The organism is Cupriavidus sp. U2 (assembly GCF_009663685.2).
Lineage (GTDB): Bacteria > Pseudomonadota > Gammaproteobacteria > Burkholderiales > Burkholderiaceae > Cupriavidus > Cupriavidus necator_C.
Genome location: NZ_RCOG02000006.1, coordinates 1 through 230,686 on the forward strand (window position 1 = coordinate 1; position 230,686 = coordinate 230,686).

A 230,686-nucleotide genomic window follows, 5' to 3' on the forward strand; every position below is an offset into this window, starting at 1 on the left:
TCGTGGTGCTGGCGAAGATGGACGGTTGCGGGGCGGAGGCAGCGCTGGAGGCGTTGACCAAGAAGTTTCGTCGTGTGCCGCTGGCGCTTCGCAAGAGCCTGACCTACGACCAGGGCAAAGAGATGGCGCATCACGCGGAGTTGACCAGGCGAGTCAGTATCGAAGTGTTCTTTGCCGACCCGCACAGTCCGTGGCAGAGGCCAAGCAACGAGAACATGAACGGACTGGTTCGAGAGTATCTACCGAAGGGCGACGATCTATCGGTCTTCTCGCAGGGGTACTTGAACAGAGTCGCGAAGGCGCTGAACTATCGGCCTCGGGCGGTTCTCGACTTCGCCACTCCCGCCGAAGCCATGGCCGAAGAGATCAACAAATTACGAACTGGTGTTGCATCTCAGACTTGAAACCGCCATGGAAAAACTTCCATTTCCATTTCCCGCTGAATCGGATTGCCCGATGCGTGCGCCATATCCAGAAATGGCTGACTGCGAAAAGGCAATCTGACGAGTCTGCTGAATAGACCGATATCCGCCTATGGAACTAACTCGAATTTGGCGCAGTGCAGTGGCATTGGGCCGAATTTCGTCGAATTGCTATTCACGTTTTGCGGCTTGTCCTTTGTGCAAGGTCCGCACGACTGCATTGTTTTCCGCGCAATGCCGAACTTTAGGAAATCTGCGATTACGCAGCGAAGCCGTCTTCCATACGATCCGAAGCGAGGAATCGCAAAAAGGCGTTCTGGCGAATTCGCCAGAAGGTCACGAACGCGACAGCCACCAGACGTGTGCGCCCGCGGTCCCGACTCCCAGTAACGAGACATCGCAGGGCTTGCCTGCCGGACATCGCAGTGGCGATGTCCACCGCAATGCCTGCGCTCTCATCCGTCACCGCGCCTTCGGGACGGATGCTGTGCAATCAATTTTTAGGACTAGTCCATGAACAAGAATCGGTATCGTCGCGTATTCAGCAAGCGTCTCGGCATGCTTGTGGCCGTTGCGGAGAACGTGAAGAGCCAGGGCAAGCGCCCCGGCGAGGGGGGTGGCGACGCGAATGGCGCCCAGTTCGGCGTGGTGTCCGCGATGACCTCCATCGCGCTGGCCATGCTGATTCTGGAGTCCGGGCCGGCCTTCGCGCAGGCCCTGCCGACCAACGGCAACGTGGTGGCCGGCCAGGCCACGATCTCTCAGCCGAACGGCAACACCATGCACATCGATCAGGGCAGCCAGCGCACCGTGATCGACTGGAACACCTTCAACATCGGCAAGGGCAACACCGTCCAGTTCAACCAGCCCAACGCGCAGGCGCAGGCGCTGAACCGTGTGACCGGTGGCGTGCCGTCCAACATCCAGGGCTCGCTGCTGGCCAATGGCCAGGTGCTGATCCAGAACGCCAACGGCGTGCTGTTCGGCCGGGGCGCGGTGGTAAATGTGGGCTCGCTGCTGGCCACCACCAAATCCATCGATGTCAACGCCTTCATGGCGGGCAATCCGCTGGCACTGAGCGCAACCGGCAAGAAGGCAGGGGTCATCAACGAGGGCGAAATCAACGCCGCCGGCTTTGTCACGCTGGTTGGCGACCAGGTTCGCAATAGTGGTTCGATCAATGCTGGCGCTGGCGGACAGGTCGTGCTGGCGGCTGGCGACAGCGCCACGTTCGCGCTGAACAACGGCCAGGGCATCTCGGTAACGCTGACCAATGCCACAGCCAACGCGCTGGTGGAAAACAGCGGCAATATCCGCGCCCAGGACGGCACGGTGCTGCTGACCGCGCGCGGCAAGGACACGCTGCTCAAGACAGTGGTGAACCTGAGCGGCGTGGTGCGCGCCGGCACGGTGGTGGCGGACGCCGGAAAGACTGGCGACGTGACGATGACCGGCGCCATCGATGCGTCCGGAACAGCGGCTGGCGGCAAGGGCGGTACGGTGGTGCTGTCCGGCGACCGCGTGGGCGTGTTCGGCAATGCATCGATCAACGTGAAGGGCGACGCAGCCGGCGGCAAGGTGGTGCTGGGCGGCGACAGCCTTGGCAAGCTGGCCGGCACGGACGCGGCCCGGCTGCTGCAGGATGGCGTGGCGTTCGCCAATTTCACGCAGGTGGATAGCGGCGCGCGCATCGACGCTGGCGCGCTCAACGGCGATGGCGGTTTCGTTGAAACGTCGGGCCACAAGCTCAACGTGCAAGGCACGGTGACCGCTGCGGCACCGAATGGCAAATCCGGCCACTGGCTGATCGATCCTACGGACATCACGATCGGCACGGGTGCCGATGCCGGCTATAACGGCAACCTCTCCGGCGGTTTCGACGCGGGCACCAACAATACGGCAACGGTCCGTAACACATCGATCAACAACGCGCTGAACAACGGTACGGACGTCACGATTACCACCGCCAGTTCGGGCACGGCCACGGGCAACATCACGCAGCAAGGTGGTGCGGATATCAGCAAGACTGGGGGGGCACAGCGAACCTGACCCTGGCTGCCAACGGCAGCATCACGCTGAACGGGAATATCACCTCGACGTCCAATCAGCTGAATCTGAATCTGACGGCTGCCATGGGTGGAAACAGCGGCCAGGTGGCCACGGCCACCAATGGGCGATACGACCTGAACGGCGGCAGGCTCGATGTTTCTGGCAACACGACGGGTACCGCGAATCAACGCGCAGTGTCTCTCGATGGCACCTGGGGGAATATTGGCGGAGGATCGATTCGCGTGTCTTCATCGGTGGTGGAGGTCTGGCTCAAACGGGCGGAATATTGAATATCACGGGTACCAGCATTGGTGGCTCAGGCGCAAATCTCAATAATCTCAATATCGCCGGAAACTCGGTGTTGAATGTGATCGGTACCAGCGTGGACTCGTATGGAACGGCTCTCAATAATGGGACTGTGTCTGGAAACGCCCGGCTGAACATGGCTGGCACGAGTACCAACGGGACGGGCCTTGGTTCCAACTATATCAGTGGGACGGACAATGCCACGCTGAATTTTTCTGGAACAAGTACGAACAATACAGGCGCCTACATTGGCACCCTTAACTTGACTGACGGCGCCGCATTAGGTCTTTCGGGGACCAGCGTCAATGGTCATGGCGTCGCATTAGCGGCAACCACCGCCACAGGTAATGCAGCGCTGAATATTGCCGGTACGAGTACCAATGGTTCGGGCGTAATTGGAAGCGGTTTCCGCGTAGCGGGAAATGCAGGGCTGAATATCGGCGGCACGAGCACTCGTGGTATGGGCACAAATGTACTCGATCTCAACGCCACGGGAAATGCATCGCTGAATATCAGCGGCACGAGCACAGACGGTCGCGGGGTTAATTTTCATGGCACGAACGCCTTTGAAGGCAACAGCAGGGTGAATGTCGCAGGAACATCGGCGAATGAGAGTGGCGTTTACCAGGCTGGGACCTTCAATACTTCCGGTAATACCGCATTGACCTTCTCGGGTAATTCCACCAACGGCGTCGGCATTAATCTTGAGGGCACCAACGCCTTCGAGGGCGATAGCAGAGTGAATGTCGCGGGAACGTCGACGAATGGCTCCGGCGTTTTCACTATTGGGACCTTGAATACTTCTGGTAATGCCGCATTGACCTTCTCCGGCAATTCCACTGGCGGATTCGGTCTGGATCTGCAGGGGAGCAAGAATGTAACCGGCAATGGCACACTGAATGCTACGGGAACATCGGCGAATGGTAGCGGTGTCTTTATCGCCGGGACGCTCAACATTTCCGATGGCGGCGGAGTGAACGTCGTGGGCGCCACTGAAAACGGCAGAGGCGTTGAACTGTTGCGTGCCAATCTGACAGGCAATGCGGGGCTGAATATCACAGGCACCACGACGACTGGTCTTGGCGTGTTTGTCGCGGGCCAACTGAACATCGCTGATGGTGCCCGAACGAACCTCACTGGTACTGCCGCGAACGGCAGAGGCGTAGACATTTCCGCAGAAAAAAATCTCACCGGTAATGGCACGCTCAATGCAACGGGAAGCTCGACCAATGGTTCGGGAATCTATGTATCGGGTTCCCTTAATGCGTCCGACGGGGCGGGAGTGAACCTGGTCGGTAATTCCACGAATGGCACGGCCGTCGATTTTTACGGCGCCAACTCCTTCGAGGGCGATAGCAGGGCGAATATCACAGGCACCACGACGACTGGTATTGGCGTGTTTGTCTCTGGCCAACTGAACATCGCTGATGGTGCCCGAACGAACCTCACTGGTACCGCCGCGAATGGCAGAGGCGTAGACATTTCCGGAGCAAAAAATCTCACCGGTAATGGCACACTCAATGCAACGGGAAGCTCGACCAATGGTTCGGGAATCTATGTATCGGGTTCCCTTAATGCGTCCGACGGGGCGGGAGTGAACCTGGTTGGTAACTCCACGAATGGCACGGCCGTCGATTTTCACGGCGCCAACGCCTTCGAGGGCGATAGCAGGGTGAATGTTGCGGGAACGTCGACGAATGGCGCCGGCGTTGTGACAACTGGAATTATGAATACTTCCGGTAATGCCGCATTGACCTTCTCGGGCAATTCCACTAACTCCTTCGGCTTGAATCTGCAGGGGAGCAAGAATGTAACTGGCAATGGCACACTCAATGCAACGGGAAGCTCGACTGCTGGTCCGGGGATCTTTGTAGCCGGCTCCCTTAATGCGTCTGGCGGCGCAGGCGTGAACCTGGTCGGTAATTCCACGAGTCACAGAGGCGTAGACATTGCTGGAACCAAGGATTTCACCGGTAACGCGAGATTGAATGCCACAGGATCCACGGTAGACGGCGTTGGGGTGTTCGTCTCGGGCACCTTGAATATTTCAGGGCAGGCCGGGGCAAATCTGGGAGGGGTAGCCACTGGCAACGGTTCGGGCGCGTGGTTCCGTGATGCGGTCAACGTATCAGGAAATGGCTCGCTCGGCGTCGCCGGGACAGCGAACAATGGCACTGGCGTTAACCTGCGTGATGTAGGCAACGGAACACTCAACACAACGGGCAATGGCTCAACCAACATTACGGGAACGTCGACCAACGGTACGGGTGTACAAGTCAGTGCCAATGTGAGTACGGACGGCAATGGCGCAACGAATATTTTCGGTAACTCCACGAACGGCACGGGTGTCGTTATCGGACGGGTGAACGATACGGCGGGTACCACGGGATCGGTCGCCACTAGTGGCAACGGGTCAACGAACATCTCGGGAAGTTCGCAAAACGGCGCTGGCGTTGACAATAGCAACGGCACAATCAACACCGGCGGTAACGGCTCCACCAATATTTCGGGCCAATCCACCGAAGGTACGGGTGTCGACAACACCGGGAACGGCTCAATCAATACGGGCGGCAATGGTTCGACGAACGTCCGCGGCAATACCACCAACGGTACTGGCGTAGACAATAGCAATGGCTCCATCAATACAACGGACAACGGCACCACGAACGTTACGGGGACTTCCGTTAACGGCGTTGGCGTCAAGAACGGCGGTGGAGAAGTCGACACAAACGGCAACGGGTCTACCAATATCTCCGGTAACTCGACCAATGGCGCGGGGGTTGGCAACGGCAATGGCTCGATCAACACGGGCGGTAATGGCTCGACCAATATTTCCGGCAACAGCACGGGTGGCCCTGGCGTAGATAACGGCAACGGCACCATCAACACGACCGGAAACGGCTCGACCAACGTGTCGGGCAACTCCACAAACGGCTCGGGCGTCGACAACGGCGGCGGCATCAACACCGACGGCAACGGCTCGACCAACGTCACGGGTGGTTCCACCAACGGCACGGGTGTCAATAACGGCAACGGCACCATCGACACCCAGGGTAATGGCTCGACCAATATCTCGGGCAACTCGACCAATGGTGCGGGCGTCGGTAACGGCAACGGCTCGATCAACACCGGCGGCAATGGCTCCACCAATGTCACCGGCAACTCGACCAATGGCTCCGGCGTCGACAACGGCGGCGGCATCAACACCGACGGCAACGGTTCGACCAATGTCACCGGTGGCTCGACCAACGGCACGGGCGTCAATAACGGTAATGGCACCATCGACACCCAGGGCAATGGCTCGACCAATATCTCGGGCAACTCGACCAATGGTGCGGGCGTCGGTAACGGCAACGGCTCAATCAACACCGGCGGCAATGGCTCGACCAATGTCACCGGTAATTCGACCAATGGTTCAGGCGTAGACAACGGCGGCGGCATCAATACTGACGGCAACGGCTCGACCAATGTCACGGGCGGCTCGACCAATGGCACGGGCGTTGGTAATGGCAACGGCACCATCAATACTGGCGGCAATGGCTCGACCAATATCTCGGGCAATACCACCAACGGTACCGGCGTCGATAACGGAAACGGGTCGATTCACACCGATGGCAATGGCTCGACCAACATATCCGGTAACACTACGGACGGTACTGGCGTAGATAACGGTAATGGGACGATCGATACGACCGACAACGGCACGACTAACGTGTCGGGCAACTCCACGAACGGTACCGGCGTCCATAACGGCAACGGCTCGATCAACACGGGCGGCAATGGCTCGACCAATGTCACCGGCAACTCGACCAATGGTTCGGGCGTCAACAACGGCAACGGCACCATCAATACCGGGGGAAATGGTTCGACCAACGTCACAGGCGATTCCGGTAACGGCACAGGTGTCGATAACGGCAATGGCACGATCGACACCCAGGGCAATGGTTCGACCAATATCTCGGGTAATTCGACCGGCGGCCCGGGCGTCGATAACGGCAATGGCTCCATCAACACCGGTGGCAACGGCTCGACCAATATCGCGGGTAATTCGACCGGCGGTACGGGGGTCAGTAACGGCAACGGCTCCATCAACACGGGCGGAAACGGTTCGACCAACGTTACCGGTAACTCGACCAATGGCTCGGGTGTCGACAATGGCGGCGGTATCAATACCGACGGTAACGGCTCGACCAACGTCACAGGCAACTCCACCAATGGCACCGGCGTCGATAACGGCAATGGCTCCATCAATACGGCCGGCAATGGCTCGACCAATGTCTCGGGTAACTCCACCAACGGCACCGGCGTCAACAACGGAAATGGGTCGATCAATACCGACGGCAATGGATCGGCCAATATCTCCGGTAATACGACGGACGGAACCGGCGTCGACAACGGGAATGGCACGATCAACACCGGTGGCAACGGCTCGACGAATATCTCGGGTAACACCACCAATGGCACCGGCGTTGATAACGGCAACGGGACGATTGACACTCAAGGCAATGGTTCCACCAATGTCTCGGGGAATTCGACCAACGGCACGGGTGTCAACAACGGCAACGGCTCGATCAACACGGGCGGCAACGGCTCAACCAACGTTTCCGGCAATACGACGGACGGAACTGGCGTAGATAACGGTAACGGGACCATCAATACCGGGGGTAACGGCTCGACGAATATTTCGGGCAATACCACCAATGGCACCGGTGTCGATAACGGCAACGGCACGATCGACACCCAGGGTAATGGCTCGACGAACGTGTCGGGCAATTCGACCAACGGCACGGGCGTCAACAACGGCAACGGCACCATCAATACCGGGGGAAATGGTTCGACCAACGTCACAGGCGATTCCGGTAACGGCACAGGTGTCGATAACGGCAATGGCACCATCAACACCGGTGGCAACGGCTCGACAAATATCTCGGGTAATTCGACCGGCGGCCCGGGCGTAGACAATGGCAACGGGACCATCAATACCGGTGGCAATGGGTCGACCAATGTCTCGGGCAACTCGACCAACGGTACTGGCGTTGATAACGGCAACGGGACCATCAATACCGGCGGCAACGGCTCGACCAACGTCTCGGGTAACTCGACGAACGGCACGGGCGTTGATAACGGAAACGGGACCATCAATACCGGGGGTAACGGCTCGACGAATATTTCGGGCAATACCACGAATGGTACGGGCGTCGATAACGGCAACGGTACGATCGACACCCAGGGTAATGGCTCGACCAACGTCTCGGGTAACTCGACCAATGGCACCGGCGTCAACAACGGCAACGGCACCATCAATACCGGGGGAAATGGCTCGACCAACGTCACAGGCGATTCCGGTAACGGCACAGGTGTCGATAACGGCAATGGCACCATCAACACCGGTGGCAACGGCTCGACCAATATCTCGGGTAACTCGACCGGCGGTCCAGGCGTAGACAATGGCAACGGTACGATCAATACCGGTGGCAATGGGTCGACCAATGTTTCGGGTAACTCTACCGACGGCACTGGCGTTGATAACGGCAATGGTTCGATCAACACGGACGGTAACGGCTCGACCAACGTCTCGGGTAACTCGACCAATGGCACCGGCGTCAACAACGGCAACGGCTCGATCAACACGGGCGGTAACGGCTCGACCAACGTCTCGGGCAATACGACGGACGGTACTGGCGTCGATAACGGCAACGGCACCATCAATACTGGTGGCAATGGCTCGGCCAATATCTCGGGCAATACCACCAATGGCACCGGTGTCGATAACGGCAATGGCTCGATCAACACTGATGGCAACGGGTCGACCAATGTGTCGGGTAACTCGACGAATGGCACTGGCGTCAATAACGGCAACGGTACGATCAACACGGGCGGCAACGGCTCGGCCAACATCTCGGGCAATACCACCGACGGCACCGGTGTCGATAACGGCAACGGCACGATCGACACCCAGGGTAACGGTTCGACCAACGTCTCGGGCAATTCGACCAACGGCACCGGCGTCAATAACGGTAACGGCTCAATCAACACGGGAGGCAACGGCTCGACGAATATCTCGGGTGGTTCCGGCAACAGCACCGGGGTGGATAACGGAAACGGCACCATCAACACCGGCGGAAATGGCTCGACAAACATCTCCGGCAATACGACGGACGGCACCGGTGTCGATAACGGCAACGGCACCATCAACACCGGCGGTAACGGTTCGACGAACATCTCGGGCAATACCACCAATGGCACCGGCGTTGACAACGGCAACGGCACGATCGACACCCAGGGCAACGGCTCGACCAACGTCTCGGGTAACTCGACCAATGGCACTGGCGTCAACAACGGCAACGGCTCAATCAACACGGGCGGCAACGGCTCGACCAACGTCTCGGGCAATACGACTGACGGTACTGGGGTCGATAACGGCAACGGCACCATCAACACCGGTGGCAACGGCTCGACGAACATATCGGGCAACACCACCAACGGTACCGGCGTAGATAACGGTAATGGCTCGATCACTACCGACGGCAATGGCTCGACCAACGTCTCGGGTAACTCGACCAATGGTACCGGCGTCAACAACGGTAACGGGACCATCAATACCGGCGGTAACGGTTCGACGAATATCTCGGGCAATACGACGGACGGCACCGGCGTAGATAACGGTAATGGCTCGATCACTACCGACGGCAACGGCTCGACCAACGTCTCGGGTAACTCGACAAACGGTACCGGGGTGAACAACGGCAACGGCACCATCAACACCGGTGGCAATGGCTCGACGAATATTTCGGGCAATACCACCAACGGCACCGGCGTCGATAACGGTAACGGGACCATCAATACCGGGGGTAACGGCTCGACGAATATTTCGGGCAATACCACGAATGGCACGGGCGTCGATAACGGCAACGGCACGATCGACACCCAGGGCAATGGCTCGACCAACGTCTCGGGTAACTCGACAAACGGAACCGGCATCAACAATGGGAACGGTTCCATCAACACCGGAGGCAACGGCTCGACCAATATCTCGGGCAACACTGGCAACGGTACGGGCGTCGATAACGGCAATGGCTCGATTACCACCGACGGTAACGGATCGACCAACATCTCCGGCAATTCGACCAACGGCACCGGCATCAATAACGGGAACGGAACCATCAATACCGGCGGCAACGGCTCGACCAATATCACGGGTACCACAGGCAACGGCACCGGCGTCGATAACGGCAACGGCACGATCAACACCACCGGTAATGGGTCGACCAATGTCACCGGAAATTCGTCCAACGGTTCTGGCATCGACAACACCAATGGCACGATCAATACCGGGCCAAACGGATCGGTGACCAATATCTCCGGTAACGGTTCCAGCAATGGCAGCTCCAATGGTTCGAACGGCTCCAATGGTTCGAACGGATCGAATGGGTCCAACGGGTCGAATGGCTCGAACGGCAGTTCGGTTGGCGACTCGGGCGGTGGTGGCGGCGGCGGAGCTGGTGCGGCCGTGGCCGGCGCTGCCGGAGCTATCGGCCTGGGTGCGGGGGTCGCGTACTTCTGGAGCGATCTGTTCGGCGCCAACTGGCACCTGGCATCGCCGCAAGCGATGACGGTGGAGCTTGGTGAAGAGGCTTGGGCCGGCGCCACGCTGGAGGCGGTTGACGTGGATGCCAGTACCAACGTCGCGAAGGTGAAGATTGCGACCAGCTCCGGGCCGCTGGAGCGCAGCCTGGACTTCCGCGATGGGGCCGACGGCGTCAAGCACTACGTGTCCGAAGACCCGCAAACGAAGATGAAGGCGGATCTGTCGGTCAACGCGCAGACGCGTGAGTTCTTCTATACGGAAAGCGGTGTCAAGGACGGCAAGCCGTACGTGGTGAAGTCTCACGGCTGGTTGAAGGCGTCGACCGAGTCAGCCGCGTCGCCGGCCACGCCTGCGGCTGCTGGGATCGGCGGCTAATCGGAACTCAGCCGGTGCCACATGGCGCCGGCTGGGTCCGTCTTCGCCGATGCTTCAGTTCGCGCCAGACGCTCGAATTCGAGCGTTGGCGCCTTTCACACTTACGCTATTTGTTCGTCTGGTTTCTTCCATTTTCTGATTCTGTTTTGTCGGAAATTGGAAGAGACCATTTTCATTTCGGTTTTCGAAACTAGCTGCCAAACTCGCGCCAGAAGCATCGTGTGATGGCAGTACACGGAATCGCGCGCTCACCGCTGTTTGGACGTGCGATGCGGATGCCGATTCCATTCGTGAAATTCAAAGATTTTGCTATTCGGCGTAGGCGTATGCCGCTCTACCATTTTTACAGAAACAGCGACGCACTGATCAGCAGTTCGATTCGCAGTTGTAGCAAGCGCAGAACATTCACCGAGTCCATCCACTTCCATGTCGCGGTACTTCCAGAACATAAAGCGAAAATTCCAGCGTGCCGCCTGTGCATTGCCATGGGTGATGTTGATGGTCGCCGTCCATGCCGAACCGGCGGTGACAGATACCGCTGCAGTGTCGCCCCAAAAGGTCGTGGAATTCAGCGTGTTTCCCGCAGGTAGCCCCGCCGCAGCCGTAGTCCAGCGCGTGCTGCAGAGCGCGGCATCGCGGCTGGGCGCCGCGCCGGCAACGTTGGCCGAAGTGGATCAGTGGTCCGACAGTCTCACCAACGCACTGCGCCAAGGCGGGTTCCCGGTTGGGCAGGTATTGCTGACCGATCAGAACTGGCGCGCAGCCCAGCAAGGCCAGCCCTTGGTGTTCACGGCCTTCCCGGGCCGCATCCATGATGTCCAGATCGAAAACCAGTCGCGCGTCAAGGACGAACGACTGCATCGTCTGATCACGAAAGCACTGTGTGGGGGCGAATCGCTGGACAGCGTGTGTCTGTTGCAGACCAGCCGTCTGGAGCGCGCCACGCAGTTGCTGCAGGACGTGCCCGGCGTGGCGATTGCCGCCGCGCCGCAGTTTTCCCCAGGCGGCGGCCCCGGCGATATCAATGTGCGTTTCAGCATCGCGCAGCGGGGCGATCCGATCACCGGCGATGTCTTTATCGACAACAAGGGTATCGAGTCAACAGGCCTGTACCGTCTCGGCGTCACTGCAGCGGGTAACAATTTCTTTGGTTTGGGCGAGGCCTACGCACTGACCCTGACCGGCACCGAAAAGAAGATGTGGACCGGTTCGCTGACGGGCAGCGTTCCAATTCTTGACGATGGCTTGCGTGTCACGGGCGGCTTTACCCGCCAGCAATACACGATCAATGCCGTGACGCAGGTCGTAGGCGTAGCCAACACTTTGCAGGCGGGGCTGCAATATCCCATTACGCGTGGCCTCGATGCCAATATCTGGGCCGGCGCGTCATATCTCCATAGCCGTACGAATACCGATTACAAGGACCTCTATGTGGCGCACAGCACGCTGAATGCGCTGCGGCTTTCGCTCCAGGCGAACAATGGCGACCGCGCGCAGCAATTGCGCAGCGACATCTGGAGCGGCGAGCTGGCGCTGACGGTCGGCCATCAGAGCAACGACGTGCCTTACTTAAATAGCGTCACGCAGGTGGCCGGCGTCTACGGAAAATTCACGACGACCGGCTTCGGAAAATACGGGTTGAATCGCAGTGGCGATTTGTTTCTGACCGGCCAGATCAATGGTCAACTGGCCAGCAAGAACCTGGACCCAAGCGAAAAGCTCGGCGTGGGTGGCCCCAATGCAGTCCGTGCCTATCGTGCCGATGAAGGGTCGTTCGACGATGGCGTGGTGCTGAACGCCGGTCTCTACCAACGTATTCCGGTGGCGGCCGGCCACCAGGTGCAGTTGGGCATTTTCTCTGATTTCGCCATCGGCCGCGTCAACCACAACCCTTGGGGCGGCTGGGAATCGACCTATATCGGCATGTCCGACGTCAGCAATCGTCGGATTCTCTCGGGATATGGCCTGGGAATCGACTGGTTGACGCCGATAGGCGCCACGGTTTCCGCATCCGTTTCCAAGGCATACGGATTCTCTTCGACATCTTGGGTAGACCCTGGCAAGAAACCCGTGCAGTACTGGTTATCGGTGACATGGAGCAAATAAATCCGTGACGCGGCTGGCGTGTGTCCGCAAAACCGGAACGATTGTCCCTCTACAGGAAAATGATCATGACAAAACCTTCGATCTTCAGCATTAACAAGTTCGAATATCTGTGCTATCGCCGCGAACACGAGAAAGCGGGGCGCGAACTGGTGGCCTTGCTGAGTCGCATCGACAACCATTACGGCATCCTGATGGATATCGACGAATGGGCGCAGTCGGGCGAAGCGCGCGACATCATGGACGACCATCTGCTGACGCGTCTGACGTCGGCCATCAGCAGCCTGGCCACCGACCCGGAATTCCGGATTACCGATCACGGCGGCGCGCTGCTGCTGCAATACCAGCGATGGCTGGCGGCGATGTTTGCGGCCAGCCCCTTCCGCAATGCGGATCATGTGTTGCGTACGCTGGGTCTGGATGAGGAGGCGCGCTATTCGCTGCAGTTGCGGACGTCGGATCTGCGCAAGTTTCAGTTGTTCTATCTGCCGGAGTCCGAAGTCCGGCTCGATTGGGATGCCCTTTGGGAGCACAACAAGGTGGTGACGGCCGGGCTGGCAATGGCCATGATGTCGTCGCGCTTCCTGGCCACGCCTTCGGCCCATGCCAAGCGCGAGCTGCTGCTGCGCTGGCTGCCGGAACGTCTGGACCAGATCGACAGCGTCGACATGTTGCCGATGGGTGTGATGCACGATGTCTACATGCATTGCAGCTATGCCGACATCGCGAGCAAGCACGACATCAAGAAGCCCATCAACACCTTGATCCGGCGCAAATTGGCAACACTTGGCATGTTCGATGTTGAACGCCCCGCCGCCGTGGCCGCCAACGGCAAGCCTGTGTTGCTGGTGGTGTTGGAGTGGTTCTCGAAGAACCACTCGATCTATCGCACCCACTCGCAGACCATGGTGGCCATGCGCGACCGCTTCCACCTGGTGGGGATGGGCTACGGCGACCGCGTGGACGATGCGGGCCGGGAGGTCTTCCACGAGTTCATCACGATCGAGGGCAACAGCGTCTGGGACCATGCGCGGCACATTCGCGACACGAGCGAGAAATACCAGGCGCAGGTGATGTACATGCCCAGCGTCGGCATGTTCCCCATCACCATGGTGCTGGGCTGCCTGCGCGTGGCGCCGCTGCAGATGATGGCGCTGGGCCACCCGGCCACGACCCACGGCCATGCGATGGACTACGTGGTGGTGGAAGAAGACTACGTGGGCGACGAATCGTGCTTCAGCGAAAAATTGCTGAAACTGCCATCCGATGGCATGCCGTATCGGCCGCCCGCCGCCATGCTCGAGCTTGAGTTGCCGACGAAGACGCCGTCGACGTCCGACGTGGTCAAGATCGCCGTCGCAGGCACCACGATCAAGCTCAATCCCGGCTTCCTTGAAACCTGCGCGACGATCGCGCGCCAGTCCAAGGTGCCTGTGCAGTTCCACTTCCTGGTGGGCCAGGCCAGCGGGTTGGTCTTCCCGCAGGTGCGCAACCTGGTGCGGCGCATCGTCGGTGAAGATGCTGTGGTGTACAAGCACCAGAACTATCACAGCTACATGAAGGTGATTGCAGATTGCGACATGTTCTTGAACCCGTTCCCGTTCGGCAACACCAATGGCATTGTCGATACAGTCTGGGCCGGCCTGGTCGGGGTGTGCAAGACGGGGCGGGAAGTCCACGAACATATCGACGAGGGGATGTTCCATCGGCTTGGCTTTCCGGAGTGGACCATCGCCAAAACGAAGGAAGCGTATGTCGATGCCGCGCTGCGCATGATCGAAGACAAGGAGGAGCGGGATGCACTGACCGCGCAGCTGGCGGGCCCGCAGGCGATCGAGAAGCTGATCTTCAAGGGCCGGCCGGAGATCCTTGGCGAACGGATCGAGGAAATCTGGAGCCAGAAGCTGCCTGCCGGCGAGGCGCAAGCATCATGAACCCGTCGATCAAGGCGGTCCTGCGCCGCGCGCATGACCCGTGTTTCGTTCAGCACTACTTTGCCGGTGTTGGCCTCGATATCGGCGTTCGCGAATCGGACCTCGCCGCAAGCAGCAGCCTGTTCCCCCGGGTGGTGCGCGTGGTGCCGTGGCACGGCGATGTCGCTGCAGTGCCGGGCGTGGAAGAGCGCGCGTTCGATTTCGTCCATGCTGGCCAATGCCTGCAAAACGTGGCCAATCCGACCAAAGCCGTGGCGCGCTGGCTGGACCTGGTGAAGCCGGGTGGCTATCTGGTGCTGACCGTCCCCGACGAGGATCTGGAGGAACAGGGCAAGTGGCCCAGCCAGATCGATCCCTCGCGTCGCGCAAGCTTTACGGTCTGCAAGCCGGCCAGTGCACTGCCGGCGTCGGTCAATATGCTGGATGTGGTGCGGTCGGTCGCCGCGGTGGCAGCCTGCGAACGCATCGCCGTGGTCCGCGATCACCATGTTGAAAACAGTGGCACGGAGGGTGCGGCCGGCGGGCCGCTGGCCGAACGGGCGATTGAAGTCGTGCTGCGCAAGCGGCAGGTTCCCACACCCGATGAATTCTTCCTGGTTGCCGGACGCGCCCAGAACGCACAAGCCTGCCTGCGGGAATGCCTGGGCGCGGTGCGGACCTATCCCTATCGTTTCGACGTCACGCAACGGGCGGCGATGCTGCTGCAGCGATGGCAGCTCGACGACGAGGTGGAGGCACTATGGGAGCAGGCCGTCGAACGGCTGCCGGACGAATGGAATCCGAAGCTGTACCAGTTCCTGTTCATGATTTCGCGCGGAAAGATCCACGAGGGATTCGCGCTGCGCGCCGAGCGCGTCCGGGGCTGGCCGTGGCAACGCCGCACCACGGCCGAGCCGCCGAAGCACATCGAGGAATGGACAGGTCAGCCGCTGCTCGGCAAGTCCATCGTGATCTGGAGCGAGTTCGGGCTTGGCGACGAGATCTTCTTCCTGCGTTTTGCGCGGATGCTGCGCGATCAGTCCGGTGCGGCAACGGTGACGGTGGTGTGCCAGAAGCCGCTGGTGGCGCTGTTCGAGGCATCGGGCGAGGCGGACGCCGTGGTGGCTGTCGATCAGACGGCCACGTTGCCGGCGCATGACTACTGGGTCTACCCGCACGACATCCCGGCCTTCTTGCCGGTGGAGCTCGACGTTCTGCCCGATTCGGTGCCTTACCTGCGGATACCGCCCGGATCGCCGAAGTTCGACCTCCCGGGTGGGGGCGGCGCGCTCAAGGTCGGCATCGCGTTCAAGGGGGCGCCCAATCACGAGAACGACAGGTTCCGGTCGTTGCCGTCGCTTTCGGTGCTCGATCCGCTGTTCGCCCATCGCGACATCGAGTTCTACAGCCTGCAGAAAGGCCAGGGCGCCGACGAGGCCGCGGCCTGGGCGGCGCGCCTGCCCAACTTCCACGATGTCGGCGCCACGTTGCAAAGCATGATGGACACGGCGCGGGCCATCGACGCGCTGGACGTCGTGCTGACAGTGGACACTTCGGTTGCCCACGTTGCCGGCGCGATGGGCAAGCCGGTGTGGCTGCTGCTGCCCGCCTATGCGGACTGGCGCTGGCACCTGGTGCGCGAGGATAGCCCGTGGTATCCCACGATGCGGCTGTTCCGGAATCAGGGTGCGGGTGGCTGGAGCGAGGTGGTGACACGCGTCAACGGCCATCTGCTTGGGCTGGCTGCCGCGCACGAGGAACAGTCCGGCGAACGATCAGGCGAACCATCGGGCGAACCATCGGGCGCGCTGTCTGGTCAGGAGTGAATCATGAAACATCCAGTTGATCGACTGTTCGGCGGCATCTTCCTGGCCGTGATCGTGACGGTGGTGGTGATGGTGCTGCTGGCAACGCTGCCGCTGGAAGATCTGGGCATCGGCCGGATCGCGCACGTGCTGGTCGGCGTGGCGATCGCCGCGTGCATCGTCCTTCCGCGCCCGCTGCTCAAGCGCACGGTGTGGCACGGCCAGGACCCGTTTGTGCTGGACGATGAACTCGACAACATGCTGATCGGCCGCGGCATTGGTGTGGTATGCGGTGCGGCGGCAGGGGTGTTCGTACTGGCGCAGTGGACGTGATCCTGCCAGCGCCGGGGACGTCGTTGAATCGCCAATTCGCCGCATCAACGATGCGATAGCCAGCTAAAAATCGAAAAGGCGCCGGATACACTCCGGCGCCTTTTTTCATTCGGGCAATCGACCGTCGATCAGTGCTTGCCGGTCGGCTCGGGCATGGCCGACGAATGGTGGTGGGCAATCAACCATTTGCCGTCCTTCCACTCGTAGACATAGGTGTATCGGGCATGGACCGTCTTGCCGTCGGCGAAGCGGAACGTGTAGTTGCCCACGTCCTGCGCCACGTTGCAGCCGATCCGGATGAAGCGGTCGTCGATCGAGCCCTGCGGCTTGCCCTTCAGGAACTTGACGAAGTAGTCCTTGATGCCGGCCGGCGTGTTACGGGCCTGGTTCGACACCGTCGGCAGCAACACCCCATCGGGTGCGTAGTTGGCCACCACCTTGTCCGGGTCACCGGTGCGCAGCGAATCGTTCCAGCGATCGAACAGGCCGGCGATCTGCTGCTCGGTCGCGGGCGCGCACGCCGGGGCGGCAGTTTGCGCGGTGGCGGGCATCGAAGCAAACAGAACGCCTGCGGCGACGGTGATAAGAGAAGCGGCACCCACGTATTTCATCGAAGTTTCCTGTGATCAGAGTCGTCATCGCACCCTGCGGGTACGGCGCCGGTGAATCGGCACAGGTTGATTCTCGGGCGCCAACGTTAACCGCAGCCGGCGTGTTCGATGAAGCGATGCTGACGAAAAGATGAATGGAAGATGAACAGAGTGTCGCAGTGGTGTTGCAGTGTGCTTCACGCCTTGCTCAGGGCGTGTCGTCGATCCGGTAGCCCAGCCCGCGCACGGTCTTCAGCAACGGCAACGCGTGGCCATCGTCGATCTTGCCGCGCAGGCGGCGCACGTAGACATCGACGATATTGGTCAGCGGGTCTTCGTTGGCGCCCCAGACGTTCGACAAGATGCGCTCGCGGCTGAAGACCCGCCCCGGGGCGCTCATCAGCAGTTCCAGGAAGGCCAGTTCCTTGGCTGTCAGCGCGATGGCATTGCCACCGCGCGAGACCTGCATGCGTTCGCGGTCGAGGACCAGGTCGGCCACCTGCAACTGCTGCGCCTTGGGCTGCTGTTCCCGGCCGCGCCGCAGGAGTGCCTCGATGCGTGCCAGCAGTTCCTCGAACGCGAACGGCTTGGTCAGGTAGTCGTCGGCGCCAAGACGCAGGCCTGCCACGCGGTCGCCCACGTCGCTGAGCGAGGTCAGTATCAGGATCGGCACGTGATTGCGCTCTGCGCGCAACGTCTGGCACAGCTCCAGGCCATTGATGCCGGGCAGCATCAGATCGAGCAGCAACAGTGCGGCATCGCCCCGGCGCGCCATGTCCAGGCCTTCGGGGCCGGTGCGGGCCAGCTGGACGAGGTAGCCCTCGGCGCGGAGGCCGCGCACCAGGAAATCGGCCACGCGGGCGTCGTCTTCAATGACCAGGATGTTCATGGCTTGCGATGGCGTTGGCGGTGACGGCGGGTTGGTGGCCGCCGGGGATGTCGATGCATGCACGCGTGCCGTGCGGGTCGACCTGGCCCAGCGTGAGGCTGCCGTGATGGGCCTGGACGATGGCCTGCGCGATCGACAGCCCGATGCCGGTGCCGTCGGCGCGATGTGCCCGCGCGCGCCGGCCCCGCACGAAACGCTCGAAGACCAATGCCAGTTCGTCCGCATCGATGCCGATGCCATGGTCCTCCACTTCGATACGCACGCCGGTTGGCACCACGTGACAGCGCAGATACACGGTGCTGCCACGCGGCGAATAGCGAATCGCGTTATCCAGCAGGATCACGATGGCCTGGCGCAGCCGGTCGGCATCGGCCATGACCGTGATGCCGCCGGCCGCTTCGGGCCATTGCAGCGCGATGCGCACGTCATGCTCGGCGCCCAGCGCATCGGCAAAGTCGGCGGCGTCCTGCAGCAGCGGCAACAGGGCCACGCGTTGCGGCTGCATCACCAGTTGGTCAGCCTCGGCACGGGCAATCAGTAGCAGATCATTGATATGCCCGGTCAGTTGCTCGGCCGCGCCGACGATCTGCTGCAGGGCATGGCGATATTCCTGCGCCGGCTTCTCGCCCCCACGCAGCGCGATCTCGGCCTCGCCGCGGATGGCCGTGGTGGGCGTGCGCAGTTCATGCCCCAGGTCGGCAAACAGTTGCCGGCGGCGCTGGTCGATGCGCTGGAGGGTTTCATGCGCGGAACTCAGTTCGGCCGTACGGGCCTGCACGGCGTCTTCCAGGCGGCGTCGTGCGGCATCGGCATCGCTACGATGCTGTTGCAGTTCGGCAGCCATGGCGTTGAAGCCCTCGGCCACATGTTCGAATTCGTCACCCGAACGAATCGGCAGCCGGTAGTCGAGTGCGCCGGCCCGCAGCGCGCCCACGCCTTCGAGCAGCTGGTCCAGCGGACGCTTGAGCCGGCGCCCCAGTTGCCAGGCCAGCACGATGGCAGCCAGCAGCGTGACGGCCGCCATGCCGAAGGCCTGCGCGCGCACGCGGTCCAGGCCACGTTCGGTGGCAGCGCGCGCCAGCGGCACGGCGGCGCGCTGACGATCAATCGCGCCATATAGCAATTCTCTTAAATCGCGGCCCCGCGCCTTGTCGAAGACGTCGTTCAGCTCCCGCCATACCCCGGCGAAGTCGGCGTCGCGCGGCAACGGCTGCAGGGCGACCAGCCGCTTTTCCACGGCGACGATGTTGTCGCCGAGCAGGTCGGTCATGCTGGCCAGCGCGTTGACTTCCGGCGGGATCGGTACGCCGTCGAGCGCGGAGATCTCGTTCCACAGCACGATGTCGCGCTGCGCGAGTTCCTGCAGCCGGGCGGCGCCGCGCTTCATGGTGTCCAGCAGCCGGTCACGCACCTCGGGCGCGGCATCGGCATTCATCAGCCGCTGCGATGCCCACACGCGCAGCCGCTGCTTGTTGGCGGACAGGTCCAGCAGTTCGGACAGGATGTCGCTGGCCAGCCGGCTGTGCTGCGCGTAGTCATTGACGCGATTGGCGCCCCAGTAGACAAAGCCGGCCTGGATGCAGACCAGCGCCACGAGCAGGGCAAAGGCGATAGAAAGGCGAAAGCGGAACATGGCAGATTCTTGAGTTGCGCGCGGCGTTGCGCCGCGCGGCCGGGGTTTCGCATAGACCGTGCTACGCCGCCGGCCGTTCCGCTTCGCCGTGTGAGATCGGCGTCAGACTTCTCTGGTCAGCGCCTTGAAGTCGATCCACTGGTCGAACTGCTCGTTGGTGACGTGGCCCGAATCGATGGCCGCTTCACGTAGCGACAGGTTCTTCTTGACCGCGAGCTTGGCGATCTCGGCAGCCTTGTCGTAGCCGATATGCGGGTTCAGCGCCGTCACCGACATCAGCGACCGTTCCAGCAGTTCCTGGATGCGGGCACGGTCGGGTTCCACGCCTTCCACCATGTGCTCGGCGAAGCTGGCGGCCGCATCGGCCAGCAATGTCACAGATTGCAACAAGCTGTAGATGATGACCGGCTTGTAGGCGTTCAGCTCCAGCGTGCCCAGGCTGTTGGCCAGCGTCACGGTGGTGTGGTTGCCGATCACGCGGCAACAGACCATCGCCAGCGCCTCGGCCTGGGTCGGATTGACCTTGCCGGGCATGATCGACGAACCGGGCTCGTTGGCGGGCAACTGCAACTCGGCAAATCCCGCGCGCGGACCCGAGCCCAGCAGCATGAAGTCGCGGGCAATCTTCAGGAACGACGAAGCGGTGGTATTGAGCGCGCCCGACAGGTCTGCCAGCGCATCGTGCGCGGCTTGCAGCGCATAGCGGTTCGGCGCCGGTTCGAACGGCAGGCCGGTGTAGCCGGCGAGCGCCCGCGCGAACGCGGCGGCGAAGCCCTGCGGCGAATTCAGGCCCGTTCCGACGGCCGTGCCGCCCTGCGGCACCGGCATCGCGCGCAGCATGGCCTGCTGCAGGCGCGACTGGGCATCGGCCACCTGCGTCATGTAGCCGGAAAATTCCTGGCCCAGCGTCAGCGGCACCGCATCCTGCAGATGGGTGCGGCCGACCTTGACGATATCGGAGAAGGCTTCCACCTTCTTTGCGAAGGTTTGTTGCAGTTTCTCCAGCGACGGCAACAGCGTCTGCTGGATGGCACGCGTGGCGGCGATATGCATCGCCGTCGGAAAACTGTCGTTCGACGACTGGCTGGCGTTGACGTGGTCGTTCGGATGCACCGGCTTCTTGCTGCCGACCTCGCCGCCCAGCATCTGGATGGCGCGATTCGAGATGACCTCGTTGAGGTTCATGTTGGTCTGCGTGCCGGAACCGGTCTGCCAGACCACCAGCGGGAACTCGTTGGGCCATTTGCCGGCGATCACTTCCTCGGCGGCCTTTTCGATGGCGTCGGCCACGTCGGGCTTCAGTACGCCCAGTTCGCGGTTGGCGCGCGCGGCGCACAGTTTCAGCACCGCGAAGGCCTCGATCAGCGCGGGCGGCATCTTTTCACTGCCGATGCGGAAATTCTGACGCGACCTTTCGGTCTGCGCACCCCAGAGATGATCGGCGGGGACGGCAACGTCTCCCAGGCTGTCTTTCTCGATGCGGGTGGCGGTGGACTTGTCGGACATGGACTGACTCCTTCAGGAAAGAGGTCACAACTCAAGCTGAGCAGACCAACAGGATAGCCGTCCGGTGGCATATGCGCCGCATGGCCCTGCCGCCGGCGTGTGCTTGTGCGCGCGGCCGGCGGCGGTTGCCTGGCGAAATGCCCGCGTCGACCCGGCGTAACGATCCATGGGGCCGTCAACGCGGGCGACGGGGTCACGCGGTCATTTTCAGGCACATTTCCATACAGGCGGCACACGCCTTGGCACATTCCTGGCAGTGCCAATGGTCATGGCGCTCGCATTCCTCGGCGCACCACTTGCACACTTCGGCGCAGTCTTCGCACACCAGTGGCGCGAATTCGCTGTTGCGCAGCATGTATGACGCAGCCAGGTTGGCAATGCCTGCGCAATCCATGTCCAGGGCGATGCAGCGGGTCATTTTCTTCGTGTCGGGCTCTTCCAGGCACGCGGCGGCGCATTTCAGGCAGGCCGCCGCGGCCGCATTGCACGCGGCGATGCAGTCGGCGTAACGGTTGAAGTTTTCCTTCACGTTGGGTCGAATCATCGGTGTCCTCCTAAGGGGGGTAAGGGGTAGGCAACCGTTATCCACAATAGCAGGCGTACCGCGACCATGCCGGCACGCCGGGCCGGCACGCCCCGTTGATGGCCCTGCCGCCGGACTGTTCTACAATGGCCGCCACTGCATTGTTTCTGTGGCGTTCATGGTCGGCCATGCAAATGGCGGATGACCGACGAAGCGCGCAGAAGGCAGTGATTGACACAATCCGCCAGTGGAAAGGACAGCATCATGGGTGACGCAAAACGGCGGGGTACGCCCGAGGAACGGGCACAACAGGCACGGGCACGCATCGACGCCTTGCGGCCGGCACAGCTGGTCTGCGGATCTTGCAAGACCGCATTCACGAATTTCGATGCCATTCCCGCGCCGGGCCTGCACGGTATCGACGCCGTGTTCGGCGGCCAGTGCCCGAACTGCGGCAACGACGTGGTGGTGTTCAAGGGAGAATCGAAGGCGGTGGCCGAAGCCATGCTGGCCTACGAGCGGATGATGGGCGAAAACGCCAAGCTCGGTTACCAGTCGGCGGACGGCCGCCACGTGCCGTTCGACGCCGACGCACCGCTGGCATCGGACGCTTCCGACGAGTCGACCAAACATTGACGACGCACCGACCCGGCGACAGGGGCGGCTTTCAGCGCCGAAAGTCGTCAGTGGCCCGCACCGGCCGCCGCCAGCCGGGTCACGCTTGCATTGCCAGCAGCGCCTCGGGGCCGATTTCATAGCGGCCCCGGCCGGCTGCCTTGGCGCGATACAGCAGCACATCGGCCATGCGCATCAGTGCATCCTCGCTGAGCGGCTCGCCCCGGTACAAGGCCACGCCGATGCTGACATCGACGTCGGTCACCACCCCATCGAAATAGAACTGCCGGCCCACCGATTCCAGGATGGCCTCGGCCACGCGCCGCGCCGCCAGCGGGGATTCGATGTCCGCCAGGATCACCGCGAATTCGTCGCCGCCCAGCCGGGCCACAGGGTCCTGGTGGCGCACGCAGCGGCGCAGCCGCAGTGCGAAGGATTGCAACAGCAGGTCGCCAGTGGCATGGCCGTGGATGTCGTTGACGGCCTTGAAGCGGTCCATGTCCAGGTAGAGCAGCGCCATCAGGCGATCCTCATTTCGGGAAAGGGCCATGGCATCGCGCAGATGCGCCTCGAACGCACTGCGATTCTGCAGTTGGGTCAGGTGATCGGTACGCGACAGATGCGATAGCCGCTGGGTCTCCAGCTTGCGCTGCGTGATGTCCAGCACGTGGATATGCACGCCCACCACCTGCTTGCCGTCCTCGCTCCATTCGGGCCGATAGGTGGTTTCCATCCAGTGGTGGCGCGGAAACTCGTACTCGCCCTCGAAACTGACCACGCTGCCCGCCAGCGCCTGCTGCAGGTACGGGCGGGCGCGCAGATAGCGTTCCTCGCCCAGCAGTTCGCGTACGGTCATGCCGCGGATCTGCTCGACAGACAGGCCGAACGCCCGTTCATAGGCCGCGTTGTTGAAGACGTAATGCTCGTCGTTGTCGATGAACGCCAGCAGCGCGGGCAGGGTATCGGTCACGGCGCGCAACCGGCGTTCGCTGCGCGCCAGTTGCTGCCCGCGCTGCCGCACGTCCTGCATCAGGCGGATAAAGGCACGTGTGACGTCGCCAATTTCGTCGCGCTGGGGCCGCTTCGGCAGGCGCTCGAAGGCGTCCACGTCGCTGGCGCTGTCGCGCACCACCTGGTGCAGCCGCGACAACGGCGTCAGCAGCCGGCGCACCGCCAGCCAGATCAGCAGGGCCACCACGGCCAGCACGATGCCAGACATCATCAGAAAGCGCCGCTGCAACTGCCGCAGCGGTGCGTAGGCCTCGTGCGCGGGCAGCACGGCCACCAGCTCCCAGCCGGTGGTGGCCATCAGCCGCCGGGCGATCACGGGCCGCGTGGGCGTCAGGAATTCCAGTGGTGCGGCAGTGTCGTCGACACCGCAGGTATTGCCGGCGGCGCTGGCGGGCTGGTGGGCCTGCGCAGGGTCGGGATGTTGGATGTACACCGGCGCCGCGCCGGCCGACACCAGGCAGTAGAAACCGGTGATCCCCAGCCGGCTGTGGCCGATTTCGACCAGAAAATTCGGATGCCCGAGGTTAAGCCAGCCGGCCACCAGGCCCAGGAACGTACCCGATGGCGACAGGATTGGCACCGCCAGCAGCGCGCCCATCGAGCCGTCGATACGTGCCCGCAACGGGGCGGCCACGACCACGTTGCGGGTACGGGCGGCTTCGCGGAAGTAGGTGCGGTCGCTGATGTCGGCCGGGGCGGCCCCGCTCATGCTGAGCAGGGTGCCGCTGGCGTCGGCCACCAGGACGGAATCGAATGCCTCGGGCACCGGCACCGTGCGCGTCACCACATCCTTGACCCGGTTGCGCAGCGCGTCGGGCGACATGCCGTGCGCGGCCGCCAACGGCGCGCTCAGCTGCGGCGCCAGGTGGGTCAGCATCACGATGCGGTCTTCCATGGCCGTGTCCAGCTGGTCGGCCGACAGCTTGACGATCGAGTCCTGCTGGTTCTGCAGCACATCCTCGAGGTCGCGGTGTGCGTAGAAGAGCGAACCGAGCACGATGCCGCTGCCCAGCACGGCTGCAAGTACCGTGGTGATCAGCGCAATGCGCGCCTTGAGCGATGGCAAAAATCGGGGCATGGGTCCAAATACGACGCCGGCACGGCAATGCGGGATGTCAGAGGTCAGGGCGCCTCAGGGGCCACGGCGTCCGAAAGGCCTTTCGTCGCGCCTGGACATCCAGTGCAAGGGTACGACAAGGCAGCCGAACGGTATCACGGCACACCCGTTTGGTTCAGCCCGGGCAATCCGGGGTTTGACAATCGCGTGACAGGGGCCCAGCCCCACCTTTACGCCGCCCGCACGCATGTGTGTGTGACGCCACTGTGCGGGCGCTTGGGGGCAGGTTATAGTGCGGCGATCCATGTTACGTAATGTATGCCCAGGCTTGGCATGATCCTGTCCCGCCCCCTTCATTCATGAAATTGCGCCTGCTGTCTCCTGTCGTGCTCTCGCTGCTGGTTACCGCAGGGGGGGCGCTGCTGACGGCGGGAGCCTGGCGCCTGGCCACGGGCCTGGAGCGCCGGGTGGCCGAACAGGATGTGGGCGCCATGCTGGGCCGCACCGCCGATGCGCTGACCGACCGCTTGCAGGAAAACGAACGCCTGCTGCGCGGGGCCGCCGCCCTGATGGCCGCCAATGGCCACACCACGCGGGCGCAGTGGCGCAACTACCTCTATTCGGCGCAACTTGACGAACTGCCGACGGGCACCCAGTCGATCGGTTACGCCCCGCTCGTGCCCCAGGCACAGCTGGCCGGCGTCGTGGCTGGGGCCCATGCCGATGGCGTGAGCGACTTCGAGGTCTATCCGCCGGGCGAGCGTGCGCAGTACGCCCCGATTCTCTTCAACGAGCCGCCCAGCGGCCGCAACGCCAGGGCGCTGGGCTTTGACCTGCTCACCGACCCGGCGCGCCGCGCGGCGCTGGAAGCCGCGCGCGACAGCGGCCAGCCCAGGCTGACCGAAGGCCTGGCCCTGATCCGCGAGGTGGAAGCGCAGGCGCCGCAGCGCGGTGCGTTGCTCTATGCGCCGGTGTTCCCGGCCGGGGTACCGTCAGCCACCTCCACCGAACGGCGCGATGCGCTGTCCGGCGTGGTGTACGTCTCGCTGCGGCTTGGCGACCTGATGCGCGGCGTGAGCAGCGGCGTGTCGGGCGATCTGGTGCTGACGCTGTTCGAAGGACCTTCGGCCGCCGCCGGCGCCTTGCTGTCAGGCGGTGTGCCCGAGGCCGAACGCCGCGACGACCACCGCAAGCCGATGATCGAGGCCGACCGGCAGATCGAATTCGGCGGCCGCACCTGGACGCTGCGCGCCGCCACGCGGCCCGGCTTCGAGGCCGCGCACGCCGGCCGCTATGGCATGCGCGTGCTCGCGCTGGGCGCGCTGGCCACCTGGCTGATGGCATGGCTGGCGTTCCGGCTGGCACGGGAACGGCGCGATGCCCGCCGGCAGGCGTCGCTGGCCGGACAGGCGGGCAGCGCGGTGGCCGCCGGCCTGCGCGAAAGTCTGGCCCGTGCCGAACAGAGCGCGGCCACCGCCAGCCTGCGCTACGCGCGGCTGATGGATCACGCGCCGTTCTGCGTCATCACGTTCGATGCCTACGGCATGATCACGGGCATCAACCGGGCCGGGCAGCGCATGCTCTGGTACGCCGAGACCGAACTCGTTGGCCGCATGCCCTATGCCAGCCTGCACGATGCCGACGAGGTGGCCGCGCACGCGCGCGAACTGTCGGGCGAGATCGGCGAAACGGTCGAGCCGGGGTTGCCGGCGCTGGTGGCCAAGGCCCGGCTGGGCGTGACAGATGGCCGCGACTGGACGTACCTGCGCAAGGGCGGATCGCGGTTGCCCGTGCATCTGACGGTGACGGCGCTGGCCGACGGCAGCACCGAAGGCGGCTTTCTGGTGATCGCCCACGACCTGACCGAACGCCGGCGGGTGGACGAATACATCCGGCATCTGGCCCAGCACGATGCGCTGACCGGCCTGCCCAATCGCACCGAACTGAACGCACGTACTGAAACGGTGCTGGCCGACGCGCGCCGCCACGGTCATCGCGTGGCGCTGCTGCTTCTGGACCTGGACCACTTCAAGCACATCAACGAAACGCTGGGGCATCCGGTGGGCGACGACGTGCTGCGCACCATCGCCGACCGCATCCGCGGCGCGGTGCGGCCGCGCGACGTGGTGGCCCGCATGGGTGGGGACGAGTTCGCCGTGGTGCTGGGCGGCCTGCGTCACGACAGCGAAGCGGAACTGGCGGCGGCCAAGATCCTGGCGCGGGTGTCGGAAGACCTGCAGATCGCGGGCCAGTCGCTGCGTGTGACGCCGTCGCTGGGCATGGCCGTCTATCCCGACGACGGCGACACGCTGACCAACCTGATGAAGTCGGCCGATTCGGCGATGTACGCCGCCAAGCAGGATGGCCGCGCGCAACTACGTCGATTTGCCACGGAGATGGCGCAGGCGTCGCTGGCCCGCTTCACGATCGAGGCGCTGCTGCGCCGTGCGCTGGCCGAGCAGGAGTTCCGGCTGCGCTACCAGCCGATCGTCGATGTCGCCACGCTTGCCGTGGTGGGCGTGGAAGCCCTGATCGCCTGGGAAACGCCCGAGCGCGGACCGATGCGGCCCGCCGAGTTCATCCCCGTTGCCGAGCAGTGCGGCCTGATCGGCGCGCTGGGCGCGTGGACGCTGGCCACGGCCTGCCGCGAGATCCAGTCGCTGCGGCAAGAGCTGGGGCTCGACATCGACGTGGCCGTCAACATCTCGCCGCTGCAACTGCGGCAGGCGAATTTTCCGGAAACCGTGGCGCAGTGCCTGCAAGCCGCCGACCTGCCGGCGGCCAGCCTGACGATCGAAGTCACCGAAGGCATCCTGGTGGACGGTGGCGAAAAGACGATCGAGACGTTCCGCCGTGTGCGGCAGCTTGGCGTCGGTGTGTCGATCGACGACTTCGGCACCGGCTATTCAGGCCTGGGCTACCTGACGCGCCTGCCAATCAGCAAGCTGAAGATCGACAAGTCCTTTGTCGATGACCTGGCCATGCCGGGACACGACCGCGCCGTGGCGGCCGCAATCATCGCGCTAGGCCATCAGCTGCACCTGCAGGTGGTGGCGGAGGGTGTCGAGTCGAAGGCGCAGTTCGAATTCCTGCGCGGCGAAGGTTGCGATGCGGTGCAGGGCTTCCTGTTCTGCCAGCCCGTGGGGCTCGATGCGCTGCGCCAGATCTTGCTGGGCGGAAAAGGGTTTGCCGACGCGGCGTGAGCGGCGCGTCATACAAAAACGCACGCAGAAACGGGTACGCCCCGGCCAAAAAGAAACCCGGCTCGCGCATGGCGCGCAACGCCGGGTTGTCGGTGAGAGCGGGGGCGCTCAGGTATTCGTGGTGACCACGGCCGGTTCTCCGACCCCTGTGGGATTGTGCAGGCGCCGGTACAGGTCGTCGATGCGCGACCGGCTGCTCGCGAGCTCTTCGCGGCCCTGCTCGGTCAGCAGGTAGACGCGCCCGATGCCATCGCGCAGGACGCTTTCGAGATAGCCTTCCATCTGCAGCGCACGCAGCAGAGGTCGTACCGTGCCGATGTCCACCTGGAATCCGTATTCCATGAGCATTTCTGCAAGCATGGCCACGGTGGCGGGCACCTCCATGGCGAATTGCATGACGTAGACGCGGGCTAGCAAGCCGAGGAACTGTCGTTTCATGTGGCAGGCAACGCAAAAGCCGGGGTGGCGGTTGACGCGGGAATGCAACGTGAACGAAGCGCCCCATCCCCTTGCACGCTCCGTAGTCGTTACGATACGTGATTCTCGACGCCAGAAAAAAAAGAAGCCGCCAGGGTTGCCTGGCGGCTTGTCGGGAATGCGTCGGAGGGGTCAATTAACTCTGGCGCAGGGCAGATTTTAATGGAACTGAATACGCGATGTCACGCCCTGTGGTAGTGACCCCTACCACCGGGGGGTGATTCCGTAAGGCTTTCGAAAGCGATATTGCGGCGAAGGCGCAACAAACGCCGCTGTTGCCCCATTTTTGGGCGTGATTTCGCCAGTTTTTCGTCCCTTCGGCCGTACGCGCGCTCGGGGCGCATGTCCGCTTCCAGCCAGCCACGCGCGTGGATTTGCGCTGAAATGCGCATCATGGATTTGCGCCTGAATCGCATGGAAGCATTGTAAAGTGCAGCATTTGTCGCGTTACTGCAACGGTTTGCTGTCTTTGAACCCAATCATTGCCTGAATCGAACTGATGAAGCCTGCCGATCTGTTTCGCCTCCTGCTGCTCTCCGCCATCTGGGGCGCCAGCTTCCTGTTCATCCGCATTGCCGCGCCGGTCCTGGGGCCGCTGCCGACGGCGTTCTTCCGGGTGCTGATTGGCGCCATCACGCTGGCGGCCTGTCTGCCCATGCTGGGCCTGAAATGGAACATGCAAGGCAAGTGGCCAGCGGTGGTCATGCTGGGCGTCATCAATTCGGGCATTCCGTTCGTGATGTATTCGGTGGCCGCGTTGTGGCTGCCGGCTGGCTATTCGGCCATTTTCAACGCCATGACACCGCTGATGGGGGTGGTGATCGGCTCGCTGTTCTTTGCCGAGAAACTGACGCGCGCCAAGGCGGCGGGAGTGCTGCTGGGCCTGGCCGGCGTGGCGGTGCTGACGCGCACGGGCCCGGTGGTCTTCTCGCACGACGTGTTGCTGGGCGCGCTGGCGTGCCTGGTGGCGACGTCGTGCTATGGGCTGGCCGGATTTCTGACGCGTCGTTGGATCACTGCGCGGGGCGGGCTGGACAGCCGGCTTGTGGCGGGCGGCAGCCTGGTCGGTGCCACGCTGTTCCTGTTGCCCTTCAGCGCGGCGGCGTTGATCCGCGATAACACGCTGCCTGCGGCCGGCATGGGTGTGTGGGCCGGCATGCTTGGACTGGGCATGTTCTGCACCGCCATCGCCTACGTGCTGTATTTCAGGCTGATCGCCGATCTCGGCCCGGTGCGGTCGCTGACCGTCACGTTCCTGATTCCGCCGTTCGGCATCGTGTGGGGCTGGATGTTCCTGGGCGAGACGCTGTCGTGGGCGCACGCGGCCGGCATGCTGCTGATCGGCGGGGCGGTCTGGCTGGTGTTGCGGCCCGCCACGCCTGCGCCAGCGCCGGCCGTGGCGCGGTCATGATGCAACGCGTACCGAGAGCCGGCGCTCAGCGGCGGTAGTAGCCGCGATCATCGCCGCGATAGTGGTCGGGGCCCCGGCCATGGTCGTGCCAGGCGTGATATTCGCGGCGGTCGTACCAGCGGCGGCCGTCCCAGTACCGGTCGTTATGCCAGCCGATCACCAGGGCGGGTGCCGGTGCAACGACGACGGGCGGTGCCGGGCGATAGACCACCGGCGGCGGGGGCGGCGGCGCCACATAGACCGGCTGGGGCTGCACATAGGCCGGGGCTGGCGCCACGACGACCGGCGCCGGCGCAACGGGCACGCCGAAATTCACATCGACATCGACGCGCGCCATGGCGGCAGTGGAAGTGGCCAGCGCGGCGGCGCCGGCAACGAGGAGGGAGAGATACAGGGGGCGCTTGTTCATCGTGATCACCAGTGGGTAAGGTGCTATGGCTCCACTCTACCCATCTGGCGTATTACCGATTGCACGCCTTTGTAACGGCACTTCGTGTTTGTGTAAGAAACGTCCGCGTTACTTCCGGAGGATGCCGGTGGCCGTCTCGACATCTGACTGCAGGCCGGGCACAGGCCATAGAGCACGAGCATGTGCTCGCGCAGCACAAAGTCGTTCTGCGCGGCTACCTGCTGTTGGCGCGCCTCGATGCCTTCGTCGCTGAATTCCTCCACCACGCCGCAGGCGATACAGATCAGGTGGTCGTGATGGCCGCCCTCGTTGAGTTCGAACACGGCATGGTCGGACTCGAAACTGTGGCGCAGCAAGATATTGGCCTGCACCAGCTGGTTGAGCACGCGGTAGACGGTGGACAGCCCCGCATCGACATCGAGGTCGAGCAGGATCCGATAGACGTCTTCCGCGCTCAGGTGGCGGCGGTCGCTATTGCGGAACGCTTCCAGCACGTGCATGCGCGGGGACGTGGCTTTCAGGCCCGCGCGCTTGAGAGGTACGGCTTCGGAGTTCACTGTGGAAGTAGTCATGCGGCGGCTCGCGCCCCACTGGGACGCACGGTTAATACTCCAGGCGGTGGATCCACGGCGGAAAGCTGGGGCCGGCGCCCTTGGCCGGCCAACCTTCCGCCAGATCGTGGCGGAAGCAGGCGGGAAGCGTCGGATCGAACACGTTGCATCGCTCCGGACGGCGCGCTGTGCCTGCGTGGCGCGCGGAATAAAAAGGTGGCCTGGCTTGCTGCAGGATGACGTGATCGGGAAAACGGGGTCTGGATGTTTTCCCGATCTTCCTGGAGCTGGCTACTACCAAACGCTCCGTGTGTCGGAGCGGTCCCCACAAAAGACGGTATCGGGCGCCGTATCGATCCATCGCTACCACGCCCAGCAATCTGTTCCTGTCCGCCCCGGCGGGGCCGTGCGTCAGACAGTGGTTGGATAGTAAATGGGAATCGATCTCATTTCAAGGAATATTTTTGTCCATGAAGGTGAGTAGGGTTTGCGGTGCCTGGGTCGGGCTGAATCACCCGCCGGGCGGCTGTACGGCCCTGAACGGCTGCCCGGGAATCTGCGGGATCTCCTGCGGGCTCGGCTGGGGCTCGGCCTGCGGTGGTGGCTGGGGCTGGACGTCTTGTTGCGGCGGCTGCGAGGGCTGCCGCGCTGATGCGTTGGCAGATTGCGGCGGCGACGACTGGATCGGGGCAGGCATCGGCGTCGCCAACGGGGCAGCGGCGCCAGACGGGGGCGACGCGGGGACATTCCCCGGGCGGCCCGCCGAGGCGGTGTCCTGCAGTGGCAGCGCGATTTCCTGCCGCACCCCATTGCGCTCGATGACGATATTGCGCCCATGGATCTCGGTCAGGCGGATCTCCGAGGACAGCGACGCTCCGGCGCGGACTGCCTTGGGCGAGCCGCCATCGAGCGAGATGATGGCGGCAGATCGGCCAGGGCCATCGAGATCGGCCACCACGCCGATCAACTGGATGTCGCGCACGCCCGGCTGCGCGCTGCCGCCAAACAGCGTGGCGATGGCGCCGGTCTCCACGGCGTCGGTGCGGGCGATGCGCGCGGACTTGGGTACGGGAATGGTTCGCATCGCGCTGAACGTCAGCACCCAATGGGTGACCAGCGCGCAAAGTGCAACAAATAGCACCACCGAGGCGGCGCGTGGCAGCCATTGGGAGGCGGGATCACCGCTGAATCGACCCCGGATCGAAGAGGGCACGCGCGTACGCCAGAGGCGGTTTCCATGAAGTTGACGCAGCGTAGCAGTCGCCCGCGGCGTCCAACGTGCCAGTGCGCACATACAAGGCCTGCGGACACCGGGGTACCACAGACCTATCTGGCATCGGGTAATTCGACATGAAGACACGATCTCCATCCGCCGCCGTCCAGCATCGGGTCGATGCACTGGACTGGCCGGCCGTCAGCCACGACCTGGACGCCTACGGCTGTGCCGTGATTCGGGAACTGATATCTCCGGCAAGATGCGACGAACTGGCCGCGCTGTATTGGGACGAAGCGCTGTTCCGCTCGCGTATCGACATGCGCCGGCATGGCTTCGGCAGCGGCGAGTACAAGTATTTCTCCTATCCGCTGCCGGACGTCGTGGGGGCCTTGCGCGCCGCGCTGTATCCACATCTGGCTACCATCGCGAACCGGTGGAACGCGGCCATGGGCATCGACGTCGATTATCCCGCCGAGCACGGCGATTACCTGGCCCGATGCCACCGTGCCGGCCCGCTGCGCCCCACGCCGCTGCTGCTGCGCTACGAGGCCGGCGATTACAACTGTCTGCATCAGGACCTGTATGGCGACAACGTGTTTCCGTTGCAAGTGGCCATTTTGCTATCGGAGCCGGGCAAGGATTTCACTGGCGGCGAATTCGTGATGACCGAGCAGCGCCCGCGCATGCAGTCCCGCGCCGAGGTGGTGGCGCTGGGCAAGGGCGATGCCGTGGTGTTTGCCGTGCATCAGCGGCCGGTGCAAGGCACGCGGGGGACGTACCGGGTCACGTTGCGTCACGGTGTCAGCCGGCTGCGCAGCGGTCATCGGCAGACACTGGGAATCATTTTCCACGACGCCAACTGATATCAGCGCGGCGGGTCAGAGCAGGTCGATGGCGGCCAGCACCGATGACGCGAGGGCGAAGATCAGCCCTGCCAGCCCCATCCGCTCGTAGACGATGCCGAACTTCTCGCGGCGCTTGGCGCCTGGGAACGACGCGCTGAGGCCGCTTTCCTCGATCAGCGACAACGCGACGGGCACGTGGCGGAACGCCTTGGCCTTGAACCGCTTGTAGTACTGCAGGACGAAATCGAGGTCGCTGTAGATGCGCCACTTTTCATCGTAGCGCAGGTCGCAGACGCGGAACGCCATGGCCTGGTGGCAGGCGTGGATCACGCCCGCCTTCAGCCGGTGCAGCGGCGCCGCCGGCTCCAGGCCACGCGGGCTGATGTTGTCGCCGTAGATCAGCCAGGCGCCCCGGTGCTCGTGGGCGGCCTTCACGATGATGGACAGCGCGTCGGGCCTGGCAAAGCAGTCGCCGGAGTTCATGAACAGCACCCACTCGCCGGTGGCGCGCGCGAGGCCCTTGTTCATGGCGGCGTAGACGCCGTTGTCCGGTTCGCTGACGAATACGTCGATCTCGGCGGCGCGCGACTGCGCCAGTTCCACCGAGCCGTCGGTGGAGCCGCCGTCGATGACGAGGTACTGGACCTGGAACGTGTCGGCGTGCTGCATGGCCACACTGTCCATCGTCCGGCCCAGCCCGGCGCGGTTGTTGTAGTTGACGGTGACGACCGAAATCTGGGTCATGGAGTGGCTCCCCGCCTCCGGCGGAGGCGATTGCGCGGGTTGGCGTACGTTCAGACGCTGGCGCCCCTTCCGCGCGGCTGCAACGCGGAAAATCCGGTAGCGTGGCGTGTAGATTTTCACGGAAACGCCTACGCCAACGTGGGGTAGCGCACACAGCGTGCGCGACGTGCGGGAACCTGCGCGTGCGGGGCCTGCGGGGTGATCGCTTCGCGCCAGGGCAGCGCCGTGTCAGCCCGTCACCGTGACGCGCGGATCGCCTTCGGCCATGGCGCCGATCACCGCGGCGTGCCCGAATCCTTCCTTGCGGAAGACGCCCAGCACCGCATCGACGGCATCGGGTGCGCAAGACACCAGCAGGCCGCCACTGGTCTGCGGGTCGGTCAGCAGCGCCTGCTGGACGTGCGACACGCCCGATTCGAGCGTGACGTCGTGGCCGTAGCTGGCCCAGTTGCGCCGCGAAGCCCCCGTGACCGCGCCGCCTTCGGCCAGCGCCGCCACGCCGGGCAGCAGGGGCACGCGGGCCATGTCGATCGTGGCGCCCAGCCCGCTGCCCCGGCAGACTTCCAGCAGATGGCCCAGCAGGCCAAAGCCGGTCACGTCGGTGATCGCGTGCACCCCGTCGAGTTCGCCCAGCGCCTTGCCGGGCGTGTTGAGCTGCGTGGTGCTGGCGATCATCTGCCGATAGCCGTAGTCGTCCAGCGATTCCTTCTTGATCGCGGCCGAATAGACACCCACGCCCAGCGGCTTGCCCAGCACCAGCACGTCACCGGCCCGCGCGTCGCGATTGCGGCGGACGCGGTCGGGATGCACCAGGCCCATGACTACCAGCCCATAGATCGGCTCGACAGAGTCGATCGAATGGCCGCCGGCAATCGGAATGCCGGCGGCCGCGCAGATCGATTGGCCGCCTTCCAGAATCTTGCCGATGGTCTCGGGCGACAGCTTGTCGACGGGCATGCCCACCAGCGCCAGGGCCATGATCGGCGTGCCGCCCATCGCATAGACATCGGAAATCGCATTGGTGGCCGCAATGCGCCCGAAATCGTAGGGGTCGTCCACCACGGGCATGAAGAAATCGGTGGTGGCCACCAGCGCCTGCGTATCGTTGAGCCGGTACACCGCCGCGTCGTCGCTGGTCTCGATGCCCACCAGCAGCCCCGGCGGCGCCGGAAAGTGCCGCGTGTTGCGCAGGATGTCGCCGAGCACGCCCGGCGCGATCTTGCAGCCGCAGCCGCCGCCGTGCGCCAGCGATGTCAGACGGACTTCACCGGCCTTGTGTTCGATCGATGCGGTCATCAGGCCACCCTCCGCGATGCGATGCGATAGCCGAATGCCGCCGGGTCCAGGCTGTCCAGCGTACCGGCCACGGTCTTCGCCTGCGGATACATCAGAAAGGGCACCGGCGCCAGGCCGCTGCCGGGCAGACGCACGTCATGGCCGTGGTTGTAGGCTACCCAGTTGCCTTCCCAGGCGCCGAACAGCAGCGCGCGGGCGGCCAGGACCTTGCTGTCCGTCATCGGCAGGCCGCCCGGCACCTCTTCGAGCGCCACCTTGCGGACATCGCCCGGATCGGCCGGAATCCAGCCATAGCCCGCGGCATAAAACTCGGCCCGGCAATGCTGGGCCCTGGAGATGTCGCCAGCCTTGCCGAGCGCGCGGAAGCCGCGCGGGGAATCGTCCACGCGGATGCCGTACGCATCGCGCGCCGGAATGCCAAGCGCGCGCGTCAGCGCCACGAACAGGCCGTTGATGTCCGCGCACTTGCCATTCATGATGCCGCCGGTCTTGAGCATCGTCACCACGTCGCCGGTGCCGCAGCCGCGTACGCTGGCGTCGCGGCAGGTATGGTCCACCACCCACTGGTAGATGGCCTGCGCGCGGCTCATGTCGTCGGTCAGGCCGGCGGTGATGGCCAGCGCGGTGTCGCGCACGATGCCGTCGGTGGGCATCAGTTGCGTGGGCCGGCGATACTCGGCCAGGGTGGCAGCGGACTCCGCCGCCTGCGCCGACCGCGCCGGATTGCGCGACGGTGCCGCGCCAGGATCGACATCGCGGCCGCGCAGCGCCACGATGCTGGTGAGCCGGGCCGACAGCGGTGCGCCGTGCGTGGCGGTGGGCCAGTCGATGACCAGCATGTCCACGCCGTAGCGCCCGGTGCGCGCCGCCCGGGCCTGCGCGCCGGGCGCAATCCATTCGTTCGATACGGTGTGCTGATAGTCGCCAAGGTGCGGGGCGGCGACGGGCAGCCACACCGTGGCCGGCGCCGCGGCGGCCGGCAGGTGCACTTCGGTGGTCAGTTCGTAGACGCGCCAGCCGGCGGAGGCCGGATACGGGTCGGCGGGAGAGGAGGGGGCGGAGGAGGCGCAGAAAGCCGGGCCGACGCCCGCGCCAATGGAAACCGGTACTGCGGCACCCAGCCGCAGGAATGCGCGTCTGTCCATGATGATTCCTCTGGATGAGAAGTTCGAGACTCGAAACATGCCCAACCGCTGCTTATGCATGGTAGGTCATGCGCGTGGCAACAGGGAAATCGGCGGGAAACCGAAGAGGAATGGCGGAAAGCAGCAGGAGTCGAACCTACCTGGGAACGGCTGGCGTCCCCAACCGGGTTTGAAGCCCGGCCGCATCACCGGATACGGATGCCTTCCCTTGCGGATCTATGACGGCGCTGGCCGGGCAGGCGTGGCCAGCGGGCGCCATTCACTATCGGGGCGCAGCATGCGCGCATTGCCCACGCGGCGAGTGTATCCCGCGCGATCGAAGAACTCCAGAACCTGGATCGTGCGCTTGCGGCCCAGTCCCACGGCATCGCGAAACGCGATCACCTCCACGCGACCCTGCGCCGCAGCCATCGTGCCGAACAGCCGGGCCATGGTTTCGATGGCGGCTTCGGCATAGAACAGGTCGCGCACCACCTGATGCACCGTGCCCTGGCGCGCCAGTTTGCGCAGCACCTCGCAGACCTGTTCCTCGGGCGCGCCCAGCGCCACCGCATGCTCGCGCACCCAGGGCGGGTCGAAGCCCCCCGCCGCCACGCGCGGCAGCAACTGCGCGGCCAGCGCCTGTTCGGCATCGGTGAAGGTGATGGCATGGCCTGGCAGGCGCAGCCATCCGCCATGCCGTTCGACGGCCCGCTGCTGCAGCAGCGTGTCGAGCAGGGCGGACCACAGCGCGTCGGGAATCGGCGCGCCCGCAAATGCCACCCGGCGCAGCGAACCGGCGCCCAGGCCGGGCTCGTCGGGCATGCGCGCATGGAAGGCCGTCAGCGTGTCCAGCACGCCGCTGCGCAGCGTATCGAGATAGCGCGACAGGATCAGCGTCTCGCCGATGCGCAGCACAGCGGGCGGCATCGTCATGGCGCTGGCCGGCAGGCCTGTCAGGCGTACCAGCCGGGCCTCGGCCACGCCGTGCGGCGCATGGTCCAGCAACGGCAGGATGCCGGCGCCGCCGAGCATCTGCTCCACTGCCAGCAGCCAGGCAAGACGCCCGGGCGCACGCCGATGGCGCTCGGGTGCCACGTTGTCGAGCACCACGCCGCCGCCCACGGTCTGCGTGGCCTGCGGATTGCGCAGGATGAAGTGGTCGCCGGCCACCGTGCAGACCGGCGCGGCGAATACAAGCTGGGCCAGCGCCGTGCCGCCTGGCTCCAGGGCTTCGCAGTCGAGCAGCACGGCATTGGCCATGCGATGCGCGGCGCCAAGATGGACGTGCAGCGGCGACCAGTGACCGATCCGCGAACCGGCGCCCGGATGCAGCGTGAGCCGGACGTCGATACGCGTCACCGGCGCCATCAGGGCAGGATCGACGATCCAGTCGCCGCGATGGATGTCTGCCTTGTCGATGCCGGCCAGGTTCAGCGCGCAACGCTGGCCCGCCAGGCCGGCCTCCGCCGGCCGGTTCTGGGCGTGGATGCTGCGCACGCGCGCGGGCAGGCCCGACGGCGCCACCTGCATCACGTCGCCCACCGCCACCCGGCCGCCGAACACGGTGCCGGTGACGACCGTGCCATGACCGCCCAGCGTGAACACGCGATCCACCGCCAGGCGGAACAGCCCGCCGGCGCCGTGGGCCGGCGTATGCTGCGCGGTGTCCTGCAGCCATGTGCGCAGGGCCGCGACGCCGGGATCGGCATCGTCGGTGGCATTGAGCGGGAACACGTCGGCGCCGGCATAGGGGGTGCCGGCCAGCAGCGCCTCGATCTCGCCGCGCACGCTGGCCAGCTGCGTGGCATCGGCCCGGTCGGCCTTGGTCAGTGCCACCACGGCGCGCGGCACGCCCAGTCGCTCGACGATAGCCAGGTGCTCGCGCGTCTGCGGCATGACGCCATCATCGGCGGCCACCACCAGCAGGGCCAGGTCGATGCCGCTGGCCCCGGCGGCCATCGTATGAATCAGGCGTTCGTGGCCGGGCACGTCGATATAGCCGAGCACGTCGCCATCCGGCAGCGGCGTGTAGGCATAGCCAAGCTCGATCGAGATGCCGCGCGCCTTCTCTTCCTTGAGCCGATCGGTATCGACGCCGGTCAGCGCGCGCACCAGCGTGGTCTTGCCGTGGTCGATATGTCCGGCCGTGCCGACGATCATGAGCGCAGCGCCTCCGCCAGCAGGGGCCACTGCGCCGTGAACGCGGCTTCATCCCCAGCTTCCAGGCAGCGCAGGTCCAGCCATAGCGCGTCTTCGCTGACGCGGCCGATCACGGGGCGCGGCAGCGCGCGCAGCGCGGCCTCCAGCTGCTGCAGACGCCGGCCGGTACGCTTGCCGGCGTCGCGCGGGCCGATGACAAGCCCGAAGCTGGGCAGTTGCCCGCCGGGCATCGCTCCGCTGCCGATCTGGCTGACCATGGGAACGGCCGCGACCTGCCAGCCATCGCCCAGCGACGCCTCGACCACGGGCCGCAGGCGCTCGGCCATGGCTGCCATCTCGCCGGCCGGCCGCGCCAGCAGGCGCAGCGTGGGCAGCGACTGCACCAGCGTGTCCGGATCGCGATACAGCCGCAGCACCGGCTCCAGCGCGGCGAGCGTGAGCTTGCCCACGCGCAGCGCGCGCTTGAGCGGGTTCTTCTTGATCTTCGCGATCAGGTCGGCTCGTCCGACGATCAGGCCGGCCTGGGGGCCGCCCAGCAGCTTGTCGCCGCTGAACGTGACCAGGTCCGCGCCTGCGGCGATGGTCTCGCGCACCGTGGTCTCGCGCGGCAGGCCCCACTGGGACAGGTCGGTCAGCGTGCCGCTGCCCAGATCCACCACCACGGGCAGGCCCAGCGGCTGGGCAATGCGCGCCACGTCGGCCACCTCCACGCTGCGCGTGAAGCCGGTGATCTCGTAGTTGCTGCAATGCACCTTCATCAGCAGCGCCGTACGCGTGCCAATGGCGTTGGCGTAGTCGTGCGGATGCGTGCGGTTGGTCGTGCCGATCTCCACCAGCTTGACGCCGGCGCGCTGCATGACATCGGGAATGCGGAAGGCGCCGCCGATTTCCACCAGTTCGCCGCGCGATACCACCACCTCGCGCCGCTGCGCCAGCGTATTGAGCATCAGCAGCACGGCCGCCGCGTTGTTGTTGACCACCGTGGCGGCCTGCGCGCCTGTCAGTTCGCACAGCAGGCCGGCGACCAGATCGTCGCGGTCGCCACGGCCGCCGGTGTCCAGGTCGAATTCGAGATTGGCCGGCGTGGTCATGGCGCGGACGACCGCCTGCACGGCGCCGTCGGGCAGCAGTGCCCGGCCCAGGTTGGTATGCAGCACGGTGCCCGTCAGGTTGAACACGGCGCGCATGCGCGGCGCGGCGTCGCGTGCGAGTTGCGCGGCCAGCGCCGCGCACAGCGCGTCGTCGCCGATGGCCTGGCGCGCGAGGTGCCCGGCCACGGCCTGGGCGCGCAGCGTGTCGAGCAGGCGGCGCAGGGCGCTGGTGGCCGGTGCCCGGCCGTAGCGGTCCAGCAACGGCTGCAGGCCGGGCAGCCGCAGCACGCGGTCGACCGATGGGATGTCTGCGGGGCGGGCGGGCATCGACACGGTGTCGTTCATCCGCGCACCTCCGGCATCTCCACGCCGCCGTCACCGTCTTCGTCATCGGCCAGCCATAGCAGCGGGTTGCCGTTGGCGCGGCCGAAGCCGGCTTCGCCCATCATCACGTCGAGCGCCAGAGAGGCCAGGTCGTCGGCCAGCGGCTCGACCATCGGGTCCTTCTCCATGTAGGCGATCTTGCGGTAGTGATGGCATTGCCCGCAGGTCTCGGCCTTGAGCGCGTCGCCCTGGCCTTCGACGGCGTAGTAGCTGATGCCCTCGGTGGTTTCGCAATGGCTGCACTTGACGCGCACCATATGCCATTCGGTGGCGCACAGGCCGCAGTGCAGATAGCGCAGCCCCTGGTAGCGTCCGCCGATGCGCACGATGCTGGCCACCGGCGGCGTGCCGCAGACCGGGCAGACCGTGTGGACGTCCAGCATCGGCAGGTCCTGCTCGCGCAGCTGGCTGGCCAGCACGGTGCGGTCCAGTTGCAGGGCCGCCATCAGCAGCGGCGCGGTGGCGGTGTCGATGGGGCTGTCGGCCGCATGGCGCAGCCCCAGCAGTCCCTGCACGGCGTTGGCCAGCGCATCGGCCGGCATCGCACGCAGGGTAGCCAGCGGGACCGCGAGTTCAGGGCAGGTGGTGGCCAGCCGGTCGAACAGCGCGGCGGCCGCATGGGGCGCGCCGGCGTCCTGCGCGGGCAGCAGCGGCATGCAGTGCTCGCCGGCACGGTCGATGGCTGCAGGGGTGAGGGCCGCGAAACCGGGAGACTCGGCGAGCGACTGCGCCACCACATGCTGCGCGTCGGCCACGGCGGCCATCAGCAGCAGGTAGGGGCCGATCGGGTTGCCGGGCGCCAGCTGGCGCAGCCGCTGCGCCCGCGCGGCAAACACCTCCGCGCGATCGGGCAGCCGCACACGCGCGATGGCGATGTGGTCGATCGATTCGATTTCCGCCGGCTCCAGAATGCGCTGCACCATCCGTCGTCATCCTCTGGCAGTCCGGCGTGTCTGGCGTATCGGCTTCCCGCCACCGGCCCGCTATTTGTCGCCTGGCCGGAAGGTTTCCCGGAACCAGGTGCGATGATGTTTCCACGCCCAGCCGGGCGTGACCGTTCCGCGCGTCATGGCCTGCACGGAACCCTTGACCCATACGGCTGCATAGATGTGGACAATGATGCCGCAAATCAGCGCGAAGGCGCAAACGGCATGCACGACCGACGCCACCCGCAGGGCCCAGATCGGGAAGAACGCCGAGAAGTAGGTGCGCCAGATGACGATGCCGCTCAGCAGCAACAGCGCCAGGCAGCCCACCATCAGGAAGAACAGCAGCTTCTGGCCGGCGTTGTAGCGGCCCACGTCCGGCAGGTTTTCCTCGTGGTTGGTCAGGACGTCGCGCCCGTGGCGCAGCCATTCGCGGTCGCTCCATGTCAGCAGGTTGTGGTGCCAGAACTTCAGGGCCAGGATCAGGAAGGCCAGGAACATCACCACGCCCAGGAACGGGTGCAGGATGCGCGTCCAGGTGCCACCGCCGAACAGCGCGCTCATCCAGAACATCGACGGATGGAACAAGGCCAGCCCGGACAGCGCCAGCAGCACGAACGTGAGCGCGACGATCCAGTGGTTGGTGCGTTCGCCGGCGGTGTAGCGGCGGATGGTTGCCTCGCGGCGCTTATCGATTCTCATCGCGGACCTCCTCGGGGGGCACCACTTCATCGGGCGTGCCGCGCGGCCGGGGGTTGTCGCGGCCCCAGCGCACGATCTCGTCCTCGGCCGCCGCTTCGTCCTCGGGGCCGGTCTCGTTCGGGCCCACGCGGATGTAATGGAAAAAGCCGGCCAGCGCCGCGATGGCCATGCCCGCCACGGCCAGCGGCTTGGCCAGGCCCTTCCACAGGCTTACCAGCGGGCTGATATGCGGATCGTCGGGCAGGCCGTGGTACAGGCTCGGCTGGTCGGCGTGGTGCAGCACGTACATCACGTGGGTGCCCGACACGCCGGCCGGGTTGTACAGGCCGGCCTTCTCGAAGCCGCGCGACTTCAGGTCGACGATGCGTTCCTCGGCATGCTGGATCATGTCGGTCTTGGTGCCGAACACGATGGCGCCGGTTGGGCAGGTCTTCACGCAGGCGGGCTCCTGGCCCACGGCCACGCGGTCGGAGCACAGCGTGCACTTGTAGGCCTTGTGGTCCTGCTTGGAGATGCGCGGGATGTTGAACGGGCAGCCCGTGATGCAATAGCCGCAGCCGATGCAGTTTTCCTCGTGGAAGTCGACGATGCCGTTCGCGTACTGCACGATGGCGCCCGGCGCCGGGCAGGCCTTAAGGCAGCCGGGGTCCTCGCAGTGCATGCAGCCGTCCTTGCGGATCAGCCATTCGAGGTTGCCGTTCGGGTTCTCGTACTCGGTAAACCGCATCAGCGTCCACGTATGCTCGTCCAGGTCGGCCGGATTGTCATAGACGCCCACGTTGGTGCCCACATCGCCGCGCAGGTCGTTCCACTCCATGCACGCGGCCTGGCAGGCCTTGCAGCCGATGCACTTGGTGGTGTCGATCAGCTTGGCCACGCTGCCCGTCACGGGCTCGCGCACGCTGGGCGACGGCGTGGTGGTGGCCGACCGGCGCACGATATCCAGGGACTGTAGTGCCATGTCGGTCTCCTATGCCCGTTCGACCTTGACCATGAACGACTTGAACTCGGGCGTCTGGGTGTTGCCGTCGCCGACGAACGGCGTCAGCGTGTTGGCCAGGAAACCCGGCTTGGTCAGCCCGGTAAAGCCCCAGTGCAGCGGTATGCCGACCATGTGCACGGTCTTGCCGTCGATCCTGAACGGCTTGATGCGCTTGGTCACCAGCGCCACGGCGCGGATGTAGCCGCGCGTCGACGTCACCTTGACGCGGTCGCCGGCCTTGACGCCCACCTGTTTGGCCAGTTCCTCGCCAATTTCCACGAACTGTTCCGGCTGCAGGATGGCATTGATGCGCGCGTGCTTGGTCCAGTAGTGGAAGTGCTCGGTCAGGCGGTACGTGGTGGCGATGACCGGATAGGCATCGGGCTTGCCGAACTGCGCCCAGTCGTCCTTGAACACGCGCGCCGCCGGGTTGCTGATGACCTTGGAGTCCTTGCCGTTGAGCGGGTTGTAGCCCAGCGGGTTCTCGAACGGCTCGTAGTGCTCGGGGAACGGCCCCTCCACCATGGTCTGCCGCGCAAAGAACCGCGCCACGCCTTCGGCCTGCATGATGAACGGGCCCATGCCGTTGGCCGGGTCTTCGTCGAGCTTGAAGTCGGGCGTGTCGAAGCCGGTCCAGCTCTTGCCGTTCCACGCGATCAGCTTGCGCGCCGGATTGAACGGCTTGCCGCTCACGTCGCACGACGCCCGGTTGTACAGCACGCGGCGGTTGGCCGGCCAGGCCCACGACCAGTTCAGGTTCTGGCCGATGCCGGTGGGGTCGCTGTTGTCGCGCTTGGCCATCTGGTTGCCGGCCTGCGTCCACGACCCGCAGTAGATCCAGCAGCCGCTCATGGTGCTGCCGTCGGCCTGCAGCTCGCCAAAGCTGTTGAGCTGCTCGCCGGCCTTGCGCACCACCTTGGTCGGGTCCTTCGGGTCCACCAGGTCGGTCAGGGCCCTGCCCGAATACTCCTTGGCCAGTTCCTCGGGCGAAGGCGAGTGCGGCACGGCATAGGGCCACCAGAGGTTGACGATCGGATCGGGATACTTGCCGCCTTCCTTCTGGTACATGGCGCGGATGCGCAGCCACAGCGCCGCCATGATCTCGATGTCGCTGCGCGCCTCGCCCGGCGGATCGGCGCCCTGCCAGTGCCATTGCAGCCAGCGCGACGAATTGACCAGCGCGCCGTTTTCCTCGGCAAAGCAGGTGGTGGGCAGGCGGAACACCTGGGTCTGGATCGACTTCGAATCGACGTTGTTCGATTCGCCGTAATTTCGCCAGAATTCGCTGGTCTCGGTGGCCAGCGGGTCCATCACCACCATGAACTTGAGCTGGCTCAGGCCCTTGAGCAGCTTGGCCTTGTTGGGCGCCGCCGCCAGCGGGTTGAAGCCCTGCAGGATGTAGCCGTTGATGCGCCCGGCGTTCATCATCTCGAACACCTGCAGCATGTCGTACGGCTTGTCGAGCTTGGGCAGGTAGTCGAACGCCCAGTTGTTGTCCCTGGTGGCCGCCGGCCCCCACCAGGCCTTCATCAGGCTCACGTGGAACTTGCCGTAGTTCTGCCAGTAGCTGAGCTGGTTGGGCCGCAGCGGCTTGAACGCGCGGGCCTCGATGTACTTGTCGTAGTCCGTCTCGGAGTCTGACGGCAGCGTCAGGTACCCGGGCAGCAGGTTGGTCATCAGCCCCAGGTCGGTCAGGCCCTGGATGTTCGAGTGCCCGCGCAGCGCGTTCATGCCGCCGCCGGCAATGCCGATATTGCCCAGCAGCAGCTGCACCATGGCGCCCGTGCGGATCATCTGCGAGCCGATCGAGTGCTGCGTCCAGCCCAGCGCGTACATGATCGTCATGGCGCGGTCGGGCGTGGCCGTCGAAGCCATCATCTCGCAGACCTTCAGGAACCTGTCCTGCGGCGTGCCGCAGACGCGTTCCACCATCTCGGGCGTATAGCGCGCGTAGTGGGCCTTCAGCAACTGGTAGACACAACGCGGGTGGGCCAGCGTGGGGTCGGTCTTCACGAACCCGTCGTCGCCCATTTCCCAGTCCCAGGTTTCCTTGAGGTAGTGGCGCTTCTCGGCGTCGTAGCCCGAGAAGATGCCGTCCTTGAACTGGTAATCCTCGCGGACGATGAACGTCATGTCCGTGTAGTTCTTCACGTACTCGTGCTGGATCTTGTCGTTTTCCAGCAGCCAGCGGATCACGCCGCCCAGGAACACGATGTCGGTGCCGGTGCGGATCTGCACGTAGTAGTCCGCCACCGATGCCGACCGCGTGAAGCGGGGGTCCACCACGATCAGCCGCGCCTTGTTGTGCGCCTTGGCCTCGGTGACCCACTTGAATCCGCACGGGTGTGCCTCGGCGGCATTGCCGCCCATGATCAGGATGACGTCCGCGTTCTTGATGTCGACCCAATGGTTCGTCATCGCGCCACGGCCAAACGTCGGGGCAAGACCTGCCACCGTCGGGCCGTGTCAGACACGTGCCTGGTTGTCGAATCCCAGCATGCCAAGACTGCGGATAGTCTTGTGCGTGATGTAGCCCACCTCGTTGCTGCTGGCGGACGCCGCCAGCATCGCGGTACTGAGCCAGCGGTTGACCGTGGCGCCCTGCTCGTTCTTCTCGATGAAGTTGGCGTCGCGGTCCTGCTTCATCAGCTTGGCGATGCGGTCCAGCGCGTCGTCCCACGTCATGCGCTGCCACTTGTCAGAGCCCGGCGCGCGGTACTCGGGGTATTGCAGGCGGTTTGGACTATGGATGAAGTCGATCAGGCCGGCCCCCTTGGGGCACAGCGTGCCGCGGTTCACCGGGTGATCGGGGTCGCCCTCGATATGGATGATGCTGGCCTTTGCGTTCTTGGCATTGTCGCCAAGGCTGTACATCAGCAGCCCACACGCCACCGAGCAATAGGGACATGTATTGCGGGTCTCGGTGGTGCGTGCCAGCTTGTAGGCCCGCACCTCCGCCAGCGCCACGTCGGGCGCGAACCCGATCAGCGCCAGGCTTGACCCCGCCAGCGACGCTCCCGTGAACTTCAGGAACTGTCGGCGGTTCATCGTAACCATGGGTACACCTCCTGGGACCGGACCGCCGTCCGGTCATGGACGTTCTGCGAGGACAAGGACGAGTATAGGCAATAGTGGCGTTTTCGCTATGTGCGGTGCGGGATTGTGACGGGACAGGCTATCTTGCGCGTCACATATGGCTTTGCGCGTGGGCGCTGCGGGAGCCATGGCCCACGGCCGTTCGAAATCGGCTCATGCCGCGCGCACTGCATGAAGAATGTAACAGCTATGTATGCCAAATATTACAAATTCGTCACCTGTCAATGCCCCTGATGTGGGTTATGCGGCGCAAGTCGAGTCGGACACACTCCACGCCGCCTGGTAATGCGGTTGCATAAAGCCTGCGTGTGATGTATTAGGCGCGCCCACGTTCAGGGCAGCCCAGGCCGGAAAAACCCGGCACGTGGCGCGTCAAATCAACCAAAGAAAGAGACAACAGGGATGAAATCGAGACTTCTTTTGACGGGTCTGGCCGCTGTCGTGCTGACGGCGTGCGGGGGTGGAGGGGATGGCGGCAACGGCGGCACGGCGACGCCTGCGGCCACCACGACCAAAATCAGTGGTACGGCAGCGACCGGTGCCGCCATGGCCAACGTGACGGTAACCGCCAAGTGCGCATCCGGCGGCGGCAGCGCGGTGACCGCTGCGGACGGCACGTTCACGATCAGCATCGACAATGCCAGCCGCCCCTGCGTGCTGAGCGCGACGGCGGCGGACGGCACGGTCCTTCATTCGGTCGTGGAAGCCGGTTCGGGAACCAGCGTCACGGCAAATGTCTCGCCGTTCACGGAATTGCTGACTGCTGCGCTCGCTCAGGGCAGTACCGACAAGTTTTTCAGCCAATTCGATGCCGCCGCCCAGGCGCGCCTGACGGCGTCCAGCCTCTCGACGGCGACCGATACGGTGCGCCTGACGCTGACTGGCGTGGTTGACCTGGCTGGCGTGGACCCGCTCAAGGGGGCCTTGGTTGCCGCCAACAACGGCAAGCCTGGCAACGCCATGGACCAGTTGCTCGACCAATTGCGTGATCGGCTTGCCACGTCCCGGGCAACGGTGGCGGACCTGGCGACCGCCATCGGCAGCAATGCGGGCTCCGAGGCCATCGGCACGATCCTGAAGACGGCTTCGGCAACATGCGCCGGGCTGCGGACCGGCGACTACGTGTTGCTGGCCCCAGGGGGTACGGTCGGTGCATTGTCGATCGATGCGAAGGCGCTGACGCTGACGCCCAAAGCCATGACAAACGTGCCGGCAAACGTCGTGGCCCCGCTGGCGACGGTTGCTTCGCTGGCAATGTCGCCGGCTTCCGGCGAAGCATGCCGCTTCGATGTCGATAACAACGCCTTCAGCATGCTGGTCTCGTCGGCGGGCATTGCCCTGGCGATGCCGAGCGCAGGGACGGTCTCCGCGCCCAATGGTGCGCCGGCCGTGATCGTCCCAGTTCAGCAGTTGTCCCTGGCAGAACTTGCAGGCAACTGGAACGCCTTCGCAATGGTTGGTGCGGGTGGCGCCAGCTTTACGACAGCGCGTGCGACCTTCACGCTGGATGCCAATGGCAAGATGACGGCCGGTTCGAAGTGCAACGACGACAATGCGTGCGTGGCCTGGACCGGCAATGAACTCTCTACCATTACGAAACAGCCGGGCGGCTACTTCCTGATTACCGATGTGACGGGCCCCAGCGTAGGCGTGGCATTCAAGGGGACTGACGGCCAGGTGACGGCGGTAATCAGCCAGCAGACCGGGCTGATGATCGCCACGAAGCAGGTTTCACGCGACCTGCCGGTAGTGGGTGCGACCAATGCCTACTGGGACTATGTCACCTTCGGCGACATGTCGAGCCAGTTCACGAAGGCATCGACCCGCATCACCTCGGTCGACACCGTGAATGGCACGTACACCCGTACCCGTATCGAAGACAATCGTCTGGACATGTGGCGGCAGAACTATCCGCTGACCGGCTTGCGCTATCGCGCTCGCAGCGTGGGCGCCGACGAGGCGGTCCAGCTGACGCTGGGCAACACCGGCATCGGTGTGAACCTTGGTCTGCACGTGACGAAACCGTATTTCGACATCTCCGTGAACCGGCCGAAGTGATGGCCTGACAACGGCCTGACGGCCCGATGCCTGAAACGAAAAAGCCCGCTTTCACAGCGGGTTTTTTCTTTCTCCAGCCGCGGTCGGACACCCCCCATCAAAAATCCACCTTCTGCCCCGGTTCCGGCACGATCACCGCCGTGGTGGCCGATGGACCGAGCGCCGTCTTCAGTTCGGCGGGCGTGCCGCGCAGCATCGGGCTGGTGCCGTAGTGCATGGGGATCGCGTACCTGGGCCGGATGAAGTCGCGCAGCGCGATGGCGGCGTCCTGCGGGCCCATCGTGAAGTGGCCGCCGATCGGGATCAGCACCAGGTCGGGCTTGTAGCGGTCGGCCACCATCATCATGTCGCCGTAGAGCCCGGTATCGCCCATGTGCCAGATCTTGAAGCCGTTTTCCATCTCGATGATGTAGCCCACGGGCTCGCCGCCGTAATGGGTTTCGTCCTTGCCGGTGGCGGGATTCTTCCAGACCAGTTCCGATGAATGCTCGGCGTGCACCGCCGTGATTTTCGGACCATTGTCGCCCAGCGGTGCGATGGTGCCGCTCTTGCCGAAGCGCATGGCCTGGGTGGCCGGCAATTGTCCCAGCGTCACCAGCTGCTGGCTCAGGCCGCCGGCATTCCACAGCGGTGCGTTGGTGAGCTTAGCCAGCGCGACGGCATCGCCCAGGTGGTCGCCATGCGCGTGCGTGACCAGGATCAGGTCGACCTTGCCCAGCGCGGACAACTGCTTGTATTCGGCGGGCGTCTTCGGATTGCCGGTCAGCCATGGGTCGACGACGATGACCTTGCCGCCCGGCGTGGTGATGCGCATGGCCGACTGGCCCAGCCACAGGACTTCGGTCTTGCCCGCGGCCACTGGCGCCGTGGCAGCGGCGGCCGGCTGTGCCGGCACGGGTGGAGGCGAAACACTGGTGGCGCAGGCGCCGAGCAGCCCGATGGCGCCAGCCAGCAGCAAGCGTGGCGCACAGGATGGCAGGCGCGAAAGCCCCGGAAGGCGGCGTGTGATCATGGTCGTCCCTGGTTGAAGTTGTCTCGACATTGCCAAAACCGCACCGCTTCAGGGGGAGATTCGGGCAGGCACTGAGGCGTTGCGAGGTGGAGTATTTGCATGCGCCGATGCCCTGTCAACCGGCGTTTCCCACCAGGGCCGGGCCGGACGCCGCAGGAAGTTGTAACGCCAAATTCAAGAAACGGCTATCCGTGCGCGCCGGCAGGCCGTCCGCCGGGTAGCGATGTCTCCCTGCGCTTACATCTGCTCACGACGGCGTAACCCACTGTAATCATCGGGCGTCCATCATGCAGTCCGTAGAGCGGGCCAAGGTTGGCCCGACTGAAGGAGTGAAAGATGCGCAAGTCGATTCGTTACACCGGTATCGCTGTCCTGAGTGCCGCCATGCTGGTCGCCGGGACCGCCTCGGCCCACGACCGCTATCACCGTGGCGGTGGCGGATCTTCGGCAGGTGCCGCCATTGCGGTGGCGGCCGTGGCGGGCCTGGCCCTGGGCGCGCTGGTGGCCAGCAGCCAGCCGGCCTACGCCGCGCCGGCGCCAGTCTACGCGCCGCCGCAGCCGGTGGCCTATGCCGCGCCGGCCGTGCCGCCGGGCTACTGCTATAGCAACTACCAGGGCGGCTACGTGCCGTGCGGCCGTCCGGCGCCGGTGCAGTACGCCCCGCCGCAGCAGTACTACGGCTATTGAGGCAGGCAGTACAGGCAGTACAGGGGCGAGAGCCGGATCGACGCCGGCCCTCGCCGGCCACGGCGGCGCCGGAGCGCCCCCCGTATTGAGCGATATCCGGCGCGCTTCAACGACGCGCTCGTTCCGATGGCGCGGGCGCATGCTCGACGTCGATGCCCCAGTCGCCGTGTTCGTACCAGTCCGCGCCCAGCAGTTCCATCGGATGCTGCGTCCGGCTCGACCCGTTGCCGCAGCCCATGGCATCGACTGCGCAGTACTTGTCGCAGCCCCAGCAGATGCGCTCGGGATGTTTCGGATGAATCGGAAATTTCTTGGCCATGGCGAATACGCGGACGTGCAGGGTAATGGCGCACGCCGACGCCATTGATCGTAGTTCGTTCATCACGAGAATTTGGCGATATTGCTATTCGCGTTGCGTTGCATCAAACGCTGATCCACGACGTGGAATCAGCGCACGACCGCCTCTCTGAAGTAAGCAACCCATGCACAGCCGCCGTCCCGGGCAATGCTTACAACCGTGAGTAGCCGCTGCCATCCGGCGGTGCCTTGCCTGACTGCAGGATCACGAAATGTCTGTCGTCCTGCGCCCCCGGGCACTGGAACGGCGTTTGCGTGACAGGCGGGGGAGTCCCCTTGGGCTTCCGCCCGGGCTGGGGGGGTGACTAACGGTTCGATGGAGGAAACCATGCGGAAGACGACAACGACGGCAGCAGCACTGGCCCTGGTGATGATGATGCTCGGCGGCTGTACGGCAGCTGGCAGTGGTACGGGCTCCGGCTCGGTGGCAGGCTCCGGCGCCGTGACCCCGACGGATTCGGGCAGCTCGCGCAGCGGCCATTACGGAGGCGGCGGCTATGGCTCGGCCCCTGGCGGCAGCACGAGTGGCAGCACCAGCGGCAGCGGCGCCACTTCGGGCAGCTCTTCGCGCTGAGCCCGAACCGCTTGACGCACAGGCAGTACACGGCGGGCCCGCGTGGCCCGCTTTTGCATGGAACCGGCCTGGGCCGCTGGCCTAGCGGCGGCGCATTACCAGATATAGCCCGGCCGCCGCGATGGCCATGCCGGGCCAGGCCATCGGCGCCAGCGATTCGCCAAGCAGGACGAACGCGATGACCGCCGTGGCCGGCGGGACCAGGAAGAACAGCGCCGACACGCGCGACGCCTCGCCATGCCGGATCATTGCCAGCAGCAGCGAGATCGCCACCAGCGAGTTGCCGACGACCAGGTACGCCAGCGACCCGAACAGGCCTGGCGTCCATTGCACGTGCATCGGTTCCAGCCACCAGGCCAGCGGGGCGGTGACCAGCAGCGCCACCGTGTACTGCACCGTGTTGGCCAGTACCGGATGCACCGGCGCGCCAAAGCGTTTTTCCCATAGCGTGCCGCTGGTCATTGCCAGCAGCGCCAGCAGCGCGAAGGCGAGGCCCAGCGGCGACGTCATCTGCACCGGCGATCTGGCCGTGATGACCATCACGGCACCGGCCACCCCGAGCGCCAGACCCGCCCACCGCACGCGGTCCACGCGCTCGCCGGCGATGGCTGGCGCCAGCAGCCCGATCAGGATCGGCTGTTGCGACGTGACCAGCGCCACCGCGCCCGCCGACATGCCGAGCTTGAGGCTTAGATAGGTGCACGCAAAATAGCCGGCCTGGATCAGCAGGCCGATCATCGCCAGATGCAGCCAGGGCGCCAGGCCGCGCGGCATCGGCGGGCGCAGCCACAGGCAGGGGCCGATCAGCAGCGCCACCACGCAGGCGTAGCGTAGCGCCAGGAATGTCAGCGGATCGGCATACTGCAGGCCCAGCTTCAGAAAGACGAAGCCGCAGGACCACAGCAGCAGGAACAGGGCGGGGGCCAGGCGGAGCCAGAGCGGGGTGGCCGGCGCCTGCAACGTGCGTTCTGGCATGGACGAGGGGCCCGGACGGCGGCCATGGCGGGGATCAGGCGCAACGATAACATCGGACGCCTGCTGCATTGCCGCACTGCCGGGGGAGGCGCCGCGCCACGGCTGCGTATGCGCCATGTCGCCGCAATGTGCATGGTCGATACAGACGGCAGCGGGGGCGTCGTGGGGTGCCCATCATCGGCGAAGGTCGTGTGCTAGATTAGGCGCCGGCTCCCGGCATGGGGAGTAACCGGTGTGGCGGGATTCCCATGGACTCACTGATCACGGCGGCGGCGCGCGCGCTGGCGGCCGGCGACCCGCTTGGCGCGCTGAACCGCATCGCCCTGCGCGATGACGCCGCCGCGCTGGCCCTGCGCGGCATTGCCATGTCGCAGCTGGGCGATTTCACGCGTGCCCGCGCGCTGTTGCGCGGCGCGGCGCGTGCCTTTGGTCCCCGGGAACATATCGCGCGTGCCCGCTGCACCGTGGCCGAAGCCGAGATCGCGCTGGCCTCGCGCGACCTTGGCTGGCCCGCCAGGGCGCTGGACACGGCCTGGCGAGTGCTCGACACCCATGGCGACACGCTCAACGCCGCACACGCGCGCTACCTGATCGCGCGGCATCACCTGCTTACCGGCCAGCTCGACGATGCCGAGCAGACCATCGCCACGATCGATCCCGCACCGTTGCCGCCCGCACTGCGCGCCGCGCACGAACTGGTGGCGGCCGGCATCGCCATGCGTCGCGTGTCGTTCTCGCCTGCGCGCGATGCCTTGCAGCGTGCCGGCATCGCGGCGCGGCAGGCCGGCATTCCCGCGCTGACGGCGGAAGTCGATGGCGCCCTGGACACCCTGCGCGCGCCGGTGGCACGTCTGCTGGCGCGGGGCAAGGAGCAGCCCCTGCGGCTCGATGCGGTGGAAGCCTGGTTTGCGTCCGGTGCCCTGATCGTCGATGCCTGCCGCATGGCTGTGCGGCAGCGCGGCGCCGTCGTGCCGCTGGCGCGGCGGCCGGTGCTGTTTGCGCTGGCCCGCGCGCTGGCGCAGGCGTGGCCCGGCGACGTGCCGCGCGACGCGCTGATCGCCACGGCCTTCCGCATGCGACACCCCGACGACACGCACCGCGCACGCCTGCGCGTGGAAATCGGACGGCTGCGCAAGGCGCTGGGCGACCTGGCGCGCATTCACGCCACGCCGCAAGGGTTTGCGCTGCTACCGCCTGCCGGGGTCGAGATCGTGGTGATGACGCATCCCGTCGAGCAAGCCCACGCGGCGGTGCTGGCGTGCCTGGCCGACGGCGAATCGTGGTCGAGTTCGGCACTGGCGCTGGCACTGGGCACCAGCCAGCGCACGGTGCAGCGCGCGCTCGACGCGCTGGCCGGGGCGGGCAAGGTCCAGCCGGTGGGCGGCGGCCGCGCGCGCCGCTGGATGACGCCGCCGATGGCTGGATTCGCGACGGCCTTGTTACTCCCGCCGCCGCTGCCCGGCGCGTAGCATGGTTTCCAGATCCACCACGCAGGCGCGCAGCCATGCGCCGCTTGCAAACGTCCAAAGGAAATCATCATGAAGCGTATTGCCGCAGAGATTGTCCAGGAGTACGGCCCCTTCCCGGGTGTCGATCATGTCCACGGCCTGACGTACGACGGCAAGCAGGTCTGGTTCGCCGTGGGCGACCGGCTGCTGGCGCTCGACACCGCCAGCGGCAAGGCCGGGCGCGCGATCAGCGTGCCGGCGCATGCCGGCACCGCGTTCGATGGCCGGTATCTATTCCAGATCGCCGAGCGCCGCATCCAGAAGATCGATCCGCAGACCGGGGCGGTGGTGGCAACGATCCCGGCGCCGGGAAACGGCAATGACTCGGGGCTGGCCTGGGCCGAAGGATCGCTCTGGGTGGGCCAGTATCGCGACCGCAAGATCCACGAGATCGATCCCGGCACCGGCGCGATCCGCCGCACCATCGAATCGAGCCGCTTTGTTACCGGCGTGACGTGGGTCGATGGCCAGCTCTGGCACGGCACGTGGGAGAACGACCAGAGCGAACTGCGCCATGTCGATCCGCAATCGGGGAAGGTGCTCGAAGCGGTGGAGATGCCGGCCGGCATGGCCGTGTCGGGCCTGGAGTCGGACGGCGCAGACCGCTTCTATTGCGGTGGCGGCGACAGCGGCAAGGTGCGCGCGGTGAAGCGCCCGAGGTAAGCACCTATCCCCCCAACGCCTCTCCCGCCATGCGGGAAAGGCGAGCCAGTCGGGATCGGTGCCGGGGGCGTCAGACCTGAATGAAGTCGTGCGGCGACGGCGCGGCGCTTTTGGGCGTCTCGCCGATCATTTCCAGCACCGTGGATTCGATCATGTAGGACATCGCCGTCAGGGCCAGGTCGTTGGGTTCCTCGCCGAACGGCTCCTCGATCTCCGCGCTCAAGGCTTCGAGCGCGAAGAAGGTATAGGCGATGAAGCAGACGATGACCGGCGTCATCAGGCGGATCGAGTCAAGCAGCCCGAACGGCAGCAGCACGCAATAGAGATAGATGCAGCGGTGGATGATGACCGAGTACGTGAACGGAATCGGCGTGCCGGCCAGCCGTTCGCAGCCGCCCAGCGCGGTGCTGAGCTGGTTCAGCGACATCTCCATCGGCTGGGCCAGCGCCGGCGCCAGCTGGCCCGCCCGGAGCCGCTCGCCAACCCATTCGCCGGCCATCAGCAGCACGATCGCCGGCTTGAACCTGGCCGCCTGCAGCCGGGCGGCATCGGCCTCGTCGAGGAACGGGGCCACGTCTGGCCAGGCGTCGGTGCCGCGCAACTGGTGGCGCAAGGCGTGCACGAAGGCGCAGAGCCGGTACGCCAGCCGCCGCGCGTCGTGCTGGTCGGCCACCAGCGTCAGCGCCTGGCGGGTCAGCGAGCGCGATTCGTTGAGCACGCTGCCCCATAGCGTGCGGCCTTCCCAGAAGCGCGCGTAGCTGGTGCTGTTGCGAAAGCCCAGGAAGATGGCCAGCGTCAGACCGATCAGCGAGAACGGCACGAAATTCAGCGACACCTTCCATTCGCCGATCCGCCCGTGAAAGAACGTGATGACCGCGGCGAACAGCGTGATCGTGACGAGCTGCGGGGCAATCCTGGGCAGGACCGACCCCCGCAGCACGAACAGCATCCTGAACCAGTGAAGCGGCGGGCGGGTAATCATCGGCGTGCGGACATCGGGGCAAAGGTGCCATGTTCGCACGCCGGCGCGCCGGCCGACAGAGGGGTGTGGTGCTCAGCGATCGCTGCGGATCGGCCCGAATTCCACGGGTACCCAGGTATAGCCGACCTGATCGCGCCGCACATGCCCCAGCCCCGGGAACGGCAGGTGCGCGCCCCCCACCCACAGCTTGCCCTTTGCCGCATCGGCCAGCACGCGCTGGCGCGTCAGCACGGCCTGGTGGCTATCCACGTCGAACTCGATGGCGATGTTCGGGCGGCGGAACTGCGTGGCGTGGCTGTGGACGATATCGCCCCACAGCAGCAGGTTTTCCTTGCCCGCCGCGAACAGGTAGCCGGTATGGCCCGGCGTGTGGCCGCGCGTGGGCACGGCCCGCACGCCCGGAACCGGTTCTTCGCCGGCGGTGGCGTTGAAGGTGCGGAAATGGCTGGCGGCCTGGTACGGCGCCACGGCATCGCGCGCCATGCCGAACAGCGGCCTGGCGCCTTCGGGGGCGCTGGCGGCCGCCGATTCGCTGAGCCAGTAGTCGGCATCGGCCTTGTCGGCGTAGACCGTGGCGTTCGGGAACACGGGCTTGCCGTCGGCGGTCAGGCCGCAGGCGTGGTCGCCATGCAGGTGGGTCAGCAGCACCGTATCCACCTGTTCCGGGGTGTAGCCGGACGCACGCAGGTTCTGCACGATGCCGCCCAGCGTCGGGCCGAAGCAGGCGGCCGCGCCGGTGTCCACCAGCACCAGGTGCGTGCCCGTGTTGACCAGATAGGCATTGACCGCCGTCTGCATGCCGGGTGTCGATGCCACGAACATGCGCGCCAGCAGACTCTGTACCTCGCGCGCGCTGGTGTACTTCAGCACCTTGGGGTCCAGATCGATATAGCCGTCGTAGAGCGCGGTGACTTCAAGCTGTCCCACCATCATGCGGTAGTAGCCCGGCACCTGCGTCTTCTGCTGGGCGGGCGGGGCGGCATGGGCGTCGCTGGCCGCCAGCGGCAGCGCGGTGGCCATCACGGCGGCCACGGCGGTGGCGGTAGCGGCAGCCGACAGGCGGGACAGCAGCGAAGACAGCGGGGAAGGGGACATGCGGGCGCGGGGCAGGCGGCGCGATTCCATCGTAGTTCTCCGAGTGAACGAGGTTTGGCATCTGCAAGGTGTTGCAGATGTACGCAAATCGTCACACTACGCGGATTGCCGGGCAGCGGCAAGTTGGGCCTTGCAGTAGTGGGGGTAAGCCTTGTGGCTGATAACCGGCGCGGTGGCGGCGTGGGATTGCAACGTGAGTTTGCAAGCGCCGGTGCCCGGCTTTTGTAAAAAACACACGGGCGGCGGGCTGCCGGACCCCAGCCGGATCAGGACTGGGCGGAATGGCACCGTTTTTGCCTGCAGCGATAAGAGCCGCCCCCGCCTGCAGCGGGCGCGCGACCATTCGAACGATGACGAAGGAGTCCCCTCATGTCTGACAAGCAACCGTTCCTGACGGACATCAAGACCATTCGCGAGCGTGCCCGCCAACACATCGACGACGGCGCGGTGACCGCTGGGTACGATGCGGAACGCGACACCGTGATCAAGCTGCTGAACGAGGCGCTGGCCACGGAGATCGTGTGCACGCTGCGTTATCGCCGCCATTACTTCATGGCCAAGGGGCCGAACTCGAAGAGCGTGGCGGAAGAATTCCTGGCGCACTCCAACGAAGAGCAGGGCCATGCCGACCAGATCGCCGAGCGGATCGTCCAGCTGGGCGGGGAGCCCGACCTGTCGCCCGACGGGCTGGCGTCGCGTAGCCACGCCGAATATGTGGAAGGCACGTCACTCACCGACATGATCAAGGAAAACCTGGTGGCCGAACGGATCGCGATCGACACCTATCGCGAGATCGTGCAGTACATCGGCCAGAAAGACCCCACGTCGCGCCGGCTGATGGAGAGCATCCTGGCCGTCGAGGAAGAGCACGCGGACGAGATGCTCGACCTGCTGTCGTCGCATCCCGAAGACGACAGCAAACACTAGGCACTGGCCGGCGGCGCCTGGCGGGCGCCGATGCCAATAGAAAAAAGAAAAAGGGGGCGTGTCAGCACGCCCCCTCTTGCCTTGCTGCGTGGCCGCCAGCCGGCCGGCAGCGTTCAGTTCACCGGCTGCGGCGCCGGGAATTGGTACCGGCCGCTGAGCACGTCATGGCGCGGGCGGTACATCCGCACCGTGTAGTTCCATCCGTCCACGACAGGCAGGCAGTTGGCCGTACTGGCCTCGCAGCCGCCGAACTGGATCGTGATGCCGCCGTCCGCATCCCGCTTTGCCGTGAGGTTGTTCAGCGTATAGGCGCCGGCCGGGTTCTTCTCGAAGTAGCCCTTGGCGTTGTAGACGCTGACCGACCAGAAGCCATCCACCGGCACGTCCTTCACATGCAGCCGGTAGACGGTCTTGCCGTCGTTCTTCGGCGGCGTCACGTTCAGATAGGTGGCGTCCTTGTCGGGATTGCCGCCCCAGCCCGCGGCCGTGCCGAGCAGGTGCCGGACCGGATCGACTTCCCCCTTCTTGCCGAAAGCGCCCTTGAAGTCGGGCAGGGTGGACTGCAGCACCAGGATGGCGTCGCGCACCTTCTTCTGGCTGGCGGCGTCCCAGTCCGGCAACTGCAGGGTGCCCGGCGCCTTCTGGCTGACCTGGATGGCGTCCTGCAGCGCGTGGACCTGCTTGATGTCGTCGGGGCTGGCGGGGTCCACCAGGGTGCGGATGCCCACCACCACGTAGCGCGTGCCCACGTTCTCGCGCGTCAGCACATGCTTGCCAGCGCCGTAGTACACGGCCGGCACGTAGTGGTCTTCGTTGATGACCTGCATCGACATGAACCGCTTGCCCGGATTGGGCATGGTAATGGTCACCGGGCCCGCGTCGAGGTCAAACACGCCGGACGAGTAGAGCGTGTCGCGGTTCAGGCGGATCACGGTCTGGTGGTCGATCGACGCGGGTTCGCGCCGGTGCAGCAGCTTGCCCACGCCGCCCTGCTTTGCCAGGCCGGCCAGGTACATGTCCGATTCGGCGCGCACGAAGTTGTCGGCGGTAACCGGCACCGGGGTGCCTTCGGCGGCGGGTTTGTCCTGCGCATGGGCCATGCCGGCACCGGCGAGGGCGGCCACCGCGATGGCGTTGACCACTTTGACGATCTGCGTCTTTTCCACGGGCTCACCTTAGTCAAGGAAGCGTGGCCGGGAGGCCACATCGCGGGCCAGTATGCCGCAAGGCAACCAGCGTGGAAGCACCTTGCGAAATGAGTCAGATCGCTCGTCGAAACCGTTTAACTGACGCGGAGGCGGTCTGGCGCGCCGGCGCTCAGACCTTTCCGGCCGCGGCGCTGCGCAGGGTGTCGAGCAGCGCGGCGATGACGCGGTCGTCGGCGGGCGCCACGCGCGACACGAACGAGATCTGCCGCGAAGGCGGCGCGTCGCCCAGCGTCATGACGCGCACCGGAAATGCCTCAAGCAGATAGGGGTCGGGCTGAGGCAGCACGGACACGCCCAGCCCGCGCGACGCCATGGCCACGATGGCCGGAATCGACAGCAACTCGATGCGCGAGCGCGCGTCGGGCGCCGTGCGGCGCACGAAGTCCGCGGCCACCGACCCGGCAATGGTCGACGTATCGAAGCGGATCCACTCGTAGGCCTTGAGCAGCGCCTTCGCGGTGCGACCCGCCGAATCGCGCGGTGCCACCAGCACGCACGGCTCGCGGAACAGCGGCGCCCAGCGCACCCGGGCCGAGGCACCCGATTCCGGCTGGGCCACCACGGCGGCGTCGATGGCGCCCGAGCGCAGCGCGTCCACGAGCCCGGTGGAGCGCCCGCGTTCCAGCCGCACGTCGAGGTTGGGATAACGCTCGCGCACCAGCGCCGTGAACGGCGGCAGCAGCGTCACCTGCATCGGTTCGATGATGCCCAGCGTGACCTTGCCCTCCACCACGGGCGCGGAGCGGCGGCGCAGCGACTCCATCGCATGCATCGCGCCGTCCAGCGTGGCACTGACCTCCAGCGCAAACGGCGTGGGCCGCACCTGCAAGGCAGAGCGGTCGAACAGCGGCTGGCCGAAGTAGGTCTCCAGCTGTTTCATCTGCAGGCTGACCGCGCTGGGCGACAGGCTCATCTCGGCCGCCGCGCCGGCGAAGCTGCCGCAGCGCAGGACGGCCGCCAGCGTCTGGAAGCACTCGACCTTCATGAGTTTTTCTCACCGATAGGTTTAAAAACGTCACTTTATCTCAAGCGAGGGCATGGCTACGATGCTTGCCAGACGGCGCCGATCGACAGGTGCCGCACCGCACAATATCTGGAGACAACGCCGTGATGCCGCATCGTCCGCGCCTGCGCACCCTTGCCGCCGCTTTTTCCACCGCATCCACCGTCGCCCTGGCCATGGCCGGTGCCACGCTTGCCCCGGCCGCCGCGCAGGCGGCCGAGCCGGTGGTGCCGAAGACGATCCGCATGGTGGTGCCGTTCCCGCCCAGCGGCAGCAACGACGTGTTCGCGCGCCTGGTCAGCGAGAAGCTGTCGAAAAAGCTCGGCGTCACGGCCATCGTCGACAACAAGCCGGGCGCGGGCGGCGCCATCGGGGCCGAATTCGTGGCGCGCTCCGCGCCAGACGGCGCAACGCTGCTGGTGACGTCGTCCACGCTGACCGCCAATGCGGCCGTGCAGCCGAAGACCAGCTACGACGTGAACAGAAGCTTCGCGCCCGTGGCGATGCTGGCCAGCGGCCCGATGGTGCTGGCCGTGTCCGACAAGTCCCCGTACAAGACCGTGGCCGACCTGATTGCCGCCGCGAAGAAGGAAAAGGGCGCGATCAACTACGGGTCGGCCGGTATCGGATCGATCAACCAGATGTCCAGCGAACTGCTGGCCGGCGACGCCGGTATCGAATTCACCCACGTGCCGTACAAGGGCATCTCGAATGCGCTGACCGACCTGATCGCCGGGCAAGTGCAGTTCGTGATTGCCAGCTTCCCGTCGGTGGCCACGCAGGTGAAGGGCGGCAAGGTGCGCGCGCTGGGCGTGACGTCGCCGTCGCGCTCGCGCTTTGCGCCGCAGTGGCCGTCGGTGGCCGAGACCGTGCCGAACTATGCCGCCGAACTCTGGTGGGGCGTGTTTGCGCCGGCCGGCACGCCGCAGCCGCTGGTGGACAAGCTCAACGCAGAGATCCGCGACATCATCGCCACGCCCGAAATGCGCGAAATCTTCTCGCGCGAGGGCGCCGAGCCATCCGCGATGACCGCGCCCCAGTTCGCCGAGCATATCCGCCGCGACAGCGCGCGCTGGAAGCAGGTGGCCAAGGCCCGCAACATCACCGCCGAATAATTCACAGAGTCTTCCCATGTTCAGGCAGCAAGCCCTGGCGCCCGACGCCACCGGACCGCTCGACGGCATCCGCATCCTCGATCTCTCCCGCCTGGTGGCGGGCAACACGCTGACGATGGCGCTGGCCGACCTGGGCGCCGATGTGCTGAAGGTGGAACCGGCCAGCGGCGACACGCTGCGCGACTGGAAGGTCAAGGACGTGTCCACCGCATGGAAGGCCTACTGCCGCAACAAGCGCAGCCTGTGCCTGAACTTCCGGGCCGAGGGCGCCATCGGCGTGATTCTGGATCTCGTGTCCCACGCCGACGTGTTCGTCGAGAGCTTCAAGCCCGGCACGCTCGAAACCATGGGCCTGGGCCCCGACGTGCTGATGGCGCGCAACCCCAGGCTGGTGATCGTGCGCGTATCGGGCTGGGGCCAGGACGGCCCGTATTCGCATCGTCCCGGCTTCGGCACGCTGGTCGAAGGCATGTCGGGGTTTGCGTCGATGAACGGCTTTGCCGATCGCGAGCCGGTGCTGCCGCCGATCTACCTGGGCGACATGACCGCCGGCCTGTATGGCGCCATCGGCGTGCTCAGCGCCGTGCGCAACGTGGAAGTGCGCGGCGGCGTGGGCCAGGTGATCGACCTGCCGCTGCTCGATCCGATCTTCGCCATCCTGGGCGCGCAGGCGGCCAACTACCGGCTGACCGGCAAGGTCAAGCCGCGCACCGGCAGCCGGTCCACCAACAGCGCGCCGCGCAATGCCTACCAGACCGCCGATGGCAAATGGGTGTGCCTGTCGGCGTCCACGCAGGCCATGACCGAACGGCTGTTCCGCGCCATCGGCCGGCCGGCGCTGATCACCGATCCGCGTTTCGCCACCAATGCCGAACGCGTGAAGCACGCCGCGCTGCTGGACGGCATCATCGGCGAATTCCTGGGCACGATGACCCAGTCCGATTGCGTGGCGTTCTTCGACAAGGCCGGCGTGACGATCGGGCCGATCTACGACATCTCCGACATCGAGCACGACCCGCACTTCCATGCGCGCGACATCGTGGTGGAGATTCCCGACGCCGAGATGGGCCAGATTCCGGTTCACAACATCTCGCCGCGCCTGGGCGGCACGCCGGGCGCCTTCCGGCGCGCGGCACCGGCGCTGGGCGAGCATTCGGTCGAAGCCCTGCGCGCGGCCGGGCTGGACGATGCCCGCATCGCCGCGCTGCAGGCGGCCGGCGTGGTGATCGATGCCGGCGACGCCGGCAAGGACCAATGATGGCGGCGAACCCGCGCTGGAAGCAGCGTCCGCAAGGATCCAACTGGGGCGACTTCGGTCCCGACGACCAGCTTGGCCGGCTCAACCTGATCGGCCCTGCGCAGGTGCTGGCCGCCGTGCGTGAAGTGCGCCAGGGGCTGACGTTCTCGCTGAGCCTGCCGCTCGACGTGCCCCGTGCCGGCGTGCTGAATCCGCGCCGGCGCCCGCCCGTGCTGCATCCCTCCGAAAAGGACGGCCAGCGCGTGTTCAATCGCCCGATGGCGGGCGATGTGCCGGGCGCCACCGACGTGATCAGCGACGACCACGTCACGCTGTCACCGCAATATTCCACGCAGTGGGACGCGCTGGGCCATGTGAACTGCCTGTTCGATGCCGATGGCGACGGCCAGGCCGAAACGGTTGGCTACAACGGTTACTCGGTGGGCAGCGGCAGCGCGGCCGATGGCACGTTTATCGGCGCGCAGGCACTGTCGATTGCCCCAATGGCGGCGCGCGGCATCCAGGGACGCGGCACGCTGGTGGACCTGCACCGGCATTTCGGCCCGGCGCGGCGCGCGGTGGGCTATGACGACCTGATGCGCGTGATCGAGGCCGATGGCGCGGACGTGCAGCGCGGCGACATCCTCTGCGTGCATACCGGGCTGGCCGACATGGCGCTGCAACTGTCCGCGGCCGACGATCATGCGGGGCTGCGCCATGCGTGCGCCGTGCTGGACGGCACCGACGCACGGCTGCTGCGCTGGATCGACGAAGCCGGCATCGCCGCCATCGCCGCCGACAACCACGCGGTGGAAGAGCGCCGCCACGCACTGCCGCCCGGCACCACCGGGCCGCTGCTGCCCCTGCACGAACTCTGCCTGGTCAAGCTGGGCATCCCGCTGGGCGAGATGTGGCACCTGACGCCGCTGGCCGCATGGCTGCACCGGGCGGGGCGGGCCTCGTTCCTGCTGACCGCCCCGCCGATGCACCTGCCACGCGCGGTGGGCTCGCCGGCCAACCCGATTGCCACGGTCTGACGACCGCACGACTTCCAGACAACAGGAGACCCATCCATGCATCCGACCTGCCGCAAACTGCTGGTCGCAGTGGCCGCCTGCGCGCCGCTACTGGCCGCCGCAGCCTATCCCGACCGCCCGATCCGCATGATCGTGCCGTACTCCGCCGGTGGCGGCGCCGACAACACGGCGCGCGTGATCGCGCAGCGCATGAGCGCGTCGATGGGTCAGCAGGTGGTGATCGACAACCGCCCCGGCGCGGCCGGCGTGATCGGCGAGGAAGCGGTGGCCAAGGCCACGCCCGACGGCTACACGGTGCTATACGACGCATCGGCGTTCGCGGTGAATCCGGGCCTGCGCAAGATGTCGTTCGATCCGCTCAAGGACCTGGTGCCGATCTCGCTGGTGGCCACGGCGGCCAACATCCTCGTGGTGCCACCCAACGCGCCATACAGGACGGTCAAGGAATTCATCGCCTATGCCAAAGCCAACCCCGGCAAGCTGACGTTCGCGTCGGCCGGCTCGGGCAGCGGGTCGCACCTGGCGGGCGAACTGCTCAACGCCAAGGCCGGCATCGACCTGCTGCACGTGCCGTACAAGGGTGGTGCGCCGGCGCTGACCGACGTGATGGGCAACCAGGTGTCGGCGTACTTCGGCAACGTGGCATCCACGCTCAACTATGCCAAAGGCGGCAAGCTGAAGGCGCTGGCGGTGACGTCGCTCAAGCGCAACCCGGGGCTGCCCGATGTGCCGACGCTGGCCGAAAGCGGCCTGCCCGATTTCGAGGTGCTGGAGTGGAACGGCGTGTGGGTGCCCAGGGGCACGCCGCCCGAGGTGGTGGCGCGGCTGGCGAAGGAAGTGCAGGGCGCCGTGGCCGACCCGCAGGTGCAGGACAAGTTGCGCCAGATGGGGCTGGAGCCGGTGGGCAACTCGCCGCAGCAGTTCGGCAGGTTCGTGCAGGGCGAGGCCATGCGCTGGGGGGCGCTGGTCAAGCAGCGCAGCATCCGGGCGGAATGAAGATGAAGGCGATCATGCGCAGCAAACTGTTTGTACCGGGATCGCGCCCGGAGCTGTTCGACAAGGCGCTGGCCAGCGCGGCCGACGCGCTGTCGTTCGACCTGGAAGACGCCGTGGCCGAGCCGCGCAAGGCCGAGGCCCGCGCCACGCTGCAGGACCTGCTGGCGTCGGGCCGCACGGCCGCATCGGGCAAGACGCTGATCGTGCGCGTGAACGCGCCGGACACCGCCCACTTCGCGCCCGATATCGTCGCCGTGGTACGCAACGGGCTGCATCTGGTCAACGTGCCCAAGGTGGAAGACGTCGAGCAGGTGCACCTGGCCGCCAAGGCCGTGGCACAGGCCGAGGCCGCCAACGGCGCGAGCACGCCGGTGAAGCTGCTGCTCAATATCGAATCGCCGCGCGGGCTGCGCCGCGCGCATGAACTGGCCGCCGCCGATCCGCGCGTGGCGGGCCTGCAACTGGGCTATGCCGACCTGTTCGAGCCGGCCGGCATTCATCGGCGCGAAACACTGGCCGTGGCGCAGACCATGTATCAGATGCGCATGGCCGCCGCCGAAGCCGGCGTGTTTGCCTATGACGCGGCCTTCGCTGACGTCAAGGATGCCGAGGGCTACCGGGCCGAGGCCGAACTGGCGCGCCGGCTCGGGTATCTGGGCAAAAGCTGCATCCATCCGAGCCAGATCGCGCTGGCCAACGACGTATTCCAGCCGACCGCCGCCGAAATCGCCGCCGCGCAACGGATCGTGGCTGCCGCCGACGAGGCCGACGCGAGCGGCGTGGGCGCCTATCTGGTCGACGGCAAGATGGTGGACCGGCCGTTCGTGGAGCGCGCCCGCGCCGTGCTGGCCCAGGCGCGGACCATGGGCTGGGCCGGCTGAAGCGCGCTTACCGCGCCGGGGTGCCCGGCTGGCAGTTCTTGATGTAGCCCGTCACGCGCCCCTGGCTCAGCATCGGCCGGAAGTCTCCGGCGCTGCGGATTTCCACGTCGGTGCCCTGGCGGGCGGCGCGCAGGTTGATGAGGTACGAGTAGCCGGCGTCGGCCCGGTGGCCGTATCCCACGCGCACGTCGACCTTGCCCGGTTCGGGATAGGCCAGCACGTTCGCGTCGTCGCCGAGCTTCTGCTTCAGGCAGACGACGATGTCGCCTACGCTGGCGTCGGAATGGAACGGCTTGCCGTCCTGTGATTCAAGGTATTCCACAGAGCTGCCGCTGGCGCAGGCCGCCAGCAGGGGGCTGACGATTACCGCGATCAGCAGTGGCCGGATTCCGATCATTGAAGGTTTCATAGGAAGTGGTCTGGAAAATCTGCCCCGCGATGCTGCCATGCGCGGCGCCCCGGGTCAAAACGCCACGGCTTGGCCCATCCTTCCGCCAATCCAAAATATTACCCGGATGTAATTGACTGCGGATATATTACCCGGGTAATATCAACTCCCATCTCAACGGCGTCGGGAGACCCCATGGAAGACAACGAATCTTGTACCGCCTTTGCTGGCGAGCGGCGGCTGGCGTCCGGCAAGCCCGTGGAAGTGGCGCTGGCCGTGGCGGCCGCCCTGCGTGCCGATCCGCATCAATCGATTCTGGCGTTTGGCGATATCACGGGCCGGCAGTTGGATTTCGACCTGCGCGGCAGCGATGCCGACATTGCCGCGCGGCTGGCGCCGCCGGCTGTCGATGACGGCCCGGCCAGGAAGGGCGCCGGGCGGCCGAAGCTGGGGGTCGTGGCGCGCGAGGTCACGCTGCTGCCACGCCATTGGGAATGGCTGGGCGAGCAGCCGGGCGGGGCGTCGGTGACGCTGCGCAAGCTGGTGGACGCCGCGCGCAAGGGCCAGGGGGCCGACGCGGGTTTGGTCGCCGGCCGTGCCAAGGCCGCGGCGGACCGGTTCATGTCGACGATGCTCGGCAACCAGCCCGGCTATGAGGAGGCATCCCGCGCGCTGTACGGCGGCGACCGGGACCGCTTCGTGGCGCTGTCCCAGGCGTGGCCCGCCGACCTGCGCGACCACGCCCGCAAGCTGGCCGCGCCGGCCTTCGGCGACGATCAGCCGAACGTGAACGCGTAGGCCTGGGCGCCCGGGTCGAGGAAGCGGATCTCGAACGTGTGTTCGCCCACTTCGCCGGCCTGGCGCACCAGCTGGTAAAGCCGCGTGGCGGTGATCGCCCCGTTGCCGTTGGCGTCGATATCGGCGCCATGGCTGTCGCCCGGTGCCTTGCCGTCGATGGTCACCACGAAGCGCACGGCGCGTCCGTTGGCGGCCGGCCCCAGCACCAGGTGCAGGTCGCGGGCCTGGAAGCGGTAGCGGATGCTGCCGTCGGCGCGTTCCACGGTGGCGAATTCCGGTCCGACCGTCCATTGGCCGGCCAGCCCCCACTGGTTCAGGCGCAGCTTGCCGTCCACGGCGTAATCGCGCGGTGCATCCGCACGGATGCCGCCCGGCGAGGCGAAGTTCGACGCCTGGTTGTAGCCCACATAGGTCTCGCCGGAGCGGACGTTGCGCAGGTCGGGCGCGGCCTGCGCGCCCGTGGCATCGGGCACTACCACATCGCGCGACGCAGACGGCTGGCCGGCCTCGGCCAGCAGGGTCTGGATCACGCGCTCGGATTGGGCGTAGTCGCCTTCGCCGAACTGGTGATGGCGGATATTGCCGCGCGCATCGACAAAGTACGCCGCCGGCCAGTAGTTGTTGTGGAAGGCGCGCCAGATGGCGTAGTCGCTGTCCACGGCCACCGGAAAGCCGATCCGGAAGTCGCCGATGGCGCGGCGCACGTTGTCCGCCTTCTTCTCGAAGGCGAACTCGGGCGTATGCACGCCGATGACCTGCAGGCCCGGATACTTGTCAGCCCAGGCGCGCAGGTAGGGCAGCGTGCGGATGCAGTTGATGCACGAGTACGTCCAGAAATAGACCAGCGTGACCTTGCCTTGCGACTGCTGGCGCGTGATTGGCGCACCGTTCGCCGTGTTGAACCACTGGACCGCGCCATCGAGCGGCGGCAACTGGCCTTCGACCGGCAAGCGGCCGCCGAAGCCGTAGCCGGTGTCGTTGGCGGCCAGCAGCATGCCCGCGCTGGCACCGGCGGTGCCTGCGGCAGCAGTCGTGGACGAATCTTCATGGCTCGCCTGCGGGGCCGGCGCCGACGCACTGTGCAGCCGGTCGATCAATGCCTGTTCCAGCCGGGCCGGGCTGCCGATGGACAGCCGCGCCAGGAAGCCGGTATCGGCGCCGATGGCGATGGCGGCCACGCCGCCCAGCACGCCCACGCCCAGGCCGCGACGCAGCCATTCGCCGGCCCCCATCGACCGCTTCATCGCCGCGAACAGGCGGCCGCCCAGCCCAAGCGCGGCGGCCAGCGACGTGGCCGCACCGGCCGCGTATGCCACCAGCAGCAGCGAGCTTTGCACGCTGGCGCCCTGCAGCGCGGCCGTGGTCAGCACGATGCCCAGGATGGGGCCGGCACAGGGTGCCCACAGCATGCCCGTGGCCACCCCGAGCAGCAGCGATGCCCACGGCGACGCGGCGCCGGCCGTGCCATCGCCGGCCAGCCGGTTGCCCAGCGCCACCACGGGCCGGGTCAGCGCATCGGCCAGGCGGGGCACCAGCAGCGACACCCCGAACATCGCCAGCAGGACCAGCGCGGCATGGCGGCCGTATTCATTGGCGCGCACCGCCCACGCGCCGCCCACTGACGCCAGCGTGGCCACCGCCGCAAAGGTCAGCGCCATGCCGGCCAGCATCGGCAGCCGCCCGCGCAGGAACGGCTGGCCGCTGCCGCTCAGCACGAACGGCAGCACGGGCAGGATGCAAGGGCTCAGGATGGTCAGGGCACCACCCAGGTAGGCAAGGATCAGCAGCGTCATGGTCGGGTTCCTTTCGGCAAGGATGAGAGGCCAGCAATCTGGCATGCCCCAATGAGACGCCCGTGATCTACCGTAAATGTGTCGCCAACCGGCAAAGTTGTATGGCTTTGTGGGCCGGCTGCCGCCAGATACATTGCGATACACGCGACGGCGCCCGCGCCCATACAATGCCGCCAACAGACTGATTGTTCACAATTTTCCGAAAAATAGACTGCCCAGGGGTGAAGCTGATGGAATCGCATGTCGACCATGTCCTGATCGTCGATGACGACCGGGAGATCCGTGAGTTGGTATCCACTTACCTGACCAAGAATGGCCTGCGGGTGACCATGGCGCCGGACGGCCGCCATATGCGCCAGTTCCTGGACGGCAACACGGTCGACCTGATCGTGCTGGACGTGATGCTGCCCGGTGACGATGGCCTGGTGCTGTGCCGCGAACTGCGCGCGGGCAAGCACAAGACCACGCCGATCCTGATGCTGACCGCCCGCGATGACGAGACCGACCGCATCATCGGCCTGGAAATGGGCGCCGACGACTACCTGACCAAGCCATTCGCCGCGCGCGAACTGCTGGCGCGCATCAAGGCCGTGCTGCGCCGCACCCGGATGCTGCCGCCCAACCTGCAGATCACCGAGGCCGGGCAGATGCTGGCCTTCGGCGACTGGCAGCTGGATACCACCGCGCGCCACCTGATCGACAACGAAGGCACCATCGTCGCGCTGAGCGGGGCGGAGTACCGGCTGCTGCGCGTCTTCGTGGACCACCCGCAGCGCGTGCTGAACCGCGACCAGCTGCTGAACCTGACGCAGGGCCGCGAAGCCGACATGTTCGAGCGGTCGGTGGACCTGCTGGTCAGCCGCCTGCGCCAGCGCCTGAAGGACGACGCGCGCGAGCCGGCCTATATCAAGACGGTGCGCAGCGAGGGCTATGTGTTCTCGATGCCCGTGGAGATTACGGAGGCACGTCAGTGAGCACTCACCGCTGGCGCTGGCCCCATACCATGGGGTCGCGCCTGTTCCTGATCCTGCTGGCGGGCATGATCGTCGCACACCTGATGTCGTTTGCCGTGCTGTTTTCGGAGCGGTACATGTCGGCGCGGGAGGTCATGCTGGGCACGCTGGAGACCGACGTGGCCACGTCGGTGGCGATCCTGGACCGGATACCCGCCGCCGAGCGCCCGCAGTGGCTGCCGCGCGTGAACCGCGGCAACTACCAGTACATCCTGGGGCCTGGATCGCCGGGGGTGCCGGAGATGACCCAGCGCGGGCGCGACATCGCCGAGCGGATCATGGAAGCCACCGGCACGCACTACCCGGTCACGGTGGAGTCGATTCCGGGGGACGGCAAGCAGCTGCAGGCGCATCTGACGCTGAGTGACGGCAGCCCGCTGACCATCGACGTGCATCCGCGCATGACGCCCATCGCGCAGTGGCTGCCCTATGTGCTGGTGCTGCAGTTGCTGCTGCTGATCCTGTGCTGCTGGTTCGCCGTGCGCCTGTCGATCCGCCCGCTGGTGGCGCTGGCCGACGCCGCCGACGCGCTCAACCCGAATACCCGGTCGCAGCCGCTGGACGAGCACGGGCCCACGGAACTGGCGCAGGCGGCGCGGGCCTTCAATGCCATGCGCGACCGCATTGCGCAATTTGTCGAGGAGCGCGTGCAGATCCTGGCCGCCATCTCGCATGACCTGCAGACCCCCATCACGCGGATGAAGCTGCGCGCGGAGCTGGCCGAGGATTCCGAGGAAAAGCGCAAGCTGGTCAACGACCTGGCGGAAATCCAGACGCTGGTGCGCGAAGGGCTGGCGTACGCGCGCAGTTCGGGCGGCGACGGCGAGGAGGCGTCGAAGATCGACCTGGGGTCGTTTGTCGAAAGCCTGGTCTACGACTACCAGGACACTGGCAAGGACGTGTCGATCGGCGAGAACGCCGGCGGCGCCATCGTGACGCGCCGCAATGCGCTGCGGCGCGTGCTGACCAACCTGATCGACAACGCCATCAAATATGGCGGCGGGGCGGCCGAAGTGGGCGTCCACCGTGAACGTGACGCCGTGATCATATCGATCATGGACCGGGGCCCCGGCATCCCCGAAGACAAGCTCGAAGCCGTCTTGCAGCCGTTTGTCCGTCTGGAGGGCTCGCGCAACCGCGAAACCGGCGGCACCGGCCTGGGCCTGGCCATCGCCCACCAGCTCGCGGCGGCGATCGGCGGCTCGCTGACGCTGCGCAACCGCGAGGGCGGCGGCCTGGCTGCCGAGATCAGGCTGGGCTGAGGCTGTCTTGCGATAGTCTCCAGCGATTCGGTTTGCTCCCCTCTCCCGTCGGCGGAGAACGGTCCAGGGAGAGGGCGAGCGATTCAAATCGCACCCGGCAGGCCAGCCCCTTCCCTCCAACCCTCTCTCGTTCTCCCTCTCGGGTAAGACGCGTGCCGCAAGGCGCACCTCCGCGGTTCTCCCCCCTCCCGTAGTTCTCGCCTCCCGGCAGGCTTCCTTCCTTTTTGTACGGCTCTGTATCAGGCCGCCGCGACGATACGTGCCCTGACACAACGGCCGCCAATTCGCTACGGGCGCGATACGTGGGCCGCCTTAAATACGGTCCATGGCAGGGCGACGCACAAACGACAAAGCGCAAACGCTGCCACGGCATCCACCGAATCGACCGCATACCACTGAAAAGGAAACCATCATGTCCAAGAACCTCACCAAGCGCCTTGTTCTCGCCGTTGCCCTGGTTGCCGCCGCTGCTGGCGCACAGGCTTCCGTTGTCGGGGCCCGCGATGTGTACACCGACGGCGCCCGCGCCGTACAGGGTGCACGCGACGTGTTCAGCGAAGGCGCCCGCGCGGCCACCGACGCCCGCGACCCGTACACCGAAGGTGCCCGCTCGGTGCAGGAATCGCGCAGCCCGTACACCGACGGCGCCCGCACGGTAGCCAGCCTGTCGTTCCGCTCGGCCGATCCGTTCAGCGACGGCGCGCGTTCGGTACAGGACCAGCGCAGCCCGTACTACGACGGTGCCCACTCGGTGCAGGAACCGCGCAGCCCCTACTACGACGGCGCCCATACGGTAGCCGGCCTGGATCGCACCGGCGTGTCGGCCCCGCCCGCCCGCTCGGCCGATCCGTACCTGGACGGCGCCCGCTCGGTGCAAGACCAGCGTAGCCCGTTCTATGACGGCGCCCGCACGCTTGACCCGTACTACGAAGGCGCCCGCACGGTGGCCGGCATGGACCGCACCGGCGTGTCGGCCGATCCGGCGCGCCGCGTCGATCCGTACCTGGATGGCGCCTACGCCTGAGCCCGGTTCCCACGCGCCGTCGCCATCGAATCCGCTTTACCACAACCAACCACTGAACTAGACAAGGAATCCACCATGACCCGCATCGAAAACGTCCTGTACACCGGCAAGGTCCACATCACGTCCGGCGGCCGCAACGGCTCTGCCCGCAGCGACGACGGCAAACTCGACATCGACCTGTCGTCGCCGGGTAGCAAGGGCAACGGCACCAACCCCGAGCAGCTGCTGGCCGCCGGCTGGTCTGCCTGCTTCATCGGTGCCATCGGCCTGGCCGCCGGCAAGCAGAAGATCAAGCTGCCGGAAGACCTGTCGGTCGATGCCGAAGTGGACCTTGGCACGGCCGGTGCGGAGTACCTGCTGCAGGCCCGGCTACGCGTGCATATCCCCGGCATCGAGCGCGAGGTGGCGCAGGCGCTGGTGGACACCGCCCACCGCACCTGCCCGTACTCGAAGGCCTTGCACGGCAACATCCATATCGAAACCGAACTGGTCTGACCAGTGCCCCATCGCGCCATCGCCCCGACGTCCGCCCTGCGGACGCGGGGCGAGCATCTTCCGGACAGAGGCCCCTGAATCATGCGTAACGTAATCCGCGCCATGCTCGCCGCCATCGGCATCGCGGCGATCTATACCTTCGGCACCGGCGCCATCGCCGAAAGTCCAAAGGTGGGCGACCAGGGCGCCGCCCCCGAATTCGTCGGCATCAACAACTGGCTGAATTCCGAGCCGCTCACGATGCAGCAATTGCGCGGCAAGGTGGTGCTGGTCGACTTCTGGACGTACGCCTGCGGCAACTGCGTGAACACGCTGCCGTATGTGAAACAGTGGTACGACAAGTACAAGGACCAGGGCCTGGTGGTGGTGGGTGTGCACACGCCGGAATTCCCGTTTGAAAAATCGACCGGGAACGTACAGGCGGCGCTCAAGCGATACGACATCCGCTACCCGGTGGCGCAGGACAACATGTACGGCACATGGTCGGCCTATCGCAACCAGTACTGGCCCGCGCTCTACCTGATCGACACCAATGGCCGCATCATGTACCAGCACTACGGCGAAGGCCGCTACAAGGAGACCGAGGCGGCCATCCAGAAACTGCTGGCGGAACGCAAGGCGGCACAGCCTGGGTGAGTGCGCTGTTGCCGTGAAGGAATCAGCGTCCGAGCCTGTCTCGGAACCGGAAAGGGCCTTGCTTCGCAGGGCCCTTTTCATTTGCGCGTAAATCGCAATCCGACGAATTTTGCGTGCGGTTGCGTCGGATTAGATCACTGCGAAATCGGTAGCTTTGTCGGCAGGAAGTCGGTGTAGCGTGCGTCGCACAGCAAACAGTGCGTGACGAACGTGAGCCGGCCATGATCCTCAGCCCACCCTTCCTGCCAACCCTCGACGCCGACTTCATCAAGAACGCCGGCCCCGACCCGCTGATGGATGCGGTCGACAAGTATGAATCGGGCCACAGCGGCATCTATCCGATCGCGTTCGATGGCCGCTGGCATTGCGGCACGCATTTGAATCCCCGCAAATATGTACCCGTGCATGCCATCGCGGACGGCGAGGTGGTGGCCTATTCCGTTCGCCAGAAGGCCATCTCGTGTCATCGCAAAAACCACGAGGGCACGGAGCATCTGGATTCGAATACCGGATTCGTATTGCTCAGGCATACCACCGAAACCGGTGAAGGCCGGGTCATGACGTTCTACTCGCTGTACATGCATTTGCTGGACCTGGATAACACGCGAAACCGGGTCAAGCCGATGCTGAAAATGCCACCGGAAGTCGGATCGGCCACGGTATTGCCCAAGTGGCTGTCATACCCGACCGACGGTGTGCAGGTTCCCGCCAACCTGAAGGTCAATCGGAAGGACATTCTGGGATATCCAGGCATGTGCCAGGGCCAGCCGCATATCCATTTCGAGATATTCATGACCGAGCCCGATTTTGCGGCCTGGTTTGAACCTTCGATGCATCCGATACAGCTCGGGATACAGAGCCCGACGACACCGGTCTCGAAAGACTACTGGGGGCACAGCTATTTCGTGATTCCCGGCGGGCAGACGTTCATCAGCCGGCCACCGGTTCAGAAGGCGCATGCCCATTTTTTCCGGAACTGCAGGCGGGTGCGCTCTGCGTAAACTCGCGGCTGTATGTCGAGGCGTATTTTCACAAAGGGCAACGCTACACGCGCTCCTGGCTGGAAAAGGACGGGAAGATGACCTGTCTGACCGGCCCCAAGCCGGTGGCAGATCCCTACCAGGATTACGAATACGAACTGTATAGCCGCGCCACCACTCTTTATCCCGACTGTCCCAGCGATGGCTACGAACTGCTGCGGTTCGGACGCATCCTGAGCGACGAGCCGAAGCTGCCAAACGATGCCAGGAAAACATGGGTATCGGTGACGTTCGAGGCAGGCAAGCAGGGATATATCGACATCAACCAAAGTGCCATCCAGAAATTGTCGGACGCGGATTTCCCGCGCTTCATGGGCTGGCAGAAGATTGCCGAAGGCAATACGCCGTTCACCGACGACGTGCTGTGCGACCTGGACAGGCTAAAACAGATCGTCCGCTATGTGGATGAAAGGGACGACCCGGTCGCACGACTGCGACCGGGCTTCGAGCGCGAAGACAGGCTGGCGATTTACATCCGTGAGAACCCCGAAGTGCTTGTCGAACTGCGCGGCTTTGTCTGTCACGCCCCGAGCGAATGGGATGCCAGCTTAAACGATGTCCGCTACAGGCGGCTCAATGACCCGGATGGATTTTACGGCCGACGCAAGCAGACGGATCCCGATGGCTACGACCGATTCATCCGATTTCTGACGCAATTGCAGTTTCTGGACAAGACGCCGCTTGGGGCGGGCAAGAAGTTCTGGTTCTTCCATCCGTTGGCATTTATCCGGCATTTCAGGCGGTGTGGGTGGCTGGCGGATAGTGAAATGAAGAACACGGCTCCTGCTACAGCATTGCGTCGAGCCGGGTCTCGGTGGGTGTCAGAGCGTGTGCGTCTGGTCTCGGAAGTGATCGGTCTTTTTGGTGCGGAGCTCAACAAGGCGATGCGAAAGTTTGGTATTCAGACGCCTTTGCGACAGGCGGCATTTCTAGGCAATGCCATGCAAGAGACGCAGTGGTTCTTGCATCTTGAAGAAGATGGGGGGGAGGGCCAACGCTATTCCCCATGGTTCGGTCGCGGCTTTCTACAACTTACGTGGCCTGATAATTACATCAAGTACTGGAGGTTTCTCGGGAGGGACATTGACCAGGCAGTGGTGAACCGGCTGCGCGCGGCCGCCGATAAAGCGCATCGTGAGCGAAATAACGCGGCATTGATGGCAGCGGAAAAACATTTACCGCCGGAGATCGGGGAATGGAGGCGCTGGGTAGCACGTGATCCCGTTGATGCAGCAGACAGCGCAGGTGCATATTGGGCGTGGTCGAAAGCAGCCGTGCCAGCCGATCAATTTCCACGGTTTCAGCGCGAAACCCGACGGGTCGGGAATTTACAGATGCCCTACTACAGCAGTGATTCTTTCGGCAGAGTAGCTGCGACCGTCAACGTGGGACATGCATCCAGCAGATTTTCGCTTATCAACGGTATTGAGGCCCGCTTTCAGGCTTATGCCGCCGCCCTCTTCACGCTGGCCGACGGTATCCGCATCTCAAGCCTGGACGGTCATCCGGACGGGGGTGGCGACTTATGAGAGGACAAAATCCGATGATCAAGTTCAATATGATCTTCATCCTCATTTCCATGCTATGTGAGTTGCTTTTCGGAAACATCGCTATGGCGGAAATTTCGCGTGAAAGCTCTGCGAAGAATAATGATTCAAACGTGCGTGTCATTGGTCCATGTCGATTCCGCATGGCAGATTTGTTCGGTGGGAGACTTGCGACCCGCAAAGATAAGGTAGGGGCATATTTCCTTCCATGGGTGGGTCCGCAGAGGTTTAGATCAGAAGGTTTTTCGTTGTTTTGCGTAAAGGCGACCGACGTAAAAATCGCTATTTTACTGGACGGAAAACTGATCGACGGTCGTTGGTGGAGGTGCAGTTCATACCCCTGTACGGAAATGGAGCCCTATGAAAAGGAGGCGAATGCGGAGACGGTGCCTCTGAAAGGTCGCAACTGGCAGGGTATCGCCAATACAGCGGACGACACGACAGGAGACGAGCGGTGGCGAGCGCGCTGGTTCCGCTTTTGTTTGATCCATGAAAAAAATGCCTTGTGTGGGCGCGTTCCGGTCAAACGGTTGTCAAATCCAAAAGGCAGAGACGATCTGCCGCGAATCAAGGCGATTTTGGAATCCGTGGAGTTTGTAGATCCTGTCGATTTGCCGACGCCAGGTATCGATGACGCGCCGGCGTTGCCCGCCAGGTAGGCCTGGACGGTCATCCGGACGGGTGGCGACTTATGAGACGACAAAATCCGATGATCAAGTTGAATATGAAGTTCATCCTCATTTCCGTGCTATGTGAGTTGCTTTTCGGAAACATCGCTATGGCGGAAATCTCGCATGAAAGCTCTGCGAATAACAGTTATGCAAACGTGCGTGTCGTTGGTCCATGTCGATTCCGCATGGAAGATTTGTTCGGGGGGAGACTTGCGACCTACAAAGATAAAGAAGGGATTTATTTTCTTCCATGGGTGGGTCCGCAGAGGTTTAAATCGGGAAGTTTTTCGTTGTCTTGCGTAAAGGCGACCGACGAAAAAATCGCTATTTATCTGGACGGAAAACTGATCGACGGTCGTTGGTGGAGGTGCAGTTCATACCCCTGTACGGAAATGGAGCCCTATGAAAAGAAGGCGAATGCGAAGACGGTGCCTCTGAAAGGTCGCAACTGGCTGGGAATCGCATATACAGCGGACGACACGACAGGAGACGAGCGGAAGCGAGCGCGCAGGTTCCGCTTTTGTTTGGTCCATGAGAAAAATGCCTTGTGTGGGCGCATTCCGGTCCAATGGTTGTCAAATCCAAAAGGCAGAGACGATCTTCCGCGAATCAAGGCGATTTTGGAATCCGTGGAATTTGTAGATCCTGTCGATTTGCCGACGACAAGTACCGATGGCCCGCCGGCGGTGGTAACGGAAGGCAGATAATGCCCGCGGAGCCATTCGCAAATACCAGGTCTCGGCAAAGTCGCTATTCGCCTCCATCCATCAACACAATCGTCAACAGCACCGACGCATCCGTCACGGCCTTTACGTCGTGCCGGACGTTGCCGGCCAGGTAGATCAGGTCGCCTGGTTTCAGGCGTTGCGAGCCGTGGTCCAGCGCGATTTCGATTTCTCCCTCGATGCACTGGATAGTCAGCGGGCCGGCCACGGCGTGTGGGGGCAACTGTTTACCTGCCAGCATCACCAGGCGGGCCACTTCCATGTGCGGGGCCTTGAATAGCGCGGTGGTGGGGGTGTTCTTGAGGTTGGCGCCCAGCGGTAGCACGCTGGCGGTCTGGCCGGAAGACAGGTGGGGAATCGACATGGCTTCGCTCGCTGACTGGGGGTTGGATAGTGCTACAGCCGCGCCTTCCTGCGCACGGCAGTTTCAGTCTATGGCCAAATCGCCTGCCAGGCACAGGGCGGCAGCGCGCGAATGTGGCGCAGGCAGCGTATGTCGCCCCGGGGTGGCTTGACGGTGGGCGAGGCACGTCGGCGAAGGGCGGTCTGACGGGCCGCGTCGCGCCGGCGTTGAGCCGTCGGACGCGCCCCGCCAGTGATACCCCGCTACTGCTGCTCAGGCCAGCGCGCCGTCGGTGTAGACGTCAATCGTGCGCGAGGGCTCGGCGGATACGCCGCTGCGATCCATGCCGGCCAGCGCGCCGTCGGTGTAGACGTCGATCGTACGTGAGGGCTCGGCCGATACGCCCCGGATGTCCATCCCTGACAGGGAACGGTCGTTGTCGATTTCGCGCGTGGTTGGGGCCACGACACGTGCGCCTTCGCTGAACGTGTCAAATCGGCCGGTTCGCGCGCCGTCGGTGAAGACATCGCGCGCATCCATTCGGAAGCTGTAGCCGTACCTGTCGCCAGCATGGGTGCTGTCGTGCGGGCCCGAGGCCTGGGCGCCGCCTGCCGCCAGGCCGAGCGCCAGGGCAGTGGTGGAGAGAAGGGAAATGGTGAATCTGCGTGACATGACAAAACTCCAAAGGCAGGTGAAACACAACGGAACGCCGCGTGGCGTTCTTCTGCTATTACGCAGTTCCCGTACCAGTGGATGCGAGGGGCCGAATGTGGCGGGGCTGCCGCGCCTGGGCTGAAAATCGCCATCGAACGTTGGCCGCGCGCCAACACCGCGCCAGGCTGCTGGCGGCCGGCAGCAAACAGTTCGTTGCGGGGTGAGGTCGTGCGGTGTCTGGGCGGCGGTTATGAATCAGGGCGCGTTTGCCGCGCGGTCCGCGGTGACCGGCGGGTTGGCCGCGAACCGGGCGCAATGCGTCGAGAAGAACGTCCGCACGTTGCGTACGTTGCTGGCGCCCCGGAACAGGCGCCGCGCGAAGGCGTCGTAGGCGGCCATGTCGCGCAATGCCACCATTACCACGAAATCCGGCCCCGGCGAGACGCGGTAGCACTGTGTCACCGCCGGTTCCGCGCAGACCTGGTTTTCGAACGCCGCGTAGTCTTCGGCCGTCTGCCGATCGAGCGTCACTTCGATGATGGCCGTCAGTGCCTGGCCGACCTTTTCGGCGTCCAGCACGGCGATCTCGCGGGCGATCACGCCGGTCTCGCGCAAGCGACGTACGCGCCGCATGGTGGTGGGCGCGGATGCGTAGACGCGCGCCGCCAGTTCGACATTGGTCAGCGAGGCATCGGCTTGCATGACCTGCAGGATCCGCAGATCGAGGTCATCGAGGGGGGTGGACGTCATGGCCGTAGAGAGTGAAATAAAATTTCAGACATATCGTACGCCAACCAAAAACATCACATATGGAATATTTTCGAAAGAAAATTTCATGACGGGCGGCCTACCATCCGGTCCATCGCATCAAATCGATGTGGGATACCGAAACCGGAGGGTCTATGTGCGGAATTGTGGGCGCGGTGGCGCAGCGCGATATCGTTGGAGAACTGGTCGATGGCCTGAAGCGGCTGGAATATCGCGGCTACGACTCATGCGGCGTGGCCGCGTTGCGGGGCGGGCGGCTGGTGCGGTCGCGCAGCGTGGACCGTGTGGCGGCGCTGCAGCGTGACGTGGCCGATCAGGGCATCGACGGCTATACCGGGATTGCTCACACGCGCTGGGCCACGCATGGCAAGCCGGTCACGGCCAACGCCCACCCGCACTTCTCGCCGAACGATCGCGCACCGCGTATCGCGCTGTCCCACAACGGCATCATCGAAAACCACGAGGCCCTGCGCGGCGAACTGGAAGCCCACGGCTACGAATTCGCCAGCCAGACCGACAGCGAGGTGATCGCGCACCTGGTGGACCATCTCTACAACGGCGACCTGTTCGACGCGGTGCGCGAGGCCGTCCGGCGGCTACGCGGCAGCTATGCGATTGCCGTGCTGTGCCGCGACGAGCCTCACCGGCTGGTGGGCGCCCGGCACGGCATGCCGCTGGTGGTGGGTATTGGCGAAGGCGAGAACTATCTGGCGTCCGATGCCATCGCAGTGGCCGCGGTCACGAACCGAATCGTCTATCTGGAGGACGGCGACGTGGCTGACGTGCAGATGCATCGCCACTGGATCGTCGATGTTGCCGGCCAGCGTGTGGAGCGTGCCGTGCATACGGTAGCCGCGCACAGCGCGGCGGCCGATCTGGGGCTGTACCAGCACTACATGCAGAAGGAGATTTTCGAGCAGCCGCGCGCCGTGGTCGACACGCTGCAGGACATCACATCGATCATGCCCGAGCTGTTTGGCGACGGCGCGTATCGGCAGCTCGAAACGGTGGATGCCGTGCTGCTGCTGGCGTGTGGCGGCAGCTATCACGCGGCACTGACCGCCAGCTACTGGATCGAACGGCTGGCCAACCTGCCGGTGCGGGTGGAAATCGCCAGCGAGTATCGCTATCGCGACGGATTCAGCAATCCGAACATGCTGGTAGTGGCGGTGTCGCAAAGCGGTGAGACCGCCGATGTGCTCGGCGCCGTGCAGGCGGCGCGCGAGCGCGGCATGCATCGCACGCTGGCCATCTGCAACGTGGCCACCAGCGCCCTGGTGCGTGCCTGCGCGATGCAGTTCATCACGCGGGCAGGTGTGGAAATCGGCGTGGCTTCCACGAAGGCATTCACCGCGCAACTGGTGGCGCTGTTCCTGCTGGCGCTGACGCTGGCGCAGATGCGTGGCCGCCTGTCCGACGCCGAAGAGCAAGAACACCTGCGCGCGCTGCGGCACCTGCCCGACGCACTGAGTCGCGTGCTGGCGCTGGAGCCGCATTTCATCGGCTGGGCCGATCAGCTGACCCGCAAGGAGAACATCCTGTTCCTGGGACGTGGCATGCACTATCCGATAGCCCTGGAAGGCGCGCTGAAGATGAAGGAGATCTCCTACATCCACGCGGAGGGCTACGCGGCGGGCGAACTCAAGCACGGGCCGCTGGCCCTGATCAGCGACCAGATGCCCGTGGTGGCCGTGGCGCCCAATGACAGCCTGCTCGAAAAGCTGAAGTCGAACATGCACGAGGTACACGCACGCAACGGCAAGCTCTATGTGTTCGCCGATATCGACTGCGCACTGCAGCCGGGCGAGGGCCTCGAAATCATCCGGCTCACCGAGCATTACGGGCTGCTATCGCCCATCGTCCACACCATTCCGATGCAGTTGCTGGCGTATCACACCGCGCTGGCGCGTGGCACCGATATCGACAAGCCACGCAACCTGGCCAAGTCGGTCACGGTGGAGTGAACGCCGCGGGAGAAAAAAAGAAGCGCCCCTCCGGGAGAGCGGGCGCCATGGATCAAGGGAGGCCCGACAGGTCTGGACCGCCGGGCGCATAAGTAATCTAGGTCAGAAATGGAGGTGTCAGTCGGTACGGAAAGCACCCGTTCCGGACGCGGCGCCGCGTTGTAAACGCCGGTTTTGTGAACATCGACGTTGGCTGACGCAGTTGTCAGACCCCGGCCGACTACCGCGCCAGCCATTTTGGGTGAATAAGTAAGACATGTGACAGACACCCATGGAGACCGAAATGAGCGGCAAGGACGTACACGTGGTGCCGGCCCCGGATGGCTGGGCCGTGGAAGAGGCCAAAAGTCCGGCGGGCCGGAAGCTGTTTGCCACGCAGGAGGATGCCATCGCAGTGGCTACCGAGATGGCCCGGCAGAACCAGGTCGAACTGTTTATTCACGGCCGGGACGGCCAGATCCGGGCGCGCAATTCGTTCGGGCACGATCCCAGGTCGATCCGGGGCTGAACGCTGCGGGCGGGGCGGGGTCCTTCATGGAGGCGGCATTCGAGGCCGCATTCGGCGTGGGCCGGGAGCTCGCGTGGTATCAGATGTCCGCGCGTGCGGCGCTGGTCTTCCTGGCGACATGGCTGTTGCTGCGCGCAGCAGGCCGACGGACCTTCGCCCAGAAAACCGCGTTCGACCTCTGCATCATGCTGCTGCTGGGCGCGATCCTGTCGCGCGCGGTGGCGGGCGCCAGCCCGATCCTGGGCACGCTGGCGGCGGCGGCCGTGCTGGTCTTCATGCATCGCCTGGTCTGCATGCTGTCCGCGACATGGCCGGCGATTGACCGTGTCGTCAGCGGCCGGCCGATCGTGCTGGTGAAGGACGGCCGAGAGGATCGCCAGGCCCGCAGGCGTGCCATGCTCAGTGACGAAGATCTCGACGCCAACGCCAGGGCGAAGTTGCACACCCCGGGCTGGGACGACCAGCGGCACGGGCGCGGTGATAAGCAATGGGATGTCGTGCTCGAACGGGACGGGCAGATATCGTTTGTCGAACACCCCGGCCCGCCGCGCCACGACGCGCCACGGCCCACGCACCCCCGAACGGAGGACGCCCATGCACCCGGCTGAGGCCGCAGCACACTTCCTGCAGCGCCATGACTTGCGCCTGGCCACGGCGGAGTCCTGCACGGCGGGGCTCATTGCATCGCATATTGCCGACGTGCCCGGTTGCGGCGGCACGCTGAAGTGCGCCATCGTTGCCTATTCGCCCGACGCCAAGGAGCAGATCCTTGGCGTCAACGCCGAATTGATCGCGCGGCACGGCCTGACCAGCGAGGCGGTATCGCTGGCCATGGCGCAAGGCGTGATGCGGATCAGCCAGGCCGATGTGGCCGTCGCCAACACGGGCGTGGCCGACGATGGGGCGCCCGATGGCACGCCGCCCGGCACGCAGTGCTTTGCGTGGCTGGTCCGCTTGCCGGGCACCCCGATATGCGAATACACCGAAACGCGCCAGTTCCGCGGGGATCGTACCCAGATCCGGCAGGCCGCGGCGCTGTGGGCGCTACAACGGATTGCGCACTACCATGCGCTAGCCACTGCCGCGCGCCGTGACGGCGCTGGCACGGCCCATGCGTGAGGTGGTTGCGCAACAGCGGCGATCCCATCCATTGCCAGCGACGCGCTGGACGAGGACACTACGCGCTTGTCCGCTTTGCCTTCGTTTCGCACAGGCCGCCCGTGGAGCGCCCCGCGTGGCGGCGTGACGGCTTGCTTTTATAGTGGGATCATTGCCACAGCGTGGTCCGGATGTCATGAAACAACATGCAGTGGTGGGAACGGCCGACATGCCATTCATCAAGCCGAAAATCAGAGCTACGGTCATTTGCGTCCGCGAAGGGCACGTTCTGCTTGTCTCGAAGGACGGCGTACGCTGGGCCCTGCCCGGCGGGCGACCCGACGACCAGGAATCGCTGGTGGAAGCCGCATGGCGCGAACTGCGCGAGGAAACTGCGATCGAGGCCAAGTCGCTGACCACGGCCTTTCAGTTCATTGGCGCCACCACGGTGCACCACGTGTTCGCGGCAGCCGTGGGCAAGTCTGCCACGCCCAAGCCTCGCAACGAGATCAAGTACCTGAAGTGGGCACCGCGCGACGTGCTGGAAAAACTGACGACCAGCCCCACCACGCGGGCCATCGTGTCGCAGTATTTCCTCGCCAGGGCCAGCTGACGTCTGCGCCGGGGCGCGAAGATATTGCACCGTGTTTGCAGATCCGCCGTCTGGATCTGCAAACACCGGCAAGGCTCCCTACTTCACTTCCGACGCCATTTTCTGCGCCATCTCCAGATGGTGCTCCAGCGTGGGCAGCGTCTGACGCGCGAACGATTTGACGCCATCGTCCTTGGCATCGTCTGCCGCCTTGCGGAACAGCGCCACGGCATCCTGGTGCGCATCCACGCCAACCTGCTGCGCATAGGCCCGGTCGAACTCGGCGCCCTTCAGCTGCCCCAGCGTGGCCAGCACCTGCTGGTCCTTCTGCAGCGGCGTGGCTGGCAACTGCACCCCCAGCCTTTGCGCCTGCTGCTTCAGCTTTGCCTCGGCGGCGCGATGGTCCTGGATCATCTGCGTGGCAAACGACTTGACGGCGGGACTGCCGGCGCGGCTTTGCGCCAGGTTGCTGGCGTCGATTTCCAGCGTGCCGGCCATGGCGGCCTTGCGCAGGAACATGACATCGCCGTCGCCGGCCATGGCGGTGCCCGGCTGGTCCGACAGCGGTGCGGCGTGCGTGCCCGGGGGTGCCACGGACATGACTGCCGCTGCGGCCGCAAGCATCAGGAAACCGGTAAGTCCGGTAAGTCGCCCGGTGGATATTGACATGGCAATCCTCGCTTGGTGGTGGATCGGTGCAAAGGAAGAAAGGCAAGCGCCATGCCGGATGCGCAAGGACCGGCAGGCCGGGCGGCCATTGGCATGATGCTTGCGGCATTCCGGCCGCGATTGCCATCAGGAGACCGTGATGCCCAGCAAGCCACATACCGGCACGCCAGCCGAAAAGCGCGGCGGCGCCAATCCCGGCGTGCGCACCGACCGGCGCGCCGACCAGTTGAAGAGCCGCAGCGCAGATCCGGGCCAGAGCAGCTATGGCGGATTCCGCAACGAAGATCCCGGCGCGCAACATCAGGCCACGTCGTCATCGCCGGATGAACGCGCGAAAAAGGGCCGTGGGGCCTGACGTGTCACCGATCAGCCATGGAAGTCAGCCAGCGGGAGAAGTCATGAACCGAGACAGCAGGGACGGCGGACATCGCGACGATCGATTCCTCGACGACTGGCGCGGGCCGCCGCGCGATTACGGTGGCGATCCGCGACGCATGGAACGCATGCGCTATACAGGCCAGGCCGGCTGGGGCATCGGGCACGGTTATCCCGACGAAGTGCGCGACCGCGACGATGGCAGTGGCGTCTACCGCCATGGCGGCACGCCCGGCGAACGGCGCTGGCGCGACGGTTACGGCACGGCCCGCGGCAGCGGTGTCGATGACCAGGCGTTGCCCGGCGCCTACGGCCATGGTCCCGGCGGCTCCGCGCGCCCGCAAGGACGGCAGCAGCCAGCCGGGCCCAAGGGCTATACCCGCCCGGACGAACGGATTCGCGAAGACCTGTGCGAACGCCTGGCCCATGCGGGCCGGCTCGATGTGCGCGAAGTCGAGGTGGCGGTGTCGGAAGGATGGGTCACGCTCTCCGGCACGGTGCCGGCGCGCCCGCAGAAGTACCGCATCGAGGACATCGCCGCATCGGTGTACGGCGTCAAGGATGTCGAGAACCGGATCAGGGTGCTGCCCGGCAGCGGCGATACGCGCTGGACGGAACAGTCTAGCCAGCCGGGGCTCACCGGCCAGCTTGGCCGCGCGGGCCAGACCGCGAGCCAGAACGTGGGTGAGGACGCGGGCCAGGACGCCAACCCGAACCCGGCCTAGAGCACGGACTGGAGCACCGCCTACAGCACGGCAAGATCTGCCCGCTACAACCCGAAATACTGGCCGTTTCCCACGATGCGGGGCCGTTCGCTGTCGGGAAAGCGGCTTGCCGCGAGCAACCGCCGCAGGGCGTCGCGGCCCTGGTCGAGCGCACCCACGTAGTACGCGCTGACCACCAGTTCATCAAGCGCGCGCCAGGCGTAGACCGATTCGTCGACGAACAGCGCATCGGTCGGCATCGGCAGGTTGGCGGCCTGTTGCGCGAACAGGTGCGCCAGCGCGAATTCACTGCGCATCCGGTGAAAGCGCGCCAGTTCGCACAGCGGTTCCGCCCGGGTCGGGCGTTGCTGGTAGGCGTCCAGATAGGCCGCCTGTACGTCGGCGGGCGCGTCGCCGCGCCGCTCGCGCAGGACGGCGACCTGAAAGCGCGCGAACCAGACCTCCTCGTCCCAGCCACCCATCGCGGCGCGTTCGTCGTAGAGGCGCACGGCATCGTCAAGCTTGCCGGCGTCGCGATAGCTCTGCGCCAGATAGAAGCGGTAGCGCGTGTTGGCGGGCTCGTCGCGCACGGCCTGTTCCAGCACGGCGATATCGCGCAGGTAGGTCTGCGGGTCGCGCGCGCGTGCACCATCGCGCGCCACGACGATGGTGGCCTGAGGCAGGGCCTCCCAGCGGTGCGGCGCGTCCTGCGTCAGAAATTCGTGCAGCACGCCTTCCCAGCGCCAGGGCTGGTGGGCGCGCACCAGCGCGTTGCGCAGATAGTGCCAGCCGTCGAGTTCACAGCGGAACTGATAGCCATCCGCCTGCAGGTCGGGCCAGCGGAAGTCCGGCGCCATGCGCAGTGTTTCGTCGGCGTCGATGCACAGCAGATAGTCGCCCTCGCCGCTGTCGTTGCCCAAAGCCGTACGGGCCAACGCCATGGCCTCGTTGCGGTTGTGGGCGAAGTTGCGCCACGGGCGTTCGTGCAACGCGCCGGGCATGTCGGCCATGAAGCGGCGGATCACGTCCTGCGTGCCGTCGCTGGACCCGGTATCGACGATGACCCAATGGTCGATCCATGGCTTCACGCTGGCCAGGCAGCGTTCGATAACCGGGGCTTCGTCCTTGACGATCATGTTCAGGCAAATGCGTGTCACCGCGATCCTCGCTGGCTCAAAAATCCGGGGCGAAGAATACCCGCTTTTGGCCGCGCGGTGCTGGCCGGTCGTGCGGCACTGTCTGCCCCACCAAGGTGGGGGATGATTTTGAAGTTTCCCCCTTCCTGTTCATCGCTAAGATGCAGCCGCGCCAAGCGCGGCGGCCCTCGCATACCGGCCCGGCGGCGCATCAATAAAACCATCAATTCAAAAAGGAACGGGAAAATGAAACAACAACAATGGGCTGCCGCCCTATCGGTGGCCACGTCGGTACTTCTTGCAAGCTGCGGTGGCGGAGACGGCTCCGGAAGTGCGGCCAGCGCCCCGGCAGCCCTGCCGGCCGCGACGATTTCGGGCACTGCGGCCACCGGCGCGCCGATCACGAATGCCGCACTGACGGTCAAATGCGTGAGCGGCCAGACCACCGTGACGACCGCATCGGACGGTAGCTGGAGCACTTCCACGGCGAACCTGGCGCTGCCGTGCGTGGTGCGCGTGACCACGGCCACCGGCGAAGTGTTGCACTCGTACATCGAATCGGCCGGCACAACCAACGTTACGCCGATTACCGAACTGGTTGTGGCGGCCGCCTATGGCAATGCCGACACCGAAGCGTTCTTCACCAATTTCTCGACGGTATCGGCCGCCGCGGCCAGCGAAAAGCTGGCGCTGGCCATTACCCAGGTCAAGCAGCGCCTGTCCACGCTGGGCGTCAACGCGGATTCGCTGAACCTGCTCAACCAGAAATTCAATCCGCGCAACGGCGACAACTACGATGATCGCCTGGAAGAGATCGCGGCCAAGCTCAAGCTGACCAATTCGACGCTGGCCGCATTGTCGAACGATGTGGCACAGGGCAAGGTGGGTCCGGTGGGACCGACTGGCGCGACCGGTGCCACCGGCGCGACCGGCGTGGCCGGGGCTACCGGGGCAACGGGCGCGACAGGTGCCATGGGTCCCACGGGTGTCACGGGTGCTACTGGCCCCGCAGGCGCGACCGGTGCGACGGGCCCCACGGGCGCGACGGGGCCTGCGGGCGCAACGGGGGCCACGGGTGCCACCGGTCCTGCAGGGGCAACCGGCGCGACGGGTGCCACTGGCGCCACCGGCGCCACGGGTCCCGCTGGCACGGTCCCGGGCCTTGGCGGCACCGACGGAGGCTACAGCGGCGGTGCCGGCAATGGGGTCGACTGCATGATGGGGAGCATCTGGCTGACCGCCGTGCCTTTTGGCGCGGGCATGCGCGCCAACGGCGCCCTGCTGCCGATCAGCCAGTATTCCGCGCTGTTTTCGTTGTTTGGCACCCGTTTTGGTGGTGACGGCCAGAACAACTTCGCGTTGCCGAACCTTACCGCCGTGGAGCCCACGGGTCTTTACTACGTGGTGTGCACCGACGGCATATACCCGTCCCGCCCGTAAGACAGCGCAGTGAAGCCGGACGCCGCAGCACGCGGGCGCGCGTCCGGCTTCGTCGGTTTCAGCGTCGGCTAGGCCACCCTTGCATCCGCCGCCGCGCGCCGCCGTCCGGCCGGCCGCGCCAGCCCCAGATGCTCGCGCAGCGTGGTGCCCGTGTATTGCTCGCGGAACAGCCCGCGCCGGCGCAGTTCGGGCAGCACCAGTTCGATGAAATCGTCGAGCCCGCCGGGCAGCCACGGTGGCATCACGTTGAAGCCATCGGCGGCTTCGCCTTCGAACCACGCCTGCAGCTGGTCGACGATCTGTGACGGCGTACCGTGGATCGACCAGTGCCCGCGCGCGGTGGCAACGCGCCGGCACAGCTGGCGGATCGTCAGCCCTTCCGCGCGGGCGACACCGGTCACCAGCTGGAAGCGGCTCTCGGCGCCATTGGGCTCCTGCAGGTTGTCGGGCAGCGGGCCGTCGAGCGGATAGCCGCTCAGGTCGATGCCGCCCAGGTGCTGCGACAGCAGTGCCAGCCCCACCGACGGCAGGATCAGGTCCTGCAACGCCTCGAATTTTTCCTCGGCTTCGGCGGCCGTGCGCCCCACCACCGGGAAGACGCCCGGCAGAATCTTGAGCTGGTCCGGCGAGCGGCCAAACCGCGCCAGCTGGCCCTTGAGCCCGCGGTAGAACGCCTGTGCGCCTTCCAGCGACTGCTGCGCAGTGAATATCACCTCGGCGGTACGCGCTGCCAGTGCCTGCCCGGCCTCCGACGATCCGGCCTGCACGATCACGGGATGCCCCTGCGGTGGCCGCGATACGTTGAGCGGCCCACGCACCTGGAAATGCTTGCCCCGGTGATCGAGCCGGTGCAGTTTCTCCGCCACGAAATGCACGCCGCGGGTCTTGTCATGAACCAGGGCGTCGTCTTCCCAGGTATCCCACAGGCCGGTCACCACATCGACGAATTCCTCGGCGCGCGCATAGCGGTCCGCATGCTCGGGATGCTTGTCGAGGTTGAAGTTGCGCGCCTCGGCATCGGACCACGACGTCACCACGTTCCAGCCCGCGCGGCCGCCGCTCAGGTGGTCGAGCGAGGCGAACTTGCGCGCCACGTGATAGGGCTCGTTGTACGTGGTGGAAACCGTCGCCACCAGCCCGATCCGCTGTGTGACGGCCGCCAGCGCCGACAGCAGCGTCAGCGGCTCGAACGTGGCCGCGCGTGCCGTGTGCGGCAGCGTGGCATCGTCCATGCCGCGAATCGCCACGCCATCGGCCAGGAACAGTGCGTCGAAGCCGGCCGATTCCGCGCGCCGGGCCAGCGCCGCGTAGTGCGCCAGACTGCGGCCGGCGTCGGCATGGGCCTCGGGATGGCGCCAGCCCGCCACATGGTGGCCGGTGGCCATGACGAAGGCGCCGAGATGGAGCTGCCGTGGGGATTGCGTCTGGCTCATGGTCAGGCTGCCTTGCGTTGTTCGGCCACGGGCGCGGGCTTGACCGCACGGCTGGGCTGGCCATCGACACTGACCGGCACGTCGCCGGCGATGGTGACGCGGCGCACGATGCGGTGCGCGTCGCCATAGTCGTTGATGGCGTAGTGCTGGGTGGCCCGGTTGTCCCAGATCGCCACGTCCTCAGCCTGCCAGCGCCAGCGCACCGTGTTTTCCAGCCGATGCACATGGCTCTGCAGCAGCGACACCAGGTGCGCGGAATCGGCCGACGAATAGCCGAGCAGCTTCTTGACGAAATGGCCCAGTACCAGCGTGCGTTCCCCGGTCTCGGGGTGGACGCGCACCACCGGGTGCTCGGTTTCATAGAGCGTGGACGTGAACAGTTCGCGATGACGGCGTGCGCCGGCATCGTCGGGCAGCGGGCGTGACGCCGCATAGTCGTAGTCGTTGGTATGCAGCGCCCAGAGCTGGTCTGCCAGCGCGCGCAGCGGCGCAGGCAGGTCGTGGTAGGCGGCCGCCGTGTTGGCCCAGACCGTATCCCCACCGGCGGCAGGCACTTTCACGGCGCGCAGCACGGATACCTGCGGATAGGCCAGGTCGAAGGTGACGTCCGTATGCCAGGAATTGGCGCGGCCGCCGTGTTGCGAGTCAAGTTCGAGCAGGACCGTGCCGTCGCGCGACGGTACCGTGGGGTGCGGCACCGGTGTGCCGAACAGCTTGCCGAAGGCCTGCTGCGAGGCGTCGTCGAGATGTGCCTGCTGGCGGAAGAACAGCACCTTGTGGCGCAGCAGCGCGGCGCGAATGGCGGCGAACGTGGCGGGCGGCAGGTCGCCATCGAGACGAATGCCGCGCACTTCGGCGCCAATGCGTCCCGCTACGGGGTGGATATCGAGTTCGACCTGTGGCTGGGTTTGCGTCATGGGAGGCTCCGGGTACAAGTAGGGCAGTGGATCAGCAACGTTCAATGGGACAGCGCAGCCTGGGCGCCGGGCGTGGCATGCAGCGCGCCAAATTCGCGCATCACCTGTTCGCGGGCCTGCGCGAACGCCGGCGACGCCCGGTCGCGCGGATGCGGAAGGCCGATCGGCAGCACGCTGCGAATGCGGCCGGGCCGGGGTTCCATGATGACGACGCGGTCGCCCAGGAACACGGCCTCTTCCACATCGTGCGTGACCAGGATCATCGTGATGCCTTCGGCCTGCCAGATGCGCTGCAGCTCGTGCTGCAGGTGGGCGCGCGTGATGGCGTCCAGCGCGCCGAACGGCTCGTCCAGCAACAGCACTTCGGGCCGCGTCACCAGCGCGCGGGCAATGGCCACGCGCTGCGACATGCCGCCTGACAACTGGTACGGATACGCGTTCTCGAAGCCTTGCAGCCCGACCAGTTCGATATGCGACTGCACCGTGCGGAACCTGTCGCCTTCGCTGAGCTTGCTGTTGATCAGCGACAGCCCGATGTTTTGCGACACGGTCAGCCACGGGAACAGGCGATGCTCCTGGAACACGATGCCGCGCTGCAGGCTGGTGCCGGCCACGCGCTGCCCGTCCAGGCGGATGTCGCCACGGTAATCGTCTTCGAGTCCTACCACCAGCCGCAGCAGCGTGGACTTGCCGCAGCCGCTGGCGCCGACGATGCTGACAAACTCGCCGGGGGCGATCGATAGCGATACATCGTCGAGAACGGGCAGTGTCTTGCCCTTGACGTCGTAGTGCTTGTGCAGATGGGTGATGTCGAGTGTGCCGGCGTGTGGCATGAGGTTCTCCGGGATGTCAGTTCAAGCGGCTGCGACCGAACGGCCGCGCCAGCGCAGCAGACGGGCTTCGATGCGTGCGGCGATCCAGTTCAGCGTGAAGCCGACCAGGCCCACGACGATCACGCCAAAGAGGACGAGGTCCATCCAGAAGTTCTCGCGGCCGTCGATCATGGTGTTGCCGATGCCCTTGCCCGCCACCAGCAGGTACTCGGCGCCGAGCGTGGCCAGCCACGCGTAGATCAGGCCCAGATGGATGCCGGCGAAGATCGACGGGGAGGCGGCGGGCAGCACCACGCGCCGGAATGTCTGCCAGCGCGAGAAGCGCAGCACGCGGGCCACTTCGAGCAGATCGGCCGGCACCGCGCGGATGCCTTCGAACGTGTTGAGCACCACCGGGAAGAACGCCGCCAGCGACAGGAAGACCACCTTGGCCGCATCGCCCAGACCGAACCAGACAGAAATCAGCGGAATCCACGCGAACAGCGAGATCTGCTTGACGGTGTGGAACGTCGGCCCGACAAGCTTCTCGAACAGCCGGGACAGGCCCAGCGCCGTGCCGAACGCGAGGCCCGCCATGGTGCCGATGGCGAAGCCGGCAAGGTCACGCCACAGGCTGGCCTGCAGCGCGACGAACAGCTTGCCGGTGGTCACCTGATCGATGGCGGTGGCCCAGACCTTCGACACGGGGACAAGCAGCGGCGACGTCGACCAGCCGAAGCGCACCGCGGCCCACCAGAGCAGGACCATCGTCAATGGCAATACCCAGCCGCGCAGCGCACGGGGGATGCGGAGCCTCCTGCGGATGGCAGATCCGGTCATGGGCGGCTCCTCAGAAGCCTGGCTTGCGCCAGCGCAGCACGGCCTGCTCGGCCAGCGCCAATGCCTTGTCGAGCGTGAAGCCGACCGCGCCGACAACGATCACCGCGGCGATGACCATGTCGAGCTGGAACAGCTGGCGCCCGTACACGATCATGTAGCCGAGCCCTTCCGACGAGGCCAGCAGTTCGACCACCACGAGCGCCAGCCACGCATGGGTCAGGCCGTATCGCACGCCGTTCCAGATCGGCGCCGCGGCGGCCGGGAAGACCACGCGCGCGAGCGTCTGCCAGCGCGTGAGCTTCAGCACGCGTGCCACTTCCAGATAGCGGGTGGGGACGTTGTGAATGCCCTTGTACGTGTTGATCGCGATGGGCACCAGCGCGGCCTTGGCGATCAGGATGATCTTCAGCGCCTCGTCGATGCCCACCAGCAGCATCAGCAGCGGCAACCAGCCCAGCACCGGCACCTGGCTGAAGGCCTTGAACGTGGGATAGACGTAGTCGCGAAAGCGCGGCGACAGGCCCATCGCCGCACCCAGCGCCAGACCACCGGCGAGCCCGACCGCAAAGCCACCGGCCACGCGCAGCGCGCTGACCTGCAGGTTCGACCAGAGCTCGCCGCTGCGATACAGGTCTTCCAGCGTGGCCAGCACGGCATCCGGCGCGGGCAGCACCTGCGGTGGAATCCATTCGAAGCGTGCGGCCAGATACCAGAGCCCGAGTAGCGCCAGCGGCACGGGCCAGGCCAGCAGCGTGGCGCTCAGCCAGTCGCGCCGCCATGCTGGTGTGGCAGATGGGGCCGACGCGGATTGCACCGCGGAAGGCACGTTGATTGCAATCGGTTGGGCGGCCATGGTCACGCTCCCAGGATCTTGCCGTCAGGTTGATAGATGGGCCAGTAGCTCTGCAGGTGCAGGTCGTTGAGCGCGGTCTTCAGGTATCGCTGGTCGATCCACTGGTCGACGTCGAACCGCGCACGGCTCAGGCGGAAGCGATAGGCCTGCTCGCTGGCATCCTTGTAGCGGGAGACCAGGAACGGGTCGAAGTTCGGGTTCAGGCGCACGCGCAGCGGTTCACCGTCGAAATCCTCCTTCCAGTGGTCATATGGCGTGCCGGCGCGGGCCCAGGTGCGCAGCACCTCCTCGCGGTGGCTTTCGTCGGACGCCCAGCGGGCCGCCTCGACGGCGGTCTTCACGAACTGCTGCGTGGCCTCGGGATAGCGGTTGCTGAAATCCTCGGTCACCAGCACATGGCTCTGGCGCGTGTAGATCGGCGACTGGTTCTTGCTGCTGTACAGAATGCGCACGGCCCCCTTGTCGCGCAGGCGCAGGATGTCCATGGCGCCAATCGCCGCGTCGATGTCGCGCGTGGACAGCGCAGCCAGATAGCCGGCCGTGTCCAGGTTCAGCAGCCGCAGATCCTTGTCCGTCAGGCCGTTGGCTTCCAGTAGCCGCAGTGCCGGCAGATGCATGTTGGTGCCCTTGAACAGCGACACACGCTTGCCGCGCAAGTCGGCCACGGTCTTCAGCGGCGAATCGGGCGGCACGCCGATATAGATGTTGGCGCGCACGCCCGTAGCCAGCACCAGCCGGGTCTTGAGCCCCGCCGCGCGGGCCACGATGGCGGGCAGGTCGCCCTGCAGCGCGAAGTCGAGCTGGCGGTTGGTCAGCGCCTCGTTGACCGCCGGGCCGGCGCCCTTGAAGAAGAACCACTCCACGCGGGTGCCGGCTGGCTTGAAGGCTTCCTCGAACCAGCCCCTGGCATGCGCGATCGCCAGCGAACTGCCGGCAAACGTTGGCGGCGTGCCGGTGGCCGGCTGCGCCACGCCGATACGGATCACATCGGGGCGGGCGCTGGCCGCTGCACCGAACGTGGAGAACAGCGCGGCGGCGCCAAGGCCGTGGCGGGCGATGCCGCGCAAGGCGGCGCGGCGCGCGGGATTGTGGGGCAGGGACATCGGGGCGCATGGTTGTGATCGGACGGACCAAGATAAGCGCCCTTGCCGCCGGGGCCGAAGGAATGAATTCGTTGCGCCATATCCGATGTGACGGCATATGGGCATGCGGATATCTTCGTTACCGCTGCGGGGGGCAGGCGCCTATGCTGGTAGATCGCACCGACGCACTTTGACCCCCGACGTCCAGGAGGTTTCACCATGAACCTGCGGCCCGATCCGACCTTCCACGCATCGCCACGGCTCGCGATGCAAGCCCCGGCGGAAGCCTACGCGTACACGCTGCTGCTGAGCCCCGATGGGTCGCAGCCCGATGCGCTGGCCGTCGTCGACGTCAATCCCGATTCGCCGCGCTACGGCACCGTCGTCCACACGGTGCCGATGACGGGGCGTGGCGACGAACTGCACCATTTCGGCTGGAACGCCTGTTCGTCCGCACTCTCGCCGCTGACCGGGCATGCGTTCCTGGAGCGGCGCTTCCTGATCATTCCCGGCATGCGAAGCTCGCGCATCTATGTTGTAGATACGAAGCCGGACCCGACGCAAGCGAAGCTCCACAAGGTCATCGAGCCAGAGGAGGTCTTCCGCAAGACCGGCTATTCGCGGCCCCACACCGTGCATTGCGGGCCGGAAGGCGTGTATGTGAGCACGCTGGGCGGCGCCGGCCCCGATGGCACCGACGGCGCACCGGGCATCTTCATCATGGATTGCCAGACGTTCGAAGTGCTGGGCCGCTGGGAGATCGACCGCGGCACGCAGGACAAGCACTACGACTTCTGGTGGAACCTGCCGCGCGACTACATGGTGTCGAGCGAATGGGCGCTGCCGCCGCAGTTCGAGCGCGGCCTGGTGCCCGAGGACCTGCTGGCCAACCGCTACGGGCACCGGCTTCATTTCTGGGACCTGCGCGGGCGGCGCAACGTGCAGACGATTGACCTGGGCGCGCAGCACCAGATGGCGCTGGAGGTGCGGCCCGCGCACGATCCGGTGCGCGAGTACGGGTTTGTCGGCGTGGTGGTCGATACCACGAACCTGGAGGGATCGATCTGGACATGGTGGCGCGAAGGCGGCGCGTTCCACATCGAGAAGACGGCCACGATTGCGCCCGAGCCCACGTCGCCGGACGATCTGCCCCCGTTGCTGAAGGGCTTTGGCGCGGTGCCGCCGCTGGTGACGGACATCGATCTGTCGCTCGACGACCGCTTTCTGTATGTGTCGTGCTGGGGCACGGGCGAAATGCGGCAGTACGACGTCAGCGATCCGCGCAAACCCCGGCTGGCCGGATCGGTACACCTGGGCGGCATCGTCCGGCGCACGCCGCACCCCGACGGCTCGCCGTTCGCGGGCGGCCCGCAGATGGTGGAGATCAGCCGTGACGGCCGCCGCGTCTATTGGACCAATTCGCTGTATTCTACCTGGGACGACCAGTTCTATCCGGACGGCGTGCCCGGTACGCAGGTGATGGCGCATGCCGGCGCCGATGGAGGGCTGACGCTCGACGAACGTTTCCGGGTCACGTTTCCCGATGGTTATCGGGCCCACCAGATCCGGCTGGAAGGCGGCGACTGCTCGACCGATTCGTTCTGCTATCCGTCGGTGGACGCTTGACTGCCATCTGGGAGCAGGCGGGGCTGTGGGCTGCCGTGCTGGCCAGCGGCCTGTACCACGGGCTCAATCCGGCGATGGGATGGCCGCTTGCGGTGTCCGGTGCGCTGATCACGCGCAGCGCACGCACGCTGCCGATGTCGCTGGGCTACCTGGGTGCCGGGCACGCGCTGGCCATCCTGGCGCTGACGTTGCCGTTCGGGCTGCTGGTGTCGCTGGCGGCGTGGGAGACGCAGATCCGCCTGGCCGCCAGCGTGCTGGTGGTGGCCTATGGCATTGCGCTACTGGTCTGGCGCCGTCACCCGCGCGCGCTGGCGCGCATTCCACCGTCGCGGCTGGCGTTCTGGTCGTTCGCCGTCGCCCTCGCCCATGGGGCAGGGCTGATGCTGGTGCCGATCTACCTCGGGCTCTGCGTCGCACGCGGTGATGGCGCACACGCGGCGGCCGGCGCGCTGGCTTTTGGCAATGCCGGCACTGCCGTGCTGGTGACGGCCCTGCACACCATGGCGATGCTGGCCACCGGCGGCGGGCTGGCATGGCTCACATTCCGCTACCTCGGCCCGCAGTTCGTCGCGCGCAGCTGGTTCAATCTCGACGCGGTGTGGGCGCTCAGCCTGGTGCTGGTGGGCGGTGCATCGCTGGCACTGCTGGCGGTGGATTGATTTGTCGCCCGAGTGCGTTGTCGTTTGATCTCACTCCATCACGGATATCGGCTGTTCCGTGATGCAATAGCCGCGCGGCTGGGGTGAAGTTCGACAGGTCGCGAGAGCCCCTGTATCGATGATGAGCAGGACAACAAGAAGCGACAGTGCAAGGTCCGGTGCCTATACGAATATTCTCAAAAACATGAATTCGCTGATTTCCGCAGTGGGGGCTTTTGCACCGCAGGCGCAGGATGCAGGTCTGACCGTCAGTCAACTTACTGTCGCCGGCATCCTGGCCGCGGCGATCGTGGGCATCGTGCTGGGCGTCATGACCTACATGGCCGGTCACAACCGCGATATCGTGCATGCGGAGTTCAAACCGTTGGTGGCAAGGCTGGATGGCGTCGAGAAGCATCTTGAGCAGATTGATATCCGTCTGGACATCATGGATACCCGTTTCGACAAGATCGATATCCGTCTGGACAAGATGGACGACCGCCTCGACAAGATGGATGACCGTTTCGACAAGATCGATATCCGTCTGGACAAGATGGACGACCGCCTCGACAAGATGGATGACCGTTTCGACAAGATCGATATCCGCCTCGACAAGATGGACGACCGCTTCGACAAGATCGATATCCGCCTCGACAAGATGGACGACCGCTTCGACAAGATGGACGACCGCTTCGACAAGATGGACAACCGCTTCGACAAGATGGACGAGCGGATGGACAGGATGGAAGTCAAACTCGACAAGGTGGCGGACGACGTTGGCGTGCTGGTGCAGGTAGTGACGCGGCTGGTGGAGAACCGGTAACGCCAGCGGAAGGTGTTGTCGTCCGGCGCACCGGTGTCATTGGCCAGCTAGGGCTGACACCCAGGCATGGTCAGTCGTCGCTCTTGTAGCGGCCGTCGAGTTCGTCGTACAGCGGCTTCCTGACCAGCCGCTGCCGCTCGCCGAATGGCGCGACGATGGCCGGGTCTTCGTTCATCTGGCCGTTGGTCTGCAGCATGTCCAGCGCCTGCTGCATCCCCCGTACGGCACCTTGCAGCGCGGCGTTGGCGTACAGCACCAGGCCGTAGCCCAGACGCTCCAGCGCGTCGCGGCCCTGCACTGGCGTCTTGCCGCCGATCACGATGTTGATCAGCAGCGGCGTATTGAACAGCCCGGGCAGCCGTTCAATGTCCTTGAGATCCTCGATGGCTTCCAGGAACAGGATGTCGGCGCCGGCTTCGGCAAAGCGGTGGCCGCGATCGATGGCGTCGTCGATGCCATGCACGGCGGCGGCGTCCGTGCGCGCCACGATCAGGAAGTTGGGGTCGTCGCGCGCATCGGTGGCAGCGCGGATCTTGCCGACCATCTCGCCCGTGCTCACGACCTGCTTGCCGGCGAAGTGGCCGCACTTCTTCGGCATGACCTGATCTTCGAGCTGGATGGCATCGGCGCCGGCGCGCTCCAGCGTCCGCACGGCGTGGTGAACGTTCAGCGCGTTGCCGAAGCCGGTATCGGCATCCACCAGCAGGGGCAGGTCGACGGCATCGCGCACGCGGGCGGTGTGCTCGGCCATGTCGCTCAGGCCGATGAAGCCCAGGTCGGGCAGGCCGAACGACATGTTGGTGACGCCGGCGCCGGTCAGGTACAGGGCCTGGAAGCCAAGGTCTTCGATCACGCGCGCGCTCATGGCATTGAATGCGCCGGGCATCAGCAGCGCCTTGCGCGTTGCCACCTGCTGCCGGAAGGCCTGTCTGCGGGAAGATGCTTTGGAGGTCATGGGTGGGGCTCCAGTCTGGCCGGGATGCCGATGGGCATCCCGGACGCGCGGGAAAGGCGGCGCGCAATGCAGGCTGAAGATTACACCCTGGCGATCAACGCTTCAGGTATTCCTTGAGCGGGTCAAGCCATTCGATGGTGCGCGGGGCCTTGAGCAGCGTGGGCAGCGCGGCTTCGTACGCCTGCCGGTACGGCTTGGGAAGATGCCGGGTGCGGAAGTCCTCCGCCGAGCAGGCCCAGGTTTCATAGACCACCAGCGTGTCCGGGTCGTCGCTGGACCGATGCAGGAACGTGTTGATGAAATCGGGCTCGCCGGCCATGGTCTCCAGCACCTGATGCAACTGGGCCTGCAGGGCTTCGCGATGCTCCGGCTTGCCCGGCAGGCGGACGATGAACGAGGTGATGTGGGGCATGTGGGTTCTCCGGGCAGGCGAATCAGGCGGCGGCCTTCAGTTCGACGACCCGCCCGGTGTCCAGCGCCGCCAACGCGGCGCGCCCGGCCTTCAGTTCGCGCGCGACTTGCGCCACGCGTGCGCCCAGGTGCTCGGCAGTCCGCAGGTCGGCAGGCGGCGGGCCCATTTCGGCGCTCACGTCGGCATCGGACTGCGCGGCGGCACCGATGAAGAAGCCGTGGCGATTCAGGGTGTCCTCGGTCGTGGTCGAGCTGTTGTGCCCGGTCGCCAGGCCCAGGTTGACCCAGTGCATCTGGTGCTGGGCGGCAAAAATCGCCATCTGCTGCAGCGTGACGAGCTTGTCGCCCGAGCGTGACGCGGCGTTGGTGAAGCCGGCGGCCACCTTGTTGGCCCAGCGGAAGCCCTTGGCGAACACATTGCGCGACGTGGCATCCATGAACATCTTGAACTGTCCGGACGCGCTGCCCATGTAGGTCGGCGCGCCAAAGATGATGGCGTCCACCTGCTCAAGCTTGTCCCAGTACTGGTCGATCTCGTCGACGCTGATCAGCAGGGCGGTGGTGTCTGCCGTGCCCGCCGCGCCGCGTGCCACGGCTTCTGCCTGCTTGGCGGTGTGGCCGTAGCCGCTGTGGTAGACGATTGCAACCTGGGTGGGGGTGGTCATTTCTGGCTCCGGGTGAGAGGAAGGTGAAGCCAGTATGGTCGGGGCGACCTGTTCCCGGTAGGCACAGGTACGGAAAAGGATTTTCAACCAAAAGTTGAAGTGGCGAAGCGTCCACCAAAGCGCCCGGCCGTCATCCATGGTCGGCCGACGGCGCTGTGGCTGCCCTCAGTGTCAGAGGGGCGCCGGCACTGGCGCCTTTGCCGGCGCCGCAGGCTGGGCCGGCGCTGACGGCGCCTTGTCCGAGTTGCTGTTGTAGGCAAAGTAGCGCGCCTTGGCGCCCTTGCCCCAGTACGCCACCGTGAACTGCTTGCCGTCGCGGGCGTACAGCAGTTCCAGGCTGCCATTGGACGCCGCCCATTCCGCGTAGCCGTTCTGGGCGTTAGGTTCGGTCTTGCGCTTCGATTCGTAGCGGGCGTCGAGCTTGTGGGTGACGTCGTCGAGCGCGGTGCGGTCGAAGGTCAGCGTCACCAGCGTCACCAGATCCTGGCCGTCGCAGTTCACCACCGCACGGGTCAGGCCCGGCAGGTTGAAGCGTTCCAGGCGCTTCAGCTCGAAGGCGTCGCCGCCGGCCCATGCCGCCGCGCCGGTCCTTTCGCGATTCGGGCCCGGCGTCAGCCGTGCGCACGAGGTCTTGCCAAGCTCCAGGCCAAGGGGGGCGGCCACGCCGCCAGCAGTAGGCTGGGCCTGGGCGACGGATGCCAGCCCGACGGCGGCCAGCAGGATCAGGGTCTTCATGGGAATGCTTCCAAACGATGTCGCAAGATTTTACGGCTTTCCGGCGGGCGGACTTGAGGCGTCGGGCTCGCCGCCGCCGATCAGTTGGCGCGCCAGCAGACCTGCGTGCGGTGTCAGCGCGCCAAAATCGCGCGCGCACAGGAACAGCCTGCGCGTGGCCCACGGTTCCGACAGCGGCAGGATGGCCAGGCCGTGCGGCATCGACCTGGCCAGCGCGCTGGACACGATCGAGATGCCGATCCCGGCATCGACCAGCATCGCCACATGTTCCACGTTGCGCAGTTGCACGCGATAGTGCAACTGGTGCCCCAGCCGCGACGCGCGCTCGGCCAGGTGCGTTTCCAGTGCCGTGTCCGCCATGCCCACGATCGGCTCGCCGACGATGTCGGCGAATGCCACGTCTGGCTGCCCGGCGAGCCGGTGCTGGCGGCCGGCCACCACTACCAGTTGGTCCTCGGCGATGCGGTGTGTCTGCAGATTCGCGAAATCGGCAAAATCGGCCACGATACCCAGTTCGGCGCGTCCCTCCACCAACGCCTGGACGATCTCGGGGCTCGGGCGTTCGCCCAGGTCGAGCGACAGGTCAGGATGCGCGGCCAGGAAGCGGCGCAGGTGCGGCGGCAGGAACGACGCCAGCGCGGCAGTGTTCGACAGCAGGCGGATGCGGCCCTTGAGGCCCGTGGCATAGCTGCGCAGTTCGCCACGCATCTGCTCGACCTGGCCCAGGATGGACCGCGCGTGCCGCACCAGCGCCTCGCCGGCAGCCGTTGGGCTCACGCCGCGCCGGTTGCGCTCCAGCAATGGCGCCCCCAGCGTGGCCTCCATGCCGGCAATCCGTTCGCTGACGGACGCCAGGGCCAGATGCATCGACCGGGCGCCCTGAGTCAGGCTGCCGCATTCCACCACACTCAGGAACAGCCGCAAATCGGTCAGATCGAAGCGCATCCCGTCCTCCTCTAGCTTTCGGTTTTGCCGAAGTCTAGCACCGGAAAAGCCAGATTGCGGGTGCCCGGCCCGATGGCTAGGATTCGCTCCATGGACCCAATTCTTCTGGTTTTTGGCGCGGGATTTGTTGCCGGTGCGATGATCGCCCTGGCGGGTGGCGGCTCGTTTGTGAGCCTGCCTGCCATGATTGCCGCCGGTGTGCCACCGGTTCAGTCGAACACATCGAGCACGGTCGCGCTGTTTCCGGGGGGCCTGGCCAGCGCCTGGGCCTATCGCGACGGGCTGGGCCCGGTGGGCGCGGTATCGCTGCGCACGCTGCTGGTGGCCACGCTGTGCGGCGGGTTTGTCGGCGCGATGCTGCTGCTGCGTACGTCGTCGGCCGCGTTCACGTTCGTGCTGCCTTGGCTGCTGCTGATCGCCTGCGTCGCGCTGGCGTTCGGGCGGCAACTGGGCGAGGCGCTGCGCGCCCGCTGGCGCATCCATGCGCGCGCAGTGCTGGCGGTGCAGTTCGGGCTGGGGGTCTACGGCGGCTATTTCGGTGGGGCGGTCGGCATCATGATGATTGCCATGTGGGGCCTGCTGGACAGCCGCGACCTCAAGAACCTGAACGCGCCGCGCACGCTGATGGTCAGCGCGGCCAATGCCGTGGCCGTGATCGCGTTTATCGTGGCAAACGCGGTGCGCTGGCCGGAAACGGTTGCCATGCTGATTGGCGCGGTGCTGGGTGGATATGGCGGCGCACTGCTTGGCCGCATGACGCCGCCGCGCGTGGTGCGGGCCGGCACGCTGCTGGCCACGTCGTGCATCACGCTGGCGTTCTTCGTGAAGACCTACGCGCCGGCGCTGATGCATCGATAGCCGGCTGCGGCCCTGTGGCCGCAGCGCCCGTCAGTCCACCTGCTCGATCAGCGCCGCGTCCATCATCGCGATGGTCAGGCCGGCCAGCAGCGCGAGGGCCGAGGCGATGAACCAGCGGACGGTCCTGCGGTACTCGGGAATGCTGTCGTCTTCCACGCGCAGCGCGCGGAACAACGCAAGGATCTGCAGCGCCACCGCCAGAATCAGGCATGCCGCCGCCGCGAGTGAGCCCCGGCTCCAGTAGCCCGGGCTTTCGAACCCCCAGAAGCGCCAGAACGCCAGCGAAAACCCCAGCAGCACCGTGATCGCCGTGATGATGCCCTGCCGGAAGCCCGACGGCACGGTGGGCGGCAGCGGCGCGGGTGGCGGCAACGGCGGCCGCGACGGTGATGCCGGCGGCGCAGTACCATCCTGCCGTGGATCGGGGCCGATGTCGGATAGCATCCGCTGCGCCTAGCGGCCGGGCACCGGCATTTCCACCATGGCCAGCGTGGCGATATTGCCGCCGATCACCCGGCTGCGATGGCCCTTGCCGCGCGTGTCGTCCAGTAGCAGCGTACCGCCGGGCACCAGTGCGCGGCGTTCGCCGTCGGAGGTCTCGAACTCCATTTCGCCGTCGAGCAGGAAGATCCACATGCGCACCGGCGCCGGGTGCAGGTCGCCCACCCAGCCGGTGGGCACCACCAGGAAGCCCTGCCGCACCGCCTCGTCCATGCGCGACACCCAGAACCGCGGGGCGGGCGGGGCAAAGCTGCGCTCGGCCATGTCGAACGACAGCGCGCCGAAGTGTGATTCGCCGGCGTCGTCGGCATAGATGCGTCCGAACGCCAGCGTCGAATGGCTGACCGGGTGTTCCGTGGATGCGGCCATGGTTGCCCCCTGTCGTGCGCGCGATGATGTACCCAGTCTAGTCGCGCCGCCGGGGGCCGCAACATCAGTCTCCGGCCTGCGCGTCGATCTGCCAGCACGCGGCCGTGTAGCGCACCGTGTCGCCCTGCACGAACGGCGCGAAGGCGGCACGCACGGTCTGGAGGACCCGGGCGCGGGTGGCTTCGTCGGCCGTCAACAACCGCTGGCCCACCGAACCGAGCCAGCCAATGTAGTGGGTCAGGTCCGGCTCGGGCAGTTCGCACGGCACGTCGATGGGGCGAATGTCGATGCCGGACCATCCGGCTTGCGCCAGGATCGCGGCCACACGTTGCCGGTCGGCAAAGGCGAACTGCCCCGGGGCGTCGGGCTGGCGCACGGGCAGGTCGGGCAGCAGCGGGGCGGCCGCCCGCTCGCCCGTGGTCATGAACGCATTCTCGGCCGGGCTGCGCCAGGCGATGGCGCGCATCGTGGCGCCCGGCCGCGCGGCCCGGCGCAGGTTGGCGAAGGCCGCCACGGGGTCGTCGAAGAACATCACCCCGAAGCGCGACGCGAAGTGGTCGATGCTGGCCGGTGCGAACCGGTGGGTTTGCACATCGGCCTGGACAAAGCGTGCCGCCACGCCAAGGCGCGCGGCGCGTTCGCGCGCCATGTCCAGCATCGGGGCCGAAATGTCGACACCGACACATTCGCCCCGGTCGCCCAGGCGCTGCGCGATGGCCAGCGAGGTGGCGCCGGTGCCGCAGCCGATATCGAGCACGCGGCGATGTCCGTCACCGGCCGGCAGGGCATCCAGCAGGATCGGCTCGAATGGCTGGAACATATGGTCCAGCAGGGTCTGGTTCACGACCCAGGCACGGCCGCCCGTGCCGTTCCAGAGGGTGCTCTGGTCGCTGTTGGTCTGCGGATTGGCAATCATCGTGCGTTCTCGCGGGTTCTCCAGGAAGGGAAGCTACACTGTGCCAGTTCAAGTCCACTTGAGGTCAAGGGTGAATCCGCTCGACATCGCAGACGTGGCGCGGCAATCGGGCGTACCGGCGTCCACGCTGCGCTACTACGAGGAAAAAGGCCTGATCGCGTCCTCCGGGCGGCGTGGCTTGCGCCGCCAGTATGCCCCCGATGTGCTGGACCGGCTGGCGCTGGTGGCGCTGGGGCGGGCGGCTGGATTTTCGCTGGACGAGATTGCCGCCATGCTGGCCCGCGACGGCCAGGTACACATCGACCGCCGCAAGCTGGCCGCCAAGGCCGACGACCTCGATCGCACGATTCGCCAGCTCGTGGCGATGCGCGACGGCCTGCGCCACGCAGCCGCCTGTCCGGCGTCGGCCCATATGGATTGCCCGACGTTCCGGCGCATCCTGCGCGCGGCCGCCAAGGGTGTCATCGGCGAGCGGAGCCGGCCCGCAGTGCCGCGCAAGCCGCCCCGCACGGCGCGCCCGCCGGACACGGCTTCCGGCCGGTGAAGCGCACCCGCCGTGCGCCGGGTACGGCCGGCAAGCGGTTATCATCGGCGCCTGCGTTTTCCGGAGACCGGACATGTCGAATATGTCGAATGCACAGCAGTACCTGCGCGAAGCCATCCGCCTGGCGCAAGCCAACATGCAGGCGGGCGGGCGCCCGTTCGGGGCGGTAATCGTCCGCGACGGCGAAGTCCTGACGACCGCCGTCAACGAGATCCACAAGACCAACGATCCCACGTCGCACGCCGAACTGAACGCGATTCGCGCCGCCAGCCACAAGCTGGGTACGCCCAGCCTGGCCGGCTGTGCCGTATATGCCAGCGGCCACCCTTGCCCGATGTGCATGGCCGCCATGCGCCTGGCAGGCGTAACCGAAGTGGCGTACGCCTATTCGAACGACGATGGGGAGCCGTTCGGCCTGTCGACGGCGGCCATCTACGCGGATCTGGCCAAACCGTTCGCCGAACAGTCGATGAAGATCCAGTACCTGCCCGTGCGGCTGGAAGGCGAGGCGGATCTGTATGCGGAGTGGAAGCGGCGGCAGGGTTAAACGCCTTGCCGCTGCCCCAAGGCCTGCTCCCGCGCGGCGGGAGGGGCGTCGCGACGGGTGCCGCGGCGATCAGTCCAGCGTGATCTTGCCCGCCTTCACGATCTGCGCGTAGCGCGTGGTGTCGCGCTCGATCAGCTTGCGGAACTCTTCCGGCGTACCGCCCACCGGGATAAAGCCCAGTTCGGTAAGCTTCCTCGCCACGTCGGCGCTGCGCGTGGCGGCGGCGATTTCCCTGGCCATGCGGTCGATCACCGGCTGCGGCGTGCCGGCCGGGGCCAGCAGGCCTGTCCACGAACTCATCACGAAGCCGGGGAAGCCCGATTCCTCCATCGTCGGAATGTTCGGCTCGCCGGGCCAGCGCCTGGCCGATGCCACGGCCAGCACGTTGATCTTGCCTGACTTGACGTGAGGCATCGGCACCAGTAGCGGGTCGAAGGCCACCGACACCTCGCCGGACACCAGTGCCGGCAGGATTGGCGCGCTGCCGTTGTACGGCACGTGCGTCATCTTGACCTTCGATTCCATCGCCAGCCGTTCGCCGGTCAGGTGCGCCGAGCTGCCGACGCCGCTGGAGCCGAACGTCAGCGTGTCGGGGTGCTTCCTGCCGTAGTCCACCAGTTCGGCCACGGTCTTGACCGGCACCTTCTTGCTGGCGAACAGGAACAGCGGCAGCTCGGCCATTTCCGCCACCGGAGTCAGGTCCGACGGCTTGTAGCTGAGCTTCGAATACAGCGACATGTTCGCGCTGTATGCGGCCAGCACCGACACGAAGGTGTAGCCATCGGGTGCCGAACGCGCGGCCACCCCCACGCCCAGCGTACTGTTGGCGCCGGGCTTGTTCTCGATGATGATGGGCTGGCCCAGGCTCTGCGAGACGCGCTCGAAGACCACGCGCGACACGGTGTCGGTGGAACCGCCCGGCGTGTAGGGCACGATGACCTTGATCGGCTTGGTCGGCCAGGCATCGGCGGCCAGCGCGCCGTGGGCGGTGAAAATGGTGGCGATGGCAACAGCCGTCCCGCACGCCACGCGTGCGGCTTGATGCTTGATACGCACTACATCTCCTTCACTGATGTTCTTCCGCGCCCGGTGGCATCGCCCCGGGGCTCTACGGCCGGGCAGGGCCCGGCTTCGCGGATTATCGGTGAGGAAATCTGCAGCCGAAGTCAGGGTCAGCCCCGGTTTTGCGAGGCACTGTGCGATATCCGCACCGATGCCGTGGCACGCGTGCTGCAGGGCAGGCTGGCCGGCGCCCTTGCGCGTACTGCGCCGCGTCAGGCGGCTTCGGCCGCCGCCGAGATCGACGTCAGCAGCGCGCCCCGCTCGCGTGCCACGAAGACCGCCTCGGTCTTGTTGCTGGCCGCGAGCCGGCGGTAGATCTGCAGCGTGTGGCTCTTCACGGTAGGCACGGAGATATGCAGGCGGCGGCTGATCAGCTTGATCGACATGCCCTTGGACAGCAGCACCAGTACGTCGTACTGACGCTGCGTCAGGCTCAGCAGCTGCGCCTCGGTGACGAACTCGGGCAGGCGCGTATCGGACAGGCGCGCCTGGACGGACATGGGCAGCACGATGGCCGCGTCGCGGGCCGCCGCCGGCGGGGTCACGCCATCGCCAGGCAGTGCATGCGCGTAGGGCGTGCCGGTGCAGCATCCCCGGCGCATGGCGCCGATCATCTTGCGCAGCGTTCCCTCGATGGCTTCCAGCGAGGCGTTTTCCGGCAACCATGACAGCAGCGGCGGGATGTCGCGCGGGGGCATCCATTGCACCGTGCCGCCGGCGCTCAGGTACAGCACGGCGCGCACATCGGTAGCGGTCCGCAGCAAATCGAGCATGGCTGCGTCGTACCCCTGCAGCAAATCGCCCACGATCAGCAGTTCAATGCCGTCCAGCGTGAGGCCTCGCACGGGGCCGGGCGACATCAGACACGAATCGTCGATGTCCTGAATGCGGTATAGCACCTGCTGGATACCAAAGCCGATCAGTGGCCGGGACTCTACAACTGCTGCCTTCATGGTGTCGCTCCCCTTTCTTCTGGATTTGGAAGCGTCTGAGGCGCAAGTTCCGTTCCAGCCACGCGAACGCACCGGAGTTGGCGTGCCGCTGTGTACTTCCGGCACGGCGCCGTTACGCGTTACGTAACGTTGGGCAGTGCAGTGGCGGCGCTTTTTACCTTTTTGCCGATCGATCCTTAACGGACTGTTAATTCTGCAATGACGTGGCGGCAATGACTGGAATGACTGCGTGCCCTCCGATGGTGGGGTACGGTTGAGCGGCTACCGGTATGACAGGACCAGGCCCTGGATCAGCTGCGTCCAGCCTTCGAGCATTACGAACAGCAGCAGCTTGAACGGCACGGAAATGGTGGTGGGGGCAATCATCGACATGCCCAGTGCCAGCAGGATCGCCGCGACGATCAGGTCCACCACCACGAACACCAGGTAGACCACGAAACCGATCTGGAACGCGCGGGTCAGCTCCGACAGCGTGAAGCTTGGAATCAGCACCATCATGTCGTCGGACTTCAGGTCGTCGGCGCGCCCTTCGGGCCAGATGCGTTTGGCGGACTGCACGAAGAACGTACGGTTGCGTTCCTCGGTGTGCTTGACCAGGAAGGACTTGAGCGGCCCGCTGACCGCGTCGTAGACCGCCACCACGTCCTGCACGTTGAATGCCGCGTTCGATTCGGCGCGGCGCTTCATCGCATCGAACGCATCGGAGCCGATCGGCGCCATGATATAGGCGGTCAGGATGATAGCGATGCCGTTGAGCACCATGTTTGGCGGCACCTGCTGCAGTCCCAGCGCGGCGCGCAGCAGCCCGAACACGATCACCAGCTTGGTGTAGCTGGTGACCATCAGCGCAACGAACGGCGCGATGCCGAACGTCAGGATGATGGTAAGGATCAGTACCGGATTGTAGAGACCGGTGCTCATGCATCGCCTGCCGCGAACGTGGTGACGCGCACGCCCAGCCGGTTGCCCACGGCAATCAGCGTCCCGGTGCCAATGCGGACGCCGTTGGCGACGATGCGGACTTCGCTCTGCCTGAGCGGCTGTGGCAGTTCGAATACGAAGCCGGTGCGTACGGTGCGCAGTTCCGCCAGCGGCAGCGCCACGCCACCCACTTCGAAGCGCAGTTCCACTTCGAGCCCGTCCAGTTGCGCCAGCGACGCTGGTGCGGCATCCGGATGCGGCATGCCCAGCGTGTCGGTTGCTTCCATGTGTGCTCCGTTTTGTACGTTGAGATCCTGCAATGCGGTCACGCGGCGGCCTTCGGCCAGCGCCGTCCAGTGCGCGCCGCGACGCCCGGTGCCGCAGCGCACCAGGAATCCGCCCGCCTGCGACTGCCAGTGCTCGATGCTGATGATGTCGCCGGGCACGATGCCGCGCATGTCGCCGATGGCGACCGTGGTGGTGCCGATGCGCACGGCAATCGGTATCGGCAGCGTGTCGAACCCCCGGCCGGCATCGGGCCGCAGCATCGGCAGCCCGCGCGTCAGCCGGGACAGGCATTCGGGCTGGTCCAACTGCAGGACGGCGCTCAGCCGCGTCGTTGCGCCGTCGCCGTCGTCATCGCCCACGGCGGTCAGCATCAGCCCGAAGGCAGCAAGGTTGGACGGCCACCCGGATGCGCCCGGCTGCCATGTCAATGGATCGGCCTGCACGGCGGCCAGCGCATGCGCCAGCGGCGCGCAGGCGTCGGCCAGCAGGGCATAGCGCAGCAGTTCGGGCAGCGCTGCCGCCGTGCCCGGCTGGCCCAGCAGCATCTGTTCGGCGGCGGCATCGAGGCACAGCCGGCCGTGCGCAGACCCCAGCGTGAAGTGGTAGGCATGCGGGCCCGGCGCGACGACATCGCTATCGATGGCTGCGGCGGCATTGCCGGCATCGGCGCAGACAAAGTGCAGGTGCCAGTCACGCCCGGCCAGGCGCACGGGCAGGGGCGCCACGCAGGCGAGCTGGTTGGAGAGCCGCGCCATGTCGGGCTCCACATGGGGAAAGCCGGCGACCGCGTCAAGATCGGTGATCGGCGGCCTGCCAGCGGCATCGGCGGCATGAACGGTCAATGGCATGGAACGAAATCGGGCGATCGTCGCGGCGATCAAACTGCCGCCAACGATACGCAGGCGGGTGCTGCCGCGTCCACTACGAGCCCTTGTAGGGGCGCCGATGCCTTGCCGGGGCCGCGCTACGAATCCTCGGTACTGGTCGCCCGGGGAGGCGCCTCATACACTGCGCCCACTGGCAAAACTCCCGGCAATCAACGATCCGGCGTCGAGCAATCGTCCCGCAAACGTTCAGCAAGGCCATGGCAAAACTACCCGCAAACCTGCCCGTATTCACGCGTGGGCTGGGGCCGGCGACACCGGGCCTCCAGCAGATGGCGGCCGCCGCGTCGCGCCAGTCCGACCTGGCGCTGACGCTCCTGCTGTTCGCGGTGATTGCACTGTTCGTGCTGCCGCTGCCCACGTTCCTGCTGGACATGCTGCTGACGATCAATCTGGGCATGAGCCTGACGCTGCTGATCGTGGCCACGTACATTCCGTCTGCGCTGTCGCTGTCCACGTTCCCGTCGCTGCTGCTGTTCACGACGCTGTTTCGCCTGTCGCTCAATATCGCGTCGACCAAGCTGATCCTGCTGCACGCCAACGCGGGACACATCATCGACACCTTCGGCAAGCTGATTGTCGGCAACAAGGTGGTGGTGGGCGGCGTGGTGTTCCTGATCATCGCCATCGTGCAGTTCATCGTGATTGCGAAGGGTTCCGAGCGCGTGGCGGAGGTGGGCGCCCGGTTTGCCCTGGATGCCATGCCGGGCAAGCAGATGAGCATCGACGCCGACGTGCGGGCCGGCACCATTACCGCCGGCCAGGCGCAGGAGCGGCGGCGTGCGCTGGAACAGGAATGCCAGCTGCACGGCGCGATGGACGGCGCGATGAAGTTCGTCAAGGGCGATGCGATCGCCGGGGTGGTCATCGCGCTGGTCAACATTCTGGCCGGCATCTGCATCGGCACGCTGATGAAGGACATGAGCATCGGCGATGCCCTGCAGCGTTACGCCATCCTGACCATCGGCGACGGCATGGTGTCGCAGATCCCGTCGCTGCTGGTGTCGATCGCGGCAGGGGTGGTCATTACGCGGGTGTCTTCCGCCGAAGACCGTACAGGCTCGCTGAACCTCGGCAACGTGATCGGCAGCCAGCTGCTGGGCCAGCCGAAGGCACTGGTGGTGTCGGGCGCGGCGATTGCCGTATTCCTGGTGGTGCCGGGGTTCCCCAAATGGACCTTCGCCATCATGGCGCTGGTCGTGGCCGGTGGCGGCTACCTGCTGATGCGACGCGCACAACGCAGCGCCGGCACGGTGACATGGATCGAAGTGGAGAGCGGAGCCGCGGACCGCATGGATGGTGCGGTGGCGCCGCCGCTCGCGCTCGACCTGGACGAATCGTTGCGCGACCGCGTGGACCTGCGTCTCTTCGAACAGCGCATGACGATTGCAAAGGGCGAGGTCGAGGCCGATCTCGGGATGGTCTTTTCGCGTCTGCGCATCGTCTGGACGGGCCTTGGACAGGCAGATGCCTATGCGATCCGCGTGCAGGACGTGGTGGCTTCGGCTGGCGCCTTGCGTCCCGGCAGGCGCCTGCTGGAGCCCGGTGCGCGCGCCCGCATCGACCAGGGCGAGGCCGAGGTCGGGGCCCCGTTCGGCCCCTTTGCCGAAGTGGTTTGGGTCGCCGCGCCCACCGGCGACACACCCCTGCCAGACGGCATCCGCACACTGTCCTGCGAGGAAGTGCTGGCGGTGCATATCGGCGCGGTCATCAAGCAGCACGCGGCCCAGTTGCTGGGTATCCAGGACGTGCAGGCCATGATCCACGTGGTGCAGGCCGAGGCACCGGACCTCGTGATGGAGCTGGCCCGCGTGGTGCCGCTACAGCGTGTGACCGACGTGCTGCGCCGCCTGCTGCAGGAAGGGGTGCCGATCCGCAACCTGCGCACGATCTTCGAAAGCCTGGTGACCTGGGCGCCCAAGGAAACCGACGCCATTGCGCTGACGGAACTGGTTCGCGTCGATCTGGGGCGGCTGATCACGAGCCGCCATGTCGGTGCCGCGCGATCGATCGACGCCGTGCTGTTCGAACCGGCACTGGAAGGGCGGGTGCAGGGCGCAATTGAACGTGCGGCGCGCGGCAACCTGCTGCTGCTGAGCCACGACGTGACGCGCGACATCCGCGAGCAGTTGCGCGTGCTGCTGGAAAAGGCCGGGCAGACGCGGCTGGTGGTGGTGGTCAGCACCGATGTGCGCCGCTACGTGAAGCGGCTGATCGAACCGGTGGCCCCGCGTCTGGCCGTGCTGTCCTATCAGGAAATCGACGAGGACGTCACGCTGGTGCCGGTGGGCTGGATCCAGAACCCGGCGGCGGAATAGCGCGATGACTGCCGACACCATCCTCGATATCACGCGGCAGGCCCTGCTGGTGGTGCTGTGGGTCACGTTGCCGATCGTGCTGATCGGCACGGTGGTGGCACTGGTGGTGGCGGTGCTCCAGGCGGTGACGCAGATCCAGGATCAGAGCATCGGCACCTCCACGCGGCTGATCGCCGTGCTGGTGTCGCTGGTGCTGCTGGGTGGCTGGCTGGGCGGCGAGGTGATGCGCTTTGCGCAGCGCGCGCTGCAGACGATGCTGACGCTGCTGTGAGGGTGTCCCGAACAACGACAAGATGAACGAGCCGACATGACGCCGTACTTTCAGGACTACCAACCGACGCGAATGCGCTGGCTGCGGACGTGGCCGGTGGCTTGCCTCCTGTGCCTGCTGTGCCTGCTGGCGATGACCGCCGCGCAGGCGGCGGACCTGCGCTGGTCCAGCAAGCCGTTCAATGCGTCGGTCAGCGACAAGCGGCTGCCCGACTTCCTGCGCGAGCTGGCGGCGTCGCAGGGCACCACGGCCGTCATCGATCCGAAGGTGGATGGCACCATCAACGGCAAGTTCACCGAATCCGCCCAGCATGTGCTGCGCAGCGTGTGCGCCATGTTTGGCCTGACCTATTACTTCGATGGCTCGCTGCTCTATATCGACGTGGCCAGCGAGGCGCGCAGCGAGGTCCTGCCGATCGCGCGCGGCGCCGGCATGCGCCTGCGCGATTCGCTGGAGCGCATGCAGGTGCCGGATTCCCGCTATCCGATCACCATCAACGATGCCGAGGGCACGCTGATGGTGTCGGGGCCCAAGCGTTACGTCGAGACGGTACGCGCCGCCGTGCGAGCGGTAGACGATCGCTCCATTGCCGACGAGCGTGCCGAAGTCCAGCTGTTCCCGCTCAAGTATTCGTGGGCCAATGACTTCCGCATCAACCGCTCCGGCAAGGAGATCACCGTGCCGGGCGTGGTCAGTGTGCTGCGCAGCCTGTATGGCCGCAATCGCTTGCCGCCGCTGGGGGCGCCCAATGCCGGTTCCAGCCGGGGCGCCACGCGCATGGCCAAGCTGCGCACGGGCGATGGCGGCGGCATGGGCATGCCCAGTGCCGACCCGGGGCAGGTGCTCGACAGCATGGGCGGCAACGGGGTGATCAACACCGACGCGCAGGCCAACCCATGGGGTAGCAACCAGTTGCCGCAATTCCAGGCCGACACGCGGCTCAACGCCGTGCTGGTGCGGGATACGCCGGATCGCATGGCGCAGTACCGACGCCTGATCGAATCGCTCGACATCAAGCCGCGCCTGGTGGAAATCGAGGTGACGATCATGGACATCAGCCAGGAGGACCTGGACAGCCTTGGCGTGGACTGGCGCCTGCATACGCGCCATGTCGACCTGCAGATCGGGGGCGGCAACAACAATCCGCCGCTGACGTTCGGCAATCTCACGTCCGAAGCCGGAACCACGGCCGCGGCCGCGTCCAGCGGCCTGCAGTTCACGGGTGCCATCGGCAATGACATTACCCGCTTCCTGCTGACGCGCGTGAAGGCACTGGCCGATCGCGGACAGGCCAACTTCGTGGCGCGCCCCAAGGTGCTGACACTGGACAACACCGAGGCGGCGCTGGAGAACCTGCAGGAGTTCTACGTGCGCGTGGACGGCTTCCAGGACGCGGGCCTGTTCAACGTGACGGCCGGCACTGCCGTGCGGGTCACGCCGCTGGTGGTGGACGAAAAGCAAAGCCGCGCCGTGATGCTCAGCATCGATATTGCCGACGGCAATCTGTCCGGCGAGACGGTGGACCGCATTCCCGTGGTGCGCAGGCGTTCCATCACCACGCAAGCCATGGTGGAGGAGGGCAAGAGCCTGCTGATCGCCGGCTATACGACCGAGGAGCGCATCAATGCCACGTCGGGCGTGCCGCTGCTGCAAGACGTGCCGATCATCGGCAACCTGTTCAAGTACCAGGAAAAGCGCCAGAACAACATGGAACGCTTTTACCTGCTGACGCCACGGCTGGTGGTACCGGGGATGAGCGGATGAGCGACCTCGCGCATGAACGGACATCGAGCTGGTCGCTGCGCTTTCTGGGCGGCGATGTCTACGGCCGGCAAGTCACGCTGCGGCGCGGCGAAAACGTGATCGGCGCGTCGGGCGACGTCGATATCAGCGTGCCTGGCAGCGATGTGCTGCCGCGTCATCTTGTGCTGAACGTTGGCGAGGTGGCGGTCTCGGCCGAGCGCGTGGGCGATGGCGCCGTGGCCCTGAACGGCCGGCCCACCACGCAGCGGGTGTTTGCGCTGGCGGGCGGTGACATCCTGAGCATTGGCTCCCTGGACGTCGAACTGTTGCGCGCGCAGCCTGCCGCCACCGAGGCAACCGACACGTTATTCGCATGGGCGGAGTCGGGGCGCCGTGCCGAGCGCCACGCCGATGGCGAGGGAGAAGCCGCGCGGCGCCATGGCCGGGCGATGGTGGCGGCTGTCGGGCTGGCCGCCACGGTGCTGCTGGTGGGCGCAGGCTGGGCGGCAGCCACGCTGACACAGCGCGGCACGCCGCTGCGCAACGCCGAGATCGAGCCGGCGGCTGTACGCAAGACCGTGGCGAACTATCCCGAACTGGAGGTGGTGACCCAGCCCAATGGCACGGTGGCCGTGCGCGGCTTCGTCAATTCGCGGGTGGACCGCCAGCGCGTGGCGCAGGCGCTGGCACCCTATGGCCGCGGCGTGCAGCAGCAGCTGCGCTCGGCCGACGACCTGATCGAGCACATCCAGCGTTACCTGGACGAACCGGGCGTCGGTATCGCCTACCAGGGCCAGGGCCGCGTACTGCTGTCGGGCACCGCCGATCCGCAGGGCGGCCGGGACAAGGTGCGCAGGCTGACAGAGGACCTGCACCCCGGCGTGCTCGTGACGGATCGCATTGACTATCGGGAGACGGCTGACAACCGCCGCCGGCCCCTGCGCAACGGCAACCTCGACAACTGGCAGGGTGTGTTTCCGGCGCGTGTGGTCAGCATTACCGAGGACGCCGAAGGCAACCGTTCGGTTCAGCTGGCCAACGGCAGCCGGTACTTCGAGGGCGCCGTGCTCAAGAACGGCGCCGAAATCGAAAGGATCGAAGCGGACGGCGTGGTGCTGAAGGACACCCCCGTGCCGGCCCAGGCGCGCCGCTAGCGCGGCCGGGCACCAGGAATTTGCATCGATCGATGCAGATATCGCCAATCTACCAAGGAGCTGACATGGCAAATGAAGTCGACCTCAACGCCAAGATGAACGAGATCCAGCAGAAGGCGCAGGAGTTCTCGGTGAACATCCTCAATCTGCAGGACACGCTGACGCGCCAGAACGCGGTGGTCAGCAGCGAGATGGCCCACAACACGCAGAAGGCGAACCTGATCCAGGGCGCCATGCAGGACGTGAAGCAGACATCCCGTACCAACTGAGCACGGGCGGGCGGGGCGCCGCCCCGCCTTCCGTGGCCGAACCAGGGAGCACCATGATGGATCCCAACACGATTGCCGCCGTGGCGCCGGTGGCCGGCGCTGGCGCCGCTGGCACCGGCTCGCAAGCCGCCGTCCAGGCGCCCGACAGTGCCGCGCTGGCCGCGCACCAGGCGCCACCCGCGCGGCATGCCGCAACGGCCGATGCCGCCGATGCCCAGTCCTTCGCCAGCATGGTCCGCGGCGCACAGGCCGCCGATGGCTCGCGCCAGGCCAGTGCCGTGCAGGCCGCCAGCGATCCGTCGTCGACGACGCTGGGCAACGCCATTCGCCAGGGCTACGTATTGGCTGGCGAGGAATCGGCGCGCCAGGCCGCGCGGCTGGAATCGCTGCGCCAGGACATGTTTGCCGCCATCCACACCGGCAACACCAGTGACGTCGTGTACCAGGCCATGCTGCTGCAGACGCAGTCGCTGGAGCTGTTCTCGTCGATCAACGTCACGTCAAGCATTGGCAGCGCCGGCACCAACCTGTTCAACAGCCTGCTCAAGAACCAGCAATGATCGCCACCGCCAACCGTTGCCTGCGTGTCCTGCCTGTCCTGCTGCTGCTGGCGCTGTCGGGCTGCAAGGTGGATCTCTATGCGTCGCTCAACGAGCCCGAGGCCAATCAGATACTGGCTGCGCTGACGGCGGACGGCATCGACGCGGAAAAAGTGCGCGCGTCGGACGGCGATTCGGCCGGCAGCGGCAATGGCGGCTGGAGCGTGCGCGTGGAGGAATCGCAACTGCCTCAGGCGCTGGAAATCCTGCGCAGCGAAGGCCTGCCCGGCGAACGGTTCGCATCGCTGGGCCAGGTGTTCCAGAAGCAGGGGCTGGTGGCCACGCCGACCGAAGAGCGCATGCGCTACATCTACGCGCTGTCACAGGAGCTGTCGGAGACGCTGCGCAATATAGATGGTGTGGTCGCGGCGCGCGTGCATGTGGTGGTGCCGGCCACCGATCCGCTCTCAGACAAGATCCGGCCGTCGTCGGCGGCGGTATTCATCAAGCATCGGCCCGACGTGGATCTGCGCCTGCTGGTGCCGACCGTCAAGGACATGGTGGCGCACAGCATTGAAGGCGTGACGCATGACAGCGTGTCGCTGTCGCTGGTGGAAGCGCGTCCGTACACGCCGGTGCCCGTGGCGGCCCATCCCGGCGCAGCCGCGTTTCCGGTGGCGCGCTTTGCCGCCATCGCAATGATGGCGGTGCTGGCGCTGGCGCTGATGGGCGCGGGCGTGCTGGCCTGGCGACGCGGCAACCTGCGCTGGCCGCGTCGGCCTGCCCCGCGGAGTGCGTCATGACCGTGCCGGCGGGCGTCCTGCCCGCGGCGCTGTCGCCGGCTGCGCCGGTATTGCCCGACGCGGCGCTGGCGCACGCCATCGCCGACCTGCTGCAACGCCCGCTCATGCATTTGCATCCCAGCTGGCTGCCGGCAGACTGGCCGTTGCGCCTGCGCCGCGCCGACTGCTTCGGCGATGCCGCCGCCGGCCTGCTTGCGACGCCGCTGAACCTGGCCGGCGACGCAGCGGCGCAGGAGCGCCTGCTGGCCCTGCTGACCGGCGCCGACCCCCTGCCACGCGTGGTGCTGATCGAACGCAGCGCGCTGCGCCTGCTGGCGATCTGGATGGGACTGGCGGTCCACAAGGCCGGCTTTGCCATCGAACGCCGCATGGTGCCGGCGCAACTCGCCGAGAGCATCGAGCCGCTGGCCAGCCGGCTGGTGGGTGCCACGCCACGCGCGATGCGCCGCGCCGCGCGACGCATCGATCCCCAGGCAGTGGCCTTTCTGCTGAAGCGCGTGCCCGATCTGGCCGACGTGCCGATGAATCTCGCGCCGATGCGCGCGCGGCCCGCGTGCGCCGCGCGACTGATGGCGGAGCGTGGCTATCGGTTGCTGGGCGGCCTGCTGGATGCCTATGGCGCGCCGCTGCGGCGCGTGTGGATGCAGAAGTCGCCGCGCCGGCTGGCCATGTTGCCGCCGGCCCCGCTTTCGCGCAGCCAGGTGGCGCAGTTGCGCGAGCTGATGCTGCTTAACCTGATTCCCGAACGGTTTTCCACATGGCACTGGCTTTTCTGATCACGAGCGAGAACCTGCAGTTGCTGTCGGAACGCAAGGTACTCAAGGAAGCCGAGTACGCGGCGCTGATGGACGCCTCGGAGGTCATCGAGGCCGCCCGCCGCGAGGCGCTGCACATTGGCACCGAGGCGCAGCGCGAAGCCGAACTGCGCCGCCAGAACGGCTACCGCGATGGCTGGGCGCGTGCGCAGGCCGACCACGCCGCCGCGCAGGTCAGCGCCGCCGCCGAGGCCGAGCGCCAGCTGGCTGGCATGCGGCGCACCATGGCGGACATCGTCATGAAGGCCGTGCAGCAGATTGCCGGCGAGCTCGATCCGGATCTGATTCTCGAAGTGGCGCTGCAGCGTATCGAGGCCCTGGTGCGCGCCGAGCCGTTCATCACCATCCAGATTCCGCTGGGCCGCGAGCAGGCCGTGCGGTCGCTGCTGGATCAGCTGGCCGAGACGCTGGACTGGCCGCGCCGCGCCAACGTGGTGGTGGAGCCGGCCCTCGACCCCGATGCGTGCCGCATCCTGACGCCATCGGGTTCGATCGACGTGGGGCTGCAGGCGCAGCTTGAAGCGTTTGCCCGGCGCCTGCGCGCGGGCTGAGGGAGCCCTGCCATGGCCACCGAACTGCAACCCGCCGATATCGAATCTGCGCTGGCCCATGCGGCGGCCGACCTGGGCCGTGCATTCGAGCACTTCACCCCGGTGTCGATGCGCGGCCGCGTCAGCAAGGCGGTGGGCATGCTGATCCATGCCACCGGTGTGCAGGCGCATATCGGCGAGATCTGCCAACTGGTCACCCCGGGCGAGGCGCCGCTGCTGGCCGAGGTGGTTGGCTTCATGCAACAGACGGCGGTGTTGACGCCGCTGGGTCGCACCACCGGCATTTCCACGCTGACCGAAGTGCTGCCCGCCAAGCACGGGCCGCAGTGCCCGGCAGGCGCGGCGCTGCTGGGGCGCGTGCTCGATGCGCTGGGCGAGCCCATCGACGGCAAGGGCGAACTGGTGGGCGTCACGCGCGTGCCGGTCGACAACGAGCCGCCCGACCCGCTGACGCGCCGGCTGATCCGCGAGCCACTGGCCACCGGCGTGCGCGCCATCGATGGCCTGCTCACACTGGGCGAAGGGCAGCGCGTGGGCATCTTCGCGCCGCCCGGCGTGGGCAAGAGCACGCTGCTGGGCATGCTGGCACGCGGCGCCAGCGCCGATGTGAACGTGGTGGCGCTGGTGGGCGAACGCGGGCGCGAGGTGCGCGAGTTCATCGAATACAACCTCGGCCCGGAGGGCATGGCGCGTACCGTGCTGGTGGTGTCGACGTCCGACCGCTCGCCAATGGAACGTGTGCGCTGCGCCTACACGGCCACGGCGATTGCCGAACACTTTCGCGACCAGGGCCGGCGCGTGCTGCTGCTGGTGGATTCGCTGACGCGCCTGGCGCGCGCGCAACGCGAGATCGGGCTGGCCGGTGGCGAGCCGCCGACGCGTCGCAGCTATCCGCCCTCGGTGTTCTCGATGCTGCCGCAACTGCTGGAACGCGCGGGCACCAGCGCGCAGGGATCGATCACAGCGGCCTACACCGTGCTGACCGAAGGCGAGGACGACGGCGACCCCATTGCCGAGGAAGTGCGCTCGATCCTGGACGGCCATATCGTGCTGTCGCGCAAGCTGGCCAGCGCGGGCCAGTATCCGCCCATCGACGTGCTGAAGTCGGTCAGCCGGGTCATGCCGCAGGTCACAGGCGGCGCGCACCGGCACGATGCCGCGCGGCTGCGTCAGCTGTTGGCGAAGTTCCACGACATGGAGCTGTTGCTGCAGATCGGCGAATACCGCCCGGGCGCCGACGCCGAAGCCGATGCGGCCGTGGCAGCGATTGGCGCCATCCGTGCGTACGTGTCGCAGCCAGCCGAACGGCTGGACACCTTCGCGGCCGCGCTGGACAAGCTCGCGGCCGCTGTGCAGCCGCCGAAAATCATGGGAGCCCAGGCATGAACGATCACCGGCTGGACGACCTGGAAGCGGTGCGCGAGCGCCGGCACGACGATGCCATGCGCGCCATGCAGCAGCAGCGCGCCCATGTGATGCAGGGCCTGCAGGCCGCCGAGGCGGCGCAGCGCGTGGTCAATGGCGCGCTGGCGGACCGTGCCGCATTCCTGACGCGGCTGCGCGAAGGCGCGGCGCAGGGCGGCGTATCGGTCGCCGGCCTGCTCGATGCCCAGGGGTGGCAGGCGGCGTTCGATACGCGCATCGCACGCGCCAACGCGCAGCTGGGCGAGGCGCTGGACGAAGTGGAGCGGCGTCGCGCGGCGTTCGACGAAAGCCGCCGGGAACTGCTGCGCGCGCATGCGCGGCTGCACGGCGTGCGCGAGCTGGTGTCGCGCCTGCGTGACGAGGCCCGTCACGCAGGGGACCGGCACGAGGAAGACGCGGTCGAGGAAGCGGCCGTGCGGGGCTGGCATCGCCAGTCGGAGGGCTAGGCATGCAGGGCGCGATGATCGATCCGGCGTGGCTGTTCCATTGGGGACGCGAGGTCATCATGCCCATCGTCATGGTGATGCCGCGGCTGCTGACGGCGTTCACGGTGCTGCCGTTCCTGTCGCAGCAGGCCATTCCTGGCGTGGCGCGCAACGGCGTGGTACTGGCCATCGCGCTGTTCGTGTCGCCGGGCGCGCGTATCGACCTGGACCACATGGCGGGCGGGCTCTGGCTGGCGCTGATCTTCAAGGAAGCGTTCATCGGCCTGCTGCTGGGCATGGCGTTCGGGCTGTTCTTCGTGGCGCTCCAGATGGTGGGCGAACTGATCGACTTCCAGACCGGCTCGGGCAACGCGACGTTCTTCGACCCGGTGACGCAACAGGAGGACGGGCCGATGGAGAACCTGCTGTCGCACCTGGGGATTGCGCTGTTCGCCGCGTTTGGCGGCTTCTTTGCGATGACGGGCGTGATCGTCGAGTCGTTCGCGTTCTGGCCGGTGATGTCGTTCGGGCCGGAGATGTCGCTGGCGTCGCTGGGCTTTGCCACCGCCTATGCCGGCACGATGTTCTCGTGGGTGGTCAAGCTTGCCGCGCCGATCCTGCTGTTGCTGGTGATCGTGGAACTCGGCTTCGCGCTGATTGCGCGGTTCGTGCCGCAGTTCGACGTGTTCCAGTTCGCCCAGCCGGTGAAGATCACCGTCGCCCTGCTGATGCTGGCCCTGATGCTGGCCGTGATGGTCGACACGCTGCAGGGCTTTCTGCGGCCTGACAACCTGCTGATCGAACTGCTGCGGCGCGGCGCGGCAGGGGTCTCGCCATGAGCGACAGCAGCGAAAAGAACCTGGAAGCCACCCACCGCAAGCTGGAGGATGCCCGCAAGCGCGGCGAGGTGCCGCGCAGCAGCGACGTCACGTCGGCGGTGGTGTTCCTGGGCGTGCTGGCGGTGCTGTGGGTGCTGGGCCGTTATTTCGTGCGCCTGTTCCAGGCACTGTGGCACAACGCCATGGGTGCGGTGCCGCAGCATCTGCAGGACCAGCAGATGCTGGTGCTGGGCGAGGCCAGCGCGCGGCTGCTGTTGATGGGCGCGCTGCCCGTGGCGGTGGTGGCGCTGCTTTGCGGCATCGTGGGCGCGTTCGTGCAGGTGGGGCCGCTGGTGGCTTTCGAGCAGATCAAGCCGAACCTGAGCCGGCTCAATCCGGCCGAAGGTTTGAAACGGATGTTCGCCGTTCGCAACCTGCTGAACCTGGCCAAGATTCTGCTGAAGATCGCCTTGCTGGCCGGACTGGTCTACGTGCTGGCGCGCGGCGCGATCGAGGACGGTGTGCGCACCGGGCATGCCCGGCCTGCCGAGATCCTGGTGCTGATTGCCTGGATCCTGCTGCGCATGTGCTGTTGGGCAGCGCTGATCTTCCTGGTCATGGCGGTCATCGACTATGTGCACGAGCGCCACGAGTTCATGAAGCAGCAGCGCATGAGCGTGGAGGAGTACCGCCGCGAGCACCGCGAGACGCAAGGCGATCCGATCGTGGCCGGCCGGCGGCGGGCCGCGTTCTTCGAGGCGGCGTTCTTCGGGGTGGGTGAGCGCGTGCGCGTATCGACGGCGGTGGTCTATTCCACGCAGTACGCGGTGGCGCTGCGCTACGACGGGCCCGGCACATTGCCGCGCGTGCTGGCCAAGGGTGGCGCGCAGGTGGCGGCGCGCATCCGCCAGGCCGCCGCTGACTACCTGATTCCGTCGGCGTTCGATTCGGACCTGGCGATGCAGCTCTATCTGAAGGTGCCGCTGGACCGCCCGATCGACCGCGACCTGTTCGAGCGGGTGGCTGAACTGATGCGCTGGGCGACGGGCGAGACGTGAGCCACGGGGGCTTGTCAGGCGAACGCTCAGGCCTCCGCCAGCACTTCGCGCGGCCCGCCGATGCGCACGCCCGCGGGGCGCAGCAGCGTTGCCGCCGCCGCCAGCTGCACGCGGTTGCGAACGCCAAAGTGGCTGCGCAGGCGGCGCATGTGATAGTCGACGTTGAAGACCGACATCGCCATCTGGCGCGCGATCTGTTTGTCGGACAGGCCCTGCGCCAGGCAGGCCAGGATTTCGCGCTGCACATCGGACAGGCCCTCGCGCGGCTTTTCGGCCGTGGCCGGAATCTCCGCGTGGCAGGTCAGGAATTCATGCAGCCCAAGCCCCAGCGTCAGCGCCTGGCCCAGCACGGTGTCGCCAATCCAGCGCCGGCTCTCGATGCCCGACATGAAGCTGATGATGACGATATCGCTGGTGCTGGGCATCGGCAGGTTCAGGAATACCCCGCTGCGGATGCCGGCATCGCGCAGGTCGTCCAGAAAGCGCCGCAGTCGCAGCGGCGTGGCCTTGCCGTCGATGCCCTGTTCGAGGTCGTCGGCATCCCACACCATCGGCAGGCCAAACATGCCGGGCTGGGGGTTGCGCGGATCGATCTCGAAGTACCGCTCGCGGAAATAGCGGTCGCGCCAGCCGGGCGCCGTGTACGTGTCGAAGAACGTGCGCGGCTGGATCTGGCCCCCGACGTTGGCGGCGGTGCCATAGCCGAGATAGTCGAAGCCGATGGCGTGAATGGCGGCCTGCATCACGCCGCAGCGCCCCTCGTGCGTGCCTTCGGCAGCCAGCGCCGAAACCAGGCCGGGCGTGCCGCCCTGGCGGGGCCTGCCGCGCGTGGGAACGATATGCCGTTCGCCATAGAACCGCACACCGTGATGCGTGACCGCCATCGATGGTGGCGTGTGTGCCGGCCGCGTGTTGCGCAGCGTGTTTGCGATATCCATGCCTGACGCCCCCGCGTCCTGGCCGGGCATGACTGCCTCTACTCTGGTCATAAGGCCTCCGTGCGTATGCCTGCTGCGCGGTATGCCAGCCTTGTGAGCCTGCTGCCGCGCCTCCCGTTCGAGCTGCCGTCAGCGCGCCAGGATTCGCGCCACGGCGGCATGGTCGAATCGCTGCACCGGAACACTGGTGCAGGCATCGCCACGCCTTGTCGAGGGGCGCCATCATGACGTCGAGCCGGCTGGCTCACATACTGCTGCTGACCCGGAATCCCGTCTGGATTGCCGATTGACCCGGCCAACCGTGGCCGTGCTGTCGTTTCTTGTGTTGACGCTTTTTTTCCACCGCGACGCCGGCCGGTGTGCTGGCCGGCGTATTGCCCGACCGCAGGCGGGCTGGGCCTCTCGCGCGCCCCCGTAAGAGGGATAGGGCCGGGTGCCGCGCGGACGCTGCCGTGTCATTGTGTTTCTGGGCGGCAAGGTACCGGGCGACTGCGCGTCAGAAGCGTACGCCAGTCTGTGTCGTCGCCGCAAGCGCCGTGGCGCCGTTGCCACTTTCGGTTACTGGCCGGTTACACATGGCCATGTTGCATCGCTTCGTGATATGTCGCCGGGGACACCTACGCGTCCAGCGGCTTGCCGCGTGTTTCCGGCAGCGTCAGCGCGGCCAGGATCAGCACGCCGTAGGCCGCCGCCGCGAAGATGCCGATCGCGTGGCCCAGCGACATCTGCTGGCTCACCTGGCCGATCAGGAACGGGAAGAACGCACCGATCGCCCGGCCCACGTTGTAGCAGAAGCCCTGGCCTGATCCGCGCACGCTGGTGGGGAACAGCTCGGTCAGCAACGCCCCCATGCCCGAGAAAATGCCCGAGGCAAAGAAGCCCAGCGGAAAGCCCAGCAGCAGCATCAGCGTGTTGCTGACGGGAATATGCGTGTACGCCAGCGCGATCGTCATCGACCCGATCGCGAACAGGATGAAGTTGCGCTTGCGGCCGATGCGGTCGGTCAGGTAGGCACTGATCACGTAGCCGATATAGGAGCCCACGATCACCATGGCCAGATACCCGCCCGTGCCCAGCACCGTCAGGTTGCGCTCTGTCTTCAGGAACGTCGGCAGCCAGGTGGTGATGGCGTAGTAGCCGCCCTGCGCGCCGGTGGTCAGCAGCGCGGCGCGCACCGTGATGGACAGCAGGCCCGGCGAGAAGATGGCGGCGAACGACTTGCGGTCGGCGGCGCCCTGGCCGGCCTTGGCCTTGTGCTCGACGTAGACCTCCGGCTCCTTGACCATCCGGCGCAGCAGGATCACGAACACCGCTGGCAGCAGCCCGATCAGGAACAGCGCACGCCAGGCGGTTTCGGGCGGCAGCAGCGAGAACACCAGCGCGTACAGCAGCGCCGACAGGCCCCAGCCGATGGCCCAGCCGGCCTGCACCATGCCCACGGCCTTGCCACGGTCCTTTGCGCGGATGGCTTCGCCAATCAGCACGGCGCCGGCTGTCCATTCGCCGCCAAAGCCGAAGCCCATCAGCGCACGCGCGATCAGTAACTGTTCGTAGTTCTGCGCCAGGCCGCACAGGAACGTGAAGAACGCGAACCAGAGGATGGTCAGCTGCAGGGTGCGCACGCGGCCGATGCGGTCCGACAGGATGCCGGCCACCCAGCCACCGGCCGCCGATGTCAACAGCGTGGCAGTACCGATGAAGCCCGCGTCTGCGCGCGAGATGCCCCAGGTGGCGATCAGCGTCGGGATCACGAAGCTCAGGAACTGCGTGTCCATGGCGTCGAGCGCGTACCCGACCTTGCAGCTCCAGAACGTGCGCCGCTCGTTGGGGGTGATGTCGCGATACCAGGAGAAGAAGCCGCGCTGCGGCTCGGCCTGCGCGTCGGGGTGTGCGCCGGCCAGGTGCGACGATGGCTTGTCCGGGCCCGGGATGCTGCCAATCTGCGTGTCCATGCAATCCTCTTCGTGGTGAGCGCGCTGGCTGGCCGTGGAACCCAGGCTGGCAGCGTCGTTGGTGCCTGCATTCTTGAAACCGGGACCGCTGCACGTCCAACTACTTTTTCGGGCAAGGTCCGATAAAAAAAATTGAATCCTGTGCTGCAAGCCAGTACGAAAGCGGGATGCCGGGTGATGCACCGGCGCGGGGCTTTCGGGTAATCCCTGAGCGTCGGGCCCGGACCGTACCCACGACAAGGCGGTAAGCATACGGCGCGCCAGCCGGCACATTCGCTACGGAAATCCGTAGCAGCCGGGGCACTACGAGTGCTCGGTAATGGCCTTGCGCGCAGGTAGCCGCTACGCTTGTGCCCGTCCCCATTCATGCCGCCAGCTTCCCCATCATGCGTCCATTGAAAGCGGTGTCCGCCGCCTTGCTTCTTGCCCTTGCGTGTGCCGCCGCGCATGCGCAGATGACGCCGGTGGAGCGGTCTATCCTGGTGCAGGCATCACCCGATCGGGTGTGGCTGCTCGGCGGCGACTATTGCGCCATCGCCCGATGGGATGCCGCACTGCGACGGTGCGATGTCGTGCTGGGCAACGGCGCGCCGGGAACGGTGCGGCGCATGGTCTATCGTGCGGGGGGGCTGCCGGCGGTGGACGTGCTGACCGATCGCGGCCCATGGTCGTACAGCTACCGCAAGCTGTCGGGCCACACGCGCGGCCGCTGGCAGGTGGCGGCCGGGCCGGATGCAGGCACCACAGTCGTCACGTGGCAGGTATGGCTGGACCCCTTCGCGCTGCCCAACGGCGCGGGATCGGAATACCCGCTGGCGCTTGGTGACGAGATGCTGGGCGCGATGGAGCGGCTGCGGCAGCGCGCCGAGGCCGACGAGCGCGAGGCTGCGGCCGAGGCACGGGAAGCGGCGCTACGCACCACGCCGGCGTTTTCGATGGAGGGGAGTTGACAGCGGCGCGCGCGGGCCGCAAGGTCTGGTCTGCTTCGGCATCGTGCCGGTCCTTTCATCGCCATGAACCTGCGCTTTCTTGAAACCTTCGTCTGGGTGGCGCGGCTGCGCAGCTTCCGGCTGACAGCCGAAAAGCTGTTCAGCACGCAGGCCTCGATTTCCAGCCGCATTGCGGTGCTGGAAGAAGACCTCGGTGTCAGGCTGTTCCTGCGCGATTCGCGCGGCGTCACGCTCACGCCCGAGGGGCAGCGCGTGCTCGACTACGCCGAGAAGATGGTGCACACGATGCACCAGATGCGGCAGTCGCTGGACCGGTCGCGCATTATCGGCGGGCGGGTGCGCATCGGGGCGATGGATTCCGTCATCCATACCTGGCTGTCCACCGTGGTCAAGCGCGCCATGGCGACGTATCCCGAGCTGGAGATCGAACTGACCGCCGACGCGGCGATGAATCTCTGCGACCAGCTGCAGAAGGGGTATCTCGACGTGATCTTCCAGACCGACCTGATGCGGCTGGAAACGGTGCGCAATATCGAGCTGGCGCGCTACCCGATCCGCTGGATCGTGGCCACCGGCAGCGCCTTCAACCGCCCCTACGCGTCGCTGGAGGAACTGGGCGCCGAGCGCGTGATCACCTTCGTCAAGAATTCGCGGCCGCACCAGGACATCCTGAGCCTGTTCCATCTGAACGGCGTGGCGTCGCCGCGCATCAACTGCGTGAATTCCGTGGCCGCGATGACGCGACTGATCGGCGACGGCTTCGGCATCGGTGCCGTGCCGCCGGCCCTGGTGCGCAAGGAACTGGCCGAAGGCACGCTGTCGGTGGTGGAGATCGACAACCACCCGCCGCCGCTGGAGATCGTGGCGTCATGGCGCATCGGCGCCGGGCTGGAAGTGCACGAATCGGTGGTGGAGCTGGCCACCCAGGTGGTGGCGGACTTCTGCGCCGACGTGGGTGAGGAGATGGCCACACCGGCCCACGGACCTTCGTAGTCATCGGAATTGTCTATCGCGCGAGGCGCGAAAGATTTGTTGGACGGCCTGCGTGCGCGGCCACCAGAATCGGTTGCACAACCAGATTCCGTGAGACACACGCCGCACCATGAACCACCCGCTCCAGCACGCCGCATCGATCCTGCCCGACGACCCCGCCGCCCTGCGCCGCCTGATCCGCGAGGGCCGCTATCGTGGCCATACCAGCGGCCTGGCGCGCGGCCATGTGCAGGCCAACATCGTGATCCTGACGCGCGACTGGGCCTACGACTTCCTGCAGTTCTGCGCGCTCAACCGCAAGGCCTGCCCGCTGATCGACGTGACCGATCCCGGTGACCCCGTCTTCCGCAACCTGGGCGCCGATGTCGATATCCGCACCGATGTGCCGATGTATCGCGTCTACCGACACGGCACCGAGTACCACGAGACCACCTCCATTGCCGAACTGTGGCGCGACGACTTCGTGGCGTTTGCCATCGGCTGCTCGTTCTCGTTCGAGCACGCGCTGCTGGCGGCCAATGTGCCGCTCAAGCACATCAACCTGGGCCGTAACGTGGCGATGTTCCGCACGGACATCGAGACGCGGCCGGCCGGGCGCCTGTCGGGCAAGCTCGTGGTGTCGATGCGGCCGCTGTCGGCCGCCGATGCGATCCTGGCCACGGAGATCACGGCGCGCTATCCCGACGTGCATGGGGCACCGGTGCATATCGGCGATCCGTCGCTGATCGGCATCGACGATATCGAGGCGCCCGACTATGGCGATGCCGTGCCGCTCGATGCGCACGAGATTCCGGTGTTCTGGGCCTGCGGCGTCACGCCGCAGGCGGTGATCCGCGAAGCCCGGCCCGAGATCTGCATCACGCACGCGCCGGGCTGCATGCTGGTCACCGACCTGGACAACAACCGGCTCTGACCGGGCGCGCAGCAGGCCGTCCCTACGAGTTTCCTTAGTGTCGCCACGCCCACCGGCGCGCGACAATCCGCCAGTCGGTCGGTAGCGGCCGGCCTGCCGGCAGCGACGCCGGCGTCCACGTGGAGACAAGCGACATGCTGGATTTCATGGATGCGATCCGCGCCGCCGCTGCTGCCGCAGCCCGCGCGGCGGCGGAGGCGGCCGAACGTGCCCGTCAGGCGGCCGAGGAGGCGCAGCGCCGCGCGCAGGAGCAGGCCCGCCAGGCCGCGCAGGCCCAGGCCCAGGCGCAGGCCAACAAGCCCAAGCCGCCCCCGCCGGAACCGCCCAAGGCGCAGCAGGCCACGCCAGCGAAGACCGAACCCAGGGCGGATACGCCAACGGTCCAGAACGCGGTCTACACCGGCAATACCACGCTGGCGCTGCAGCAGACCAACGCCACGACCGAGGCCAAGCCGCAGCAAGACGCGCCCCCGCCCGATCCCGAGAAAGCCCAGCGGGAAAAGGACGAGAAGGACGCGAAGGCCCTGACCGACAGCTGGCAGAAGGATGCGCAGGACGCGCTCGACAAGGCGGCGAAGAAGGCCGGCGGCCGAGAGCTGACCGATGCCGAATGGAAGCCGCTCAGCCAGCAGTACGGCAACGTCATGGGTGGTGTCCAGAACGAACTGCGCGTGGCCGCCAACCATGCGGCGAAGACCGGCGGCGACGTGACGAAGGCCGTCAACGACAAGGCTTCGGAGATCAAGGGCCGCTACAAGGACGATCCGATCGTGCAGGGCAACCTGGACGAGACGAAAAAGGACTACCTGGCGAAGGAAACCACGCAGGACGCGCGCAATACCGAAGGCGCCCGCTTCAAGGTCATCGTCGCGCAGGAGAAGGCCGACAAGACCGCCGCGAAGCTTGCCCAGGAACAGGCGGACTACGTGAAGATCCCGGGCGGCATCCGCCGGGCCGAGCCCGGGCTCGATGACGACCTGCAGGCGGCACGTACCGCCGACAACCAGGCGCAGGCCGAGCTGGAACGCGCCGGCCAGGACTTTGGCAACGCGCTGCAGAAGGAAATCGACACGCTGGCGGTCAAGCAGTACAAGAGCGACGCCGATGCGTCGCTCGACGACGCCCGCAACGACACGACGCTGCATAACCGGTATCTGCGCGAGGAGAGCCTCGGCAGCGCGCGTCAGGCGGCGGCCGACGCGCAAACGCAGCTGAACGACCTGCAGGCCGGCAAGAGCGTGAAGGTGCCGGAGCGGTACCGGACCGAGGCCGCCGGCCAGGTCAAGCATCGGTACGACAACGACCCGCAGCTGGGCGCGCTGGTGGATCGCCTGAACCTGAAGGGCCGGTTGCAGGGCGAGCTCGACCACCTGGTGCCACGCACCGACTTCGAGAAGAAGCTGGCCGCCACAGATCCCACCACGCTGGCGATGGCGCGGACGCTGGACCTGACGCTCGATCCCGAGGCGAAGAACGATCCAAACTCGGCGCTGGCGCGCGACATGCCGAATTCGGAACGGATGCTGATGAAGGAGCAGCCGGGCAGCTACGTGCTGTACAAATACCTGCAGCAGGACCCGTCCGCGCAGGTGAAGGACGGCACGCAGGTCCACGACATGTCCGCGCTGCTGTCAACGCCGGTGCAGCAGTTGAGCACGAAGGCGGGGGGCGACGCGAAGGCGCCGGACACACAGGTGGCCAGGCAGAGCCTGCAGCGCCTGTTCACATTCGCCGATGTGGCGACGCAGGTGCGCGTCGACAAGATGGGCACGATGATCGACCAGCAGCTTGGCCGCGGCGACGTGGCGGGTGCGCTGGCGACGCGCAAGGCCGGCGTGGATGCCGCGCTGACCGACGACGAACGCAGCCAGTACGTGGGCGTACGCGCGGACCGTTTCAATAGCGACCTGTTCAAGTCGCAGATCGACGCGTCGATGCGCAAGGATCTGAAGAACAAGACCTACGACGACGACAACAAGTTCATCCAGGGCCAGCAGACCATGTACGCCGACAAGGTCGGCAAGTACATGCAGGATGTGGCGCCGAACCTGATACCCGAGGACGCCCGGACGCTGGCGTCTACGGTGAAGGCAGAGTATGGCAACGACTGGACCGGCCGCAACGACGCCGCCGGCGCAGGCTACAACGACTGGGATGCGTTCTACAGCGGGCTGTCGGCCGTGGTGGACAAGGCCGATCAGCCGTACTACCAGGCCAACCCCAAGGCTGCCCCCGGCAGCGGTCCTGCCGCGCAGGACACGGCGCGCTGGCTGGCCGACCGGGACAACGACGTGCACGTCATGGTGATGCAGAACCAGGCGGGCGTGAAGCAGGGTGCCGTGTACGGTGGCGCCCGCGACGCAGGCAGTCACGGCCATATCGGCCTGTCGGTGGCATTGGCGAAGGCGCTCCGGAACAGCGACGATGCCCCGCTGATGGCGGCGAGCGATCTGGAACGTGCGTACAAGAAGGGCTTCAGCGAAGCGGCGCCCGACGACAAGGAGGTGGCCGAGCAGAACAAGCTGTTCGAGCTGGACAAGGACGAGATCCTGAACCAGGCCTTCGACGGCCTGGCCATGAAGAAGCAGGACCTGACCGCCGACGTCGGCGACGATGCCGCGCTGGACAAGGCGATTCGCACGGCGCTGCCGAATGCGGACCCTGCGGGCATCGACGCCATCAAGCAGGAGATCCGCGACAACGCGGGCGGCAAGAGCCAGGTGTCGGTGGTACCGATCTACGTCACGCAGCCGGGCGGTGCGCCCTACCAGTCGGCCGTGTTCGAGTTCAAGGGCCGCGAAGGCAACACGATGTGGGTGGACGACGCGGGCGCGGTCTACGGCAAGGACGGCAAGGACCCCAAACGCGACTTCCAGGAGAACAACCAGCTGTCCGACAAGGGCACGGTCTACATCGCCGACCGCAATCTCGACCGGAACAAGGACGGGCACGTCGCGTACGAGACCATGGACGCCCATATCACCACCGGCTGGGACCGGGCCATGGGCTGGGTCAATCTGGGTGCGGCCGCCTTGGGGGCGGCCGCCGGCGTGGTGCTGGCCGTGGGCTCGGGGGGCACACTGACGCCGCTGGTGGCGGTGGCCTGGGGCGGCATGATCACGAGCATGGGCTACGGCATCGGCACGTCGGCGTACGAACTGCACAACATGGCGGACCACGGCCGGTCGGTGAATCCGTTCAGCAGCCAGGAAGCCATGTCGCAATGGCTGAACGTGGCCGGGTCGGTGGCCGGCATGGGCGGCATGGGCCTGACCAGGTTCGCCACCATGGCGGCACGCGGTGGTGCACGGCTGGCCGCCAGCGGCAACACCGCGGCGGGCGAACTGATGATGCAGCAGGCTGCGCGGGCGGGCATGACCAGCAAGGTGATGAACGGTGTCGGGTTCGGTATCGGCGGCTACCAGTCCGGCCAGCAGGCCGTGGCGTTCGCGCGCTACGGCAAGGACATGAGTACCACCGAGATCGTGCAGAACGCGGCATCGCTGCTGATGGGCGCGACGCAGATGATGCCGATGGCGATCCAGAAGCGCATCGGCGAATCGGTACGCGATACCTACCAGCGCACGCGCGGCCCCGGCGCCGATCCGCTGGCCCAGGCGGCCAATCGCGCCGGCGAAGGCCCGGACGCGGCACGGACGATGGCTGCCGGTGCGGACGCCGCCGCGCCGGGCCTATCGCGCCAGCGGGTCGATGGTCCGGAACGCGCCATACGTCCGGGCGATGCGGCGCCCACGGGCCGGCGCGGTGGCGCACACGATGGCAACGGGCAGGCCGGCACGGCGCGGTCCCGCGCGGGTGGCGAACCCGATGGCGCGGCGCAGCCACGCACGCCGGCAACTGCCGCGGGGCGCAGGGCAGGCGATACACCACCCGCCGCGCCGCGCGCCACGACACGCACGCCGTCAACGGTGCGCGACGGCGCGGATGCGTCCGCCAGTCGTCCGTCGGCGGTCAAGCTGTCCACGTTCTTCAGCATGCGGGTGCGCGGCGCGATGGTCGAGAACCGGGTCATCGCCAACATGATGGATCGCGCGCTGGCCCGTGCGCAGGAGCGTTTTCTTGCGGGAGCCGCCGAAAGCCGCCGTTCGTCGCGCCAGTCGGCGGACGATCGCGCGGAATCGGCGGCCGCCCACCGGCGCCGTATCCATGCCGCGCCGGTGCATGCACGGCGCGGACGCGTGGACGCCGATGGTACGCCATTGCAGCGACGTACCATCGGTCACGACGCGCCGGTCAAGCAGGCCGAAGGCGCGGAAGCCGCCGGCGCGCGGCCCATGGCGCTGCGCCAGAATGCCCTGTCGCCGATCGACCAGGTGCTCTGGATCCCGGGCAGCATGGAAGTGATCGGCACGCCGTACGGCGCCGAAATGGCCGCGCACGCGCTGGCGGACCGCGATACCGTGATGATCGTGACGGGCGCGCTGACCGACCATGGCGGCGCCGAGACCAACGGCATTGTGGGCGCCGCCACGTTGGGCGCCTACCTGGCGTCGCTGGGCAAGGAAGTGGTCTACGTCACCGATCCGGCCCACGCCAGGGTATTGCGCCGCATGCTGCGGCAGGACCTGCAGCAGGAGAACTTCCGCGTCGAAACGTTTGGTGCACGCCATGCCGGGGATGCTGCCCGGCGGTCGGCGCAGTTGCTGGGGCAGCACCAGCCCGACGCCGTGATCTCGATCGAGGTTGGTGGGCGCAATGCCCACGGCGAATACCATTTGCAGAATGGGCAGCGTGTGCGCAACAACGTGCGGCTGGACCAGTTGCTGGTGGATGCCAACCACCGCGACGGCGTGCTGACCGTGGCGGTGGGCGATCACGGCAACGAGGCCGGCATGCGTGCCATCCGCGACCGGGTGACGCCGCAGATGCCCGAGCGCGAGGCGATGTTCGAGATGTGGTCGGACGTCGGGGCCGACCGCGTGGTGACCGGCATGAACTCGAACCTGGCCGCGCAGGCCATTGGCTTTGCGCTGCAACGCTACATGCGCGGCGCCGGCCATATGCCCGAGGCTGCGAAGGTGGGCGACATGCTCGAAACCCTGGCGAACGCGGGCGCGCGCGACGGCGTCACCCACGAAGTGGGCGCGAACACCGTGCATGGCATGAGCAAGACCGCCCAGAAGGGCGCGTACGAACTGCTGGCCGCTGCGGCCGAGCAGTTGCCCGAGGGTCTGGAACTGTCCGCCCTGTTCGAGGGCATTCAGCGGCGCAACCTGCCCGAGGGCGTCAGGGTGGGCGACGTCGGCATCCAGGTAGCCGACGATGTCATCGTCGTCACGGCGTTCGATTCGAGCAACGGCGGCCTGCTGGCCGCGCAGAACATCGCACGCCATATCCACGCGATGACGGGCCGGGCGGTCCAGGTCATCGCGTTCACGGACCACGCGGCCGGTACCTACGGCAACCGCTCGCGGCCGGACCTCATCGCCAAGGTGCATGACGGCATGGTGGCGGTGCAAAAGGCCGACGGCACGGTGGACCTGATCGCGTGCAACACGGCGTGCACGGCGTTCCCCGAGGCGCTGGACGGCACGGTGGACGCCGCGCGTGTGGTCGATCTGATCCAGCAGACGGCGCCGTGGATCCTGAGCGAGGGCGGTGCGCATCCGGTGATCGTGGCCACGCCGCGCACGGTGGAGCTTCATGCGTACGCCAAGGCCGTGTCGGCACTGAGCGGCGGCAGCCGGACCGTCGGCGAGATCGCGGCGCCGAACTGGGCGCGTGGGGTCAACGAGTTGCGGCACCTGGCCGAGGGCGCGCCGCTGGCCGAACTGAAACGCTGGATCGCCAGCGACCTTACGGCCGAGAGCATCCCGCCCGAGACCACGTCGCTGTGGTTCTGCTGCACGCACTACCCGGCGCTGGCCGATCTGGTCCAGGCGCGGCTGGTGGAAATCGGCCGGCCCAACGTGAAGCTGGTGGACCCAATGCAGTACCAGGCCCGCAAGGGGGTGGAAGTGCTGGTGGAGAAGGGGTTGCTGCGGCCCGAAGATGTACTGGCGAACCCCGTCGATATCGCACAGGTGCCCGACAGCCAGACCTTGCCGACCATGGTGTTCACATCGGGGCGGCCGGCGCGTGTGTCGCCGCTGGCGCATGCGATGGGCAACCGCACCGACATCCGCGTATTCCATACGCCATTCGGCGACGCCGCCGACGTGTCGCCGGCCATGGCCCTGCTGCACGGCGGGCGCTACCTGAGCGCGGTGGACCGCGTGAGCTTCAACTATATCGGCCGTGGCCTGCGGGATTTCTACATGCCCGGCGGTGCCGGGCGTGCGGCGAACGTGCTGGAGTCCGGCAAGAACGTGATGCTGCTGACCGGGTTTTCCGTGGCGCCGGGCAAGCCCGAAACGGATGGCCCGCCGGGCACCGCCGAACTGGGACGCGCGCTGCGGCTGCGGGGCAAGCAGGTGACGTACGTGGTGGATTCGGCCAATAAGCCCATCCTCGAAGCCGTGCTGCGCGAGATGGGCGAGCCGGTGGACAACATCGAGGTGTTCGATGCGCCGATGGGCGAGGCCACCGTTGCCGCCAACGCGCTGCTGGACCGTGTGCGCCCCGACCGCGTGATGGCCATCGAATTGCCGTCGCGCGCGCAGGACGGCTCGAAGAACAACATGCGTGGCATCGAGATCGACGGGTTCAATCCGGCCATCGACGAGATTCTGCTGCAGGCCAATGGCCGCGACGGCATGTTGACGTTGGGGATTGGCGATGGCGGCAACGAGGCCGGCATGGGCGGGCTGCGCGGCCTGATTCCGAAGGGCAAGGGCGAGGCAGATGGCACGGGCCGGGGCAAGGACATTGCCGCCGTGGTCACGGCGGATCATGTTGTCACGGCCAGCGTGTCGAACTGGGGCGCCTACGGGATCTCCGCGCTGCTGCTGCGCCACGCCGGCATGATCGACCGCTTCCAGACGCCTGCCGAACTGCGCCGCGTGTTGAAGGCGGCCGCCGAGGCCGGCGCGGTGGACGGCGTCTCGCGCGAATACCAGCCTACCGTGGATGGCATGTCCACCGATGTACATGCTGCCGTCCTGGAGTTCTACCGTTACGCGGCGATGGGCGAGGGACCGTCGGGCCCGGGGGCGGCGCCGAAGTCCTGGCCGACCGGCCCCGATTCCGCACGCAGCCTGATTGGCGCCGCCGCGCAGGCCGTGGTGCATGGCGACGCGATGCCACAGGCGCGCACCCAGCGTGGCGCCGCCGGCGTGGCGCTCGCGCACACGCCAGCGGTGCGTGATGGCAGCTGGTCGCTGCTGGAGGCGACGCGGCATCCTGCCGCCGTGGCGGCAACGATCGATGCGGTCCATGCCAGCGGTGGCCGGCTCGATGGCGTGCGCTACGTGGTGACGCATGGCGGCGACGATACGCCGGTGACGTCGCACGATACGCTGGCGCAGGCCATGGCGTCGGCCGACGCCGCCGTGCAGGGCGGGCACGACGTGACGGTGCAGGTGCTGACGCAGGGCTACCGGGGCCGCATCGGCGATGGCAACCGCTTGGGCCACGTGCCGCTGACGCTGCAGGGGCGGCGCGTGACCGCCGCGCCGTTTGTGTTGAATCGCGCGTATGGCGGCGACATCCGCGTGGCACTGCCCGAGGGCTTCCGGCCCGGTGTGGCCCTGACGCGCCGGGAAAACGGCCGGCGTATCGACCACCTGGATCAGCTCGCGCAGTTTCCCCGCGGTCCGGCGCACCTGGACCTTGCGCAGGAAGGCGGGCAACTCACGTTCGACGGCGAGGCGGTGGGGGTGACAGTGCCGCAGGTGCCGGGCTATTTCACGGTGCGCGCCACGGGGGTGGCCGATGGCATCGTCATGCACGGCGTCAAGCACGGCGCCGCCGCGCTGATCGCCCGTATCCAGGCCCACCCCGACTATGTGGAGGGCATGCCCGTGCTGCTCTACGACTGCTTCGGACAGGACGGCGTGGTGTCGCTGGCCCAGCAGGTGGCCGACGGACTGAACGTCCCCGTCTATGGCGGCGATGGCCGGCTGGAAATCGACGCGATGCTGCCTGACGGCGCCGATATCGCGCACGGTGCCGGCCTGAGGGTGAACAGCGATGCAGACGCGATGGCGCGCTCGGGTGCGGATATCCACGTGACCAATGGTGGCCGCTTCTTCGGTTCGCTACCCGGGCTACCCTTGGCGGGCGTGACCCACGGCGGCAGGCCGGCTGCCGGGCATGCCGTGCCGGCTGCACGGACCAGCGCCACGCCGCGCCGCGCCGATCTGACGCTGGGTGACCGGCCACACAGTGTGAACGCGCCGCGCGACCAGACGGTGGTCGTGGCATCGGTGCATCCGGACGGCGGCTTGCGCGGCCAGGACGGCGCGCCGGTCACGGCGCACGAACTGGCTTTGGCGCTGGCGGATTTCTGGGAGCCGGGCCAGCCGGTGGTGCTGGCGCTCGATGGCGCGCAGTCGCCGCAAGGCCGCGCGGCGGCCCAGCGGGTGGCCGACGTCATGCAGACCGAGGTCGTGGTGCCCGAATTCCCGTTGCAACGCGGCACGTTGCCGGACGGCCGCACCCCGTCGGTGGACCTGGCGCAGCCCGGCAACTGGCGGCGGCTGCAGCCCGCGCGCGACCCCTATGCATCGGCCCGCTTCGACATCGAAGCCGACGGCGGCGTCTACCTGCGGCTGCCGAACGGGGCCCGCGAGAAGGTGGAACTGGCCGACTACCTCGGGCCGCGCCTGGGCAGCGGGGGCGCCAAGACGGTGTTTGCGCTGGGCGCGGACAAGGCCATCGGCATCGCCAACGATGCCGAGATCAGCGGGATCATGGTGCGCAGCGAACGAGAGGCGCTGGACGCGGCCACGGCGGGCGGCGTGCCCACGATCCGCACGTTCGGCCCGGCGGACATGTCGCTATGGGGCATCCCGGCGATCGGGTATGAGCGATATGCCGTCAGCAGCAAGGATCTGTTCGGCGCCCACGCCCGGGCGGACGACCCAAGGCTGGCGCTGCTCAACGGCAGGTCGGTGCGGGATCTGGACGCGCTGCAAGCCGTGCTGCGCGATACGGGCGCCTATCTTGGCGATGGCGAGTTCGCCGTGTTTGCCGACGGATCGGTCAAGGTCGCCGACCTGACGCATGTGGAGTGGCACAGCACCGAGTACCAGGGCGAGGCGTTCGCGCATACGCTGCAGCGGATGCGCGAGATCGCCGCGCGCAACGCCGGGGCCGCCCCGGACGCCGGCATGCAGCGCCGAACCATCGCGCACGATGCGCCGGCCGCGCCGACGCCGGCCGGCAGCAACGGCCCCCGGCCGTGGAAGATGGCCACGACGATGACGGTGGCGGCGGCCAGCAGCGCGGCGATGGCCGGTGCCACGTACGCCGTCACGTCGGGCACGGGCGTCAACCCGGTGCTGACTGGCGCGGCCTGCTTTATCTATCGGGGCAGCGTGGCGGCGGCCCGCACCATGCACACCGTGCGGCTGCAGGCGCGGCTGAAGGACCCGTCGCCCGCCGACGTGGCGTGGCTGACGACGCGGCTGAGCGGCAGGCGCGCCGATGCCTGGGGCATTCGGGCGGAGGATCAGCAGAACGCCCGGGATGCGCTGGCGAAACTCGATCACCACCTGCATGGCGAAGGCAGGGACGCGCCCGACGCGGGCCAGCAGGTCGCCGACGCGACGCAGGTGCTGAAGGGTGTGATCGGCGCCATCCTGCATCCTGACACCGTGCCGGGCCGGATCAACGATGCGCTGCAGATCGGCACACTGGCCGTCAACAACGGCAACAGCGTGCTCTGGTTTGCCCATAACGGGCTGGCCTTCGGCGATCCGCTGCTGTACAGCACGCTGGCATTTGCGGCCGCCAACCCGGTGCTGAGTACGTTCAACGTGGCCAACCGGCTGGGGCATCACGTGGGTGGCAAGCCGTCGGCGGTGGTGGGCGCGCAGATGCGCAAGTTCGTGATGAACAGCTACGCGCTCGGATCGGTGCCGCTGGCACTGGGCGATGTGATGCACCAGGGCGGCGTGGTGGGCGCGTTCGAGGCTGCCAGCCTGCTGGTGTTCGGCGCCGGCGCCCATCTGAACTCGCGCAATGACAAGAACGCGCTGCGCCTGGCGCGCAACGAAGCGCCGGTTGATTACGCGGGCGCGGATAGCAAGTGGAAGTTCTACGGCAAGGCCATGCCGTACGGGCTGGTGCTGCTGGGCGGGGGCGTGATCGCGAACTTCGTCACGAAGATCGTGATGGAACTGACCAAAGACGAGAAGGATGGCACGGGCAGGCCCACGCCGACGTCCACGCCCGATCCGACATCGGGACCGACGCCCGCGCCATCGCCGTCGCCGACGACGGCGCCCGGGTCCCCGTCGGCCACGCAGCCGCCGGAGACCGGGCCGAGGCCGACCGGGCCCGGACATCCGCCCACCTCCCGGCCGAAGCCGCGCCCACGGGACGAGACGGTCACGGTCAAGCCCTACTCGGCCGCCACCGTGAACGACGCCACGTTATGGGGCATTGCGCGCACGCATCTGGAGACGCTGCTGTCCGACGAACAGAAGCACGCAGCAGACGCCGTTCCGATGACGCCCGACGAGCAGGTCGGCAACTTCGCGCTGCGGGAACTGGTGAACCTGAACCCGCAGTACCGGCTGTCGGAAGACCCCGACCATCTCGAGCCGGGGTGGGTACTGGACGTGACGCGGTAGTGCGATGCGGCGCGGGGATCTGGCGCCAGGGATGGGGTGCCCGCGCTCAGGGAATGCGGCGTGGGCGCCCGACGCGCGCTGGTGCGTCAGTCGTCGTCACGCCAGCGCCGTTCGCGCCGCCATTCGTGTTCGCGCCAGCGTTGCTCGCGGCGCCACTCGCGTTCGCGCCAACGCTGTTCGCGCCAGCCGTCGTAGTAGCCGGGCGCCACCACCACAGGGCGGGGCGCGACCACCACGGGGCGCGGTGCCACGTAGACGGGGGCGGGCTCGTAGTACACCGGCGCTGGCGGCGGCGCGGCCACGTAGGCCGGCACGCCGATACCGATGTCGAAATTGACATGCGCCTCGGCGGCGGCAGAGGCCGTGAGGGCGGAAAGACCGATCAGACTGGCGATGAGGAACCTGGACATGGAGAGCACCTTTGCTCGGTTGCTGCGTGGATGCCGATACTAACGGCGCGCGGCGCGGTCCGTTGACCCTGTTCCAGGTGTCTTTGTAAGCTGTTGTATCGATTGTCTGCCCGCCCGGTGGCCGTGCTTACTGGCTGGTCGCGTCCGCGTCGCCTTCGCCGGCGCGGCGCTCGTTCGCGGTCTTGCCCGGCGACGGGTGTTCCGGCCGCAGGGCATGACCCGAAGTCTCGTCGTCCACGAGCCCATTGCCATCGCCCGAGACCTTCACTTCGATCGTCTCGACGAAATGGTCGGGTTCATCCTGCTCGATCTGGTCGTTACGTATTGATGCATCTTCGCGGGCTGCCATGGTGCGCTCCTTTTTTCGCGTCTTAATGGGAAAATAAGAGAGGGATACGGAGAACGGTGCAAGGTCCGGGCCACGCCTGCATCGCCCGGGCTGCGCGCCGGGCCGGCAACTCGGGAGCGCAGCGCATGCGCGGCTTGCAAAATCTACAAGCGCGCGGGCATCGGGGGCGGTCGGTGCGGCCTTTCCTACCGGGGTGCCCGCGCGCGGGGCACGAATATCGATAGGCAAAAACATTCGTTCGGCGCCGCGTGCCGTGTTCTTAGCATGACCCCTTTCCAAAAAAATCCGGTTCAGGAGAGAGGCGTATGACAAGAACGACAGCAGCGTCCCGTAGTCAGCGAAGCACCCCCGCCCGCCACGTGCTGGCGGGCCTGTGCGCCACGGCCGTGGCGTTGATGAGCGGCTGCGGCAGCGACGATGCGCCGACAACTTTATCCGGCAATCCCACCCCGACAACGGTGGCGACAAAGAAGCCCAACATCATCTTGATCATGGCCGACGACCTCGGCTATTCGGACCTCGGGGCGTTCGGCAGCGAAATCCGTACGCCCAATCTGGATGCGCTGGTAAAGCAGGGCCGCATCCTGGCCAACCATCACACGGCGGCGGTGTGCGCGGTGACGCGCTCGATGATCATCTCTGGCACCGATCACCACCTGGTGGGCCAGGGCACCATGGCCACCACCGACGTGAACTACGTCGACGAGAACAACGCGCCGAAGCCCGGCTACGAGGGCTATCTGAACGACCGCGCGCTGTCGATCGCCCAACTGCTCAAGGATGGCGGCTACCACACGTACATGGCCGGCAAGTGGCACCTGGGCAGCGGGCTGCCCAATGCCAGCAACCAGGGGGCGAATGTCGGCACGACATCGCCGGGCCAGACGCCGGTGTCGTGGGGCTTCGAGAAGAGCTACGCCCTGCTGGGCGGCGGTGGCGATCACTTCGGCCGCAACGGCAGCACCGCGTATGTGGAAGACGACCACTACGTGACGCCGAACACGACAAACTTCTTCTCGTCGGACTTCTACACATCGACGATCCTCAAGTACATCGATTCGAGCACCGGCAAGAATGCTGACGGCAAGCCGTTCTTCGCCTACCTGACCTACCAGGCGCCACACTCGCCGCTGCAGGCGCCGGCGGCGTACATCGATCGCTACAAGGGCGTCTACGATGCTGGCTACGAGCCCATCCGGGCGGCGCGGCTGGCGCGACAGAAGGCGCTGGGGCTGATTCCCGCCGATTTCACGCCGAATGCCGGGCGCGACGAGACGCTGACGGTGACGCCGAAGTCCGCGAACTGGGGCACGGCGTCGGCCAACTACATCACGTCGACCCACAGCGCGGCGCAGGGCGGCGTCGATACCCGCGTGGCGAATGCCAACAAGAAGTGGGACAGCCTGACTGCCGACGAAAAGCGCGCACAGGCCCGCTACATGGAAATCTTCGCGGCGATGGTCGAGAACCTGGACGATAACGTCGGCCGTCTGGTGCAGCACCTGAAGGACATTGGCGAGTACGACAACACGCTGATCGTGTTCCAGAGCGACAACGGCCCGGAAGCCAGCTATTACGAGTTCAGCGGCAACTACGACCAAAGCTACGACGCGAAGAACGCGGACCCGGCCGTCTATCCGACGCTGGGCACCACGGCGTACAAGGGCTCCAGCAATCTGGACTACGGCCAACGCTGGGCCGAGGTCAGCGCCACGCCGTTCCGGCTCTGGAAAGCGTTCCCGGCGGAAGGCGGCCACTCGGTGCCGACCATCGTCAAGCTGCCCGGTGCGGCGCCCGCCCAGCAGGCCGTGCAACTGAACGCCTTCACGCATGTGGTGGACCTGGCGCCCACGTTCCTGGACATTGCCGGCGTGGTCGCACCCAGCACGCCGGCGGCGCCGCTCTATGACAGCAAGGGCGTCAACCGCAATGCAGGCAAGGTGGTCTACGACGGCCGCAATGTGTATCCGATCACCGGACTGTCGCTGTTGCCGACGCTGCAGGGCAAGGCCACCGGCCCGGCACGCACGACCTTTGCGGAAGAGCTCTACGGCCGCACCTACGTCTACGCCGACAACTGGAAGGCCACGTGGATCGAGCCGCCGTTCGGGCCCGCCCATGGCGAATGGCAGTTGTTCGACATCCGGTCGGACCGTGGCGAGACCAACGACCTCGCTGTGCAGCGTCCGGACGTGGTGGCAGACCTCAAGGCGAAGTGGAACGACTATGCCAAGGCCGTCGGCGCGGTGCTGCCGAAGGTTCCCGGCATGATCTACTGAGGCGGCCGTGGCACTGCCTGGAATCCGCAAACTGGGGAAGATCGCCGGCGCCGCCTTTGGGGCGGGGCTGGCGGCAACGCTGGCGGTACGCGCCGTGCCGCTGCACGGCGCGGCGGCGCTCGGCACGCCGCGCCAGTGCGCTGCCTATACAGGCTTGCCCGATGACTGGCGCAAGCAGGGCAAGGCAGGCATGGCACACGTGCGCGGCGGCGAATTCGTGCCGGGCACCACGCTCGGCTATCCCGATGAACGGCCTGCCGGCAAGACGCGCGTGGGCAGCTTCTGGATCGACCGTACCGAAGTTACCAATGCGCAGTTCGCCGCCTTCGTGCAGGCCACCGGGTATCGCACCGACGCCGAGCGCGCCGGCGAGGCCGTGGTGTTCCACAAGCCGACCGGCGATGAACTGCAGCAACGGCCCTATGCCTGGTGGTCGATGGTGCGCGGCGCCGACTGGCGGCATCCGTCCGGCCCGGCATCGACCATCGACGGCAAGGACAATCAGCCGGTCACGCTGGTGACGCAGGCCGATGCGCGCGCTTACGCGCAGTGGCTTGGCCGCGACCTGCCGACCGAGGACGAATGGGAGTACGCGGCCAAGGCCGGCCAGAGTGGCGCGGCGCTGGAAACCGCGCCAGCCAATGCGGATGGGACGCCCACGGCCAACTACTGGCAAGGCGTGTTCCCGGTGCTGAACAGCGCCCGCGACGGCTTCGACGGCCTGGCGCCGGTGGGCTGCTTCACGGCGAATGCCTTCGGCCTGTACGACATGATCGCCAACGCGTGGGAATGGACCGCCGACCCGTACACCGGGCCGCGCCAGTCGCACGCCAACGGCGATACCGCGTTCGTGGCGGCGCTGTCGGGCCGGTCCGGCCACCCGCGGGACACGCGCATGGCGGTCATCAAGGGCGGCTCGTTCCTGTGCGCGCCGGACTTCTGCGTGCGCTACCGGGCTTCGGCGCGCGAACCGGCCGAGCGCGACCTGCCGACGTCGCATATCGGTTTCCGGACGGTGCTTCGCGATGGTTAAGGCGCTGTGGCTGGGATTGGGCTGTGCCTGGGCGCTGCACCTGCCGGTGTGGGCCGCGACACACGCTGACGTGGCCGTGAACGCGCGGCCTGTCGTGCGCATCGGGGTGGCCAGCCAGGCCGACCGCGAGCTTGTGGCGGCGGCAGCGAACGCGGGTGGCGCGGTGCCATTGCAGGCGGTGTCCTTCGCGGACGCCGCCGCCGTGCGCCGTGCGCTGCGCGCGCGCCGCATCGACGCCTCGATTGCGGAGGATGCCCAGGCACTGGCGGGCGATGCATCGGTCTGCACGGTGGCCCATACGGTGACCTATCCGATGGGGTTGTACGCGGAGAAGATCGCGGCGCTGCGGGAGGTGCCCGTGGGCGCCGTCATTGCCATCCCGGCAGACCGGGCCGGGCAGGGGCGCGCGCTGCTGCTGCTGCAGAACCACGGGCTGATCCGCATCGATAGCGAGGCCGGTCTGCGGCCCCAGCCTGGCGACATCACCGACAATCCGCGCAAGCTGCGCTTCGAACGTCTGTCGTCGCAACGGCTGGCTGCCGCCTTGCGCCGCAACGCGCTGGTGGCGCTGCCTTACGCGGTGGCCGACGCTGCCGGACTGGCGCCGGCGCGCGACGCGCTCGGCATCGAGGATGCCCGTGTGCCGTGGGCAAATGCGCTGGCGGTACGGGCGGCGGACTGCCGGGCGGACTGGGTGGCGCCGACGGTTGGCGCGCTGCATTCCCCGGCGGTGAAGTCTTTCATCCTGACGCGCTTCAACGATTCGGTGCGTCGGCCATGGTAGACAGCGAGCGCCGCGGTGATCCGGTCGCGATCGGCTTTCATTGCACGGCGTGCGGCAAGTGCTGCAATTCGCCGCCGCTGATGAGCATGGACGAGTTGTTCCGCCACGCCGACCGCTTTGTCGGCGCCCTGTCGTTGCGGCGCGTGCGGCCGCCACTGGCCGGCACGCGGCACATGGTGGACGGGCACCTCGTGGAAGTCACTGCCGACGACGTGGCGGCGTTTGCCGCGCTGGCGCGCCGGCAGGGCCATCCGCTGCCGAATGGCGACGTGCTGATGATCGCCACGCAGGCCATCGACTATCCGTCGCGCGGACGCTGTCCTGCACTGGCCGACGACGGCCGCTGTACGATCCACGCGTCCCGCCCGTCCACCTGCGCGATGGTGCCGCTCGACGCCTGGGTGCCCGACCGGCTGCAGGCCGTGTCGCTGGCGGCCAAGCGACGCGGCGGCGAACACGATATCGGCGCTGACTGTGTATCCGTCGTGTCGTCGGGATCGTGGCCGGCGGATGTCATCCCGCTCGTGCGGGCGAGTGAGGTTGCCGAGCCCGGCTACGCCGCGGCGCTGGCCCGGCGTCGCGACGACGAGGCACGGGACAAGGCCGTCTGGGGCGATGCCGTATGCCGCCTGCTGATGCCTGAACTGCTGGGCCCGGCGCGTGGCATCGCATCGATTCCGTTTGCCGGCTACCGAACGCTGCCGCTTGTGCCCGTGCTGGCCGTGCTTGCCGATGGCGGCTCCGAGGCGCGAGCCCGCTGCCTCGATTACATCGCGGCTCAGCGCCGGCTGATCGCCGCCTCGATCGATGCTGCGCTGGCCCGGCGCCGCGCCGATGACAAACCGATGACAGCCCAGCTGCGTCAGTGCGATGCGGCCTTGTCCGCCCTGGGCCAACGCCTGATGTCATGCCTTGTTTGTGATGTGTAAGGCTCAATTATCGGGTTCAACCCCGCTTTGTATCGTCTTTGTATCGTTTCTGTATCAAAAAGGCTAAAGATCCACTTTCGGGCGACGTAAATGTGGATGTCAGGACATTCAGGTGACGCAGCACCTGGGTGACAAAGAAACGAACAAGAAGAAGGGCACACAACCATGGCATCGATTTCCTCCCTCGGGGTTGGGGCCAACCTCGAGCTGTCCACATTGCTGGACAAGCTGTCCACCGCCGAGCGCGCGCCGCTGACGGCGCTGGACAACCAGCACACGGCCTACCAGACCCGCCTGACCGCCTATGGCACGGTCAAGAGCATGCTCACCAGCTTCCAGGCCACGGCCAAGGCGCTGATGAACCGGGACACCTTCGGCGCGGTCAAGTCGGCGGTGGGCAATGCCGACATCATGACGGTGACGACCGCCGCCAACGCCGTACCCAGCGACCTCAGCGTCAATGTGACGCGGCTGGCGCAGGCCCAGTCGCTGGCCGGCACCGGGTACGCCAAGCAGGACGTGCAGATCGGTTCGGGCACGCTGACGTTCGAGTTCGGCACCACCACCGGCTGGGACGAAGCCAGCGGCACCTACGTGAACCCCGGGTTCACTCCCAATGCGGCCACCGCTGCCGTACCCAACCCCCGCACGGTCACGATCGACCCGGGCAAGGGGTCGCTGCAGGACATCCGCGATGCCATCAACAAGGCCGGCATCGGCGTCAAGGCCAGCATCATCAACGATGGCAGCGCCACGCCGTACCGGCTGATCCTGACGTCGGACAAGACCGGCGAGACGATGAGCATGCGCATCACGGGCTCGTCGCCCGAACTGCAGGGGGTGGCGGGCTACGACCCGACCACGCCGGGATCGAACGCGATGAAGGAAACGCTGCGCGCCACCAACGCGGCGCTGACGGTCAATGGCATCGCCATCACCAGCACCAGCAACACCGTGGTGGACGCCGCGCAGGGCGTGACCATGACGCTCAAGAAGACCGGCACGACGTCGCTGTCGCTGACGCAGGACACCGACAGCATCAAGAATTCCATCCAGGCGATGGTCACCGCCTACAACAACATCCAGTCCTCGATCAAGTCGCTGACCGCGTTCGACACCAAGGCGATGACGAAGGGCGCGCTGAACGGCGACACGTCGATCCGCGGCATCCAGACGACCATCCGCGCCGTGCTGAACACGCCCGAGGCAGGCATGCCGGACAAGGCCCCGACCATGCTGGCCGCCATCGGCGTGTCGATGCAGAAGGACGGCACGATGGCGATCGACAGCAAGAAGCTGGATGCCGCGCTGAAGGACAACCTGCCCACCGTGACGCAGCTGTTCGCGGGCGACGGCACCACGGGCGGCTTCGCCCGCCGGCTGTCCGATGCGGTAGACAAGATGACCGGCGAAAGCGGCCCGATCGGCGCGGTCACCACCGGCATCGAACGCAGCATGAAGGACCTCGAAAAGCGTTACGAGGACCTGAGCGTGCGCATCGACGCAAAGATCGAACGCTACCGCAAGCAGTTCACCGCGCTGGACCTGGCGGTGGCCCAGATGAACAACACCAAGAACTACCTGACACAGCAGTTCCAGGCGTTGACGAACGCGAAGAAGTAAAACGCTTCAGGCGTGCACCTGGGGTGGGAAAGGGCGATGGCTTCGGCTGTCGCCCTTTTTGTTTTGCCTGTGCGGAGCGATGAAGGTGTGTTGTGTAAATCATCCCCGCCCGCCAGACACCCAACAAAACGGCCCGCATCGCTGCGGGCCGGCAAGTCTGGCTAAAACGCTATAACGCTATACAGCTTTCTCGCGTTTCTCTTTGGACTTCCTTCTTCCTACAACGCTCCCGCCAACCGGAACTGTCCTACCGCGCGGTGCAGGGCATCGGCCTGGTCTTCCAGCGATGCGGCGGCCGCTGTGGCTTCTTCTACCAGTGCGGCGTTCTGCTGTGCCATCTGGTCCATCTGGGATACGGCCTGGTTGACCTGCTCGATGCCCCCGGTTTGTTCCTCGGTAGCCGCGCGCATTTCGCCCATCAGGTCGGTCACGCGCTTCACGGCGCTGACGATTTCCTCCATGGCCTTGCCAGCGCCTTCCACCAGCGTGGCGCCGTCTTCCACGCGCTGCGCGGAATTGTCGATCAGGCCCTTGATTTCCTTGGCGGCCGTGGCGGAGCGTTGCGCCAGGCTGCGCACCTCGCCGGCCACCACCGCAAAGCCGCGCCCCTGCTCGCCGGCGCGGGCCGCTTCCACGGCCGCGTTCAGTGCCAGGATGTTGGTCTGGAAAGCGATGCCCTCGATCACGGCGATGATGTCCACCACCTTGCCCGACGCGGCCTTGATCTCGCCCATCGTTTCCACCACCTTGTGCACGATCTCCCCGCCCCGCACGGCGATGTCCGACGCGCCTTCGGCCAGGTGCGCGGCCTGGCGCGCGTTATCGGCGCTCTGGCGCACGGTGCTGGTCAGTTCTTCCATGCTCGCGGCGGTTTGTTCCAGCGAGGCGGCCTGTTCCTCGCTGCGGCGCGACAGGTCGACGTTGCCCGCCGCAATCTGGCGCGCGGCGCCGGCGATGGAATCTGCCGACCCACGGATCTGGCCGATGGCGCCGGTCAGGCGCGCCTGCATCTGCTGCATGTTGTACAGCACGCTGTCGCGGTCGTGCGGGGCAGTTTCCACGTGGGTGCCCAGGTCGCCGTCGGCGATGCGCGCGGCTATCCGCGACGTCAGGGCAGGCTCGCCGCCCAGTTGCCGCTGCAGGCTGATCGAGATGCGCACCATCACCACGCTCATCAATGCGCCCACGGCAATCAGCCAGCCCAGCGCCTTCCAGAGCGCAGTACGGAATTCGGCGTGGATGTCGTCCAGGTACAGGCCGGCAATGAAGTTCCAGTCCCACGGCCTGAAGTTCAGCGTGTAGCTGAGCTTGGGCTGCGGGGCGTCGGCGCCGGGCTTGGGCCACAGGTATTCGATGAATCCCTTGCCGGTGGTCTTGCCGATCTGCGCGATGTCGCGGAACAGGTAGACGCCGTTGGCGTCCTTCGTGTCGGCCATGTTCTTGCCGTTGAGTTCGGCCTTGATGGCATGCATCAGCACCACGGTGTCGGAGCGCATGATGGTGAAGTAGCCGTCGGCGCCAAAGCGCATGGCGCGCACGCGGTCGATGGCCTGCTTCTGGGCGTCCTCGGTGCTGAGCTTGCCGGCGCGGGCCATGGCCTCGTATTCGGCAACCACTGAATTGGCGGTGTCCGTCACCTGTTCCAGCGCGACCTTGCGATCCTGCAGCCGCTGCTCGCGCATCTGCCAGACGTTCCACAACGTGATGGCCAGCAGGCAGACCCAGCTCAGCACCAGCGGCAGCATGAGCTTCTTTCTCAGACTCAGTTCTTGCAACATCCCATCTCCTCCATTTCGCTTCGTTGATCGTCGGGGCGCTTTTCGAGACGTCCTCTCTATGAGCGGCGCTAACGGCAAGCCAAAGCGGAAACTTGACTGAGGATTGATACCAGTAAGGGAATAGTGGACAGGGCGCCGCTTTCTGATGTCTGGGCGGCGGATGACTGCCCGGGCGGTGTCTGGCTATGGCAATATCTCCAGATTCGTCGAATCTGACGCAGGTACTACGGATTGGCACAACGCAGCGAGAGCAAGCGGCGCGCACAGAGAGCGGCATGGAGCGATTGACCGAAGACGCTATCCTCGCCCTGGCGGATCGCGCGCAGGACACCGTGTTCCTGGTGGACCGGGGCGGTATCGTCCGCTACGTCAGTGCCCGGTGCGCGGACACGCTGGGCTTCGCCCTGTGCCTGCGCGGGCTGGACGCGCCCTTCGAATAACAACGGAACCTTGATGACGACTGGACACGTTTTCATTGCCACCAGCCTCGACGGCTATATCGCACGGCCCGACGGCGACATCGGCTGGCTGCTGGAGCGGGACGATCCCGCCGAAGACCATGGCTACGCCGACTTCATCGCCGACAAGGACATGATCGTGATGGGTCGGGGCAGCTACGAGAAAGTGCTGACGATGGGCGACTGGTTTTACGACCGGCCCGTGCTCGTCCTGTCCCGGCAACTGGCGCGCCAGCCGGTCCCTGCCCATCTGCAGGGCAAGGTCCGGTTTTCGGATACCACGCCCGCCCAGGCGTTTGCCGAACTGGCGGCGCAGGGCGTGCGCCGCGTCTATGTCGATGGCGGCCAGCTGATCCAGTCGTGCCTGCGCGACGGACTGATCGCCGACATGGTGGTCACCACGGTGCCGGTGCTGATCGGGGCGGGCCGCCCGCTGTTCGGCGCCCTGCCGCGCGACATTGGGCTGGCGCTCGAATCGAGCCGGCACTTCCCCTCGGGGCTGGTGCAGTCAACCTGGCGCGTGCTGCGCTAAGGCCGGCGGGCGTCAGGCGTCAGGCGAATTTATCGATCAGTTGCCGCAGGCGATCGCAGGCATTGGGCACCTGATGCTCGATCGCGGTGGCCACGCCGAGCAGCAGCCCGGCGCGCTGTGTGTCCGGTGAGCAATAGAACCCCGACAGCGGTGCCGGGGCCATGCCGTAGGCATAGGCCTCGCGGGCGATGCGACGGTCGTCGGCGCCATCGGGCAACTGCACGACCACGGCCAGGCCGGCCGGATAGGCGCGAAATTGCCGCGCCGCCAGCGCGTCGAGCAGGGTCTGGCTCCGTGCCGCATAGATGCGCTTCATGCGCCGCAGGTGCCGCAGGTAGTGCCCGTCGCGCATGAAGGCGGCGGTGGCCATCTGTACGGCGGGGCCCGGCGCGGAACCCAGGCAGGCCACGGCTTCCTCGAACTGCCCCACCAGACCGGGCGGCACCACGGCAAAGCCAAGCCGCAGGGTCGGGCTGATGGTCTTGCTGAATGAGCCGATATGGATCACGCGGCCCGCCCGATCGAGCGATGCCAGGGCCGGCGCGGCGCGACGCCTGAGCTGGAGTTCGCCCAGGTAGTCGTCCTCGATGATCCACGCATCGGCGCGGCTGGCCCAGCCGAGCAGTTGCATCCGGCGCGCCAGTGACAGGGTAGGACCCAGCGGCGCCTGCTGGCCCGGCGTGACCATCGCCAGCGCGGCCTCGGGCGCGTGGCGTTCGCCATGGCCGACGTCCATGCCGTCCGCGTCCACGGGCACCGGCACCGGCGTGAACTGGGCGATGGCCAGCGCGTTGCGGCTGAGCATGAATCCGGGGTTTTCCACCCACGCCTGCCGCCCCGGCGCCTGGATCACGCGCAAGGCCACGCCAAGCGCGCCGGTGAAGCCGGCCGCGATAAAGATCTGCGACGGGTGACAGGCGATGCCGCGCGCCAGCGCCAGATGCGCGGCAATCTCGCGTCGCAGCGCCTGTTCGCCGCGCGGATCGGGATAGGACGCAGGCGCCTCGATCTCGTCACGCGCCGCACGGGCCCTCAAGCGCGCAAACAGCGTGGCCGGAAAGCAATCCGATGCCGGCACGCCCATCTGGAATACCGCCGGGCCCGGCAGGAAATGCTGGTACAGCGCCGCTTGCAGCTCGGTCTGGACCGGCCGTCCGGGATCGGCCACGTTGCGCGTTTTCGGCGCCAGATCGGCGACGCGCGTGCCCCCGGCGCGCGACGACACCAGCCACTGCGCATCGACCAGGCGTTCGTAGGCGGCCTTCACCGTGCCGCGCGCGACGCCTAGCTGTGCCGCAAGATCCACCCAGGACGGCAGCCGGGCGCCCGGCAGCAGCACCTGGCTTTCGATGGCGCTGACGATGCCGAGCCGGATCTGCTCGGCCAGTGACGTCGGCGACTGGCGGTCGAGCTTCAGGTCAAGCTGTAGGGGGAGCGGGGGCGTCATCGCGTCTGGTACAGCGGGATTTGCGGTTTTTGGTTCTTTCGATTGCACTACCGGGCGTCCATGATTCTATCCATCAACCAGGAGAGGAACATGCAATCCGGCAAGCTATTTGTATCGATCCTTGCTGCGACGGGACTGGCGTTCACCGGCGCGGCCATCGCCCACGGCACGACGGACCACGGCGCGGCTGAAAGCGTCAAGCCGAACTTCTCGCACGCGATTCCCAATATCCCGGGCAAGTCAGTGGTGGCCGTGGAAGTCGACTATGCCCCGGGCGGGGCGTCGAAGCCGCACGTGCATGCCAAATCGGCATTCATCTACGCTTATGTGGTGTCTGGCAGCATCGCCAGCAAGGTGAACGACGGGCCCGAGCGTGTCTACAAGGCCGGGGAATCGTTCTACGAGGCGCCCGGCGCGCGCCACCCGGTCAGCCGCAACGCGAGCAAGACCCAGCCGGCCAAGCTGCTGGCCGTGTTTGTCGTCGACACCGACGACAAGAACCTGACCACCTACGAACAGTGATCCCGCACCAAAGGACAAGGAGCCCTGAAATGAGACTGGACTACACCAAGGCAGCGCCGAACGGCGTGAAGGCCTTCGGCGGCGTGTATGGCTACATCATGCAGTCGGGGCTGGAAGACGTGCTCGTCGACCTGGTCTACCTGCGCGTCAGCCAGATCAACAACTGCGCCTACTGCCTGGACATGCACACGCGCGACCTGATCAAGAAGGGCGTGTCGCCGCAGAAGCTGGCGCTGTTGCCGGCCTGGCACGAAGCGGGCGCGCTGTTCAGCGACCGCGAGAAGGCGGCCCTGCGCTGGGCCGAATCGGTGACGCGCGTGGCGGATACCCATGTGCCCGATGCCGATTTCGATGTGGCCGCAGCGGCCTTCAGCGAAAAGGAACTGGCCGACCTGACCATGGCCATCGGCCTGATGAACGCGTTCAACCGCCTGGCCATCAGCTTCCGGCGCGGGCCGGAGCCGGCACCGGCCTGAGCGTTGAAGCCCTGCTGCCCCGAAGCAGGCTGCCCGCGGGCGCTTGGCACGGCGCGCCCCCGGGCATTCGTCAGACAGTCGGCGGGCGCCTACCGCATCGGCAGGCTGCCGATGGCATTGCCGCCGCCCTGGCCGGTGCCGATGCGCGGATCGCGGCGTGCCGGCATGATGCCGTCGTCGGCCATGCGCTGCTGCAGGTCCTGGTCAGGAAGCTGGCAATAGTCCTTGCCCAGTTCCCGCGTCACGGCATCGCTTACCGACTGCGGCAAGGCCTTGCGCAGCAGCCCCAGAAAGCGGGGCGGCGCGATCACCACCAGTTCGTCGAATCGCTGCTTGCTGCGGGCGTCTTCCAGCATCTTCGCCACCCGGCGCGCAAACAACTGCGCTTCCTGGTGAATCTCGTCCTCGCCCGCCGATGACACCACCGTGGCCATGCGGCCTGCGTGTGCGCCGGGGTGGCCGGCATCGCCCTGAACGGACGCCTGCGCCCGCCGGCCGTAGGCGTCGCGCCTCAGATCGGCATTGTCCGCGTGGGCGCCGGCATCGGTGATCTTCTCGACCTCTTCCAGCCGCGCATTGTCGCCGCGCGCGGCGACTATCCTCGCGACACCCTCGTCCGCAACAAGGATCCAGACTGTTTTCATGAGATGTCTCCGATTGCGGCCTGGGAATCAGGCCCGTGGAGTAAAGGCCTGCAAACGCCACGCCACCCGGGTGGCCCGCCAGCGTCCGCGCGTGCGCGCCCGATAAGTGGGCAAGCGCGTCACGGATTGCAGGTTCGACCGGCAGCGACGCAAGATTTGCCGACGGGCCCGGCCCGGCGCCAGATGGGATCGTCAGGGACGCCAGCGTAATCAACCGTAACCAAAACACCCTCACCGCGCAGCCGCCCATGGTTGCCGCGCCAAATGAGAACAATTATCATCCTTCCGGCTCGCGGCGACATTGTGATGTCATCGCCAGTTTCCGCAGCGGATGACGCGCCGTCCGGCGCACCCCGCGCATCGTCTCCAGCATCCGAATGACCGACACCGCGCCAGTTTCCGGCCAGCAGCGCCGCGCGTTCTGGCTCAAGCATCTTCACCAGTGGCACTGGATCAGTTCCGCGATCTGCCTGATCGGGATGCTGATGTTCGCCATTACCGGATTCACGCTCAACCATGCCGGCCAGATCGAGGCCCGGCCCAAGGTTGTCACGCGTACCGAGACGGCGCCGCGCGATGTGGTCAGTGCGCTGCGCAGTGCCATGCCGGCCGGCGCCGACAGAAAGAACCAGAAGGGGCCCGTGCCGCCAGCGCTGGCGGACTGGCTGGCCCGCTCGCTCGATGTCGATGCGGCCGGGCGCGACGCGGAATGGTCGGCCGACGAAATCTACGTGGGCCTGCCGCGTCCCGGCGGCGATGCCTGGGTCAGCGTGGCGCTCGATTCCGGCGAAGTGCAGTTCGAATCCACCTCGCGCGGTGCCGTCTCGTACCTGAACGATCTGCACAAGGGCCGCAACACGGGCCGGGCGTGGAGCCTGTTCATCGATGTCTTCGCCATCGCCTGTCTGGTGTTCAGCGTGACTGGCCTGTTCCTGCTGAAGCTGCACGCGTCGGGCCGCGTGGCCACGTGGCCGCTGGTGGGGGCGGGGCTGGTGATACCGCTGCTGCTGGCCATCCTGTACATCCACTGATCCGCTTCACTTCCCATTCCATCGAGAAAGGTAGTTTTGACAATGCGCCGACTCCTGACCGTCACCATGACCGGCCTTGCCGCCGCGCCGCTGGCGCCCGCCATGGCCGCCGACCTGAACGTCAAGGTGGAGATTCCCCGCCTGAACGTGGCGGAATACCACCGTCCGTACGTGGCGATGTGGATCGAGCGCGCCGACCAGAGCCCAGTGCAGACGCTGGCGGTCTGGTACGACGCCAAAAACAAGGAAGGCGAGGGCACGAAGTGGCTCAAGGACATGCGCCAGTGGTGGCGCAAGGCCGGCCGCGACATGCAGATGCCCGCAGACGGCGTGTCCGGCGCCACGCGCGCACCGGGCGAGCATGCGCTGACCTTCAAGGATGGCAAGGCGCCGCTGGGCAAGCTGCCGGCCGGCGACTACCAGCTGGTGGTCGAAGCCGCGCGCGAAGTGGGCGGCCGCGAACTGGTGCGCGTGCCGTTCTCGTGGCCGGCCAAGGCCGCACAGACCGCCAGCGCCAAAGGCGAACACGAACTCGGCGGCGTGACCGTCGAAGTCAAACCTTGATGCGAACCGAACGGAGTCCGACCATGACCAAGCCTGCCCGCATTGCTGCCCGCCCTCCTGCCCGCGCTTCTGCCGGCTTTTCCAGCCGTCTTTCCACCCGCCTCGCCGTCCTGGCGCTGGCCGCGCTGGCCCCGCTGGCCGCTCACGCGCACCGCCAGTGGCTGCTGCCGTCGGCCACCGTGCTGTCAGAGAAGGACGCCTGGGTGACCGTGGACGCCGCGGTGTCCAACGACCTGTTCTACTTCGAACACGTGCCGATGCGGCTGGACAACCTGGCCGTGACCGCGCCCGATGGCAAGACCGCCGTATCGGCGGAAAACGCATCGACCGGCAAGTACCGCAGCACGTTCGACCTGCACCTGACCCAGCCTGGCACCTATCGCGTGGCCGTGGTCAACCAGGGGGTGTTCGCGAGCTGGAAGGAAAACGGCCAGACCAAGCGCTGGCGCGGTGCCGCCGATACGTTCGCGAAGAACGTGCCGGCCGGCGCGCAGGACCTGCAGGTCAACGAAATCGCCGGCCGCATCGAGACCTATGTCACGAACGGCCGTCCGACCCGGCAGGTGCTGAACACCACGGGCAAGGGCCTGGAACTGGCGCCGATCACTCATCCGAACGACCTGATCGCCGGTGAAACGGCCAGCTTCCGCCTGCTGCTCGACGGCAAGCCGGCCGCCAGCCAGAAGGTATCGGTGGTGCCGGGCGGCATCCGCTACCGCGACCGCCTGAACGAGATCGAGGCCACGACCGATGCGGACGGCAAGTTCAGCGTCAAGTATCCGGCGCCGGGCATGTACTGGATGGAAGCCGAGACCCGCGACGACAAGACGTCGATCAAGGAAGCCAAGGCGCGCCGTGCCACGTACGCCGTGACCGTGGAAGTGCTGCCGCAATAAGCACGACCCCGGACTGCCCATGCACCGCGTGCTGATCCCCGTCGCGCTGGCCGCGCCCCCGCCGTCGCCCGTTCCGGCGGGGCAGGTGCGGCAATGGGCGGGCGAAACCATGGGCACCACGTGGTCGGTCAGTGCCGTGCTGGCGCCGGGGCAGGCCGACGACCGGGGCGAGGCGATCGAAGCCGGCATCCGCGCCGTGCTCGATGGCGTCATCGCGCAGATGAGCAACTGGTCGGATACATCGGACCTGTCGCGCTTCAACCATGCCGCCGCCGATTGCTGGGTCACGCTGCCCGACGATTGCTTCGGCGTGCTGCAGGCGGCGTTGCAGACGGCGCGCGACAGTGGCGGCGCCTATGACCCCACCGCCGGCCCGCTGGTGGACCTGTGGGGCTTCGGTCCGGCAGGGCGGCGTGCCGCCACGCCGTCGGTGGACGACGTGCTGCGCGCGCGGGAGCGTTGTGGCTGGCAGCGGCTGGACGTCGATGCCGGTCGGCGCCGTGTGCGCCAGCCCGGCGGGGTGTCGCTGGACTTTTGCGCCATCGCCAAGGGGTTTGCCGTCGATGCCGTGTCGCGCCATCTCGACGCACAAGGGTTGGCGCACCATCTGGTGGAAATCGGCGGCGAGCTGCGCGGCCAGGGGCTCAAGCCCGATGGCATGCCGTGGTGGGTCGAACTGGAATCGCCTACGGCGGATGGTGCCGCGCCCGCGCGTACGCTGGTTGCGCTGCTCGGTTTGTCGGTGGCCACGTCCGGTGACTATCGCCGCTACTTCGAGCGGGACGGACAACGCATTGCCCATACGATCGATCCGCGCACCGGCTATCCGGCCGCCCACGCGCTGGCATCGGTCACGGTGATTCATCGCGATTGCATGCTGGCCGATGCGCTGTCCACCGCGCTGACCGTGCTCGGGCCCCAGGCCGGCATGGCTTTCGCGCAGCGCCACGCGCTGGCGGCGCGGTTCCTGGTGCGCACGCCGGAAGGCTTCGACGAACGCACCACGCCGGCCTTTGCGGCGATGCTGTCATGACGCGCTGGCTGTGGGGCATCGTCTTCGCGGCCGGCGTGGCGCTGGCCATGCTGGCGCACGGCCGCACCCTGGCGGCGGCGGGCGTGGTCGTGGCCTATATCGCATTCTGCGCCGGTGTGATTGGCGCACACCGGCGGCGCCGCGCGGCGCGCGCGATGCTGTCGGCACCCGGCGACGGCCAGGGCAAGCCGACATTGGTGGCGTACGCCAGCCAGACCGGCTTTGCCGAACAACTGGCGACGCAAACAGCTCGGGCGCTGCAGGGCGCGGGCATGCCGGTGCAACTGCTGTCGTTTGCCGATCTCGATGGCAGGCATCTGGCCGCGTGCGGGCAGGCCCTGTTCCTGGTCAGCACCACGGGCGAGGGCGATGCGCCGGACATGGCTTCGGGCTTTGCGCGCAAGCTGCTGTCTGGCACCACGCCCGACGCGCTACAGCCACTGCGCTACGGCATTCTGGCGCTGGGCGACAGCAGCTATGCGCGCTTCTGCGCCTTCGGCCATACGCTGTCCAGCTGGCTGCAACGCCATCAGGCCAAGCCGCTGTTCGATATGGTCGAAGTCGACAACGGCGACCCCGGCGCGCTGCGGCACTGGCAGAACCACCTGTCGGCGCTGTGCGGCGGCGCCGAGATCGAAGATTGGGAGCGGCCGCGCTACGGGCGGTGGCAGCTTGTGGAGCGCCGGCTGCTGAACCCGGGCAGTCTCGGGCAGCCGGCCTGGCATCTGGCGCTGGTGCCGGAAGCCGCCGGCGATCTGGCGTGGCAGGCCGGCGATATCGCCGAAGTCGGCCCCTGCCAGCCGCCTGAGGCGGTGGCGCGGCTGCTGGACAAGCTGTCGCTCGATGGTGCGATCCAGGTCCGCTGCGACAGCCGTCCGATGACGCTGGCCGACGCACTGGCCACGCGCTTGCCCCTGCCCGATGCGCATCTGTCGACGATGGCGGGCCTGGCGCCGCAGGCGCTGGTCGATGCGCTGCCGGCGTTGCCGCATCGCGAGTATTCGATTGCGTCGCTGCCGGCCGATGGCAGGCTTGAACTGCTGGTGCGGCAGACCGTGCGTGCGGATGGCTCGCTCGGTCTGGCTTCGGGCTGGCTGACGCGGTACGCCGCCGAGGGCGCCCACATTGCGCTGCGCGTGCGCAGCAATCGCGGCTTCCACGCGCCCGACGACGACCGGCCGCTGATCCTGATCGGCAACGGTACCGGGCTGGCCGGCCTGCGGGCGCTGATCAAGACCCGCGCCGCCCAGGGCTGGCATCGCAACTGGCTGCTGTTTGGCGAGCGCGCCGCCGCGCACGACGACTTCCACGGGGCAGAACTTGCGGCGTGGCGCGAACAGGGCGTGCTGCAGCGTATCGACCGCGCGTGGTCGCGCGACGGCGGCGTGCCGCACTACGTGCAGGACGCCGTGCGGGCGGCGGCGGCCGATATCGCGGCGTGGGTGGCACAAGGCGCGTCCATCTACGTCTGCGGCAGCCTGCAGGGCATGGCCAGCGGCGTGCATGCGGTGCTGGCCGATATCCTGGGCGATGCGCGCCTGCAGCAGATGATCGATACCGGCCACTACCGGCGCGACGTCTACTAGCCGCGTCCGGCGCCAACAGGCGTTTTTTGCGGCGGCGCAGGATCGCCGCCGCGATCACATTCCGCTATCCTCGCTGTCAGTTTCCGTCGAGGAGTCCCGATGTCCCGTCCCATCCGTCCATGGCGCCGCGCAGCGGTTGCCGCCCTCTGGCTGGCCGCCGCCAGCTTGCCCGTCCACGCTGCCGGCCCGGACAAGTTCGCGGTGCCCGGCCTGGAAAAGCCGGCCACGGTACTGGTGGATCGCTGGGGCGTGCCCCATATCTACGCCAACACGCTCTATGACGCGTTCTACGTACAGGGCTTCATGGCCGCGCGCGACCGTCTCTGGCAGATCGACCTGTGGCGCAAGCGCGGGCTGGGCGAAATGGCCCGGGACTTCGGCCCGGCCTATGTGGAAGGCGACCGCATGGCGCGTGCGGTGCTGTTCCGGGGCGACATGTATCGCGAATGGCTGGCCTACGGGTCCGATGCCAAGCGCGTGGCGGAGGCCTTCGTGGCCGGCGTGAACGCCTATGTGGCGCAGGTGGAGGCGCATCCGGAACTGCTGCCGCCCGAGTTCAAGATCCTCAACTACAAGCCTGCGCGCTGGCACGCCGAAGACATCGTGCGCATCCGCCACCATGGGCTGACGCTGAACTTCACGGGCGAGATCGACCGCGCGCAGATCTTCTGCTACGTGAAGCCCAACGCCGTGCGCGCCGACTGGGTGCGCCGCGAGCTGGATCCCCCCGTCGAACCCAAGGTGCCCGAAGGGCTCGACACCTGCGCCGTGCCGGCTGCCGAGCTGCGGCGTGCCTACGACCTGGCGACCGCCGCGCCGCGCTTTCCGAAGGATTGGTGGTCGCAGGGCGCCAGCAAGGCCGAGAACATCCCGGTGGACCAGCTCTACGCCACCGTCGACGCCAACAGCGACACGGGCCGCAGCCTGGGCTCGAACAACTGGGTGATAGCCGGCAGCCGTACCACCACGGGCCGGCCGATCCTGGCCAACGACCCGCATCGGGCGCATGGCGCGCCGAGCCTGCGCTATATCAGCCATCTCAATGCGCCGGGATTGTCGGTCATCGGCGCGGGCGAGCCGTTCCTGCCCGGCATCTCGATTGGCCACAACGGCACGATTGCCTTCGGCCTGACCCGGTTCTACATGGACCAGGAAGACCTCTACGTCTACGAGACCAATCCCGCCCAGGCGCACGAATACCGCTACAAGGGCCGGTGGGAGCCGATGGAGACCGTCACCGAGCAGATCGCCGTGCGCGGCGAAGCCACGCCCCGCAAGGTGACGATCGACTACACCCGGCATGGTCCGGTGCTGTACGCCGATGCCAAGACCGGCCGCGCCTACGCGCTGCGGGCGGCGTGGCTGGATTACGGCATGGCGCCGTACTTCGGCTCGATGGACTATATGCGCGCCCAGAACTGGGACCAGTTCCGCGCGGCCATGAACCGCTGGGGCGCGCCGGGCGAAAACCAGGTCTATGCCGACCGCTCCGGCAATATCGGCTGGATTCCGGGCGGGCTGACCGTCAACCGTCCCAACTGGGATGGCCTGATGCCGGTGCCCGGCGATGGCCGCTACGAGTGGGCCGGCTATCGCAACATGGATGAACTGCCGTGGGCGTTCAACCCGGCGCCCGGCTACGTGGTGACGGCCAACGAGAACAACATCCCGGCCAATCACCCGGCCGCGAAGATCGGCGTGGGCTACGAATGGAGCGACAGCGCGCGGGCCCGCCGGCTGAAGGCGCTGGTGGCGGCGAATCCGCGCAGCTCGCTGGAAGATTCGATGGCGTGGCAGAACGACACGGTATCGCTGCCGGCGCAGCGCGTGGTGGCGCTGGTCAAGCCGCTGAACAGCAGCGACGCCCAGGTGCAGCGCGGTCTGGACCTGCTGCGCGGCTGGGACGGCAACGAGCGGGCCGACAGCGCCGCCGCCGCGCTGTTCGAGGTCTGGTTCAGCAAGCACCTGCGCACGGCCGTGGTGCGGGCCGCGCTGTCGCCGGAAGGCGCGCGCCTGGTCGGCCCCGGCGATGCCAGCCGCGTGATCGCGGTGCTGGAGCGGCCCGACACCTGGATGACCGTGGACAAGCGCAACGAGATCATGACCAGCACGCTGAAGCTGGCGATGGCCGAGATCGAGAAGAAGCTCGGCAGCGACCCCAGAACCTGGCAATGGGGCAAGCTGCACACGGCCGTGTTCAGCCACCCGCTCGATCCGATCCTGGATGCGGCGCAGCGCCAGCAGTTCGATGTCAACGCCGGACCGATCGGCGGGTCGTCGTTTACGCCGATGAATACGAGCTACCGCAACAGCGACTTCCAGCTGACGGCCGGTGCTTCGTTCCGCATGGTGCTGGATGTGGGCAACTGGGACGCTTCGCGCGTGGTCAACACGCCCGGACAGTCGGGCAATCCGGCCAACCCGCACTATCGCGACCTGGCGCCGCTGTGGGCCAGGGGGGAATACTTCCCGCTCGTGTATTCGCGCAAGGCGGTGGAAAAGGAAAGCAAGGAGCGGGTGGAACTGGTGCCGCAGTGAGGGGGTGTTGTCTTGTCTTGGGGGATGGGGGCGCCCGCCCTCTCCCCCGGCCCCTCTCCCGCATGGCGGGAGAGGGGAGCAAACCGGCAGGGCTTGAAATGCCGTGGGGGTTGGGGGAGAGGGCAGGCCTCACCAAAGCTACAGCGCCATCTCCAGCACCCGCGCCACGTGCAAGGCCTCGCGGCCGGCGCCGTCGTGTATCTGGTGGCGGCAGCTTGTGCCATCGGCCACGACCAGCGTATCGGCATCGGCCTTGCGCACCGCGGGCAGCAGCGCCAGTTCGCCCATCCGCATCGACACGTCGTGGTGCTCGGCCTCGTAGCCGAAGCTGCCAGCCATGCCGCAGCATGACGATTCGATCAGCGCGGTCTTGAGTTCGGGAATCCAGCCCAGCACCTGCTCCACCGGCCGGACTGCGTCGAACGCCTTCTGGTGGCAATGGCCGTGCAGCAGCGCCTGCCGGTGGCCGATCGGCTTCAGGGTCGGCGCGAAGCGGCCGGCCGCGTGTTCGCGCACCAGGAATTCCTCGAACAGGAACGCGTGGTCCGCCAGCGCACGGGCCGCGTCGCCGTAGCCGTACTGCAGGAATTCGTCGCGCATCGACAGCAGGCACGACGGTTCGAGGCCCACCACCGCCACGCCGCGCGCGACAAACGGCAGCAGCATGTCGAGCGCGCGCTTCGCTTCGGCCTTTGCTTCATCGACCAGACCCGCCGCCAGGAACGTGCGGCCGCAGCACAGCGGACGCTCGCCGGGCACGCCAGACAGGTGCACGGTATAGCCGGCCGCTTCCAGCACCCGATGCGCCGCCCGTGCGTTGCCGGGTTCCATGTGATTGTTGAAGGTGTCGACGAACAACACCACCTCCTTGCCGCCGGCGGGCCGTGCCCGGTAGTCGTCGCGCAGGAACGCCGGCTGCCAGCGCGGCAGCGAGCGTCTGGCCGACAGCCCCAGCAGCCGCTCGCCCAGTTGGGGCAGCCCCGGCACACGGTCGCGCAGGTTGAACAGCCAGGGCAGCTTGCTGGCAGTGCCTGCATAGCGCGGCAGGAAGGCCACGAGCTTGTCGCGCAGGCGCAGGCGGCCCGCGCGGGCGTTGGCGGCGCGCACCTCGATCTTCATCTTGGCCATGTCGATGCCGGTGGGGCAGTCGCGCTTGCAGCCCTTGCAGGACACGCACAGGTCCATGGTGTCCCTGACGGCGGGATCGAGCAGGCCATCGCTGCCAAGCTGACCCGACAGCGCCAGCCGCAGCGTGTTGGCCCGCCCACGCGTCAGGTGCTGCTCGTCGCGCGTGACGCGATAGCTCGGGCACATGGTGCCGGCGTCGAACTTGCGGCAGTGGCCGTTGTTGTTGCACATCTCCACGGCGGCCGCCAGGCCGTTGGCGGGGTCCAGCCCGGTGCCCGGTGTGCTTTCCACCTCGGTGACAGGATCGCGCGTGACGTTCCAGGCCGACCAGTCCAGCGCCGGCTCCAGCGGCTTGACGGTATAGCCGGGCGGGAAGCGGAACAGCGACGTGTCGTCCATCTTCGGCGTGCGCACGATCTTGCCGGGGTTGCAGCGGTTGTCGGGATCGAACAGCGCCTTGATCTCGGCAAATGCATTCGCCAGCGACGGCCCGAACTGCCAGGCCACCCATTCGCCGCGGCACAGGCCGTCGCCATGCTCGCCCGAGTACGCGCCCTTGTACTCGCGCACCATGGCCGCCGCTTCTTCGGCTATGGCGCGCATCCTGGCCGCGCCGTCGCGGCGCATGTCGAGGATGGGCCGCACATGCAGCGTGCCCACGCTGGCGTGCGCATACCAGGTGCCGCGCGTGCCGTGCTTGTGGAAGACCTCGGTCAGGCGCGATGTGTATTCGGCCAGGTGTTCGAGCGGCACCGCGCAGTCCTCGATGAACGACACCGGCTTGCCGTCGCCCTTCATGCTCATCATGATGTTCAGGCCGGCCTTGCGCACTTCCCACAGCGCCTTCTGCGGGCCGGCGTCGGGCATTTCCACGACCGAGCCGGGCAGGCCCAGGTCGGCCATCAGTTCCCCCAGTTGGCGCAGGCCGCGCAGCGTGGCGTCGCGGTCTTCGCCGGCAAACTCCACCAGCAGGATGGCCTCGGGCTCCCCGATCAGCGCCTTGTCGATGACGGGCCGGAAGGCGGGGTTGCTGCGCGCCAGGTCGATCATGGTGCGGTCGACCAGTTCCACGGCCGCCGGCTTGAGCGCGACGATATGGCGCGTCAGGTCCATCGACTGGTAGAACGTCGGGAAATTGACCACGCCCAGCGTCTTGTGGGCGGGCAGCGGCGCAAGCTGCAGCGTGATCTGGCGGAAGTAGGCCAGCGTGCCCTCCGAGCCCACCAGCAGGTGCGCCAGGTTGACGCTGCCGTCGGCGGTGTACGGCCGCTCGTTCTGGGGCTGGAAGATATCGAGGTTGTAGCCGCCCACGCGTCGCAGCACCTTCGGGTACATCTGTGCGATGGCCTCGCGTTCACGCTCGGCGATGCGCCGCACGCCGTCGGCAATGGCGCGGTGCGGCGCATCCTCGGCCGGCCAGCGGGCATCGAAGCGGACGTCGTCGCCGTTGGCCAGGATGGCCTGGACGCCCAGCACGTTGTGGACCATGTTGCCGTACTGGATCGAGCGCGAGCCGCATGAGTTGTTGCCGGTCATGCCGCCGATCGTGCATTGCGCGGCGGTGGAGACGTCCACCGGGAACCACAGGCCGTGGGGCTTGAGCCACGCGTTCAGGTGGTCGAGCACGATGCCGGGCTGCACGGTGACCGTGCGCGCCTGTGGGTCGAAGTCGATCACCTGGTTCAGGTACTTGCTGTTGTCGATGACCAGCGCCTCGCCCACGGTCTGGCCGCATTGGCTGGTGCCGCCGCCGCGCGGCAGCAGCGGCGCCTTCAGGTCGCGGGCGATGTCCAGCGCGAGCCGCGCGTCGGCTTCATCGCGCGGCACCACCACGCCGAGCGGCATGATCTGGTAGATCGACGCGTCGGTGGCGTAGCGGCCACGGCTGGCGGTATCGAACAGCACGTCGCCACGCAGTTCGGCGGCCAGGCGCCGGTACAGCGGCGATTGCAGGGCCGGCGCGGTGGCCGCGCCGGGCATGAAGCGCAGCGGTTGCACGCCGGGTGGCGTGGGGGTGACAGGCAAGGCCATGAGCGGGGATGTCTCCGGTTGCGGACACTCGAAGACGCCGCCATGGCCGGGAGCGCCCGCTGCGGGCGCTTCGGTTCAGGCGGCGACGTTCTGTGCGCGTTCTAGTTCGGCGATCAGCGCGTCGTGCTTGTGTTCCAAGTGCGCGCGCAGGATGTCACGCAGGGCCGCACCGTCGCGCCTGGCCAGGGCATCGATCATGTCGCCGTGCTCGCGCACGGCCATGTCCCATTTGTCCTGGTCGAAGTTCGAGCGGAAACGCAGCGCCTGGATGCGCAGGTTGATGCGTCGATAGGTCTCCTCAAGAATCGGATTGCGCGCCGCCGCGTTGATGGCGTCGTGAATGCGCCGGTTCAGCGCGTAGTAATTGGGCAGGTCGCGCCGGGCGTGGCAGGCCAGCATTTCGAAGTGCAACGCGCGGATCTCGTTGAGCTCGGCCTCGGTGATGCGCTGGCAGGCCAGTTCGCCAGACATGGCTTCGAGCGCGCCCATCATTTCAAAGAGGTGGTTGACGGTGTCGGTCGACAACACCACCACCTCGGCGCCGCGGTTCGGCAGCAGCGTCACCAGCCCGTCGGCGGCCAGCACCTTGAACGCTTCGCGCAACGGCGTGCGGGATACCTGCAGCAGGTCGCACAGCACGCGTTCATTGAGCCGCGTGCCTGGCGCAAGATCGCCCTCCATGATCATCGTGCGCAGGCGCTGGGCCACCGCCACATGCAGGATCTGGCGGTCCACGGCTTGCGAGGAAAGGGTTGGAGTAGTGCTCATCAGGGATCGTGTAGCTTGACAGTATTGTATTCAAAACCTACTCTGGGGCAAGCACGAATCACGTTCCGGTGCGATTTTCGGTGCCGGGAATCATGCAGCGACTGGCATAAAGGCCTTGTAGTTGTTGATTTACAAGGCTTTTATGCGGGGCGGCAGGTGGACATGCTTGCCAACATTATCCCGCATGCTGGCGCTGCAGTGCATCCCCGTTTTTTGAATACAAAATTCAAACATAAAGGACACGAGGCGACATGATCCGACTGAATTCCCATCCGAGCGGCCGGCACTTCCTGCAGATCCCGGGCCCCACCAACGTGCCGGATCGGGTGCTGCGCGCGATGGACTACCCGACCATCGACCACCGTGGCCCTGAATTCCAGCAGCTTGGCAAGAAGGTGCTGGCCGATATCCGCAAGGTCTTCCAGACCGAGCAGCCCGTGGTCATCTACCCGGCCTCGGGCACCGGCGCGTGGGAGGCGGCACTGGTCAACACGCTGTCGCCGGGCGACAAGGTGCTGATGTACGAGACCGGCCATTTCGCGTCGCTGTGGAAGAAGATGGCCGACAAGCTGGGCTTGAACCCGGAATTCATCGTGGGCGACTGGCGCCACGGCGTGGATGCGGCGGCCATTGGCGCGCGCCTGGCCGCCGACAGCAGCCACGAGATCAAGGCGGTCTGCGTGGTGCACAACGAAACCTCGACCGGCGTCACGTCCGACGTAGCGGCCGTGCGCCGTGCCATCGACGCCGCCAATCACCCGGCCTTGCTGCTGGTGGACACGATCTCGTCGCTGGGCTCGGTCGACTATCGCCACGACGATTGGGGCGTGGACGTCACCGTGTCGGGCTCGCAGAAGGGCCTGATGCTGCCGCCGGGCATCTCGTTCAACGCGGTCAGCCAGAAGGCGATTGCCGCGTCGGCCCAGGCGAAGCTGCCGAAGGCGTTCTGGGGCTGGGAAGAGATCCTCGAATCGAACAGGAACGGCTTCTGGCCATACACGCCGGCCACGAACCTGCTCTACGGGCTGTCCGAAGCGTGCGACATGCTGCTGGAGGAAGGCCTGCCGAACGTATTCGCGCGCCACCAGCGCCATGCGGCCGCAACGCGTGCCTGCGTGACGGCCTGGGGCCTGGAAATCCTGTGCCAGAACCCGGCCGAGTACAGCCCGGCGCTGACCGCCGTGGTCATGCCCGATGGCCACAGCGCCGATACGTTCCGCAAGGTCGTGCTGGAGAACTTCAACATGTCGCTGGGGCAGGGCCTGTCGAAGCTGTCGGGCAAGGTCTTCCGGATTGGCCACCTGGGCGATTTCAACGACCTGACGCTGATGGGCACGCTGGCCGGCGTGGAGATGGGGCTGGCGCTGGCGGGCGTGCCGCACCGTGCCGGCGGCGTACTGGCCGCGATGGAAAGCCTGCGCAATGCCGCGGCGTCGCAGCCTGCGTTGCGCGCAGCCTGATCCCGATCCCGCCAACCCGACCGATATAGCAGAAAGAGGCGGCCCTTCAGAGGCCGCCACGACAACAGGCCGATGCGCCGCCAGAGCGCACCGCCGCCACCCAAAGGAGACAGACCATGACGTTTCGTTATGCTGCGCGCGCGCTCGCGTGCGCCTCGCTGTTTGGTGTCGCGCTGGCCGCAGCGCCGGCTTTCGCATGGGAACCCACCAAGCCGGTGGAGGTGGTCGTGCCCTTCAGCGCCGGCGGCGCGTCGGACCAGATGGCGCGTTCGATCCAGGGCATCATCGCCAAGCACAAGCTGATGAACCAGCCGATGATCGTCGTGAACAAGGCCGGTGCCAGTGGCGCGGAAGGCCTGATGGATACCAAGGCCTCGAAGGGCGACGCGCACAAGCTGCTGGTCACCTCGTCGGCGCTCTACACCGTGCCGATGATCAGCCAGCTGCCGTTCAACTGGCGCGACCTGACGCCGGTGGCGATGGTGGCCATGGACGAATTCGTGCTCTGGACCAATGCCGAGGCGCCGTACAAGACGCCATCCGAATACCTGGCCGAAGTGAAGAAGGCGCCGGGCAAGTTCAAGATGGGCGGCACGAGCTCCAAGCGCGAAGACCAGATCATCACCGCGCAGACCGAACGCCGCGCCGGCGTGCGCTTCATCTACATCCCGTACAAGGGTGGCGGCGAGGCGGCCACGCAGTTGTCAGGCAAGCATATCGACTCCAACGTCAATAACCCGTCCGAATCGATCGGCCAGTGGCGTGCCGGCGAGCACCGCGCGCTGTGCGTCTACGCGCCCGAGCGCATGCAATACACCACCAGGATCACGGGCACGCAGAGCTGGCACGACATCCCCACCTGCAAGGAACAGGGCCTGGACGTGCAATACCAGATGCTGCGCGTCTTCATGCTGCCCGGCGGCGTCACGCCGGACCAGCAGAAGTACTACGTGGACCTGATGCAGAAGGTGGTGGCCACGCCCGAGTGGAAGGAATACCTGGAGAAAAACGCGCTCAAGAACGACTTCATCGCCGGCCCCAAGCTCGTGGAGTTCCTGACGGCCGACGAGACACGCCACAAGGACATCATCAAGGAAGCGGGTTTCGTGGCGGCCAAATAAGGGCTGATTGTTTGCTCCCCTCTCGCGCAAGTGGCAGAGGTGAGCGAAACACCCAAGGGGATACCAATGAGCGAACAACGACATGACACCGTGCCGGCGGCGATCACGGTGCGCGCCGCCGAGATCGGCGTGGCCATCCTGATCGCCCTGGGCGCGATGGTGGTGATGGTCAGCAACTACCGGATCGGTGCCGGCTGGGCGCCAGACGGCCCGGAGGCCGGCTATTTTCCGTTGCGCATCGGGGCGCTGATCTTCCTGGCCTGCCTGGTGGTGCTGTGGCAGGCGCTGCGCACGCCCAACGACGCGGTGTTCGTGACCTGGCCCCAGCTCAGGCAGGTGGCGGTGATCCTGGTGCCGCTGACGGTGTACGTGGCGCTGATCGCCTTCCTGGGGATCTATGTGGCATCGGCCATCTTCATCGCTGGCTTCATGCTGACGATCGGCAAGTTTGCGTGGTGGCGCGCGGTGCTGACCGGCGTGGTCATCAACGCGGTGCTGTTCTGGATCTTTGAAATGCAGTTCCGCGTGCCGCTCCCCAAGGGGCCACTCGAAGCGGCCTTTGGATTCTGAGGGGGCGGGCATGGAAGAACTCAATGCACTGATGGGCGGCTTTGCGGTGGCGATGTCGTGGCACAACGTCGGGCTGATGCTGGTGGGCATCCTGCTGGGCATCGTGGTGGGCGTGCTGCCGGGACTGGGCGGGCCGAACGGCGTGGCCATCCTGCTGCCGCTGACGTTCTCGATGGAACCCACGTCGGCCATCATCATGCTGTCGTGCATCTACTGGGGCGCGCTGTTTGGCGGGGCCATCACGTCGATCCTGTTCAACATCCCGGGCGAGGCCTGGTCGGTGGCCACCACGTTCGACGGCTACCCGCTGGCGCAGCAGGGCGAGGCGGGCCGCGCGCTGACATCGGCATTCACGGGGTCGTTCCTGGGCGCGCTGGCCGGCGTGCTGCTGATCACGTTCCTGGCGCCGATGGTGGCCAGGTTCGCGCTGCGCTTCGGGCCACCGGAATTCTTCGCGGTCTATTTCCTGACGTTCTGCAGCTTCATCGGCATGGGCAAGGAGGCCAAGGCCAAGATCGTGATCGCGATGTGCATGGGCTTTGCGCTGGCTGCCGTGGGCATGGACACGGTGTCCGGCACGCTGCGCATGACCTTCGGCTCCACCGAACTGCTGCGCGGCTTCGACTTCCTGGTGGTGGTGATCGGCCTGTTCGGCATCAGCGAAATCCTGATGACGATGGAAGAGGGTGTCGCCTTCCGCGGCAAGCGCGCCAATATCGACCTCAAGGTGGTGCTGAAGACCTGGGCCGAACTGCCGCGCTACTGGATGACGCTGATCCGCTCGTCGATCATCGGCTGCTGGCTCGGCGTGACGCCGGGCGGCGCCACGGCCGCATCGTTCATGGGGTACGGCGTGGCCAAGCGGTTCTCGCGCAAGCGCGAGACGTTCGGCAAAGGCAATGTCGAAGGCGTGATCGCGCCCGAGTGCGCCGCCCATGCGGCGGGCACCAGCGCGCTGCTGCCCATGCTGGCGCTGGGCATTCCGGGGTCGGCCACCGCGGCGGTGCTGCTGGGCGGGCTGATGATCTGGGGCCTGCAGCCGGGGCCGCTGCTGTTCACCGAGCAGAAGACCTTTGTCTGGGGCCTGATCGCCAGCATGTACCTGGGGAACCTGGCCGGATTGATCGTGGTGCTGTCGACGGTGCCGCTGTTCGCCGCCATCCTGCGCATTCCGTTCGCGATCATCGCGCCGCTGATCCTGGTGGTCTGCGCGATCGGCGCGTTCACGGTGCACAACGCCATGTTCGATGTCTGGCTGATGCTGATCTTCGGCGTGGTCGGCTACGTGCTCAAGAAGCTCGACTACCCGCTGGCGCCGCTGGTGCTGGCGCTGGTGCTGGGTGACCGGGCCGAGGACGCGTTCCGGCAGACCATGCTGATGTCGCAGGGCGAGATGAACGTGTTCTGGTCCAACGGCCTGGTGGGCACGATCATGGCGCTGGCCGTGGTGATCCTGGTCTGGCCGGTGTTGGGTGGCCTGCTGGAAAAGACGAAGCGCCGCAAGATGATGTCGGCGCATGAAGGAGCAGCGGAATGAGCGAAGGACTGATCGAAGAGGGCACGCTGCTGGTCACGCGCGACGACGCGGTGGCTACCATCGTGCTGAACCGGCCGGCCAGGCTGAATGCCTTTACGCTGGACATGTGGCGCCAGCTGGGCGAAGCGTTTCGTGCGCTGTCCGCCGACGATTCGGTGCGCTGCGTGATGGTGCGCGGCGCCGGAGAAAAGGCGTTCTCGCCCGGCAACGACATCGGCGAGTTCGAGACCACGCGATCCAACAAGCAGCAGGCGGTGGCCTATGGCGCGGTGATGCACGCCACGGCGCGGGCCATGCAGGACTGCCCGCATCCGGTGGTGGCGCAGATCCATGGCATCTGCGTGGGGGGCGGGCTGGAGGTGGCGGCGATGGCCGATATCCGCATCTGCGGGGTGAGCAGCCGCTTTGGCGCGCCAATCAAGAACCTGGGCCTGGTCATGGCGCACGCCGAGATGGCACCGCTGATCCGGCTGATCGGCACCTCGCGTACGCTGGAACTGCTGTTCGAGGGCCGCATCGTGGGCGCCGAAGAGGCGCATGCGATGGGGCTGGTGTCGCGCGTGGTGCCCGATGACCAGGTGGCCGCCGAAGCGCGCGCCACGGCCGGGCGCATCGCATCGGGCGCGCCGCTGGTGGCACGCTGGCACAAGCGATTCGCGCGGCAGCTGGCGGAGGGCAAGCCGTTATCGGCCGCCGATCTTGACGCCGCTTTCGACTGCTTCGATACCGAGGATTTCCGCGCCGGCTATCGCGCGTTCCTGGCCAAGCAGGCGCCGAAGTTCGCCGGCCGCTAGTTTCGGAGGAGACCGATGTCCGATTTCACTTCCATGCAGCCCGGCGCGCTGGCCGGCCTGCGTGTGCTGGAACTCGCCCAGATCATGGCCGGCCCCACCTGCGGCATGATGCTGGCCGACCTGGGCGCCGACGTGATCAAGATCGAGAAGATCGACGGCGGCGACGACGCGCGGGGTTACAAGGAGCCGGCCATCAATGGCGTGTCGGCACCGTTCCTGATGCTGAACCGCAACAAGCGCGGCATTGCGCTGGACCTCAAGAAGCCGGAGGGCCGCGAAGTGTTCCTTCGCATGGTGCGCGACGCCGATGTCGTGATCGAGAACTTCCGCAAGGGCACGCTCGAAAAGCTGGGCCTGGGCTACGACACGCTGTCGCAGGAGAACCCCGGCTTGATCTATTGCGCGATCTCGGGCTATGGGCGCAGCGGCCCCTATGCCGACAAGGGCGGCTTCGACCTGATCGCCCAGGGCTTTACCGGGCTGATGAGCATCACGGGCGAAGAGGGTGGGCCGCCGCTGCGCACCGGCAATTCCATCGCCGATATCAATGCCGGGCTGCTCGCCGCCTTTGGCATCCTGGCGGCGTACCAGCACCGCCAGAAGACCGGGCGCGGCCAGGTGGTGGAGACTTCGCTGATCGAGGCCGGGCTGCAGCAGCTCTACTGGCATGCGGCCATCCACTTCGCCACCGGCGAGTCGCCGGGACCCAGCGGTTCGGCACACGTGCTGGCCACGCCGTACCAGGCGTTTCCGACGCAGGACGGTCACATCATCGTCGGCGGTGCCAACGAGAAGAACTGGGCGCGCATTGCGCAGGTGCTGGGGCATCCCGAGTGGATCGACGATCCGCGCTTCCGGCTCAATGCGGACCGCATGCGGCACCGCGACACGCTGCTGCCCGAGATGGCCAATATCCTGACGACGCAACCGTCGGCGCACTGGCTCGATGCCTTCGATGCCGCAGGCGTGCCGGCCGGTCCGGTGCATTCGATCGGCGAGGCGCTGAACCATCCACAGACGCTGGCGCGCGGCATGGTGGTGCGCCAGCAGCATGCCGAAGCGGGCCCGATCCGTACGCTGGGCCTGCCGATCCAGCTATCGGAAACGCCTGCGCAGTATCACCGGCCCTCGCCCCGGCTGGGGGAGCATACGTGTGCGCTGCTGGCGGAATGCGGCTATGGCGAAGCGGAAATTGCCGCGCTGCTGGAGGCGGGGGTGGTGTCGGAAGCGACCGCGCCGGTGGCGGCCATCTCCGAGGTATAGGACATCGATGCGTCAGTCGACGTAAAGCAGGATGCTGATGAACTGGCAGATGCTGCCGCCCAGCACGAACAGGTGCCAGATGCCGTGGAAGTGGCGCACGCGTTCGTCGAACAGGAAGAACCCGATGCCGGCGGTGTAGATCGCGCCGCCGGCCACCAGCCAGTACAGGCCTGCGGTGGGCAATGCCGCTGCAAGCGGCTGGAAGGCGATCAGCACCAGCCAGCCCATGATGACGTAGATCGACAGGGATATCACGCGGGTGCGATGGCCGATCCACAGTTCCTGGACGATGCCAATGGCGGCCAGGCCCCAGTTGATGCCGAACAGCGTCCATCCCCAGGGCCCGCGCAAGGTGACCAGCGCAAACGGCGTATAGCTGCCGGCGATCAGCAGGTAGATCGCGCAATAGTCGAGCCGGCGGAAGATGTCCTTGGCCGGCCCGCGCACGCTGTGATAGACGGTGGAAATTGTGTAGAGCAGCACCAGCGTGGTGCCGTAGACCACGGAGCTGACCACCTTCCAGGCGTCGTGATAGAGCGCCGACGAAGTGACCAGCACCGCCATGCCGGCGGCGGAAAGCACCGCGCCAGCCAGGTGACTGTAACCGTTGAACCGTTCCCCGCGATACATCCCGAAAGCTCCGTCTGCGTAGTTGGCCAGTCGGCATTGTGGCATGGATGACGCACGAAGCCGGTCGATGGCTGCCGAAGCCGCCGCCATTTCGTTGTTCGACGGTTCGACGTTCATTCGCAAAGCATGTTCGTTCAAACGCGCGATCGGTATCGCTTGGTCACATCGTTGACATAACAAGCGTCCAGACTTCAGTTCTCGCCCGCAGCCCCCCTCCCTTGGAGGGGTAGGCCTTGTACATCAAGACATTGGGAGACAAGGGCGGCCGGGATCGTGCGCGGGCGTCCGGATGTTTGACGCCCGAACCGTCATCTGAAATTCTCTGACCTCGAACCATGACAACCACAAACACTGTTCATTCGCGCATGCGCAGGCCGATGCTCGGCGCCGGTGTCCTGTGCCTGGCGCTGATGCTCGGCGCCTGCGGCGGCGACGACAACAATTCGACGCCGCCCGCCACGGGTGGCGGCAACGGGGGCAATGGCGGCAATGGCGGCACCACGCCGGCCGCCTGCACCACGGCGCACTGCGCGCCGGCCCCCTGACCCGCCCCTGATCCACCCCTGAGCAGAGTCCCGCGCCTACCCCCACACCAAGACACCAACCTGGCATGACATTCAACCCATCCAAGCGCAAGTTTCTGCGCAACACGCTCGGCACCGCTGCCGCCGCCGCCACGCTGGCATCGTTCCCGCCCAGCATCCGCCGCGCGCTGGCCATCGAAGCGAACAACGTCACCGGCACGATCCAGGACGTGAAGCACGTCGTGCTGCTGATGCTCGAAAACCGCTCGTTCGATAGCTACTTCGGCACCTTCAAGGGCGTGCGCGGCTACGGCGACCGCTTTGCGATTCCGCTGGCGAACGGCCAGAACGCGTTCTTCCAGACCGATGCCACCAACGCCACGATCACCCCGTACCGGCTGGATGGCTCGCTGGGCAACGCGCAACGCGCGGGCAGCACGCCGCATACCTGGCCCGACGCGCAGAACGCGTGGGACCACGGCCGCATGAACCGCTGGCCCGTGGCCAAGAACCGGCTGTCGATGTCGTACTTCGACACCCCCGAGGTGCCGTTCCAGCGCGCGCTGGCCGATGCCTTCACGCTGTGCGACGCGTATCACTGCTCGATGCACACCGGCACGATCCCGAACCGCCTGTTCTACTGGACCGGCACGAACGGCCCGAGCGGCGCGAACGTGGCGGCCATGGTCAACGAGTTCAACGGCGGCAACGACGTGGGGCCGTCGACGCAGGGCTGGACGTGGAAGACTTATGCCGACCGCCTGGTCGATGCCGGCGTGAGCTGGAAGGTCTACCAGAGCCTGGCCGACAACTACGGCTGCAACGAGATGATGAGCTTCCAGCATTGGCGCGCGGCCATGGAGTCGATGCCCGCGGCACGCCGTCCGGTGGCGCTGCCGGCGGTCTCGCCGGCCTACGATCCGGCCATCGACGATGCACTGAGCCCGCTGGCCAAAGGCTTCGGCAATACCATGCCCGACGGGCTGCTGCAGTCGTTCCGTGATGACATCCAGAACGGCACGCTGCCGGAGATCTCCTGGATCATCCCGCCGTCGCTGTACAGCGAACACCCGGGACCGTCGAGCCCGGCGCAGGGTGGCTGGTACGTGCAGCAGGTGCTGGACGCGCTGACCGCCAATCCCGAGGTCTTCAGCAAAACCGTGCTGCTGATCAACTACGACGAGAACGACGGCTTCTTCGACCACCTGCCGCCGCCCTCGGCCCCGTCGCGCAACCCCGATGCGACGCTGGCCGGCGCCAGCACGCTCAGCGCGGCGGACATGGCCTTCGAGTATCACAACTACACGCCGGCCACGGCCAACCAGTCGGCCATCGATGGCAAGCCTTACGGCCCCGGCCCGCGCGTGCCGATGTGGATCGTGTCGCCGTGGAGCCGTGGCGGCTGGGTCAATTCGCAGGTGTTCGATCACACATCGACGCTGCTCTTCCTGGAAAAGCGCTTCGGCGTGAAGGAGCCGCAGATCGGCGCCTACCGCCGTGCGGTGTGTGGCGACCTGACGTCGGCGTTCAACTTCGTCAACCCGAACACCGACCCGCTGCCCACGCTGGCCGGCCGCAGCACAAAGGTGGCGGTCGATAATTTGGCCCTGACGCAGAAGGCATCGGCCGCCATTCCGGTGCCGACCACCGCCGTGCTGCCGCCGCAGGCCGCCGGCACGCGGCCGTCGCGTGCGCTGCCCTACGAACTGCACACCACGTCGCGCATCGACGCGGGCGCCAGGACGGTGACGCTGAGCTTCGTCAATGGCGGCACGGCTGGCGCGGTCTTCCACGTCTACGACAAGCTGCACCTCGATGCCATTCCGCGCCGCTACGTGGTGGAAGCGGGCAAGAGCCTGGACGGCGTGTGGAGCGTGGCGGCCGACAACGGCAGGTACGACCTCTGGGTGCTGGGCCCGAACGGCTACCACCGGGAATTCGTTGGCGATGTGTCCGAGCAGGCCGCGGGCGGCGGCGTGGATATCCAGGTCTGCTACGAGCTGTGCGATCCGGCAACGCTGCAGGTCAAGCTGCACAACCGCGGCGACAAGGCGTGCACGTTCGCGGCAACGGCCCGGGCATATCGCACCGACGGTCCGTGGCGGCAGACCGTGGCGCCGGGGCAGGTGGGCGAACTGCGCTGGACGCTGGGCGACAGCGGCAACTGGTACGACTTCGAGATCGGTTGCGACGTGGCGCCGTCGCTGCGCCGCCGTATCGCTGGCCGCATCGAGACCGGCAAGGACTCGATCAGCGATCCGGCGATGGGCCAGGTGTCGTAAGCAAGGGCGTCCCGATGCGTCGCGCGGGATACAGGTGCCGGCCGGCATGGCGTGTACACTTGCCGGCTGGCACCTGGCCCGACTTGCCGGGGCAGATGCCGCTCCTGAAAACCGGACCCACGACACACGTCACCCGACACAGAATCTCATGAAGAAAATCTCCCTGCTCCTCGCTGCCGTTGCGCTGACCGCTTCGGGTCTGGCCGCGGCCGCCGAAACGCTGCCTTCGGGCGTGGTCGTCGATACCGTGACCAAGGGCACGGGCCCGTCGCCCAAGGCGTCGGACACCGTCAAGGTTCACTATCGCGGCACGCTGACCGATGGCACGGAATTCGACAGCTCCTACAAGCGCGGCCAGCCGATTTCGTTCCCGCTGAACCGCGTGATCCCGTGCTGGACCGAAGGCGTGCAGAAGATGCAGGTGGGCGGCAAGGTCAAGCTGACCTGCCCGGCCTCGACGGCCTACGGCGCGCGCGGCGTGCCGGGCACGATCCCGCCCAACGCCACGCTGAACTTTGAAGTGGAGCTGCTGGGCATCGGCGGCTGATAGCTTTCGCCCCTCTCCCCCCCGGCGGGAGAGGGGGAGTCTTACCCTCCATAACTAGAAGAGGATCCGCATGGATTCCGTGTTTGTCGTCGTCGCGCTCGGCGCCGTCGTCGCCGGGTTTGTCCAGGGGCTTTCCGGATTTGCCTTCGGCATGGTGGCGATGTCGTTCTGGGCCTGGGGCGTGGAACCGCGCATGGCGGCGGCGATGTCCGTATTCGGCGCACTGACCGGCCAGTTGCTGGCGGCGTTCACGGTGCGGCGCAAGTTTCATCTTTCCACGGTGCTGCCGTTCCTGCTGGGCGGCATCGTCGGCATTCCCATCGGCGTGAGCCTGCTGCCGCGACTCGACGTCAACCTGTTCAAGCTGTGCCTGGGCATGATCCTGGTGATCTGGTGCCCGATCATGCTGTTTTCGGCCCGCATTCCGCCGCTCCGCCATGGCGGTCGCGTGGCAGACGGCATCGTCGGCGTCATCGGCGGCATCATGGGCGGCATCGGCGGATTCACGGGCATTGCGCCCACGCTCTGGTGCACGCTGCGCGGCTTCGACAAGGACAGGCAGCGCGTGGTGATCCAGAACTTCAACCTCGGCGCGCTGATCGTGACGATGGCCGTCTACATGGGCACCGGCATCATCACGCGCGACATGCTGCCGATGTTCGCCATCGTGGCGCCGGCCATGCTGATTCCGACCCTGATCGGCACGCGCGTCTATATCGGTATCAGCGACCTGGCCTTCCGGCGCATCGTCCTTACCCTGCTGACCTGCTCGGGCATGGCGATGCTGGTCGCGTCGGTGCCCAAGGTGCTGGGCTGATCACCCTCAATGTGGTGCATTGGTGGCGTGACGTCGCCCTGGCTCCAAGGCGCCCGCCATGGGCGTTATCAGGGTTTATACTCACGTCCACCTGCCTGCGCCTGCTGCCGGTCATCCAGCATTCCCCGCATCATGAACAAGCGTTTCTACCTCTTCTGCGCCGCCACGTGGGCGGCCGCCGCCATCCTGATCGTCGGTGACGGCGCCATGTCGACCGACGTGCTGAGCGGCGTGGTGGCGCTGGCCGGTTTCGACCTGTTGCGTCCCTGACGCCGGCCGCCGGTCCCGTCGGTGCCAGAAAAGGCCTCCTTTTGCCGATTCGCACGGTGACGTGCGCGCCATACGCCGACGGTGATGGCGTTTTGGTTGCCTGACGTCTACGCTTGACTGTGGTCCGTGCGGATTTGCCGCGCGATATTCCTTTCTCAACAGTCTTGTGCAGGGAGATCCCGATGAAGGCGTTTACGATGGCATTGGCGGTGGCAATTTGCATTCCCGGTATGGCAATGGCGGCCGGCCCGGCCAACCCTGCCGATCGCTACGACTACAACATGCGCACCACGAACAAGGACGGCTACGTGCCCGATCCGGCGCGCGTCACCAACAAGGAAGGCTACGTGCCGGACGCGGCCCGTTCGGGCGACAAGTTCGACCCGTACACGCAGGGCGCGAACCAGAACACGGCGTCGGCCCTGACCGACAGCAAGACCACCAAGAAGTCGTCGGGCAAATCGACGTCGCACAAGAAGGCGCCGACGGCACAGCAGTGACATGGTTGCCACCAGGACAAAGGCCCCGCATCGCGGGGCCTTTGTCCTGGGGCGTGCAGCAGTTCAACGCTGCGCCGACTGCTCTCCCCTGGCATACACGCGTTCGCCGGCTACCCAGGTTTCCAGCACCTGGATCTTCCAGATGTCGCTGGCCGGCACCTTGAACAGGTCGCGGTCCACCACGATGAAGTCGGCCCACTTGCCGGCTTCGAGCGAGCCGAGCGTCTTTTCCTGGTGCTCGGCGTAGGCGGCGTCCAGCGTGAAGGCGCGGAATGCCTGCGGCAGCGTCATGGCTTCCTCCGGGTGCCAGCCCTTGATCGGGCGGCCTTCGTGGTCGGTACGCGTCACGGCGGCGTGCAGGCCGTAGAACGGGTTGGCCGATTCCACCGGGAAGTCGGAGCCGCCTGCGATGACCGTGCCCTGCTTCAGGAAGGTCTGCCAGGCATAGGCGCCCTTGATGCGGTCGTGGCCGATGCGGTCTTCGGCCATGTTCATGTCGCTGGTGGCGTGCGTGGGCTGCATCGACGCGATCAGGTCCAGCTTCTTGAAGCGCGGAATGTCCGGCATCGACACCACCTGCGCGTGCTCGATGCGGTTGCGCAGTTCGCGGCCGCCCACTTCCTTGTAGGCCACTTCCATGGCATCCAGCACCTGGCGGTTGGTCTTGTCGCCGATGGCGTGCACGTTGACCTGGTAGCCGGCCTTGATGGCCGTCTTCACGGCGGCCTGCATTGCGGCGTCGCTCATGAACAGCAGGCCGCTGTGGGCGTGGTCGTCGGTGTACGGCTCCATCAGCGCGGCGCCGCGGCTGCCCAGGGCGCCGTCGCCGTACAGCTTGACGGCGCGCAGGTAGTAGCGGTCGTTGCCGTAGCCGACCACGGGGCCCTTGGCGGACAGCGCCTTGAAGTCGTCGCCCGTGTCGCGAATCATCGCGTAGATGCGCGTGGTCAGCTTGCCCTGGTCGGCGAACTCGCGATAGATGCGGTCGTCGGTCACGGTCACGCCGGCGTCGCCGACGGCGGTCAGGCCCAGCGCGTTCATGTGGGCGATGGCGGCGGCCAGCGCGGCGCGGCGGTCGTCGTCGGTGTACGGCGGGATGATGTCGTTGACCAGCGCCATGGCCTTGTCCACGAGCACGCCGGTCGGGTTGCCGTTGGCATCGCGCTCGATCCGGCCGCCGGCCGGGTCCTTGGTGTCCCGCGTAATGCCGGCCGCCTGCAGCGCCTTGGTGTTCAGCCACGCGGCGTGGCCGTCCACGCGCACCAGGCGCGCGGGACGGTCGGAAACGGCGGCGTCGAGTTCGGCGGCGGTCGGGAAGCGGCCCAGCTTCCAGTTCACCTGGTTCCAGCCATAGCCAAGCAGCCACTTGCGCTGCGGGTTCTTCTGGCCGTAGGCACGGATGATGCCCTGCGCCTCATTCAGGTCCTTCGTGCCCGACAGCGAGATCTCGGTGGTCTTGAAGCCCAGGCGGAACACGTGGCCGTGGGCGTCGATCAGGCCCGGCAGCAGCGTCTTGCCCTGGCCGTCGATGCGCTTTGCATCGGGATACTTTGCGCGCAGCGCGGCGGCGTCGCCGGTGGCCAGCACCTTGCCCTGGTCGAACACCAGGCCGCTGAACTGCGTGACCTTGTCGTTCTGCAGCGTGTAGCCCTGGACGGATTCGACCAGCGTGGGTGCGGCGTGTGCGTGCAGGGCCGCCATGGCGGCCAGTGCCAGCAGGCTCGTGCGAATGGACTTCTTCAAGATGACTCCTTGGTCGTTGTGCCGAGTTTTTCTTATCGTGTTGTCAATGACGCCCGGGTGGCGCCTGGGGTGTTGCCCTTATTCACCGGATGCCGGGGCCAGGCCGCGCGCGGAGGCGTCAGGGCGGGGCTCGGGCAGCGGTGGGAATTCCATTTCGGCATACCGCACGAAGCGCGACTTGCGCGCGATGCGATAGCCGAGCCAGATCAGCAGGAAGATCGGAATGCCCACGTAGGTGGCAGTCACCGCCGCCCAGTCGATCTTGCCGTCGGTAAAGGCCTGGTAGTTCTGGCCCAGCGTCACGATCATGCACAGCGCGAACGCGAAGATCGGTCCGTACGGGAAGAACGGCGAGCGGTACGGCAGGCGGTTCAGGTCCAGGCCCTGCGCGACGAAACCCTTGCGGAAGCGGTAGTGGCTGACGGCGATGCCCAGCCACGCGATGAAGCCCGTCATGCCCGACAGGTTCAGCAGCCACAGGTAGACCGACTTGCTCTCGAACATCGACGTCAGGAAGCACAACGCGCCCACGGACGTGGTGGCCAGCAGCGCCATCATCGGCACGCCGTTGCGGGTCAGCTGCGCGAACACGCGCGGCGCGCGGCCTTCGGTGGCCAGGTTGTAGAGCATCCGGGTGGACGCATACATGCCCGAGTTGCCGGCCGACAGCACGGCCGTCAGGATCACCGCGTTCATCACGCCGGCCGCGAAGGCCAGCCCGGCATGACGGAACACCAGCGTGAACGGGCTGACGCCCACGGTTTCCACGTCGGTCTTGAGCAGGCTGGGATCGGTGTAAGGAATCAGCACGCCGATGATGAAGATGGCCAGCACGTAGAACAGCAGGATGCGCCAGAACACCTGCCGCACGGCGCGCGGGATGTTCCTCGCGGGATCGGCCGATTCGCCGGCCGCCACGCCGATCAGTTCGGTGCCCTGGAACGAGAAGCCGGCAATCATCGCCACGCCGACCAGCGCGGGCAGCCCGCCCACGAACGGGGCGTCGCCGGTGGTCAGGTTGGCAAAGCCGTTCACATGCGCGAAATCGCCGCGCATGATGCCGAAGATCATCAGCGTGCCGATCACGATGAAGGCGATCACGGTGACCACCTTGATCAGCGCGCACCAGTATTCGGCCTCGCCGAAGCCGCGCACCGAGATCGCGTTGAGCGCGAACATCAGGCCCAGGAACAGCGCGCTCCACAGCACGCCAGGCGTGTCGGGGAACCAGTACTGCATGACGAGCTGCGCGGCCGCCAGTTCCACGGCAATGGTCACGGCCCAGTTGTACCAGTAGTTCCAGCCCAGCGCGAAGCCGAAGCCTTCGTCCACGTACTTGGCGCCGTAGGTGGCGAATGATCCCGACACCGGCATGTAGGCGGCAAGCTCGCCCAGGCTGGTCATCAGGAAGTAGACCATCGCGCCGATCAGGATGTAGGCGGCCAGCGCCCCGCCGGGGCCGGCCTGCGCGATCGTGGCGCCCGATGCCACGAACAGGCCGGTGCCGATCGATCCCCCAATGGCGATCATGGTCAGATGGCGTGCGCGCAGGGTGCGGCGCAGCCCGGGCGCGGGTGCGCCTTCTTTTGTATTCGATTGAGTGGACATATAAGACATGCGTCCGGGCCCTTGTGAGGCCTCGGGCGGAGTTCGCCGGCCAGCAGTCTCCTCTCCACGGGCCGGCATGGTGGGCGGCATCATAAGAGAAAACAGGGGCCGGGAAAAGGCGGGAAATGCCGAAGCCAGGGGCTTCAGCGCAAGCTTTTGTCGATGCGGGCGACGAGGCCGTTCATCCAGTTGCGCAGCGCCGCGTCGGACATGACCAGCGCCGTACTGCGCCACAGCACGCGATACACACTGTTGCGATTGACCTTGGTCACACGGGCGGGATCGAGCCACGCATCGTTTTCCACCAGTAGCGCCAGCGTTTCCAGGCCGATCAGTATCGGCCACAGGCAGGCCAGCCGCAGCCGGATGGCCGTGCGGGGCAGGGCGAACGTATAGGCCATCGCCTCGCGCAGGTGGTCGAGCGCAATGCGCACCAGTTCGTGCAGCATGGGCCGGGCGCGCCGCGAATTTGTCGGATCGAGCAGCATCGGCACGGTCAGGCCATGGCGGTCGAGCACTTCGGCGGGCAGGTAGCAGCGGCCGATGCGCAGGTCCTTGCCGACGTCGCGCAGCACGTTCACCATCTGCAGCCCTTTGCCGAAACGCACCCCGCGACGCCGCATCGTGTCGAGCGGATCCTTCATGGTGCCGGGCAGATGCGCATCGGTCATGGTGGTCCAGAACTCGCCAACGCAGCCGGCCACCAGGTATGTATAGCGATCCAGGTCGGCCAGCGCCGGCAGGGCCGCGACCTGGCCCGAGCGTTCGTCGGGGAAGGTCTGCAGGTCGAACTCCATGCCTTCGGTCAGCGTGGTGACGATGCCCTGCACGGCGGCGCGGTCCGAGGGCGAAAGCTGCGCCAGGACGTCCAGCGCCGGCGAAATCGATTCGAGCAGCACCCGCTCGTCGGACACGGTCTGCTGCCCGGCCACCTCCACGGCCAGCCGCCGCGCCAGCGCGCCGCCATCGTCGGCACCGTTGATGCGCTGGCGCAGTGCCAGCAGCAGGTCGAGCCGCTGCGCGGGCGGGATCAGCGAGGTGTCGGCGATGGTGTCCGCAGCGCGCGCCAGCAGATAGGCCAGCCCGACGGGGTCGCGCATGCCCGCGGGCAGCACGCGCAGCGTCAGGTAGAACGAACGGGAAACACCTTTCAGCAACGGGCCGAGCAGGAAGGCCCGGTTGGGGTTTGGCATGGCGGTTGGCAGACGATGGGACGGCGCATTGTACCCATTGCGCCTGCCGACGCCTGCGCCAATGCTTCCGCGCCGCGCCTGCCGTCAGTCGTACTGAAGCTTCGGATACCAGTTTGCGCCGCGCCCTTCGGGCGTGGTGTCCAGCAGGGTCCAGAGCGGATCGAGGTCGGGTGCGCCGCGTGGGTCCTGGCCAGGGTCGGCCATCGCGCCGCTCATCTCGCCGCTGTAGAAATGGCGAATCTTGCCGTCGCGTCGGGTAAAGACGGTGTAGCCGGGCATGTCGGCGTCGTCCGCGCTCACATAGTCACGCGTGAAAGCGCCATCGGTGTCGGCGTACACCTTCAACTGCGTCCAGCCGCGCGCGGCCTTGGCTGCCTTGAGCCGCCCGATCGGCGAGCGCGCCACCATGGCCAGCGCCACGCGCTGTTCGATGTCGGGCACCTTGCCTTCCCACGACGCCATCAGCGACGTACACATCGGGCAGGGCCTCTCGCGCTGCGGGCCGAACATGTAGCTGTAGACCACCAGCGTGTCCTTGTCGCCGAACAGGTGGGCCAGTGTGACCGGGCCGTTTTCGCCCGTGAATTGATAGGTTTGCTTCACTTCGCCGCCCGGGGGCAGCTGGCGGCGCATTTCCGCCACGCGTTCGATGTGCCGACGCAGCTCGATTTCCTCGGCCAGCAGCGCATTGCGGGCCCGGCGGTATGCGGCGTCTTCGTTCGGGAAATGCGCGCGATTGCGTTCGGCCAGTGCCTTGGCCGGGGTCAATGTGGACGATTGCATCATCGTCTAGCCTCCTGCAATTCGAATCCGTGGCGTGCGCGCCACGCTGGGGAAGACCCGCGCCTGCCCGGAAAGCCCCGGGTGGCGCGGCCATTCGACCAGCATAGGAAAAGAAGTGTCCACATACGCACCCCCACCCCTGCGCGGTCATTCCCATGTCATGCCGGGTTATGCATAATCTGTAGCATCTGGGCTTCAAGATTTGATCTGATGCGCGTGACGATTCGAACCACGACGATTCCTGGATCCCACAGCCAGGGCCCACTGCATCGGGCGGCGGTCTACCTCAATACCGAGGAAGATGCTTCGCCGCTGATGGTCAGTGCATGGAGTCAGCGTGAACCCGATGCTTTCCTTGCCGCCCAACGCTGGGCGCGCAATCATCACTACATGGTTTCGAATCCCCGCAACGGCACGTATTACGGTGGTCGCACCGCGCGCTGAAGTGCAGCGTCGGCGCACCGCCTGAAGCATTGGCCGTTGCGTGGTCTGGCACTGGTTGTGGCGGGGCCCGCCTGTGCCGACGCGAGCCTGCCAGGCGGAACCCTGCCGCGCGGCTGCGCGGTGATCGACCGCTTTTATGCGTTATCCGTGCCGGCGGGCGGGTGGGGCGGTTGTGGCCGCGTAGAATGGTCGCGAAAAACAGGCCGCGAGCCACATCCACGACGCGCATCAATGAATACCCCGGCAACAGAACCGGCAGCAGACCGGCGTCCCCAGACTTCCTCCGATATTGACAACAGCACCGCCGCGCGCGGCATTGCGTTGCTCACGTTCGCGTTCATCCTGAGCCAGTTCTATCGCAGTTGCCTGGCGGTCATCGCGCCGGAGCTGCAGCATGATTTCGGGCTGTCGCCAGCTGGCTTCGGCGCGCTGTCGTCGTGCTTCTTCCTGTCGTTCGCGGTGGCGCAGATTCCGGTTGGGATTGCCTTCGACCGCTATGGCGTGGGGCGTCCCACCGCGTTGCTGCTTGGCGTTGGCGCGGCATCCGCCGTGGGTTTCGTGCTGGCGCCCAGCGGTGCGCTGGCCATGCTGGCCCAGGCGGGCCTGGGCCTCGCCTGCGCGCCAGTCTTCATGGGGCTGCTGCACTATGCGTCGGAGCAGCTTTCCGAGCGGGAATACATGCGCGTGGTGAGTCGCTCGAACGCCATGGGCATGATCGGCGCGCTCTGCGCCACGGCACCGCTGGGCTGGTTCTCGCAGCATTTCGGCTGGCGCCCCGCGCTGGCCATTTCGGCGCTGGGCATGGTGGGTGCCTGCTATGGCGTATGGCGCTACGTGCGTGACAGCGGCCATGCGCAAGCGCGCCAGGCACCGATGGGCGCGATGCTGGCCGAAAGCGTGAAGCTGCTCGGCAATTGGCCGCTGTGGACGCTGATTCCGGTTTGCGTGGCCATGGCGGCCGGCACGGGTTTCCGCAACGCCTGGAGCGGGCCGTACCTGGCCGATGTGTTTGGCCTGCAGCCCGGCACGCGCGGCGTGGCGCTGACACTGCTGAGCCTCGCGGGCTTTGCCACGGCGTTCCTGCTGCCGGTGCTGGTGCGGCGTAGCACGCTCAAGCGCACCATCGGCGGCTGGGCGTGCCTGTCGATGGTGGGTGGCCTCGTGCTGACGATCTGGCCCGATACCGGCGTGGCGTCCGGCGTTGGGCTGATGGCGCTGCTGTCGACCATCGGCATGCTGCATCCGCTGGTGATGGCGCAGGGCCGCGCGCTGATTCCGCCGGCCAAGCGCGGTCGCGGGCTGGGCCTGCTCAACACGTTCGTGTTTCTGGGCTCGGCGCTGACATCGTGGGGCTTTGGGCTGATCGCCAATGTGGGCCATCTGCGCGACTGGCCCGTGGCCAATACGTACTCGGCCATCTTCTTCTCGGCCGTGGCCGTCGTGGCGCTGTCGCTGGTGCCGTACTGGTTCAGCCCGACATCGCCCGTTTCGCACCAGAAATAGGCACCAACATTACAGTTGGCTTTCAACGCGAATTTACGGCCGCAATTCGCGTTTTCCCTGATTTTTCGCTCAAGTTTGACTACGCCAGACCGTTAGGACTTCCAATGTCTGTCCGTGCGTACATTCACGTGTACGGCTGACGCAGGAGGAGCGGCCGGGGGCAACACGCGACTCGGCCTGCCACTAACCAATGGATCAGGTACAAGCAATGAAAAATCTTGGTATTGGTGTACGCCTAGGCATCGGCTTTGGCGTGGTGTTGGTGTTGTCTACGCTCATGACCGTACTTGGCGTCGTGCGCCTGCAGGAGGTTGCGGGCCGTACGCACGCGATGATGCAGGAGCCGCTGGCCAAGGAACGTCTGGTCAGCGACTGGTATCGGCTGATGTATGCAAGCGTGCGCCGTACCACGGCCGTGGCACGCAGTAGCGATCCGTCGCTGGGTGCATTCTTCGCGGCCGAGACCGCCTATTCGGTCAAGGCGATTGCCGAACTGCGCGACAAGATCGAGCCGCGCCTGTCCACGGAAGAGGAAAAGGCATCGTTCAAGAAGATCCAGGTGGTGCGCAACCCGTACAACGATTCGCGCGACAAGATCACCAAGCTCAAGGCCGAAGGCCTGACCGATGAGGCCAACAAGGTGCTGGAGTCGGAATTCGTACCGGCCGGCGATGCCTATCTGGCCGAGATTCAGAAGCTGCTCGATATCCAGCGCGCCTCGATCGATGCCACGGCGGTGCAGATCAACAACATCTACGAGAGCGCCCGCAACGGCCTGATCACGCTGGGCGTGATCTCGCTGGCCATTGGCGTGGCCTTTGCCTGGTGGCTGACCATCGGCATCACGCGTCCGCTGCATCGCGCCGTGGGCTTCGCGCGCACGGTGGCGTCGGGTGACCTGACCAGCCGCATCGAGGTGGACAGCACCGACGAGACCGGCCAGTTGCTGGACGCGCTGCGCGAGATGAACGACAACATCCTCGGCATCGTCAAGGAAGTGCGCGTCGGCACCGATGCCATCGCCACGGGCACCAGCCAGATTGCCGCGGGCAACACCGATCTGTCCCAGCGCACCGAGGAACAGGCGTCGTCGCTCCAGGAAACGGCGTCGAGCATGGAGGAGCTGACCAGCATCGTGCGTCAGAACGCCGACAGCGCCAAGCAGGCCAGCGCGCTGGCCGTGAATGCGTCCGAGGTAGCCACGCAGGGCGGCGATGTGGTGGGCCAGGTCGTGCACACGATGGACGAGATCAACGCGTCGTCGCGCAAGGTCGTGGACATCATTTCCGTGATCGAAGGCATCGCGTTCCAGACCAACATCCTGGCGCTGAATGCGGCCGTGGAAGCCGCCCGGGCCGGTGAGCAGGGTCGCGGCTTTGCCGTGGTGGCCGGCGAGGTGCGCAGCCTGGCGCAGCGCAGCGCCACGGCCGCCAAGGAAATCAAGTCGCTGATCGGGGATTCGGCCGATCGCGTCGAGCGCGGATCGGAGCTGGTTGCCCAGGCCGGTCAGACCATGGAAGAGATTGTCAGCGCCGTGAAGCGCGTGACCGACATCATGGGCGAAATCAGCGCCGCGTCGGCCGAGCAGAGCGCAGGCATCGAGCAGGTGAACCAGGCCGTCACGCAGATGGACACCGTGACGCAGCAGAACGCCGCGCTGGTGGAACAGGCTGCGGCAGCCGCCGGCTCGCTCGAAGAGCAGGCACAGCGGCTCAAGGAAGCCGTGGCGACCTTCCGCCTGGCCGCCTGAAACCGAAGGCCCGAAGCGTGGCTCCGCACCGCGCTTCAGGCCTGGCAGCCGTTACTTCGTCCTGGGCGGCACGATCGTGCCGCCCGACTGCGCGGCCTCGCGGGCGTGCTCCATCTGCGGCATCATGTTGCTGTTCAGGTGGAACATGACCCACAGCGAGCCTGACAGCGTGATCACCACCAGCGTCAGCGTGAACATCAGCGACAGCATGTTCCAGCCGCCCTCGGACTTCGCGTTCATGTGCAGGAAGTAGATCATGTGGACGACGATCTGCACCGCGCCGATCAGCAGGATCACCACGGCCGTGGTTGACGACTTGTCGAACACCTTGCCCATCACCAGCCAGAACGGCACCGCCGTCAGGAACACCGACAGCACGAAGCCCGTCAGGTAGCCGCCCAGCGTGGCGTGCGGCCCGATGTCTTCTTCGTGATGGCCGTGGCCGTGGTCGTGGCCGTTCATCGCGTGGTCTTGCGCGCTCATGGCAGCGTTCCCATCAGGTAGACAAAGGTAAAGACGCCGATCCAGACGACGTCCAGAAAGTGCCAGAACATCGACAGGCACATCAGCCGCCGCTTGTTGGCCGTGATCAGGCCATGGCGGCCCACCTGCAGCATCAGCACGATCAGCCACACCATGCCGAACGTCACGTGCAGCCCGTGCGTGCCGACCAGCGAGAAGAACGACGTCAGGAACGCGCTGCGCGTGGGGCCGGCGCCCTCGTGGATCAGGTGCGCGAACTCGTACAGTTCGACGAACAGGAACGCCGCGCCGAACACGCCCGTGATGGCCAGCCAGATCTGCGTTCCCGCCACACGGTTCTGCTGCATCTGCAGCATGGCAAAGCCATATGTGATCGACGACAGCAGCAGGAACGACGTGTTCAGCGCCACCAGCGGCAGCTCGAACAGCTCGGCGCCGGTGGGCCCGCCCGCGTATTCGCGCCCCAGCACGCCATAGGCGGCGAACAGGCAGGCGAAAATCAGGCAGTCGCTCATCAGATAGAGCCAGAACCCCAGCAGCGTGCCGTTTTGCGGGTGGTGCTCCTCGGTCAGATAGAACTGGTAGCCGCCCGGCGGTGCGTCATCCGCCGCCGAAGTGCTGTGCGCGTGGAGGGGAAGGGTCGTATCAGCCATGGCCAGTCATCAGTTGGGTGCGTGCCGCTTCGGTCCGGACCACGTCTTCGGTCGGGATGTAGTAGTCGCGCTTGTAGTTGAAGGTATGGATGATTGCCGCGATGATCGTGGCCGCGAACGACACGGCCGCCAGCCACCAGATGTGCCAGATCAGCGCAAAGCCCATCAGCGTGCACAGGGCGGCCAGCACGATCCCCGCCGCGGTGTTCTTCGGCATGTGGATCGGGATGAAGCCTTCCATCGGCCGCTTGTAGCCGTACTGCTTCATCTGCCACCAGGCATCGGTGTCATGCACCACCGGCGTGAACGCGAAGTTGTACTGCGGCGGCGGCGACGATGTGGACCATTCCAGCGTGCGGCCGTCCCAGGGGTCGCCGGTGGTGTCGCGCAGTTCCTCGCGGCGCATGAAGCTGACCACCAGCTGAATGATGAAGCAGGCAATGCCGCAGGCGATCAGGAACGCGCCGAACGCGGCAATCAGGAACCAGATCTGCAGCGACGTATCCTCGAAATGGTTCACCCGGCGCGTCACGCCGAGCAGGCCCAGCCAGTACAGCGGCATGAACGCGAAGTAGAAGCCGGTGAGCCAGAACCAGAACGATGCCTTGCCCCACGACGCCACGAGCCGGTAGCCGAACGCCTTCGGGAACCAGTAGTAGATGCCGGCCATCAGCCCGAACAGCACGCCGCCGATGATCACGTTGTGGAAGTGGGCGATCAGGAACAGGCTGTTGTGCAGCACGAAGTCGGCCGGCGGCACCGCCAGCAGCACGCCCGTCATGCCGCCGATCACGAATGTCACCATGAAGCCCACTGTCCACAGCATCGGCGCCTCGAACTTGATCTTGCCGTGGTACATCGTGAACAGCCAGTTGAAGATCTTTGCCCCGGTGGGAATCGAAATGATCATCGTCGTGATCCCGAAGAATGAGTTCACGCTGGCGCCCGACCCCATGGTGAAGAAGTGGTGCAGCCACACCAGGTACGACAGCACGGTAATCACCACGGTGGCGTACACCATCGACGCGTAGCCGAACAGGCGCTTGCGGCAGAACGTGGCCGTGACCTCCGAGTAGATGCCGAACACCGGCAGCACCAGGATATAGACCTCGGGATGGCCCCAGATCCAGATCAGGTTCACGTACAGCATGGCGCTGCCGCCCTGGTCCGCGGTGAAGAAGTTGGTGCCGACGTAGCGGTCCATCGACAGCAGCGCCAGGGCGGCGGTCAGCACCGGGAACGCGGCGATGATCAGCACGTTGGTGCACAGCGACGTCCAGGTGAAGATCGGCATGCGCATCAGCGTCATGCCCGGCGCGCGCATCTTGACGATGGTGACGAGCAGGTTGATCCCGGATAACAACGTCCCGACCCCCGCCACCTGTAACGCCCATATGTAGTAGTCGACGCCCACGTCCGGACTGTGCAGGATGCCGGACAGCGGCGGATACGCGAGCCAGCCCGTGCGCGCGAACTCGCCGACGAACAGCGACATCATCACCAGGATGGCGCCGCCGGTGGTCATCCAGAAGCTGAAGTTGTTCAGGAACGGAAAGGCCACGTCGCGCGCGCCGATCTGCAGCGGCACCACGAAGTTCATCAGCCCCGTGACCAGCGGCATGGCCACGAAGAAGATCATGATCACGCCATGTGCCGTGAAGATCTGGTCATAGTGGTGCGGTGGCAGGTAGCCGAGGTTGTCGCCGAATGCCACGGCCTGCTGCAACCGCATCATCACCGCATCGGCAAAGCCGCGCAGCAGCATCACGATGCCCAGCACGATGTACATGATGCCGATTTTCTTGTGGTCGATGCTGGTGAACCATTCGCGCCAGAGGTAGCCCCACACGCGGTAGTAGGTCAGCAGTGCCACCAGGGCGATGCCGCCCAGGACGACGACGGCAAAGGTGCCGATGAGGATGGGCTCGTGCAGCGGGATGGATTCCCACGACAGGCGGCCAAAGATCATGTTGGCGAGTTCTGAACGCTCGGGCATGGTTGTCACCTGGGCCTGTATTGACCACTGCTGGCCAATGATGATTGGCGAAATCGGATTCGTGAAGGGGTGGAACCGGGTTGCGCCTCAGCGCAACACCTGCCTGCCGTCATTGAGCGCGGCATCTGGCGCGAACACCGGCGCCACGTCCGGTGTGTTGCTCGCGGTGCAGATTTCCGCGGTCGGATCGAACCTGGCACGGTTGCGGTTCTGGTTCTGTGCCATGGTGTCTGCCATGCATGTCCCGCCCTCCACGCAGCGGTTCAGGATCAGCTTGTAGAGGTTGGGTTCGACACTGGCATAGCGTTGCACCGGGTCGCTCTCGCTGGGCTTGGCCAGCTTCAGATAGGTGTCCTTCGACAGCGGTGTGCCCGACGATTTCGCCTGCTGCACCCAGCGGTCGAAATCCTCGTTGGACATGCCGTGGAACTTGAAGCGCATGTGCGAGAAGCCCGCCCCGCTGTAGTTGGCCGACATGCCTTCGTAGACGCCGGCCTTGTTGATCACCGCGTGCAGCTGGGTCTGCATGCCCGGCATCGCGTAGACCATGCCGGCCAGCGATGGCACGAAGAACGTGTTCATGACGGAGGTGGCGGTGATCCGGAACGCAATGGGCCGGTCAACCGGCGCGGCCAGTTCGTTGACCGTGGCAATGCCTTGCTCGGGATACAGGAACAGCCATTTCCAGTCCATCGCCACCACTTCCACGGTGAGCGGCTTCACGTCGGCCGCCACCGGGCGGTGCTCGTCGAGGCGGGTCAGGGGACGGTAGGGATCGAGCTGGTGGGTGCTGACCCAGGTCACCGCGCCCAGCGCGATGATGATCAGCAGCGGCGCGGCCCAGATGGCCAGTTCCAGCACGGTGGAATGATCCCACTCGGGGTTGTAGGGCGCATCCTTGGCGCTTTCGCGATAGCGCCACGCAAACAGCAAGGTCAGGCATATCACCGGCACGATGATCAGCAGCATCAGGCAGGTGGCGATGATGATCAGGTCACGCTGCCGAACCGCCATGTCGCCGGAGGGCGACAACAGCACGGCGTTGCTACATCCCGCAAGGCCCAGCAGCATGGCGATTGCGGCACTTCGCAAAAGCATCTTTCCCGTCACACGAAACGTCGGCACTGCAGCTTCGAAGCGTGGCATGGTGTTGGAAGTGGCGTTTGATTAACGTCGACGGCTGACAGACGCCGCAATCTTTCGATTTCCAATGGCAGTTTAGGCGCTATTCTTGTTACTGCGGGACTTTAAGTGCAGTACGACATTCCTTCCGCACTCGATGGAGACTCCACGATGGCCAGTCTGTCCCACCAGCACCGCGCGTCGCCGACTGCACCTCCGGCGCCCGGCCACCATGACGTGGCACCTGCCGAAATCGCCACAGGCGTGGTGATTGGCCGGGCTTCCGAGTACTTCGATTTCTTCACCTACGGCATCGCGTCGGTCCTGGTTTTTCCTACGGTCTACTTTCCGTTTGCCAGCGAACTGGCCGGGCTGCTCTACAGCTTTGCCATCTTCTCGTTCGCGTTTATCGGACGCCCGTTTGGAACGGCGCTGTTCATGCGCGTGCAGCGGCGCTGGGGGCGTGGCGTCAAGCTGACAGCGTCGCTGTTCCTGCTGGGCACGGCCACGGTGGGTATCGCATTCCTGCCTGCGTACGCGTCGATTGGCAGTACCGCCATCTATCTGCTGGCGCTGTTCCGCTTCCTGCAGGGCATTGCGTTCGGCGGTTCGTGGGACGGGCTGCCCTCGCTGCTGGCGCTCAACGCGCCCGAGAACAAGCGGGGCTGGTATGCGATGGTGGGGCAACTCGGCGCGCCGACCGGATTCCTGGTGGCGGGCGGGCTGTTCCTGTTCCTCTATGTCAGCCTGACCCCGCCCGAATTCATCGACTGGGGCTGGCGCTATCCGTTCTACGTGGCATTCGCCATCAACGTGGTGGCGCTGTTCGCGCGGCTGCGGCTGGTGGTCACGCACGAGTACACGCGGCTGCTGGAGGAAGACGAACTGGAGCCCATCAGCACGCTACAGATGGTGAATGCGCAGGGCTTCAACATCTTTCTCGGTGCGTTTGCGTCGCTGGCCAGCTATGCACTGTTCCACCTGGTCACGGTGTTTCCGCTGTCCTGGGTCAGCCTGCACAAGACGCAGGCGATCAGCGACGTGCTGGCGATCCAGATCGTCGGCGCGGCCATTGCCTTCATTGGCACGCTGATCTCTGGCTGGCTGGCCGACCGCATCGGCCGGCGCACCACGCTGGCGACGATGGCGGTGCTGATCGGCATTTTCAGCCTCGCGGCGCCATGGCTGCTGGATGGCGGCGCGTCGGGCCAGGACGCCTTCATTCTGGTCGGATTCGGTCTGCTCGGGCTGTCGTATGGGCAATCGGCCGGCGTGGTCACGTCCAACTTCGACACCAAATTCCGCTATACCGGGGCCGCGCTGACCACGGATTTCGGCTGGCTGTTCGGCGCCGCGTTTGCACCCTTGGTGGCGCTGGGGCTGTCGTCGCTGTTCGGCCTGGTGGCCGTGACGCTGTATCTGCTGTCAGGGGTGGTGGCTACGCTGATCGCGCTGCGCATCAATCGCGCGCTGGGGACGCCCGACGACGCTTGAATTCGCTTAACGCAAAATCGACGAAGGCGCGTGCCGCGGCTGTGCGGTACGCGCCTTTTCTTTGCAGCAGCGCCGCGTGCCGTGGCGGCAGCGGGCGTTCCAGCTTCAGGATGCGCAGGTCCGCATGGCCGGCGGCGATGGCAGCCGGCAGCACCGTGGCGTGGCGGCCGCTGCGTACCGCATCCAGCACGGCGCTCACCGAGTTGGCTTCGAAGGTGATGCGCGGCTCGATACCCAGGCCGCCAAAGTAGCGCGCGATATAGCCGCGGGTGGCAAATTCCCGCGTCAGCATGGCCATCGATTCGCCAGCCAGCGCCTCTGCGTCCAGCGCGGCGCGACGCCGTGCCAGCGGGTGGGAGGCACCCACCATGTAGGCGAGCGGTTCCTCGATCAGCGGCGTGGCTTCCAGATCCGGCAGGTGGATGTCGTCGAAGGCGATGCCGATGTCGATGTCGTCATCGGCCAGCAGCGGTTCCACGCGTTCCTGCGGCATTTCGCGCAGGCTGAGCGTGATGTTTGGATACTTCCCATTGAACGCCACGATCAGCGGCACCACCAGGTAAGGCGTGAACGTCGGCGTCATGGCCAGGCGCAGGTTGCCGCGCGTCAGCTCGCCCACGTCATGGATGGCGCGCTGCCCGGCTTCCAGGTCCTGCAGCGCCCGGCGCGCGTGCACGTAGTAGGCCTGCCCCGCATCGGTCAGCCGTACGGCGCGGCCGCTGCGGTCGAACAGCGGCGCGCCCAGGGTGTCTTCGAGCTGGCGGATCTGTTGCGAGAGCGTGGGCTGCGAGACGTGCAGCGTCTCGGCGGCGCGCGTGAAGTTGCCGGCGTCGGCAACAGCCAGGAAGTAGCGAACGTGGCGCAGCAGCATGGAGAGGGTCAGCTATTGGTAATGCCAATGGTAGGCATAATAATCCCGTCTTTGACCAATGGCACGAGATTCGACATGCTAGCGGCTCAAATGGGGGGATTATCGTGAAAGACCTGATTCAAGGCATTCTCAAATTCCAGCGCGAAGAGTTTCCGAAGCGCTCCGCGCTGTTCCAGGAGCTGGCCACGCAGCAGAGTCCCAGCACGCTGTTCATCGCCTGTTCGGACAGCCGCGTGGAACCGGCGCTGCTGACGCAGAGCGAGCCCGGCAAGCTGTTCGTGATCCGCAACGCGGGCAATATCGTGCCCGCCTATGCCGTGCAGCCCGGTGGCGTATCGGCCAGCGTGGAATACGCGGTGGCGGGCCTCAGGGTGCGCGATATCGTGATCTGCGGCCATTCGAACTGCGGCGCGATGACGGCGGTGGCCATGTGCCAGTGCCTGGACCATATGCCGTCCGTGGCCGAATGGCTAGAACATGCCGCAGGGGCCCGCAAGATCAGCCTGGCACGGCCACATGCATCGGACGCCGAGCGCGTGGCGGACATGGTGCGCCAGAACGTGATCGAGCAACTGGCCCACCTGCGCACCCACCCGTGCGTGGCCCAGGCGCTGGCCGAGCGGCGCATTGCGCTGCACGGCTGGTACTACGACATTGGCACCGGCGCGATCGATGCGCTGGACGGCAAGTCCGGCCGGTTCGTGCCGCTGGCCGAGCATCCGGACGCCAACGCGACGGAGATGGCCGCATGAAGGTGAAGCGCATCGTCGCCAATGTCGCGGCCGCCGACCCGGCCGCCGCGCGCCGCTTCTACCACGACATCTTCGGGCTGGACCTGCTGATGGACCATGGCTGGATCGCCACCTACGGGTCTGTCGCCACGCAGACCGTGCAGGTCAGCTTTCTGTCCGAGGGCGACTCCGGAACGCCGGTGCCGGACCTGTCGATCGAAGTGGACGACCTCGACGCCGCGCTGGCCCGCGTACAGGCTGCCGGCCTGCCGATTGCCTACGGCCCGGCCGACGAACCCTGGGGCGTGCGGCGCTTCTTTGTGCGCGACCCGTTCGGCAGGCTGGTCAATGTGCTGGTGCATGCTTGACGCATACGGCGGCGCCTTGGAAGTGAAACAATCCGTACACGTTGCACCAACGCCAAGACTTGCCGTTTAACGGCCGACAAGCTTATGCAGTTGCCCCCGACTCCCGCGGGGGCGATCGCCTTCGACCCGCTGCGCCACGGCAATGTCCACGACCTGCTGGCCGAAGCGGATGCGGCGATGTACGCCAACAAGGCCGCGCGCAAGGCACAGCGCCACTGAAGGGCGCGGCGCGGGCCCAAGGGATCAGCGTGGGCGTGGCGGGGTGCGGTCGGGCGCGGCCCGCAAGACGCCGGCGGCGATCTCGCCGGTCAGCGCGTCGATCGCTTCGAGTTCGGCCTCGCCGATGACCACCGGCATGCGGGTGCTGCCCCAGTCGCCATAGATCATGGCGATGCAGCGGTTGCGGATCTTCACCGGCGCCAGCAGCACCGTGCGCGCATCGGGCAGCGCATCGCGATACCAGCGTGGCATGCGCTGCGCCATCTCCGCGTCGAACGTGTCCTCGATCAGCAGCGGCCTGGCAGACAGCCCGGCAAAGTGGAACACATCGGGCACGAAGCCTTCCTCGTACGACAGCGCGGGCAGTGCCTCGCGCATGCCTTCGCCAAAGCCCAGGCGCGCATGGAAGCGGCGCGTGGTGGGGTTCAGCATCATCAGGAAGCAGCGCGAGAAATCGAGCGCCCGCATGCTGGTCTCCAGCACCATCGGCGCCAGTTGCGAAACGGTCAGGCCGGCGCCTTCGCGTTGCACTTCGGCCAGACCCGCCCGCAGGCGTTCGAGCACGTTCACCGGCTGCGGCCCGTGGGGGGCGCCGCCGTCCGCCGGCGCGGCGGCTTCCGATGCGGTGATCGACGTGCTGAGTGCCTCGGCCTGGCGCACGGCCACGCTGACATCGCCGGGATTGAGGCCCAGCATCTTGGCATGCGAGTTGAGCAGGGTCTCCACGGACGCCTCGTCGCCCTCGCGCACCATCGTGACGGCGGCCTCGGCAGACACGTGGGCGATGGCCGACAGCCAGTCCGAATGGGTTTCCAGCACGGTGTCGGCGGACAGCGTGCGCGGCTTCATGGCATGGGCGATCACGCCCGGCAGCCGCCATTTGCGCGCGGCGGCCTCGGCGATGTCTTCCAGCGACACCCCCAGCACCTCCAGCGCGGCCTCGTTCTCGGTCATCGGATGCGCGGCGCACATGGCCTCCACGCGTTCCCATTCGTCCGGGTAGTAGAACACCAGCAGCAGGCGGCTCATGTGGTGCATCAGCGTGCAGACCACCGCTTCCTCGCCCTCGTTGATGCCGCGTGCCTGCGTGAGCGCGCGCGTGATCTCGCCGGCCACCAGCGCGCGTTGCAGTGCCTTCAGCGCCTGCGGGCGCTTGGGCGCCACGCCGTGGAAGTAGTCGAGCAACTGGATGCCGAGGGTCAGGTGGCTGATGGCCTCCACGCCCAGCACCAGGATGGCGCGGGATACCGTGGTGACTTCGCCGCCGAAAGACCGGTACATCGCCGAGTTGGCCAGCCGGATCACCTTCTGCGACAGGCTGAAGTCCGACAGCACGCTCGTGGCCATCTCGCCGACGGTCAGGTCGGCGTTGAGCGTCTTGAAGATGTTGTCGACGCAGTACTGCAGCGTCGGGAAGTCTCCCTGCTGCGCCATGCGTGCCCACAGGGTCTCGAAGAACTCCGTCTTGGACATCAGGACACCACCCGCTGCGCGAACACTTCGCCGAGGCCCATGATGAGCTTGCCATCCAGCACGGCATTTTCGAAGTCGGACGGGCTCAGGGCGCGCGCATAGCGCCAGCCCTGCACCAGGTCGCAGCCCTGCGCGGCCAGCAGCGCGCCCTGTGCGTCGGTCTCGACGCCCTCGGCGATGGCCACCAGGCCCAGCTCGCGCGCCAGCGACAGCACGGCGGACACGATGGTGCGCGCGTGCGGGGAATCGATCATGTCGGCCACGAAGCTGCGATCCACCTTCAGCGCGGACAGCGGGAAGCGCCGCAGGTACGACAGGCTCGAATAGCCGGTGCCGAAGTCGTCCACGGCAAAGCGGATGCCCAGCGCGCGCAGCGACAGCAGCAGGCGCTCGGCGGCCTGCGGGTCGGTCATCAGTGCGCTTTCAGTGATTTCCAGCACCAGGCGGTCGGCGCCGATGCCCGCGTCCTGAATCGCGCCGCGCACACTGTCGTAGAAGTTCGGGTGCAGGAACTGCACGGCCGACACGTTGACCGACATGTGGCCCACGCGGATGCCCTGCGCATCCCAGGCGGCCAGCTGCGCGCAGGCGCAGCGCAGCGCCCAGGCACCCAGATGTTTGATCAGGCCGTTCTTCTCCGCCACGGGGATGAACACGTCGGGACGCACGTACTCGCCGGCGTGCTCCCAGCGCATCAGCGCCTCCACCGCGCAGATCTCGCCGGAGCCTGGCCACACGATCGGCTGGTAGTGCAGCAGGAATTCGCCGCTCTGCACCGCTTCGAACATGCTCTGCTCGATCCGGAACTGCTCGTCGAGCCGGCGGTCGAGTTCGGGCGAATAGACGCAGTAGCGGTTCTTGCCCAGCGCCTTGGCCTCGTACATGGCCAGATCTGCACGGCGCAGCCATTGCGATTCGCTCTGCGGGGCTTCGGTCGAAAAGGCCAGGCCGATGCTGGTGGTGATGCGCACATGGCAGCCGCCCAGCAGGAACGGCTGGCGGCACACGTGGATCACGCGCTCCAGGATGCGCACGGCCTCGGCCTCGGACTCCAGGCCGTCCATCATCAGCACGAACTCGTCGCCGCCCAGGCGGGCCACGCTGTGGTGCGCGCGCACGGTGTCCTGCAGCCGCGCGCCCACTTCCTTGAGCAGCGCATCGCCGTACTCGTGCCCCAGCGAATCGTTGATGTTCTTGAAGCCGTCCAGGTCCATCAGCGCCAGCGCGAACGACTGGCGCGACACCGGGCCGGACGTGTATTCCTCGATCCGCTTGCGGATGAAGGCGCGGTTGCCCACGCCCGTCAACGGATCCAGGAAGGCACGCTCGGTCAGCTGGCGCTCGGATTCCACCCAGTCCGTGACGTCGTGGCCGAACAGCAGCAGGCTGGCCGCGCCGGCGGCGGCACGGTGATGGCTCACGCGCAGGTCGATCCACCCCGGGCGGCCACCGCCCACCACGCGCACGCGCTCGCGTCGGGCGGCGTGGTCCTGCGCGCAGCCCTGCAGCATGCGGGCCACGCGCTCGCGCGATTCCAGCGCGATCAGGTCGAGTACGGAGGTGTGCAGCAGGTAGTCCAGCGGATAGACCAGCAGGTCGGCCGTGGTTTCGGTGGCTTCCAGGATGCGGCCCTGGATGTCGACCCGCATGGCCAGCGCGCCGGAAGCTTCCAGCAACGCCCAGGCCTCGTCCCCGGCAGGGGTGGCAGCGGCCAGCCGGCGATCGGCAGGCTCGGGTGCCAGGGCGACATCGTATGCAAGCGCGGTCATGTATCTGTTATGCCCGAAGTCCCGTGGATGCAGGACAGATATCGGATGGATTCTTTTGGAACTGAAGCGCCGGCTGCCCGTGGGACAAAACCAGTCCGGAGCGGATATCCAACCCGGAACATGACCTCTGGCTTCAACGGGGCCGGACGTGACGACAACGGCGATTCTAATACGAGCTTGCGTCCGCCTGAACCCCGCATGGGGAAACGGATTGCGGGAATCGGCGCGGCCGCAACAGGCGGCCGGGGCCGCCGCGCAGCCGAACATCGCCGGGATTGACACAATGTGCATAAATCCGTGACACTCGACGCCATGACCTGTTTCGGCCTGAACATCATCGCGATTATTCGCACCATTCCTCGAATGGTGGGTTAGCGCGCGTCCGGAACAGACAACAACAACCCGCCCAACGAGGCGGGTTTTTTGTGGCCGCCTCCTGGGGACACCCCCCTATCCAGACAGGAGCGTTCCATGCCGCAATCCCCGGTTTCCGCCGTCCCCGCCACCACCCGGCACGCCGCCCTCGGCGCAGCTTGCGGGCTTGTGCACGCAGATGCCGATGCGTTCGACGCAGATGACTACCTGAGACGGATCTTGACCGCCCGCGTGTACGACGTGGCGCGCGAAACGCCGCTCGACCTGGCGCCGGCGCTGTCGGCGCGCCTGGGCCACCAGGTCTGGCTCAAGCGCGAGGATCATCAGCCCGTGTTCTCGTTCAAGGTGCGTGGCGCCTACAACAAGATGGCCAGCCTGCCGGCCGAGGCGCTGGCGCGCGGCGTGATCACGGCGTCGGCCGGCAACCATGCCCAGGGGGTGGCGCTGTCGGCGGCGCGGCTTGGCGTGCGGGCGGTCATCGTGGTGCCGCAGACCGCGCCCCAGGTCAAGGTCGACGCCGTACGCGCCCATGGCGGCGAGATGGTGGAAGTGGTGCAGGCGGGCGAATCCTATTCCGAAGCCTATGACCATGCGATGGCCCTGCAGCGTGAGCAGGCGCTGACTTTCATCCCGGCCTTTGACGATCCTGAGGTGATCGCCGGTCAGGGCACGGTGGGCATGGAGATCCTGCGCCAGCATCGCGGGGCGCTCGATGCCGTGTTCGTGCCGATTGGCGGGGGCAGCCTGGCGGCTGGCGTGGCGGCCTATGTCAAGGCGGTGCGCCCGGAGGTACAGGTCATCGGCGTGCAGACCGAGGATTCATGCGCGATGGCCCGTTCGCTGGCGGCCGGCGAGCGCGTGACGCTGGATTCGGTGGGGCTGTTTTCCGATGGCACGGCAGTCAAGCGCGTGGGGGAGGAGACCTTCCGGCTATGCCGGCATCTGCTCGACGGCGTGCTCACGGTCGATACGGACGCGCTGTGCGCGGCCATCAAGGACATCTTCCAGGACACCCGGAGCCTGGTGGAACCGGCCGGTGCGCTGGCACTGGCGGGGCTGAAGCAGTATGCGGCGGGGCTGCCGCAGGATGCGCGGCAGGCGCTGGTGGCCATCACGTCCGGGGCGAACATGAACTTCGACCGCCTGCGCATCGTGGCGGAGCGGGCCGAGGCCGTGGAGGCCGCTGCCCGCTAACGGTATACGCGAGCCGGCGGCCCCGGGGTACCCCGGAGCCGGCTGGCGACCCGATCAGGACTGGAAGTCCTCGGCATCCACGTCGTAGTTGGCCGGTTCCCAGCGGATCGCCAGCAGGGCCAGCAGGCCGGCCAGCGGCGCCAGGGCGATGACCCAGAACACCTTGGTGGACAAGGCGGCGGCCAGCACCGGGAACAGGAACAGCGACGCGGTGGAACTGGCGCGCATCAGCGTCTGGTTAAAGCCCACGCCCACGCCACGCAGCGACGTCGGGTAGCTCAGCGACGCATAGGTCATGGTATGCGCGCCCGGGCCAAAGCCCTGGCCCAGCAGGAACAGCGCGAGGAACGAAATGGCGATGACCACTTCCGTGCCCCCGGCAGGTTTGCCCACCAGTGCCAGGCCCACCAGTGCGGCCAGCTGGAACGCGTAGCCGGTGATGGTCAGTTTCCAGGCGCCGGTCCGCGGCACCAGATGCACACCGATCAGGCCGCCGACGAAGGCAAACAGCAGGTTCAGCGCCAGCGACACCAGGATGGTGGTCAGCATGGTCTGCGCCAGGAAGCTGGCGATGATCACGGGCAAGCCGAAGGCGACCGCGTTATAGGCGAACGACGATGCAATCGACATGATCGTGGCCAGCACGGTGCGGCGTGCATAGACACCCTTGAGCAGCAGGCCGTAGTTGCGCCACGATGCCGGGCGCTTGGGCGGCGCCACCACGGCATCGGGCGCCACCTCGGCGTCAATGCCGTACGATTTCCGCAGAATCCTGGCGGCGCCTTCCAGGTCGCCCTGGTTGGCGGCCCACACCGGCGATTCGCTCATGTAGCGGCTGCGCACGGCGATGATGATCAGCGCGGGCACGGCGCCGAAGCCAAGGATGATGCGCCACAGCAGGCCGCTGTGCGATGCCGGCAGGATCGCGTAGCAGCCCAGCACCAGCAGGTACGAGACGCAGATCGCCGCATACCAGGTGGGGCACCACATCGCCACCCGCGCGGCCTTGTTGCCGTGTCCCTTGAGCTTGGAGAATTCGGCCAGGAAAGCCATGGCCACCGGCAGGTCGATACCGACGCCAAGGCCCATCACGAAGCGGGCACCGGCCAGCACGTATTCGTTCGGTGCCAGCGCGCAGGCGATGGCGGCGATCACGAAGCAGAGCATGTCGGCCATGAACACACGGTAGCGGCCGATACGGTCGGTGAGATAGCCGCCCAGGAATGCGCCGACAATCGCACCAAACGTGATGGCGGACGCCACCATGCCGGTGCCGGCTGGCGTCAGCCCGAATTCCCGGGTGACATCCTTCAGGCCGAAGGCCAGGGCACCGAGGTCATAGGCGTCCAGGAAGATGCCGCCCAGCGCGATGGCTACCACGATGCGGGCGTTGCTGACGGCGGCGCCGCCATCGTTGACGAGCCGTGCCACATCGGCGGCGGAACGGATAACGGCCCGGGGCGGCGCGGCCGTCTGGGCGGAAGCCTGGGCGCCGGCGGGCGACAGGGCGAGATCGACTGACATTTGTAGGGGTACGAGGGCGCTGGAAAAGGAAGGCGAGCGCCTCCCGGCACCCGCCCAGTCAGCGCGAATCGTACGACAACCATCCGGCCGGCCCAAATGCATTGTTGTTATATCTTTAGAACTTCGCTTGCCTTGGCCGGTGAAATCCTTGGCGGAACGCCCCCGGTGCAGCAGCCTGTGTTGTACGATGACCGCCTGGTCAGGACTTGCACCCCCATCCACTCAGAAACGGAGACTCCGGGTATGACACAGCAGGCAAAGGTCGCATTGGTCACGGGCGCCGCGCGCGGCATCGGCAAGGCGGTGGCGCAGGCCATGCTGGCCGACGGCTATCAGGTAGTGCTGGCGGGACGCACCGCCGAAACGCTGGAAGCCCTGGCCGAACAGGCCGCGGCAGCCGGGCAGACGGCGCTGGCCGTGCAGTGCGATGTCAGCAACCCGGCGTCGGTCGATGCGTTGTACGAGAAAGTGAGCGAACGCTTCGGTCGTCTTGATGTGCTGTTCAACAACGCGGGCGTCAATGCGCCGGCGATCAGCATCGACGAGCTGTCTTTCGAACAGTGGAAGGCGGTGCTCGATACCAACCTGACCGGCGCCTTCCTGTGCGCGCGCGGCGCGTTCGCGCTGATGAAGGCGCAGAACCCGCGCGGCGGCCGGATCATCAACAACGGGTCGATCTCGGCCCATGCGCCACGTCCGAACACGGTGCCCTATACCGCCACCAAGCACGCCATCACCGGGCTGACCAAGAGCCTGTCGCTCGATGGCCGTGCCTATGACATTGCCTGCGGCCAGATCGACATCGGCAACGCCGGCACCGACATGGCCAACCGTATGGCGCGCGGCGTGCCGCAGGCCAATGGCGAGATTCGTCCGGAACCGCTGATGGACGTGGCCCATATTGCCAGTTCGGTGCTGCACATGGCCAACCTGCCGCTCGACGCCAACGTGCAATTCATGACCGTGATGGCGACAAAGATGCCGTTCGTCGGGCGCGGCTGACCGCAGCTTGCCCGATCAGTGTGCCGGCCGGCCCGTGCGGCCGGCCATGAACGCGGCGGCGTCGGCCGCCGTCATGCCGCGCGCGTCGCGCGCTTCGGGATTGGCGCCGTGTTGCGTGAGCAGTTCGACGATTTCCGTACGCTGGAACATCGCCGCAACCATCAGCGCCGTGCGGCCGTCGGGCGAAGCGCCTTCGACGTCCGCGCCGTGTCCCAGCAGGATTTCAATGATCTCCCGGTAGCCCTTGTACGCGGCACCGGCAATCGGCGTCTGTCCCATCGCATTGCGCGTATCCGGCGACGCGCCGGCGGCCAGCAGCGTGCGCAGCGCATCGGCATGACCGTGATAGGCGGCCAGCATCACCAGGCTGTCGCCTTTTTCGTTGCGCAGGTTCGGCGGCATGCCGCGTTCGATCAGCGCCGCCAGCGCGGCCGCCTCGCCATTGCGTGCCAGGTCGAACACCTGGCCCAGCGCAGCGATCATGCGGGCTTCTTCATCGGCGGTCATGGTGGGGGCTTGGGTCGGATCCATCTGTTGCCTCGTCTTGCTTTCGTCATGAGGGCGGGACGCGCCCGCCCTCTGCCCCGGGCCCTCTCCCGCTGGCGGGAGAGGCAAACACCGGGGGGCCTGGCTTACGTCGATGACTTCGCTTCGATCTTCTCGATCGCCGCCGCGACACCGGCACCGTAGGCCGGATCGGCCTGCGTGCAATGCAGGATATGGCGCTGCTGCACCGGCTTGGACACGCCCTGGATGGCGCGGGCGGTATTGTCGAACAGCGCCTGCTGCTGCGCCGGCGACATCAGGCGGAACAGGTCGCCCGCCTGCGAGAAGTAGTCGTCGTCCACGCGGTGATTCCAGTGGTCGGCGGCGCCTTCCACCGACAGCGGCGGCTCACGGAAGTCGGGCTGCTCGGTCCACTCGCCACGGGTGTTCGGCTCGTAGGCAATGGTGCCGCCCGCGTTGCCGTCGGTGCGGCCACGGCCGTCGCGGTGATAGCTGTTGACGTACCGCGCTGCCTTCGGCGAGTTCACCGGAATCAGGTGGTGGTTCACGCCCAGGCGGTAACGCTCGGCATCGCCGTACGAGAACAGGCGGCCATGCAGCATCTTGTCCGGCGAGAAGCCGATGCCCGGGACGATCGTCGACGGCGCGAACGCGGCCTGTTCCACCTCGGCGAAATGGTTCTCCGGATTGCGGTTCAGCTCCAGCACGCCCACTTCGATCAGCGGATAGTCCTTCTTCGACCAAATCTTGGTCAGGTCGAACGGGTTGTGGCGATACTTGCTGGCGTCGGCCTCGGGCATGATCTGCACGAACAGCTTCCAGCGCGGAAAGTCGCCGCGCTCGATGGCTTCGTACAGATCGCGCTGATGGTATTCGCGGTCGCGGCCGGTGACCTCTGCGGCTTCGGCGTCGGTCAGGTTCTGGATGCCCTGCTGGGTCACGAAGTGGAACTTCACCCAGTGGCGCTGCATGTCCTTGCTGATAAAGCTGTACGCATGGCTGCCAAAGCCGTGCATATGGCGCCAGCTACGCGGAATGCCCCGGTCGCTCATGGTGATGGTGACCTGGTGGAACGACTCGGGCAGGCTGGTCCAGAAATCCCAGTTGTTCTCGGCGCTACGCATGCCCGTGCGCGGATCGCGCTTCACGGCGTGGTTCAGGTCGGGGAACTTGAGCGGATCGCGCAGGAAGAAGACCGGCGTGTTGTTGCCCACCAGATCCCAGTTGCCTTCCTCGGTATAGAACTTGATGGCGAAGCCGCGAATGTCGCGCTCGGCATCGGCTGCGCCGCGCTCGCCGGCCACCGACGAGAAACGCATGAAGAGTTCGGTCTTCTTGCCGATCTCCGAAAACAGGTTGGCGCGTGTGTACTGGGTGATGTCGTGCGTGACGGTGAACGTGCCGTAGGCACCCGAGCCCTTGGCGTGCATGCGACGCTCGGGGATGACTTCGCGGTCGAAGTGGGCGAGCTTTTCCAGGAACCAGACATCCTGGAGCAGGGCCGGTCCGCGCGGGCCGGCCGTCTGGATGTTGTTGTTGTCGACGACGGGCGCGCCGAAAGCGGTCGTGAGCTTATTCATGGGATTCCTTGATGCAGACGGCCGGGCCTCGTGGGCCTGGCCTGGACGTTTGTGGGTCTGACTAGCAGGCTGACACCGATGGCGCGAAGCACCGGCGGAAGTCGATTTAACTATCGCAGATGGACTACGACAAGTCATATCGTATTGATCAATGACTGCGATAGGCCATCAGACTTTTGGGTTACTGAATTAAGAGTTTTGCTATGGACGGCATGCTTGTGTTCAAGCACGGCCCGCCCTTTTGACACAAATTTGATATTGCCGAGTTGGATATTTTCAGTAACTGGACAGCGAAATCCTTAGGCTGAAGGCGTAATGAGACAGTCAGGGAGCTTGCCATGACGATGTGGATGGCCTGTCGGATCGGAATCGCGGTGATCGCCCTGGTGGCGTTGGCCGCGCTGTTCGCATGCCAGTATCGGCTGTCGTCCCGCGTATCGCGCAGATGGCCAGCGCGCCGCAGCCGCCAGGACGATGCCCTTCAGTCGTCGGACGTGGCGAACTGGAACTGACCCTTGCCCTGGGCCTTGGCCCGGTACAGCGCACGGTCGGCCAGGTGCAGGATGTCGTCGGCGGTCAGGCCCTCGGGACGAACGTGGGCAATGCCGATGCTGACGCCGAGCCGGGCCTGGTGGCCCGTGGAAAGCAGATAGGGCGCGCTCACTTCGCGCAGCAGGTCCTGCGCCAGCGCCTGCACGCTCTGCGTGCTTTCGTTGCGTAGCACGATGACGAATTCGTCGCCGCCAATGCGGTAGACCAGGCCCCGGCCCGGCACCGCGCCACGCAGGCGCTCGCCGACCCGCACCAGCAATTCGTCGCCGCTGCCGTGGCCGAGCGAGTCATTGACCGGCTTGAAGCCGTCCAGATCCATATAGAGCAGGGTCAGGTATCGGCCCGCCGCCATGCGATGCGCGCTGGCCTCGCGGATTTCGGCAAGCAGGCTGGACCGGTTCAACAGGCCGGTCAGGGAATCGTGGCGGGCCCGGTGGGCGTTTTCGCGCTCGGACCGCATGGTGGCCACCACCATCGCATTCATGCGAAACGATGCGCTGGTCATGCTGATGACATAGACCGGCAGTTGCAGCAGGGTCAGCAGGAACAGCGGTTCGTGGGCCACCAGCGCGCCCGCGCAGATCGGGCCCAGGCTCAGCAGGATCATCAGGGCGGTCATGCGCGGCGTGCCGTAGTTGCGGAAGCAGATGCCGCCACACATGGCCGCCGCCGACAGGCATGCCATGGCCGCGCTGAGCCAGTCGCCGCTGACGACGCTCAGGTACGCGCCCAGGCCGACGCTGGCGGCCCAGGCCAGCGTCAGGAACATGTGCCAGTCGGTAGGGGTGGGGCGCCCCGCGCGCGAGGCGCGGCGGGCCAGCAACAGCACGGTCACGCGCGACAGGCAGATGGCGATTTCAAGCCCGAGCCAGACCAGGAATTCGGGGCGGCGCAGATGGAGCGTGATGACCGTGGCCACCATTAGCGTATTGAGGATGCCGCCGAAAAAGATCGACAGCGTGCCAAAGAGGCTGCCGACCAGTGCGTCGCGGATCTCGGCTGGCACGTCCCGGCCCGGCTCCGCCAGCCAGCGCGTGAATCCCCAGCGCGGCGCGCTGTAGACCTGGCCCGGCAGGAACATTGGGGAATAGCGTTGGGTCATTGCCCGACCATTCTGCCAGACCGACGTTACGCCGCATGCACCTGGCAGGGGGTACTTGAGCGGGGTTGTGCGTCCGCGCGGGGCTCGGCCGAAGCATGCGAAGTCCCATGTTGCACCGCAATGTGACGGTGTCGCTGTATACGCGAAAAGTGTCTCATGCAGCGCTTATTCGCCACCCCTTGGCAGGTTTACCGTGCCTTTTCGAACCGCGCTTATATCCTTACAGGGAAAACAACGTGCAGGAGACAACGATGCAAGCGAGGTTTGCGCGCGGCATTGCGCAGACGCCACTGACCGTGGCGGCCCGGGAATATCCGCTGGCGGAGGAGGCCGCCATGCCCGAGGTCGGCGATCTGGTGACCGTCTTTAGCCAGGACCTGGAGACCGAGTTCAATGTCCGCCTGAACGCCGTGGCGGGGCCCGACCTCTGGTACGGCGTGATCTATGCCATCAATCGCGGCGCCGAAATGCTGGTGGTGGCCGAGGGGCTGGAACTGGACGATGTAGTCAGCGTGCGGCGCCAGGAAATCGCGTCGGTCATCCGGGCGGATCATCCGCATTGAGGGTCGCCACGGGGGCTGCCCGGTGCGGCCCACCGGCGCCGGACGTTGCCGGCCAGGTCTGGCCCCGGGTATGCTGCGCCTGCACAAGCGTCCGCTTGCATCGCGGGCATGCCCACATCCAGCCTGTCACCGTCTTTCATGTCATCGTCATTCACGACCGCCGCCTCTTCCCGCCTGTTCATCGCCGGCCCCGCCGGGCAACTTGAAGTCCTGGCCGATACCCCCGACGGCGCGCCACGGGGGATCGCCGTGGTCGCGCATCCGCACCCCAGCCAGGGTGGAACCGCCGAGCACAAGATCCCGCAATTGCTGGCCCGCGTGCTGCAGGCGCATGGCTTTCTGACGCTGCGGCCGAACTACCGTGGGGTGGGGCAAAGCGAGGGCCAGTACGACGATGGCAATGGCGAGACCGACGATGTGCTGGCCGTGATCCGCCACTTGCGGGCCGAACATCCGGACCTGCCGCTCGCGCTGGCCGGTTTCTCGTTCGGCGGCTTTATCCAGGCCCGCGCCGCCGCACAGCTGGCGGCGGACGGCGAGCCGGTTGCCCACCTGATCCTGACCGGCATGCCGGCGGGCGCGCTGTCTGAAACGCTGTCCTATGACACGCCGGCCGTGGCGGCCCACGCACTGATCGTGCACGGCGAGCGCGACGAGCGCGTGCCGCTGGCCAATGTCTTCAACTGGGCGCGGCCTCAGGAATTGCCGGTGGTGGTACTGCCCGGGGCCGGCCATTTCTTTACCGGCAAGCTGCCGGGGCTGCGCCAGGTGGTGGACGAATACCTGAGCCGGCCGCAAGCCTGACGGCCACGGCCGGCGGGGGTCAGAACTGGTAATTGATCGAAATATCGCCAGTCCAGCTGGTGGAGCGCGACGTCACCGGGCTGTTGCGGGCATCGCCCACCAGCGCGGACACGCCCACGTCGGCCGTGGTGAACCAGTGCTTGCTGAAGAACCACATGGCCGAGATGCCGCCGCCGTAGGACTTGATGCCCGCGCCGGCGTGGTGCTGCGGCAGGCCCGATCGCGCCGACTGCTCTGCCGTGACGCCGTACCAGCGGCTCATGTAGGCGGAGTCGGCAAAGGTCATGGTGGGGCCCGCGAACCAGAAGAAGTTCTCGTTGCTGCCCGGCAGCGGCATGTAGGCGCCGATGTCACCGATCACGCCGTTCGCGCCGCCGAACTGGCGCCGCACATTGGCGCGGATCACCAGCGGGAATTCCTTCGATACCACGTATTCGGCAAACAGCTTTGTCTCCGCCGCCATGCCGATATTGCCCAGCCCGCCGAGATGGTCGTGGTCGTGCTTCTCGCGGCGCCCGAAATCGTAGGTCAAGGCGATGCCGGCGCGCAGGTTGTTGGTGTGGATGATGTTCCAGCCCAGGCCTTCGCCGGTGGACAGGAATGCCAGGTCGCGGTAGCGGATGTCGATGACCGGGCCGGCCAGCACGAAGTAGTTGGTGGTGCCCTCGTAATACGGCCGGACGCTGGCGGCGGCGCCGACGCGCACTTCCCATTTCTCGGGCTCGCCCTCGAACAGTTTTTCCAGCGGCACCCCCACGGAATACTGCCATTCGGCCAGCGGCGCCGGGGTCTGGGCCTGGGCGCGGGGCATCCACAGCAGGGCCAGGACGATGAGCAGCGCAAGGATCGGCCAATGGCGCAAGGGGTGGCGGACAGCCATGGACGGCAGGGTGGGAAACGGGACGCGCCACGACGGCTGGCTATCCGGGATGATCGACACTTGATTCTCCGGTCTTCTTGTTACCCCAGGGCCGGGGCGGAATCGACATCTAACGGGACAACGGGCCGTCTGGATGACGGCAACTTATCTTTTCACCGGACACTGCCGCCGGTAACTTCCCGCAATCCCACAACCGTGTAGGAAGGACGCCGATTTCGGCGTCAGCCGATGGCGCCTACCATGCAGCAGGGGCAATGCGCGCGCCTAGTCGTTGACGTCCAGCTCGTCGCCGCGCCAGTCGCGTCGCATGATCAGAAACGTGAACGAAGTCGACCATCCGATCAGAATCAGGCCCACCAGCGGTTGCACCGAAGCCAGCAGCCGCAAGGGCCCAACCGGGAAGATATCTCCAATACTCTGTGTCGTGAAAGTTTCCAGCGAGAAATAGATATAGGCGATGGCACCATGTTGGCGCATGCCGGTCAATTTGCCGATGTGCAGCACGTCGGTGCCGAGCCAGTAGCCGGCGCTGAACACCATGGCCTCGATGCAATGCGTCATGATGATCAGCACGATCACCGCGCCGATATTGAGCTTGCCGCTGAGCCGTTTCGGATGGAATTCCGAGATCAGCCGCAGCGCCTCGTAGTGGATGCCCACGCTGAGCACGGTCAGGGCGCCGGTGAGCGCGATGGCAATCAGGTACTGGAGTGGCGTGTCATCCATGGCCGACATGGCGCGTGAGAGAAGGCCAGACTATACGGCGGCTCGCCCCGTGTAAATGGATCGGCGGCGATGCCGGGCGCAGGCGAACGGATACAAGGCGGGTTTCCGGCTGCCAGATGCGCCGGAGAAGTTCGGGGTGGCTGGCGGGCACGGACCGGTGGGAACGGGGGGGAACTGGAATGAACAACACGGACGGCAGCGTGCCGTCGACAGATTTCGATGGAGGGGGGCCTGGGTTCCTGGCCGGTGCCGGCGAGATGGCGGCGCTGATCCGCCAGTTCCACTGGAACACCACGCCGCTGGGGCCGCCCGCACAATGGCCGCAGAGCCTGAAGACCGCCATCCGCATCATGCTGACGTCGCGCCAGCCGATCTGGATTGGCTGGGGCGCGGATCTTCTCTTCTTCTACAACGACCCGTACAAGGCGATCATCGGCGGCAGGCACCCGGTGGCGCTGGGCCGGCCGACGGCCGAAGTCTGGCATGAGATCTGGCCGGAAATCGGCCCCCTGCTGGCCACGGCCATGGCGGGCACGGAAGGCACCTTCGTCGAGCAGAAGCTGCTGATCATGGAGCGCAACGGGTATCCCGAGGAAACGTACTACACGTTCTCGTACAGCCCGGTGCCAGACGACCACGGCGGCACCGGGGGCATCATCTGCGCCAACAGCGAGGACACCGAGCGCGTGGTGGCCGAGCGGCAACTGAAACTGCTGCGGGAGCTGGCGGCGTCGGCCACCAACGCACGCAGCGGCATCGATGCCAGCCGGCTGGCCGTCGCGGCGCTACACGTGAACCGTTGGGACATTCCGTTCGCGCTGCTGTACATGGGCGGGCGCGGGGAGCAGACGCTGGCGCTCGCGGCCAGCGCCGGCATCGCCGCGAACCATCCGGCCGCGCCGCATACCCTGGACGCCGCCGATCCGCTGGCAGCCTGGCCTGCCGGCGAGGCGATACACACGGGCGTGGCGGTACACGTTGACGACCTTGGCAGCCGCTTTGCCGCGCCCTTGCCCGGCGGCGCCTGGCACATGGCGCCGCGCGCGGCCGTGGTGTTGCCGGTGCAGCTGTCGGGCGAAAGCGTGCCCAGCGGCGTGCTGGTGGTCGGGCTTAACCCTTGCCGACTGTTCGGTGAGCGTTATCGGGCGTTCCTGGACCTGGTGGTCGGACAGATCAGCCAGGCCATCAGCTATGCGAAGGCCTATGAGGAAGAACGGCAACGCGCCGAGGCGCTGGCCGAAATCGACCGTGCGAAGACCACGTTCTTTTCCAATATCAGCCACGAGTTCCGTACGCCGCTGACGCTGATGCTGGGGCCGCTGGAAGAAATGCTTCATCGCGACGGCGTGGCCGATGGGGATCGCGCGCTGGCGGAGGTCGCCCATCGCAATGGCCAGCGGCTGCTGAAGCTGGTGAACGGGCTGCTGGATTTCTCGCGGATCGAGGCCGGGCGCGTGCAGATGTCTGCGCAGCCGACCGACCTGGCCGCCTTCACGGCCGACCTGGCATCGCTGTTCCGCTCGGCGGTGGAATCGGCCGGCATGCGGCTGGAGGTCGATTGCGCGGCGCTGCCCGCGGCCGTGGCGGTGGATCGGGAGATGTGGGAATCGGTGGTGCTCAACCTGCTGTCGAACGCGTTCAAGTACACCTACACGGGCGAGATCGCGGTAAAGCTGGAGCCGCTCGATACCGGCGAAGTGGCGCTGTGCGTCAGCGACACCGGTATCGGCATTGCCGCCGAAGAGCTGCCGCGTCTGTTCGAGCGGTTCCACAGGGTGGAGGGTGCGGTCGGGCGGTCCATCGAAGGCAGCGGCATCGGCCTGGCCATGGTCCAGGAACTGGTGCGACTGCACGGCGGACGGATCGATGTGCAGAGTACCCCTGGCAAGGGCTCGCGCTTTTGCGTGACGCTGCCGCGCGAGGCCGTGGTGGCGGAGCCGGCGCCCATTCCGGCGGCCACCAGCGCGCGGGCGCTGGCCTACGTCGATGCCGCCCGGCGCTGGGTGCCGGGCGCCGACGATGTGCCGGCGCCGCCGGCGATCGAGGACATGTCCGAGCCGGGCCCGCAAGGCGCCGAGGTGCGCGGCCGGCTGCTGGTGGCCGACGACAATGCCGACCTGCGCCACTACATGCACCGCATCCTGCAGTCGGCGGGGCATCAGGTGCATGTGGCGGCGGACGGCCAGCAGGCGCTGGAGATGGCGCGGCGCATTGCGCCGGACCTGATCGTCTCCGACGTGATGATGCCCCGGCTCGATGGCTTCGGGCTGCTGCGCAGCGTCCGCGATGACGCGGCGCTGCGCCAGACGCCGGTACTGCTGCTGTCGGCCCGCGCGGGCGAGGAGGCGCGTGTCAGCGGCCTGGCGTCAGGCGCGGATGACTACCTGATCAAGCCGTTCAACGCGCGCGAACTGCTGGCGCGCGTGGCCAGCAACCTGCGGCTGTCCCAACTGCGCCGGCAGGCCGAGCGCGAATTGCAGGACATGAACGCGTCGCTCGAACGGCGCGTGGGCGAGACCGTGGCCGACCGCGATCGGCTCTGGGAACTGAGCGAAGATCTGCTGATGGTGATTGGCGCCGACGGCATGCTGGAGCGCGTCAGTCCGTCATGGGAGCGGGTGCTGGGCCATGCGGCGAGCGTGGTGATCGGCCGCTCGTGCATGGTGCTGGTGCATCCCGAAGACCTGGTGCCGGTGACCGAACAGATGCTCGCCCTGCGGCGGGAAGGTGTGCCGGTGCGCTACGAATGCCGGATGCTCGGTGCCGATGGAGCCGAGCGGTGGATGGCCTGGCGGCTGTCGCTCGATCCTGCGAACGGCCGCATCCATGGCGTGGGCCGCGACGTGACGGGCGACAAGGCGGCGGCGCAGGCGCTGCGGCATGCCGACGAGGCGCTGCGCATGGCGCAGAAGATGGAGGCCATCGGCAAGCTGACCGGCGGCGTGGCCCACGACTTCAACAACCTGCTGCAGGTGATCGGCGGCAATCTGCATCTGCTGTCGCGCGACGTGGCGGGCGATGAGCGCTCGGAGGCGCGCGTACGCAATGCGCTGGCCGGCGTGGCGCGCGGCGCCAAGCTGGCGTCGCAACTGCTGGCATTCGGCCGCCGCCAGCCGCTGGCGCCCAAGGTGGTCAACCTGGGGCGCTTCGTGCGCGGCCTGGACGACATGCTGCGGCGGGCGCTGGGCGATGGCGTCGAGATCGAAACGGTGATCGGGGCGGGTTTGTGGAATACGCTGATCGATCCGTTCCAGGTGGAAATCGCGCTGCTGAACCTGGCGATCAACGCGCGTGACGCCATGAACGGCCACGGCCGCCTGACAGTGGAGGCCGGCAATGCGTCGATCGATGACGTCTACGCACGCCACAATGCCGACGTGGCGCCGGGCCAGTACGTGATGCTGGCCGTGACCGATACCGGCGCGGGCATGCCGCCCGAGATCCAGGAGCAGGTGTTCGAGCCGTTCTTCACGACCAAGCCCGAAGGCCAGGGCACGGGCCTGGGCCTGAGCATGGTGTATGGCTTCGTGCGGCAGTCGGGCGGCCATGTGAAGATCTATAGCGAGGTGGGCGTGGGCACCACGGTGCGGCTCTACCTGCCGCGTGCCGACGAGCCGGAAGACCTGGAAGTCGCGATCGACAGCGGGCCGGCCGGCGGGGGCACCGAAACCGTGCTGGTGGTGGAAGACGACGAGGATGTCCGGGCGACGGTGGTCGAGATGCTGTCAGGGCTCGGCTACCGCGTGCTGAAGGCGCGCGACGCGATGAGCGCGCTGGCTATCGTCGAAAGCGGCGTGCCGATCGACCTGCTGTTCAGCGACGTGGTCATGCCGGGGCCGCTGCGCAGCCCGGAGATGGCGCGCAAGGTGCGCGAGCGGCTGCCGGGCATCGCGGTACTGTTCACGTCCGGCTATACGGACAACGCCATCGTGCATACCGGCCGGCTCGATGCCGGCATCGAACTGCTGAGCAAGCCATACACCCACGAGGCGTTGGCGCGCAAGGTGCGGCAGATGCTGGTGAGCGGCGGCGCGAAGCTGGCGCCAGTGGACGCGGCGCCAGCATTGCTGGTGGATGGCGCGCCGACGCAGGCGGCGGCCGTGCCGGACGGCGTGGGCATCGAAATGCCGCGCCCCCAGCGCGTGGTCTTTGTCGAGGATGACGACCTGCTGCGGGCCAGTACGGCGGAACTGATGCGCACGCTGGGCATCGACGTGATCGAGGCGCGCAACGACGCCGAGGCCATGGTCGCGCTGGGCGGCGACGATATCGATGTGCTGCTGACGGATGTGGGGCTGGGCGGCGTGTCGGGCGTGGATCTGGCGATTCACGCCTGCCGGCTGCTGCCGGCGCTGCGGGTGATCTTCGTGAGCGGCTACGAAGTGGTGTTGACGCCTGCGCAGCGCGACGCGTTGCCGAACGCGGTCATGCTGCGCAAGCCGTATGCGTTGACCGATTTCATCAACGTACTGCAAGCCCGCCCGGAGGGCGGGTAACACTTGCTGGGGCGGTTCAGAGGGCCGAGGCGACGAGTGCCGCCGCGGCACCGCTGGCGGCACTCAGTGCCAGCCATCCGCCCAGGATCAGGGCGCTGTTGCGGAAAGACATGATGGGCTCCGTGGAGAGAGGGCCGGAACCGATCGGGGCTCCGGCTACAACAGGTGGACCGCCTGCATCGGGCGGGGATCAGGCGTTGGCGCCGTCGGTGTAGACGTCGCGGGCGCGGGCACCGTCATAGAACGGGTTGCGCGGCTGGTTCACGCTGCGGGCGCCGTCGTAGTACGGGTCGACCTTGCGGGCCGGGCTGGCCGACACGCCAACGCGGTCCAGGCCTGCGACGATGCGTGCGCCGTCGGTGTACGGATCGGCCTTGCCAACCTTGGCACCGTCCGTGAACGGGTCAGCCTTGCCAACGCGTGCGCCTTCGGTGAACGGGTCGAACTTGCCCTGGCGGGCGCCGTCGGTGAATGCGCTGCGTTGATCCTGCACGCGGTAGGTGTAGCCGTAGACTTCGCCGGCCTTCTGGGCGGCGGGGGCGGCTTGCACGGCACCGGTCACGAAAGCGGCTGCGAGGGCGGCGGCGGTAACGATGGTCTTGGCATTCATGGTGGCTCTCCTTGCTGGGTGGCCGGGCGATCACGTCGTGGTTCGCGCAGGCCGGATAACTGTGGCGATGTCGGAGGTTTCTTTTTTGCTATCTACTGGTAGGTAGATTTGATCGACTAAAAAAAGAACCGTCTCCGGTACTGATTCACTGCCTGGTGTTGCCTGGAAGGTGCCTTGCTGTCTGCTTCTTGCTGCAAGGCGTCGTCCATGGCTTAAATATTATCTACTACTAGATAGATAAGCAAGGGGTTTTTGCAAAGCACAATCGTAGAAGTACGAAATATGGATCGCTGCGCCGTGACGGGCGGTATGTAGTGGTGGAATAACCCTTTGAATTTCAAGAGGAAAGATCGAATTCTATCGATCTCCTCTTCCTGATTAGAGTGTTTGCTCTAATTTTTCGAGAGGGTCTGATCCCGCAGTGCAACCAGCCCCAGCAGAAGGATGCGCGTGTGTTCCTGCAACACATCGTGCACCTGGCGGGTTTCGGGCTCGCCAAAGCCGTCCCATTCCAGGGCACGCAGCACGTGACGCCGCATGATCTTGAAGGCGGCGATCTGGCTATCGATCGCCACGGTGCGGATGCGCGTGGTCTCGTCGGTGGCCGGCTGGCCGGTCAATCGGCCGATCAGCGCGGAGGTCAGGGCAAAGATCCGCCGGTTGATCCCGGCGTCGATGCGTTCGAAGGCCGTTGGCGGCCCCATCCCGGCCCGCTCGCGGGCCATGAACTGGCGCCAGTGATCGGTCTCGGGGCATTCATACAGGAAGTTCGCAAAGCGTGACTGCAGCGCCAGGTAGGCGTCGATCAGGTCCGCATCGGCCGCGTCGGGGCGGGCAAGCAAGCCTTCGGCCGCTGCCACCACGTCCTGCAGCATGGCCCAGGCGCGCTCGACAAAATACTCGATGCAGGCCAGGTACACGCCTTCCTTGTTGTCGAAGTAGTACTGCAGGGCCGGCGCGTTGACGTTGGCCTCGCGCGCAATATCGCGCGTCGAGGCGCCGTCGAAGCCGTGCGCGGCGAACAGCCGCATCGCCGCTTCAATGATCCGTGCCCGCGTTTCTTCCCCGCGCTGGTAGCCGCCTTCGGCCGCTGGCCTGTGTCGCGCCATGTCGACATGTCTCCCCGAGTGAACAGGCTGAAATATATCAGTTGACAGATTTATTCCGAGTGGAATAATTGCGCAGCATTCCCGACTCTTGCCGCCCCCGCCGCATTCCGCCCCATGTCAGTCCCCCATCCCAATGCGCCGGCCATGCCGGTGGATGTTGCATCGCAGCATAACCCAACGTCGCGCGCCAGCCGCCGGCGCACCGTGCTGATCGGCATTGGCGCCGCGCTGCTGCTGATTGCCCTGGTCATCGGTGCACGCTGGTGGCTCTATGGCCGTTTCATTGAAAGTACCGACGACGCCTATATCCAGGCCGACAGCGTGACCGTCGCGCCCAAGGTCAGCGGCTACGTGGCCGAAGTCTATGTACGCGACAACCAGCAGGTGGTGGCCGGGCAGGCGCTGGTGCGGCTCGACAACCGCCAGTACCAGGCGGCGTTCGACGAGGCGCAGGCCAACGTGGCGTCGCGCCAGGCCGATGTGGCGCGCGCCGATGCCGACCTGCAGCAGCAGAAGGCCCGCATCGCCCAGGCTGCCGCCGAAGTGGATGGCGCCCGCGCCAACGCGCGTTACGCGGCATCGCAAGTCGAACGCTACGCCCCGCTGGTCAAAACCGGCGCCGAAACCGAGGAGCGCACCGCCGAACTGCGCAACGCGCAGACGCGCGCATCGACCACGCTGGCCGCCAATGAGGCCGCGCTGAAGGTGGAGCAGAGCCAGACAGTGACGCTGCAGACCCGCCTGCAACAGGCGCGCGCCCAGCTTGAAGTGGCCGAGGCCAGTGCGCGCAAGTCGAAGCTGGATCTGGAAGACACCACCGTGCGCGCCACCACGGCCGGACGCGTGGCCGACAAGGGCGTGCGCGTGGGCCAGTGCGCCCAGCCCGGCACGCGGCTGCTGACCGTGGTGCCGGTGCAGGACCTCTATCTGACCGCCAACTTCAAGGAAACGCAGGTCGGCCGCATGCGTGCGGGCCAGCCCGTGTCGCTGCATGTCGATGCATTGTCCGGCGAAGCCCTGCATGGCGTAATCGACAGCCTGTCGCCGGGCACCGGCTCGCAGTTCGCGCTGCTGCCGGCGCAGAACGCCACCGGCAACTTCACCAAGATCGTCCAGCGCGTGCCGGTGCGCATCCACGTTGATGTGCCAAACGCGGCGCGGCCGGTGCTGGTGCCGGGTCTGTCGGTGACGGTCGATGTCGATACCCGCGAGCTGAATCCCGCGCAGGTGCGGGCGCCAGCCGCCGGCGCGAGCCGTGGCTGAGGCCGTGGCGCCGGGCCAGGCGTCCCCGGCACCCGTGGCCGCGCCGCAGCCGAACGCCACGGCGGCCGACTGGATCGCCGTGGCCGCCGGTTCGCTCGGCGCGCTGCTGGCCACGCTGGACATCTCGATCACCAACTCTGCGCTGCCGCAGATCCAGGGGCAGATCGGCGCGGCCGGCACCGAGGGCACGTGGGTGTCCACCGGCTATCTGATGGCCGAGATCGTGATCATCCCGCTGACCGCATGGCTCACGCGGGTGTTCGGCCTGCGCCGCTTCCTGATGTGGAACGCGCTGCTGTTCACGGCATTCTCGATGGTGTGCGGCATGTCGCACAGCCTGCCGCAGATGGTCATCGGCCGCATCGGGCAGGGCCTGGCCGGCGGTGCGATGATCCCCACCGCGCAGACCATCGTGCGCACCCGCCTGCCGCGCCACCAGATGCCCATCGGCATGTCGATGTTCGGCCTGATCGTGCTGCTGGGGCCGTTGCTGGGTCCGGTGGTGGGCGGCTGGCTGGCCGAGAACATCAACTGGCGCTGGTGCTTCTTCCTGAACGTGCCGATCACGGCCGTGCTGGTGCCGCTGCTGTATTTCGGCCTGAAGGCCGAGCGCGCCAACGTGGACGCGTTCTTCAAGGCCGACTGGCTGGGCATCGTCGGCCTGACCATCGGGCTCAGCTCGCTGACCGTGGTGCTGGAAGAGGGCCAGCGCGAGCAGTGGTTCGAGTCGCAGTTCATCGTCTACCTGTCGATGCTGTCGGTCATCGGGCTGACGATGATGCTGGTCAGCCAGTTCACGGCGAAGCAGCCCATCGTGCGGCTGCGGCTGCTGCTGAACAAGAACTACGCCAGCGTGATCCTGATCGTGACCACGGTGGGCGCGGGCCTGTACGGCGTGTCGTACCTGTTGCCGCAGTTCCTGTCGCTGATTGCCGGCTACAACGCCGAGCAGGCTGGCGGCATCATGCTGCTGTCGGGGCTGCCGGCGTTCCTGCTGATGCCGGTGCTGCCGCGCATCCTGGGCAAGTTCGACAGCCGCTGGCTGGTCATCAGCGGGCTGGTGTGCTTCTTTGCCAGCTGCATGCTCGATATCGGCCTGACCGTGGACAGCGTCGGGCACGACTTCACCGTTTCGCAAATCCTGCGCGGCTTTGGCCAGATCCTGGCGATGATGCCGCTGAACCAGGCGTCGATGGCGGCGGTGGCCACCCACGAGGCCGGCGACGCCGCCGGGCTCTACAACATGGCGCGCAACCTGGGCGGGTCGATTGGCCTGGCCCTGCTGGGCACGCTGATCGACCGCCGCAATGCCTATCACGACTCGGTCATCCGCGAATCGGTCACGGCCAACAGCAGCATCGGCCAGGAGCATATGACGTCGACCATCGCCGGGTTCGTGGCCCAGGGCGGCGACTTCGCCCATGCGCAACTCCAGGCCGTGGCCCAGCTCAGCGGCGAGATCGCGCGACAGGCCGCCGTGATGACGTTCTCCGAAACCTTCTTTGCCCTTGGCATCGCGCTGCTGTGCTGCGTGCCGCTGGCCCTGCTGCTCAAGCCGCCCCGCCCGGGCGCGCCTGTTTCCTCCGGTCATTGATCATGTCTGTCCTTTCATCTGCCAGGCTGCCGCGCCTGCTGACCCTTGCCGCCGCCTCGCTCGCTGCCGGATGGCTGGTGGCCGGCTGCACGGTGGGCCCCGACTACCGCAGCGCGCCCGAAGTGGCCGGCACCGCCATCGACGCGGGACGCTTCCCGCACGCGCCGGCCCAGGCTCAGCCCGTTGCGCCGCGCGCCGCCGACTGGTGGCACGCCTTGGGCGATACCCAGCTCGATACGCTGATCGAGACCGCGCTCCAGGACAGCCCCGATATCGACGTGGCGCGCGCCCGCGTGCGCCAGGCCCGGGCCGGGCTCGATAGCAACAAGGCCAATCTGCTGCCGAAGGTGGGTTTCGATGCGGCGATGCTGCGCACCCGCTCGCCCGACCTGTCGGCGCTGTCTGGCAATGGATCGTCGGGTGGCGGGCGCGGTCCGCTGTCGCTGTACATCGCCAGCTTCGATGCCAGCTGGGAGATCGATCTGTTCGGCGGCACGCGCCGGTCGATCGAGGCGGCCTCCGCCGAAGCCGATGCGGCCTCGGCGCAGTTGGCGGACGCGCATGTGCAGCTGGCCGCCGAGGTGGCGCAGGCCTATATCACGCTGCGCGAACAGCAGGCGAGCCTGGCGCACCTGCAGGATTCCGAGAAGCTGGAGGCCGACATGCTCGACCTGACGCAGCAGCGGCGCGCACGCGGCGTGGCGTCGCAGCTCGAAGTGGAGCGCCTGCTGACACAGCTCGACAACACGCGGGCGCAGATGTCGCCGGTGCAGGCCAGCATCGCCGAACAGTTCGACCAGCTGGCGCTGCTGACCGGCCGTGCTCCGGGGACGCTCGATGCGGCGCTGTCGGCCGCCCGGCCGTTGCCCCGCGTGCCCGAGACCGTGGCGGTGGGCGATCCGGCGGCGCTGCTCAAGGCCCGGCCCGATATCCGTGCGGCCGAACGCCGGCTGGCGTCGAGCACGGCGCAGATCGGCGTGCGCAAGGCCGACTGGTTCCCGAAGCTGTCGCTGCTGGGTTCGCTTGGGTTCAGCGCGATGGACCCTGGCCACCTGGCCCGCAAGGACAACGGCACGTGGCTGACGCTGCCGCGCCTGCAATGGAATATCCTCGATTTCGGCCGTGTGGCCGCCGGGGTGGACAGCGCGGAGGGCGGACGCGACGAGGCCGACGCCAACTATCGCAGCACGGTGCTCAAGGCCCTGCGCGATGCCGATGTGGCGCTTTCGCGCTACGGCCATCAGCGCGAACACGTGGTGGTGCTGCGCCGTGTGGAGGCATCGTCCGAACGGGCATCGACGCTGCAGCAGCAACGTTACCGTGCCGGCACGGCCAGCATGCTCGAATGGCTCGATGTGGAACGCACGCGCGTGGTGGCGCAGCAGAACCGCATCTCGGGCGATGCGGATCTGCTCAAGGACTACGTGTCGCTGCAGAAGTCGCTGGGGCTGGGATGGCAGACGGCGGCCGCCGCCGCGTCTGCGCCAACTGCCACAGCGGCCACACCGGCTTCCTGACCAGGAACGCGCGCGGCCGTGACGGCCGCATTTGCTGCGCCGCACGGCAACGCCAGCACGGCGGCCCCGGCGCGGCGGGCCGATTCTGCTCCGGCTTTCCGATTCGGCTGTTGCTTTCGCATGGAAAGTGCGGGTGCAGCAATTGCAAGAGAAACGCCGACAGCCGAACCGGACGAAGCCGACTTTTGGACAAACAGCCAGCACCGCAGACTGCCAAGTGGATAGAATCGCCGTGGGCATTCTCCCTGCGGCGCCGATTGCAACAATGTGTTACGGGCGGCGGAGGACGGGATGCAGAACAACAGACAAATCGCCCATGCACTTCAACGCCAACGACAGCATCCTGGTCAACATCGTCACCAGCGTGGTGGTGATTCTTGCCGGCACGCTGGTGGTCAAGCTGATCAACCGCTTCTTCTCGGCGCGGCTGCAGGCCGACAACCGGGGCAGCTATCGCGCCTGGACCGTGGCGTCGCGCAATCTGGTGGCGGCGGTGGTGTTCCTGCTGCTGCTGGGCATCTGGGTGTCCGAGCTCAAGAGCGTGGCGATCTCGCTGGCGGCGTTCGCGGCGGCCTTGCTGCTGGTCGGCAAGGAACTGGTGATGTGCTTCCTGGGTGCGTTCATGCGCATGATCACGCGCCCATTCCAGCTTGGCGACCTGGTGGAGATCGGCCCGTTCGGCGGCGAAGTCATCGACATGGACGTGATGTCCACCACGCTGGTGGAAGTGGCCGCCGCGCGCCAGTACACGGGCTTTACCGTGCAGGTGCCGAACAGCATGCTGCTGACGACGGCCGTGCGCAACCATTCGCAGGCCGGCGCCTATACGCTGGACATGGTGCGGATTCCGCTGGCCGTGGGCGACGATCCCGAAGCGGTGGAGGCGCTGCTGGTGCAGGTGGCGCGCCGCGCGTGCGAAGGCTTCATGGAAGAAGCGGGCCGCACGCTGCGGCGCTACGGGGACATGCGCTTCGTGGACCTGTCGCAGTTCGAGCCACGTGTGATATTCGAACCGTTCGACGTGACCCGCTTCGACGCCGTGGTGCGCTTTCCGGTGCCGGTCAGCGCACGGCTGGCGGTGGCGCAGCAGATCGTGCGCGGCTATTACCGCGAGCGGGCGCAGGGCCGGCCGGTGGATTCCGGGACGGCGCCCCCACCGGAAGCGCCCGCGGCGCAACCGTAGCGCGGGGCGGGGTGGCCACCGGGTCCCTGGCATCCGGCAGGCCGCAGGCGGCAGGACCGTCGAGGAGAACACCATGGCGCAGGCCCTGATTCGATGGCATGGAGATGGCGCGACGCCCGGCCCGGCGCCCGTGCCGGGGTGGCGGCATGTGCGGTCGCTGGCGTGGGTGCTCGCCATCTCGGTCTGGCTGGCGCTGGCAGGCGGCTGTGCGAGCCTGCCCGCCAATGCCGGGCGCACGCCAAGCTACGCCGCGACCGATACCGGCACGACGCTGCTGGCAAGGTCGCTGGCGCCACGGCTGGGGCAGAATCCAGGGCAGTCGATCTTCTATCCGCTGGGCGCGGGGCCCGATGCGCTGACGGCGCGCATGGCACTGGCGCGGGCCGCGCAGAAGACACTGGACCTGCAGTACTACATCTATGACGTCGATACCACGGGCAGTGCGCTGCTGGGCGAGGTGATCGACGCCGCCGATCGCGGCGTACGCGTGCGCGTGCTGCTGGACGACATCCATACCGGCAAGCAGGACAAGATCTGGGCGGCGGTGGATTCGCATCCGAACATCGAGGTGCGCATCTTCAATCCGTTTGCCAACCGCAACGCCCGCTGGCTGGAGCTGCTGTTCGATTTCGGCCGCCTGAACCGCCGTATGCACAACAAGCAGATGACGGTGGACAACCTGGTGTCGATCATGGGCGGCCGCAATATCGGCGACGCGTACTTCTCGGCCAAGTCCGACATGGCGTTCAGCGACCTCGACGTGATGGTGGCCGGCCCAGTGGTGCCGGCCGCCAGCAAGGTGTTCGACGAATACTGGAACAGCGAAAACGCCTATCCCGTGGCCACGCTGACCCCGGAAGGCAAGGAGGCCCCCGACGAACTGCGCGCCTTCCGCAAGCAGATCGAGGCCAAGGGCGACACGGCCCGCGCCAGCCCGTTCGTGCAGGAACTGCTGGATTCGGGCCTGGCGCGCGGCATCGAGTCGGGCCGCCTGCCGGGCTACATGGGCGCGGCGCGCGTGATTGCCGACAAGGCCGACAAGATCGAGGAATCCGCCGACGACCCCTCCACGCACGCCATTCCGCAGCTACGCGCGATGATGGAAAAGGCCCGGACAGAGCTGGTGCTGGTTTCCCCGTACTTCGTGCCCAACAAGAACGGTGAGGCGTGGCTGGCCGCCATGGTCAAACGGGGCGTCAAGGTGCGTGTGCTGACCAATTCCTTCGCCGCCACCGACGTTGCGGCGGTGCATGCCGGGTACGCGCCCACGCGCAAGCGGCTGCTGGAGGCCGGCGTGGAACTCTACGAACTGAAACCCACGGCCAATGCCGACCTGGTGCGCAGCAGGGCCAGCAAGTCGCGCATGTTTGCGTCGAGCCGCGCAAGCCTGCATGCCAAGGCCTACGTGGTGGACCGCCAGACGCTGTTCATCGGGTCGATGAATCTGGACCCGCGATCGATCAAGCTCAATACCGAAATGGGGGTGGTGCTGGACAGTCCGGCGCTGGCCAGGCTGCTGGTGGAGGACATGGACCGCCGGCTGCTCGATATCGCCTACCGCGTGGGCCTGAAAACCGGCGACAGCGGTGCGCAGTCGCTGACGTGGACCACGCGCGACAACGGCAAGGAAACCACCTACGAGCACGAGCCGGACATGAGCATGTGGCAGCACATGGGCATCGACGTCCTGCAGTTGCTGCCCGTGGACGAGCAACTGTAGTCAAGGCCGCCACGGGGCAGGCCTGGCCAGACTAGGGCGCGGCGGTCTCGCCGCCGCCGTCCGGCTGCAGCAGTTGCAGCAGGTATGCCTGCAGGCGCGACAGTTCGCCGGCGATGCCACCCGGAAAACCTTGCCGGTCGCCGCGCTTGTCGATCAGCAGTTCGGCGACGAAGGCGGATACGGCGGCGGCGTTGCCCAGCGCGGCCAGCTGGTTGCCGATGCGCGGATACGCGTAGAACAGCTCCAGCGGACGGACTTCACGCGGCAACTGGGCCAGCCACCTGAGCGCCACGGGCGTCAGCGACAGGTTGATCGGGTCCGGCGCCTGGCGCAGTTCGCTCCAGTCGACGTGCGCCGAGGCAGGCGGGTCGCCGTCCAGTACCTTCCTGGCTTCTTCGACCGTGACGAATTCGAACGACAGGGGATCCATGATGGGTGGCTCGATGTGGGCAGGGCGCGCGGGCATCCACCCCTTCGGGGCAGATTTCGTGCTGCCGCCCATGTTAACGGATCGGTGAAGCGTTTCGTTAGCGGCAAGGCACGACCCGGGCCCGGCCCGGCGCGGGCGCGGATCTCATGGCAGGCTGCCCGATGTCTCATGGCAGGCAAACGCCCGTTTGCCACACTGCAGGCATGAACCGGAGCCTGCCATGACCTGGGATTTGCTGATCGAATCGGACTGCGTACCCGTGCCACTGCGCGCGGGCGCCCGTGTGACCTGCCGCGCCGGCCAGTTGTGGATCACCGTCGAGCACCGGCGCGCCCGGCCGTCGGCGGATATCGTGCTGTCGGCCGGCCAGCAGTGCCGCGTGGAGGAGGACGGCGTCTATTTCCTGAGCGCACTGCGTGCGCTGGGCGCGGTGCAATGCCACATCACGCCGGCCGCCAGCCAGCAGTTGGCGCTGCGCCCGGCCTGACGCGCGCCGCTTCCTCGGCAATCCAGTCGGCCACGTGGCGCACGTCGTCGCGCGGGGTCTCGGTGGCATGGATCAGCCAGAACGCGTTGGGGCTGGGCATGACCGCGCCTGCCGTGGTGACTACGTTCAACTGGCCGCCTTCGATCAGTGACTGGATCAGCTCCAGACGGCCAAGCGCCACGCCTTGTCCCGCCAGTGCCGCATGAATCACCTGATCATACTGATTGAAGCGCAGGATGCCGCGCCGGGCGGCCTGCCGGTAGCCTTGCGCGCCAAGCCAGTTGCGCCAGTGCAGCCATGGGCGCGGATCGTCGAATTCGAGCAATGGCAATGCCGCCAGCGCTTCGGCCGAGGTCACGCGGGTGGCGCCCAGCGCCGGATTGGCCACGGGTGCGATGGTTTCGTCGAACAGCCGCACGGCGTGGGGCGGCGCGGCCGATGCCGGGCAATAGCGGATGGCCAGGTCGATGCCATCGGCGCGCAGGTCGCTGATCTGGTTGCTGGCGGACAGCCGCACGTCGAGCTTCGGATGCCGGCGCTGCAAGCTGCCCAGCCGTGGCAGCAACCACAGGCCGGCCACGCCGATGCTGGCCGTGACCGTGACGGGCTGGCTTCCATCGCGCTTGCGCAGTTCCGCGGCCACGTCCTGCAACTGCTGCACCGCGCCGTCGGCGCTGCGGAACAGGCGTTCGCCTTCGGGCGTGAACGCCACGCCGCGATGCTGGCGTACGAACAGGCGTACCTGGAGCTGGTCTTCCAGCGCGCGGATCTGGCGGCTTACGGCCGATTGGGTCAGGCACAGGTCGTCGGCGGCCTGCGTGATGCTCATGCGCCGGCCCACGGCCACAAAGCCCTTGAGCAGATCGAGCGGAAACAGGCGGACGAGCGGGACGGACATGGCAAAGCCTCAAGGGGGCGCTGGCGAGCCCCATTACAGCACGGAAATCCGCTCCGCTGCCATGCGCGGATGGAATGGCAGAACGCCTGAAATCTCGTTTGAACCGGCGCCCGGAATCGCTTGAAATAAAGCCGATCGGAACTGCCGCCACTGGAGCCCGCCATGTCGCTTCGCCAGCCTTCGCATGATGTCCGTGCATTGCAACCGGGCGGGGCGCCGCCCTGGTGGCGCGGCACCGTCTTTCTGCTGCTGGCAGCCGGGCTCGTGATGGGCCTGGCGCTGGGGGTGCGCCACGTGCAGGGCCTGTTCCTGCTGCCGGTGATCGCCGAACGGGGCTGGACCCGCGAGACATTCGGCTTTGCGATGGCCGTGCAGAACCTGGTGTGGGGCATCGCCCAGCCGCTGACCGGCATGGTGGCCGACCGCTTCGGGTCGTGGAAGGTGATGCTGGCCGGTCTGTTGCTGTACGCGGCCGGACTCTGGGGCATGGCGCTGGCGCCGTCGTCGATGGCATTCGTGCTGGCGGGTGGCATCTGTATCGGCATCGCGCAGTCCGGGACGACGTTCGGCGTGGTCTATGGCGCGCTGAGCCGCATGGTGCCGCCGGCGCAGCGCAGCCGCACGCTGGGCATTGCCGGGGCGTGCGGGGGCATCGGGCAGTTCCTGATGGTGCCGTCGGCGCAGGCGCTGCTGTCGGTGGCGGGGTGGCAGCTGACGTTGATGATCTTTGCCGGGGCGGCCCTGTTGCTGGTGCCGTTGGCGCTGCCGTTCCAGGATCGCGCGACGGGCGGCGATGCCAGGGGCGACCAGCCTTCGATGCGGGCCGCCATCGGCGAGGCCTTCCGGCATCCGGGGTTCTGGCTGCTCAACCTGGGCTTTCTGGCATGCGGCTTCCAGCTGGCGTTCATCGCCAACCATCTGCCGGCCTACCTGCGCGACCAGGGCATGCAGCCGGCCAGCGCGATGATTGCGCTGGCCCTGATCGCACTGGCCAATATCGCGGGCACCTACGCCTTCGGCTGGCTGGGCGGGCGGCACGTGAAGAAGTACCTGCTGGCCGGCATCTACCTGACGCGCACATCGGCGATGGCGCTGTTCCTGCTGCTGCCGCTCAGCCCGCTCACGCTTTACGGGTTTGCGGCCGTGATGGGCTTCCTGTGGCTGGGCACGGTGCCATTGACCAGCGGCATCGTCTCGCAGGTGTTTGGCGTGCGGTACATCACCACGCTGTTCGGCTTTGTGTTCCTTGGCCATCAGCTGGGGTCGTTTCTGGGTGTGTGGCTGGGCGGGCTGGTGTTCGAACTGACGCATTCCTATGATCTGGTGTGGATGGGTGCGATGGCGCTGGGCGTGATCGCGGCGGCGTTGCATTGGCCCATCGACGACCGCGAGATCGTGCGCGCGCCATGGCAGGGGCTGCGGCCTTGAGCGCCTGCATGGAATAAAGGGCTGGCCTGACGTGTTTACGCATCAGGCAGGCTGCGTGCCGGGCGCGGGAGGTGGAGTATGCTTGGCACGCACGTCCTGTCATTCCCGTATCCGGAGGCCGCCATGCCGTTTCGTTTTTCCGTTTGGACGGGTGCCGTCGCGGCAGCCGTTGTGCTGAGCGCCTGCGCATCGCTGCAGCCGGTGGAGACTGGCCAAAAGCTGATCGGCAGCCCGCAGGCCGCCGTGCAACAGGCGTTCGGCACCCCCACCGATACGTTCCAGATGGCCAACGGCACCCAGCGGTGGATCTATTCCAAACAGCCGTACGGCTACGAAATCTACGCGGCCGACTTCGATGCCAGCGGCAAGCTGACGAATTTCCGCCAGACGCTGACCGAAAACGAGATCTACACCGCACGGCCCGGCCAGTGGACCAAGCAGGATGTGCTGGAACGCTGGGGCAGGCCCAAGGAGCCGATCCAGTACTACGCGCTGATGAAGCGCGAGGCGTGGTCGTACCGGATGTACCTGCCCGGCTACCTGCCGGCGCACTTCAGCGCCTACTTTGACGACAACGGCGTGTTGGACCGGACGATGATCATCCAGGACTCGCGCGGCGGCGAACGCAGCCGGCGATAGGCGAACGGCTATCCACGGCGCGCCGGGTGGGCCGGCGTGGCCGTCCGCATGGTCCCCCGAGTGGCGCCATTGCAACAATCCACATTGAAGACTCAACTAATTCCCGGGTGAAGCGCGCGTTCATTGTATAAACACGAATTATTCGCATTACGATTTGTGTTGAAATGCGGCGCACGCCGCATCGTGCACGTCGAGCCAGCACACCGCCAATAACAATCCCGGGAATTCCGATGTTCTTGCACCGTCCGTCCAACGGTCGCGCCAGCCTGCGCGCGCGCGTTTCTGTCCGTTCTTCGCTGCCAGCCACCGCGCTGTCGCCTGTTGCCGCCGCAGTGCTGGGCCTGTCGCTGTCACTGTCGCTGTCCGCGCCCGCCCACGCGCAGGTCCAGGCCCAGCCGGCCGATCCGGGCGCCACCGCCACGCTGCCCACGGCCACCGTGGTGGCCGACCGGTCCGGCGAGGCGGTCAAGGTCGAGCGCGTGAGCAACGGTGCGCTGGGCGACCGCAAGGCCGTGGATACGCCGTTCTCGGTCAACGCGGTGTCCAGCGATGAAATCCAGCAGCGCATGTCGCAGACCGCCAACGATGTGTTCAAGTACGACCCCGCCGTACAGGTGCTGGGCGACAACGCACGCACCGAGAACTCGTACTTCTCCGTGCGCGGCATTCGCGTGGACATGCTCAACGGCACGAAGGTGGATGGCCAGAACTTCGTCACGTGGGATGCCGACATCCCGCTGGAGCCGTTCGAGCAGGTGGAGCTGCTCAAGGGCCTGTCTGGCTTCATGTACGGCTTTGGCTCGCCGGGCGGCATCATCAACTACGTGGCCAAGCGGCCCACCGACACGCCGCTGCGCGAGGTGACCATTGGCTACCAGACCAACAACGTCTGGAGCGAGAAGGTCGACGTGGGCGGCCGCTTCGGCAATGACGACCGCTTCGGCTACCGCATCAACGCCGTGAACGAGGACGGCAACACCAGCGAACAGGGCGTGCACGTGCGCCGCCAGACGTTTTCGCTGGCCACCGACTTCCGCATCACGCCGGACCTGACGTGGAATGCCGACATCATGTACTGGAAGCGCAAGTCGCAGGGCACGATCTTCGGGCTGTCGTTCGGCACGGATACCATCCCCGCCGCCAGCAGCGTGGCGCGCAACCTGGCCCAGCCGTGGTCGTCGCACGAGACCGACACGCTGACCGTGGGCACCGGCGTGGACTACCGCATCAACAGCGACTGGAAGACCAGCTTCAAGTACCGCTTCGCCCGCCAGAACCGCCTGAATGCCGACAGCTTCCTGTTTGTCACGGACGACGCAGGGAACTACTCGGACACCAACTACCGCTGGAAGACCGCCTACTACTATCAGGCGTACGACGCGATGGTGCAGGGCAAGTTCGACACAGGGGGCCTCAAGCACGAGATCGTGGCGGGCGTGGGCTACCTGTCGCAGGTGCGCGAGCTGGACAACGGCCTGGGCGGCAACGGCATCTTCATGGGGATGAACAACCTGTACAACCCCATCGCGCTGGACGAGCAGGCCGGCGTGGGCAAGGACTACATTCCGTACCGCGACTACAAGATCCAGCAGAAATCGGTCTACCTGAGCGACACGGTGCAGATCACGCCGCGCCTGTCGGTGCTGGCCGGCCTGCGCTACAACATGTTCTCGCAAGACAACTACAGCCCCGAAGCGGTCCGGACGTCGCGCTACAGCGCCAACCCGATCACGCCCACAGCGGCGGTGATGTTCAAGACGGACGATTTCTCGACCGCCTACGTGAGCTACGTGGAATCGCTGGAACCGGGCGGATCGGCCGGCCCGACCGCCGCGAACGCTGGCGAGACCTTCGGCCCGCTCAAGAGCCGCCAGTACGAGGTGGGCTTCAAGACCGACCGCGACAGGTGGGGCGCCAACCTGGCCCTGTTCCGCGTGGACAAGGGCTACGAGTACACCAACACGTCGAACGTCTTCGTGCAGAACGGCAAGCAGCGCTTCACGGGCGTGGATACCAGCGGCTGGTGGCGTGTGGCGCGTGACGTGCGCCTGATGGGCGGCGTGCTGTGGCTGCACACCAAAACCACGGACGTTGACGATCCGCAGGTCAACGGCAACCGGGTCTTCGCCACGCCGAACTACATCGTGACCGGCCGCGTCGAGTACGACACGCCGTTCGTACCCGGCCTGACGCTGTGGACGGGCGCCAAGGTGACCGGCTCGATGTACGTGAACTCGGCCAATACGCAGCAGATTCCGTCGTACACCACGGCCGACGTCGGCGCGCGCTACACCACCCGTATGGCCGGCAAGCAGGTGACCGTGCGCGCGGTGCTGAACAACGTGTTCAACCGCCGCTACTGGACCACCACCTATGACGGCTTCGTGCTGCCGGCGGCCACGCGCACGTTCCTGATGAACGCCTCGCTGCAGTTCTGATGGATTGAAATGCAGGCGGCCGGCAGGGGCCGCCGTTCTCAGCCTCGGCGCACCGCCGTGACTTTGCCGCCCATCACGTCGATAGTGCGCCGCTGCGGGTTGTAGTCCATCGTGCCCGGCATATGCTGGCCTTCGCGATTGCCGAAGCGCCATGCGCAGCCTTCGAGCAGTTTGGCCGCGTCCGCCTCGGTCTTGCCGATCAGCGCGTTGTCGCCGAGCTTGTCGGCCTGGCAGCCCTCGGGCGTGCCACGGCCGCCTTGCGGGCCCGGATTGGCCACGCCGGCAGTCGGCGGCTGCGGCGGCTGCGGCTGCGCGGCGCAGCCGGCCATCATCGTGGCCATTGCCACGGCGCCCGTGAGGGCCATCCCTTTCCAGTTCGGTGCAGTCATGCAGAGGCTCCTTGGCCGTATGAGGGAGCCCCGATTCTAGCGGACCCTGCGTTCACGGCGACTTGCGCGCCGTGGAGCGTCCGCGCCCGCGCGGTGCCGGGGCCGCGAACATCGACATGTCGCGCACGATGCAGCCCAGCAGCGTGTCGGCGGCCACGCCCAGCGGGCGGCCCGCCTTGACCAGCAACCGCGCCTTGGCCGCCTCGAACAGCGGGTGGGCGATCGGCAGGGTCACCAGTTCGCCCGAGCCCAGTTCCCGATACGCGGCAAACGCGCCGATCAGCGTGATGCCGTGGTGGCGTTTGACGAAGTGCCGCAGCACGGCCAGCGAATTGGTGGTCAGCGTGGGCCGGATCTGGATGTTCTCGGCGTACGCCAGCATCTGCACGATCTGCCCGAGCCCGAACGCCGGCGGCATCATCGCCAGCGGGTAGTCGGCAAGCTCGCGCACATCCACGGTGGTGCCGCGCAGCGCCAGCGGGTGCCCGGCATGCACCAGCAGCACCACCGGCTGGGACGACGTGGCCACCCAGCGCACATCGGCATGCGACGGCGGGTTGTAGGCCAGGCCGATATGCGCGCGGCTTTCGGCCACCTCCTGCAGCACGTTGTTGACGGGCAGGATGTCCACCGTGACGTCAAGCCGGGGGTATTGCGCGCAGAAGTCGGTGAGCACCTCGTCCATCAGGCCATCGACATAGCCCTCGCTGGTGGCAATGCGGATCTGGCCGTGCTGCAAGCCACGCAGCGCCTGCAGACGGTCTTCGAACAGCTCCTGCTGCGCCCGGCAGCCCTGCCAGTATTCCAGCAGGTGCAGCGCCACCTCGGTGGGCTGGACGCCGCGTGCGTGGCGGTCGAACAGCGGCGCGCCGACTTCGTCCTCCAGCAGGCGGATCTGGCGCGTGATGACCGACGGCGATGTGTTGATGCTGTCGGCCGCGCCCCGGATCGATCCGTGCGTGAGCACCTCATGGAAATAGCGCAGCCTGCGCTGGTTCAGTTCTCGCATGTCGAAAGCCAAGCTGTTGCCGATTGGGCAACGATAGCCGACTTAAGTTGCTCTTGCTCTGCTTTTTCATCTGGCCGACGATCCTTCGACAACAAGAAAAAGCGACAGCACAACGTTCATCGCATCCAAAGGACGACCACGGGAGAGACCGCATGTCCACCACACTGCCCCCATGCACCACGCTGGCGCACGACCGCGCCGCGCAACAGGCGCTGTACCGCAAACTGAACTGGCGCCTGCTGCCCTTCCTGCTGCTCTGCTATACGTTCGCCTACCTGGACCGCGTCAATATCGGCTTCGCCAAGCTGCAGATGCAGAGCGACCTGGGCTTCTCCGACGCTGTGTACGGCCTGGGTGCCGGCATCTTCTTCTTCGGCTATGTGCTGTTCGAGATCCCCAGCAACCTGCTGCTGCCCCGCATCGGGGCGCGCAAGACCATCAGCCGCATCCTGGTGCTGTGGGGCCTCACGTCGGCCGGCATGATGTTCGTGCGCGACGAAACCACGTTCTATGTGATGCGCTTCCTGCTCGGCGTGTTCGAGGCGGGTTTTGCGCCGGGCATGATCTTCTACCTGACGTACTGGTACGGCCAGCAGCGCATGGCGCGCGTGATGGCCGTGGTAATGCTGGCGGGCCCCCTCGGCGGCATCTTCGGCTCGCCGCTGTCCACGTGGCTGATGACTGGCCTGTCGGGCACGCATGGCCTGGCAGGCTGGCAGTGGATGTTCCTGGTGGAAGGCCTGCCGTGCGTGTTGCTGGGCGTGCTGGCGCTGCGCGTGCTGGCGGACCGGCCGGCCGATGCAAAGTGGCTGACCGATACCGAAAAGCGCATGATTGCCGCTGAACTGCACACGCCCGGCGCGGGCCACCATTCGTTTGGCCAGGTGGCGCGCGATCCGCGCGTGTACCTGCTGGCCTTCGCCTACTTCACGATGATCTGCGGCATCTACGCGGTCAGCTTCTGGCTGCCGTCGATCATCAAGGCCGATGGCGTGACCGACACCATGCAGATCGGCCTGTATTCGATGATCCCGTATATCGCGGCCGCCATTGCGATGGTCGTGATCGGCCGGCGCTCGGACCGGCGCGGCGAGCGGCGCCTGCATAGCGCCGTGCCCGCCTTCATCGGGGCCGCGGCGCTGGCGGTGGCCACGCTGTCCAGCGGCAACCTGGCGGTGTCGCTGTTGTGCATGACGATCGCCACGGCGATGATGTGGACGGCCTACACGGTGTTCTGGGCCATTCCGTCGCAATACCTGAAGGGCGATGCCGCCGCCGGGGGTATCGCACTGATCAACACGATCGGCCTGATCGGCGGCTTCCTGAGCCCGACCATCATCGGCTGGGTGCGCACGGCGACCGGCAGCATGCAGGCCGGCCTGCTGGTGATGGTGGCGCTGCTGGTGGCCGGCGCGGTGACGCTGGTGGCCAACCGCATGCCCGCGCCGCACGCCCGTCCGGCCACGGTTTGACGACAACATGAACATGGAGAGCCCCTTGGCACCCCGAATCCTGATCGCCGGTTTCCAGCATGAAACCAATACGTTTGCGCCATCCAAGGCCACCTACGCCAGTTTCGAGCGCGGCGAGGGCTTCCCGGCCATGGCGCGCGGCCACGATGTGCTGGCGCTGCGCGATGTGAATATCCCCGTGGGCGGATTCATCCAGGCCGCGCAGCGCAACGGCTGGGCCCTGCGCCCGGTGATCTGGGCCGGCGCGAGCCCGTCGGCGCATGTGACCCGGGATGCGTTCGAGCGCATCGCCGGCGAAATCGTCGCGGCGGCCCGCGCGGGCGGTTTCGATGCCATCTACCTGGACCTGCACGGCGCGATGGTGGCCGAGCATGCCGACGATGGCGAGGGCGAATTGCTGGCGCGCCTGCGCGAGGTGATCGGCCCGGCGGTGCCGCTGGTGGCGTCGCTGGACCTGCACGCCAATGTCACGCAGCGCATGCTCGATGCCGCCGATGCGCTGGTGGCGTATCGCACGTATCCGCACGTCGACATGGCCGAAACCGGCGTGCGCGCCGCCGAACTGCTGCAGCCGCTGCTGGCCGGCCCGCGCCGCTGGCGTGCCGCCGCCCGCCGCCTGCCGTTCCTGATTCCGATCAACGGCATGTGCACGATGCTGGAGCCCGCGCGCGGCCTGTACGCGGCGCTGGCCGAGCTGGAAGCGGGCGGGGTGGTGTCGCTGTCGTTCGCGCCCGGCTTCCCGGCCGCCGACTTTCCGGAGTGCGGGCCGGTGATCTGGGGCTATGGCGACGATGACGCCGCCGCCGAAGCCGCCGTGCAGTCGCTCTACGACCGGATGCTGGCCGAGGAGGCCGCATGGGAGGTGCCGTTCCTGTCCCCCGACGACGCGGTGCGCCAAGCCATGCGGATGGCCGAAGGCGCCACGCGCCCGGTGGTCATCGCCGATACCCAGGACAACCCCGGTGCCGGCGGCGACTCGAACACGATGGGCATGCTGCGCGCGCTGCTGCGCAACGGCGCGCAGGGCGCGGCCATCGGCCTGATCTGGGACCCGGCCGTGGCGGCCGCCGCGCATCGCGCCGGTGTGGGCGCGGTGATCGACGTGGCGCTGGGGGGCGTGTCGGGCGTGCCGGGCGACGAGCCGCTGCAGGGGCGCTTCGAGGTGCTCAGGCTGTCGGACGGCGTCTGCCGCTTTGGCGGCCCGATGATGCACGGCATGCTGGCCGATGTCGGGCCCGTGGCGCTGCTGGGTATCGGCGGCGTGCAGGTGGTGGTCAGCGGCGGCAAGGCGCAGATGCTCGATCGCAACCTGTATCGCGTGGGCGGGGTCGAGCCCGAGGCGATGAAGATTCTGGTGAACAAGAGCTCGGTACATTTTCGCGCGGACTTCCAGGGAATCGCCCATGCCGTGCTGGTGGCCAAGGCACCGGGGCCGATGACGGCCGACCCGGCCGACCTGCCGTGGACGCGCCTGGCGCCAGGCATCCGCCTGAAGCCGATGGGGGAGCCGTTCCGGGCCTGACGCCTGACGCCGGAAGCCTGAAGCCGGGCGACCAGGCGCCGGCGTTCAGAGCTTCTGCAATGCGGCCAGCCGGAAGATCTTCGCCCACAGGTTGGCTGCGTCCCGGTCGGCTACCGGTATCACCCATTCGCCCGGCTTGCCGTGGCGCAGGCCAACGACCACATACCAGCGGCCCTGGCGCGCCTCGGGCCGGGCGGCCTCGATGTCCGCGAAGATCAGCACCTGGCGCTGGCCGTTCATCTCCAGCACGCAGTTCTTGCGTTCGGCGTCGACCTTGAGAGACCCCCATTCGCCGCGCAGGGCCAGGATGCGCTCGCCCTTGACGCGCCGGCCGTGGATGGCCCGGTAGCGGCGCAGCGCCGCCACGCACAGCGCCGCCAGTATCGCCAGGATCAGAATGTCGGCGGCGGCGCCGGCCAGCGTGCCGGAAGCGGCCGTCACCAGCTGGTAGAGCCGGACCAGGCCATAAACGAAGGCAACGAGGATCGCGATGCCTAGGAGGATGAAGGGCACGTCCTGATTCCTGAAGGGTGGCGGGTAGGGCGGTGGATGCGGGCGGCGTCGGGGTATGCCCCGGCGCCAGTGTCGGACCGTGCGGGCCTATAATGGTTCGCCCCGCATCGACGGACGGGGTTGCCATCCGGTTCGGCCCATCGTCAATGCCATCGTATCCTCTCGTCCTTTGCCTGACCATTGCCGTGGTGTGCAGTGTGGGCATGGCCGTCGCGGCCTGGCCGCGCCGCGATGACCCTACCGTCCGTGCATTCCTGGTGCTGGCGGCGGGCGTCACCATCTGGAGCGGCGGCCGGTTGCTGGAAATCAGCGAGACGGCGCTGCCAGGCCGGATCTTCTGGGCCAAGTTCCAGTATGCGGGCATCGTGGCCGTGCCGATCGGCTGGCTGGTGGCGATGGTTCACCTGAGCCGGCCTCGCTTTGTCGTGCCGTGGTCGATGCTCTGGGTGCCGGTGTTCTTCGCGGTGCTGACGCTGGCGCTGGTATTCACCAACGAACGCCACCACCTGATCTGGACGTCGATCGAACTGATGCCGCCGGGCGTGTCGCCGGGCGCGGTGTTTCGCCACGGCATCGGCTACACCGCGGTGGCCGCCTGGACCTACGCGATGCTGGGCCTCAGCATGTATTTCCTGGCCACCGCCGAGGTGCCGAACGCGGCGCTGTCGGCGCGCGGCCGCAATGTGCTGATGGCGGGGCTGTTCCTGCCGCTGGTGACGCACATCGCCTACCTGTACCGCTGGACCGGCCCGCTGGGCGGCGACCTGACGCCGGCCACCTTTTCGCTGATGACCCTGCTGGTGTGGGTCTGCGCGCTGCGCAAGCACCTGGACGATACCGGCCACTACGCGCGGCTGCGCGTGTTCGACGCGATCCGCGAGGGCTGCGCGATCCTGGGCGCCGACGGACGCATCGTCGAGTTCAATCCCGCCGCTGCCCGGCTGGTGCCCGACCTGCGCCGTGGCCAAATGCCGCCGCCGGCCTGGCACCACGCGCTGAGCGATCCCGACGAGGTGGTGCCGTTCATCCCCGATGGCCTGGGCTACGAACTGACGGTGGAGCCTGTGTGCCGGATGGACGGCAAGCAGATCGGCCTGCTGGTGTTCATGCGCGATATCAGCCGCTACCAGTCGCGCGAACAGGCGCTGGCCACGCAGCTTGGCGAAACGGCGGAGCAGCTGTCGCGCGTGCAGGCCGACCTCGATATCGACGCGCTGACCGGCATTCCCAACCGGCGTTACTTCCAGCGCGAATCGCTGGCCGCCGTGGCACGCGCCCATGAGCGCGACAAGGAAATCGGCCTGCTGATCCTGGACGTCGACCTGTTCAAGCAATTCAACGACCTGTACGGGCACCCCTGCGGCGACGACTGCCTGCGCCAGGTGGCCGAAGCCCTGACCGGCGTGCTGCGTGGCCCGCAGTTCTGCGCCCGGCTGGGCGGCGAGGAATTCGCGGTGGTACTGCCGGATTCGTCGGCGGACGAAACGCGCGCCATCGCCCGCAGCATGGTGGCGGTGGTGCGAGACCTGGCCATTCCGCACAACGGCACGCCCGTGCAGCCCTACGTGACGATCAGTGTGGGCGCGGTATGCGCGGTGCCCGAAGCCCCGCGTCTGGAGCCGCTGCTGCACCGCGCCGACAGCGCGATGTACCGCGCCAAGCGGGCGGGGCGCAACCGCTACGTGGTCGATGGCAGCCTGTACCTTGGGGTGCAGAACAGCTGATTTTGGCGATCCCGTGAAAAAGGGCTTGCAAATCGCCAGAGCTTATGTAGAATTCGCGTCTCGCTTCAACGCAGCAATGCAGCGAAACGAAGCCCAGATGGCGGAATTGGTAGACGCACTAGGTTCAGGTCCTAGCGGTGGCAACACTGTGGAGGTTCGAGTCCTCTTCTGGGCACCAATTCAAGACCCCGCTCAACGAGCGGGGTCTTTTCATTTGTACGTCCAGAAAGGGCAGTCCCTGCGGACTGCCCGTGGGACTCGAAAAGCTTGCGCCTGCAGGCGCAAGCCGGGGTCGCGCCTGGGTGACCGAGTCCTCTTCTGGGCACCAATTCAAGACCCCGCTCAACGAGCGGGGTCTTTTCATTTGTACGCCCAGAAAGGGCAGTCCCTGGCTTTCGCCGGGCTGGCCCTCTCTGAGGCACGTGGACGGCGGCGGTTTGCTCCCCTCTCCCGCACGGCGGGAGAGGGGCGGGGGAGAGGGCGGGCGTATCAAGCTGCCACGCCGCCCACGCCCCGGCCCACCGCAACGCGCGCGTCCTGCGTCGCGGCCTGCCGGACCACATCCCCCACCATCTCGGCCGTCACTGCCGATAGCGTCCAGCCCAGGTGTCCGTGCCCGGTGTTGTAGAACACGTTGGCGGCGTGGCCACGGCCTACGCGCGGCATCATGTTTGGCATCATCGGACGCAGGCCGGCCCAGGGCACCACGCTGCGCGTGCTGACGCCGGGGAAGCAGGCATGCACCCAGTCGACCAGCGGACGGATGCGGTCGGCGCGGATGTCGCGGTTGATGCCGTTGAACTCGGCCGTGCCGGCCACGCGGAAGCGGTCCGCGCCCAGGCGGCTGGTCACGAGCTTGGTTTCGTCGTCGAGCAGGCTTACCGTCGGCGCGCTGGCCTGGCTTTGCGCATCGTTCAGGTTCACCGTGATCGAGTAGCCCTTCACCGGATAGATGTTGACGCGGTCGCCCAGCTGCCGGGCAAAGGCGCGGCTGGCCACGCCCGCGCACACCACCACGCCATCGAATTCGCGCGATGTGGGCAGGTTGTCTTCCGCCGACACCACGGTCGCGCGCCGGCCCGTGGTGGACACCGAGCGCACGTCCTGGTTGTACAGCGTGTGCACGCCCAGGCGCCGGATCGCCGCGGCCAGGCCGCTGGTGAACTTGTGGATGTCGCCCGTGGCGTCGCTCTCGGTGTAGTAGCCGCCGTAGTAGTCGCCGGCCAGCGTGGGCTCGATGTCGCGCATCTCGGCGGGCGTGACCGCGTGGCGCTCGAGCCCGCCTTCGGCCAGCAGCTTCGACACCCGACCGGCATGCTCGAATCCCGCCTTGTTGCGATAGATATGCAGGATGCCGCGCCGCTTCAGGTCGAAGTCGATGCCTTCGGCGTCGGCCCAGGCAAACAGGTGCTGGCGCGCGGCGATGGCCAGGCGCGCGGTCTCGACCGTGTTGGCGCGGTAATGCGGGATCGACGCCATGAACTCGGCGAACCAGCTCAGCTTGTGCCAGGTGGGGCGCGGATTCACCAGCAGCGGCGCATCGGCGCGCAGCATCCATTTAAGGCCCTTG

General features: G+C 66.5%; 199 protein-coding genes, 2 tRNA genes and 1 pseudogene (1 of these 202 cut by a window edge). 115 read left to right on the plus strand and 87 right to left on the minus strand.

Translation table 11 applies throughout. The features are described from left to right. From D9X30_RS05885 to D9X30_RS05915, 7 genes are all read left to right on the plus strand, one after another. Positions 1–404, plus strand: a 404-nt coding sequence (locus tag D9X30_RS05885) for an IS30 family transposase (RefSeq protein WP_249640898.1), incomplete at its 5' end; no start/stop codon positions are given. A gap of 531 nt (positions 405–935) precedes the next feature. Then, positions 936–2,471 carry a two-partner secretion domain-containing protein gene (locus D9X30_RS05890; RefSeq protein ID WP_153947125.1) on the plus strand — a complete coding sequence of 512 codons (1,536 nt, stop codon included), beginning with the start codon at positions 936–938 and terminating at the stop codon, positions 2,469–2,471. Between the two features lie 286 nt (positions 2,472–2,757). Then, the gene (locus D9X30_RS05895; protein ID WP_249640899.1) at positions 2,758–10,740 is read left to right on the plus strand and encodes a hypothetical protein; all 7,983 of its coding nucleotides are present in this window, start codon (positions 2,758–2,760) and stop codon (positions 10,738–10,740) included. A gap of 426 nt (positions 10,741–11,166) precedes the next feature. Next, a complete protein-coding gene (locus D9X30_RS05900; protein WP_153946829.1) occupies positions 11,167–12,846 on the plus strand; it encodes a ShlB/FhaC/HecB family hemolysin secretion/activation protein in 1,680 nt (559 codons plus the stop codon). Between the two features lie 59 nt (positions 12,847–12,905). Further along, on the plus strand, positions 12,906–14,777 hold the full coding sequence (locus tag D9X30_RS05905; protein WP_153946830.1) for a peptide transporter: 1,872 nt from the start codon (positions 12,906–12,908) through the stop codon (positions 14,775–14,777). Continuing rightward, positions 14,774–16,582 carry a class I SAM-dependent methyltransferase gene (locus D9X30_RS05910; RefSeq protein WP_153946831.1) on the plus strand — a complete coding sequence of 603 codons (1,809 nt, stop codon included), beginning with the start codon at positions 14,774–14,776 and terminating at the stop codon, positions 16,580–16,582. The genes D9X30_RS05905 and D9X30_RS05910 overlap by 4 nt, the downstream gene beginning before the upstream one ends. Positions 16,583–16,585: 3 nt before the next feature. Then, positions 16,586–16,894 carry a hypothetical protein gene (locus tag D9X30_RS05915; protein WP_153946832.1) on the plus strand — a complete coding sequence of 103 codons (309 nt, stop codon included), beginning with the start codon at positions 16,586–16,588 and terminating at the stop codon, positions 16,892–16,894. Positions 16,895–17,022: 128 nt separating this feature from the next. Here D9X30_RS05915 and D9X30_RS05920 read toward each other — a convergent pair whose 3' ends face one another. The 5 genes from D9X30_RS05920 to D9X30_RS05940 all read right to left on the minus strand — a co-directional run bounded on the left by D9X30_RS05920 (position 17,023) and on the right by D9X30_RS05940 (position 22,056). Continuing rightward, entirely contained in the window at positions 17,023–17,505 is a 483-nt protein-coding gene (locus D9X30_RS05920; RefSeq protein ID WP_153946833.1) for an SgcJ/EcaC family oxidoreductase, read from the minus strand. 187 nt (positions 17,506–17,692) lie between these two features. Further along, positions 17,693–18,373 carry a response regulator transcription factor gene (locus tag D9X30_RS05925; RefSeq protein ID WP_153946834.1) on the minus strand — a complete coding sequence of 227 codons (681 nt, stop codon included), beginning with the start codon at positions 18,371–18,373 and terminating at the stop codon, positions 17,693–17,695. Further along, entirely contained in the window at positions 18,354–20,006 is a 1,653-nt protein-coding gene (locus D9X30_RS05930; protein WP_153946835.1) for a sensor histidine kinase, read from the minus strand. The genes D9X30_RS05925 and D9X30_RS05930 overlap by 20 nt, the downstream gene beginning before the upstream one ends. Positions 20,007–20,108: 102 nt before the next feature. Next, entirely contained in the window at positions 20,109–21,512 is a 1,404-nt protein-coding gene (gene fumC, locus D9X30_RS05935; RefSeq protein WP_153946836.1) for a class II fumarate hydratase, read from the minus strand. A gap of 193 nt (positions 21,513–21,705) precedes the next feature. After that, positions 21,706–22,056: a four-helix bundle copper-binding protein gene (locus D9X30_RS05940; protein ID WP_092597258.1), complete on the minus strand. Its 351-nt coding sequence runs from the start codon at positions 22,054–22,056 to the stop codon at positions 21,706–21,708. Between the two features lie 243 nt (positions 22,057–22,299). On the opposite strand from D9X30_RS05940, the gene D9X30_RS05945 reads away from it, so the two are divergent. Continuing rightward, positions 22,300–22,671, plus strand: coding sequence for a hypothetical protein (locus D9X30_RS05945; RefSeq protein WP_092597255.1), 372 nt, complete (start codon positions 22,300–22,302; stop codon positions 22,669–22,671). Positions 22,672–22,750: 79 nt separating this feature from the next. On the opposite strand, the gene D9X30_RS05950 is transcribed toward D9X30_RS05945, so the two are convergent. Next, positions 22,751–24,739, minus strand: coding sequence for a sensor domain-containing diguanylate cyclase (locus tag D9X30_RS05950; RefSeq protein ID WP_153946837.1), 1,989 nt, complete (start codon positions 24,737–24,739; stop codon positions 22,751–22,753). A 338-nt stretch (positions 24,740–25,077) separates the two neighbouring features. Here D9X30_RS05950 and D9X30_RS05955 point away from each other — a divergent pair, with 338 nt between their 5' ends. Then, positions 25,078–27,921, plus strand: a complete 2,844-nt coding sequence (locus D9X30_RS05955) for a bifunctional diguanylate cyclase/phosphodiesterase (protein WP_153946838.1) — start codon at positions 25,078–25,080, stop codon at positions 27,919–27,921. Positions 27,922–28,029: 108 nt separating this feature from the next. Here the strand turns inward: D9X30_RS05955 and D9X30_RS05960 are convergent, their stop codons facing one another. Beyond that, a complete protein-coding gene (locus D9X30_RS05960; RefSeq protein WP_049816016.1) occupies positions 28,030–28,359 on the minus strand; it encodes a PadR family transcriptional regulator in 330 nt (109 codons plus the stop codon). A gap of 538 nt (positions 28,360–28,897) precedes the next feature. Between D9X30_RS05960 and D9X30_RS05965 the strand changes: the two genes are divergently transcribed. Continuing rightward, positions 28,898–29,809, plus strand: a complete 912-nt coding sequence (locus tag D9X30_RS05965; protein WP_153946839.1) for a DMT family transporter — start codon at positions 28,898–28,900, stop codon at positions 29,807–29,809. 25 nt (positions 29,810–29,834) lie between these two features. On the opposite strand, the gene D9X30_RS05970 is transcribed toward D9X30_RS05965, so the two are convergent. The 3 genes from D9X30_RS05970 to D9X30_RS05980 all read right to left on the minus strand — a co-directional run bounded on the left by D9X30_RS05970 (position 29,835) and on the right by D9X30_RS05980 (position 31,982). Then, positions 29,835–30,218, minus strand: coding sequence for a hypothetical protein (locus D9X30_RS05970; protein ID WP_153946840.1), 384 nt, complete (start codon positions 30,216–30,218; stop codon positions 29,835–29,837). Between the two features lie 23 nt (positions 30,219–30,241). After that, positions 30,242–30,790 (minus strand): ferric iron uptake transcriptional regulator, encoded by a 549-nt coding sequence (gene fur, locus D9X30_RS05975; protein WP_153946841.1) that lies wholly within the window; start codon positions 30,788–30,790, stop codon positions 30,242–30,244. 490 nt (positions 30,791–31,280) lie between these two features. Beyond that, positions 31,281–31,982: a type II secretion system protein N gene (locus D9X30_RS05980; RefSeq protein ID WP_502799613.1), complete on the minus strand. Its 702-nt coding sequence runs from the start codon at positions 31,980–31,982 to the stop codon at positions 31,281–31,283. 137 nt (positions 31,983–32,119) lie between these two features. On the opposite strand from D9X30_RS05980, the gene D9X30_RS05985 reads away from it, so the two are divergent. Next, positions 32,120–32,848, plus strand: a complete 729-nt coding sequence (locus D9X30_RS05985; protein ID WP_153946842.1) for a 2OG-Fe(II) oxygenase — start codon at positions 32,120–32,122, stop codon at positions 32,846–32,848. Between the two features lie 15 nt (positions 32,849–32,863). Here D9X30_RS05985 and D9X30_RS05990 read toward each other — a convergent pair whose 3' ends face one another. The 10 genes from D9X30_RS05990 to fdnG all read right to left on the minus strand — a co-directional run bounded on the left by D9X30_RS05990 (position 32,864) and on the right by fdnG (position 45,299). Next, positions 32,864–33,574 carry a glycosyltransferase family 2 protein gene (locus D9X30_RS05990; RefSeq protein WP_153946843.1) on the minus strand — a complete coding sequence of 237 codons (711 nt, stop codon included), beginning with the start codon at positions 33,572–33,574 and terminating at the stop codon, positions 32,864–32,866. Between the two features lie 228 nt (positions 33,575–33,802). Next, the gene (selD, locus tag D9X30_RS05995) at positions 33,803–34,870 is read right to left on the minus strand and encodes a selenide, water dikinase SelD (RefSeq protein ID WP_153946844.1); all 1,068 of its coding nucleotides are present in this window, start codon (positions 34,868–34,870) and stop codon (positions 33,803–33,805) included. Continuing rightward, the gene (locus tag D9X30_RS06000) at positions 34,870–36,015 is read right to left on the minus strand and encodes a transglutaminase-like domain-containing protein (protein ID WP_153946845.1); all 1,146 of its coding nucleotides are present in this window, start codon (positions 36,013–36,015) and stop codon (positions 34,870–34,872) included. Before D9X30_RS06000 ends, selD begins: the two co-directional genes overlap by 1 nt. A 111-nt stretch (positions 36,016–36,126) precedes the next feature. Beyond that, positions 36,127–36,222: transfer RNA gene (locus tag D9X30_RS06005), tRNA-Sec, on the minus strand. 9 nt (positions 36,223–36,231) lie between these two features. Next, a complete protein-coding gene (gene selB / locus D9X30_RS06010) occupies positions 36,232–38,157 on the minus strand; it encodes a selenocysteine-specific translation elongation factor (RefSeq protein ID WP_153946846.1) in 1,926 nt (641 codons plus the stop codon). After that, positions 38,154–39,593 (minus strand): L-seryl-tRNA(Sec) selenium transferase, encoded by a 1,440-nt coding sequence (selA, locus tag D9X30_RS06015; RefSeq protein ID WP_228770836.1) that lies wholly within the window; start codon positions 39,591–39,593, stop codon positions 38,154–38,156. Before selA ends, selB begins: the two co-directional genes overlap by 4 nt. Continuing rightward, complete coding sequence (fdhE, locus tag D9X30_RS06020; RefSeq protein ID WP_153946847.1) at positions 39,590–40,555, minus strand: formate dehydrogenase accessory protein FdhE; 966 nt, start codon at positions 40,553–40,555, stop codon at positions 39,590–39,592. Before fdhE ends, selA begins: the two co-directional genes overlap by 4 nt. A gap of 60 nt (positions 40,556–40,615) precedes the next feature. Then, positions 40,616–41,260, minus strand: coding sequence for a formate dehydrogenase subunit gamma (locus D9X30_RS06025; RefSeq protein ID WP_153946848.1), 645 nt, complete (start codon positions 41,258–41,260; stop codon positions 40,616–40,618). Beyond that, the gene (gene fdxH / locus D9X30_RS06030; RefSeq protein ID WP_153946849.1) at positions 41,247–42,221 is read right to left on the minus strand and encodes a formate dehydrogenase subunit beta; all 975 of its coding nucleotides are present in this window, start codon (positions 42,219–42,221) and stop codon (positions 41,247–41,249) included. The genes D9X30_RS06025 and fdxH overlap by 14 nt, the downstream gene beginning before the upstream one ends. Positions 42,222–42,230: 9 nt before the next feature. Then, entirely contained in the window at positions 42,231–45,299 is a 3,069-nt protein-coding gene (gene fdnG / locus D9X30_RS06035) for a formate dehydrogenase-N subunit alpha (protein ID WP_153946850.1), read from the minus strand. Between the two features lie 441 nt (positions 45,300–45,740). Here fdnG and D9X30_RS06040 point away from each other — a divergent pair, with 441 nt between their 5' ends. After that, a complete protein-coding gene (locus D9X30_RS06040; RefSeq protein WP_194946483.1) occupies positions 45,741–47,396 on the plus strand; it encodes a hypothetical protein in 1,656 nt (551 codons plus the stop codon). A 97-nt stretch (positions 47,397–47,493) separates the two neighbouring features. Here D9X30_RS06040 and D9X30_RS06045 read toward each other — a convergent pair whose 3' ends face one another. Next, on the minus strand, positions 47,494–48,408 hold the full coding sequence (locus D9X30_RS06045; RefSeq protein ID WP_153946851.1) for a metal-dependent hydrolase: 915 nt from the start codon (positions 48,406–48,408) through the stop codon (positions 47,494–47,496). A gap of 336 nt (positions 48,409–48,744) precedes the next feature. Between D9X30_RS06045 and D9X30_RS06050 the strand changes: the two genes are divergently transcribed. Next, positions 48,745–49,095, plus strand: coding sequence for a hypothetical protein (locus D9X30_RS06050; protein ID WP_029050963.1), 351 nt, complete (start codon positions 48,745–48,747; stop codon positions 49,093–49,095). 106 nt (positions 49,096–49,201) lie between these two features. Here the strand turns inward: D9X30_RS06050 and D9X30_RS06055 are convergent, their stop codons facing one another. After that, positions 49,202–49,414: a DUF3079 domain-containing protein gene (locus D9X30_RS06055; protein ID WP_153947129.1), complete on the minus strand. Its 213-nt coding sequence runs from the start codon at positions 49,412–49,414 to the stop codon at positions 49,202–49,204. 366 nt (positions 49,415–49,780) lie between these two features. Here D9X30_RS06055 and D9X30_RS06060 point away from each other — a divergent pair, with 366 nt between their 5' ends. Next, positions 49,781–50,026, plus strand: coding sequence for a hypothetical protein (locus D9X30_RS06060; RefSeq protein WP_153946852.1), 246 nt, complete (start codon positions 49,781–49,783; stop codon positions 50,024–50,026). 81 nt (positions 50,027–50,107) lie between these two features. Here the strand turns inward: D9X30_RS06060 and D9X30_RS06065 are convergent, their stop codons facing one another. Then, on the minus strand, positions 50,108–51,001 hold the full coding sequence (locus D9X30_RS06065; RefSeq protein ID WP_153946853.1) for a DMT family transporter: 894 nt from the start codon (positions 50,999–51,001) through the stop codon (positions 50,108–50,110). Positions 51,002–51,249: 248 nt separating this feature from the next. Between D9X30_RS06065 and D9X30_RS06070 the strand changes: the two genes are divergently transcribed. Together D9X30_RS06070 and D9X30_RS06075 are read left to right on the plus strand one after the other, a co-directional pair. After that, positions 51,250–52,470 carry a winged helix-turn-helix domain-containing protein gene (locus D9X30_RS06070; protein WP_153946854.1) on the plus strand — a complete coding sequence of 407 codons (1,221 nt, stop codon included), beginning with the start codon at positions 51,250–51,252 and terminating at the stop codon, positions 52,468–52,470. 69 nt (positions 52,471–52,539) lie between these two features. Then, on the plus strand, positions 52,540–53,172 hold the full coding sequence (locus tag D9X30_RS06075) for a Vgb family protein (protein WP_153946855.1): 633 nt from the start codon (positions 52,540–52,542) through the stop codon (positions 53,170–53,172). 70 nt (positions 53,173–53,242) lie between these two features. On the opposite strand, the gene D9X30_RS06080 is transcribed toward D9X30_RS06075, so the two are convergent. Next, positions 53,243–54,154 carry a bestrophin family protein gene (locus D9X30_RS06080; RefSeq protein ID WP_153947130.1) on the minus strand — a complete coding sequence of 304 codons (912 nt, stop codon included), beginning with the start codon at positions 54,152–54,154 and terminating at the stop codon, positions 53,243–53,245. A 72-nt stretch (positions 54,155–54,226) separates the two neighbouring features. Then, positions 54,227–55,174, minus strand: a complete 948-nt coding sequence (locus D9X30_RS06085) for an MBL fold metallo-hydrolase (protein WP_228770850.1) — start codon at positions 55,172–55,174, stop codon at positions 54,227–54,229. A 444-nt stretch (positions 55,175–55,618) separates the two neighbouring features. Between D9X30_RS06085 and D9X30_RS06090 the strand changes: the two genes are divergently transcribed. Beyond that, positions 55,619–56,176 carry a ferritin-like domain-containing protein gene (locus tag D9X30_RS06090; RefSeq protein ID WP_153946856.1) on the plus strand — a complete coding sequence of 186 codons (558 nt, stop codon included), beginning with the start codon at positions 55,619–55,621 and terminating at the stop codon, positions 56,174–56,176. A gap of 113 nt (positions 56,177–56,289) precedes the next feature. Here the strand turns inward: D9X30_RS06090 and D9X30_RS06095 are convergent, their stop codons facing one another. Both D9X30_RS06095 and D9X30_RS06100 read right to left on the minus strand, forming a co-directional pair. After that, positions 56,290–57,276, minus strand: a complete 987-nt coding sequence (locus tag D9X30_RS06095) for a DUF1254 domain-containing protein (RefSeq protein ID WP_153947132.1) — start codon at positions 57,274–57,276, stop codon at positions 56,290–56,292. A 217-nt stretch (positions 57,277–57,493) separates the two neighbouring features. After that, entirely contained in the window at positions 57,494–58,369 is an 876-nt protein-coding gene (locus tag D9X30_RS06100; protein ID WP_153946857.1) for a LysR family transcriptional regulator, read from the minus strand. Positions 58,370–58,494: 125 nt separating this feature from the next. Here D9X30_RS06100 and D9X30_RS06105 point away from each other — a divergent pair, with 125 nt between their 5' ends. The 5 genes from D9X30_RS06105 to D9X30_RS06125 are packed head-to-tail and all read left to right on the plus strand — an operon-like array spanning position 58,495 to position 63,653. After that, complete coding sequence (locus tag D9X30_RS06105) at positions 58,495–59,502, plus strand: tripartite tricarboxylate transporter substrate binding protein (protein ID WP_153946858.1); 1,008 nt, start codon at positions 58,495–58,497, stop codon at positions 59,500–59,502. 16 nt (positions 59,503–59,518) lie between these two features. Continuing rightward, positions 59,519–60,760 carry a CaiB/BaiF CoA transferase family protein gene (locus tag D9X30_RS06110; protein ID WP_153946859.1) on the plus strand — a complete coding sequence of 414 codons (1,242 nt, stop codon included), beginning with the start codon at positions 59,519–59,521 and terminating at the stop codon, positions 60,758–60,760. Beyond that, the gene (locus D9X30_RS06115) at positions 60,760–61,776 is read left to right on the plus strand and encodes a cyclase family protein (RefSeq protein ID WP_153947133.1); all 1,017 of its coding nucleotides are present in this window, start codon (positions 60,760–60,762) and stop codon (positions 61,774–61,776) included. The genes D9X30_RS06110 and D9X30_RS06115 overlap by 1 nt, the downstream gene beginning before the upstream one ends. Positions 61,777–61,812: 36 nt before the next feature. Beyond that, positions 61,813–62,772, plus strand: coding sequence for a tripartite tricarboxylate transporter substrate binding protein (locus D9X30_RS06120; RefSeq protein WP_153946860.1), 960 nt, complete (start codon positions 61,813–61,815; stop codon positions 62,770–62,772). A gap of 14 nt (positions 62,773–62,786) precedes the next feature. Further along, on the plus strand, positions 62,787–63,653 hold the full coding sequence (locus D9X30_RS06125) for an HpcH/HpaI aldolase/citrate lyase family protein (protein ID WP_153946861.1): 867 nt from the start codon (positions 62,787–62,789) through the stop codon (positions 63,651–63,653). Between the two features lie 7 nt (positions 63,654–63,660). Here the strand turns inward: D9X30_RS06125 and D9X30_RS06130 are convergent, their stop codons facing one another. Continuing rightward, positions 63,661–64,050 carry a hypothetical protein gene (locus tag D9X30_RS06130; RefSeq protein WP_153946862.1) on the minus strand — a complete coding sequence of 130 codons (390 nt, stop codon included), beginning with the start codon at positions 64,048–64,050 and terminating at the stop codon, positions 63,661–63,663. A gap of 186 nt (positions 64,051–64,236) precedes the next feature. On the opposite strand from D9X30_RS06130, the gene D9X30_RS06135 reads away from it, so the two are divergent. Then, positions 64,237–64,839 (plus strand): DUF2239 family protein, encoded by a 603-nt coding sequence (locus tag D9X30_RS06135; RefSeq protein ID WP_153946863.1) that lies wholly within the window; start codon positions 64,237–64,239, stop codon positions 64,837–64,839. Here D9X30_RS06135 and D9X30_RS06140 read toward each other — a convergent pair. Further along, positions 64,818–66,632, minus strand: coding sequence for a cytochrome c biogenesis protein DipZ (locus D9X30_RS06140; RefSeq protein ID WP_153946864.1), 1,815 nt, complete (start codon positions 66,630–66,632; stop codon positions 64,818–64,820). The genes D9X30_RS06135 and D9X30_RS06140 overlap by 22 nt on opposite strands. Before the next feature lie 230 nt (positions 66,633–66,862). Here D9X30_RS06140 and D9X30_RS06145 point away from each other — a divergent pair, with 230 nt between their 5' ends. The 9 genes from D9X30_RS06145 to D9X30_RS06185 all read left to right on the plus strand — a co-directional run bounded on the left by D9X30_RS06145 (position 66,863) and on the right by D9X30_RS06185 (position 75,027). After that, a complete protein-coding gene (locus D9X30_RS06145; protein ID WP_153946865.1) occupies positions 66,863–67,606 on the plus strand; it encodes a response regulator in 744 nt (247 codons plus the stop codon). Between the two features lie 29 nt (positions 67,607–67,635). Then, a complete protein-coding gene (locus D9X30_RS06150) occupies positions 67,636–68,907 on the plus strand; it encodes a sensor histidine kinase (RefSeq protein WP_153947134.1) in 1,272 nt (423 codons plus the stop codon). A 412-nt stretch (positions 68,908–69,319) separates the two neighbouring features. Next, entirely contained in the window at positions 69,320–69,931 is a 612-nt protein-coding gene (locus tag D9X30_RS06155; RefSeq protein WP_153946866.1) for a copper resistance protein CopQ, read from the plus strand. Between the two features lie 75 nt (positions 69,932–70,006). Further along, positions 70,007–70,426, plus strand: coding sequence for an organic hydroperoxide resistance protein (locus D9X30_RS06160; protein ID WP_153946867.1), 420 nt, complete (start codon positions 70,007–70,009; stop codon positions 70,424–70,426). A gap of 81 nt (positions 70,427–70,507) precedes the next feature. Beyond that, positions 70,508–71,062, plus strand: coding sequence for a thioredoxin family protein (locus tag D9X30_RS06165; protein WP_153946868.1), 555 nt, complete (start codon positions 70,508–70,510; stop codon positions 71,060–71,062). A 221-nt stretch (positions 71,063–71,283) separates the two neighbouring features. Next, positions 71,284–72,063 (plus strand): M23 family metallopeptidase, encoded by a 780-nt coding sequence (locus D9X30_RS06170; RefSeq protein WP_153946869.1) that lies wholly within the window; start codon positions 71,284–71,286, stop codon positions 72,061–72,063. A gap of 77 nt (positions 72,064–72,140) precedes the next feature. Continuing rightward, positions 72,141–73,631 carry a hypothetical protein gene (locus D9X30_RS06175; protein ID WP_153946870.1) on the plus strand — a complete coding sequence of 497 codons (1,491 nt, stop codon included), beginning with the start codon at positions 72,141–72,143 and terminating at the stop codon, positions 73,629–73,631. A gap of 14 nt (positions 73,632–73,645) precedes the next feature. Further along, positions 73,646–74,308: a hypothetical protein gene (locus D9X30_RS06180; protein ID WP_153946871.1), complete on the plus strand. Its 663-nt coding sequence runs from the start codon at positions 73,646–73,648 to the stop codon at positions 74,306–74,308. A 50-nt stretch (positions 74,309–74,358) separates the two neighbouring features. Beyond that, positions 74,359–75,027 (plus strand): hypothetical protein, encoded by a 669-nt coding sequence (locus D9X30_RS06185; RefSeq protein ID WP_153946872.1) that lies wholly within the window; start codon positions 74,359–74,361, stop codon positions 75,025–75,027. A 43-nt stretch (positions 75,028–75,070) separates the two neighbouring features. Here the strand turns inward: D9X30_RS06185 and D9X30_RS06190 are convergent, their stop codons facing one another. The 3 genes from D9X30_RS06190 to D9X30_RS06200 all read right to left on the minus strand — a co-directional run bounded on the left by D9X30_RS06190 (position 75,071) and on the right by D9X30_RS06200 (position 76,792). Further along, on the minus strand, positions 75,071–75,409 hold the full coding sequence (locus tag D9X30_RS06190) for a cupin domain-containing protein (protein ID WP_153946873.1): 339 nt from the start codon (positions 75,407–75,409) through the stop codon (positions 75,071–75,073). A gap of 252 nt (positions 75,410–75,661) precedes the next feature. Further along, positions 75,662–76,060 (minus strand): hypothetical protein, encoded by a 399-nt coding sequence (locus D9X30_RS06195; protein ID WP_153946874.1) that lies wholly within the window; start codon positions 76,058–76,060, stop codon positions 75,662–75,664. Positions 76,061–76,297: 237 nt separating this feature from the next. Continuing rightward, entirely contained in the window at positions 76,298–76,792 is a 495-nt protein-coding gene (locus tag D9X30_RS06200) for an Lrp/AsnC family transcriptional regulator (RefSeq protein ID WP_153946875.1), read from the minus strand. Positions 76,793–76,944: 152 nt separating this feature from the next. Between D9X30_RS06200 and glmS the strand changes: the two genes are divergently transcribed. The 5 genes from glmS to D9X30_RS06225 all read left to right on the plus strand — a co-directional run bounded on the left by glmS (position 76,945) and on the right by D9X30_RS06225 (position 80,993). Beyond that, complete coding sequence (glmS, locus tag D9X30_RS06205) at positions 76,945–78,774, plus strand: glutamine--fructose-6-phosphate transaminase (isomerizing) (protein ID WP_153946876.1); 1,830 nt, start codon at positions 76,945–76,947, stop codon at positions 78,772–78,774. Positions 78,775–79,057: 283 nt separating this feature from the next. Continuing rightward, complete coding sequence (locus tag D9X30_RS06210; RefSeq protein WP_153946877.1) at positions 79,058–79,282, plus strand: DUF2188 domain-containing protein; 225 nt, start codon at positions 79,058–79,060, stop codon at positions 79,280–79,282. Between the two features lie 26 nt (positions 79,283–79,308). Next, the gene (locus tag D9X30_RS06215; protein ID WP_153946878.1) at positions 79,309–79,890 is read left to right on the plus strand and encodes a DUF421 domain-containing protein; all 582 of its coding nucleotides are present in this window, start codon (positions 79,309–79,311) and stop codon (positions 79,888–79,890) included. After that, complete coding sequence (locus D9X30_RS06220; RefSeq protein WP_153946879.1) at positions 79,877–80,401, plus strand: CinA family protein; 525 nt, start codon at positions 79,877–79,879, stop codon at positions 80,399–80,401. The genes D9X30_RS06215 and D9X30_RS06220 overlap by 14 nt, the downstream gene beginning before the upstream one ends. A 175-nt stretch (positions 80,402–80,576) precedes the next feature. Continuing rightward, positions 80,577–80,993, plus strand: coding sequence for an NUDIX hydrolase (locus tag D9X30_RS06225; protein ID WP_228770837.1), 417 nt, complete (start codon positions 80,577–80,579; stop codon positions 80,991–80,993). 78 nt (positions 80,994–81,071) lie between these two features. Here D9X30_RS06225 and D9X30_RS06230 read toward each other — a convergent pair whose 3' ends face one another. Further along, the gene (locus D9X30_RS06230) at positions 81,072–81,572 is read right to left on the minus strand and encodes a DUF4142 domain-containing protein (protein WP_228770838.1); all 501 of its coding nucleotides are present in this window, start codon (positions 81,570–81,572) and stop codon (positions 81,072–81,074) included. 208 nt (positions 81,573–81,780) lie between these two features. On the opposite strand from D9X30_RS06230, the gene D9X30_RS06235 reads away from it, so the two are divergent. Next, on the plus strand, positions 81,781–81,996 hold the full coding sequence (locus tag D9X30_RS06235) for a hypothetical protein (protein WP_153946880.1): 216 nt from the start codon (positions 81,781–81,783) through the stop codon (positions 81,994–81,996). 43 nt (positions 81,997–82,039) lie between these two features. Next, on the plus strand, positions 82,040–82,741 hold the full coding sequence (locus D9X30_RS29790; protein ID WP_349632223.1) for a BON domain-containing protein: 702 nt from the start codon (positions 82,040–82,042) through the stop codon (positions 82,739–82,741). Between the two features lie 44 nt (positions 82,742–82,785). Here D9X30_RS29790 and D9X30_RS06245 read toward each other — a convergent pair whose 3' ends face one another. Beyond that, complete coding sequence (locus D9X30_RS06245; protein ID WP_249640900.1) at positions 82,786–83,877, minus strand: tetratricopeptide repeat-containing glycosyltransferase; 1,092 nt, start codon at positions 83,875–83,877, stop codon at positions 82,786–82,788. 225 nt (positions 83,878–84,102) lie between these two features. On the opposite strand from D9X30_RS06245, the gene D9X30_RS29850 reads away from it, so the two are divergent. Beyond that, entirely contained in the window at positions 84,103–85,296 is a 1,194-nt protein-coding gene (locus tag D9X30_RS29850; RefSeq protein WP_153946882.1) for a tail fiber protein, read from the plus strand. 68 nt (positions 85,297–85,364) lie between these two features. Here the strand turns inward: D9X30_RS29850 and D9X30_RS06255 are convergent, their stop codons facing one another. The 6 genes from D9X30_RS06255 to D9X30_RS06280 are packed head-to-tail and all read right to left on the minus strand — an operon-like array spanning position 85,365 to position 91,254. Beyond that, positions 85,365–86,729, minus strand: coding sequence for an LLM class flavin-dependent oxidoreductase (locus tag D9X30_RS06255; protein ID WP_153946883.1), 1,365 nt, complete (start codon positions 86,727–86,729; stop codon positions 85,365–85,367). 2 nt (positions 86,730–86,731) lie between these two features. Next, entirely contained in the window at positions 86,732–87,646 is a 915-nt protein-coding gene (locus D9X30_RS06260) for a TauD/TfdA dioxygenase family protein (RefSeq protein ID WP_153946884.1), read from the minus strand. 41 nt (positions 87,647–87,687) lie between these two features. Next, the gene (locus D9X30_RS06265; protein WP_153946885.1) at positions 87,688–88,479 is read right to left on the minus strand and encodes an ABC transporter ATP-binding protein; all 792 of its coding nucleotides are present in this window, start codon (positions 88,477–88,479) and stop codon (positions 87,688–87,690) included. 21 nt (positions 88,480–88,500) lie between these two features. Continuing rightward, positions 88,501–89,298 carry an ABC transporter permease gene (locus D9X30_RS06270; RefSeq protein WP_153946886.1) on the minus strand — a complete coding sequence of 266 codons (798 nt, stop codon included), beginning with the start codon at positions 89,296–89,298 and terminating at the stop codon, positions 88,501–88,503. 10 nt (positions 89,299–89,308) lie between these two features. Continuing rightward, the gene (locus D9X30_RS06275) at positions 89,309–90,151 is read right to left on the minus strand and encodes an ABC transporter permease (RefSeq protein ID WP_153946887.1); all 843 of its coding nucleotides are present in this window, start codon (positions 90,149–90,151) and stop codon (positions 89,309–89,311) included. Between the two features lie 2 nt (positions 90,152–90,153). Continuing rightward, on the minus strand, positions 90,154–91,254 hold the full coding sequence (locus D9X30_RS06280) for an ABC transporter substrate-binding protein (RefSeq protein ID WP_153946888.1): 1,101 nt from the start codon (positions 91,252–91,254) through the stop codon (positions 90,154–90,156). A 198-nt stretch (positions 91,255–91,452) separates the two neighbouring features. Here D9X30_RS06280 and D9X30_RS06285 point away from each other — a divergent pair, with 198 nt between their 5' ends. The 3 genes from D9X30_RS06285 to D9X30_RS06295 all read left to right on the plus strand — a co-directional run bounded on the left by D9X30_RS06285 (position 91,453) and on the right by D9X30_RS06295 (position 94,320). Then, positions 91,453–92,859, plus strand: a complete 1,407-nt coding sequence (locus tag D9X30_RS06285; RefSeq protein ID WP_153946889.1) for a selenium-binding protein SBP56-related protein — start codon at positions 91,453–91,455, stop codon at positions 92,857–92,859. Beyond that, on the plus strand, positions 92,856–93,518 hold the full coding sequence (locus tag D9X30_RS06290; protein WP_153946890.1) for a hypothetical protein: 663 nt from the start codon (positions 92,856–92,858) through the stop codon (positions 93,516–93,518). Before D9X30_RS06285 ends, D9X30_RS06290 begins: the two co-directional genes overlap by 4 nt. A gap of 184 nt (positions 93,519–93,702) precedes the next feature. Continuing rightward, positions 93,703–94,320 (plus strand): hypothetical protein, encoded by a 618-nt coding sequence (locus tag D9X30_RS06295; RefSeq protein WP_153946891.1) that lies wholly within the window; start codon positions 93,703–93,705, stop codon positions 94,318–94,320. A gap of 70 nt (positions 94,321–94,390) precedes the next feature. Here the strand turns inward: D9X30_RS06295 and D9X30_RS06300 are convergent, their stop codons facing one another. The 5 genes from D9X30_RS06300 to D9X30_RS06320 all read right to left on the minus strand — a co-directional run bounded on the left by D9X30_RS06300 (position 94,391) and on the right by D9X30_RS06320 (position 98,031). Beyond that, positions 94,391–95,275, minus strand: coding sequence for an isocitrate lyase/PEP mutase family protein (locus D9X30_RS06300; RefSeq protein ID WP_153946892.1), 885 nt, complete (start codon positions 95,273–95,275; stop codon positions 94,391–94,393). Between the two features lie 94 nt (positions 95,276–95,369). After that, positions 95,370–95,687, minus strand: a complete 318-nt coding sequence (locus tag D9X30_RS06305; protein WP_153946893.1) for a putative quinol monooxygenase — start codon at positions 95,685–95,687, stop codon at positions 95,370–95,372. A 22-nt stretch (positions 95,688–95,709) separates the two neighbouring features. Then, on the minus strand, positions 95,710–96,351 hold the full coding sequence (locus D9X30_RS06310) for a flavodoxin family protein (protein WP_153946894.1): 642 nt from the start codon (positions 96,349–96,351) through the stop codon (positions 95,710–95,712). Positions 96,352–96,522: 171 nt separating this feature from the next. After that, a complete protein-coding gene (locus D9X30_RS06315) occupies positions 96,523–97,086 on the minus strand; it encodes a hypothetical protein (RefSeq protein WP_153946895.1) in 564 nt (187 codons plus the stop codon). A 30-nt stretch (positions 97,087–97,116) separates the two neighbouring features. Continuing rightward, positions 97,117–98,031: a LysR substrate-binding domain-containing protein gene (locus D9X30_RS06320; protein ID WP_153946896.1), complete on the minus strand. Its 915-nt coding sequence runs from the start codon at positions 98,029–98,031 to the stop codon at positions 97,117–97,119. Positions 98,032–98,121: 90 nt separating this feature from the next. On the opposite strand from D9X30_RS06320, the gene D9X30_RS06325 reads away from it, so the two are divergent. Further along, on the plus strand, positions 98,122–98,889 hold the full coding sequence (locus D9X30_RS06325) for a sulfite exporter TauE/SafE family protein (protein ID WP_153946897.1): 768 nt from the start codon (positions 98,122–98,124) through the stop codon (positions 98,887–98,889). 30 nt (positions 98,890–98,919) lie between these two features. Here the strand turns inward: D9X30_RS06325 and D9X30_RS06330 are convergent, their stop codons facing one another. The 3 genes from D9X30_RS06330 to D9X30_RS06340 all read right to left on the minus strand — a co-directional run bounded on the left by D9X30_RS06330 (position 98,920) and on the right by D9X30_RS06340 (position 100,675). Beyond that, positions 98,920–99,333 (minus strand): hypothetical protein, encoded by a 414-nt coding sequence (locus D9X30_RS06330; protein WP_228770839.1) that lies wholly within the window; start codon positions 99,331–99,333, stop codon positions 98,920–98,922. Between the two features lie 9 nt (positions 99,334–99,342). Then, a complete protein-coding gene (locus D9X30_RS06335) occupies positions 99,343–99,759 on the minus strand; it encodes a cupin domain-containing protein (RefSeq protein ID WP_153946898.1) in 417 nt (138 codons plus the stop codon). 64 nt (positions 99,760–99,823) lie between these two features. Then, complete coding sequence (locus D9X30_RS06340) at positions 99,824–100,675, minus strand: class I SAM-dependent methyltransferase (protein ID WP_153946899.1); 852 nt, start codon at positions 100,673–100,675, stop codon at positions 99,824–99,826. 70 nt (positions 100,676–100,745) lie between these two features. Here D9X30_RS06340 and D9X30_RS06345 point away from each other — a divergent pair, with 70 nt between their 5' ends. Together D9X30_RS06345 and D9X30_RS06350 are read left to right on the plus strand one after the other, a co-directional pair. Then, on the plus strand, positions 100,746–101,219 hold the full coding sequence (locus D9X30_RS06345; RefSeq protein WP_249640901.1) for a helix-turn-helix domain-containing protein: 474 nt from the start codon (positions 100,746–100,748) through the stop codon (positions 101,217–101,219). Between the two features lie 82 nt (positions 101,220–101,301). Further along, positions 101,302–101,766, plus strand: coding sequence for a nucleoside deaminase (locus tag D9X30_RS06350; protein ID WP_153947140.1), 465 nt, complete (start codon positions 101,302–101,304; stop codon positions 101,764–101,766). A gap of 69 nt (positions 101,767–101,835) precedes the next feature. On the opposite strand, the gene D9X30_RS06355 is transcribed toward D9X30_RS06350, so the two are convergent. The 4 genes from D9X30_RS06355 to sctQ form a co-directional block, all read right to left on the minus strand. Then, positions 101,836–102,822 carry a Bug family tripartite tricarboxylate transporter substrate binding protein gene (locus D9X30_RS06355; protein ID WP_249640902.1) on the minus strand — a complete coding sequence of 329 codons (987 nt, stop codon included), beginning with the start codon at positions 102,820–102,822 and terminating at the stop codon, positions 101,836–101,838. 218 nt (positions 102,823–103,040) lie between these two features. Further along, on the minus strand, positions 103,041–103,781 hold the full coding sequence (locus tag D9X30_RS06360; protein WP_153946900.1) for a helix-turn-helix transcriptional regulator: 741 nt from the start codon (positions 103,779–103,781) through the stop codon (positions 103,041–103,043). A 261-nt stretch (positions 103,782–104,042) separates the two neighbouring features. Next, positions 104,043–104,702 carry a type III secretion system export apparatus subunit SctR gene (gene sctR, locus D9X30_RS06365; RefSeq protein ID WP_153946901.1) on the minus strand — a complete coding sequence of 220 codons (660 nt, stop codon included), beginning with the start codon at positions 104,700–104,702 and terminating at the stop codon, positions 104,043–104,045. Continuing rightward, positions 104,699–105,838 (minus strand): type III secretion system cytoplasmic ring protein SctQ, encoded by a 1,140-nt coding sequence (gene sctQ / locus D9X30_RS06370; protein ID WP_153946902.1) that lies wholly within the window; start codon positions 105,836–105,838, stop codon positions 104,699–104,701. The genes sctR and sctQ overlap by 4 nt, the downstream gene beginning before the upstream one ends. A 236-nt stretch (positions 105,839–106,074) precedes the next feature. Here sctQ and sctV point away from each other — a divergent pair, with 236 nt between their 5' ends. The 13 genes from sctV (at position 106,075) to D9X30_RS06435 (ending at position 118,063) form a co-directional block, all read left to right on the plus strand. Continuing rightward, positions 106,075–108,192: a type III secretion system export apparatus subunit SctV gene (gene sctV, locus D9X30_RS06375; RefSeq protein ID WP_153946903.1), complete on the plus strand. Its 2,118-nt coding sequence runs from the start codon at positions 106,075–106,077 to the stop codon at positions 108,190–108,192. A gap of 4 nt (positions 108,193–108,196) precedes the next feature. Continuing rightward, entirely contained in the window at positions 108,197–108,463 is a 267-nt protein-coding gene (locus tag D9X30_RS06380) for a flagellar biosynthetic protein FliQ (protein WP_153946904.1), read from the plus strand. 36 nt (positions 108,464–108,499) lie between these two features. Next, positions 108,500–110,227, plus strand: a complete 1,728-nt coding sequence (sctC, locus tag D9X30_RS06385) for a type III secretion system outer membrane ring subunit SctC (protein WP_153946905.1) — start codon at positions 108,500–108,502, stop codon at positions 110,225–110,227. Continuing rightward, positions 110,224–111,360: a BON domain-containing protein gene (locus tag D9X30_RS06390; protein ID WP_153946906.1), complete on the plus strand. Its 1,137-nt coding sequence runs from the start codon at positions 110,224–110,226 to the stop codon at positions 111,358–111,360. Before sctC ends, D9X30_RS06390 begins: the two co-directional genes overlap by 4 nt. A 65-nt stretch (positions 111,361–111,425) precedes the next feature. Then, positions 111,426–111,629, plus strand: a complete 204-nt coding sequence (locus tag D9X30_RS06395) for a hypothetical protein (protein WP_092297932.1) — start codon at positions 111,426–111,428, stop codon at positions 111,627–111,629. Positions 111,630–111,682: 53 nt separating this feature from the next. Further along, positions 111,683–112,189, plus strand: coding sequence for a hypothetical protein (locus D9X30_RS06400; RefSeq protein ID WP_228770840.1), 507 nt, complete (start codon positions 111,683–111,685; stop codon positions 112,187–112,189). Beyond that, positions 112,186–112,971, plus strand: a complete 786-nt coding sequence (sctJ, locus tag D9X30_RS06405) for a type III secretion system inner membrane ring lipoprotein SctJ (protein WP_153946907.1) — start codon at positions 112,186–112,188, stop codon at positions 112,969–112,971. The genes D9X30_RS06400 and sctJ overlap by 4 nt, the downstream gene beginning before the upstream one ends. Beyond that, positions 112,968–113,747, plus strand: a complete 780-nt coding sequence (locus tag D9X30_RS06410) for a type III secretion system protein SctK (RefSeq protein ID WP_153946908.1) — start codon at positions 112,968–112,970, stop codon at positions 113,745–113,747. Before sctJ ends, D9X30_RS06410 begins: the two co-directional genes overlap by 4 nt. Next, positions 113,729–114,337 (plus strand): type III secretion system stator protein SctL, encoded by a 609-nt coding sequence (gene sctL / locus D9X30_RS06415; RefSeq protein ID WP_153946909.1) that lies wholly within the window; start codon positions 113,729–113,731, stop codon positions 114,335–114,337. The genes D9X30_RS06410 and sctL overlap by 19 nt, the downstream gene beginning before the upstream one ends. Positions 114,338–114,349: 12 nt before the next feature. Further along, positions 114,350–115,723 carry a FliI/YscN family ATPase gene (locus D9X30_RS06420; RefSeq protein ID WP_153946910.1) on the plus strand — a complete coding sequence of 458 codons (1,374 nt, stop codon included), beginning with the start codon at positions 114,350–114,352 and terminating at the stop codon, positions 115,721–115,723. Further along, complete coding sequence (locus D9X30_RS06425) at positions 115,720–116,208, plus strand: type III secretion protein HrpD (RefSeq protein WP_153946911.1); 489 nt, start codon at positions 115,720–115,722, stop codon at positions 116,206–116,208. The genes D9X30_RS06420 and D9X30_RS06425 overlap by 4 nt, the downstream gene beginning before the upstream one ends. Positions 116,209–116,210: 2 nt before the next feature. Then, on the plus strand, positions 116,211–117,026 hold the full coding sequence (gene sctT, locus D9X30_RS06430; RefSeq protein ID WP_153946912.1) for a type III secretion system export apparatus subunit SctT: 816 nt from the start codon (positions 116,211–116,213) through the stop codon (positions 117,024–117,026). Further along, a complete protein-coding gene (locus D9X30_RS06435) occupies positions 117,023–118,063 on the plus strand; it encodes an EscU/YscU/HrcU family type III secretion system export apparatus switch protein (RefSeq protein WP_153946913.1) in 1,041 nt (346 codons plus the stop codon). The genes sctT and D9X30_RS06435 overlap by 4 nt, the downstream gene beginning before the upstream one ends. Positions 118,064–118,089: 26 nt before the next feature. Here D9X30_RS06435 and D9X30_RS06440 read toward each other — a convergent pair whose 3' ends face one another. Together D9X30_RS06440 and D9X30_RS06445 are read right to left on the minus strand one after the other, a co-directional pair. Further along, positions 118,090–119,001 (minus strand): helix-turn-helix transcriptional regulator, encoded by a 912-nt coding sequence (locus D9X30_RS06440; protein WP_228770841.1) that lies wholly within the window; start codon positions 118,999–119,001, stop codon positions 118,090–118,092. Between the two features lie 617 nt (positions 119,002–119,618). Beyond that, positions 119,619–120,953, minus strand: a complete 1,335-nt coding sequence (locus D9X30_RS06445) for an MFS transporter (protein ID WP_153946915.1) — start codon at positions 120,951–120,953, stop codon at positions 119,619–119,621. A 386-nt stretch (positions 120,954–121,339) separates the two neighbouring features. Between D9X30_RS06445 and D9X30_RS06450 the strand changes: the two genes are divergently transcribed. The 4 genes from D9X30_RS06450 (at position 121,340) to D9X30_RS06465 (ending at position 134,509) form a co-directional block, all read left to right on the plus strand. After that, positions 121,340–121,903 (plus strand): SRPBCC family protein, encoded by a 564-nt coding sequence (locus D9X30_RS06450; RefSeq protein ID WP_153946916.1) that lies wholly within the window; start codon positions 121,340–121,342, stop codon positions 121,901–121,903. Between the two features lie 63 nt (positions 121,904–121,966). Further along, on the plus strand, positions 121,967–122,896 hold the full coding sequence (locus tag D9X30_RS06455; protein ID WP_153946917.1) for a LysR family transcriptional regulator: 930 nt from the start codon (positions 121,967–121,969) through the stop codon (positions 122,894–122,896). Between the two features lie 109 nt (positions 122,897–123,005). Continuing rightward, a complete protein-coding gene (locus D9X30_RS06460; RefSeq protein ID WP_153946918.1) occupies positions 123,006–123,809 on the plus strand; it encodes a putative hydro-lyase in 804 nt (267 codons plus the stop codon). Between the two features lie 134 nt (positions 123,810–123,943). Beyond that, the gene (locus tag D9X30_RS06465; RefSeq protein ID WP_153946919.1) at positions 123,944–134,509 is read left to right on the plus strand and encodes an LWXIA domain-containing protein; all 10,566 of its coding nucleotides are present in this window, start codon (positions 123,944–123,946) and stop codon (positions 134,507–134,509) included. A gap of 86 nt (positions 134,510–134,595) precedes the next feature. Here the strand turns inward: D9X30_RS06465 and D9X30_RS06470 are convergent, their stop codons facing one another. Next, a complete protein-coding gene (locus D9X30_RS06470; protein ID WP_153946920.1) occupies positions 134,596–134,919 on the minus strand; it encodes a hypothetical protein in 324 nt (107 codons plus the stop codon). 127 nt (positions 134,920–135,046) lie between these two features. Then, a complete protein-coding gene (locus D9X30_RS06475; RefSeq protein ID WP_153946921.1) occupies positions 135,047–135,268 on the minus strand; it encodes a hypothetical protein in 222 nt (73 codons plus the stop codon). Between the two features lie 305 nt (positions 135,269–135,573). On the opposite strand from D9X30_RS06475, the gene D9X30_RS06480 reads away from it, so the two are divergent. The 5 genes from D9X30_RS06480 to fliD all read left to right on the plus strand — a co-directional run bounded on the left by D9X30_RS06480 (position 135,574) and on the right by fliD (position 141,916). After that, positions 135,574–137,547 carry an arylsulfatase gene (locus D9X30_RS06480; RefSeq protein WP_153946922.1) on the plus strand — a complete coding sequence of 658 codons (1,974 nt, stop codon included), beginning with the start codon at positions 135,574–135,576 and terminating at the stop codon, positions 137,545–137,547. A 7-nt stretch (positions 137,548–137,554) separates the two neighbouring features. Continuing rightward, positions 137,555–138,580, plus strand: a complete 1,026-nt coding sequence (locus D9X30_RS06485) for a formylglycine-generating enzyme family protein (protein ID WP_502799614.1) — start codon at positions 137,555–137,557, stop codon at positions 138,578–138,580. Further along, positions 138,573–139,364, plus strand: a complete 792-nt coding sequence (locus D9X30_RS06490; RefSeq protein ID WP_153946923.1) for a MetQ/NlpA family ABC transporter substrate-binding protein — start codon at positions 138,573–138,575, stop codon at positions 139,362–139,364. Before D9X30_RS06485 ends, D9X30_RS06490 begins: the two co-directional genes overlap by 8 nt. Continuing rightward, the gene (locus tag D9X30_RS06495) at positions 139,358–140,293 is read left to right on the plus strand and encodes a YkgJ family cysteine cluster protein (RefSeq protein ID WP_153946924.1); all 936 of its coding nucleotides are present in this window, start codon (positions 139,358–139,360) and stop codon (positions 140,291–140,293) included. Before D9X30_RS06490 ends, D9X30_RS06495 begins: the two co-directional genes overlap by 7 nt. A gap of 165 nt (positions 140,294–140,458) precedes the next feature. Further along, complete coding sequence (gene fliD, locus D9X30_RS06500; RefSeq protein ID WP_153946925.1) at positions 140,459–141,916, plus strand: flagellar filament capping protein FliD; 1,458 nt, start codon at positions 140,459–140,461, stop codon at positions 141,914–141,916. A gap of 218 nt (positions 141,917–142,134) precedes the next feature. On the opposite strand, the gene D9X30_RS06505 is transcribed toward fliD, so the two are convergent. Further along, the gene (locus D9X30_RS06505) at positions 142,135–143,694 is read right to left on the minus strand and encodes a methyl-accepting chemotaxis protein (protein WP_153946926.1); all 1,560 of its coding nucleotides are present in this window, start codon (positions 143,692–143,694) and stop codon (positions 142,135–142,137) included. Between the two features lie 275 nt (positions 143,695–143,969). Here D9X30_RS06505 and D9X30_RS06510 point away from each other — a divergent pair, with 275 nt between their 5' ends. Together D9X30_RS06510 and D9X30_RS06515 are read left to right on the plus strand one after the other, a co-directional pair. Beyond that, a complete protein-coding gene (locus D9X30_RS06510) occupies positions 143,970–144,134 on the plus strand; it encodes a hypothetical protein (RefSeq protein ID WP_153946927.1) in 165 nt (54 codons plus the stop codon). A 13-nt stretch (positions 144,135–144,147) separates the two neighbouring features. Next, positions 144,148–144,684 (plus strand): dihydrofolate reductase family protein, encoded by a 537-nt coding sequence (locus tag D9X30_RS06515; protein ID WP_153946928.1) that lies wholly within the window; start codon positions 144,148–144,150, stop codon positions 144,682–144,684. A 19-nt stretch (positions 144,685–144,703) separates the two neighbouring features. Here D9X30_RS06515 and pdxR read toward each other — a convergent pair whose 3' ends face one another. Further along, positions 144,704–146,131, minus strand: a complete 1,428-nt coding sequence (gene pdxR, locus D9X30_RS06520; protein ID WP_153946929.1) for a MocR-like pyridoxine biosynthesis transcription factor PdxR — start codon at positions 146,129–146,131, stop codon at positions 144,704–144,706. Positions 146,132–146,221: 90 nt separating this feature from the next. Here pdxR and D9X30_RS06525 point away from each other — a divergent pair, with 90 nt between their 5' ends. Both D9X30_RS06525 and D9X30_RS06530 read left to right on the plus strand, forming a co-directional pair. After that, the gene (locus D9X30_RS06525; protein WP_153946930.1) at positions 146,222–146,653 is read left to right on the plus strand and encodes a cupin domain-containing protein; all 432 of its coding nucleotides are present in this window, start codon (positions 146,222–146,224) and stop codon (positions 146,651–146,653) included. A 29-nt stretch (positions 146,654–146,682) separates the two neighbouring features. After that, positions 146,683–147,129: a carboxymuconolactone decarboxylase family protein gene (locus D9X30_RS06530; RefSeq protein WP_153946931.1), complete on the plus strand. Its 447-nt coding sequence runs from the start codon at positions 146,683–146,685 to the stop codon at positions 147,127–147,129. Between the two features lie 89 nt (positions 147,130–147,218). Here the strand turns inward: D9X30_RS06530 and D9X30_RS06535 are convergent, their stop codons facing one another. Further along, positions 147,219–147,773 carry a host attachment protein gene (locus D9X30_RS06535; RefSeq protein WP_153946932.1) on the minus strand — a complete coding sequence of 185 codons (555 nt, stop codon included), beginning with the start codon at positions 147,771–147,773 and terminating at the stop codon, positions 147,219–147,221. A gap of 377 nt (positions 147,774–148,150) precedes the next feature. On the opposite strand from D9X30_RS06535, the gene D9X30_RS06540 reads away from it, so the two are divergent. The 6 genes from D9X30_RS06540 to D9X30_RS06565 all read left to right on the plus strand — a co-directional run bounded on the left by D9X30_RS06540 (position 148,151) and on the right by D9X30_RS06565 (position 155,421). Beyond that, a complete protein-coding gene (locus tag D9X30_RS06540) occupies positions 148,151–148,804 on the plus strand; it encodes a PepSY-associated TM helix domain-containing protein (protein ID WP_153946933.1) in 654 nt (217 codons plus the stop codon). 42 nt (positions 148,805–148,846) lie between these two features. After that, positions 148,847–149,368, plus strand: coding sequence for a DUF2271 domain-containing protein (locus D9X30_RS06545; protein WP_092597077.1), 522 nt, complete (start codon positions 148,847–148,849; stop codon positions 149,366–149,368). 23 nt (positions 149,369–149,391) lie between these two features. Further along, entirely contained in the window at positions 149,392–150,264 is an 873-nt protein-coding gene (locus tag D9X30_RS06550; RefSeq protein WP_153946934.1) for a DUF4198 domain-containing protein, read from the plus strand. 19 nt (positions 150,265–150,283) lie between these two features. After that, a complete protein-coding gene (locus D9X30_RS06555; protein ID WP_153946935.1) occupies positions 150,284–151,297 on the plus strand; it encodes an FAD:protein FMN transferase in 1,014 nt (337 codons plus the stop codon). Next, the gene (locus tag D9X30_RS06560; RefSeq protein WP_153946936.1) at positions 151,294–152,883 is read left to right on the plus strand and encodes a sulfite reductase subunit alpha; all 1,590 of its coding nucleotides are present in this window, start codon (positions 151,294–151,296) and stop codon (positions 152,881–152,883) included. The genes D9X30_RS06555 and D9X30_RS06560 overlap by 4 nt, the downstream gene beginning before the upstream one ends. A 99-nt stretch (positions 152,884–152,982) precedes the next feature. Further along, positions 152,983–155,421: a penicillin acylase family protein gene (locus D9X30_RS06565; RefSeq protein WP_153946937.1), complete on the plus strand. Its 2,439-nt coding sequence runs from the start codon at positions 152,983–152,985 to the stop codon at positions 155,419–155,421. A gap of 138 nt (positions 155,422–155,559) precedes the next feature. Here the strand turns inward: D9X30_RS06565 and D9X30_RS06570 are convergent, their stop codons facing one another. Both D9X30_RS06570 and D9X30_RS06575 read right to left on the minus strand, forming a co-directional pair. Continuing rightward, the gene (locus D9X30_RS06570; protein WP_153946938.1) at positions 155,560–158,580 is read right to left on the minus strand and encodes an FAD-binding and (Fe-S)-binding domain-containing protein; all 3,021 of its coding nucleotides are present in this window, start codon (positions 158,578–158,580) and stop codon (positions 155,560–155,562) included. A 75-nt stretch (positions 158,581–158,655) separates the two neighbouring features. Further along, entirely contained in the window at positions 158,656–159,348 is a 693-nt protein-coding gene (locus D9X30_RS06575) for a GntR family transcriptional regulator (RefSeq protein ID WP_153946939.1), read from the minus strand. A gap of 251 nt (positions 159,349–159,599) precedes the next feature. On the opposite strand from D9X30_RS06575, the gene D9X30_RS06580 reads away from it, so the two are divergent. The 6 genes from D9X30_RS06580 to D9X30_RS06605 all read left to right on the plus strand — a co-directional run bounded on the left by D9X30_RS06580 (position 159,600) and on the right by D9X30_RS06605 (position 166,093). Further along, entirely contained in the window at positions 159,600–160,808 is a 1,209-nt protein-coding gene (locus D9X30_RS06580) for a pyridoxal-phosphate-dependent aminotransferase family protein (RefSeq protein ID WP_153946940.1), read from the plus strand. A 116-nt stretch (positions 160,809–160,924) separates the two neighbouring features. After that, positions 160,925–161,929 carry a Bug family tripartite tricarboxylate transporter substrate binding protein gene (locus tag D9X30_RS06585; RefSeq protein WP_153946941.1) on the plus strand — a complete coding sequence of 335 codons (1,005 nt, stop codon included), beginning with the start codon at positions 160,925–160,927 and terminating at the stop codon, positions 161,927–161,929. 66 nt (positions 161,930–161,995) lie between these two features. Further along, entirely contained in the window at positions 161,996–162,499 is a 504-nt protein-coding gene (locus D9X30_RS06590; protein WP_153946942.1) for a tripartite tricarboxylate transporter TctB family protein, read from the plus strand. 10 nt (positions 162,500–162,509) lie between these two features. Next, on the plus strand, positions 162,510–164,036 hold the full coding sequence (locus D9X30_RS06595; protein WP_153946943.1) for a tripartite tricarboxylate transporter permease: 1,527 nt from the start codon (positions 162,510–162,512) through the stop codon (positions 164,034–164,036). Continuing rightward, positions 164,033–164,830, plus strand: coding sequence for an enoyl-CoA hydratase/isomerase family protein (locus tag D9X30_RS06600; RefSeq protein ID WP_153946944.1), 798 nt, complete (start codon positions 164,033–164,035; stop codon positions 164,828–164,830). The genes D9X30_RS06595 and D9X30_RS06600 overlap by 4 nt, the downstream gene beginning before the upstream one ends. Before the next feature lie 15 nt (positions 164,831–164,845). Continuing rightward, on the plus strand, positions 164,846–166,093 hold the full coding sequence (locus D9X30_RS06605; protein WP_153946945.1) for a CaiB/BaiF CoA transferase family protein: 1,248 nt from the start codon (positions 164,846–164,848) through the stop codon (positions 166,091–166,093). 12 nt (positions 166,094–166,105) lie between these two features. Here D9X30_RS06605 and trhA read toward each other — a convergent pair whose 3' ends face one another. Beyond that, positions 166,106–166,723: a PAQR family membrane homeostasis protein TrhA gene (gene trhA, locus D9X30_RS06610; protein ID WP_153946946.1), complete on the minus strand. Its 618-nt coding sequence runs from the start codon at positions 166,721–166,723 to the stop codon at positions 166,106–166,108. Positions 166,724–167,058: 335 nt separating this feature from the next. On the opposite strand from trhA, the gene D9X30_RS06615 reads away from it, so the two are divergent. The 6 genes from D9X30_RS06615 (at position 167,059) to D9X30_RS06640 (ending at position 171,663) form a co-directional block, all read left to right on the plus strand. Further along, the gene (locus D9X30_RS06615) at positions 167,059–167,268 is read left to right on the plus strand and encodes a hypothetical protein (RefSeq protein WP_153946947.1); all 210 of its coding nucleotides are present in this window, start codon (positions 167,059–167,061) and stop codon (positions 167,266–167,268) included. 65 nt (positions 167,269–167,333) lie between these two features. Continuing rightward, positions 167,334–169,529, plus strand: coding sequence for a phosphocholine-specific phospholipase C (locus tag D9X30_RS06620; RefSeq protein ID WP_153946948.1), 2,196 nt, complete (start codon positions 167,334–167,336; stop codon positions 169,527–169,529). A gap of 148 nt (positions 169,530–169,677) precedes the next feature. Further along, the gene (locus tag D9X30_RS06625) at positions 169,678–170,076 is read left to right on the plus strand and encodes an FKBP-type peptidyl-prolyl cis-trans isomerase (RefSeq protein WP_066740848.1); all 399 of its coding nucleotides are present in this window, start codon (positions 169,678–169,680) and stop codon (positions 170,074–170,076) included. Positions 170,077–170,146: 70 nt separating this feature from the next. Beyond that, positions 170,147–170,893 (plus strand): sulfite exporter TauE/SafE family protein, encoded by a 747-nt coding sequence (locus tag D9X30_RS06630; RefSeq protein WP_153946949.1) that lies wholly within the window; start codon positions 170,147–170,149, stop codon positions 170,891–170,893. Positions 170,894–171,025: 132 nt separating this feature from the next. Next, positions 171,026–171,163, plus strand: a complete 138-nt coding sequence (locus tag D9X30_RS06635; protein WP_194946484.1) for a hypothetical protein — start codon at positions 171,026–171,028, stop codon at positions 171,161–171,163. A 182-nt stretch (positions 171,164–171,345) separates the two neighbouring features. Next, positions 171,346–171,663, plus strand: a complete 318-nt coding sequence (locus D9X30_RS06640; RefSeq protein ID WP_153946950.1) for a hypothetical protein — start codon at positions 171,346–171,348, stop codon at positions 171,661–171,663. Between the two features lie 63 nt (positions 171,664–171,726). Here the strand turns inward: D9X30_RS06640 and D9X30_RS06645 are convergent, their stop codons facing one another. The 4 genes from D9X30_RS06645 to D9X30_RS06660 form a co-directional block, all read right to left on the minus strand. Further along, the gene (locus tag D9X30_RS06645; protein ID WP_153946951.1) at positions 171,727–173,406 is read right to left on the minus strand and encodes an amidohydrolase; all 1,680 of its coding nucleotides are present in this window, start codon (positions 173,404–173,406) and stop codon (positions 171,727–171,729) included. 78 nt (positions 173,407–173,484) lie between these two features. Further along, positions 173,485–175,014 (minus strand): amino acid permease, encoded by a 1,530-nt coding sequence (locus tag D9X30_RS06650; RefSeq protein WP_153946952.1) that lies wholly within the window; start codon positions 175,012–175,014, stop codon positions 173,485–173,487. 143 nt (positions 175,015–175,157) lie between these two features. Then, a complete protein-coding gene (locus tag D9X30_RS06655; RefSeq protein WP_153946953.1) occupies positions 175,158–176,207 on the minus strand; it encodes a phytoene/squalene synthase family protein in 1,050 nt (349 codons plus the stop codon). An 84-nt stretch (positions 176,208–176,291) separates the two neighbouring features. Then, positions 176,292–176,993: a DUF899 family protein gene (locus tag D9X30_RS06660; protein WP_153946954.1), complete on the minus strand. Its 702-nt coding sequence runs from the start codon at positions 176,991–176,993 to the stop codon at positions 176,292–176,294. Positions 176,994–177,200: 207 nt separating this feature from the next. On the opposite strand from D9X30_RS06660, the gene D9X30_RS06665 reads away from it, so the two are divergent. The 3 genes from D9X30_RS06665 to D9X30_RS06675 all read left to right on the plus strand — a co-directional run bounded on the left by D9X30_RS06665 (position 177,201) and on the right by D9X30_RS06675 (position 180,687). Then, a complete protein-coding gene (locus D9X30_RS06665; protein WP_082926616.1) occupies positions 177,201–177,434 on the plus strand; it encodes a CDP-diacylglycerol pyrophosphatase in 234 nt (77 codons plus the stop codon). Between the two features lie 231 nt (positions 177,435–177,665). Then, a complete protein-coding gene (locus D9X30_RS06670) occupies positions 177,666–178,937 on the plus strand; it encodes an MFS transporter (protein ID WP_153946955.1) in 1,272 nt (423 codons plus the stop codon). A gap of 208 nt (positions 178,938–179,145) precedes the next feature. Further along, positions 179,146–180,687, plus strand: a complete 1,542-nt coding sequence (locus tag D9X30_RS06675; protein ID WP_153946956.1) for a methyl-accepting chemotaxis protein — start codon at positions 179,146–179,148, stop codon at positions 180,685–180,687. A gap of 51 nt (positions 180,688–180,738) precedes the next feature. Here the strand turns inward: D9X30_RS06675 and cyoD are convergent, their stop codons facing one another. From cyoD to cyoA, 4 genes are all read right to left on the minus strand, one after another. Next, complete coding sequence (gene cyoD / locus D9X30_RS06680) at positions 180,739–181,170, minus strand: cytochrome o ubiquinol oxidase subunit IV (RefSeq protein ID WP_153946957.1); 432 nt, start codon at positions 181,168–181,170, stop codon at positions 180,739–180,741. After that, positions 181,167–181,823, minus strand: coding sequence for a cytochrome o ubiquinol oxidase subunit III (cyoC, locus tag D9X30_RS06685; RefSeq protein WP_153946958.1), 657 nt, complete (start codon positions 181,821–181,823; stop codon positions 181,167–181,169). Before cyoC ends, cyoD begins: the two co-directional genes overlap by 4 nt. Then, positions 181,816–183,819 carry a cytochrome o ubiquinol oxidase subunit I gene (cyoB, locus tag D9X30_RS06690; RefSeq protein ID WP_153946959.1) on the minus strand — a complete coding sequence of 668 codons (2,004 nt, stop codon included), beginning with the start codon at positions 183,817–183,819 and terminating at the stop codon, positions 181,816–181,818. Before cyoB ends, cyoC begins: the two co-directional genes overlap by 8 nt. Positions 183,820–183,906: 87 nt before the next feature. Next, positions 183,907–184,965 carry a ubiquinol oxidase subunit II gene (gene cyoA / locus D9X30_RS06695; protein WP_153946960.1) on the minus strand — a complete coding sequence of 353 codons (1,059 nt, stop codon included), beginning with the start codon at positions 184,963–184,965 and terminating at the stop codon, positions 183,907–183,909. A 147-nt stretch (positions 184,966–185,112) separates the two neighbouring features. Here cyoA and D9X30_RS06700 point away from each other — a divergent pair, with 147 nt between their 5' ends. Beyond that, positions 185,113–186,435 carry an MFS transporter gene (locus D9X30_RS06700; RefSeq protein ID WP_153946961.1) on the plus strand — a complete coding sequence of 441 codons (1,323 nt, stop codon included), beginning with the start codon at positions 185,113–185,115 and terminating at the stop codon, positions 186,433–186,435. Here D9X30_RS06700 and cynR read toward each other — a convergent pair. Beyond that, positions 186,401–187,306, minus strand: a complete 906-nt coding sequence (cynR, locus tag D9X30_RS06705; protein ID WP_153946962.1) for a transcriptional regulator CynR — start codon at positions 187,304–187,306, stop codon at positions 186,401–186,403. The two genes, D9X30_RS06700 and cynR, sit on opposite strands and share 35 nt — an antisense overlap. A gap of 104 nt (positions 187,307–187,410) precedes the next feature. Between cynR and D9X30_RS06710 the strand changes: the two genes are divergently transcribed. The 3 genes from D9X30_RS06710 (at position 187,411) to D9X30_RS29690 (ending at position 188,624) form a co-directional block, all read left to right on the plus strand. Further along, complete coding sequence (locus tag D9X30_RS06710) at positions 187,411–188,058, plus strand: carbonic anhydrase (RefSeq protein ID WP_249640903.1); 648 nt, start codon at positions 187,411–187,413, stop codon at positions 188,056–188,058. Beyond that, positions 188,055–188,405 (plus strand): VOC family protein, encoded by a 351-nt coding sequence (locus tag D9X30_RS06715; protein WP_153946963.1) that lies wholly within the window; start codon positions 188,055–188,057, stop codon positions 188,403–188,405. Before D9X30_RS06710 ends, D9X30_RS06715 begins: the two co-directional genes overlap by 4 nt. 84 nt (positions 188,406–188,489) lie before the next feature. Further along, entirely contained in the window at positions 188,490–188,624 is a 135-nt protein-coding gene (locus D9X30_RS29690; RefSeq protein ID WP_283780756.1) for a hypothetical protein, read from the plus strand. A gap of 24 nt (positions 188,625–188,648) precedes the next feature. Here the strand turns inward: D9X30_RS29690 and D9X30_RS06720 are convergent, their stop codons facing one another. Further along, a complete protein-coding gene (locus D9X30_RS06720) occupies positions 188,649–190,097 on the minus strand; it encodes an HDOD domain-containing protein (protein WP_153946964.1) in 1,449 nt (482 codons plus the stop codon). Then, positions 190,097–191,866 (minus strand): putative bifunctional diguanylate cyclase/phosphodiesterase, encoded by a 1,770-nt coding sequence (locus D9X30_RS06725; RefSeq protein WP_153946965.1) that lies wholly within the window; start codon positions 191,864–191,866, stop codon positions 190,097–190,099. Before D9X30_RS06725 ends, D9X30_RS06720 begins: the two co-directional genes overlap by 1 nt. A gap of 471 nt (positions 191,867–192,337) precedes the next feature. Between D9X30_RS06725 and ilvA the strand changes: the two are divergent. Continuing rightward, positions 192,338–193,423, plus strand: a pseudogene (gene ilvA, locus D9X30_RS06730) (threonine ammonia-lyase, biosynthetic); the annotation flags it as partial. Positions 193,424–193,489: 66 nt separating this feature from the next. On the opposite strand, the gene D9X30_RS06735 reads toward ilvA, so the two are convergent. Then, positions 193,490–194,959: an MFS transporter gene (locus D9X30_RS06735; RefSeq protein WP_153946967.1), complete on the minus strand. Its 1,470-nt coding sequence runs from the start codon at positions 194,957–194,959 to the stop codon at positions 193,490–193,492. A 243-nt stretch (positions 194,960–195,202) separates the two neighbouring features. Between D9X30_RS06735 and D9X30_RS06740 the strand changes: the two genes are divergently transcribed. Beyond that, positions 195,203–195,961 (plus strand): SDR family oxidoreductase, encoded by a 759-nt coding sequence (locus D9X30_RS06740; RefSeq protein WP_153946968.1) that lies wholly within the window; start codon positions 195,203–195,205, stop codon positions 195,959–195,961. Between the two features lie 15 nt (positions 195,962–195,976). Here D9X30_RS06740 and D9X30_RS06745 read toward each other — a convergent pair whose 3' ends face one another. The 3 genes from D9X30_RS06745 to D9X30_RS06755 all read right to left on the minus strand — a co-directional run bounded on the left by D9X30_RS06745 (position 195,977) and on the right by D9X30_RS06755 (position 199,702). Next, positions 195,977–196,468, minus strand: a complete 492-nt coding sequence (locus D9X30_RS06745) for an ankyrin repeat domain-containing protein (RefSeq protein WP_153947145.1) — start codon at positions 196,466–196,468, stop codon at positions 195,977–195,979. 125 nt (positions 196,469–196,593) lie between these two features. Continuing rightward, positions 196,594–198,048 carry a catalase gene (locus D9X30_RS06750; protein ID WP_153946969.1) on the minus strand — a complete coding sequence of 485 codons (1,455 nt, stop codon included), beginning with the start codon at positions 198,046–198,048 and terminating at the stop codon, positions 196,594–196,596. A gap of 481 nt (positions 198,049–198,529) precedes the next feature. Continuing rightward, complete coding sequence (locus D9X30_RS06755; protein ID WP_153946970.1) at positions 198,530–199,702, minus strand: GGDEF domain-containing protein; 1,173 nt, start codon at positions 199,700–199,702, stop codon at positions 198,530–198,532. Positions 199,703–199,953: 251 nt separating this feature from the next. Between D9X30_RS06755 and D9X30_RS06760 the strand changes: the two genes are divergently transcribed. Together D9X30_RS06760 and D9X30_RS06765 are read left to right on the plus strand one after the other, a co-directional pair. Then, positions 199,954–200,265 carry a hypothetical protein gene (locus tag D9X30_RS06760; RefSeq protein WP_153946971.1) on the plus strand — a complete coding sequence of 104 codons (312 nt, stop codon included), beginning with the start codon at positions 199,954–199,956 and terminating at the stop codon, positions 200,263–200,265. A 138-nt stretch (positions 200,266–200,403) separates the two neighbouring features. Continuing rightward, positions 200,404–201,069, plus strand: coding sequence for an alpha/beta hydrolase (locus D9X30_RS06765; RefSeq protein ID WP_153946972.1), 666 nt, complete (start codon positions 200,404–200,406; stop codon positions 201,067–201,069). A gap of 19 nt (positions 201,070–201,088) precedes the next feature. Here D9X30_RS06765 and D9X30_RS06770 read toward each other — a convergent pair whose 3' ends face one another. Together D9X30_RS06770 and D9X30_RS06775 are read right to left on the minus strand one after the other, a co-directional pair. Then, on the minus strand, positions 201,089–201,949 hold the full coding sequence (locus tag D9X30_RS06770) for a MipA/OmpV family protein (protein ID WP_153947146.1): 861 nt from the start codon (positions 201,947–201,949) through the stop codon (positions 201,089–201,091). Positions 201,950–202,213: 264 nt separating this feature from the next. Further along, positions 202,214–202,675, minus strand: coding sequence for an ion channel (locus D9X30_RS06775; RefSeq protein ID WP_153946973.1), 462 nt, complete (start codon positions 202,673–202,675; stop codon positions 202,214–202,216). A 179-nt stretch (positions 202,676–202,854) separates the two neighbouring features. Here D9X30_RS06775 and D9X30_RS06780 point away from each other — a divergent pair, with 179 nt between their 5' ends. Beyond that, positions 202,855–207,171 carry a response regulator gene (locus D9X30_RS06780; RefSeq protein ID WP_228770842.1) on the plus strand — a complete coding sequence of 1,439 codons (4,317 nt, stop codon included), beginning with the start codon at positions 202,855–202,857 and terminating at the stop codon, positions 207,169–207,171. 190 nt (positions 207,172–207,361) lie between these two features. On the opposite strand, the gene D9X30_RS06785 is transcribed toward D9X30_RS06780, so the two are convergent. Both D9X30_RS06785 and D9X30_RS06790 read right to left on the minus strand, forming a co-directional pair. Next, positions 207,362–207,781: a copper resistance protein CopQ gene (locus D9X30_RS06785; protein WP_153946974.1), complete on the minus strand. Its 420-nt coding sequence runs from the start codon at positions 207,779–207,781 to the stop codon at positions 207,362–207,364. Between the two features lie 392 nt (positions 207,782–208,173). Further along, positions 208,174–208,890 carry a CerR family C-terminal domain-containing protein gene (locus tag D9X30_RS06790; protein WP_153946975.1) on the minus strand — a complete coding sequence of 239 codons (717 nt, stop codon included), beginning with the start codon at positions 208,888–208,890 and terminating at the stop codon, positions 208,174–208,176. A 114-nt stretch (positions 208,891–209,004) separates the two neighbouring features. Here D9X30_RS06790 and D9X30_RS06795 point away from each other — a divergent pair, with 114 nt between their 5' ends. The 5 genes from D9X30_RS06795 to D9X30_RS06815 all read left to right on the plus strand — a co-directional run bounded on the left by D9X30_RS06795 (position 209,005) and on the right by D9X30_RS06815 (position 216,167). Next, positions 209,005–210,153 (plus strand): HlyD family secretion protein, encoded by a 1,149-nt coding sequence (locus D9X30_RS06795; RefSeq protein WP_153946976.1) that lies wholly within the window; start codon positions 209,005–209,007, stop codon positions 210,151–210,153. Next, positions 210,146–211,747: an MDR family MFS transporter gene (locus D9X30_RS06800; RefSeq protein ID WP_502799615.1), complete on the plus strand. Its 1,602-nt coding sequence runs from the start codon at positions 210,146–210,148 to the stop codon at positions 211,745–211,747. Before D9X30_RS06795 ends, D9X30_RS06800 begins: the two co-directional genes overlap by 8 nt. Before the next feature lie 2 nt (positions 211,748–211,749). Continuing rightward, on the plus strand, positions 211,750–213,264 hold the full coding sequence (locus D9X30_RS06805; RefSeq protein WP_153946977.1) for an efflux transporter outer membrane subunit: 1,515 nt from the start codon (positions 211,750–211,752) through the stop codon (positions 213,262–213,264). A gap of 316 nt (positions 213,265–213,580) precedes the next feature. Continuing rightward, complete coding sequence (locus D9X30_RS06810; protein ID WP_153946978.1) at positions 213,581–214,447, plus strand: mechanosensitive ion channel domain-containing protein; 867 nt, start codon at positions 213,581–213,583, stop codon at positions 214,445–214,447. Positions 214,448–214,520: 73 nt separating this feature from the next. Continuing rightward, positions 214,521–216,167: a phospholipase D family protein gene (locus tag D9X30_RS06815; RefSeq protein ID WP_153946979.1), complete on the plus strand. Its 1,647-nt coding sequence runs from the start codon at positions 214,521–214,523 to the stop codon at positions 216,165–216,167. A 31-nt stretch (positions 216,168–216,198) separates the two neighbouring features. On the opposite strand, the gene D9X30_RS06820 is transcribed toward D9X30_RS06815, so the two are convergent. Beyond that, the gene (locus tag D9X30_RS06820; RefSeq protein ID WP_153946980.1) at positions 216,199–216,597 is read right to left on the minus strand and encodes a hypothetical protein; all 399 of its coding nucleotides are present in this window, start codon (positions 216,595–216,597) and stop codon (positions 216,199–216,201) included. A gap of 220 nt (positions 216,598–216,817) precedes the next feature. Here D9X30_RS06820 and D9X30_RS06825 point away from each other — a divergent pair, with 220 nt between their 5' ends. After that, the gene (locus tag D9X30_RS06825) at positions 216,818–217,084 is read left to right on the plus strand and encodes a DUF2917 domain-containing protein (protein ID WP_153946981.1); all 267 of its coding nucleotides are present in this window, start codon (positions 216,818–216,820) and stop codon (positions 217,082–217,084) included. Here D9X30_RS06825 and D9X30_RS06830 read toward each other — a convergent pair. After that, entirely contained in the window at positions 217,041–217,982 is a 942-nt protein-coding gene (locus D9X30_RS06830; RefSeq protein ID WP_153946982.1) for a LysR substrate-binding domain-containing protein, read from the minus strand. The two genes, D9X30_RS06825 and D9X30_RS06830, sit on opposite strands and share 44 nt — an antisense overlap. Before the next feature lie 162 nt (positions 217,983–218,144). On the opposite strand from D9X30_RS06830, the gene D9X30_RS06835 reads away from it, so the two are divergent. The 3 genes from D9X30_RS06835 to D9X30_RS06845 all read left to right on the plus strand — a co-directional run bounded on the left by D9X30_RS06835 (position 218,145) and on the right by D9X30_RS06845 (position 222,487). Beyond that, complete coding sequence (locus D9X30_RS06835) at positions 218,145–219,410, plus strand: MFS transporter (protein ID WP_153946983.1); 1,266 nt, start codon at positions 218,145–218,147, stop codon at positions 219,408–219,410. 123 nt (positions 219,411–219,533) lie between these two features. After that, positions 219,534–220,049, plus strand: a complete 516-nt coding sequence (locus D9X30_RS06840) for a hypothetical protein (RefSeq protein ID WP_153946984.1) — start codon at positions 219,534–219,536, stop codon at positions 220,047–220,049. A 230-nt stretch (positions 220,050–220,279) separates the two neighbouring features. Then, complete coding sequence (locus tag D9X30_RS06845; protein ID WP_153946985.1) at positions 220,280–222,487, plus strand: TonB-dependent siderophore receptor; 2,208 nt, start codon at positions 220,280–220,282, stop codon at positions 222,485–222,487. Between the two features lie 38 nt (positions 222,488–222,525). Here D9X30_RS06845 and D9X30_RS06850 read toward each other — a convergent pair whose 3' ends face one another. Beyond that, the gene (locus D9X30_RS06850) at positions 222,526–222,876 is read right to left on the minus strand and encodes a hypothetical protein (protein ID WP_153946986.1); all 351 of its coding nucleotides are present in this window, start codon (positions 222,874–222,876) and stop codon (positions 222,526–222,528) included. A gap of 52 nt (positions 222,877–222,928) precedes the next feature. Further along, positions 222,929–223,885, minus strand: a complete 957-nt coding sequence (locus D9X30_RS06855; protein WP_153946987.1) for a LysR family transcriptional regulator — start codon at positions 223,883–223,885, stop codon at positions 222,929–222,931. Positions 223,886–224,037: 152 nt separating this feature from the next. On the opposite strand from D9X30_RS06855, the gene D9X30_RS06860 reads away from it, so the two are divergent. Continuing rightward, complete coding sequence (locus D9X30_RS06860; RefSeq protein WP_153946988.1) at positions 224,038–225,357, plus strand: MFS transporter; 1,320 nt, start codon at positions 224,038–224,040, stop codon at positions 225,355–225,357. 25 nt (positions 225,358–225,382) lie between these two features. Then, positions 225,383–226,879 (plus strand): M81 family metallopeptidase, encoded by a 1,497-nt coding sequence (locus D9X30_RS06865; protein ID WP_153946989.1) that lies wholly within the window; start codon positions 225,383–225,385, stop codon positions 226,877–226,879. 45 nt (positions 226,880–226,924) lie between these two features. Here D9X30_RS06865 and D9X30_RS06870 read toward each other — a convergent pair whose 3' ends face one another. Next, positions 226,925–227,392: a hypothetical protein gene (locus tag D9X30_RS06870; RefSeq protein WP_249640904.1), complete on the minus strand. Its 468-nt coding sequence runs from the start codon at positions 227,390–227,392 to the stop codon at positions 226,925–226,927. Positions 227,393–227,538: 146 nt separating this feature from the next. Here D9X30_RS06870 and D9X30_RS06875 point away from each other — a divergent pair, with 146 nt between their 5' ends. Further along, positions 227,539–229,116: a diguanylate cyclase domain-containing protein gene (locus tag D9X30_RS06875; RefSeq protein WP_153946990.1), complete on the plus strand. Its 1,578-nt coding sequence runs from the start codon at positions 227,539–227,541 to the stop codon at positions 229,114–229,116. A 91-nt stretch (positions 229,117–229,207) separates the two neighbouring features. Next, positions 229,208–229,294 (plus strand) — tRNA-Leu (locus D9X30_RS06880). Positions 229,295–229,605: 311 nt separating this feature from the next. On the opposite strand, the gene D9X30_RS06885 is transcribed toward D9X30_RS06880, so the two are convergent. After that, positions 229,606–230,686, minus strand: partial view of a D-amino acid dehydrogenase gene (locus D9X30_RS06885; RefSeq protein ID WP_153946991.1) — the 3' portion only. The gene runs 188 nt beyond the window's last position; the window shows 1,081 of its 1,269 coding nt (coding positions 189–1,269); the start codon falls outside the window, past its right edge; it ends in the stop codon at positions 229,606–229,608.

Coding starts and splice junctions, on each gene's coding strand:
- D9X30_RS05890 (WP_153947125.1), top strand. CDS start 936: ATGAACAAGAATCGGTATCGTCGCGTATTCAGCAAGCGTCTCGGCATG.
- D9X30_RS05900 (WP_153946829.1), top strand. CDS start 11,167: ATGTCGCGGTACTTCCAGAACATAAAGCGAAAATTCCAGCGTGCCGCC.
- D9X30_RS05905 (WP_153946830.1), top strand. CDS start 12,906: ATGATCATGACAAAACCTTCGATCTTCAGCATTAACAAGTTCGAATAT.
- D9X30_RS05910 (WP_153946831.1), top strand. CDS start 14,774: ATGAACCCGTCGATCAAGGCGGTCCTGCGCCGCGCGCATGACCCGTGT.
- D9X30_RS05915 (WP_153946832.1), top strand. CDS start 16,586: ATGAAACATCCAGTTGATCGACTGTTCGGCGGCATCTTCCTGGCCGTG.
- D9X30_RS05920 (WP_153946833.1), bottom strand. CDS start 17,505: ATGAAATACGTGGGTGCCGCTTCTCTTATCACCGTCGCCGCAGGCGTT.
- D9X30_RS05925 (WP_153946834.1), bottom strand. CDS start 18,373: ATGAACATCCTGGTCATTGAAGACGACGCCCGCGTGGCCGATTTCCTG.
- D9X30_RS05930 (WP_153946835.1), bottom strand. CDS start 20,006: ATGTTCCGCTTTCGCCTTTCTATCGCCTTTGCCCTGCTCGTGGCGCTG.
- fumC (WP_153946836.1), bottom strand. CDS start 21,512: ATGTCCGACAAGTCCACCGCCACCCGCATCGAGAAAGACAGCCTGGGA.
- D9X30_RS05940 (WP_092597258.1), bottom strand. CDS start 22,056: ATGATTCGACCCAACGTGAAGGAAAACTTCAACCGTTACGCCGACTGC.
- D9X30_RS05945 (WP_092597255.1), top strand. CDS start 22,300: ATGGGTGACGCAAAACGGCGGGGTACGCCCGAGGAACGGGCACAACAG.
- D9X30_RS05950 (WP_153946837.1), bottom strand. CDS start 24,739: ATGCCCCGATTTTTGCCATCGCTCAAGGCGCGCATTGCGCTGATCACC.
- D9X30_RS05955 (WP_153946838.1), top strand. CDS start 25,078: ATGAAATTGCGCCTGCTGTCTCCTGTCGTGCTCTCGCTGCTGGTTACC.
- D9X30_RS05960 (WP_049816016.1), bottom strand. CDS start 28,359: ATGAAACGACAGTTCCTCGGCTTGCTAGCCCGCGTCTACGTCATGCAA.
- D9X30_RS05965 (WP_153946839.1), top strand. CDS start 28,898: ATGAAGCCTGCCGATCTGTTTCGCCTCCTGCTGCTCTCCGCCATCTGG.
- D9X30_RS05970 (WP_153946840.1), bottom strand. CDS start 30,218: ATGAACAAGCGCCCCCTGTATCTCTCCCTCCTCGTTGCCGGCGCCGCC.
- fur (WP_153946841.1), bottom strand. CDS start 30,790: ATGACTACTTCCACAGTGAACTCCGAAGCCGTACCTCTCAAGCGCGCG.
- D9X30_RS05985 (WP_153946842.1), top strand. CDS start 32,120: ATGAAGACACGATCTCCATCCGCCGCCGTCCAGCATCGGGTCGATGCA.
- D9X30_RS05990 (WP_153946843.1), bottom strand. CDS start 33,574: ATGACCCAGATTTCGGTCGTCACCGTCAACTACAACAACCGCGCCGGG.
- selD (WP_153946844.1), bottom strand. CDS start 34,870: ATGACCGCATCGATCGAACACAAGGCCGGTGAAGTCCGTCTGACATCG.
- D9X30_RS06000 (WP_153946845.1), bottom strand. CDS start 36,015: ATGGACAGACGCGCATTCCTGCGGCTGGGTGCCGCAGTACCGGTTTCC.
- selB (WP_153946846.1), bottom strand. CDS start 38,157: ATGATCGTCGGCACGGCCGGACATATCGACCACGGCAAGACCACGCTG.
- selA (WP_228770836.1), bottom strand. CDS start 39,593: ATGAACGACACCGTGTCGATGCCCGCCCGCCCCGCAGACATCCCATCG.
- fdhE (WP_153946847.1), bottom strand. CDS start 40,555: ATGGTGCAGCGCATTCTGGAGCCGGCGGAAATCGAATCGATCGACCAC.
- D9X30_RS06025 (WP_153946848.1), bottom strand. CDS start 41,260: ATGAGAATCGATAAGCGCCGCGAGGCAACCATCCGCCGCTACACCGCC.
- fdxH (WP_153946849.1), bottom strand. CDS start 42,221: ATGGCACTACAGTCCCTGGATATCGTGCGCCGGTCGGCCACCACCACG.
- D9X30_RS06040 (WP_194946483.1), top strand. CDS start 45,741: ATGAAATCGAGACTTCTTTTGACGGGTCTGGCCGCTGTCGTGCTGACG.
- D9X30_RS06045 (WP_153946851.1), bottom strand. CDS start 48,408: ATGATCACACGCCGCCTTCCGGGGCTTTCGCGCCTGCCATCCTGTGCG.
- D9X30_RS06050 (WP_029050963.1), top strand. CDS start 48,745: ATGCGCAAGTCGATTCGTTACACCGGTATCGCTGTCCTGAGTGCCGCC.
- D9X30_RS06055 (WP_153947129.1), bottom strand. CDS start 49,414: ATGGCCAAGAAATTTCCGATTCATCCGAAACATCCCGAGCGCATCTGC.
- D9X30_RS06060 (WP_153946852.1), top strand. CDS start 49,781: ATGCGGAAGACGACAACGACGGCAGCAGCACTGGCCCTGGTGATGATG.
- D9X30_RS06065 (WP_153946853.1), bottom strand. CDS start 51,001: ATGCCAGAACGCACGTTGCAGGCGCCGGCCACCCCGCTCTGGCTCCGC.
- D9X30_RS06070 (WP_153946854.1), top strand. CDS start 51,250: ATGGACTCACTGATCACGGCGGCGGCGCGCGCGCTGGCGGCCGGCGAC.
- D9X30_RS06075 (WP_153946855.1), top strand. CDS start 52,540: ATGAAGCGTATTGCCGCAGAGATTGTCCAGGAGTACGGCCCCTTCCCG.
- D9X30_RS06080 (WP_153947130.1), bottom strand. CDS start 54,154: ATGATTACCCGCCCGCCGCTTCACTGGTTCAGGATGCTGTTCGTGCTG.
- D9X30_RS06085 (WP_228770850.1), bottom strand. CDS start 55,174: ATGGCCACCGCGCTGCCGCTGGCGGCCAGCGACGCCCATGCCGCCCCG.
- D9X30_RS06090 (WP_153946856.1), top strand. CDS start 55,619: ATGTCTGACAAGCAACCGTTCCTGACGGACATCAAGACCATTCGCGAG.
- D9X30_RS06095 (WP_153947132.1), bottom strand. CDS start 57,276: ATGGCCCATGCGCAGGACAAACCCGCCGCCGAAGGCACCCCGGTGCCG.
- D9X30_RS06100 (WP_153946857.1), bottom strand. CDS start 58,369: ATGAAGGTCGAGTGCTTCCAGACGCTGGCGGCCGTCCTGCGCTGCGGC.
- D9X30_RS06105 (WP_153946858.1), top strand. CDS start 58,495: ATGCCGCATCGTCCGCGCCTGCGCACCCTTGCCGCCGCTTTTTCCACC.
- D9X30_RS06110 (WP_153946859.1), top strand. CDS start 59,519: ATGTTCAGGCAGCAAGCCCTGGCGCCCGACGCCACCGGACCGCTCGAC.
- D9X30_RS06115 (WP_153947133.1), top strand. CDS start 60,760: ATGGCGGCGAACCCGCGCTGGAAGCAGCGTCCGCAAGGATCCAACTGG.
- D9X30_RS06120 (WP_153946860.1), top strand. CDS start 61,813: ATGCATCCGACCTGCCGCAAACTGCTGGTCGCAGTGGCCGCCTGCGCG.
- D9X30_RS06125 (WP_153946861.1), top strand. CDS start 62,787: ATGCGCAGCAAACTGTTTGTACCGGGATCGCGCCCGGAGCTGTTCGAC.
- D9X30_RS06130 (WP_153946862.1), bottom strand. CDS start 64,050: ATGATCGGAATCCGGCCACTGCTGATCGCGGTAATCGTCAGCCCCCTG.
- D9X30_RS06135 (WP_153946863.1), top strand. CDS start 64,237: ATGGAAGACAACGAATCTTGTACCGCCTTTGCTGGCGAGCGGCGGCTG.
- D9X30_RS06140 (WP_153946864.1), bottom strand. CDS start 66,632: ATGACGCTGCTGATCCTTGCCTACCTGGGTGGTGCCCTGACCATCCTG.
- D9X30_RS06145 (WP_153946865.1), top strand. CDS start 66,863: ATGGAATCGCATGTCGACCATGTCCTGATCGTCGATGACGACCGGGAG.
- D9X30_RS06150 (WP_153947134.1), top strand. CDS start 67,636: ATGGGGTCGCGCCTGTTCCTGATCCTGCTGGCGGGCATGATCGTCGCA.
- D9X30_RS06155 (WP_153946866.1), top strand. CDS start 69,320: ATGTCCAAGAACCTCACCAAGCGCCTTGTTCTCGCCGTTGCCCTGGTT.
- D9X30_RS06160 (WP_153946867.1), top strand. CDS start 70,007: ATGACCCGCATCGAAAACGTCCTGTACACCGGCAAGGTCCACATCACG.
- D9X30_RS06165 (WP_153946868.1), top strand. CDS start 70,508: ATGCGTAACGTAATCCGCGCCATGCTCGCCGCCATCGGCATCGCGGCG.
- D9X30_RS06170 (WP_153946869.1), top strand. CDS start 71,284: ATGATCCTCAGCCCACCCTTCCTGCCAACCCTCGACGCCGACTTCATC.
- D9X30_RS06175 (WP_153946870.1), top strand. CDS start 72,141: ATGACCTGTCTGACCGGCCCCAAGCCGGTGGCAGATCCCTACCAGGAT.
- D9X30_RS06180 (WP_153946871.1), top strand. CDS start 73,646: ATGATCAAGTTCAATATGATCTTCATCCTCATTTCCATGCTATGTGAG.
- D9X30_RS06185 (WP_153946872.1), top strand. CDS start 74,359: ATGATCAAGTTGAATATGAAGTTCATCCTCATTTCCGTGCTATGTGAG.
- D9X30_RS06190 (WP_153946873.1), bottom strand. CDS start 75,409: ATGTCGATTCCCCACCTGTCTTCCGGCCAGACCGCCAGCGTGCTACCG.
- D9X30_RS06195 (WP_153946874.1), bottom strand. CDS start 76,060: ATGTCACGCAGATTCACCATTTCCCTTCTCTCCACCACTGCCCTGGCG.
- D9X30_RS06200 (WP_153946875.1), bottom strand. CDS start 76,792: ATGACGTCCACCCCCCTCGATGACCTCGATCTGCGGATCCTGCAGGTC.
- glmS (WP_153946876.1), top strand. CDS start 76,945: ATGTGCGGAATTGTGGGCGCGGTGGCGCAGCGCGATATCGTTGGAGAA.
- D9X30_RS06210 (WP_153946877.1), top strand. CDS start 79,058: ATGAGCGGCAAGGACGTACACGTGGTGCCGGCCCCGGATGGCTGGGCC.
- D9X30_RS06215 (WP_153946878.1), top strand. CDS start 79,309: ATGGAGGCGGCATTCGAGGCCGCATTCGGCGTGGGCCGGGAGCTCGCG.
- D9X30_RS06220 (WP_153946879.1), top strand. CDS start 79,877: ATGCACCCGGCTGAGGCCGCAGCACACTTCCTGCAGCGCCATGACTTG.
- D9X30_RS06225 (WP_228770837.1), top strand. CDS start 80,577: ATGAAACAACATGCAGTGGTGGGAACGGCCGACATGCCATTCATCAAG.
- D9X30_RS06230 (WP_228770838.1), bottom strand. CDS start 81,572: ATGTCCGTGGCACCCCCGGGCACGCACGCCGCACCGCTGTCGGACCAG.
- D9X30_RS06235 (WP_153946880.1), top strand. CDS start 81,781: ATGCCCAGCAAGCCACATACCGGCACGCCAGCCGAAAAGCGCGGCGGC.
- D9X30_RS29790 (WP_349632223.1), top strand. CDS start 82,040: ATGAACCGAGACAGCAGGGACGGCGGACATCGCGACGATCGATTCCTC.
- D9X30_RS29850 (WP_153946882.1), top strand. CDS start 84,103: ATGAAACAACAACAATGGGCTGCCGCCCTATCGGTGGCCACGTCGGTA.
- D9X30_RS06255 (WP_153946883.1), bottom strand. CDS start 86,729: ATGAGCCAGACGCAATCCCCACGGCAGCTCCATCTCGGCGCCTTCGTC.
- D9X30_RS06260 (WP_153946884.1), bottom strand. CDS start 87,646: ATGACGCAAACCCAGCCACAGGTCGAACTCGATATCCACCCCGTAGCG.
- D9X30_RS06265 (WP_153946885.1), bottom strand. CDS start 88,479: ATGCCACACGCCGGCACACTCGACATCACCCATCTGCACAAGCACTAC.
- D9X30_RS06270 (WP_153946886.1), bottom strand. CDS start 89,298: ATGACCGGATCTGCCATCCGCAGGAGGCTCCGCATCCCCCGTGCGCTG.
- D9X30_RS06275 (WP_153946887.1), bottom strand. CDS start 90,151: ATGGCCGCCCAACCGATTGCAATCAACGTGCCTTCCGCGGTGCAATCC.
- D9X30_RS06280 (WP_153946888.1), bottom strand. CDS start 91,254: ATGTCCCTGCCCCACAATCCCGCGCGCCGCGCCGCCTTGCGCGGCATC.
- D9X30_RS06285 (WP_153946889.1), top strand. CDS start 91,453: ATGAACCTGCGGCCCGATCCGACCTTCCACGCATCGCCACGGCTCGCG.
- D9X30_RS06295 (WP_153946891.1), top strand. CDS start 93,703: ATGAATTCGCTGATTTCCGCAGTGGGGGCTTTTGCACCGCAGGCGCAG.
- D9X30_RS06300 (WP_153946892.1), bottom strand. CDS start 95,275: ATGACCTCCAAAGCATCTTCCCGCAGACAGGCCTTCCGGCAGCAGGTG.
- D9X30_RS06305 (WP_153946893.1), bottom strand. CDS start 95,687: ATGCCCCACATCACCTCGTTCATCGTCCGCCTGCCGGGCAAGCCGGAG.
- D9X30_RS06310 (WP_153946894.1), bottom strand. CDS start 96,351: ATGACCACCCCCACCCAGGTTGCAATCGTCTACCACAGCGGCTACGGC.
- D9X30_RS06315 (WP_153946895.1), bottom strand. CDS start 97,086: ATGAAGACCCTGATCCTGCTGGCCGCCGTCGGGCTGGCATCCGTCGCC.
- D9X30_RS06320 (WP_153946896.1), bottom strand. CDS start 98,031: ATGCGCTTCGATCTGACCGATTTGCGGCTGTTCCTGAGTGTGGTGGAA.
- D9X30_RS06325 (WP_153946897.1), top strand. CDS start 98,122: ATGGACCCAATTCTTCTGGTTTTTGGCGCGGGATTTGTTGCCGGTGCG.
- D9X30_RS06330 (WP_228770839.1), bottom strand. CDS start 99,333: ATGCTATCCGACATCGGCCCCGATCCACGGCAGGATGGTACTGCGCCG.
- D9X30_RS06335 (WP_153946898.1), bottom strand. CDS start 99,759: ATGGCCGCATCCACGGAACACCCGGTCAGCCATTCGACGCTGGCGTTC.
- D9X30_RS06340 (WP_153946899.1), bottom strand. CDS start 100,675: ATGATTGCCAATCCGCAGACCAACAGCGACCAGAGCACCCTCTGGAAC.
- D9X30_RS06350 (WP_153947140.1), top strand. CDS start 101,302: ATGTCGAATGCACAGCAGTACCTGCGCGAAGCCATCCGCCTGGCGCAA.
- D9X30_RS06360 (WP_153946900.1), bottom strand. CDS start 103,781: ATGAAGGCAGCAGTTGTAGAGTCCCGGCCACTGATCGGCTTTGGTATC.
- sctR (WP_153946901.1), bottom strand. CDS start 104,702: ATGAGCACCGGTCTCTACAATCCGGTACTGATCCTTACCATCATCCTG.
- sctQ (WP_153946902.1), bottom strand. CDS start 105,838: ATGCCATTGACCGTTCATGCCGCCGATGCCGCTGGCAGGCCGCCGATC.
- sctV (WP_153946903.1), top strand. CDS start 106,075: ATGGCAAAACTACCCGCAAACCTGCCCGTATTCACGCGTGGGCTGGGG.
- D9X30_RS06380 (WP_153946904.1), top strand. CDS start 108,197: ATGACTGCCGACACCATCCTCGATATCACGCGGCAGGCCCTGCTGGTG.
- sctC (WP_153946905.1), top strand. CDS start 108,500: ATGACGCCGTACTTTCAGGACTACCAACCGACGCGAATGCGCTGGCTG.
- D9X30_RS06390 (WP_153946906.1), top strand. CDS start 110,224: ATGAGCGACCTCGCGCATGAACGGACATCGAGCTGGTCGCTGCGCTTT.
- D9X30_RS06395 (WP_092297932.1), top strand. CDS start 111,426: ATGGCAAATGAAGTCGACCTCAACGCCAAGATGAACGAGATCCAGCAG.
- D9X30_RS06400 (WP_228770840.1), top strand. CDS start 111,683: ATGATGGATCCCAACACGATTGCCGCCGTGGCGCCGGTGGCCGGCGCT.
- sctJ (WP_153946907.1), top strand. CDS start 112,186: ATGATCGCCACCGCCAACCGTTGCCTGCGTGTCCTGCCTGTCCTGCTG.
- D9X30_RS06410 (WP_153946908.1), top strand. CDS start 112,968: ATGACCGTGCCGGCGGGCGTCCTGCCCGCGGCGCTGTCGCCGGCTGCG.
- sctL (WP_153946909.1), top strand. CDS start 113,729: ATGGCACTGGCTTTTCTGATCACGAGCGAGAACCTGCAGTTGCTGTCG.
- D9X30_RS06420 (WP_153946910.1), top strand. CDS start 114,350: ATGGCCACCGAACTGCAACCCGCCGATATCGAATCTGCGCTGGCCCAT.
- D9X30_RS06425 (WP_153946911.1), top strand. CDS start 115,720: ATGAACGATCACCGGCTGGACGACCTGGAAGCGGTGCGCGAGCGCCGG.
- sctT (WP_153946912.1), top strand. CDS start 116,211: ATGCAGGGCGCGATGATCGATCCGGCGTGGCTGTTCCATTGGGGACGC.
- D9X30_RS06435 (WP_153946913.1), top strand. CDS start 117,023: ATGAGCGACAGCAGCGAAAAGAACCTGGAAGCCACCCACCGCAAGCTG.
- D9X30_RS06440 (WP_228770841.1), bottom strand. CDS start 119,001: ATGGATATCGCAAACACGCTGCGCAACACGCGGCCGGCACACACGCCA.
- D9X30_RS06445 (WP_153946915.1), bottom strand. CDS start 120,953: ATGGACACGCAGATTGGCAGCATCCCGGGCCCGGACAAGCCATCGTCG.
- D9X30_RS06450 (WP_153946916.1), top strand. CDS start 121,340: ATGCGTCCATTGAAAGCGGTGTCCGCCGCCTTGCTTCTTGCCCTTGCG.
- D9X30_RS06455 (WP_153946917.1), top strand. CDS start 121,967: ATGAACCTGCGCTTTCTTGAAACCTTCGTCTGGGTGGCGCGGCTGCGC.
- D9X30_RS06460 (WP_153946918.1), top strand. CDS start 123,006: ATGAACCACCCGCTCCAGCACGCCGCATCGATCCTGCCCGACGACCCC.
- D9X30_RS06465 (WP_153946919.1), top strand. CDS start 123,944: ATGCTGGATTTCATGGATGCGATCCGCGCCGCCGCTGCTGCCGCAGCC.
- D9X30_RS06470 (WP_153946920.1), bottom strand. CDS start 134,919: ATGTCCAGGTTCCTCATCGCCAGTCTGATCGGTCTTTCCGCCCTCACG.
- D9X30_RS06475 (WP_153946921.1), bottom strand. CDS start 135,268: ATGGCAGCCCGCGAAGATGCATCAATACGTAACGACCAGATCGAGCAG.
- D9X30_RS06480 (WP_153946922.1), top strand. CDS start 135,574: ATGACAAGAACGACAGCAGCGTCCCGTAGTCAGCGAAGCACCCCCGCC.
- D9X30_RS06490 (WP_153946923.1), top strand. CDS start 138,573: ATGGTTAAGGCGCTGTGGCTGGGATTGGGCTGTGCCTGGGCGCTGCAC.
- D9X30_RS06495 (WP_153946924.1), top strand. CDS start 139,358: ATGGTAGACAGCGAGCGCCGCGGTGATCCGGTCGCGATCGGCTTTCAT.
- fliD (WP_153946925.1), top strand. CDS start 140,459: ATGGCATCGATTTCCTCCCTCGGGGTTGGGGCCAACCTCGAGCTGTCC.
- D9X30_RS06505 (WP_153946926.1), bottom strand. CDS start 143,694: ATGTTGCAAGAACTGAGTCTGAGAAAGAAGCTCATGCTGCCGCTGGTG.
- D9X30_RS06510 (WP_153946927.1), top strand. CDS start 143,970: ATGGAGCGATTGACCGAAGACGCTATCCTCGCCCTGGCGGATCGCGCG.
- D9X30_RS06515 (WP_153946928.1), top strand. CDS start 144,148: ATGACGACTGGACACGTTTTCATTGCCACCAGCCTCGACGGCTATATC.
- pdxR (WP_153946929.1), bottom strand. CDS start 146,131: ATGACGCCCCCGCTCCCCCTACAGCTTGACCTGAAGCTCGACCGCCAG.
- D9X30_RS06525 (WP_153946930.1), top strand. CDS start 146,222: ATGCAATCCGGCAAGCTATTTGTATCGATCCTTGCTGCGACGGGACTG.
- D9X30_RS06530 (WP_153946931.1), top strand. CDS start 146,683: ATGAGACTGGACTACACCAAGGCAGCGCCGAACGGCGTGAAGGCCTTC.
- D9X30_RS06535 (WP_153946932.1), bottom strand. CDS start 147,773: ATGAAAACAGTCTGGATCCTTGTTGCGGACGAGGGTGTCGCGAGGATA.
- D9X30_RS06540 (WP_153946933.1), top strand. CDS start 148,151: ATGACCGACACCGCGCCAGTTTCCGGCCAGCAGCGCCGCGCGTTCTGG.
- D9X30_RS06545 (WP_092597077.1), top strand. CDS start 148,847: ATGCGCCGACTCCTGACCGTCACCATGACCGGCCTTGCCGCCGCGCCG.
- D9X30_RS06550 (WP_153946934.1), top strand. CDS start 149,392: ATGACCAAGCCTGCCCGCATTGCTGCCCGCCCTCCTGCCCGCGCTTCT.
- D9X30_RS06555 (WP_153946935.1), top strand. CDS start 150,284: ATGCACCGCGTGCTGATCCCCGTCGCGCTGGCCGCGCCCCCGCCGTCG.
- D9X30_RS06560 (WP_153946936.1), top strand. CDS start 151,294: ATGACGCGCTGGCTGTGGGGCATCGTCTTCGCGGCCGGCGTGGCGCTG.
- D9X30_RS06565 (WP_153946937.1), top strand. CDS start 152,983: ATGTCCCGTCCCATCCGTCCATGGCGCCGCGCAGCGGTTGCCGCCCTC.
- D9X30_RS06570 (WP_153946938.1), bottom strand. CDS start 158,580: ATGGCCTTGCCTGTCACCCCCACGCCACCCGGCGTGCAACCGCTGCGC.
- D9X30_RS06575 (WP_153946939.1), bottom strand. CDS start 159,348: ATGAGCACTACTCCAACCCTTTCCTCGCAAGCCGTGGACCGCCAGATC.
- D9X30_RS06580 (WP_153946940.1), top strand. CDS start 159,600: ATGATCCGACTGAATTCCCATCCGAGCGGCCGGCACTTCCTGCAGATC.
- D9X30_RS06585 (WP_153946941.1), top strand. CDS start 160,925: ATGACGTTTCGTTATGCTGCGCGCGCGCTCGCGTGCGCCTCGCTGTTT.
- D9X30_RS06590 (WP_153946942.1), top strand. CDS start 161,996: ATGAGCGAACAACGACATGACACCGTGCCGGCGGCGATCACGGTGCGC.
- D9X30_RS06595 (WP_153946943.1), top strand. CDS start 162,510: ATGGAAGAACTCAATGCACTGATGGGCGGCTTTGCGGTGGCGATGTCG.
- D9X30_RS06600 (WP_153946944.1), top strand. CDS start 164,033: ATGAGCGAAGGACTGATCGAAGAGGGCACGCTGCTGGTCACGCGCGAC.
- D9X30_RS06605 (WP_153946945.1), top strand. CDS start 164,846: ATGTCCGATTTCACTTCCATGCAGCCCGGCGCGCTGGCCGGCCTGCGT.
- trhA (WP_153946946.1), bottom strand. CDS start 166,723: ATGTATCGCGGGGAACGGTTCAACGGTTACAGTCACCTGGCTGGCGCG.
- D9X30_RS06615 (WP_153946947.1), top strand. CDS start 167,059: ATGACAACCACAAACACTGTTCATTCGCGCATGCGCAGGCCGATGCTC.
- D9X30_RS06620 (WP_153946948.1), top strand. CDS start 167,334: ATGACATTCAACCCATCCAAGCGCAAGTTTCTGCGCAACACGCTCGGC.
- D9X30_RS06625 (WP_066740848.1), top strand. CDS start 169,678: ATGAAGAAAATCTCCCTGCTCCTCGCTGCCGTTGCGCTGACCGCTTCG.
- D9X30_RS06630 (WP_153946949.1), top strand. CDS start 170,147: ATGGATTCCGTGTTTGTCGTCGTCGCGCTCGGCGCCGTCGTCGCCGGG.
- D9X30_RS06635 (WP_194946484.1), top strand. CDS start 171,026: ATGAACAAGCGTTTCTACCTCTTCTGCGCCGCCACGTGGGCGGCCGCC.
- D9X30_RS06640 (WP_153946950.1), top strand. CDS start 171,346: ATGAAGGCGTTTACGATGGCATTGGCGGTGGCAATTTGCATTCCCGGT.
- D9X30_RS06650 (WP_153946952.1), bottom strand. CDS start 175,014: ATGTCCACTCAATCGAATACAAAAGAAGGCGCACCCGCGCCCGGGCTG.
- D9X30_RS06655 (WP_153946953.1), bottom strand. CDS start 176,207: ATGCCAAACCCCAACCGGGCCTTCCTGCTCGGCCCGTTGCTGAAAGGT.
- D9X30_RS06660 (WP_153946954.1), bottom strand. CDS start 176,993: ATGATGCAATCGTCCACATTGACCCCGGCCAAGGCACTGGCCGAACGC.
- D9X30_RS06665 (WP_082926616.1), top strand. CDS start 177,201: ATGCGCGTGACGATTCGAACCACGACGATTCCTGGATCCCACAGCCAG.
- D9X30_RS06670 (WP_153946955.1), top strand. CDS start 177,666: ATGAATACCCCGGCAACAGAACCGGCAGCAGACCGGCGTCCCCAGACT.
- D9X30_RS06675 (WP_153946956.1), top strand. CDS start 179,146: ATGAAAAATCTTGGTATTGGTGTACGCCTAGGCATCGGCTTTGGCGTG.
- cyoD (WP_153946957.1), bottom strand. CDS start 181,170: ATGAGCGCGCAAGACCACGCGATGAACGGCCACGACCACGGCCACGGC.
- cyoC (WP_153946958.1), bottom strand. CDS start 181,823: ATGGCTGATACGACCCTTCCCCTCCACGCGCACAGCACTTCGGCGGCG.
- cyoB (WP_153946959.1), bottom strand. CDS start 183,819: ATGCCCGAGCGTTCAGAACTCGCCAACATGATCTTTGGCCGCCTGTCG.
- cyoA (WP_153946960.1), bottom strand. CDS start 184,965: ATGCCACGCTTCGAAGCTGCAGTGCCGACGTTTCGTGTGACGGGAAAG.
- D9X30_RS06700 (WP_153946961.1), top strand. CDS start 185,113: ATGGCCAGTCTGTCCCACCAGCACCGCGCGTCGCCGACTGCACCTCCG.
- cynR (WP_153946962.1), bottom strand. CDS start 187,306: ATGCTGCTGCGCCACGTTCGCTACTTCCTGGCTGTTGCCGACGCCGGC.
- D9X30_RS06715 (WP_153946963.1), top strand. CDS start 188,055: ATGAAGGTGAAGCGCATCGTCGCCAATGTCGCGGCCGCCGACCCGGCC.
- D9X30_RS29690 (WP_283780756.1), top strand. CDS start 188,490: ATGCAGTTGCCCCCGACTCCCGCGGGGGCGATCGCCTTCGACCCGCTG.
- D9X30_RS06720 (WP_153946964.1), bottom strand. CDS start 190,097: ATGTCCAAGACGGAGTTCTTCGAGACCCTGTGGGCACGCATGGCGCAG.
- D9X30_RS06725 (WP_153946965.1), bottom strand. CDS start 191,866: ATGACCGCGCTTGCATACGATGTCGCCCTGGCACCCGAGCCTGCCGAT.
- D9X30_RS06735 (WP_153946967.1), bottom strand. CDS start 194,959: ATGTCAGTCGATCTCGCCCTGTCGCCCGCCGGCGCCCAGGCTTCCGCC.
- D9X30_RS06740 (WP_153946968.1), top strand. CDS start 195,203: ATGACACAGCAGGCAAAGGTCGCATTGGTCACGGGCGCCGCGCGCGGC.
- D9X30_RS06745 (WP_153947145.1), bottom strand. CDS start 196,468: ATGACCGCCGATGAAGAAGCCCGCATGATCGCTGCGCTGGGCCAGGTG.
- D9X30_RS06750 (WP_153946969.1), bottom strand. CDS start 198,048: ATGAATAAGCTCACGACCGCTTTCGGCGCGCCCGTCGTCGACAACAAC.
- D9X30_RS06755 (WP_153946970.1), bottom strand. CDS start 199,702: ATGACCCAACGCTATTCCCCAATGTTCCTGCCGGGCCAGGTCTACAGC.
- D9X30_RS06760 (WP_153946971.1), top strand. CDS start 199,954: ATGCAAGCGAGGTTTGCGCGCGGCATTGCGCAGACGCCACTGACCGTG.
- D9X30_RS06765 (WP_153946972.1), top strand. CDS start 200,404: ATGTCATCGTCATTCACGACCGCCGCCTCTTCCCGCCTGTTCATCGCC.
- D9X30_RS06770 (WP_153947146.1), bottom strand. CDS start 201,949: ATGGCTGTCCGCCACCCCTTGCGCCATTGGCCGATCCTTGCGCTGCTC.
- D9X30_RS06775 (WP_153946973.1), bottom strand. CDS start 202,675: ATGGATGACACGCCACTCCAGTACCTGATTGCCATCGCGCTCACCGGC.
- D9X30_RS06780 (WP_228770842.1), top strand. CDS start 202,855: ATGAACAACACGGACGGCAGCGTGCCGTCGACAGATTTCGATGGAGGG.
- D9X30_RS06785 (WP_153946974.1), bottom strand. CDS start 207,781: ATGAATGCCAAGACCATCGTTACCGCCGCCGCCCTCGCAGCCGCTTTC.
- D9X30_RS06790 (WP_153946975.1), bottom strand. CDS start 208,890: ATGGCGCGACACAGGCCAGCGGCCGAAGGCGGCTACCAGCGCGGGGAA.
- D9X30_RS06795 (WP_153946976.1), top strand. CDS start 209,005: ATGTCAGTCCCCCATCCCAATGCGCCGGCCATGCCGGTGGATGTTGCA.
- D9X30_RS06805 (WP_153946977.1), top strand. CDS start 211,750: ATGTCTGTCCTTTCATCTGCCAGGCTGCCGCGCCTGCTGACCCTTGCC.
- D9X30_RS06810 (WP_153946978.1), top strand. CDS start 213,581: ATGCACTTCAACGCCAACGACAGCATCCTGGTCAACATCGTCACCAGC.
- D9X30_RS06815 (WP_153946979.1), top strand. CDS start 214,521: ATGGCGCAGGCCCTGATTCGATGGCATGGAGATGGCGCGACGCCCGGC.
- D9X30_RS06820 (WP_153946980.1), bottom strand. CDS start 216,597: ATGGATCCCCTGTCGTTCGAATTCGTCACGGTCGAAGAAGCCAGGAAG.
- D9X30_RS06825 (WP_153946981.1), top strand. CDS start 216,818: ATGACCTGGGATTTGCTGATCGAATCGGACTGCGTACCCGTGCCACTG.
- D9X30_RS06830 (WP_153946982.1), bottom strand. CDS start 217,982: ATGTCCGTCCCGCTCGTCCGCCTGTTTCCGCTCGATCTGCTCAAGGGC.
- D9X30_RS06835 (WP_153946983.1), top strand. CDS start 218,145: ATGTCGCTTCGCCAGCCTTCGCATGATGTCCGTGCATTGCAACCGGGC.
- D9X30_RS06840 (WP_153946984.1), top strand. CDS start 219,534: ATGCCGTTTCGTTTTTCCGTTTGGACGGGTGCCGTCGCGGCAGCCGTT.
- D9X30_RS06845 (WP_153946985.1), top strand. CDS start 220,280: ATGTTCTTGCACCGTCCGTCCAACGGTCGCGCCAGCCTGCGCGCGCGC.
- D9X30_RS06850 (WP_153946986.1), bottom strand. CDS start 222,876: ATGACTGCACCGAACTGGAAAGGGATGGCCCTCACGGGCGCCGTGGCA.
- D9X30_RS06855 (WP_153946987.1), bottom strand. CDS start 223,885: ATGCGAGAACTGAACCAGCGCAGGCTGCGCTATTTCCATGAGGTGCTC.
- D9X30_RS06860 (WP_153946988.1), top strand. CDS start 224,038: ATGTCCACCACACTGCCCCCATGCACCACGCTGGCGCACGACCGCGCC.
- D9X30_RS06875 (WP_153946990.1), top strand. CDS start 227,539: ATGCCATCGTATCCTCTCGTCCTTTGCCTGACCATTGCCGTGGTGTGC.